The organism is Erysipelothrix piscisicarius (assembly GCF_003931795.1).
Taxonomy (GTDB): domain Bacteria; phylum Bacillota_I; class Bacilli_A; order Erysipelotrichales; family Erysipelotrichaceae; genus Erysipelothrix; species Erysipelothrix piscisicarius.
The window spans coordinates 1,324,546-1,555,231 of the sequence record NZ_CP034234.1; the positions used below are offsets into that span (position 1 = coordinate 1,324,546).

General features: G+C 37.5%; 228 protein-coding genes, 1 tRNA gene, 2 other RNA genes and 11 pseudogenes (2 of these 242 running past the window's edge). 53 read left to right on the forward strand and 189 right to left on the reverse strand.

The window, feature by feature from the left end; all coding sequences use genetic code 11:
- From recD2 to ssrS, 8 genes and pseudogenes are all read right to left on the reverse strand, one after another.
- A protein-coding gene (gene recD2 / locus EEI45_RS06605; RefSeq protein ID WP_125164619.1) for an SF1B family DNA helicase RecD2 crosses the window boundary here: on the reverse strand, positions 1–1,469 show its 5' portion. Its footprint begins 667 nt before the window's first position; 1,469 of the gene's 2,136 nt are visible here — the first part of the coding sequence; the start codon lies at positions 1,467–1,469; its stop codon lies off the left edge, out of view.
- A gap of 16 nt (positions 1,470–1,485) precedes the next feature.
- Positions 1,486–2,214 (reverse strand): CPBP family intramembrane glutamic endopeptidase, encoded by a 729-nt coding sequence (locus EEI45_RS06610; RefSeq protein WP_125164620.1) that lies wholly within the window; start codon positions 2,212–2,214, stop codon positions 1,486–1,488.
- Positions 2,198–3,314, reverse strand: a pseudogene (gene mnmA, locus EEI45_RS06615) (tRNA 2-thiouridine(34) synthase MnmA). The gene EEI45_RS06610 and the pseudogene mnmA overlap by 17 nt, the downstream one beginning before the upstream one ends.
- Positions 3,311–3,748: a transcriptional regulator Spx gene (gene spx / locus EEI45_RS06620; protein ID WP_003773302.1), complete on the reverse strand. Its 438-nt coding sequence runs from the start codon at positions 3,746–3,748 to the stop codon at positions 3,311–3,313. Before spx ends, mnmA begins: the two are co-directional and overlap by 4 nt.
- Before the next feature lie 113 nt (positions 3,749–3,861).
- Positions 3,862–4,857, reverse strand: a complete 996-nt coding sequence (gene trpS / locus EEI45_RS06625; protein ID WP_125164621.1) for a tryptophan--tRNA ligase — start codon at positions 4,855–4,857, stop codon at positions 3,862–3,864.
- A 1-nt stretch (position 4,858) separates the two neighbouring features.
- Positions 4,859–5,575 (reverse strand): biosynthetic peptidoglycan transglycosylase, encoded by a 717-nt coding sequence (locus EEI45_RS06630; protein ID WP_125164622.1) that lies wholly within the window; start codon positions 5,573–5,575, stop codon positions 4,859–4,861.
- 40 nt (positions 5,576–5,615) lie between these two features.
- Positions 5,616–5,840: a YneF family protein gene (locus EEI45_RS06635; protein ID WP_125164623.1), complete on the reverse strand. Its 225-nt coding sequence runs from the start codon at positions 5,838–5,840 to the stop codon at positions 5,616–5,618.
- 71 nt (positions 5,841–5,911) lie between these two features.
- A non-coding RNA gene (gene ssrS, locus EEI45_RS06640) (6S RNA) lies at positions 5,912–6,064 on the reverse strand.
- 63 nt (positions 6,065–6,127) lie between these two features.
- Here ssrS and EEI45_RS06645 point away from each other — a divergent pair.
- On the forward strand, positions 6,128–7,813 hold the full coding sequence (locus tag EEI45_RS06645; protein WP_125164624.1) for a proline--tRNA ligase: 1,686 nt from the start codon (positions 6,128–6,130) through the stop codon (positions 7,811–7,813).
- A gap of 70 nt (positions 7,814–7,883) precedes the next feature.
- Here the strand turns inward: EEI45_RS06645 and rspB are convergent.
- A pseudogene (rspB, locus tag EEI45_RS10155) lies at positions 7,884–10,228 on the reverse strand (sortase-dependent adhesin RspB).
- 274 nt (positions 10,229–10,502) lie between these two features.
- On the opposite strand from rspB, the gene EEI45_RS06655 reads away from it, so the two are divergent.
- From EEI45_RS06655 to EEI45_RS06660, 3 genes are all read left to right on the forward strand, one after another.
- Positions 10,503–10,877, forward strand: a complete 375-nt coding sequence (locus EEI45_RS06655) for a helix-turn-helix domain-containing protein (protein ID WP_181950053.1) — start codon at positions 10,503–10,505, stop codon at positions 10,875–10,877.
- A gap of 47 nt (positions 10,878–10,924) precedes the next feature.
- On the forward strand, positions 10,925–11,143 hold the full coding sequence (locus tag EEI45_RS09500) for a hypothetical protein (protein WP_228410282.1): 219 nt from the start codon (positions 10,925–10,927) through the stop codon (positions 11,141–11,143).
- A gap of 80 nt (positions 11,144–11,223) precedes the next feature.
- The gene (locus tag EEI45_RS06660; protein WP_228410283.1) at positions 11,224–11,733 is read left to right on the forward strand and encodes a DDE-type integrase/transposase/recombinase; all 510 of its coding nucleotides are present in this window, start codon (positions 11,224–11,226) and stop codon (positions 11,731–11,733) included.
- Between the two features lie 56 nt (positions 11,734–11,789).
- Here EEI45_RS06660 and EEI45_RS09505 read toward each other — a convergent pair whose 3' ends face one another.
- From EEI45_RS09505 to EEI45_RS06710, 12 genes and pseudogenes are all read right to left on the reverse strand, one after another.
- Positions 11,790–13,343, reverse strand: coding sequence for a Cna B-type domain-containing protein (locus EEI45_RS09505; protein ID WP_228410284.1), 1,554 nt, complete (start codon positions 13,341–13,343; stop codon positions 11,790–11,792).
- Positions 13,344–13,378: 35 nt separating this feature from the next.
- Positions 13,379–17,767: a Cna B-type domain-containing protein gene (locus EEI45_RS06665; RefSeq protein ID WP_228410285.1), complete on the reverse strand. Its 4,389-nt coding sequence runs from the start codon at positions 17,765–17,767 to the stop codon at positions 13,379–13,381.
- A 181-nt stretch (positions 17,768–17,948) separates the two neighbouring features.
- A pseudogene (locus EEI45_RS10160) lies at positions 17,949–20,303 on the reverse strand (DNA translocase FtsK).
- Between the two features lie 14 nt (positions 20,304–20,317).
- Positions 20,318–21,457: a ribonuclease J gene (locus EEI45_RS06675; RefSeq protein ID WP_228410288.1), complete on the reverse strand. Its 1,140-nt coding sequence runs from the start codon at positions 21,455–21,457 to the stop codon at positions 20,318–20,320.
- The gene (locus EEI45_RS09520; protein WP_228410289.1) at positions 21,405–21,974 is read right to left on the reverse strand and encodes a ribonuclease J; all 570 of its coding nucleotides are present in this window, start codon (positions 21,972–21,974) and stop codon (positions 21,405–21,407) included. Before EEI45_RS09520 ends, EEI45_RS06675 begins: the two co-directional genes overlap by 53 nt.
- A 143-nt stretch (positions 21,975–22,117) precedes the next feature.
- Positions 22,118–22,882, reverse strand: coding sequence for a TIGR00282 family metallophosphoesterase (locus tag EEI45_RS06680; protein WP_125164625.1), 765 nt, complete (start codon positions 22,880–22,882; stop codon positions 22,118–22,120).
- The gene (gene rny / locus EEI45_RS06685) at positions 22,882–24,438 is read right to left on the reverse strand and encodes a ribonuclease Y (RefSeq protein ID WP_125164626.1); all 1,557 of its coding nucleotides are present in this window, start codon (positions 24,436–24,438) and stop codon (positions 22,882–22,884) included. Before rny ends, EEI45_RS06680 begins: the two co-directional genes overlap by 1 nt.
- A gap of 115 nt (positions 24,439–24,553) precedes the next feature.
- Positions 24,554–25,579, reverse strand: a complete 1,026-nt coding sequence (gene recA, locus EEI45_RS06690) for a recombinase RecA (protein ID WP_181950054.1) — start codon at positions 25,577–25,579, stop codon at positions 24,554–24,556.
- 31 nt (positions 25,580–25,610) lie between these two features.
- On the reverse strand, positions 25,611–26,204 hold the full coding sequence (pgsA, locus tag EEI45_RS06695) for a CDP-diacylglycerol--glycerol-3-phosphate 3-phosphatidyltransferase (RefSeq protein WP_125164628.1): 594 nt from the start codon (positions 26,202–26,204) through the stop codon (positions 25,611–25,613).
- On the reverse strand, positions 26,204–27,145 hold the full coding sequence (locus EEI45_RS06700; RefSeq protein WP_228410290.1) for a helix-turn-helix domain-containing protein: 942 nt from the start codon (positions 27,143–27,145) through the stop codon (positions 26,204–26,206). The genes pgsA and EEI45_RS06700 overlap by 1 nt, the downstream gene beginning before the upstream one ends.
- Positions 27,146–27,274: 129 nt before the next feature.
- An RNA gene (rnpB, locus tag EEI45_RS06705) (RNase P RNA component class B) lies at positions 27,275–27,597 on the reverse strand.
- 15 nt (positions 27,598–27,612) lie between these two features.
- Complete coding sequence (locus EEI45_RS06710) at positions 27,613–27,927, reverse strand: DivIVA domain-containing protein (RefSeq protein WP_013852834.1); 315 nt, start codon at positions 27,925–27,927, stop codon at positions 27,613–27,615.
- Between the two features lie 252 nt (positions 27,928–28,179).
- Between EEI45_RS06710 and EEI45_RS06715 the strand changes: the two are divergent.
- Both EEI45_RS06715 and EEI45_RS06720 read left to right on the forward strand, forming a co-directional pair.
- Positions 28,180–28,634, forward strand: a pseudogene (locus EEI45_RS06715) (Holliday junction resolvase RecU).
- A complete protein-coding gene (locus EEI45_RS06720; RefSeq protein WP_125164630.1) occupies positions 28,631–31,687 on the forward strand; it encodes a transglycosylase domain-containing protein in 3,057 nt (1,018 codons plus the stop codon). The pseudogene EEI45_RS06715 and the gene EEI45_RS06720 overlap by 4 nt, the downstream one beginning before the upstream one ends.
- Before the next feature lie 53 nt (positions 31,688–31,740).
- On the opposite strand, the gene alr is transcribed toward EEI45_RS06720, so the two are convergent.
- From alr to EEI45_RS06760, 9 genes are all read right to left on the reverse strand, one after another.
- On the reverse strand, positions 31,741–32,859 hold the full coding sequence (alr, locus tag EEI45_RS06725; RefSeq protein WP_125164631.1) for an alanine racemase: 1,119 nt from the start codon (positions 32,857–32,859) through the stop codon (positions 31,741–31,743).
- On the reverse strand, positions 32,856–33,872 hold the full coding sequence (locus EEI45_RS06730) for a D-alanine--D-alanine ligase family protein (protein WP_125164632.1): 1,017 nt from the start codon (positions 33,870–33,872) through the stop codon (positions 32,856–32,858). Before EEI45_RS06730 ends, alr begins: the two co-directional genes overlap by 4 nt.
- Positions 33,873–35,195, reverse strand: a complete 1,323-nt coding sequence (locus EEI45_RS06735; protein WP_125164633.1) for a UDP-N-acetylmuramoyl-tripeptide--D-alanyl-D-alanine ligase — start codon at positions 35,193–35,195, stop codon at positions 33,873–33,875.
- Positions 35,192–35,812: an endonuclease III gene (nth, locus tag EEI45_RS06740; RefSeq protein WP_125164634.1), complete on the reverse strand. Its 621-nt coding sequence runs from the start codon at positions 35,810–35,812 to the stop codon at positions 35,192–35,194. The genes EEI45_RS06735 and nth overlap by 4 nt, the downstream gene beginning before the upstream one ends.
- Positions 35,809–36,309 carry a DnaD domain-containing protein gene (locus EEI45_RS06745; RefSeq protein WP_125164635.1) on the reverse strand — a complete coding sequence of 167 codons (501 nt, stop codon included), beginning with the start codon at positions 36,307–36,309 and terminating at the stop codon, positions 35,809–35,811. Before EEI45_RS06745 ends, nth begins: the two co-directional genes overlap by 4 nt.
- Positions 36,310–36,311: 2 nt before the next feature.
- Positions 36,312–36,773 carry a transporter gene (locus tag EEI45_RS06750; RefSeq protein WP_125164636.1) on the reverse strand — a complete coding sequence of 154 codons (462 nt, stop codon included), beginning with the start codon at positions 36,771–36,773 and terminating at the stop codon, positions 36,312–36,314.
- A gap of 138 nt (positions 36,774–36,911) precedes the next feature.
- Entirely contained in the window at positions 36,912–38,315 is a 1,404-nt protein-coding gene (locus EEI45_RS06755; RefSeq protein WP_228410291.1) for a hypothetical protein, read from the reverse strand.
- 47 nt (positions 38,316–38,362) lie between these two features.
- A complete protein-coding gene (locus tag EEI45_RS09525; protein WP_228410292.1) occupies positions 38,363–38,905 on the reverse strand; it encodes a dockerin type I repeat-containing protein in 543 nt (180 codons plus the stop codon).
- A complete protein-coding gene (locus tag EEI45_RS06760; protein ID WP_228410293.1) occupies positions 38,884–40,158 on the reverse strand; it encodes an N-acetylglucosaminidase in 1,275 nt (424 codons plus the stop codon). Before EEI45_RS06760 ends, EEI45_RS09525 begins: the two co-directional genes overlap by 22 nt.
- A gap of 151 nt (positions 40,159–40,309) precedes the next feature.
- Here EEI45_RS06760 and trhA point away from each other — a divergent pair, with 151 nt between their 5' ends.
- Positions 40,310–40,969, forward strand: a complete 660-nt coding sequence (gene trhA / locus EEI45_RS06765; protein WP_125164638.1) for a PAQR family membrane homeostasis protein TrhA — start codon at positions 40,310–40,312, stop codon at positions 40,967–40,969.
- 12 nt (positions 40,970–40,981) lie between these two features.
- Here the strand turns inward: trhA and EEI45_RS06770 are convergent, their stop codons facing one another.
- From EEI45_RS06770 to EEI45_RS06815, 10 genes are all read right to left on the reverse strand, one after another.
- Positions 40,982–41,425, reverse strand: a complete 444-nt coding sequence (locus tag EEI45_RS06770; protein WP_125164639.1) for a hypothetical protein — start codon at positions 41,423–41,425, stop codon at positions 40,982–40,984.
- Between the two features lie 70 nt (positions 41,426–41,495).
- Positions 41,496–42,560, reverse strand: coding sequence for a M50 family metallopeptidase (locus EEI45_RS06775; protein ID WP_125164640.1), 1,065 nt, complete (start codon positions 42,558–42,560; stop codon positions 41,496–41,498).
- A gap of 9 nt (positions 42,561–42,569) precedes the next feature.
- Complete coding sequence (locus tag EEI45_RS06780; protein WP_125164641.1) at positions 42,570–43,337, reverse strand: phosphatidate cytidylyltransferase; 768 nt, start codon at positions 43,335–43,337, stop codon at positions 42,570–42,572.
- Position 43,338: 1 nt separating this feature from the next.
- The gene (locus EEI45_RS06785) at positions 43,339–44,019 is read right to left on the reverse strand and encodes an isoprenyl transferase (RefSeq protein WP_125164642.1); all 681 of its coding nucleotides are present in this window, start codon (positions 44,017–44,019) and stop codon (positions 43,339–43,341) included.
- Between the two features lie 2 nt (positions 44,020–44,021).
- Positions 44,022–44,567: a ribosome recycling factor gene (frr, locus tag EEI45_RS06790; RefSeq protein WP_125164643.1), complete on the reverse strand. Its 546-nt coding sequence runs from the start codon at positions 44,565–44,567 to the stop codon at positions 44,022–44,024.
- A gap of 2 nt (positions 44,568–44,569) precedes the next feature.
- Complete coding sequence (gene pyrH, locus EEI45_RS06795) at positions 44,570–45,283, reverse strand: UMP kinase (protein ID WP_125164644.1); 714 nt, start codon at positions 45,281–45,283, stop codon at positions 44,570–44,572.
- A 51-nt stretch (positions 45,284–45,334) separates the two neighbouring features.
- Positions 45,335–46,219, reverse strand: coding sequence for a translation elongation factor Ts (gene tsf, locus EEI45_RS06800; protein ID WP_125164645.1), 885 nt, complete (start codon positions 46,217–46,219; stop codon positions 45,335–45,337).
- Entirely contained in the window at positions 46,212–47,216 is a 1,005-nt protein-coding gene (gene rpsB, locus EEI45_RS06805) for a 30S ribosomal protein S2 (protein ID WP_228410294.1), read from the reverse strand. Before rpsB ends, tsf begins: the two co-directional genes overlap by 8 nt.
- A 155-nt stretch (positions 47,217–47,371) precedes the next feature.
- Positions 47,372–48,514 carry a pyridoxal phosphate-dependent aminotransferase gene (locus tag EEI45_RS06810; protein WP_125164646.1) on the reverse strand — a complete coding sequence of 381 codons (1,143 nt, stop codon included), beginning with the start codon at positions 48,512–48,514 and terminating at the stop codon, positions 47,372–47,374.
- Positions 48,504–48,887 carry a hypothetical protein gene (locus EEI45_RS06815; protein WP_125164647.1) on the reverse strand — a complete coding sequence of 128 codons (384 nt, stop codon included), beginning with the start codon at positions 48,885–48,887 and terminating at the stop codon, positions 48,504–48,506. Before EEI45_RS06815 ends, EEI45_RS06810 begins: the two co-directional genes overlap by 11 nt.
- 150 nt (positions 48,888–49,037) lie before the next feature.
- Between EEI45_RS06815 and EEI45_RS06820 the strand changes: the two genes are divergently transcribed.
- Positions 49,038–50,312, forward strand: coding sequence for a D-alanyl-D-alanine carboxypeptidase family protein (locus EEI45_RS06820; RefSeq protein WP_125164648.1), 1,275 nt, complete (start codon positions 49,038–49,040; stop codon positions 50,310–50,312).
- A 106-nt stretch (positions 50,313–50,418) separates the two neighbouring features.
- On the opposite strand, the gene trmD is transcribed toward EEI45_RS06820, so the two are convergent.
- The 7 genes from trmD to pyrR form a co-directional block, all read right to left on the reverse strand.
- Positions 50,419–51,141 carry a tRNA (guanosine(37)-N1)-methyltransferase TrmD gene (gene trmD / locus EEI45_RS06825; protein WP_125164649.1) on the reverse strand — a complete coding sequence of 241 codons (723 nt, stop codon included), beginning with the start codon at positions 51,139–51,141 and terminating at the stop codon, positions 50,419–50,421.
- The gene (gene rimM / locus EEI45_RS06830) at positions 51,141–51,638 is read right to left on the reverse strand and encodes a ribosome maturation factor RimM (protein WP_125164650.1); all 498 of its coding nucleotides are present in this window, start codon (positions 51,636–51,638) and stop codon (positions 51,141–51,143) included. Before rimM ends, trmD begins: the two co-directional genes overlap by 1 nt.
- Positions 51,639–51,672: 34 nt before the next feature.
- Positions 51,673–51,921, reverse strand: a complete 249-nt coding sequence (locus EEI45_RS06835) for a KH domain-containing protein (RefSeq protein WP_003773251.1) — start codon at positions 51,919–51,921, stop codon at positions 51,673–51,675.
- Between the two features lie 2 nt (positions 51,922–51,923).
- A complete protein-coding gene (rpsP, locus tag EEI45_RS06840; RefSeq protein WP_125164651.1) occupies positions 51,924–52,196 on the reverse strand; it encodes a 30S ribosomal protein S16 in 273 nt (90 codons plus the stop codon).
- 82 nt (positions 52,197–52,278) lie between these two features.
- Positions 52,279–53,217: a 3'-5' exoribonuclease YhaM family protein gene (locus EEI45_RS06845; protein ID WP_125164652.1), complete on the reverse strand. Its 939-nt coding sequence runs from the start codon at positions 53,215–53,217 to the stop codon at positions 52,279–52,281.
- Positions 53,207–55,183: a glycosyltransferase gene (locus EEI45_RS06850; RefSeq protein WP_125164653.1), complete on the reverse strand. Its 1,977-nt coding sequence runs from the start codon at positions 55,181–55,183 to the stop codon at positions 53,207–53,209. Before EEI45_RS06850 ends, EEI45_RS06845 begins: the two co-directional genes overlap by 11 nt.
- Before the next feature lie 96 nt (positions 55,184–55,279).
- Positions 55,280–55,786 (reverse strand): bifunctional pyr operon transcriptional regulator/uracil phosphoribosyltransferase PyrR, encoded by a 507-nt coding sequence (gene pyrR / locus EEI45_RS06855; RefSeq protein WP_125164654.1) that lies wholly within the window; start codon positions 55,784–55,786, stop codon positions 55,280–55,282.
- 107 nt (positions 55,787–55,893) lie between these two features.
- On the opposite strand from pyrR, the gene EEI45_RS06860 reads away from it, so the two are divergent.
- Positions 55,894–55,967, forward strand: a tRNA-Trp gene (locus EEI45_RS06860).
- 271 nt (positions 55,968–56,238) lie between these two features.
- On the opposite strand, the gene EEI45_RS09530 is transcribed toward EEI45_RS06860, so the two are convergent.
- Positions 56,239–56,463 carry an NYN domain-containing protein gene (locus EEI45_RS09530; RefSeq protein ID WP_228410295.1) on the reverse strand — a complete coding sequence of 75 codons (225 nt, stop codon included), beginning with the start codon at positions 56,461–56,463 and terminating at the stop codon, positions 56,239–56,241.
- Between the two features lie 12 nt (positions 56,464–56,475).
- On the reverse strand, positions 56,476–56,961 hold the full coding sequence (locus tag EEI45_RS06865; protein WP_228410296.1) for a PIN domain-containing protein: 486 nt from the start codon (positions 56,959–56,961) through the stop codon (positions 56,476–56,478).
- Positions 56,962–57,556: 595 nt separating this feature from the next.
- Between EEI45_RS06865 and EEI45_RS06870 the strand changes: the two genes are divergently transcribed.
- The 4 genes from EEI45_RS06870 (at position 57,557) to EEI45_RS06885 (ending at position 60,477) form a co-directional block, all read left to right on the forward strand.
- A complete protein-coding gene (locus EEI45_RS06870; protein WP_125164655.1) occupies positions 57,557–58,483 on the forward strand; it encodes an exonuclease domain-containing protein in 927 nt (308 codons plus the stop codon).
- 347 nt (positions 58,484–58,830) lie between these two features.
- Entirely contained in the window at positions 58,831–59,196 is a 366-nt protein-coding gene (locus EEI45_RS06875) for a DUF4352 domain-containing protein (protein ID WP_228410591.1), read from the forward strand.
- 261 nt (positions 59,197–59,457) lie between these two features.
- Complete coding sequence (locus tag EEI45_RS06880) at positions 59,458–59,655, forward strand: hypothetical protein (protein WP_125164657.1); 198 nt, start codon at positions 59,458–59,460, stop codon at positions 59,653–59,655.
- Positions 59,656–59,748: 93 nt separating this feature from the next.
- The gene (locus EEI45_RS06885) at positions 59,749–60,477 is read left to right on the forward strand and encodes a hypothetical protein (RefSeq protein WP_125164658.1); all 729 of its coding nucleotides are present in this window, start codon (positions 59,749–59,751) and stop codon (positions 60,475–60,477) included.
- Here the strand turns inward: EEI45_RS06885 and EEI45_RS06890 are convergent.
- The 3 genes from EEI45_RS06890 to EEI45_RS06900 form a co-directional block, all read right to left on the reverse strand.
- Positions 60,470–61,036 carry a hypothetical protein gene (locus EEI45_RS06890; protein WP_125164659.1) on the reverse strand — a complete coding sequence of 189 codons (567 nt, stop codon included), beginning with the start codon at positions 61,034–61,036 and terminating at the stop codon, positions 60,470–60,472. The genes EEI45_RS06885 and EEI45_RS06890 overlap by 8 nt on opposite strands.
- Positions 61,037–61,043: 7 nt before the next feature.
- Positions 61,044–61,811, reverse strand: coding sequence for a CPBP family intramembrane glutamic endopeptidase (locus tag EEI45_RS06895; RefSeq protein WP_125164660.1), 768 nt, complete (start codon positions 61,809–61,811; stop codon positions 61,044–61,046).
- Between the two features lie 116 nt (positions 61,812–61,927).
- Entirely contained in the window at positions 61,928–62,272 is a 345-nt protein-coding gene (locus EEI45_RS06900) for a GNAT family N-acetyltransferase (protein ID WP_125164661.1), read from the reverse strand.
- 203 nt (positions 62,273–62,475) lie between these two features.
- Here EEI45_RS06900 and EEI45_RS06905 point away from each other — a divergent pair, with 203 nt between their 5' ends.
- Positions 62,476–63,126, forward strand: coding sequence for a YoaK family protein (locus EEI45_RS06905; protein ID WP_125164662.1), 651 nt, complete (start codon positions 62,476–62,478; stop codon positions 63,124–63,126).
- A gap of 51 nt (positions 63,127–63,177) precedes the next feature.
- Here the strand turns inward: EEI45_RS06905 and EEI45_RS06910 are convergent, their stop codons facing one another.
- The 9 genes and pseudogenes from EEI45_RS06910 to EEI45_RS06945 all read right to left on the reverse strand — a co-directional run bounded on the left by EEI45_RS06910 (position 63,178) and on the right by EEI45_RS06945 (position 72,826).
- Positions 63,178–63,507 (reverse strand): integrase core domain-containing protein, encoded by a 330-nt coding sequence (locus EEI45_RS06910; RefSeq protein WP_164503738.1) that lies wholly within the window; start codon positions 63,505–63,507, stop codon positions 63,178–63,180.
- A complete protein-coding gene (locus tag EEI45_RS09535) occupies positions 63,497–63,646 on the reverse strand; it encodes a hypothetical protein (RefSeq protein WP_228410297.1) in 150 nt (49 codons plus the stop codon). Before EEI45_RS09535 ends, EEI45_RS06910 begins: the two co-directional genes overlap by 11 nt.
- Before the next feature lie 104 nt (positions 63,647–63,750).
- On the reverse strand, positions 63,751–66,306 hold the full coding sequence (locus EEI45_RS06915) for an ATP-dependent Clp protease ATP-binding subunit (protein ID WP_125164663.1): 2,556 nt from the start codon (positions 66,304–66,306) through the stop codon (positions 63,751–63,753).
- A gap of 71 nt (positions 66,307–66,377) precedes the next feature.
- Positions 66,378–67,490, reverse strand: a complete 1,113-nt coding sequence (dnaJ, locus tag EEI45_RS06920; RefSeq protein WP_125164664.1) for a molecular chaperone DnaJ — start codon at positions 67,488–67,490, stop codon at positions 66,378–66,380.
- A gap of 23 nt (positions 67,491–67,513) precedes the next feature.
- A pseudogene (dnaK, locus tag EEI45_RS06925) lies at positions 67,514–69,318 on the reverse strand (molecular chaperone DnaK).
- Between the two features lie 15 nt (positions 69,319–69,333).
- Positions 69,334–69,906, reverse strand: a complete 573-nt coding sequence (grpE, locus tag EEI45_RS06930; RefSeq protein WP_125164665.1) for a nucleotide exchange factor GrpE — start codon at positions 69,904–69,906, stop codon at positions 69,334–69,336.
- Positions 69,890–70,921 (reverse strand): heat-inducible transcriptional repressor HrcA, encoded by a 1,032-nt coding sequence (gene hrcA, locus EEI45_RS06935; RefSeq protein ID WP_125164666.1) that lies wholly within the window; start codon positions 70,919–70,921, stop codon positions 69,890–69,892. Before hrcA ends, grpE begins: the two co-directional genes overlap by 17 nt.
- A gap of 103 nt (positions 70,922–71,024) precedes the next feature.
- Positions 71,025–71,570: a 16S rRNA (guanine(966)-N(2))-methyltransferase RsmD gene (gene rsmD / locus EEI45_RS06940; RefSeq protein ID WP_125164667.1), complete on the reverse strand. Its 546-nt coding sequence runs from the start codon at positions 71,568–71,570 to the stop codon at positions 71,025–71,027.
- Positions 71,570–72,826, reverse strand: coding sequence for an FtsW/RodA/SpoVE family cell cycle protein (locus EEI45_RS06945; RefSeq protein WP_125164668.1), 1,257 nt, complete (start codon positions 72,824–72,826; stop codon positions 71,570–71,572). Before EEI45_RS06945 ends, rsmD begins: the two co-directional genes overlap by 1 nt.
- 173 nt (positions 72,827–72,999) lie before the next feature.
- On the opposite strand from EEI45_RS06945, the gene def reads away from it, so the two are divergent.
- The 4 genes and pseudogenes from def (at position 73,000) to EEI45_RS06965 (ending at position 76,806) form a co-directional block, all read left to right on the forward strand.
- Positions 73,000–73,572, forward strand: a complete 573-nt coding sequence (gene def, locus EEI45_RS06950; RefSeq protein ID WP_125164669.1) for a peptide deformylase — start codon at positions 73,000–73,002, stop codon at positions 73,570–73,572.
- Positions 73,573–73,580: 8 nt separating this feature from the next.
- A pseudogene (rnjA, locus tag EEI45_RS06955) lies at positions 73,581–75,445 on the forward strand (ribonuclease J1).
- A complete protein-coding gene (locus EEI45_RS06960; protein ID WP_125164670.1) occupies positions 75,442–76,260 on the forward strand; it encodes a metallophosphoesterase in 819 nt (272 codons plus the stop codon). Before rnjA ends, EEI45_RS06960 begins: the two are co-directional and overlap by 4 nt.
- A gap of 21 nt (positions 76,261–76,281) precedes the next feature.
- Entirely contained in the window at positions 76,282–76,806 is a 525-nt protein-coding gene (locus EEI45_RS06965; protein WP_125164671.1) for a class I SAM-dependent methyltransferase, read from the forward strand.
- Here EEI45_RS06965 and EEI45_RS06970 read toward each other — a convergent pair.
- The 10 genes from EEI45_RS06970 to trmB form a co-directional block, all read right to left on the reverse strand.
- Positions 76,769–77,275, reverse strand: coding sequence for an NUDIX domain-containing protein (locus EEI45_RS06970; RefSeq protein WP_125164672.1), 507 nt, complete (start codon positions 77,273–77,275; stop codon positions 76,769–76,771). The genes EEI45_RS06965 and EEI45_RS06970 overlap by 38 nt on opposite strands.
- A gap of 243 nt (positions 77,276–77,518) precedes the next feature.
- Entirely contained in the window at positions 77,519–82,093 is a 4,575-nt protein-coding gene (locus EEI45_RS06975; RefSeq protein WP_228410298.1) for an endo-beta-N-acetylglucosaminidase, read from the reverse strand.
- 177 nt (positions 82,094–82,270) lie between these two features.
- The gene (locus EEI45_RS06980) at positions 82,271–83,266 is read right to left on the reverse strand and encodes a LacI family DNA-binding transcriptional regulator (protein ID WP_125164673.1); all 996 of its coding nucleotides are present in this window, start codon (positions 83,264–83,266) and stop codon (positions 82,271–82,273) included.
- Complete coding sequence (locus EEI45_RS06985; RefSeq protein WP_125164674.1) at positions 83,263–84,144, reverse strand: hypothetical protein; 882 nt, start codon at positions 84,142–84,144, stop codon at positions 83,263–83,265. Before EEI45_RS06985 ends, EEI45_RS06980 begins: the two co-directional genes overlap by 4 nt.
- A complete protein-coding gene (locus tag EEI45_RS06990; protein ID WP_125164675.1) occupies positions 84,137–84,553 on the reverse strand; it encodes a hypothetical protein in 417 nt (138 codons plus the stop codon). The genes EEI45_RS06985 and EEI45_RS06990 overlap by 8 nt, the downstream gene beginning before the upstream one ends.
- Positions 84,554–84,598: 45 nt before the next feature.
- Entirely contained in the window at positions 84,599–85,918 is a 1,320-nt protein-coding gene (gene murC, locus EEI45_RS06995; protein ID WP_228410299.1) for a UDP-N-acetylmuramate--L-alanine ligase, read from the reverse strand.
- Complete coding sequence (locus EEI45_RS07000; protein ID WP_125164677.1) at positions 85,908–86,543, reverse strand: hypothetical protein; 636 nt, start codon at positions 86,541–86,543, stop codon at positions 85,908–85,910. Before EEI45_RS07000 ends, murC begins: the two co-directional genes overlap by 11 nt.
- A 23-nt stretch (positions 86,544–86,566) precedes the next feature.
- Positions 86,567–87,271: a phospholipase D-like domain-containing protein gene (locus tag EEI45_RS07005; RefSeq protein WP_125164678.1), complete on the reverse strand. Its 705-nt coding sequence runs from the start codon at positions 87,269–87,271 to the stop codon at positions 86,567–86,569.
- The gene (locus tag EEI45_RS07010; protein WP_125164679.1) at positions 87,258–88,322 is read right to left on the reverse strand and encodes a M42 family metallopeptidase; all 1,065 of its coding nucleotides are present in this window, start codon (positions 88,320–88,322) and stop codon (positions 87,258–87,260) included. Before EEI45_RS07010 ends, EEI45_RS07005 begins: the two co-directional genes overlap by 14 nt.
- On the reverse strand, positions 88,322–88,954 hold the full coding sequence (gene trmB, locus EEI45_RS07015) for a tRNA (guanosine(46)-N7)-methyltransferase TrmB (protein ID WP_125164680.1): 633 nt from the start codon (positions 88,952–88,954) through the stop codon (positions 88,322–88,324). Before trmB ends, EEI45_RS07010 begins: the two co-directional genes overlap by 1 nt.
- Before the next feature lie 98 nt (positions 88,955–89,052).
- Here trmB and EEI45_RS07020 point away from each other — a divergent pair, with 98 nt between their 5' ends.
- Positions 89,053–90,120 (forward strand): tRNA(Met) cytidine acetate ligase, encoded by a 1,068-nt coding sequence (locus tag EEI45_RS07020; RefSeq protein ID WP_125164681.1) that lies wholly within the window; start codon positions 89,053–89,055, stop codon positions 90,118–90,120.
- On the opposite strand, the gene metK is transcribed toward EEI45_RS07020, so the two are convergent.
- The 7 genes from metK to rdgB form a co-directional block, all read right to left on the reverse strand.
- Positions 90,110–91,204 (reverse strand): methionine adenosyltransferase, encoded by a 1,095-nt coding sequence (gene metK / locus EEI45_RS07025; RefSeq protein ID WP_125164682.1) that lies wholly within the window; start codon positions 91,202–91,204, stop codon positions 90,110–90,112. The two genes, EEI45_RS07020 and metK, sit on opposite strands and share 11 nt — an antisense overlap.
- Before the next feature lie 268 nt (positions 91,205–91,472).
- Entirely contained in the window at positions 91,473–92,351 is an 879-nt protein-coding gene (locus tag EEI45_RS07030; protein ID WP_228410300.1) for a YitT family protein, read from the reverse strand.
- A 165-nt stretch (positions 92,352–92,516) separates the two neighbouring features.
- Positions 92,517–92,954, reverse strand: coding sequence for a RidA family protein (locus tag EEI45_RS07035; protein ID WP_125164683.1), 438 nt, complete (start codon positions 92,952–92,954; stop codon positions 92,517–92,519).
- 12 nt (positions 92,955–92,966) lie between these two features.
- On the reverse strand, positions 92,967–93,107 hold the full coding sequence (locus EEI45_RS07040) for a hypothetical protein (protein ID WP_003773197.1): 141 nt from the start codon (positions 93,105–93,107) through the stop codon (positions 92,967–92,969).
- 78 nt (positions 93,108–93,185) lie between these two features.
- Complete coding sequence (locus tag EEI45_RS07045; RefSeq protein WP_125164684.1) at positions 93,186–93,704, reverse strand: tRNA (cytidine(34)-2'-O)-methyltransferase; 519 nt, start codon at positions 93,702–93,704, stop codon at positions 93,186–93,188.
- Positions 93,655–94,374 carry a TIGR01906 family membrane protein gene (locus tag EEI45_RS07050; RefSeq protein WP_125164685.1) on the reverse strand — a complete coding sequence of 240 codons (720 nt, stop codon included), beginning with the start codon at positions 94,372–94,374 and terminating at the stop codon, positions 93,655–93,657. The genes EEI45_RS07045 and EEI45_RS07050 overlap by 50 nt, the downstream gene beginning before the upstream one ends.
- Positions 94,375–94,376: 2 nt before the next feature.
- Complete coding sequence (rdgB, locus tag EEI45_RS07055; RefSeq protein WP_125164686.1) at positions 94,377–94,955, reverse strand: RdgB/HAM1 family non-canonical purine NTP pyrophosphatase; 579 nt, start codon at positions 94,953–94,955, stop codon at positions 94,377–94,379.
- Positions 94,956–95,006: 51 nt separating this feature from the next.
- Between rdgB and EEI45_RS07060 the strand changes: the two genes are divergently transcribed.
- On the forward strand, positions 95,007–95,846 hold the full coding sequence (locus EEI45_RS07060) for a phosphotransferase (RefSeq protein ID WP_125164687.1): 840 nt from the start codon (positions 95,007–95,009) through the stop codon (positions 95,844–95,846).
- Between the two features lie 46 nt (positions 95,847–95,892).
- On the opposite strand, the gene EEI45_RS07065 is transcribed toward EEI45_RS07060, so the two are convergent.
- From EEI45_RS07065 to EEI45_RS07180, 24 genes and pseudogenes are all read right to left on the reverse strand, one after another.
- Complete coding sequence (locus EEI45_RS07065) at positions 95,893–96,336, reverse strand: MarR family winged helix-turn-helix transcriptional regulator (RefSeq protein ID WP_125164688.1); 444 nt, start codon at positions 96,334–96,336, stop codon at positions 95,893–95,895.
- A 6-nt stretch (positions 96,337–96,342) separates the two neighbouring features.
- The gene (gene rplT / locus EEI45_RS07070; RefSeq protein WP_125164689.1) at positions 96,343–96,702 is read right to left on the reverse strand and encodes a 50S ribosomal protein L20; all 360 of its coding nucleotides are present in this window, start codon (positions 96,700–96,702) and stop codon (positions 96,343–96,345) included.
- 16 nt (positions 96,703–96,718) lie between these two features.
- Positions 96,719–96,913: a 50S ribosomal protein L35 gene (gene rpmI / locus EEI45_RS07075; protein ID WP_125164690.1), complete on the reverse strand. Its 195-nt coding sequence runs from the start codon at positions 96,911–96,913 to the stop codon at positions 96,719–96,721.
- Between the two features lie 21 nt (positions 96,914–96,934).
- Entirely contained in the window at positions 96,935–97,525 is a 591-nt protein-coding gene (gene infC / locus EEI45_RS07080; protein ID WP_202605987.1) for a translation initiation factor IF-3, read from the reverse strand.
- 291 nt (positions 97,526–97,816) lie between these two features.
- Positions 97,817–99,568 (reverse strand): aspartate--tRNA ligase, encoded by a 1,752-nt coding sequence (gene aspS, locus EEI45_RS07085; RefSeq protein WP_125164692.1) that lies wholly within the window; start codon positions 99,566–99,568, stop codon positions 97,817–97,819.
- A complete protein-coding gene (gene hisS / locus EEI45_RS07090) occupies positions 99,568–100,848 on the reverse strand; it encodes a histidine--tRNA ligase (RefSeq protein ID WP_125164693.1) in 1,281 nt (426 codons plus the stop codon). The genes aspS and hisS overlap by 1 nt, the downstream gene beginning before the upstream one ends.
- A 251-nt stretch (positions 100,849–101,099) precedes the next feature.
- Positions 101,100–103,298, reverse strand: coding sequence for a RelA/SpoT family protein (locus EEI45_RS07095; protein ID WP_125164694.1), 2,199 nt, complete (start codon positions 103,296–103,298; stop codon positions 101,100–101,102).
- A 44-nt stretch (positions 103,299–103,342) separates the two neighbouring features.
- Positions 103,343–103,855, reverse strand: a complete 513-nt coding sequence (locus tag EEI45_RS07100) for an adenine phosphoribosyltransferase (protein ID WP_003773173.1) — start codon at positions 103,853–103,855, stop codon at positions 103,343–103,345.
- A gap of 30 nt (positions 103,856–103,885) precedes the next feature.
- Positions 103,886–105,517: an Ig-like domain-containing protein gene (locus EEI45_RS07105; RefSeq protein ID WP_125164695.1), complete on the reverse strand. Its 1,632-nt coding sequence runs from the start codon at positions 105,515–105,517 to the stop codon at positions 103,886–103,888.
- Positions 105,518–105,555: 38 nt separating this feature from the next.
- Positions 105,556–107,088, reverse strand: coding sequence for a single-stranded-DNA-specific exonuclease RecJ (locus EEI45_RS07110; protein ID WP_125164919.1), 1,533 nt, complete (start codon positions 107,086–107,088; stop codon positions 105,556–105,558).
- Entirely contained in the window at positions 107,081–108,793 is a 1,713-nt protein-coding gene (locus EEI45_RS07115) for a hypothetical protein (RefSeq protein ID WP_125164696.1), read from the reverse strand. Before EEI45_RS07115 ends, EEI45_RS07110 begins: the two co-directional genes overlap by 8 nt.
- The gene (locus EEI45_RS07120; RefSeq protein WP_125164697.1) at positions 108,790–109,077 is read right to left on the reverse strand and encodes a post-transcriptional regulator; all 288 of its coding nucleotides are present in this window, start codon (positions 109,075–109,077) and stop codon (positions 108,790–108,792) included. Before EEI45_RS07120 ends, EEI45_RS07115 begins: the two co-directional genes overlap by 4 nt.
- 60 nt (positions 109,078–109,137) lie before the next feature.
- Positions 109,138–110,412 (reverse strand): UDP-N-acetylmuramoyl-L-alanine--D-glutamate ligase, encoded by a 1,275-nt coding sequence (murD, locus tag EEI45_RS07125; protein WP_125164698.1) that lies wholly within the window; start codon positions 110,410–110,412, stop codon positions 109,138–109,140.
- A 1-nt stretch (position 110,413) separates the two neighbouring features.
- Positions 110,414–111,376 (reverse strand): phospho-N-acetylmuramoyl-pentapeptide-transferase, encoded by a 963-nt coding sequence (gene mraY, locus EEI45_RS07130; RefSeq protein ID WP_125164699.1) that lies wholly within the window; start codon positions 111,374–111,376, stop codon positions 110,414–110,416.
- Between the two features lie 39 nt (positions 111,377–111,415).
- Positions 111,416–113,596, reverse strand: coding sequence for a penicillin-binding protein (locus EEI45_RS07135; RefSeq protein ID WP_125164700.1), 2,181 nt, complete (start codon positions 113,594–113,596; stop codon positions 111,416–111,418).
- Positions 113,597–113,598: 2 nt separating this feature from the next.
- Positions 113,599–113,901, reverse strand: a complete 303-nt coding sequence (locus tag EEI45_RS07140; RefSeq protein WP_125164701.1) for an FtsB/FtsL family cell division protein — start codon at positions 113,899–113,901, stop codon at positions 113,599–113,601.
- Between the two features lie 2 nt (positions 113,902–113,903).
- Positions 113,904–114,815, reverse strand: a complete 912-nt coding sequence (gene rsmH / locus EEI45_RS07145) for a 16S rRNA (cytosine(1402)-N(4))-methyltransferase RsmH (protein ID WP_125164702.1) — start codon at positions 114,813–114,815, stop codon at positions 113,904–113,906.
- Positions 114,815–115,243: a division/cell wall cluster transcriptional repressor MraZ gene (mraZ, locus tag EEI45_RS07150; protein WP_181950055.1), complete on the reverse strand. Its 429-nt coding sequence runs from the start codon at positions 115,241–115,243 to the stop codon at positions 114,815–114,817. The genes rsmH and mraZ overlap by 1 nt, the downstream gene beginning before the upstream one ends.
- Before the next feature lie 140 nt (positions 115,244–115,383).
- Positions 115,384–116,903, reverse strand: a pseudogene (gene murJ, locus EEI45_RS07155) (murein biosynthesis integral membrane protein MurJ).
- A gap of 1 nt (position 116,904) precedes the next feature.
- Positions 116,905–117,786 (reverse strand): UDP-N-acetylmuramate dehydrogenase, encoded by an 882-nt coding sequence (murB, locus tag EEI45_RS07160; protein ID WP_125164704.1) that lies wholly within the window; start codon positions 117,784–117,786, stop codon positions 116,905–116,907.
- Between the two features lie 189 nt (positions 117,787–117,975).
- The gene (locus EEI45_RS07165; RefSeq protein WP_228410301.1) at positions 117,976–118,557 is read right to left on the reverse strand and encodes a CBS domain-containing protein; all 582 of its coding nucleotides are present in this window, start codon (positions 118,555–118,557) and stop codon (positions 117,976–117,978) included.
- The gene (locus tag EEI45_RS07170; RefSeq protein WP_125164705.1) at positions 118,557–119,942 is read right to left on the reverse strand and encodes an LCP family protein; all 1,386 of its coding nucleotides are present in this window, start codon (positions 119,940–119,942) and stop codon (positions 118,557–118,559) included. The genes EEI45_RS07165 and EEI45_RS07170 overlap by 1 nt, the downstream gene beginning before the upstream one ends.
- A gap of 76 nt (positions 119,943–120,018) precedes the next feature.
- A complete protein-coding gene (gene rpmF, locus EEI45_RS07175) occupies positions 120,019–120,165 on the reverse strand; it encodes a 50S ribosomal protein L32 (RefSeq protein ID WP_125164706.1) in 147 nt (48 codons plus the stop codon).
- 14 nt (positions 120,166–120,179) lie between these two features.
- Entirely contained in the window at positions 120,180–120,689 is a 510-nt protein-coding gene (locus EEI45_RS07180) for a YceD family protein (RefSeq protein WP_125164707.1), read from the reverse strand.
- 332 nt (positions 120,690–121,021) lie between these two features.
- Here EEI45_RS07180 and EEI45_RS08600 point away from each other — a divergent pair, with 332 nt between their 5' ends.
- The 4 genes from EEI45_RS08600 to EEI45_RS09545 all read left to right on the forward strand — a co-directional run bounded on the left by EEI45_RS08600 (position 121,022) and on the right by EEI45_RS09545 (position 122,244).
- Positions 121,022–121,195, forward strand: a complete 174-nt coding sequence (locus EEI45_RS08600; protein ID WP_164503765.1) for a hypothetical protein — start codon at positions 121,022–121,024, stop codon at positions 121,193–121,195.
- Positions 121,171–121,386 carry an ArsR family transcriptional regulator gene (locus tag EEI45_RS07185; RefSeq protein ID WP_125164248.1) on the forward strand — a complete coding sequence of 72 codons (216 nt, stop codon included), beginning with the start codon at positions 121,171–121,173 and terminating at the stop codon, positions 121,384–121,386. The genes EEI45_RS08600 and EEI45_RS07185 overlap by 25 nt, the downstream gene beginning before the upstream one ends.
- A 47-nt stretch (positions 121,387–121,433) precedes the next feature.
- The gene (locus EEI45_RS09540) at positions 121,434–121,757 is read left to right on the forward strand and encodes a hypothetical protein (RefSeq protein WP_228410258.1); all 324 of its coding nucleotides are present in this window, start codon (positions 121,434–121,436) and stop codon (positions 121,755–121,757) included.
- A gap of 61 nt (positions 121,758–121,818) precedes the next feature.
- Positions 121,819–122,244 carry an integrase core domain-containing protein gene (locus EEI45_RS09545; protein ID WP_228410302.1) on the forward strand — a complete coding sequence of 142 codons (426 nt, stop codon included), beginning with the start codon at positions 121,819–121,821 and terminating at the stop codon, positions 122,242–122,244.
- A 212-nt stretch (positions 122,245–122,456) separates the two neighbouring features.
- Here EEI45_RS09545 and xerA read toward each other — a convergent pair whose 3' ends face one another.
- The 15 genes from xerA to EEI45_RS07250 form a co-directional block, all read right to left on the reverse strand.
- Positions 122,457–123,347, reverse strand: coding sequence for a site-specific tyrosine recombinase/integron integrase (xerA, locus tag EEI45_RS07195; protein WP_125164708.1), 891 nt, complete (start codon positions 123,345–123,347; stop codon positions 122,457–122,459).
- Between the two features lie 58 nt (positions 123,348–123,405).
- Positions 123,406–124,671, reverse strand: coding sequence for a methylenetetrahydrofolate--tRNA-(uracil(54)-C(5))-methyltransferase (FADH(2)-oxidizing) TrmFO (gene trmFO, locus EEI45_RS07200; protein WP_125164709.1), 1,266 nt, complete (start codon positions 124,669–124,671; stop codon positions 123,406–123,408).
- A gap of 146 nt (positions 124,672–124,817) precedes the next feature.
- Positions 124,818–126,872, reverse strand: a complete 2,055-nt coding sequence (gene topA, locus EEI45_RS07205; RefSeq protein ID WP_125164710.1) for a type I DNA topoisomerase — start codon at positions 126,870–126,872, stop codon at positions 124,818–124,820.
- A gap of 17 nt (positions 126,873–126,889) precedes the next feature.
- Positions 126,890–127,765 carry a DNA-processing protein DprA gene (gene dprA, locus EEI45_RS07210; RefSeq protein ID WP_202605993.1) on the reverse strand — a complete coding sequence of 292 codons (876 nt, stop codon included), beginning with the start codon at positions 127,763–127,765 and terminating at the stop codon, positions 126,890–126,892.
- A complete protein-coding gene (locus EEI45_RS07215; RefSeq protein WP_125164712.1) occupies positions 127,659–128,273 on the reverse strand; it encodes a ribonuclease HII in 615 nt (204 codons plus the stop codon). The genes dprA and EEI45_RS07215 overlap by 107 nt, the downstream gene beginning before the upstream one ends.
- A complete protein-coding gene (gene ylqF / locus EEI45_RS07220) occupies positions 128,258–129,091 on the reverse strand; it encodes a ribosome biogenesis GTPase YlqF (protein ID WP_125164713.1) in 834 nt (277 codons plus the stop codon). The genes EEI45_RS07215 and ylqF overlap by 16 nt, the downstream gene beginning before the upstream one ends.
- Before the next feature lie 12 nt (positions 129,092–129,103).
- Positions 129,104–129,664 (reverse strand): signal peptidase I, encoded by a 561-nt coding sequence (lepB, locus tag EEI45_RS07225; RefSeq protein WP_125164714.1) that lies wholly within the window; start codon positions 129,662–129,664, stop codon positions 129,104–129,106.
- Between the two features lie 49 nt (positions 129,665–129,713).
- On the reverse strand, positions 129,714–130,061 hold the full coding sequence (gene rplS, locus EEI45_RS07230) for a 50S ribosomal protein L19 (RefSeq protein ID WP_003773145.1): 348 nt from the start codon (positions 130,059–130,061) through the stop codon (positions 129,714–129,716).
- A 231-nt stretch (positions 130,062–130,292) separates the two neighbouring features.
- Positions 130,293–131,588 (reverse strand): signal recognition particle protein, encoded by a 1,296-nt coding sequence (ffh, locus tag EEI45_RS07235; protein WP_125164715.1) that lies wholly within the window; start codon positions 131,586–131,588, stop codon positions 130,293–130,295.
- 9 nt (positions 131,589–131,597) lie between these two features.
- On the reverse strand, positions 131,598–132,800 hold the full coding sequence (thiI, locus tag EEI45_RS07240; protein ID WP_125164716.1) for a tRNA uracil 4-sulfurtransferase ThiI: 1,203 nt from the start codon (positions 132,798–132,800) through the stop codon (positions 131,598–131,600).
- Positions 132,787–133,035, reverse strand: coding sequence for a hypothetical protein (locus EEI45_RS09550; protein WP_228410303.1), 249 nt, complete (start codon positions 133,033–133,035; stop codon positions 132,787–132,789). Before EEI45_RS09550 ends, thiI begins: the two co-directional genes overlap by 14 nt.
- Entirely contained in the window at positions 133,023–133,478 is a 456-nt protein-coding gene (locus EEI45_RS09555; RefSeq protein WP_228410304.1) for an aminotransferase class V-fold PLP-dependent enzyme, read from the reverse strand. Before EEI45_RS09555 ends, EEI45_RS09550 begins: the two co-directional genes overlap by 13 nt.
- Positions 133,421–133,600: a hypothetical protein gene (locus tag EEI45_RS09560; RefSeq protein WP_228410305.1), complete on the reverse strand. Its 180-nt coding sequence runs from the start codon at positions 133,598–133,600 to the stop codon at positions 133,421–133,423. Before EEI45_RS09560 ends, EEI45_RS09555 begins: the two co-directional genes overlap by 58 nt.
- Positions 133,588–133,932 (reverse strand): aminotransferase class V-fold PLP-dependent enzyme, encoded by a 345-nt coding sequence (locus tag EEI45_RS09565; protein WP_228410306.1) that lies wholly within the window; start codon positions 133,930–133,932, stop codon positions 133,588–133,590. The genes EEI45_RS09560 and EEI45_RS09565 overlap by 13 nt, the downstream gene beginning before the upstream one ends.
- The gene (locus tag EEI45_RS07250) at positions 133,913–135,652 is read right to left on the reverse strand and encodes a septation ring formation regulator EzrA (protein WP_125164717.1); all 1,740 of its coding nucleotides are present in this window, start codon (positions 135,650–135,652) and stop codon (positions 133,913–133,915) included. Before EEI45_RS07250 ends, EEI45_RS09565 begins: the two co-directional genes overlap by 20 nt.
- 250 nt (positions 135,653–135,902) lie before the next feature.
- Here EEI45_RS07250 and rpsD point away from each other — a divergent pair, with 250 nt between their 5' ends.
- Complete coding sequence (gene rpsD / locus EEI45_RS07255) at positions 135,903–136,505, forward strand: 30S ribosomal protein S4 (RefSeq protein ID WP_123171693.1); 603 nt, start codon at positions 135,903–135,905, stop codon at positions 136,503–136,505.
- Positions 136,506–136,623: 118 nt separating this feature from the next.
- On the opposite strand, the gene EEI45_RS07260 is transcribed toward rpsD, so the two are convergent.
- From EEI45_RS07260 to sufC, 14 genes are all read right to left on the reverse strand, one after another.
- A protein-coding gene (locus tag EEI45_RS07260) for an IS3-like element ISErh1 family transposase (RefSeq protein ID WP_407644010.1) occupies positions 136,624–137,771 on the reverse strand; the annotation gives its coding sequence in 2 pieces (ribosomal slippage) (positions 136,624–137,483 and positions 137,483–137,771; 1,149 coding nt in all).
- 119 nt (positions 137,772–137,890) lie between these two features.
- On the reverse strand, positions 137,891–138,484 hold the full coding sequence (locus EEI45_RS07265; protein ID WP_125164718.1) for a membrane lipoprotein lipid attachment site-containing protein: 594 nt from the start codon (positions 138,482–138,484) through the stop codon (positions 137,891–137,893).
- Positions 138,485–138,501: 17 nt separating this feature from the next.
- The gene (tyrS, locus tag EEI45_RS07270; RefSeq protein WP_125164719.1) at positions 138,502–139,752 is read right to left on the reverse strand and encodes a tyrosine--tRNA ligase; all 1,251 of its coding nucleotides are present in this window, start codon (positions 139,750–139,752) and stop codon (positions 138,502–138,504) included.
- A gap of 14 nt (positions 139,753–139,766) precedes the next feature.
- On the reverse strand, positions 139,767–141,014 hold the full coding sequence (locus EEI45_RS07275; protein WP_125164720.1) for a citrate lyase holo-[acyl-carrier protein] synthase: 1,248 nt from the start codon (positions 141,012–141,014) through the stop codon (positions 139,767–139,769).
- 234 nt (positions 141,015–141,248) lie between these two features.
- Positions 141,249–141,716: an MFS transporter gene (locus EEI45_RS09980; protein ID WP_267128114.1), complete on the reverse strand. Its 468-nt coding sequence runs from the start codon at positions 141,714–141,716 to the stop codon at positions 141,249–141,251.
- Positions 141,697–142,410, reverse strand: coding sequence for an MFS transporter (locus tag EEI45_RS09985; protein ID WP_267128115.1), 714 nt, complete (start codon positions 142,408–142,410; stop codon positions 141,697–141,699). Before EEI45_RS09985 ends, EEI45_RS09980 begins: the two co-directional genes overlap by 20 nt.
- Before the next feature lie 77 nt (positions 142,411–142,487).
- A complete protein-coding gene (locus tag EEI45_RS07285; RefSeq protein ID WP_125164721.1) occupies positions 142,488–143,042 on the reverse strand; it encodes a 5-formyltetrahydrofolate cyclo-ligase in 555 nt (184 codons plus the stop codon).
- The gene (gene sufB, locus EEI45_RS07290) at positions 143,035–144,156 is read right to left on the reverse strand and encodes a Fe-S cluster assembly protein SufB (RefSeq protein WP_228410307.1); all 1,122 of its coding nucleotides are present in this window, start codon (positions 144,154–144,156) and stop codon (positions 143,035–143,037) included. The genes EEI45_RS07285 and sufB overlap by 8 nt, the downstream gene beginning before the upstream one ends.
- Positions 144,120–144,242: a hypothetical protein gene (locus tag EEI45_RS09990; protein WP_267128178.1), complete on the reverse strand. Its 123-nt coding sequence runs from the start codon at positions 144,240–144,242 to the stop codon at positions 144,120–144,122. Before EEI45_RS09990 ends, sufB begins: the two co-directional genes overlap by 37 nt.
- A gap of 29 nt (positions 144,243–144,271) precedes the next feature.
- A complete protein-coding gene (locus tag EEI45_RS09570; RefSeq protein ID WP_228410308.1) occupies positions 144,272–144,445 on the reverse strand; it encodes a hypothetical protein in 174 nt (57 codons plus the stop codon).
- Positions 144,438–144,878: a Fe-S cluster assembly sulfur transfer protein SufU gene (gene sufU, locus EEI45_RS07295; RefSeq protein ID WP_125164722.1), complete on the reverse strand. Its 441-nt coding sequence runs from the start codon at positions 144,876–144,878 to the stop codon at positions 144,438–144,440. The genes EEI45_RS09570 and sufU overlap by 8 nt, the downstream gene beginning before the upstream one ends.
- A 15-nt stretch (positions 144,879–144,893) precedes the next feature.
- The gene (locus EEI45_RS07300) at positions 144,894–146,105 is read right to left on the reverse strand and encodes an aminotransferase class V-fold PLP-dependent enzyme (protein ID WP_125164723.1); all 1,212 of its coding nucleotides are present in this window, start codon (positions 146,103–146,105) and stop codon (positions 144,894–144,896) included.
- Positions 146,093–146,860, reverse strand: coding sequence for a SufB/SufD family protein (locus EEI45_RS07305; protein ID WP_228410309.1), 768 nt, complete (start codon positions 146,858–146,860; stop codon positions 146,093–146,095). Before EEI45_RS07305 ends, EEI45_RS07300 begins: the two co-directional genes overlap by 13 nt.
- 26 nt (positions 146,861–146,886) lie before the next feature.
- Positions 146,887–147,702 carry a Fe-S cluster assembly ATPase SufC gene (sufC, locus tag EEI45_RS07310; RefSeq protein WP_125164725.1) on the reverse strand — a complete coding sequence of 272 codons (816 nt, stop codon included), beginning with the start codon at positions 147,700–147,702 and terminating at the stop codon, positions 146,887–146,889.
- 151 nt (positions 147,703–147,853) lie between these two features.
- Between sufC and EEI45_RS07315 the strand changes: the two genes are divergently transcribed.
- The 5 genes from EEI45_RS07315 to EEI45_RS09580 all read left to right on the forward strand — a co-directional run bounded on the left by EEI45_RS07315 (position 147,854) and on the right by EEI45_RS09580 (position 151,408).
- Positions 147,854–148,822: a peptidylprolyl isomerase gene (locus EEI45_RS07315; RefSeq protein WP_125164726.1), complete on the forward strand. Its 969-nt coding sequence runs from the start codon at positions 147,854–147,856 to the stop codon at positions 148,820–148,822.
- Positions 148,822–149,697: a foldase protein PrsA gene (locus tag EEI45_RS07320; protein ID WP_125164727.1), complete on the forward strand. Its 876-nt coding sequence runs from the start codon at positions 148,822–148,824 to the stop codon at positions 149,695–149,697. Before EEI45_RS07315 ends, EEI45_RS07320 begins: the two co-directional genes overlap by 1 nt.
- A 43-nt stretch (positions 149,698–149,740) precedes the next feature.
- Complete coding sequence (locus EEI45_RS07325; RefSeq protein ID WP_125164728.1) at positions 149,741–150,145, forward strand: HIT family protein; 405 nt, start codon at positions 149,741–149,743, stop codon at positions 150,143–150,145.
- A gap of 212 nt (positions 150,146–150,357) precedes the next feature.
- The gene (locus tag EEI45_RS09575) at positions 150,358–150,990 is read left to right on the forward strand and encodes an LLM class flavin-dependent oxidoreductase (RefSeq protein WP_228410310.1); all 633 of its coding nucleotides are present in this window, start codon (positions 150,358–150,360) and stop codon (positions 150,988–150,990) included.
- Positions 150,991–151,027: 37 nt separating this feature from the next.
- Positions 151,028–151,408, forward strand: coding sequence for an LLM class flavin-dependent oxidoreductase (locus tag EEI45_RS09580; protein WP_228410311.1), 381 nt, complete (start codon positions 151,028–151,030; stop codon positions 151,406–151,408).
- Between the two features lie 46 nt (positions 151,409–151,454).
- Here the strand turns inward: EEI45_RS09580 and pnp are convergent, their stop codons facing one another.
- From pnp to EEI45_RS07345, 3 genes are all read right to left on the reverse strand, one after another.
- Positions 151,455–153,593: a polyribonucleotide nucleotidyltransferase gene (gene pnp, locus EEI45_RS07335; protein ID WP_125164729.1), complete on the reverse strand. Its 2,139-nt coding sequence runs from the start codon at positions 153,591–153,593 to the stop codon at positions 151,455–151,457.
- A gap of 93 nt (positions 153,594–153,686) precedes the next feature.
- Positions 153,687–153,953 (reverse strand): 30S ribosomal protein S15, encoded by a 267-nt coding sequence (rpsO, locus tag EEI45_RS07340; RefSeq protein WP_003773100.1) that lies wholly within the window; start codon positions 153,951–153,953, stop codon positions 153,687–153,689.
- Between the two features lie 266 nt (positions 153,954–154,219).
- Positions 154,220–154,750 (reverse strand): hypothetical protein, encoded by a 531-nt coding sequence (locus EEI45_RS07345; protein WP_125164730.1) that lies wholly within the window; start codon positions 154,748–154,750, stop codon positions 154,220–154,222.
- A 71-nt stretch (positions 154,751–154,821) separates the two neighbouring features.
- Between EEI45_RS07345 and EEI45_RS07350 the strand changes: the two genes are divergently transcribed.
- Positions 154,822–155,676 carry an NAD(P)-dependent oxidoreductase gene (locus tag EEI45_RS07350; protein WP_125164731.1) on the forward strand — a complete coding sequence of 285 codons (855 nt, stop codon included), beginning with the start codon at positions 154,822–154,824 and terminating at the stop codon, positions 155,674–155,676.
- Positions 155,673–155,966 (forward strand): hypothetical protein, encoded by a 294-nt coding sequence (locus EEI45_RS07355; RefSeq protein ID WP_125164732.1) that lies wholly within the window; start codon positions 155,673–155,675, stop codon positions 155,964–155,966. The genes EEI45_RS07350 and EEI45_RS07355 overlap by 4 nt, the downstream gene beginning before the upstream one ends.
- A gap of 44 nt (positions 155,967–156,010) precedes the next feature.
- Here EEI45_RS07355 and hemW read toward each other — a convergent pair whose 3' ends face one another.
- Genes hemW through fmt form a run of 6 tightly spaced genes read right to left on the reverse strand, consistent with a single transcriptional unit; the run spans position 156,011 to position 160,594 of the window.
- Positions 156,011–157,114, reverse strand: a complete 1,104-nt coding sequence (hemW, locus tag EEI45_RS07360) for a radical SAM family heme chaperone HemW (RefSeq protein ID WP_125164733.1) — start codon at positions 157,112–157,114, stop codon at positions 156,011–156,013.
- Complete coding sequence (locus tag EEI45_RS07365; RefSeq protein WP_228410312.1) at positions 157,104–157,364, reverse strand: MagZ family protein; 261 nt, start codon at positions 157,362–157,364, stop codon at positions 157,104–157,106. Before EEI45_RS07365 ends, hemW begins: the two co-directional genes overlap by 11 nt.
- Positions 157,357–159,159 carry a translation elongation factor 4 gene (gene lepA, locus EEI45_RS07370; RefSeq protein ID WP_125164735.1) on the reverse strand — a complete coding sequence of 601 codons (1,803 nt, stop codon included), beginning with the start codon at positions 159,157–159,159 and terminating at the stop codon, positions 157,357–157,359. Before lepA ends, EEI45_RS07365 begins: the two co-directional genes overlap by 8 nt.
- Complete coding sequence (locus EEI45_RS07375; protein ID WP_125164736.1) at positions 159,160–159,672, reverse strand: ECF transporter S component; 513 nt, start codon at positions 159,670–159,672, stop codon at positions 159,160–159,162.
- On the reverse strand, positions 159,669–159,893 hold the full coding sequence (locus EEI45_RS09585; protein WP_267128116.1) for a hypothetical protein: 225 nt from the start codon (positions 159,891–159,893) through the stop codon (positions 159,669–159,671). The genes EEI45_RS07375 and EEI45_RS09585 overlap by 4 nt, the downstream gene beginning before the upstream one ends.
- 26 nt (positions 159,894–159,919) lie before the next feature.
- Positions 159,920–160,594, reverse strand: a complete 675-nt coding sequence (fmt, locus tag EEI45_RS07380; RefSeq protein ID WP_228410313.1) for a methionyl-tRNA formyltransferase — start codon at positions 160,592–160,594, stop codon at positions 159,920–159,922.
- A gap of 170 nt (positions 160,595–160,764) precedes the next feature.
- Between fmt and rpsT the strand changes: the two genes are divergently transcribed.
- Positions 160,765–161,028: a 30S ribosomal protein S20 gene (rpsT, locus tag EEI45_RS07385; RefSeq protein ID WP_125164737.1), complete on the forward strand. Its 264-nt coding sequence runs from the start codon at positions 160,765–160,767 to the stop codon at positions 161,026–161,028.
- Positions 161,029–161,049: 21 nt separating this feature from the next.
- On the opposite strand, the gene holA is transcribed toward rpsT, so the two are convergent.
- The 14 genes from holA to cysK all read right to left on the reverse strand — a co-directional run bounded on the left by holA (position 161,050) and on the right by cysK (position 172,138).
- Complete coding sequence (gene holA, locus EEI45_RS07390; RefSeq protein ID WP_125164738.1) at positions 161,050–161,985, reverse strand: DNA polymerase III subunit delta; 936 nt, start codon at positions 161,983–161,985, stop codon at positions 161,050–161,052.
- Positions 161,982–163,709: a ComEC/Rec2 family competence protein gene (locus EEI45_RS07395; RefSeq protein WP_125164739.1), complete on the reverse strand. Its 1,728-nt coding sequence runs from the start codon at positions 163,707–163,709 to the stop codon at positions 161,982–161,984. Before EEI45_RS07395 ends, holA begins: the two co-directional genes overlap by 4 nt.
- Positions 163,700–163,903 (reverse strand): ComEA family DNA-binding protein, encoded by a 204-nt coding sequence (locus EEI45_RS09590; RefSeq protein WP_228410314.1) that lies wholly within the window; start codon positions 163,901–163,903, stop codon positions 163,700–163,702. The genes EEI45_RS07395 and EEI45_RS09590 overlap by 10 nt, the downstream gene beginning before the upstream one ends.
- A 35-nt stretch (positions 163,904–163,938) precedes the next feature.
- On the reverse strand, positions 163,939–164,154 hold the full coding sequence (locus EEI45_RS09595) for a hypothetical protein (RefSeq protein ID WP_228410315.1): 216 nt from the start codon (positions 164,152–164,154) through the stop codon (positions 163,939–163,941).
- Between the two features lie 66 nt (positions 164,155–164,220).
- Complete coding sequence (gene greA / locus EEI45_RS07405) at positions 164,221–164,691, reverse strand: transcription elongation factor GreA (RefSeq protein WP_003773073.1); 471 nt, start codon at positions 164,689–164,691, stop codon at positions 164,221–164,223.
- Between the two features lie 5 nt (positions 164,692–164,696).
- Positions 164,697–165,344: a uridine kinase gene (gene udk, locus EEI45_RS07410; RefSeq protein WP_125164740.1), complete on the reverse strand. Its 648-nt coding sequence runs from the start codon at positions 165,342–165,344 to the stop codon at positions 164,697–164,699.
- 16 nt (positions 165,345–165,360) lie between these two features.
- On the reverse strand, positions 165,361–166,161 hold the full coding sequence (gene mltG, locus EEI45_RS07415) for an endolytic transglycosylase MltG (RefSeq protein ID WP_228410316.1): 801 nt from the start codon (positions 166,159–166,161) through the stop codon (positions 165,361–165,363).
- Positions 166,098–166,466, reverse strand: a complete 369-nt coding sequence (locus EEI45_RS09600) for an MltG/YceG/YrrL family protein (RefSeq protein WP_228410317.1) — start codon at positions 166,464–166,466, stop codon at positions 166,098–166,100. Before EEI45_RS09600 ends, mltG begins: the two co-directional genes overlap by 64 nt.
- The gene (locus EEI45_RS07420) at positions 166,426–166,767 is read right to left on the reverse strand and encodes a DUF1292 domain-containing protein (RefSeq protein ID WP_125164741.1); all 342 of its coding nucleotides are present in this window, start codon (positions 166,765–166,767) and stop codon (positions 166,426–166,428) included. Before EEI45_RS07420 ends, EEI45_RS09600 begins: the two co-directional genes overlap by 41 nt.
- 1 nt (position 166,768) lies before the next feature.
- Positions 166,769–167,203 carry a Holliday junction resolvase RuvX gene (gene ruvX, locus EEI45_RS07425; RefSeq protein ID WP_125164742.1) on the reverse strand — a complete coding sequence of 145 codons (435 nt, stop codon included), beginning with the start codon at positions 167,201–167,203 and terminating at the stop codon, positions 166,769–166,771.
- Positions 167,204–167,464 (reverse strand): IreB family regulatory phosphoprotein, encoded by a 261-nt coding sequence (locus EEI45_RS07430; protein WP_125164743.1) that lies wholly within the window; start codon positions 167,462–167,464, stop codon positions 167,204–167,206.
- A 55-nt stretch (positions 167,465–167,519) separates the two neighbouring features.
- Positions 167,520–170,132: an alanine--tRNA ligase gene (gene alaS / locus EEI45_RS07435; protein WP_125164744.1), complete on the reverse strand. Its 2,613-nt coding sequence runs from the start codon at positions 170,130–170,132 to the stop codon at positions 167,520–167,522.
- Between the two features lie 255 nt (positions 170,133–170,387).
- Positions 170,388–171,008 carry a TrkA C-terminal domain-containing protein gene (locus EEI45_RS07440; RefSeq protein WP_125164745.1) on the reverse strand — a complete coding sequence of 207 codons (621 nt, stop codon included), beginning with the start codon at positions 171,006–171,008 and terminating at the stop codon, positions 170,388–170,390.
- A gap of 200 nt (positions 171,009–171,208) precedes the next feature.
- Positions 171,209–172,138, reverse strand: a complete 930-nt coding sequence (gene cysK / locus EEI45_RS07445; protein WP_125164746.1) for a cysteine synthase A — start codon at positions 172,136–172,138, stop codon at positions 171,209–171,211.
- A 133-nt stretch (positions 172,139–172,271) separates the two neighbouring features.
- Here cysK and EEI45_RS07450 point away from each other — a divergent pair, with 133 nt between their 5' ends.
- Positions 172,272–172,697, forward strand: coding sequence for an RrF2 family transcriptional regulator (locus tag EEI45_RS07450; RefSeq protein WP_123171725.1), 426 nt, complete (start codon positions 172,272–172,274; stop codon positions 172,695–172,697).
- Here EEI45_RS07450 and EEI45_RS07455 read toward each other — a convergent pair.
- From EEI45_RS07455 to EEI45_RS07475, 5 genes are all read right to left on the reverse strand, one after another.
- Positions 172,694–174,022: a hemolysin family protein gene (locus EEI45_RS07455; RefSeq protein WP_125164747.1), complete on the reverse strand. Its 1,329-nt coding sequence runs from the start codon at positions 174,020–174,022 to the stop codon at positions 172,694–172,696. The two genes, EEI45_RS07450 and EEI45_RS07455, sit on opposite strands and share 4 nt — an antisense overlap.
- 233 nt (positions 174,023–174,255) lie before the next feature.
- Positions 174,256–177,273, reverse strand: coding sequence for an ABC transporter permease (locus EEI45_RS07460; protein ID WP_125164748.1), 3,018 nt, complete (start codon positions 177,271–177,273; stop codon positions 174,256–174,258).
- Positions 177,267–177,968 (reverse strand): ABC transporter ATP-binding protein, encoded by a 702-nt coding sequence (locus EEI45_RS07465; RefSeq protein ID WP_125164749.1) that lies wholly within the window; start codon positions 177,966–177,968, stop codon positions 177,267–177,269. Before EEI45_RS07465 ends, EEI45_RS07460 begins: the two co-directional genes overlap by 7 nt.
- Positions 177,965–179,290, reverse strand: a complete 1,326-nt coding sequence (locus EEI45_RS07470) for a CCA tRNA nucleotidyltransferase (RefSeq protein ID WP_125164750.1) — start codon at positions 179,288–179,290, stop codon at positions 177,965–177,967. Before EEI45_RS07470 ends, EEI45_RS07465 begins: the two co-directional genes overlap by 4 nt.
- Before the next feature lie 99 nt (positions 179,291–179,389).
- Entirely contained in the window at positions 179,390–179,782 is a 393-nt protein-coding gene (locus EEI45_RS07475; RefSeq protein ID WP_125164751.1) for an Hsp20/alpha crystallin family protein, read from the reverse strand.
- 194 nt (positions 179,783–179,976) lie between these two features.
- Between EEI45_RS07475 and EEI45_RS07480 the strand changes: the two genes are divergently transcribed.
- From EEI45_RS07480 to EEI45_RS07490, 4 genes are all read left to right on the forward strand, one after another.
- Positions 179,977–181,296 carry a C1 family peptidase gene (locus tag EEI45_RS07480; protein ID WP_125164752.1) on the forward strand — a complete coding sequence of 440 codons (1,320 nt, stop codon included), beginning with the start codon at positions 179,977–179,979 and terminating at the stop codon, positions 181,294–181,296.
- A 150-nt stretch (positions 181,297–181,446) separates the two neighbouring features.
- Positions 181,447–181,620 carry a hypothetical protein gene (locus EEI45_RS08605; RefSeq protein ID WP_164503765.1) on the forward strand — a complete coding sequence of 58 codons (174 nt, stop codon included), beginning with the start codon at positions 181,447–181,449 and terminating at the stop codon, positions 181,618–181,620.
- Positions 181,596–181,811 (forward strand): ArsR family transcriptional regulator, encoded by a 216-nt coding sequence (locus tag EEI45_RS07485; RefSeq protein WP_125164248.1) that lies wholly within the window; start codon positions 181,596–181,598, stop codon positions 181,809–181,811. The genes EEI45_RS08605 and EEI45_RS07485 overlap by 25 nt, the downstream gene beginning before the upstream one ends.
- Positions 181,808–182,650 (forward strand): IS3 family transposase, encoded by an 843-nt coding sequence (locus EEI45_RS07490; protein ID WP_267128174.1) that lies wholly within the window; start codon positions 181,808–181,810, stop codon positions 182,648–182,650. Before EEI45_RS07485 ends, EEI45_RS07490 begins: the two co-directional genes overlap by 4 nt.
- Before the next feature lie 96 nt (positions 182,651–182,746).
- On the opposite strand, the gene EEI45_RS07495 is transcribed toward EEI45_RS07490, so the two are convergent.
- Together EEI45_RS07495 and EEI45_RS07500 are read right to left on the reverse strand one after the other, a co-directional pair.
- A complete protein-coding gene (locus EEI45_RS07495; protein ID WP_125164754.1) occupies positions 182,747–184,084 on the reverse strand; it encodes a sensor histidine kinase in 1,338 nt (445 codons plus the stop codon).
- A gap of 3 nt (positions 184,085–184,087) precedes the next feature.
- Positions 184,088–184,816 (reverse strand): LytR/AlgR family response regulator transcription factor, encoded by a 729-nt coding sequence (locus EEI45_RS07500; RefSeq protein ID WP_125164755.1) that lies wholly within the window; start codon positions 184,814–184,816, stop codon positions 184,088–184,090.
- A gap of 216 nt (positions 184,817–185,032) precedes the next feature.
- Here EEI45_RS07500 and EEI45_RS07505 point away from each other — a divergent pair, with 216 nt between their 5' ends.
- Positions 185,033–185,371, forward strand: coding sequence for a hypothetical protein (locus tag EEI45_RS07505; protein WP_164503766.1), 339 nt, complete (start codon positions 185,033–185,035; stop codon positions 185,369–185,371).
- Between the two features lie 34 nt (positions 185,372–185,405).
- Here EEI45_RS07505 and EEI45_RS09605 read toward each other — a convergent pair whose 3' ends face one another.
- The 3 genes from EEI45_RS09605 to EEI45_RS07520 are packed head-to-tail and all read right to left on the reverse strand — an operon-like array spanning position 185,406 to position 189,314.
- Positions 185,406–186,587 carry a DUF3427 domain-containing protein gene (locus EEI45_RS09605; RefSeq protein ID WP_228410318.1) on the reverse strand — a complete coding sequence of 394 codons (1,182 nt, stop codon included), beginning with the start codon at positions 186,585–186,587 and terminating at the stop codon, positions 185,406–185,408.
- Positions 186,584–188,260: a DEAD/DEAH box helicase family protein gene (locus tag EEI45_RS09610; RefSeq protein ID WP_228410319.1), complete on the reverse strand. Its 1,677-nt coding sequence runs from the start codon at positions 188,258–188,260 to the stop codon at positions 186,584–186,586. The genes EEI45_RS09605 and EEI45_RS09610 overlap by 4 nt, the downstream gene beginning before the upstream one ends.
- A gap of 22 nt (positions 188,261–188,282) precedes the next feature.
- Positions 188,283–189,314 (reverse strand): FAD-dependent oxidoreductase, encoded by a 1,032-nt coding sequence (locus EEI45_RS07520; protein WP_125164757.1) that lies wholly within the window; start codon positions 189,312–189,314, stop codon positions 188,283–188,285.
- A gap of 179 nt (positions 189,315–189,493) precedes the next feature.
- Here EEI45_RS07520 and EEI45_RS07525 point away from each other — a divergent pair, with 179 nt between their 5' ends.
- From EEI45_RS07525 to EEI45_RS09615, 4 genes are all read left to right on the forward strand, one after another.
- On the forward strand, positions 189,494–191,812 hold the full coding sequence (locus tag EEI45_RS07525; RefSeq protein ID WP_125164758.1) for an HAD-IC family P-type ATPase: 2,319 nt from the start codon (positions 189,494–189,496) through the stop codon (positions 191,810–191,812).
- Positions 191,813–191,872: 60 nt separating this feature from the next.
- The gene (locus EEI45_RS07530) at positions 191,873–192,490 is read left to right on the forward strand and encodes an ankyrin repeat domain-containing protein (RefSeq protein ID WP_125164759.1); all 618 of its coding nucleotides are present in this window, start codon (positions 191,873–191,875) and stop codon (positions 192,488–192,490) included.
- Between the two features lie 96 nt (positions 192,491–192,586).
- Complete coding sequence (locus EEI45_RS07535; protein WP_228410320.1) at positions 192,587–193,942, forward strand: M3 family metallopeptidase; 1,356 nt, start codon at positions 192,587–192,589, stop codon at positions 193,940–193,942.
- A gap of 72 nt (positions 193,943–194,014) precedes the next feature.
- Positions 194,015–194,359: a hypothetical protein gene (locus EEI45_RS09615; protein WP_228410321.1), complete on the forward strand. Its 345-nt coding sequence runs from the start codon at positions 194,015–194,017 to the stop codon at positions 194,357–194,359.
- Positions 194,360–194,402: 43 nt separating this feature from the next.
- Here the strand turns inward: EEI45_RS09615 and EEI45_RS07540 are convergent, their stop codons facing one another.
- The 3 genes from EEI45_RS07540 to nagA form a co-directional block, all read right to left on the reverse strand.
- Positions 194,403–194,798 carry a hypothetical protein gene (locus EEI45_RS07540; protein ID WP_125164760.1) on the reverse strand — a complete coding sequence of 132 codons (396 nt, stop codon included), beginning with the start codon at positions 194,796–194,798 and terminating at the stop codon, positions 194,403–194,405.
- Positions 194,799–194,890: 92 nt separating this feature from the next.
- On the reverse strand, positions 194,891–195,727 hold the full coding sequence (locus tag EEI45_RS07545) for a M15 family metallopeptidase (RefSeq protein ID WP_125164761.1): 837 nt from the start codon (positions 195,725–195,727) through the stop codon (positions 194,891–194,893).
- Between the two features lie 60 nt (positions 195,728–195,787).
- A complete protein-coding gene (gene nagA, locus EEI45_RS07550) occupies positions 195,788–196,942 on the reverse strand; it encodes an N-acetylglucosamine-6-phosphate deacetylase (RefSeq protein WP_125164762.1) in 1,155 nt (384 codons plus the stop codon).
- Positions 196,943–197,097: 155 nt separating this feature from the next.
- Between nagA and EEI45_RS07555 the strand changes: the two genes are divergently transcribed.
- Positions 197,098–197,820 carry a glucosamine-6-phosphate deaminase gene (locus EEI45_RS07555; protein ID WP_125164763.1) on the forward strand — a complete coding sequence of 241 codons (723 nt, stop codon included), beginning with the start codon at positions 197,098–197,100 and terminating at the stop codon, positions 197,818–197,820.
- Positions 197,821–197,860: 40 nt separating this feature from the next.
- On the opposite strand, the gene EEI45_RS07560 is transcribed toward EEI45_RS07555, so the two are convergent.
- Positions 197,861–198,190 carry a zinc ribbon domain-containing protein YjdM gene (locus EEI45_RS07560; RefSeq protein ID WP_125164764.1) on the reverse strand — a complete coding sequence of 110 codons (330 nt, stop codon included), beginning with the start codon at positions 198,188–198,190 and terminating at the stop codon, positions 197,861–197,863.
- Between the two features lie 201 nt (positions 198,191–198,391).
- Here EEI45_RS07560 and agaF point away from each other — a divergent pair, with 201 nt between their 5' ends.
- Positions 198,392–198,826 (forward strand): PTS galactosamine/N-acetylgalactosamine transporter subunit IIA, encoded by a 435-nt coding sequence (agaF, locus tag EEI45_RS07565; protein ID WP_125164765.1) that lies wholly within the window; start codon positions 198,392–198,394, stop codon positions 198,824–198,826.
- Between the two features lie 25 nt (positions 198,827–198,851).
- Here the strand turns inward: agaF and EEI45_RS07570 are convergent, their stop codons facing one another.
- Together EEI45_RS07570 and EEI45_RS07575 are read right to left on the reverse strand one after the other, a co-directional pair.
- Positions 198,852–199,892 (reverse strand): helix-turn-helix domain-containing protein, encoded by a 1,041-nt coding sequence (locus tag EEI45_RS07570; protein ID WP_228410322.1) that lies wholly within the window; start codon positions 199,890–199,892, stop codon positions 198,852–198,854.
- 196 nt (positions 199,893–200,088) lie between these two features.
- Complete coding sequence (locus EEI45_RS07575) at positions 200,089–203,154, reverse strand: polysaccharide lyase 8 family protein (RefSeq protein ID WP_125164766.1); 3,066 nt, start codon at positions 203,152–203,154, stop codon at positions 200,089–200,091.
- Between the two features lie 266 nt (positions 203,155–203,420).
- On the opposite strand from EEI45_RS07575, the gene EEI45_RS07580 reads away from it, so the two are divergent.
- Complete coding sequence (locus EEI45_RS07580) at positions 203,421–203,984, forward strand: TetR/AcrR family transcriptional regulator (protein ID WP_125164767.1); 564 nt, start codon at positions 203,421–203,423, stop codon at positions 203,982–203,984.
- A gap of 12 nt (positions 203,985–203,996) precedes the next feature.
- A complete protein-coding gene (locus EEI45_RS07585) occupies positions 203,997–204,407 on the forward strand; it encodes a DUF2871 domain-containing protein (protein ID WP_125164768.1) in 411 nt (136 codons plus the stop codon).
- A gap of 53 nt (positions 204,408–204,460) precedes the next feature.
- On the opposite strand, the gene EEI45_RS09620 is transcribed toward EEI45_RS07585, so the two are convergent.
- The 3 genes from EEI45_RS09620 to EEI45_RS07595 are packed head-to-tail and all read right to left on the reverse strand — an operon-like array spanning position 204,461 to position 206,986.
- Positions 204,461–205,315, reverse strand: a complete 855-nt coding sequence (locus EEI45_RS09620) for a DUF885 family protein (RefSeq protein WP_228410323.1) — start codon at positions 205,313–205,315, stop codon at positions 204,461–204,463.
- Positions 205,316–205,321: 6 nt separating this feature from the next.
- Complete coding sequence (locus EEI45_RS09625; RefSeq protein WP_228410324.1) at positions 205,322–206,176, reverse strand: DUF885 family protein; 855 nt, start codon at positions 206,174–206,176, stop codon at positions 205,322–205,324.
- Between the two features lie 3 nt (positions 206,177–206,179).
- Positions 206,180–206,986 (reverse strand): alpha/beta hydrolase, encoded by an 807-nt coding sequence (locus EEI45_RS07595; protein ID WP_125164769.1) that lies wholly within the window; start codon positions 206,984–206,986, stop codon positions 206,180–206,182.
- A 179-nt stretch (positions 206,987–207,165) separates the two neighbouring features.
- On the opposite strand from EEI45_RS07595, the gene EEI45_RS07600 reads away from it, so the two are divergent.
- Positions 207,166–207,927 carry a putative ABC transporter permease gene (locus EEI45_RS07600; protein ID WP_125164770.1) on the forward strand — a complete coding sequence of 254 codons (762 nt, stop codon included), beginning with the start codon at positions 207,166–207,168 and terminating at the stop codon, positions 207,925–207,927.
- 59 nt (positions 207,928–207,986) lie between these two features.
- Here EEI45_RS07600 and EEI45_RS07605 read toward each other — a convergent pair.
- Together EEI45_RS07605 and EEI45_RS07610 are read right to left on the reverse strand one after the other, a co-directional pair.
- Positions 207,987–209,136, reverse strand: a pseudogene (locus EEI45_RS07605) (IS3-like element ISErh1 family transposase).
- 112 nt (positions 209,137–209,248) lie between these two features.
- Complete coding sequence (locus EEI45_RS07610) at positions 209,249–209,845, reverse strand: nitroreductase family protein (protein ID WP_125164771.1); 597 nt, start codon at positions 209,843–209,845, stop codon at positions 209,249–209,251.
- A 183-nt stretch (positions 209,846–210,028) separates the two neighbouring features.
- Here EEI45_RS07610 and gpmA point away from each other — a divergent pair, with 183 nt between their 5' ends.
- Positions 210,029–210,778 (forward strand): 2,3-diphosphoglycerate-dependent phosphoglycerate mutase, encoded by a 750-nt coding sequence (gene gpmA, locus EEI45_RS07615; RefSeq protein WP_013852680.1) that lies wholly within the window; start codon positions 210,029–210,031, stop codon positions 210,776–210,778.
- A 38-nt stretch (positions 210,779–210,816) separates the two neighbouring features.
- Here gpmA and EEI45_RS07620 read toward each other — a convergent pair.
- A pseudogene (locus EEI45_RS07620) lies at positions 210,817–211,749 on the reverse strand (IS30 family transposase).
- Positions 211,750–211,810: 61 nt separating this feature from the next.
- Here EEI45_RS07620 and EEI45_RS07625 point away from each other — a divergent pair.
- The 4 genes and pseudogenes from EEI45_RS07625 to zwf all read left to right on the forward strand — a co-directional run bounded on the left by EEI45_RS07625 (position 211,811) and on the right by zwf (position 216,195).
- Positions 211,811–213,147: pseudogene (locus tag EEI45_RS07625) on the forward strand (IS3 family transposase).
- A gap of 267 nt (positions 213,148–213,414) precedes the next feature.
- A pseudogene (locus tag EEI45_RS10165) lies at positions 213,415–213,687 on the forward strand (NAD(P)-binding domain-containing protein); the annotation flags it as partial.
- Between the two features lie 83 nt (positions 213,688–213,770).
- Positions 213,771–214,775, forward strand: coding sequence for an NADP-dependent phosphogluconate dehydrogenase (gene gndA, locus EEI45_RS07630; RefSeq protein WP_267128117.1), 1,005 nt, complete (start codon positions 213,771–213,773; stop codon positions 214,773–214,775).
- The gene (gene zwf, locus EEI45_RS07635) at positions 214,762–216,195 is read left to right on the forward strand and encodes a glucose-6-phosphate dehydrogenase (protein ID WP_125164772.1); all 1,434 of its coding nucleotides are present in this window, start codon (positions 214,762–214,764) and stop codon (positions 216,193–216,195) included. Before gndA ends, zwf begins: the two co-directional genes overlap by 14 nt.
- Positions 216,196–216,236: 41 nt before the next feature.
- Here zwf and EEI45_RS07640 read toward each other — a convergent pair whose 3' ends face one another.
- The 13 genes from EEI45_RS07640 to EEI45_RS07700 form a co-directional block, all read right to left on the reverse strand.
- Complete coding sequence (locus EEI45_RS07640; RefSeq protein ID WP_125164773.1) at positions 216,237–217,889, reverse strand: putative manganese-dependent inorganic diphosphatase; 1,653 nt, start codon at positions 217,887–217,889, stop codon at positions 216,237–216,239.
- Between the two features lie 220 nt (positions 217,890–218,109).
- Positions 218,110–218,412 (reverse strand): antibiotic biosynthesis monooxygenase family protein, encoded by a 303-nt coding sequence (locus EEI45_RS07645; RefSeq protein ID WP_125164774.1) that lies wholly within the window; start codon positions 218,410–218,412, stop codon positions 218,110–218,112.
- Between the two features lie 209 nt (positions 218,413–218,621).
- Positions 218,622–219,266: an HAD family hydrolase gene (locus tag EEI45_RS07650; protein WP_125164775.1), complete on the reverse strand. Its 645-nt coding sequence runs from the start codon at positions 219,264–219,266 to the stop codon at positions 218,622–218,624.
- A gap of 14 nt (positions 219,267–219,280) precedes the next feature.
- Positions 219,281–219,955, reverse strand: coding sequence for a metal-dependent hydrolase (locus EEI45_RS07655; protein WP_202605988.1), 675 nt, complete (start codon positions 219,953–219,955; stop codon positions 219,281–219,283).
- A 56-nt stretch (positions 219,956–220,011) separates the two neighbouring features.
- Positions 220,012–221,802, reverse strand: coding sequence for an ABC transporter ATP-binding protein (locus EEI45_RS07660; RefSeq protein ID WP_125164777.1), 1,791 nt, complete (start codon positions 221,800–221,802; stop codon positions 220,012–220,014).
- A 1-nt stretch (position 221,803) separates the two neighbouring features.
- The gene (locus EEI45_RS07665) at positions 221,804–223,534 is read right to left on the reverse strand and encodes an ABC transporter ATP-binding protein (protein ID WP_125164778.1); all 1,731 of its coding nucleotides are present in this window, start codon (positions 223,532–223,534) and stop codon (positions 221,804–221,806) included.
- On the reverse strand, positions 223,518–223,958 hold the full coding sequence (locus EEI45_RS07670; protein WP_125164779.1) for a MarR family winged helix-turn-helix transcriptional regulator: 441 nt from the start codon (positions 223,956–223,958) through the stop codon (positions 223,518–223,520). The genes EEI45_RS07665 and EEI45_RS07670 overlap by 17 nt, the downstream gene beginning before the upstream one ends.
- Before the next feature lie 102 nt (positions 223,959–224,060).
- Positions 224,061–224,249 (reverse strand): hypothetical protein, encoded by a 189-nt coding sequence (locus EEI45_RS07675; protein ID WP_125164780.1) that lies wholly within the window; start codon positions 224,247–224,249, stop codon positions 224,061–224,063.
- Positions 224,250–224,251: 2 nt separating this feature from the next.
- Complete coding sequence (locus tag EEI45_RS07680) at positions 224,252–225,193, reverse strand: ABC transporter ATP-binding protein (RefSeq protein WP_125164781.1); 942 nt, start codon at positions 225,191–225,193, stop codon at positions 224,252–224,254.
- A 2-nt stretch (positions 225,194–225,195) separates the two neighbouring features.
- Positions 225,196–226,683, reverse strand: a complete 1,488-nt coding sequence (locus tag EEI45_RS10035) for an oligopeptide/dipeptide ABC transporter ATP-binding protein (protein WP_125164782.1) — start codon at positions 226,681–226,683, stop codon at positions 225,196–225,198.
- Between the two features lie 59 nt (positions 226,684–226,742).
- Positions 226,743–228,602 (reverse strand): ABC transporter permease subunit, encoded by a 1,860-nt coding sequence (locus EEI45_RS07690; protein ID WP_125164783.1) that lies wholly within the window; start codon positions 228,600–228,602, stop codon positions 226,743–226,745.
- Between the two features lie 11 nt (positions 228,603–228,613).
- Entirely contained in the window at positions 228,614–229,585 is a 972-nt protein-coding gene (locus tag EEI45_RS07695; RefSeq protein WP_125164784.1) for an ABC transporter permease, read from the reverse strand.
- A gap of 141 nt (positions 229,586–229,726) precedes the next feature.
- On the reverse strand, positions 229,727–230,686 hold the 3' portion of the coding sequence (locus EEI45_RS07700) for an ABC transporter substrate-binding protein (RefSeq protein WP_228410325.1). 756 nt of this gene lie beyond the right edge of the window; 960 of the gene's 1,716 nt are visible here — the last part of the coding sequence; the start codon falls outside the window, past its right edge — the gene reads right to left on this strand; the stop codon is at positions 229,727–229,729.

Here is a 230,686-nt window from a genome sequence, read left to right on the forward strand (position 1 = left end):
TTAACCGCTAAGTCAATAACTTCAGATCCGGCCTCTTGACGGTAGTTTCGTTCTAAGGAAATTGTTTTAAATACCTTCGATGCAATTAAATCCCCTAACACAAAACCACTGCTCACTGATGGAAGCTGATCTTTATCACCCACAAACAGCAGTTTTTTTACCTTCTCCGATGCTTTTAAGATATGAGCAAGAAGCCATGTATCGACCATTGAAAACTCATCGATAATTAAAATATCGGTTTCTAATGGGTTTTCTTCATGCATACCAAACTTATTGGATTCCAAATCCCATTTAAGAACAGAGTGAATCGTAGCGGCTTGGACGTTGGTTAATTCTTCCAAGCGTTTTGCGGCACGCCCAGTCGGCGCACATAAGGTAATGTGTAGCCATGGACAATTTGCTTGGAGTAATGTGACCACACCCGATAACAAGGTACTTTTCCCCGTTCCCGGACCACCGGTGAGAATCATGACATCTTCACATAAAAAGGACTCAATGGCTTCACGTTGGGTATCATCAAATTCAATGCGAAGCTGAGATTCTATTGAAGCGATTTTAGATTCCAAATCATCCAGATCAAAATCATAACCTGTGTATTTAAAATTCTTAAGGGTTTCGGTAACATAAACTTCACTATCATATTGCGTACGATGGTAAAGACGGTCACCATCTTCAACCAATTCACCGCTTTGAACTAGCTCTTGATACGCCGCTTCCACTCGCTCTGCATCCCCCATTCGCACCCCATCAAACAATTTATCTTTGGTAATAAAACTGTCACCCGCCCCAAAACAAATTGTTTTATAACGGTCAAGAACCAGTGCCTCAACACGCAAGGGATCATCCAGCGCATAACCAAGCGACATTGCGACTTTATCAGCGGTTTTAAATCCAATACCATCGACGTCATAAACAAGACGATAAGGATTTTCACGAATCACTGAAATCGCATTATCACCGTATTCTTTGTTTATTTTAATAATTTGCTTATTTCCAAGTCCATGGGCAAGCAAAAACGATACCGCATCTTCTTGCGCGTCTTGTTTGCGAATCACCGAAACAATCATTTCCGCTTTCGCTTCCGTAATCCCTTTAACGTCAAGTTTAAAAGACTCATCCTCACGAATTTGATCTAAAACATCTTCGCCATAAGTATCCACAACTGCAGTTGCCGTTTTTTGACCGATACCGGGAAAATTGGGTCCACTTAAAAAACGAATAATAAAATCACGGTGTTGGGGAAGCATTTGTTTAAACGCAATGACATCAAACTGCATGCCATAACGTAGATCTTCGACGTAATCCCCTTTAAACTCATAAAATGAATCCAGCTCTAAAGTCGCCAATGGCCCCTTAATGGTCATTGGCTTTTGATTGCTATTGAAAAGAACAATCCGGAAAATACCATATCCAGATTGTTCATTTTTAAATATACATGTTTCGACTGATCCTTTAATCGTTTGTTCCATAATATTGACCTCAAATCTAACCTAAAAACATTGGTAGAATTACAGTTAATGTTGCGAAGGTATTGTTCAACATATGGACAAAAATTGCTCCCCATATTGAACCTGTTACTTCAAATGCCATAATCATAAAAATTGCCATTCCTGAATAAGGAATTAAGTAAATCAATTGCGTTAAATCTCCGGTAAGCATCATATTGGGTAAGACATGGATTAACCCAAAGAGCAAACACGAAATCACGATGCTTGATCGGTATGATTTTTCAGAACGCAAGGATTGGTAAAACGCTCCACGAAAGACAATCTCTTCCACAATGGGCGCAAACACAATTGTTGCAAACATATTTAGATACGGAAAATTACGCAACCCTTCATTGACCGCTTCTTGATTGGCACTTACGACACCACTTCCCAGAATTAATTGAACCAACAAACCCAGTGCAATATTAAATAAAAGCATAAGACCTGTTATCCTAAATACTGGAAGAATGTTTGTCCGAATATTTCGTTTAAAAAAATAGAAACTAGCTCTCAATGGCTTATAAACGATTGCAACCATTGATATCAATGTAAAAAGGTAGATAAACATCGCCACACGCGGTGTTACGACCCCTTGTGTACCACTTACCCAAGCACCGATGCGTGGGTAAAGGTATTGGAATCCACAGAAATAATTTAGAACCACTAAAATCACTTGAAAGGGGGTAAACTCAAATCGCCCCTGATCAACATCATAATTTCGAATCATAGGTTACTTCATTTCCATTTGTATCAAACACACGGTCAATGCGACCGCCACCAAGACATGCTTCACCAAGATAGAAGACGGCTTCTTGCCCCAATGTGACTGACTTCACATCATCAATCATTTCAACACGGAGTCGCGTCGCATCGATCCAAGCAATACGCACTCGCACATCTTTTGACGATATCTAAATTTTGCGGTACATTCAAGATCCACTTTTCATCCGCAAACCAGTTCATTTCCGCAATTTCGGCAGCACCGGCAAAGAGCATTGGATGGTCTGCGCCTTTTCCAACATAGATACGGTTTGTTGATAGGTCTTTTCCCACCACAAACCATGGGCCTACAGCCGTACTGATGTCCAAGCCATGGCGTTGACCTATTGTATAGAACATAACACCTTGATGTTTTCCGAGTACTTTTTGTGTATCCTCATCGATGATATCCCCTTCCACATCTTTAAGGTAGTTTTTAAGGAAATCACGATATTGACGTTCACCAATAAAGCAGATGCCCGTAGAATCTTTTTTGGTTGCTACCGGTAAATCTAATTCTAAGGCGATACGACGAACCTCGTCTTTGGTTAAAGAACCTAATGGGAATAATACCCGTGGTAACACTTCAGGACGAACACGGCTTAAGAAATACGTTTGATCTTTATTTTGATCGACGGCACGATACATTGTCCCATCACGTGTAATGGCATAATGACCGGTCGCAAGTGCTTCAAAACCATTCGCATCCATAAAATCGTAGAATGCATCAAACTTCACAAAACGATTGCATAAAATGTCCGGATTCGGAGTATTTCCGCGTTCGGTTTCTGCTAAGAAAAATGAGAACACATGATCCCAATATTCTTTAACGTAATCCACACGAAGCAATTCTAAACCCAAATGGTCAGCAACACGTTTCGCATCATCATAGTCCACTTCTTGTGAACACATATCATTTTTAATGGTTGGGTTTCCCAGAATATCATTATTCGCAAAAGAATCCCAATTACGCATAAAAGCGCAAGTAACATCATGTCCTTGCGATTTTAATATATGAGCCGCGACTGCGCTATCGACGCCTCCAGATAAACCTACTAATACTTTCATTTTTCATCATCTTTCATTGCCATGCTGCATGACCCATACTTTGGACAGGTTGGATCACACGAATGTCTATTTGCCGAACGTAATTCCGGCGGTAGAAATGCATCGATTTCTTCTTCATCATACCCCACTAAGAATGATTTATCATTCATAATGATTGGACGTTTTAAAACGGATGGATGTCGTTGAATAAATGTAATTAATTCACTCATCGATAATTCCTCTAAGTCAAGTTGTGATTCTTGCATCACTTTTGAACGTTTCGAGATAATATCTTCCGTACCGTTTTCACTTCGCATAAGTAAATGTTTAATTTCTTTTTCGCTAAGAACCGATGTAAATATGTTTTTTTCAATAAATTTTAAATTCCGATCTTTAAGCCATTGTCGAACTTTTCGACACGACGCACAACCAGGAGATGAATAAAGAACAATCATGTGCAAACCTCCCTTTTAATCAATTATACATTTTATATGTATATTTTGAAAGACCTAGAAAATAATTCTAGGTCATAATTCATGAATCTTTTTGATATTTATGTTAGGCGAACTTAGTTGCGTTTCCAATCAAGACCAAATTTCGATTGCACATCATGCAATGTTGCTTGGGCTTGAGGACGGACACGGGATGCGCCTTCCGCTAAAACATAATTGAGTGTATTGGATTCAATACACTCGTGATAACGTGCTTGAATCGCCTCTAATTCAGCGCAAACAACGTCTGCGACTGCCTTTTTAAAACTTCCATATTGTTGGCCTTCAAATACTTTTACGGCGTCATCAATACTGATTTCTTTCAGTGAAGCATAGATGGTTAGTAAGTTCGCAACCCCTGGTTGGTGTTCTGGATCATATTGCACAACACCAATACTATCCGTCACTGCTGACATAATTTTCTTACGTGCTTTTTTAGTGTCTTCTTTTAAATAAATGACCCCTTTGTCCCCTTCGCGATCTGATTTACTCATTTTCTTGCTTGGATCTTGTAAGGACATAATGCGTTTTCCAACCTTCGCAATGACCGGTTCTGGAATTTTAAACGTATCCCCAAATCGATTATTAAAACGTTCGGCTGTATCACGCGCTAACTCAACGTGTTGTTTTTGATCTTCACCAACAGGTACAAGCTCTGCACCGTGAATTAAAATATCGGCTGACATTAAGGTTGGATACGTATAAAATCCAGCACTTAAGGAAACACCGCTGTCTTTTTTATCTTTATATTGAGTTTGACGGTTTAATTCACCCATTGGGGTAACACACGATAATAAGAAACCAAGTTGCGCAATTTCAGGAACATCACTTTGGAGAAAGATGTCTGTTTTTTGCGGATCAAGACCACATGCCAAATAAAATGCCAAGGCATCCCTTAAATTGGTCTCAAGTTCTTCCGGATCAATCGGCATGGTAACACAGTGTAGATTCGCGATAAAAACACTTAAATCGTATTCATCTTGCGATGCTACAAAAGGCTTTAACGCGCCAATATAGTTTCCTAATGTTAATTGTCCTGTTGGTTTAATACCACTAATCATTCTCTTTTTCATTTCATTGTCCTCCATAAACATCCATTAAATAGATTTCTTCGGCACGTTCTGCTGTAATTTCTTGGGCATCAACCAGACGATTTAATACATGACGTTGCCGCGCTTTCGCAGCCTCAAAATTAGAACTCAAGGCATAATAAGACGGTGATTGTGGCAACCCCATTAAAAGCGTCGCCTGTCCTTCATTCAATTCGAAAGGTAGGACCTCAAAATACCCCATGCTTGCATGGTATATCCCGGAATAACCATCACCGTAATAGATTATATTTAGATACATCTCCAGGATTTCTTCTTTAGTATACGTTAAAAGTAAGTCACGTGTTACAAAATATTCGGATACTTTCCGCACAAAAGAGGCATCATGATCAAAATATATATTTTTAGAAACTTGTTGTGGAATGGTTGATCCCCCTTCCACAAGTTTACGACTTTGAATATTATGAACAATCGCACGTAAAACTGCACGCAAATCCATTACCGATTTCCGAGTAAACAAACGGGAGTCTTCCGTAGCAACCATGGCCTTTAAAGCAAGGTCAGGGATTTCATCGATTGTAGTATACGCTTCATCTTTTTTTAATTCGATTAAAACCGTATCAATTGGTTTTTTCAGGATAACCGATTGATACTCTTTGTATCCGAAAAAGAGGATGACCCCCACAACCACCAAGGCAACGGTCACCATCATTAAAACAAGTTTTCGTATCAGTTTTCTCATATTCACACATCGTAATAAAAAACACAGTCGCCTGTGTTTTTTATTGTCCCATCGACTTCATGATCTGACGAATTTGCGCTTCAGACGGTTTACGTCCCATTTGCATGTACATCGCACGAATCATTTTTTCGTTAATTGGTGGGTTTTCTTTTAATTGTTTTTCAAAATACTTCTTACTTAAGAAGAAAGCAACGACACCTCCAACCAATAACCCTAAAACAAAATAAGTAATTGATAAACCTGTTGTACTTAGTAGTGTTAGCATACTCTCACCATCCTATCTATATTTTATAACGATTCCTTGATAAACACAAGGACCGATTTAATCATTCAAAATAAAAACCCAAAGGGTTGATATTATTCCCTGTGTTAACAGGTGGGTATCCTGTCATGGGTTTAGGATTCTAATAAATTAGCTTTCACACCACGCATAAACATCCGGATTCCCTTATATCAAAGTGTCGGAAATATATTTCCCTTTGGGCACCACTATTATAACACACAATTCATGGTTTCGTGATATACTATATGAGAAAATTACGAGGTGAATGTATGAAATTAAGTAAAAGTTTCTTTTATACCATTAGGGAAGATGTTCGTGATGAAGATTCTACCAGTGGTAACCTACTCGTTCGAGCTGGGTATATTAAAAAAAGTTCTTCCGGGGTATATATGTATATGCCACTTGGTTTAAAAGTTAAAAATAAAATCGAAAACATTATCCGTGAAGAGATGAACGCCATCGATGCACAGGAAATGACCATGCCTACCTTGATTCCTGAAGATGTTTATGTAGCCTCAGGACGTCGTGATATTATTGGTACCAGCATGTTCCAATTGGATGACCGTTTTAAAAAACCATTTGTTTTAGGTCCTACGCATGAAGAGTTGTTTGCGCAAGCAGCACAAATGAAAATTCGTTCGTATAAAGATATGCCATTTAGCCTTTATCAATTTCAAACGAAATTTAGAGATGAAGCACGTCCTCGTTTTGGTTTAATTCGTGTACGTGAGTTTGTGATGAAGGATTCCTATACCTTTGATACTGATCTTGAATCCGCTGACAAGTCCTATGACGCGATGTTTGAAGCGTATAAACGTATCTTTGATCGTGTTGGACTGGATTATCGTATCGTTCGTGCAGACACAGGTATTATGGGTGGTTTACTCTCTGAAGAGTTTCAGGCTGTTACTGATATCGGTGAAGACATCTTAGTACTTGGCGAAGAAACAGGATATTCAAGTAACCTTGAGGTTGCGGAAAACGTAAATCGTATTCAATCTGATGAACCATTCTTAAGTATGGAAAAAGTCTATACGCCCAATGCACGTACAATTGAAGAGGTTGCTTCATTTTTACAACAACCCGTTCAAAAATTTGTAAAAACATTAATCTATCGCTTGGATGATCAATATGTTGCCGTTTGTGTTCTTGGAGACCGTGATGTAAATGAAACTAAGCTTGCGAAATTATACAAAGCAACGGAAGTTGAACTTGCCGACTTTGAAAACGTTCAAAAACATACGGGTGCTTCTGTTGGATTTGCAGGACCTGTAGGTCTTGAAATTGATGTTGTTGTTGATAAGATGATTGAAGGATTACGAAATTTCACAGTGGGTGCAAATGAAAATGACCACCACTTCATTAATGTGAATCATTCTGATTTTAAAGCAACACACATTATCGACGTATCAAATGTTAAAGAAGGCGATCCAAACCCAGATGGTAAAGGCGTTCTTACATTCTCAAAAGGGATTGAAGTTGGAAATACCTTTAAACTGGGGACAAAATATTCAAAAGCAATGGGTCTTGAATACCTAGACCAAAACAACAAACTTCAAGATGTATATATGGGATCTTATGGAATTGGACTGGGTCGTACTCTTGCAGCTGTTGTTGAACAAAACAATGATGAAAACGGTATTGTATGGCCCATGAATCTTGCGCCATTCCAAGTAGCAATCGTTGTTATCAATAATAAAAACGAAGAACATATGGCCTTCGCAGACGATTTATATCAAGAATTAACCCAAGCAGGACTTGAAGTGATTCTCGATGATCGTAAACAACGTCCAGGTATTAAGTTTAACGATATGGATCTCATTGGGGTTCCATTACGAATTACCGTCGGACGTGATGTGGAACACGGTGAAGTCGAACTGAAGGAACGTAAAACTGGTGCGGAACAAAAAATTAAACGTGAAGACATCTTGAGTGTTCTTAAATCTTATATGTAAAACACAAAAACTGGACTTAATCATCCAGTTTTTTTATGCTTTTATAAAAAAAAAGAAGAAGCCGAAGCTTCTACTCTTTTTCCTCACGATGATGTTTCAATACAAACATACCGATTCCTGAGATTAATAATAAACTACCATAGAGTAAGACATTGTTTGCACTTACACCTGTTTGAGGCAATTGTTCTTTACGAACACCCAAGACTTCAGGTTTTGAAGGTTCACCAGGTTTCGCAGGTTCAACAGGTTTTGTAGGTTCTTTTGGTTCGTGTGGATCTACAATGACCGGTTCATCATAATAGTTTGTAACGGTTAAACCGTCCTCACTGTAAACCGCAACATAACCTTTTGGTACATCAAGTTCGATAACGGTATAAACATAATCTTTTCCATTAGGATCTGTTTTTGGTAAATCCTCAAAGCCTGCTGTTTCCTCACCATTGACTAAATCTACCGTAATTCCCATTTCAATGCTATCACGGACTAACCCAAATGTGATGGTAGGTTTAACACTTGGACCACCGTCCCAGATTTTGTGTGCGGTAATATCGATTTTCTCAACGATAAAGTGATTGGTAATTGTGAGTGCATCCGTTTGTTCCATTTCATAGCCTACCGGCACATTGACTTCTTTTGCGGAATAAACGATTTCATTTCCTGCTTTGTCAAGAATTGGTAAATTCTTAAATGTTACCACATCAGTACCTGATGTTAAGGTTTCAAGATGATTTTCAAGTGCAATGTCATTTGCATAAAGTTGAATTTGAATGGTTGGGTGAACCGCAGGTCCACCAACCCATACTTTGTTTACAGCTACATCACGTAGGTTATAGGTATTGGTTACTTCAAGTCCATTTTCATGTTTGATATAGTTTTCTAAATCTGTTGTTTCTTTAACAAAATATGTGTATTCATGACCTTCTTTGTCGAATTTTAACTGTTTTCCAAAATCAGCGGTTGTTTGACCATCAACCAATTCCATGGTTGCACCTTCAACACGTTCTGAAACACCGTTTGCGCTACGGTAGAGATCAAATGTTACCGCAGGCCGTGGTGACGTACCACCCACCCATTTCTTTGTCGCAACAACATAAAATCGTTGGTAATCGTTGTAAATTGACTTCGATTGGGATTTTTCAGTCATTTCAATTCATATTCTGTTGAATCCAACTCAAACCCATCACTCGTTTTGATTTCTTTTAAGGTATAACTACCGGGTTCAAGATTGAAATCAAAGATACCATCTTCATTGGTAATTCCTTCTATCTTCTTGCCATCTTTATCTGTAATCTCAAAGGTAACGCCTTCGAGCACTTCATCTGTATCTTTAATAAATTTTTGCACGCGGAATACACCTTTTTCCTTCATTTCTCCACCGATTGTCGCATCATCAAACATATTCACAACGGATGTATCAGTATAATGTTTGGGTGTATCCGTCACAAGATTTCCGGATTCATCTTTATATTCAATTGTTGACGCATTTTTATAATTTTCAAGTTTCTTATCAAAAGCACGCGTATCATAAGTAACGATAAATGTTGTTTTTGCTGCTTTTTCTCTTGGAATCATTACCGTTAGAACTTGACCCTCAACAGTAATTGTTCCATATTCTTTATTAAATTCTTCAGCACTGATGTGTTTGAGTTCTCCATTGGCTTCCACGTCACCCATGATTGATCCATCAACCAGTTTATGACCTTCACCAATTGTATCGATTACCTTCACATCGGATTGCACTGCTTCTTTAGGACTGTTGATGTTTAACCACCAGTTCATATCGCCGTGAACTTCTGTTGAAAATGTTCCGGTTTTCCAGTAAAAGATTGGACTTGGTTCAACACCTGTAGGGGTTCCAGGTTGTGAGATTGTAATCATTTGTTTATCCAATGAACCCAATCCAAGATTGGTTGGAAGTTCCGCAATTTTATCTTCTTCACCACGGTATGCATTATCGTATACCGATTTTAGATTAATCGTACCTGTAACGTTTTCAAGTTGAAGTACATCCTCCATAAATTCAAAATGAATGTGACTTCCATTAAAGGTTAACTCACCAAGGGTGATTTGTTTTCCATTTTTATCAAATGCATGTACAGGCATTTTTGAACCCATAGCACGAAGGGAACGTAAACTTACCTCATCATTACTTGGTAATGTTAACTCGAAATAATCACCTGGTTTAAATTTAACTTTTTGACCATTGTTCATATCGCTGAACGCTAAGTTAAACTCAATAGGTTGACTTGGATTGTTGATTAATCCCTTAGGATTAACGTCGAATTGGGTAAAGATCGCTTCATTTGTATAATCTTTAGGACTGCTTGATGCATTCACATTTGTGGTAATACCTGAAACGATTAGAACTAAAGCAATAAGTGACCTTAGAATCAACTTTGTCTTCGTATTTTTCATATTCTCTCCTTTACTTGTGAACTTTTATGACCTTTGTCACAAAACTTACACATTTTTGCACCTTTTCATCACAAAGTTATCACGATTCCTTACAAAATGTATCTAATGAACAAACTTAAGCAATTGTTCACTTATTTATGGCATTAAATACACAAGATTTTGCACAATAAAAAAACCTACGTTTATTGGAGTAGTAAACTAAAAGTAGACAAGTAAAAAAGACTTGTCTACTTTTTTGTGTAATAATAAAATCAGAGATAAAACGGAGGTATTAATGATGGGAAGACCCAAAGGTGGATTAAATAATAAATGGACTTATGAGGATCGTATTAAAGTCGTTACACGTCATATTGATGAACATATAAGTGCTGCGAAACTATCACAAGAAACAGGAATACCGAAAGGAACGATTAATGGTTGGATTGATCGATTCATGCGTGATGGTAAAGAGGGTTTAAAAAACAAGAAAAAGACAGGAAATCATTTTTCTGCGCTTCATACGAGTAAATCATTAACTGAGATCGAACGACTTCAACTCGAAATTCTAAAACGAGATATTGAGATTGCACGATTAAAAAAAGGGTACCAGGTGAAAGGAGTTGGTGTAAACAAGGAGTTCGTTACTTTAAAAGACAAGAATTCCAAATAGCACATGACTTATCTTTTAAACATCCGATTACGTTCATTCTTAGATTTATGAATTTGAACCGATCTGGTTATTACAAGTGGTTAAAGCATAAGAATGATCTCAATATTTATGAACAAAAAAGAGCGATTCTTAGCTTTGTGATTAAAGACTGGCATCGCCGTTTTCCAAGTTATGGTTATCATGATATCGCTGCAGTCATGAGAAAGCAAAGTGATTTAGGGATTGAATTTTCCGATAATTTAATCCACAAGTGTTGCAAGTTTTAAATATTAAATCAAAAGTTAAACACTATTCCTATAAAACCTGGAACACAAAGTCGAATTTATCCTAATATTATAAAGAATCAATGGAGGCAACCAAACCTTTAGAAATTATTGTTTCAGATATGACACATATTCGAAACAAAGGGATTAATTATGAATGGACTTTAATGGTTGATACCTTTAACAATGAAATTATCAGTTCTGCATTATCGCGTACAACTGGTGATCCTAAGCCTTACTACAAGTGTCTCGAGGATCTCCTTGCGCTACTTAAGGATAATAAAAAAACAGCTCCCACGATTCTTCACACAGATCAAGGAGCTGTCTACCACTCTAAAGCTTTCGCTAAAGCGCATGAAAATTATAACATAATTAGATCTATGTCGCGAGCTGGAACACCTACAGATAATCCAATTATCGAATCATTAAATGGATGGATTAAAGCAGAAATGGCGTGTGATTATCAATACTGGTCCGTAGATAACTTTGAAAATTTTATCGAAGAATATGTACATTATTTCAATTTTGAAAGACCTGCTTACTGTTTAAATTACAAAACCCCTATCCAATATAAAATGGATAAGGGTTTCTAGTCTTTTATTAATGTCTACTTTTGTTTGACAACTCCAGTTTATGTAGGTTTTTTAGGCTATTTTCGTTTTTTGCGTCTTAGAATTAATCCCATCGCAATAAGACCCAATGCAGCAGTATACTGCATTTGCGATCCACCAACCCCTGTATTTGGAAGAGCACTCAAACGATTTTTACTCATTCCCAATACATTAATACCATGGAGTGGTGGCACAGATGGTTTTGTTGGTCGATTGTTGAGCGAACCTACACCATTATCGATTTTTGTATAAGTGTTAATAGCGGTTAAGCCATCCGCACTGTATGTAATTTTATAATCAGGAACATCATGTTCCACAATATGATATTTAATGCGTTTTCCAAAGTCATCAAAAACAGGCTGACCTCTGAAACTAACCGACTTCACACCCGATCCCAAGATTTTTTTCACACCAAGGGGTTTATTGTTGGCATAAAGTTCAAATACAACATCAGGCTTTTCATCAGGTCCACCTACCCACACTTTATGAGCGGTAATGGTTTGTGAACCTGGGTTGAAGGTATTGGTTACGGTTAAACCATCTTCACTGTAATGAACATCATAAGCTTCATGCTTTGTACGCTCTTTCACTGTATATTGAATGATTGAGCCATCTTGATTACGGATCGGACGATTTGTGAAATGAGCTTGTGTCATGCCATCTGAGAGGCTTACAGATTGATCTGTCTTAGAACCATCTGCATACAAGTCAAAAATCACCGTTGGTCGATTACTTGATGCTCCACCGACCCATTTTTTAGTAGCAATGACATCACGTAAGCCTGGATCATACGTATTGGTTACCGTTAGACCATCAGAACTATAACGTGCAATATAATGTTCCGGACCACTGATCTCTTCAACACGATATGCAATTTTTGTACCCTTCGATGTATAGACTGGAACATTCGTAAAGGTCACCGTCTTAGCACCTGGTGATAGAACTTGCGTTATACCGGTTGCTTTTTGATCCGCAAAAAGTTCAAAGGTAACCTCAGAATGTGTCATTGGACCACCATCCCATAGTTTAGTAGCAATCACATCACGAACACCTTGATTAAAGGTATTGGTAATGGTCGTTCCTTGATACGATACATCATAATTTTCAGGAACATCCCGTTCTTGTACGGTATACGTAATATCAATACCTGCTTCATCACGTTTTGGAAGGTTTTTAAATATACCGGCCTTTTCACCCGCTTGAAGTGTTATTGCGTGTTCTGTTTTAACGTTATTTGCGTATAAATCAACCACAATTGTCGGATGCGTATCGGGTCCATCAACCCATACTTTAGTAAAGGACACTTCCGTGACCCCAGGATTATACGTATTGGTTACCGTTAATCCATCATCGCTGTAAGAGGCTTCAAAATGCTCAGGTCCCTCGATTTCTTTGACACGATACTCATAAAGACGGCCTTGTTGATCATTCACAGGAAGATCTGTAAATGTTACGGAAGCCATTGATGGTAAAAGCGTTTCTTTTTGATTCGATACCGCTTCAAAATCGTTATCTTCAACTCGTCGATAGAGTTCGAATACAACACGATCCCGCGCTTTTTCTCCGCCAGACCACTTTTTAAAGGCGGTCACGGATTTAAGTGGAGACTGATAGGTGTTGGTAACCTCTATAATATTTGCATCACGAATTGGTGATACGGTTTCTGTATAATTTTCTGGAACATAAACTTCACGAACCGAGTATTCATACGGATTCCTTGATGATCATTTAAGGGCACATCCACAAAATCAAGGTGTGTTTGACCTGAATGTAATTGAGCTTCAAATCCTAAAACATCTTCAAAGACATTTTCGGTCCCTTTTAGACGTCGTGTTAATTGGAAAGAGGTATCAGGTCTCACCGTTGGTCCATCAACCCATGTTTTTAGAATACGAATGGATGTTTTCGGTGACACATAGTGATTATAGACGGTTAACCCATCAGGGCTGTATTGTGTAATCGTATTCGGAACTGACGTCAATTCCTTTACAAAATAGATGTAGGTATTCCCCTCATCATCGCGAACCTCTAAATCTTTAAAGACAGTGGTTGTTTCACCATCACGTAAGGTTTGAACCCTACCTGTTGATGTACCGACTTTATCAGTTGGTGAAGACGCACGGCGAAGTTCAAACTGTATCTCAGGACGTGGACTCATGCCGTTGGTCCATACCTTTTTCGCAACCACATCCCGTACTCCATAATCGTAGACATTAGTCAAGGTAACGTTGGTATCTCCATCATGCGAAATGTTTTCAAGGCTATAGTGTTCGATTTCATTTACCTCACGAACACTGTAGAAATACGGAACATTCTCTTCACTATATTTCGGTAAGTTCGCAAAGACAACGTCATTATCTCCAGGAACCATAGTTTGCATAATCCCTGTAGCCGCTCCATTACGCGTTAATTCAAGTTCGAGGGGAATTGAAGGTCCTGGACCACCTTGCCATATTTTCTTCACATTTAAATGCGTTACCCCTTCTTGGAAGGTATTGATAACTGTCAAACGATCAGAGCTGTATGAAACAGAATAATTTTCCGGAACGCCTAACTCACGAACAAAGTACGTAATGGTTTTCCCATCCAAGGTTCTTTCAGGTAAATCCGTAAACGTTACGACCTGTGCTTCGGATTCCTTTAAAACGCGTTCCCCATTAGGTACAGGCGTTTCAACACCATCAATTTCTTGATAAAGACGAAGGGTAACGGTTTCTTTGCGTCCACCAATCCATTTCTTTTCAGCCGTAACGGACATGCTTCCTTGATTATATACATTTATCAATTCCAGCGGATTGGAACTTTCTATTTGAGTGTATCCAGTTGGTACCTTTACTTCATGAAGTCGATATTCAATACGACGTCCATCAAACGCAAACGTTGGCATGGAGTCAAAACGCACAGTATCATAACCGCTTTTTAAAAGCTTAGAAGCAACATCGCTATCACGATACTCTGTCTCACCTTCATACCGTTCTTGAAGTTTAATTTCAATATCAGGTTTAAGATCTGGTCCGCCACGCCATAGTTTCTTACCGTAAACCGGTGCTGTCTTCACATCAAAACGGTTGATTACCGTTAGTGGGTCGGAGTATGAATTTAACCCTAGATAACCTTCTGGGACATCCACCTCATTCGCGAAATACGTAATGGTTTTTCCATCCAAGGTTTTAATTGGAAGCACACCAAAATGAGCCTCCGTTTCACCATCTTTAAGTTCAATCGGTGCAAGGGGAACTGGTAATATGTCATTGGATCCCTCAATACGTTTTGAGAGTGTTAAAGCAATGGTTGGTTTTGGACTTGGTCCACCCTCCCACACTTTTCGCGCAATAATGGGTTTTGTCGGAATTTGATAATCGTTAATGATTTTTAAATCTGTCCCTGCTCCTTCATAGCGGGTTGAATAATTGTCTAACTGGGTAATTTCTTTAACCGTATAAACAATCTCTCCCGCATGGTCTTGTTTTGGTAGATTTCGATAAACCACGTGTGTTTGACCATTTCTTAAAGTACGTTTCCCATTTGTGACAGGAGCACCATTTGCGTACAATTGAATTTCAATATCTGGACGCGTAACAGGTCCATGATTCCAAACCTTCTCTACATTTACAGAAATCATACCCGGTTTAAAGGTATTGGTGACAGTTAAGCCATCCGTACTGTAGTGAACTTCATAATGTTTTGGAATATTTGCCTCACGAACAGTATAACGAATTTCTTTACCGTCTTGCGTCGTTTTAGGAAGCTGTTTAAACGTTACAGAACCTTCACTTAAGTCTTTATATACACCATTAACCGCTGATGTTACACCATCAATGGTTTGGTACAATTGAAACCTAACTGTTGGATGTTCCCCTGAGTTTAAGGAATCCACCCAAACTTTGTTTGCAGTAACATCCATGTACTCCATACGATAGGTATTGGTTATGGTTAAACCATCTTCACTATACGTTGCGTCATACCCTTCTGGAACCACGACTTCACGAACACGGTAAACAATTTCTTGACCCTTGTCATTGTATTTCGGCATGTCTTTAAAGGTATAACTCGTTTCTTGTGAGAGCGTTACGGTGTGTTCAGTATCAACACCATCCGCAACTAAAACATATTCAGTGTCTGGATGTATCGGACTGCCTCCCACCCATTTTTTAGTCATGGTTACATCTTTTAATAGGTACTCATTTTCAATATGATTGGGTTTAATCACTGTTTCTTTATAATTTTTAGGAACTTCAACTTCTCGAATACTATACTCAATCGCAACGCCTCCTTTATAAGCAGGTAAATTTTGAAACGTTACGGAGTTTTCTCCGCTAGGAATTTCCATAATACTTCCCTCAACAAGATCTCCATTGGCATAAAGTTGAACGGAAACTGAAGGCTTCGTAGAAGGCCCTCCATTCCATGTTTTAAAAACTTTAAAATCTGTCAACTCTGTATCTTTAATAAAGGTATTTGTAACAAAAATTTCATTATTTTCATTAATTGGTGTGATTGAAACCTTATATTCATCGGTTGCGAACCCCGCTTCTTCGACAGAATAAACAATGGGGGTTCCAGTTTCATCAGCAACTGGAAGATTTTCAAAAACAACCGAAGATTTTCCACCCTCTAAGGTTAAAATACGACCTGCCTCAGAAGTAACCCCGTTTAGCGTTTGCATAAGGTTAAATGCAACAATCGGATGGGGTGAAGGACCACCAATCCATGTTTTAGAGACTTTAACTTCTGTTTTTTTAATTTCATTTTTAAAAACTGCAAGCGTCCCGACTTCCGCATGTTGATCAACATCCACGGTTACGGGTTTGGGATCCAAGACAAGCCAAGAAGGTGCCTCGACTTCTTCAATCGTATAACGGCCATCTTTCAGCGAAAGATTAACCACTCCCGTTTCATCGGTTGTTACACGTTCAACGAGGACACCACGATCATTTTTCACAGTAAAAGTAACACCCGATACAGGTGTTTCCGTTCCATCAATAACTTTTACAATCCTTAAAACACCCGGTTTTGGTTTATTTCCAACAATCGAACCGGATGCATAATGATTTTCAACAGATACATCTTTTTCAATGGTTTGGGGATAGCCTTCATGATCATAAAAACTCGCCACAGCTTTATTTTCCATCTCAGCCTGTTTCAAATCTGTGATTTTGGTGTTATACATGACTTCAATTGAAGTATAGTGTAATTTGCCTGGATGGGTTGCCACAATTAAAGACTGACCATTAATCCATACGCCACCATACTGATCTCGAAACGTCTGTTCACTAACCGTAAAGCGATTTCCGGTATGATCGGTAACCATAAATACTAAGGATCCTGGCATGTATTCATGACCCGTTCCAATTGTATCGCGTACCGTCATCTCAGACATAAAGGGTTCGCGTTCATCGTTTAATAGAAGAACCCATCGCACGACCTCTTCCTCTTCACGGGACATTCCGCCCAGTTTCGCAAACATCTCATAAGAACCACTTCCTTGAAATTGACCTTCAATTTGTACCGACTTTTGAGAAACATTCGTTCCAAGATTGGTATACAGTGTTTCTTTGATGTTTTGCGTATTATCATTAAATCCTTCAACTCTAAATGTGAAAGAACCTGCAATATTGTTGAATTGATCCACTTCATCTGTAAACACAACATGAACATTACTTTCTGTCACATAGACATGACCGAGTGGTTTTTCAACCCCTGGCATGGTAAGCTTAATCGTTTGTGAGATTCCTTTGAGTCCCACGGAATAAGGAGATCCATTCGAATCTACTTTCTGCTCCATTGGTAATCGGAGTTCCATAACATCACCAGAATTCAACTTGCGATTTCCGGATTCCGCAAATTGAACTGTAACGCTGGTTTCATACCCATGGTTTAAATTAGTATTTGAGAAATTAAAATCATTTATAAGACTGTTTTGATTTGCGACACGTGCTATATCTGCATCCAACTGAACTCCAGTTGATACAAACATGACCACAGCCATCAAAAGTGCAAATAGCTTTCTTTTCATATACCCTCCCATGAATCCAAATATAAAAATTTAGACTAACGGTATAAATGTACACTATTTTTAAGAAAATTTCAATACATTCGCACAATTTGTTCTCGTAATATACATAAAATTAACACAACTCCCATATATTTAACGATAAATGACAAATATAAGGTAATGGAGACAAATAAAAAAAGCGCTATAAAGCGCTCTCTTGTTCCAGATCATCTAATTTTAAATAAACATCGCGGGGTTTACTACCCTGAGTTGGACCAATGACACCATTTTGTTCTAAGGCATCGATCATATTGGCTGCGCGATTATATCCAATTCTAAAACGACGTTGTAATAGAGATGTTGATGCTTTTTTCTGACGAACAACATATTCTTGAGCTTCTTGGTAAAGTGGATCTTCTTCCACACCCAAGACCCCTTGGTTTCCATCAACACCATCTAATTTAATAAAGGAATCATCAAATCGTGGTTTTGCTTGGGCACTTGCTTTATCCGCAATTTTCTTAACTTCGTCATCACTGACATAACATCCCTGAACACGAATTGCATGCGGTTCACCCATTGGTACATACAACATATCGCCATATCCAAGCAATTTTTCGGCACCGGTCTCATCCAAGATGGTACGCGAATCAATTGCACTTGACACCGCAAAAGCAATTCTCGAAGGAATATTTGCCTTAATGATTCCTGTTACAACATCCACGGATGGTCGCTGCGTCGCGACAATAAGATGTATCCCCGCAGCACGCGCAAGTTGAGTAATTCTTTGAATACTTGTCTCAACCTCTTTACCGGCAACAGACATTAAATCTGCCAACTCGTCAATAATAACGACAATCCACGGTAATTTTGACAGATTTTCCGCAGGGAAGGCTTTCACTTTCTCATTATAAGATCCAATATTTCGCACCCCAGCTTTTGAAAATAAATCATAACGTTGTTCCATCTCCTCAACAACAACTTTCAAAGCTGCTGATGCCTTATGCGGATCATCAATAACCGGACCAATTAAATGAGGTATTTCAGTATAAGGTGTAAATTCTACTTTTTTAGGATCAATTAAGAGAAGTTTTAAATCTTCAGGAGACTTGGTGAGCAGAATGGATGTAATGATGGTATTCATACATACCGACTTACCGCTCCCTGTTGCACCCGCAACAAGTAGGTGAGGCATCTTATTCAAAGCTACCGTAATGGGTTTTCCTGTTAAATCCTTACCCAGTGCAACATTTACATTATCTTCTGACATAAATTGTGATGACCCCATCACAACATCTTTCATTTTAACTGGGACCATCTCAACATTTGGAATTTCAATCCCAACCGCACTTTTACCTGGAATCGGCGCTTCAATACGCAAAGTCTTTACTGCCAATTCCATCATCAAGTTATCTTGAATCGATGCAATCCGACTGATCTTCACATTGCTGTCAGGTTTTAACTCAAATTTCGTTACGGCAGGACCAATATGGATATCCATAAGCGCTGCATCAATTCCAAACTGTTTTAAAACCGCAATTAACCGTTCCCTTTTCTTTAGCACTGGCTACATTCGCTTTGATGTATTTGATCCACGTCCCGCCTCCAACAAGTGAATGGAAGGAACTTTGTAATTTTCAAAAGAACTCGTTCTAAAATCTTCTCCTTGTTCCAGTGCTTGTTGGGTACTGGTTTTATCCGATAAGGAAACCGGATCTAATCCTGCATTTTTAAATCCAAATGGATTTTCTTCTAAATCCGTTGTCGGCGTCGCATCGGAAGAATCAGGCACATTGACATCATCCATTGTCATAAACGGTGATTTTGTGACTGATTCTTTCACCACATTGGGAGCATCAAACGAAATAAAACCGGCTTTTGTTGGTTCTGCTTCGCTTGCGTACTCATTTAATTTTTCATCCAGTTCCGCTTGTTTTTCCTGCATTGCCTTCACACGGCGCTTCGCTTCTTTTTGTTCACGACGTTTTTCTAAAGCAGACTTGGTTGCATCAGTACTCTTTTGTGCACTTCGCAACATTTCTCTTGGTGTAAATAAGAGCGCAAGACCACTTAGAATTAGCACAATTACAAAAAGCAAGACACCTGCACGATCCACAAGATATGACAACAGTCCAAATAAAACTGCGCCCACAACACCACCATAAGCATTCTCATTTGAATTCATAAAAATCTTCGGAATACGATTAAAATACTCCGAGATTACGGACAAACCGGACGCTTGGGGTTGTAGAAAGAAATTAACGGAAAGAATCATTGCAGTAAAAAGCAGACCCACGGCGGTCCAAAAACGCCATGTTTTATGTTTCGTATCCGTTCCAATCATTTTGTATCCTGTAATCCCAATGATTAAGATGTGGTAAGGCATCGGATACTGTCCCACTAAAATACGCATACATTGATTTAAAAAGCGGCCAAAAACACCCAATTCAAACATCGCAATAATTGCAAGTGCAATTACAGAGAGTTCAACGACAAATTTAATGAGCTCTTGTTGTTTAAGCTGTTCTTTTTTTGTTTTCTTTCCCTTAGAACTCACGCAATCACCCCTTATCAGATATGAATTTCAATAATAACAGGTAAAATCATCGGACGTTTCCCTGTTTGTTTATAAATGTATTTAGAAATAATATCACGTGCTTCATTACGCGCTGTAACGTTATCATATTTGTGCTTCTCAACAAGTTTAAGAATGGTTTGTTCAAGAATGACACCCACTTCTTTCATAATGTTATCTGCGTCTTTTAGGTAGATAACACCACGAGATTGCACATCCGGTCCGCCCAGAATTTCCTTCGTTTTGTTATTGATAACCATACCAACAATAATGGATCCATCTGTAGCGAGTGTTTGACGATCACGAAGCACCAATCCCGATGTATCTAAATGGTCTTTGCCATCGATTAACATATCTTCAAGTTTTAAGATTTCAGATGTCGTTTTTAAACGACCTTCATCAAACTCTGCGACTTGACCGTTATCCAAGATTACAATATTACCAGCGCTAATACCCATATCAACCGCAACACCTGCGTTTGCGACAAGATTTTGATATTCACCTTTAACTGGAACATAATACTTCGGTTTAAGAAGCGCAATCATCATTTTCAAATCTTCAACAGATGCATGCATCGGCATAACATCTTTATAGTTTAAGTACATTACTTTAACGCCATCTTTATACAATTCATTAATCATAGCTCCCGCGACGGCTTCCGTACCTGGAACAACTGGAGAAGCGACAATCACGTTATCGTTTTCATTCACTTCAACAAGTTGATCTTCACCCATCGCAATGCGTCCCATTTTATTAAAAACGCTAGGGCCAATATCAGACACAATTACCACGACATCTTTGATTTCATTATTAAACTTCTCAGGTTTAATTTCGAGACCTTTAGGCATATGATAGTAATTTAGACGTTCAAGATGCTTCATCAAACGACGTTGCTTCTCACCATAGAAAAACACTTTACGATTGAATTTTTGAGCCGTTTCAATCACTTCAATGAGTCGGTAAATATTTTGTTCATACAACGTCACAAGAATGCGGTCGTTTGTTTCTTCAAAAACACGTTCAATACGTTTTGAAATACGGTGATTAGGCGAAGTAAATCCTTGGCGTTTTGAAGCTACCGATTCAGCAGTTAATAAGAATACGCCTTTTACCCAATTCAGAGATATTTGCGACATCACACATAAATCCTTGATTACGCACATCAAAATCAATAATAAATTCACTCGAATGGACGACATATCCTTGATCCGTATCAATTGCAATTCCAAATGTATCTGGAATTGAATGTGTCAACCCAAAAGCTACAAAACGACGCTCACCAATTTTAAAACGGCTGTTGCGTTTAATTTTGTGAATGTGTGCATTCTTTACTTTATTTTCTTTAAACAAATCTTCAATCATAAGCGCAATAAGCGGCGTTGCATATACCGGTGCATTCACTTCCTTAACAAGATATGGGAGTGCACCCATTACGTCATCATGACCGTGTGTGATAAAAATTGCTTTAACACGCTTTTTATTTTTCTTTAAATATGATAAATCGGGAATGACAATTTCGACACCCCATTGATCAGTTTGTGGATATTTTAAACCTGCATCCACGACATAAATCTCGTCATTAATCTCAATGACCGACATATTCTTGCCATCTTCATCAAGACCTCCTAATGCGAGAAAACGAATTTTATCCATAAAATCTCCTTTTAATTAATTTCTATTATGATGTAAACCATTTCCTATATTATACACTAGATTTCCTTCACTTAAAAACGAAGCACTAATGTTTGCACAGAAACTTCAATAAAAAAACCAAGCAAGGCTTGGTTTTACTTACTTTAAATTGCAATTCTTTGAATTGACTTCGACTTCATCGTCTTATCATCAACATCAATCACTACAGCATTTAAGAATGCATCACCTTTGGCCACTTTGAAGTGTGTTTTTTCATTTAATATTACGCGATCATACAACTCATCAATGTCACGTCCAATAACACTATCACAAGCGCCACACATTCCGACATCCGTAATATAGGCTACCTGGCCAATAATACGTTCATCTGCAGTTTGAACATGTGTATGGGTTCCAACCATCGCATCAATTTCTTCAGAATAAATATGTGCAAATAACATCTTTTCGCTGGTCGATTCTCCATGGAAATCTACAAAGTAGTAATCATACTCCGTATTTTCTAAAAGCCAGTCCATATAAGGATAAGGCCGATCACCCACACGATTCATAAATGCTTCACCATAGAGGTTTACCACACAAATTTGTTTTCCCTGAACATCAAAAACTTTATAATAGTTTCCAAAATCAATGGGTTCAATATTCGCAGGTATCAATAGATTCGGACATGCGTCATAATCATCGATAATTTCGCGTTTGGCAAATGTATGGTTTCCCATTGTAATGCACTCCACACCTGCTTCGGTTAATTGATTGTATATTTTCTTTGTAATGCCTTTACCATGTGCACTGTTTTCACCGTTTGCAATCGTAAAGTCTATTTCGTATTGCTCTTTTAACATAGGTAAGTGGTCAACAACAATTTGTCGACCACTTGCTCCTACGATATCACCTATAAATAATATCTTCATTACTTAGCTAACTCCATTGCGCGTAATTCACGAATCACAGTCACTTTAATTTGACCAGGATATGTGAGTTCTTCTTCTATTTGTTGACGAATATCGCGTGCTAGTTTTACCGTTTGAAGATCATCGATTTCATCTGGTACAACCACAACACGTAATTCACGACCTGCTTGAATTGCGAATGCACGTTGAACTCCTTCACGAGTTGATGCAATCGCTTCAAGTTCTTCAAGACGTTGAATATAATTTTCAAATGACTCAAAGCGTGCGCCTGGTCGTGCTGCACTTAATGTATCCGCCGCTGCGACAAGTACGGCAATCGCACTGGTTGCTTCAGTATCACCATGATGTGATGCAATTGCATTAATCACAATTGGATGTTCATTATGTTTCTTCGCTAAACGTACCCCTAAATCCACATGGCTACCCTCGATTTCAAAATCAAGACCCTTACCAATATCATGGAGCAGACCTGCACGCTTCGCAAGTTTTTGATTTAAGCCAAGTTCAGCGGCCATCATCCCCGCTAAATTCGCAACCTCAATACTATGAGCCAAGGCATTTTGACCATAGCTATAACGATATTTCAGACGTCCCAGAATGGTTACAATTTCTTTATCCATCTTACTAATACCTAAATCAAACAAGGTATCCTGACCCGTTTTATTAATAACTTGATAAAGTTCTTTACGTGCTTTATCAACAACTTCTTCAATACGACCTGGTTGAATTCGACCATCAGTCATAAGCGTATCCAATGCCATTCGTGCAACTTCACGACGAATTGGATCAAAACATGATAATGTAATAATTTCAGGTGTGTCATCGATTAATAGATCGACACCCGTTGCATTTTCAAATGCACGGATATTACGTCCTTCACGACCAATAATACGGCCCTTCATTTCCTCACTTGGCAAGGTAATGACCGAAGAGGTCCGTTGCGTTGTTTCTTCTTGTGCATATCGCGAAATAGCAAGAGAAATTATGTTTCTTGCGATGTCTTCAGCCCGTTGATGAGCCATTTCTTCTTGTTCACGAATGTAAGTAAGAACTTCTTGCTCCATTTGTTTTTCAACAACTTCGAATAGTTCTGTTTTTGCTTCTGATGCAGGCATATGAGCAACTCGTTCTAATTCTCTTAATTGAACCTCTGTGCGTTCGATTAACGCCTGCTCCATCTTATCTAGTTTGGCAGTTCTAGCCTCTAAGTCACGTTGCTTATTCAACATTTCTTTATCTTTAGTCACTAAGTTTGCATCGCGAAAATTTAGATTTTCTTCACGGCGATCCAATTTATTTTCATATTCTTGGAGTTCCTTACGCTGCCCCTTAAGTTCCTTTTCAGCATTTAGTTTGATCTCATAAGCATGAGTTTTCGCTTCTAAATGTGCTTCTCTTTTTATTGATTCTGCTTTTTCTTCAGCATCTTTAATTAATGAATTTGCACGTTCCTTTGAACGGTTTAAACCTAATTTATTCACGACAATCATCGCAAAAATTGTCAAAATAAAAACAATAATACCAGTTAAGACGGAATATAATAGTTGATTGTCCATTCTATTCCTCTTTCTTTATTAAAAAAATATTTAAAAATTAGTTTCCTTATACCTATATAATACTTTATTAATGTGAATTCCACAAGGACAAAAAAAAAAAGAATGATATATATTATCATTCTTTTTCCTCTTTTTTCTCTAAAACTTCACGTTTCGGTAAAATAATCTCGCGAATCTGTGCAGCAATCTCTTCTGTTATCTTAGGATTATCTTCTAAGAAACTTCGAACCGCTTCACGACCCTGTCCGATTTTTTCATCTTTGTAAGAATACCAAGATCCACTCTTATTGATAAAGTCATATTGAACACAGAGATCAATGACTTCACCAATATAACTAATACCTTTACCATAAATGATTTCAACTTGTGTGGTTCTAAAAGGTGGGGCTACTTTATTTTTTACGACTTTAATATTGGCTTTATTCCCAACAATATCCGTCCCTTGTTTAATTTGTTCACTGCGACGAATATCGAGTCGAACTGAAGAGTAGAACTTCAACGCACGGCCACCTGGTGTTGTTTCAGGATTACCAAACATAATTCCCACTTTTTCACGAAGCTGATTAATGAAAATTGCGGTACATTCCCCTCGGTTCATGCCACCGGATAGCTTACGCATTGCTTTAGACATCATTCGTGCTTGTAAACCGACTTGAGCATCACCCATTTCACCATCGAGTTCCGCTTGTGGTACCAGTGCCGCAACACTATCAACGACAATTAAATCAACAGCACCGCTACGAACTAAGACATCCACAATTTCCAATCCTTGTTCACCACTATCCGGTTGTGAAAGAATTAAATCGTCAATGTTAACACCTAAATTTTGAGCATAAATAGGATCAATCGCATTTTCAGCATCGATAAATGCAGCTTTACCACCCGCTTTTTGCACTTCCGCAATCGCATGTAATGCAAGCGTTGTTTTACCGCTTGATTCAGGGCCATAAATTTCAATAATACGACCTTTAGGGTATCCGCCAATTCCAAGTGCAGCATCCAAACTGAGCGATCCTGAACTAATAGCGTCAATATCAACCGCAGCTCGATCACCCAAGCGCATAATTGAACCCTTACCAAATTGTTTTTCGATTTGTTTTATTGCATCATCAAGAACTTTATCTTTTTTTGCGTCTTCCATACGATCCTCCATATATTAAACTAAACAAAGACTACATACTTTCTGTAAAGAATGAACGGCTTTGAATTACATACGAAGCCCCACTTAATACTGACATCAAGGTTGCAAACCATACTGCAATCGATGAAACTGGAATATGATATAACTCAAATGGCAGATTATTGAGTAAGACTAAAATAATTGCAATCATTTGCGCAACAGTCTTTACCTTACCTAAATACCCAGCAGCCATAACCATTCCTTTTTGAGCAAGTAACATTCGCACTGCATCCACAATGGTATCGCGCCAAATCATAATTAAGACTGCTACAACAGGAACAATGCCTTGGTAGGCGAAAATAATAAATAATGTATTTACAAGAAGTTTGTCTGCAATTGGATCTAAAAACTTCCCAAATACAGTAATCATATTACGACTGCGTGCAAGATAACCATCAAGGAAATCCGTAAAGGATGCGACCGCAAACAGTACAAGCACTGCAATATTTTTATACGACAACATCACGGTATCAATATTTATGTAGGGAACCGTAATCCCAAAATGACTGTAAGGAAATAATTCCACCAATACAATAATTGGTATTAGAATAATTCGAAAGACGGTTAGTTTATTTGCGATATTCATTAGTTAGCTCCTCCAACAAACTTGAAGGTAATTGTTGCATAGTCGGGTAATGTTGCAATTGATGCATCCATTTCAACTTTTTCACCATTCAGTTTAATCTCATTACCATTCATGTAACCAAATGTTACTTCCAGTGACTTCCCATCCGCAACATTGAGAATAACACTTGCTTTCTCATTAGCATTAAAAATCTTAGCAGCTGGATTTGCAAGCTGTTGACCATCTTCGGTAAATGAGGTCCAAGAAGCATTATGGAATTCAAAATCAAACGTTGCTTTTTCATCCTTAACCCAGTTTTTCACTTCATAAACAACACTTGATCCTTCAATCGATTTTTGAACGACTTCAAGTTTTGTTTTTTCAGGTTCTTTTGGCTTTTCGGTTTCTGGTTTTTTCTCATCTTCTTTTGGATCTTCTTTTGGATCTTCTTTTGGATCTTCTTTCGGAACTACGATGGTACTTCCTGGATCTTCAATAGGATCTTTGACATTGAGACTTCCACTTAATAATTTATAACCACCAAAGAATAATAGTGCGAGAATCGCAATCGCAAACAAGAGCATCGCAATTGTTTGTAAATCCATTTTCTTACGGCCTTTCGATGCGGGTTTGCTCTTAACTTTAGCTTGCTTCGATTTTTTTTGGACATTGCTTGTAATTTCATCTTGCTTTTTGATTTGTGAAACCGTAATGGAATCTGTATACGCATTAATCGTATCATCCAACTCACTTCGCAATTCATTATAATCAATATCTAAAGCATTCGCATAATAACGTACAAAGTAGCTCAAATACGATAAATCGTCTTTGAAAAATTGAATATTTCCTTCTTCAATTGCACTCAACTGTACGGTTGATAATTTCGTTTTAACACTCATTTCTTCTAATGAGTAACCTTGTTCTTTACGGCGTTCTTGTAGTATTAAGCCAATTTTTTCCAAGTTATGCTCACCTTCCTTACACATATAAAATAATTATAACAATCATTACACTTTATTACAATGTAATACGTATGCATTTGTGAAATTAAAAAAAGGCGTATTTCTACTCCTAAATGCATTAACACTCATTAAGCCATGTTCTGTTGCGATAATCATTTATCTACGTTTTAAAAACGTCTCACGTTACCTTCATTTCAGTAGTGTGAGTTCCCCTACCAATTTTGGGTTTCTCGCTTATGGGGTTTACCTCGTTCCACTTCCTAGGTTTCCCTAGAAACTTCGTCACTGTGGCACTTTTATAGCCGCCATCCATAGTTTCCCTTAGGATTTTGGTCTGCCGTTATAGATGCCTCTATACCTCAGCTTATTGATTCACTGAGCACAAACACTACCACCATCTCAGGTGGTGCGAGCATGGACTTTCCTCTACATTTTACTGCAGCGATTATCTTTCGTGTTAGTAAGATTTATTTTTTATTATTAAAGACCGCTTCCTCAAGCCGTGAAACACGTTTTAGAATGTCTACATGACTGAATTGAGTTGGCATATCCTTAGACACACGATCTCTTCCTTCATATTCTAAAAGCATGCGTTTTTGTTGACCTAATGTGGTTTCATATCGATCTAACAACTCTTTTTGTTCTTTGATAATGCCTTCAAAGAATTCATAGTCGTGCATTACTTGATCAAGGAATTGATCAACTTCAACTGCATTATATCCTTTAAAGTCCACATGGAACTCTTTATCCAGGATTGCTTGCGTCGTTAATTTTTGTGCCATAAATTCACCTCTCATCTATTATTACAAATAACCGTTTGAAGTTCAATAGGAAACCTCCGCTTTCCCCCAAGATTTTTAGTATATGATATTTGATGGGAATTATAGTATAATATTGTTGGTGATTAGATGATTCAATATCCAACTGGAAAAAAAACTTACAACAAACCCAGTGGTACTGGCGTTACAAGTAGACGTGGTATGAGTCTTGAAGAAGATATCAACAAGACCAATGACCACTATCTTATGAAGGACATGGCGGTAGTTCATAAAAACCTACGCCGATTCAAATCGTCAATGTTGACTACCCTTCACGTAACAAAGCAAAAATCACTGAAGCTTATTTTAGACAGGCATCCACGACCGATTATCAAGGTGTATATAAGGGATACGCTCTTGATTTTGAAGCAAAAGAAACCAAGAACAAAACCTTGTTCCCACTTGCTGCGCTTCATAAACATCAGCTCGATCATCTTGCTGCGGTTTCACGGCATGGTGCCATAGCATTTCTTATCATTCGTTTTTGGACGATTGATGAGACGTATTTGATCTTTGCAAAAGACTTTGTACCTTATATCAGTGAGAAACATGTTCGGTCGTTACCCCTTTCGTGGATTCGATCTGTCGGTTATCAACTTGAAAGTACATATCAAATACCTTGTCATTATCTTGACATTATTAATAGAGTCTATATAAAGGAGTGTCTATGACAAATAGAAAAAGTAAAAACGAACCTGAGATTCCACATATTAAGCGTGGATCATCAAATAATACGGATGGTTCTCAAAAGAAAACAAAAACAAAAAAAGATAAAAAACCCTTAACTCCTGAACAGAAAAAACTGAAACGACAACGCATTGTCGCATGGATTTTAATTGTTTGTGTATCAATCGGAATTATTGGCGTTACAGGCGTCGGTGCACTTACCGTAAAAAACATGAAAAATGCACCTGTATTAAAAAAAGATGACTTTTTAACACAATCCGCATCAAACATTTTTGATAAGAATGGTGAGCCTATTTATAATACCGCTGCAAAGAAATCCGATCCTACAACATTTGATCAAGTGCCTCAATCGTTAATTGATGCATTTGTTGCGGTTGAAGATTCTCGTTTCTTTGTCCATGGCGGTTGGGATGTTCCACGCTTTACCAAAGCAGCACTTTCCAATCTTCTTGATTCGTTAAGACATGGTTCGATTAGTTTTGGTCAAGGTGGGTCGACACTCACAATGCAATTAATTAAAAACCAGTATTTTATGGAAAATGAAGATGCAGCAACGGGTGTAAACCGTAAACTGCAAGAAATTTATCTTTCTACTAAACTTGAACGCGAACAAGTTCTTAGCAAAAAAATGATTTTTGAACTCTATATTAATATGATTAATTATGGTGTTCCACGTACAATGGGTGCCGATGCTTCGGCCCAAGCATATTTTGGTAAGCGTCTTTCCGAAATTAACTTAACTGAAGCTGCATTCTTGGCTGGTGTTATTAATGCACCGAGTGTGAATAACCCTTACTACAGCATTGAAGCAGCCGACGAACGTACAAAAGAAGTACTCTACTTAATGAATTATCACGGATATATTACTGATGAAGAGTACCAACTTGCGAAAGCAGTACGCGTCGAGGATTTACTTGTTGAATCATCTGCTTCCGAAGGCGAAATGTTTGAGTATCAAGCATTTATCGATGTCGCCTATCAAGAAGCCCAAGAACTTACGGGTCTTGATCCAGGAAAAGTTTCCATGAATATTTATACAAGTATGGATCCTACCGTGCAAAAAGGGATTGATGATTTCCAAAATCGTAAAATTACAGATTTAAACCCTTCATTGGTTGATGAAGAAAAAAATGAATACCGACCTATTCAAGTTGGTTCGGTTATTCTTAATAACCATACCGGTGAAATTGCTGGGATTGTAGGTGGTTTCGATTATAATGGTGCATTCCTTCATAACCGCGCCATTGCGAGAAACTCTTCACCTGCATCTGTTATGAAGCCTCATATTGCTTATGCACCTGCATTTGAATATCAAGGTCTTGCGACATCACATGTGTTCTTAGACGCACCGATGAATTATCGTGGTACGGATATTCTAATTGGAAACTATGATGGACGCTATTTAGGACAAGTTCCATTGATGATGGCCGTTGCCGATTCACGAAACATTCCTGCCCTTGAAGCAACACAAGGTACAATTGATACCATTGGTAATGAAAAGATGGTTGAATATTTAAATAAACTTGGATTCAGTTCTGTATCCGAGGATAATTTCCGTCCTGGTTTCGCGATTGGTGATGGAACCTTCACTGTAAGTCCAGTTGAATTGGCGGGTGCCAATGCTGTTATGTTTAATGATGGAAATTATATTAAGCCTCATACAGTCACTCGAATCGAGTTCTTGGATAGTGATCGGGAACCTTATGTTCCTTCGCACACTGCAACACCTGTTATTTCGGATGCATCGGCATGGCTTACAACTCGAATTATGAAATATGCAGTTGAAAGTTCATATAACCCGGTTATCTCGCCAGTACGTCGTAACTACCCTGTATTTGGTAAAACTGGAACGAATAAATATGATGATGAAACAGCTGATGCTACAGGTGTTCCACGAAATTCAATTAAAGACCGTCTCATGATTACCGCAACATCGGAATACAGTATTGCGACATGGACCGGTTTTGACTCAAAAGATAAGAAGAATCCTTACTTCATCGATGAGTACGGTGTTGATGAAGCATCACAAAATCTTACAGGTAAACTCAACAGTTACCTCCTAACACTCATTGAAGAATCCTATGGTGCTGGTGATGATGTTGCCCGCCCGGGTTCAGTTGCCGATATTCAACATATCTTGGGAACATTCCCATATCAAGCGCCAGTAGAAGGTATGGACCAAAGCCTCCTTGCTACAGGTTATATCAAACGTGATTTCTTAAAACTTGCCGAAGCGAGTCCAAAAGACTTAGCAGCACTCAGTGATCATAAAGTTATGATGAATCAAAAAGGAAATAAATTTAATTTTGATATTAAGATGGCAACCTATCCCGATGCGTCGCAATTAACCGTTGCACCATCTACCATAACCATGAATTATCCAAGTGGTGGTACGGTTGATGGAAAACGTCTGTATGATCCATCATGGCTCTTTGGTGCCGTGCGCTATAAATCTGAAATTCGTGTTGATGGTAAACCCATCGCTGAATCGATGACCGAAGGACCAAATCAAGAAATCTCAGTAACGATTGAGAATTTAAAAGGTAAAATTGAGGCATGTTCTTACTACACCTTCGATAAGAGTACCGGTAAGAAGAGTAATGTAGTCTGCACAGCCGTTGATGCCAAGGAAATTAGTGTTTTAGTTCGCTCTGCAGGAACTGCATTTAATGACTTTGTAGAACAAATGGTGGCAGCAGGCTTTAATCGAGACCTCATTCAAGCAAATTATGTTCTCGAAGGAAACAAGTATAAATCAGTTGTTGCCTCGGATCCAAATATCCTTGGTAAAAATGTAAAACCGGGTGATTATTCTGGAACTGTTATCAGTGTTAATGTCACCGATTTAGAAATCACTGCTTCGGGCGACTATCTTCGTTCTAATCTCAAGCGTGCAGCTGATGCAGGATATCTCACAGTTGACACACAAGGTAAATCATCTGGAATAATTGATTCCTTTACCGTAGATGGTACGGCGATGAGTTCATTCAGATTAAGTGATCATGAGGGATCTCAAGTTGTTGTAAACTTTAAATAGAAGGCTTCGGCCTTCTTTTTTTGCGTGCATAAAAAAAAGAGACGGATTATCTCTTAGATTTTATGTATATAGATTCGAGGAATATCGTAAAGAATATGACTGATTAATTCATTAATCGATTGTCCTGTGATTGCGATGTAATCATAAATTGTTTGCTTCTCATGACCAAAGAGAATAACGCGATCTTCCAGCGCACAAGGAACTCCGGTCACATCAACCATAAATTGAGACATCGCAATATCACCCACAATCGGACACAGTGTATCATTAATAACAACATGACCACCATTGAGGGACAAGGACTTCATAACCCCATCACAATAGCCTGCTGAGACCGTAGCAAGCATCATATCGTGCGTTGCTTGGAATGTGCGACCATAACCTACATACTCCCCTTTCTTAAGCTCACGCACCATGCAAACGCGTGATTCAAAAGATAGGACGGGTTCATACCCCGCATTTAAAGACATCTCCAGTTGTGAAGGGTGATAGAGACCAAACATAATCATACCGCAACGAACTGCATCAAAGCCTAAATCACCAAAATTAAGGATGGAAGGACTGTTTTGAATATGGGTCATCTTTGGATCAATGCCATCTTGATGGAGCTTTTCAATAACTGTCTTATAACGTTCAAGTTGAAGCATTGAAAATGCAACTGCATCTCCATCATAAGACTGCGCTTCCACAAAATGACTGTAAATACCACAAACTTCAAGACCCTCAAGTGCATAACAAGTCTTAATCTCTTCATAATCTTCCATACCCAAGCGATGAAGGCCTGTATCAACTTTTACATGTGTTTTAACTTTAACACCGTGGTCAAGACCAAATTGATTCAGTTTTAATGCATAGTCATGATTAACAATAACTTGCATTAAATCATACTCAATCAAATACTTAAAATTTGACTCGAGGGTAGCACCAAGAAGAAGAATCGGTGTCGTAATTCCATGGGATCGAAGGTCACGGGCTTGTTCAATGTTTAAAACTGCAAGTACATCAATTTTCATCTTTTCACAAGTATGTGCTACTTCCACAAGACCGCAACCATAACCATTGGCTTTAATGACCGCAATGATTTTCGTTTCAGGTTTAATAATTTCACGCAGTTTTTCAGTATTGTTCAGGATTTTTTGTTCGTCTACAAATACAGTACAGTTGTTAATCATAGTAAATCCTCAATCATTTTGGTAATCAATTCTGGATAACTTACACCGGCACGGTCTAACATTCCCGGATAACGTGATGAACTTGTAAATCCTGGGATTGTATTAATTTCGTTTAAGAAAATACGATGATCTTCAGTTACAAAGAAATCAATACGCGAGAATTGAGCGCAATCTAAAACATTGAATGCAAGCTCACCCAAACGCTGTACCTCTTTTCGGACCGATTCAGGGAATGTAGAGATAGGGAGTGTCTCGGTTGCATGTGGGTGATATTTCTCTTGGAAGTCAAACACCTCACCGGAAACATTAACCTGGTCCACTTCACTGATAATCATCTTTTGATCGGTTTTAAGAATACCGAGACCGACCTCAGTTCCTTTGATATACGCTTCAATGAGAACACGGGTATCAAATTCAAACGCAAACAAACATGCTTTCAGTAATTCATCATAATTACGCACATAGGTCACACCAAAAGAAGACCCTTCACGACTTGGTTTCACAATACAAGGATAAGTTACTTTTTCAATATCAATATCGTTAATATGGGTGATTAATTGATAATCAGCCATATTAATGCCTGCTGCTTCACAGATTATATGTGTAAAGCCTTTATCCATACATAGTGCGGAAGAAAGTACATCACAGCCTGTAAAAGGAATGTTTGCACATTTTAGGAGTCCTTGAACTTGTCCCCCTTCACCCATACGACCGTGTAACATTAGAAATGCCACATCAACCGGTAAGAGACTTTGATCATCTGCATAAATAAAACCGGGACGATCATAATTAAATTGTAAATAAAGTTCACGATGTCCCTCAAGTTTATTTGATTGCATCATCGCTAATGTATAATCACCCGTATACCATTTTCCATCTTTGTCAATGTATAAAGGTACACAGTCAAACTTATCTTTAGGAAAATGTTCAAATACAGACGCTGCACTTGCAACTGAAATATCATGTTCACTATTAATTGATCCAAAAACTAATGCCACTTGTAACTTATCCATTTACTTTACCTCTTCCATTAAACGCTCGAGTTGATACGAACGTGATCCTTTAATTAATATCATCGCATGCTCATTAAAACAGGGTGTGACCCGTGCCACAAATGCCTCAAACGTTTCATCATTTGTGAATCGCGACGAATCAAGTTTACGTTGAGAAATCGCTTTATTAAATTCTGGTCCTAATGTATGAACCCTTTTAATATCTAAATCTTGGATGCAATCAAGAACCTCAAGATGTGCACGTTGACTTTCAGGACCTAACTCAACCATATCACTCAAGATAGCAATACGTTCCCCTTCAAATTCATAGTGTGCAAGCAAATCAAGAGCATATTTCGCACTGATTGGATTGGACTTGTATGCATCCAACAAGACTAATGCATTCCCTTTGTTTACAAGCTCAGTTCTTAGGGAGGTTAATGCAACGTGATTCAAACCCTCACGAATAAGTCCATCATCAACGCCAAGTTTACGCATTAAGGCAATTACCCCTGCACAATTGCTCGCTTGGTGATTCCCTAAAAGATTGCTTGAATATTCAATACCATCTACTTTAAATGTGATGCCATCATTATTTGAAGCGACATCTGACACAATCCATTCATTATCTTGATTAAAACCAAAAGTGTGCTCACCATGGCTTATATTACGATAGTGTTCAAAATCTCCTTGGTAAAACGATAAATCTTTATGCGTCACAAAATCGAAGATTCTCATTTTTTCCGAAGCAATGTGTTCAATGCTTTCAAAATTCATCATATGTGCTGGTGCTAAACTCATTACAAGTCCTGCATCCGGACGAATACATTCAGCCATGACAGCGACATCCCCGACATAATCAAGACCCATTTCAAAAATACCGAATTCTGTATCCTCATTCATGCGAAAGAGATTGAGGTAAGTTCCAATTTCAGTATTTTGATTTTTGTATGTTGCGATAGCACTTCCAACACGACTTAGAATACTAAAGAGAATATCTTTCGTCGAAGTCTTTCCATTACTGCCTGTAATACCAATAAATGTCGCATTTAACGTTTCACGGTATGCATGCGCAAACATCTGTAAGCCCACCATTGTATCCTCAACGATAATCTGACATACATCAAGATTATCAATTTTATGATCAACAAGAACCGCTACAGCTCCCTTACCAATCACATCTTCAATATAATCATGACCATCTACACGAGCCCCTTTTAAGCACACAAATAAATCTCCTGCTTCCACAGTACGTGAATCGACCTTAACCCCTTGAATTTGCGCTGAACCCAATACAGAACCTTTTACCCAATCCGCAATGATATCGGTTTTTAAATTTTTCATAATTGATGTTTCTCCTTTAATTCTTCTAATAACTCAAAAGCATCCCGCTCATTTCGTGCGGTGCTATGATAACGTCCAAATAATAATAAGAGATGATGAGCACGAGCCCAATCCTCTCGCGGAATTTTACGCATTAACTTACGTTCAACATCCTCTACCGAATCATTTCGTTTGGCAAGCTTTAGCCGTTTGGCAACACGTTCAACGTGAGTATCCACTGCGATTGCGGGAAGCTTAAAACCTTCCGCTAAAACAACATTCGCTGTTTTTCGACCAACACCCGGTAATTTCATCAATTGAGTGCGTGTTCTGGGAACTTCCCCATTAAAATCCTCAACAAGCATCCGAGCACATGCGACAATATACTTCGCTTTGTTTCGGTACAAACCAATCGTCTTTAAATACGACTCAACCACTTTAACATCTGCCTGTGCAAGTGCTTCGGGCGTTGGATAAGCTTGAAAGAGGGCAGGTGTCACTTTATTCACTGCAACATCGGTTGTCTGAGCCGACAAAGTAACTGCAATCAACAATTCAAAAGGATTGCGATAATCCAAGTCACTTTTCGCCTTTTGAAACTCAGCATCCAAAATTTTAATCATTTCAGCTACGGTCATCCTAAACGCTCTTTTTGCTTATTCGCAAGGATTGCATTGATATATTGCATTGATACTTTTTTATAGATCACAGCATTTCTTAAACCGTCCAAAATATCGGCTTCCGAATATTTTGATAACCATGTATTAAGAGTCATCAATTCATTTTGAGACAACAATCGTCCAAATTCCGATTCAAACACCTCAAAAATCCCTTCATTAACGTATTCATATCGAACCCCGTCTTGAAATAGTCCGTCAAGGTTAAACTCAAGGGCATCTTTCGATACCTTAATCGCAAGAATATTCTGGCGTACTAAATCATGGATTGTTTCATCCACAACTTGACTGTCTAAAGCCGTACGTTCTGCCAACAATTCAAGCGTAATCGGAGCATCTTGTTGATTCAAGAAATCAATCATTAATAAAACTAGGGTCTGGGTAGGCGTCAGTTTCAGCGAACCCAAATTCTCTAAAATCCAATCACGGCGATTAATATAAGCCTTATTCCACCACATAACTAAAAGTCCTCCAATTCAAAAACTACGGATAAGTCATCAACATCTACAAATACTTCTTTATTTTTAGTTTTTAATACATATACAAGTTTGTCATTATAGACACCCAAACGAATTTTACGACTTGAAATGCCCATTGACTCTGCCAAATCATAAACCGGCTCATAGGTAATCATTTCATGTTCACCGAAAGCATCTAAACCTTTATTGAACCACACAATTTTAGAGCCTTCATCTTCTTTTATTTCTGTTATGTAATAAACTTGATCAAGTGAAAAACGACTCAATAAGCGAGCCTCTTCATAGCCTTTTAATTTCATCATTGCTTCAACATGTAATTGATCTTCACGTTCATAAGCACGGCGAGGTCCACCAATAAATCCTACATAGCCGATATAGATTGTCAAAACGATTAAGAAAATCAAAAATACATTTGTTGAAAATGCTTTAACTCTATTTTTCATGTTCACACCTCAATCATTATTTTACCATAATTACAATGAAAACGGCGGACATTCCACTGGAATTTCTTGAAATCAAACTTCTTTTTATCACGGTGCCACTTCGATAATTTATGCGTAAAAAAAACTGAATTGCTTCAGTTATTTTTTCTTAAATTTAAGGATGCCTTTTCGTTCTAATACACTTGCAACCAACCCACTGGATACAACAGCAAGTGCACCAGAAAGTCCCCAAGTAGCTGTAACATAAGCATTATCGACGTGATCAAAACCGACAACGGACCATTCGATATTTTTGTCGACATCTAGATTATAAAAACCTTGTTTCCCTTTAGAATTGATACCATAAAGCAACTGTGATTCATCTTCTAAATCCCAAGCTTTATAAGTTTGTTTAAATTTCAACTCTGGATCAATTTCAAGAATTTTTTTATCCAATTCCAAGGTATGGTCAACATACGTCGCTTTATTAACCTTTTCATGGTCACTACCATTTGTTGTTGATTGGAGAAAGAATGGTTCTTTCTCAGAACGCATCATCATAACCGCATCCCCGAGATAGGCATCATCGTTGCTGAATACACGCCATGATGCTTCGCCATTCTCAAGACTTAACATCGCTTTTAGATTACCGTTACCAAACCCATTGATTTTTTGGTCCCCAATTTTAATTTCGGCTTGTTTAAATCCAATTGATTCCATGTAGCGATCTAACATCTCATCTTCATAAACCGTCACATCGTGGTCATCAACCTTTACGACTGTGGGTTCATCTAAATTACGTTTTAATGTGACTTTATATTCCTTCACGACATCCTCTTGAGCACCACGAACGGTGATAACATGCTCTTTTACGTCATCTTTGAATTCATACTCTTTGTCAAACGTTAAGGTAACATCATTGCCGGTTGAGGCAACATCTAAAAGAACTTTATTGACACGTTTAGGTAATGTATACTCGTATTCTGTTTTACCTTCTTCGATTTTTATTGTCTTTAACGTTTCACCATAAAGTTTGGTATCACTGGAAATAATATCGATAGACTCAACTAAAAATGATTTCGCAAGTTCTTCCTTGCGCTCTTTTTCTGCTTGTTCAGCTTCTTCTTGGAGTTCTTCAGGTGTCTTTGATGGCGCTTCTGCACCACCTTGACTTGATCCACCTGATGACCCACCAGTCGAACCTCCTGATGATCCACCGTTTCCCGATGAGTTTCCCCCACCGCTAGATACAACTGAAAAATTGAAAGTAGAATTTATTGGGTATTTATTCATATCCAAGTCAGCTCCAAACCCTGAAACTGTAACACTCCCGCTTCCATTTACAGTAACAATAACAGAAGCACTCGAACTCATCGACGCTATCGAACTTGTGTTAACAGATACATTTCCAGATGTGCTGATATTTGCCTCAATCATTCCATTTGGATCTGAAACACTCATCTCAATTGAAACTGTTTCTCCAGCCGACGAGACTACACTTCCAGATGCATAAACGCTGACGCTATGTGCATAAACATCTACTCTGTTTTCTTGTAATAACACTATGCTAAAAAATAATACTATAATTACACTCAGAATTTTTTTCATAATTAATCCAAACTTTCTATATTTAGAATATGACGACGAATTACCATCATGTCTAAAATATCATTTTTTCCATCACTATTTAAATCCGCTCTTTTTTTCTGGTTATCATCAAATTTATCAATACCTAGAATATGTCTACGAATTACCATCATATCCATAATATCAATTTTCCCGTCATTATTTAAATCGCCGCGTTTTGAACTTTCTTCGTTATGCAACTTACCCGCTACGATTTTAACTTCGCTCCCTTTTACATAACCATAGTTATGATTTTCATTATAGGGTGTTTTAAAAGGTCTTGTCTCAGTATCCCAAGGCATTAAGTCACGATTTGATGTTAATAATGGATCTGCAGCAATTTTATACCACACCTCTGATCCTTTCTTAATCTCATCAAGAATTAATACATGTTGTCCTGTAACGTTTAATTTGTAGATTGAAGCAGAACTTCCATTTGCCTCTTTATAAACTGATGGTGTTCCACTTGATGTCACCAAACCGATGGTATATTGCTTGTAATCTTTCATACCAATATACCAATCCATGATGTAGAAATACTCTGCAGCTTTCTCGCCCCAAAATGGATCTGATGAATACTTAACGTTAATACCACTTTGTTTATCCCTAGATAACCGCCATAGTAATTCGCTTCCGTAACATCCATATAATGCCAGTTCAAGAAATGGGTCATATGGTTAGAAATGGACATCCCAATACTCTCATAGACAGTCGCCGATTCAGGTGCAGAATCATAGGCTGAATGCCCAAATATATTTTTATCTTTTAAGGCAATATTACTTCGTCCCCATGCCGACTCATTTACTGCAGTTCCAAATGTAATTAGAGGGTTAATCCCATACTTTTTCCCTTCATTTATAAAGTGACTTTCCGAGCCAACCAATAGTGACTCATGTGGCTGTAAATTCTCAACCTCAGTTACTTTAGGTGAAGGGGCTGCGGTATAACCCTTGCGTGCTAAATATTTATTGATATCTTGCGCAGTAACGGATGATTTTGCACGATTTGATAAATATTGATAGTAGTTATACCAAGGATTTGAAGCATTGATTGCCGCTGCATTTTTATTAAGTTTTAAATCCGCAACCATGGTCTTGAGATTTGTGTAAAAATAATGACCATCTGCCGAATAATAATTGACTCCTGGACGTAAAAAACTTGGTGCTGGTCCAAGAAGAATTGATGCTGCATTCGTTTGATTTGCACCACGACTGATATAGTGAACCAATTCGTTATCTCCATTCACTTTATACATATTCATGGATTTTGCTTCATCGAAACTATATTCTCTAAAGTTCGAAGCATTAACCCAACCTATAGCTCCAGCAATTTGAACTTTATAACGATTGTTTTCTTTGCCATAAAACGGAAAGGCACCACTGTAAAGGACTCCATCTGAAAGATACGTACGTGCTGCTTCCCCTGTTGAATTATTGTATAGAAGAATGGTAGATTTTCCCGATCCATTGGGTTCAATAATCCCCTCTGTACGTTGTGCACGGGCTCCAGAAGAAAAATTCCGCATTTGATTTAATACGGTTACTGTTTCATTGTCTTCACCACCTAAGGATGGGACATCTGGATTTTCATTCAAATCAATTTCCCCCAAATCCTCTTCATCACGAAGCTGTTCAATTTCAGGATCAAGTTCTTGTGTAAATCCCTCCAACCCTTTATGGTCCGCATACGTCGATGCACTTGAATTTACCCCCACAAATCCTAAAATCACAGCACAAATTATCAGTTTTAAGAGTTTCTTTTTAAGTTTAAAACGTTTCATTATTACCCACCGCCTTGGAATAAAATATACCATAATTCCCTCACAATCACAATTGAATGGGTGCATCATGAACAATATTTCACATACGCACATACTTGAATTTACTATAAGTTTATATGTGGATAGTGTAGAATAAACTTAGGAGGTAATTATGACAAACGAAAATTCAATGAAGCACATGATTAAACTTTCTTTTAAAGAAGAAGTTCTTAACTGTGTCTCGCACGGAATCATGGCGCTTGCACTTCTTATAAGCCTTCCCTATGTTTCCATTCATGCATATCAAGATGGTGGCGCACTCCTTGCTACTGGAGAAGCGGTATTCGTAATTTCATTATTCTTTATGTTTTTAGGATCTACCCTTTATCATTCAATGGAGTATGGTTCGAATCATAAGTATATCTTTAGATTTCTGGATCACAGTTTTATTTTTGTGGCAATCGCTGGAAGTTATACTCCAATAGCACTTTATGCCATTGGCGGTACATTTGGAATTGTGATTGTTCTAATTCAATGGCTTATGGTAGTATTAGGAATTCTTTATAAGGCTCTGGCTAAGAATGCTAAGCCATCCATTACAGTTGGGATTTATCTAGTGATGGGATGGACTGCTGTCGTCTTAATTCCACGCTTACTAGAAAATACAACGCCCTTATTTCTCGGACTGATTGTCCTTGGTGGTGTCTTGTATAGCATTGGGGCATGGTTTTATATGCAAAAAGATAAAAAGTATTATCATTTTATTTGGCATTTATTTATTAATTTAGCGTCGCTTGCGCATTTTATCGCAATTGTATTCTGTATGGCATAAAAAAAGAGCAGATTAATCATCTGCTCTTTTATATGGGCAATCAAAGACATATTCTTGATCTGCATCCACAACACGTCTCATATCGCCATCCGCGACATAATCATGTTCATGCATCCATTCTGCAATTCCCGTATGAACATCCACAAATGAATCCGCAACAATACGTATCAACTCATCGGGTTTCTCTTGAACAAACTTAATCGGTCCAAGGTCTTCAATCGGCTCTTTCACAGCAATGAAAAGCTTAACATCAACAAGTTCGATACGGTCTTCTGAATCATATGCCACTGTATAGTTATATTCTGGCTCTGTTAGTTCTACATTAAGACGAATCAACTCATTGCGTAATGAATCAATTGCTTTTAAGTATAGATCACGAGAATAATCGGGTACCGTAATCTCCATTGTAGCCAGCCACATTTTATCTAATGAAAGTTTTTCAATCTTATACGCCATAAAATACTCCTTTTTACCATTATAACATAAAAAAAGGCTCTTGCCTTTTTTTAACTTAAATCAACTTCAGTTACCCAATAAGTTTACGAATATCGTTGAACATTATGAATACAAAGAGCGCCATAATCATTGCAACGCCAAGAGACATAATGGCATTTTCAATTTTTTCTGGAATCGGTCTTCGAATAATCATCTCGATAAGGGTTAAGAGCGCACGTCCACCGTCCATTACAGGAATCGGAACAAGGTTGATAACCGCTAAACTTACGGATAATTGTGCAATAAGGCTCAAGAAGAAAATAAATCCTTGACTTGAAATTTGAGATGTTACTTGGTAAATCCCAATTGGACCACCCACAGCATTGAGACCCACACCATGAACAAGTCTGCTTAGTACAAAACCAAGTTGCTGGATAATTGTTCCCAGCATTGTAAAGCCCATCATGATCGATTCAAAAAACCCTAAATCGCGATGTTCACCACTCACTGCTTGAACACCAATGAGATACCGTTCTTCTTCTTTATTGAATTCAGGTTTTAGTTTTGTATCAACTTCTTGACCATCTCGCATTACCGTAATGGTAACTTCATGATCTTCATAAACCATAATACTCGTAACGAGCTGATTAAAATCATGAGGAATCACGACTTTCCCATCATCAAATGTTAGTTTTGTAATTTCATCTTGAACGCGTAGTCCAGCCTTTTCTGCCGGTGACCCTTCCGCAACACCTGCCACAATGGGTTTGGGTGCATCAACCGTACCGAGATGCATTGAAAGCCCTGTGAAAATCACAAACGCTAACACTAAATTCATAAAGATACCGGCAAGCATCACAATAAGACGCTTCCAAGGTTTAATCCCAACAATGGTTCGTTCACGTTCGACACCAAAGTCCGCTTCACCTGGTTCACCAGCCATCGATACAAATCCCCCTAAGGGCAATGCACGAATTGAGAAACTGGTTTCCCAATTTTCTTTCTTATATTCGAAAACTTTAGGTCCCATTCCAATTGCGAATTCATTACAATAGACGCCAAAAGCCTTTGCCGCCATAAGATGACCTAATTCATGAATGAATACAATCAATCCCATAACGAGAACAAAATAAAATATATTAAGTAATACTTGCATGCAAACCTCCTATACAAAGATTGTAAGTATAATATTGAATGTCAAGAGTGCGAAAATCACACTATCAACACGATCCAAGACACCCCCATGACCTGGGAATATATAGCCAAAATCCTTAACATCAAAATGGCGTTTAATTGAGCTAAATGCTAAATCGCCAATTTGACCAATAAAAGGGATTATAAGTGACCCTGCAATGACAGCATTTAAGGGTACGTAGTTAAGAATAAATACTGAACCAAAGATAAAGGATAATATTGCGGACATCGCATAACCGATCACCGCACCTTCAATCGTTTTCTTTGGAGAAATCCGCTCAATGAGTTTATGCTTTCCAAATAGCATACCTCCAAAATACGCAAACGTATCAGTTAGGTATGTAGCAAGAAGTACATAAATAAATACAAACTTATCATAGTTCAATACTACGCTCACAGCTTGCACCGCAAGAACTAACATCATTATGAGGATAAACATATAGGAAACATTATCAAAGGTAAACCATTCGAAAAATACCGTCAGTGCAAAAAGCGTCATGATTAAGACAGCAGTATAGGATGGCAAATAATCGGCTTGAATTAAGCCACCTGTTATGGTAAATGCGATGATTATAGGGACAATAACGGGCTTTAATCGCGATTTATTGAGAAGATATATTTCATATGCTCCCAAAAGAATTAAACCCATGATTAAAGTAAAAAGAGCCCGATTCCCTGCAAATAAGGCTGCACCAAAAACAGCGACTAATACAATGGCAGTGGTTATGCGCTCTTTCATACTAAAGTCCTCCAAATCTACGATTTCGTTGATTGAAATCCTCTACACACGACTTAAACATTGGACGATCAAACTCTGGCCATTGAACATCTACAAAGAGAAGTTCCGCATACGCTAATTGCCACAATAAGTAATTCGAAAGTCGACGATCGCCTCCTGTACGAATTAAGAGATCAACAGGGGGTAATCCAAACGTATCTAAATACGATTCAAATACTGTTTCCGTAACAGTTTCAATACCTTCATCCACAATTGATTGGGCCGCCCGAACGATTTCATCACGTGAACCATAATTCAATGCGAAATTAAGAATTAATTTGTTATTATCTTTTGTGCGTTCAACCGCATTATCCATTACCTTACGCGTACGTGCAGGAATTTTCGTAAGATCACCAATTGTTCGGATCTTAATGCCCTTTTCCATCAATTCATTTAAAAACTTTTCAAAAAACACAGCCGGTAATTTCATCAGATAATCGATTTCTTTTTGAGGACGTTTCCAGTTTTCAGTCGAAAATGCATACAAAGTAATGACCTCAACACCCAAATCTAAGGCTTCCAAAGCAATATCACGTACATTCTCACTCCCGTAGTAGTGACCGAATGTACGCTCTTTTTTTTGCTTTGTTGCCCAACGTCCGTTGCCATCCATAATGATGGCCACATGTTTTAGGCTATTCATAATTAAATTGTCATGATTTCCTTAACTTTATCTTTTGAAATCGCATCAATTTTCTTTGTAATATCATCTGTAAGTTTTTGGACATCATCAAGAAGACGTTTTTCTTGATCTTCTGGAAGATCTTCAAGTTTCTTAATTTCATCATTTAAATCTCGACGAACATTACGTGCAGCTACTTTTGCATCTTCTGCTAAAGTACCAACTTGTTTTGAAACTTCTTTACGTGTTTCTTCAGTTAATTGAGGTACATTAATACGAACCACCGTACCATCATTTTGAGCAAGTAACCCTAGGTTACCGTTATTAATTGTATGTTCAATTTCTTTAAGTGCAGATGGATCAAATGGCTTGATTACCAATTGACGCCCTTCGACTACTGAAATTTGAGCAATTTGTTCAATGGGTGTTGCTGAACCATAATAGTCAATTGACACCCCATATAACATTGACACATTCGCACGGCCTGAACGTAAACCGCCTAAGCGTGTCTCAAAGTTTTCAATTACTTCGTCCATTAAAAGACGACCATCGTTAATGATTGATTGCATCTTTATTTTCCTCCCTTAGATACACGTGTTGCTACTGCTTCACCTTTTACTGCTTTTATTATATTATTTTTTTCATTCATATTAAATACAATTAAATCAATATCATTATCCATACACATCGATGTTGCAGTTGTATCCATGACTGCAAGTTCTTCTTGAATTACATCCATATAGGATAAACTATCATATTTTAAGGCATCTGGATTAACTCTTGGATCTGAATTATAAACACCATCCACACCATTTTTTGCCATTAAAATAACATCAGCTTTAATTTCTGATGCACGTAGTGCAGCAGTAGTATCCGTTGAAAAGTATGCAGAGCCTGTACCCGCACCAAATACGACAACACGTCCTTTTTCTAAATGACGGATTGCACGACGTGGAATAAAGGGTTCTGCGACCTTAGTCATATCAATTGCTGTTTGAACGCGTGTTTCAACACCGTTGCGTTCTAAAGCGCCTTGGATTGCTAAAGCGTTGATTACTGTGCCCAACATTCCCATGTAGTCAACTTGCATGCGATCAATACCTAAATCATCAGCCATACGACCTCTTACAAAGTTTCCTCCTCCGACAACAATAGCGACTTCGACACCATCGTTGACGATTGTTTTAATTTGTTCTGATAAATCATCGAGAACGATCGGATCAAATATTTCTCCATCTTTTGATAGAGCTTCACCGCTTAATTTTAACAATACGCGTTTGTACATGTTGCACGTCCTTTCAAAAAGGACACAGTAACTGTGTCCTTATATCATTAATTAAACTTGAGCTGCTTTTGCAACTTCAGCTGCGAAATCTTCTTCGCGTTTTTCAATACCTTCACCAACTGCATAACGAATAAATGATTCTACGTTAGCATTTGCTGATTTAAGTACTTGTGAAACCTTAGCTTTACCATCTTTAAAGAAGATTTGGTCAACTAAAGAGATGTCTTGCATTGATTTGCTTACACGTCCCTTGATGATTCCAGCAACTACTTGTTCTGGTTTATTTGAAAGTGATTCGTCATTTTTAACGATTTCAACTTGAATGTTTGTTTCATGATCAATGATTTCTGAAGGAATTTCAGCTTGTGATACATATTGTGGAGACATTGATGCAATTTGCATTGCCATGTCTTTTGCTAATTCATCATCTGCGTTCTTTAGAACTGCTAATGCTGAAATTTTTCCACCCATATGCATGTATTCACCGAATACTTCATCATCTGATTTTTCAACGATTGCAAATCGACGTAATGTAATTTTTTCTCCGATTGTAGCTGTTGCAGCAACAACTAAATCTGATACTGTTTGTCCATTAACATCAACTGCTAAAGCTGCATCTAAATCTGCAGGATTAGCTTCAAGAAGTACGTTGCTTAATGTATCAACGAGTTCTACGAATTGATCATTCTTGGCAACAAAGTCTGTTTCTGAGTTTACTTCGATAACAATACCGCGGTTTCCCTTAACAGTAACCTTTGTTGTTCCTTCAGTAGCAATACGACCTGATTTCTTTTGAGCATTTGAAATACCTTTTTCTCGTAACCAGTCAACTGAAGCTTGAATATCGCCTTCAGTAGCTTCAAGAGCTTTCTTACAGTCCATCATTCCAGCTCCAGTAAGATCACGAAGTTCTTTAACTAACTTTGCACTAATCATCTTTACGCCTCACTTTTTTCTGTTTTTGTTTCTGTTTTTGTTTCTGTTTTTGTTTCTGTTTTTGTTTCTGTTTTTGTTTCTGTTTTTGTTTCTGTTTTTGTTTCTGTTTTGCTTCTACTTTTTCATCACGGTTATTTGTTGGACGGTCATTACGTGTATAACGCTGTTGACGACGACGATCATCGCGTTTACGACGTTCTTCGAAACGTTGACGACGACGACGGTCATTTTCAGCAGCTTGTTGTTCTACATTAACGATAACGTCTTCCATTGTGATATCTTCAACATCTTGATCTTGATAAGCAACTTGTAATACGCCACCTTTTGGTTCGATCATTGCATCAGCCATTAATCCTACGATTGTACGGATTGCGCGGATTGCGTCATCGTTACCAGGAATTGCGTAATCAACTGCATCTGGATCACAGTTTGTATCAACGATTCCAAATACTGGGATTCCTAATTTACGTGCTTCAGCAACAGCGTTAGCATCTTCAATTGGGTCTACCACAAATAATGCATCTGGAAGTTTCTTCATTTCTTTAATTCCACCTAAGAAGTTTTCTAGACGGTCTTTTTCTTTAAGTAATAATGACACTTCTTTTTTAGTATAAACATTGATTGATCCGCTGTTTTCCATTTCTTCAATTTCAACTAAACGACGAATTGATTTTTGGATTGTACGGAAGTTTGTTAATGTACCACCTAACCAACGTTGGTTGATAAAGAATGATCCACTACGTAATGCTTCTTCTAATACGATTGTTTGAGCTTGTTTCTTTGTACCTACAATTAAAAGTTTACCGCCTTTTTCTGCGATATCTTTCATTGCCGCATATGCTTCATCAAGTTTTTCTTGAGTTTTATTTAAATCGATAATGTAAATACGATTCTTTGCAGCATAAATATATGGTTTCATTTTTGGATTCCAACGACGTGTTTGGTGTCCATAATGAACTCCGCTTTCTAATAATTTCTTCATTGTCACAACTGACATAACTAAATTCCTACCTTTCCGTTAGTCCTCCATCATTTCTAAAGTAGACAACTCATCGTGAGCACGGGGTCTACGAATCCATGATGTGTGAATTAGGCATTCTTTTGATGCCATTGTTTATTTTATCATAATGTCCTTGCTTAAACAAGGCTAAATCACGATTTATCCTTGTCAAAATCCGTGATAAATTGTTCCAATCGATCAAGGCCTTTTTCAAGTACATCCATAGGACTTCCATATGAAATTCGAATAAATCCTTCAGTCCCAAAATAGATTCCAGGGATGGTTACCAACCCATATGCTTCCGCAAGTTTCGTGGCAAAAATTTCCGAAGGCATCCCAAACCGTTGAATCGAAGGAAAGACATAAAATGCACCTTCTGGTTTTACATACTGAAGCCCCATTGCATCCAAGCGCGCTAAAACATACGTTCTACGTTTTGCGTAGGCATCGACCATATACTGTGTATCCACATCCAATGCAGCAATACATGCCGGTTGGGAGAAACTTGAAATTCCAGTTACAAGATTTTGATGAAGACGATGCATCAACTCGATTAAGTGCGCTTCAGCCAAAACGTACCCTACACGCCATCCAGTCATTGCATGCGACTTTGAAAAACTCTGCGTAATAATGATTTGGTCTTGAATTGATTCATCCATGCGTAATGATGGAATATTTCCTTCATACAACATTGAACGATACACCTCATCGACAATTACGTAAATATCTGATCGTTTTGATAGCACCTCACGGATTGCTTGAATGCTTGCTTCATTATAAACGACCCCAGTTGGATTATTGGGTGTTGCGAAAAGGATTGCACGAGTGCGTGGTGAGATGACCTTCTCAAGCATCGCTGATGTAACTTGAAATTGTGATTCACTGGTATCAAGAAGTACCGGTTTTGCTCCCGCTAGTGTAACTTGCGTTTGATATAACGGAAAACTGGGTGTGAAAATCACCACCTCATCCCCTTCCGTCACAACCGACCAAATCGCCAACGTTAATCCTTCCGTTGCACCATTAGTGATAATCACATTATCAGTTTTGTAAGGATGGATGTTAAATTGTGATTCATAACGAGCGATCGCATCGCGCAAATCAAGATTACCAATCGCTGGTGGATAATGCGTTTCATTACGCGTCAATGCATCCACTGCCGCTTGTTTAATTATTTCAGGTGTATCCAAATCCGGTTCACCAATCGTTAGAAATATCATATCTTCACGACCTTGAAAACGCGCTGAAAACTGACGTATACCACTTAGGGTCAAAGCCTCAATCCTATGCTTCATCCACATACCTCCAATCGCTTGTTTTATAAATTGCATATAAAGGAACTTCTTTACCGTTAATGAACAGTGTTGTTTTTCCAAAAGCATTTTCACGTTGGCCGTTGCAAGAATTGAACTGACCAAATAGACGCGTCACAATTGTCCCTAACCATACATAATCAGTTAATTCCCCCACAATAACAATCTTATCCGGATGAATCGATTCAATTTCTTGACGGACAACACGACACAACTCCGGTTTTTCAATCTCATAGACATCCATTAATTGTTCATTGGGAAATCCTTTTCGCAAATCCAAATATTCAAAATCACGGTTTAAATCGGTAAGCTCTTGCTTCACGGAGTCCCGATCACTGATAACTAATAATTTCATGATTGACCTCTTTTCTCTTTAGTATTATTTTATCATAGAACTTCTAAAATCAAGTCATCAATCCTCTACCTTATACATTTTTCAGTTGTTTTTTACCCATTTCAGTCTATTTTGTCGTATGATTAATTAAACTTATATTGAGGTATTCTTATGAAACAAAAAATTGTCCTAACACTTCTGATCCTAGCCATGACACTTCTTCCCATAAACGCTGCGGGAAATCATGATTTAATTCCGATCTACGATTTAGATCTGCAGAGTCAAAATTACATCCTTGTTGATTCCAATACAGGTCAAACACTCTCCGAAAAAAATCACGACACACCGATTCACCCTGCTTCCATCACAAAAGTCCTCACGGTCATTACCGCAATTGAAGCATTGGGCGATACATCACTTGACACGATTTATACCTTGCCCCCCGAGGTTTTTGAGGGCTTGGATCCCATCGCCTCTGTTGCCGGATTTCAAGAGGGAGATGCATTAACACTCAATGACCTGCTTCACGGAATCATGTTACCGTCCGGAGCTGATGCGACACGAGCTATGTCAACCTATCTAACACAAGATCCCGAAAAACTCGTGGAAAAAATGAACCGACTCGCACAACGCATTGGAATGAAAAACTCCCACTTTGTAAATACGAGCGGCCTTGATGATCCAAAGCACCTAACAACGTTAGATGACCTTGCATTACTGTTAAGGTATTCATTAAAAAAACCCACATTCGAAACTATCTATAAAACCGAAACCTACCTTACATCATCAACCCCTACTCATCCCAACGGCATCGCACTCACTAACGAAGCCTTAAGTGTTGCACACCAAAAAGGCTATACGATGATTAAAGGGGCAAAATCCGGGACAACCGATCTCGCAGAACGTGCACTTTCAAGTGTTGCAGAAGATGCATCACAATCCTACATTTTCATTTCAACCAATGCCCCTTTTGAAAACAGGCTGTATACTCAGATTATCGACCACGGAACCGTCTATCAACACGTCCTTGAACATTATCGTTATGTTCCTTTATTGTATAAAAACACAACCATTCAAACCATCCCAATTAAACACGGGCGATCCGATTTTGATATCTGGTTCGAAGACGATATCATGAGCTACTTACCCAAAGATTATGATCAAGACGACATCAAAATCGAATTTATCCCAAGTCAGAAAGAATTTGAGGCTCCCATCTCAGAAGGTATGAAGATGGGTGAAATTCGTTTCTCTTACAAAGGAAAAACACTTCTTGAAAAAGAAATCATTAATGATGAAGTAATAAAAATTTCCTATCTTCAGATTGCTTTTGAAGCGATAAAAATCATCGGTTTTATCTTAGCCGTTGGATTCGGGATTCTCGGGATTGTCTATCTAATTTATCGACAATGGAAAGATTACCGTGACCATAAGTACTATCTTTAAAAATTAGATCGACGCTCTCGAAAAGAATAGAAAAAAGGAACCTTTGTGAACCGCCACACCAAATCTTGAAAAGATTCGGTATGGCGGTTCACAAAGGTTCCTTTTTTTATTTTTCTTCCGCAACAACTTCTTGAAGCAATTTCGCCTCTGTCGGGGTAAGATTTCTACTTTCCAAAAGATCTGGACGAACACGGTATGTCTTACGCAATGATTCTTTTAAACGATACGTTTCGATATTCGCATGATGTCCGCTCATTAGCACTTCAGGAACATCATGCCCTTTGTAAGAACGAGGTCGCGTATAATGTGGATATTCCAAGAGTCCATGACTAAAAGAATCATCTTCATGAGATTCCTTGGTAATTACACCATCAACAAGACGAATCACAGAGTCAGCAATAACCATCGCTGCAGTTTCTCCGCCCGTAAGCACATAATCTCCAATAGACATTTCCATATCAACATATGAGCGAATGCGTTCATCAAACCCTTCATAATGGCCACAAACCAAGATTATGTGTTGCTCCTTACTTAAGTCATACGCCAAGGATTGCTTTAAAGTCTTTCCTTGAGGCGTTAACATAATCACTAAAGAATCCTTGGTACGGGTTGCTTCAATTGCATCAATTACCGGCTGACACATTAACACCAATCCTGCGCCACCACCATATGGATAATCATCAACACAATTGTGTTTATCTTCGGTAAAATTTCGCATATCCACAACATCGATTTGAATTAAATCACGTTCGATGGCTTTACTGATAATGGAAGACTCAACAAACCCGGTAAACATTGACGGAAAAAGGGTCAAAATACTTACACGCATTAAAGTCCCTCCATCCAGTTAATATCAATACGCTTCGCTTGCGTATCAACTTTTTTAATAAATCGTTCCACAAAAGGAACTAAAATATCACGATCTTCAGCCTGAATACGCAATACGGGATGTGCAGGTGTTTCCATTACTTCAGTTACAATCCCTAACTTAACATCATCAGAAAACACGGTGCAGTCCTCTAAATCGATGAAATAATATTGATCCTCTGGGAGTTCATGTTGAGATTCTCGGTCGATCGATATCTCCCCTTTATGGAAAAACTCAACATCATTAAGCGAATTCAGTCCCTCAAACTTTATCAGAATGGATCCGTGATGACGGCGGAACGACTCAATAACGTAATCCGTTGATTTCCCACCCAATTTGAAATGAACGCGTTGACCAGGAGCAAAACGCTCCTCCACAAAGTCAGTCTTCGGTGCAACTTTTAATTCGCCCTTAATACCAAAGGGCTTTTGAATAATACCAATAATAATATGTTCCATATAACCTCCAAAAAAAGGATGTATTGCTACATCCTTAATATGATTCAAATTTAATTGAAATACGTTGATCAAGGACACGAGAACCAATTGCCATTGTTTGACGAATTGCATGTGCCATCGTCCCTTGTCGTCCAATTAAACGAGCAATATCTGCGCTATCCGCATAGATTGCAAGAATAATTTCATTTTCATCTAAGCTCGGTAACCTTTTGACACTCAAACTCTTCTCTTCCTCCACAAGTGGAAGAACTAAATCATAAAGAATATCTTCAACCGGTTTCATGATTATTTCACTAATTTTGATTCGTGGTAACGAGTCATGATTCCTTCTTTTGAAAGAATGCTACGAACTGTGTCTGATGGTTGAGCTCCAACTGATAACCATTTTAATGCTTTTTCTGCATCAACTTTAACTTCAGCTGGTGAAGTTGTTGGATCATAGTATCCAACGATTTCGATGAAACGTCCATCACGAGGTGCGCGTGAATCTGCTGCAACAATTCGGTATGAAGGTTTTTGTTTTGAACCCATTCTTCTTAAACGTAATTTAACTGCCATGTGTATAGCCTCCTATTAATTTTAACGTATTTGTTAATTTCCTTGTTAAGTATATCATAACAGGAAGTGGTGTCAAGTGTTTTTACTTGACACCCTTTGCTTTATAGAAATTTCGATTATCAAGTGCAAACATACGCGTACTAAATTCGCCTTCCTCAAGGTCATCGTAGAACTTTTCAAACATATTGGTACGTGCATCAATGTTATCAATAAAGGTTAACATCTCCGCTTCTTTAATCATCGGTAATACGGGTGAACCGTATTCTAATTTCCCGTGATGCGATAAAATCATATGACGCAATAACAACACTTGCTCTGTATCGTGATAACCAAGACGGGTTGCTACTTCTACAAAGTTTGAGTGTTCAATAGAAATATGACCCAATAATTTTCCTTTAGCACTGTATTCACTCAACATCGCTGCTGTATATTCCTCAATCTTACCCATATCATGCAGAATTACACCTGCAAGTAATAAATCGCGATTATAAATTGGATACAGGTCACAAATGCTGTTGGCAAGTTGACACATCCCAAACACATGCGTTGCAAGGCCTCCAACAAAATCGTGATGGTTACGCGTTGCAGCGGGATATTGGTAAAATTGCTCCCCACAATCCTCAAGCGATGCTTCAACCAATTCTTTTATGATTGGATCCTCAATTTGATCTTTAAATCCATTTATTTTTTCTTTTAAAAATTCAATATCATATTTGGATGCGTTCACAAAATCACTCAATACATATTCAGACTGTTCTTTAATTTCAATGCTGTGAATTCGCAATTGTAAGCTTTGACGATACTGAAGGACATCGCAATGCACTACTCCAATTAAACCTACTTGAATCAATAATTCTTGTTCTGGTTTGACATCCCAGATCTTTCCTTCAATTTCTCCGGTATCATCTTGCAACGTAATCGACATATAGGGAGCACCATTTTGTGTCACGCCTTTTGTATAACGTGAAATCAACAACGGCACTGTATTTTTTTGACCGGCTTCAAATTCTTTAATCTTCATTTTCATACTCCTCCAGAACACGTGCAATCATATCGTAATCATAACCACGTGATAATGCATGTCGTACAACACGATTTCGTGTTTCACGGGCGTCATATTTACGAGCATAACGTGCAGTGCTTTTTTCCATAACTTTTTTAAGACTTTCAAATTCATCGGTCTCATCAAATTCATCTTTAATCAAACGACCCACAATATCGTTAATCACTTCAAATCCATAACCTTGACGTTGGAGATGTTGACGCAATTTTGACTCACGTTGACGGCTCGAGCCATCCCTTAAAGTCTTCATAAAGGTCTCAGCCCGGCGTACACCACGCTCTGTATAGTCATCGTAGTCTTCATCTTCTAAAGCAGCCAAGATGCGATCTGCTTCAAACCCACGTTTACGCAAGTCTTCAACGATACGCTGATTTCCTCGCATTTGTTCACGATGATAGTCTACTTTATCTCTAAAGTAACGATCATCATCAATAAAACGGCGACGCTTTAGCAATTCAATAACAATATCAACTTGCTCTTGAGTCAGTTCAAGTTTTTTATGCAAATATTCCGACATTTCAAACGAGGTATAATCTTTGACTCCAATTCGCGATAACGCTAACTGGTACGCTTCATAAACGGCTTGATCATCCTCAATCTCATTTAGCTCATTTCGTGACAACTCGCGACCCACCTCGATTCCTCTCCGTTCAAACACATAGTGATCAATCACCATGCGCTCATCACTATCTTTTGATTCAAAATCAATAAATACTTCATCCCCCACTTGTTCGATTGCTGTAACAACATAACGTCCAAAGTATGTATCAATGGCACGTTGGTATACGGTCAGTACACTGTCTGCAAACTTCGAACTATCAAAGGTTGATGCTTTTTCAAGTGCATTCGTTTTAAATTGATCTAGAAGGTCTTTATCTGATTGTAGAAGATGCTGCGCTTTGTCTGCGAACTCTTCAGATGACTCAAATAAATATCCCGTCTCATCATCAACAATAATCCCCTCAAGTGGTTTATCAGGGCGTGCAAAGACACATAAACCACATGCTAACGCTTCAATATAGGTTAATCCTTGTGTTTCTGTTAATGACGCCGAAATAAACGCATCCGATACATGATAAAAATTCACAACATCTGTGGAATCCACGGGTCCAACAAAAATGACTGCATCTTGGATGCCAAGTTTCTGTGTTTGATGTAAAAGATCTTTATCCGAAGGCCCACCACCAACAATTAAGAGTTTCGCTTCGACATCCCTTTTTAAAAGTTCAGCAAACGCATCAATAACAACATCTATGCTTTTTTCTTTGGCCAGACGACCGATATATACAAATGTTGGTTGTGTTCCTAAATTATAGGATTCACGAATTTCTCGCATCCGTGTTTCATTCCGAGTCGCAAACCGCGTCAGATCCAAACCCGTAGGAATTACGGCAATCTCTTTACGAATATCATAACCAAGCAACATTTTCTTAGTTTTCTCAGATGGCGAAATAATCACTTGAGCTTGCTTGGTAAACATACGGCTCATCTTCGCGATCGCCTTTCTTGAAAGCTGATCAACGGACTTAAGCCCTAATAGATTTACATAATGGGTATAATCTTCATAAGTCGTATGATAGGTTGAGACAAGCGGTAGGTGAAGGTTCTTCGCCACAAGACGTGCAAACATCCCCACACCAAACTCTGAATGAACATGAAGCACATCCAAATCGATTTCTTCTATAACACTCATTGCTTGAATATGTAACGGACTGCTCATGACATAACCATATAAAAATTTCAATTCTAAACCCGGCAGTCGTAATACGCCATCTTCATAAGTCGTGCTTAAAATTGACGGTTGGTTTGTTATCACAAAAACATTATGTCCTTGCGCTTCTAACGCATTTTTTAAAGTAACAATTGATGTTACTACACCATTTATATCCGGTGTATAAGTATCTGTAAATAAACCAATTCTCATCGAGAATGCCTCCTTTGGCATTTAATTTCACTGTATTAATAATAATCTAATTTAGGAAAAATATCAAAAAAAGACACCCCGAAAATGGGGTGTTCATTAATAAAGGACCACACATTCTTCTGAATCATCTTCACGAAGTTTTACTTTTACGGTTTCATTGAGCGATGTTGGAATGTTCTTACCAACAATATCGGCACGAATTGGCAACTCACGATGACCCCGGTCAACCAAAACAGCTAGTTGTACGCGTTCGGGTCTACCGTTATAGATAATACCATCCAACGCTGCACGAACCGTACGACCTTTAAAGAGCACATCATCAACAATAACCACAACACGATCTTGGACACTAATCGGTAAGCGGAATGCTTGGTCTGATGCTTTCACATCATCACGCCAGTAACTGATATCAAGTGATGCCACAGGTACTTTAATATTTTCAAACTGATACATAAGTTTTGCCATGCGTAACGCAAGCGTGGCACCACGTGTTTCGATTCCCAACAGTACAACTTTATCGAGCCCCTTATTTTTCTCAATAATTTCGTGCGTCATTCGAATGAGCGACCGATTAATTGCACTTTCATCCATTATAGTTTTCATAATTTAACACCTCAAGAAATATTATATCAAATACCTATTGATATTGATATACGACTATGGTATTATTTGTTGGCAGTCAGTTAAATAACGTCTTGCAAAGCCTTTTTAGGGGTATAGTTCAATGGTAGAGCAACGGTCTCCAAAACCGTTAATGTGGGTTCGAGTCCTGCTACCCCTGCCAATTATATAAATACAACCACTTTCGAGTGGTTTTTTTATTTTTCACACACATATTCCTGCCATACAAATCTTTTTTTCCATCGTAAAATTAGTTGCTTCAGAATAAACTCTCTTTTAAAGGGACATGATTTGAAGCAAAAAAAACAAAGGGTACTGTTTGATTATCTAATTAAACGAACTGGGACTTCTTTTCTATCCTATGTCGCTTAATCCTTATCCTTATGACTACCGAATAAAAAATCCCATATTTGATGTAAGGGATTTTTTATTACCTATTTAACTTTATACTTATATTTGTCATCTACTGTTCTTAAACCATCAATATGTTCAAATAAATTAGGTTTTATAGTTGTACCCATAGGATCTAAGATAAAATCAATCCCTTCTCTTCTTGCTAATTTTGCAGCTGATACAAAATCGCTATCACCAGATATTAAGACAATTTGATCGACTTGTTTTTTATATGACAATGAGGCGATATCTAATCCTATCTTCATATCAACACCTTTTTATTCGATATTTAAATAGATATCGTTAGCAGTTAACTCAGAAACTTGAATAGAGTTATGCAAGAGTTTCTTAAGTGGTTCACCTTTCAAATGATATCCCATTGATACGCTTGAAATTTCACCCATTCTCAAAGAGAACTTTCTTTTTCTTTTTAGACACTCAAAAAATTCGGTTATCCACGAATAAGTCTCCGATTTTCCTAAATCATCATTCGATTTAGTGAGAAGATTATAGACACTTTTCCTTACAGGTGGACAATCATAGTAGAATATTCGATAAAGTGAGTGGTTATAAATTTCACCCATTATTCTTTCGTTAAGATGTCTCTTACAATATACCTCTAACTCATCTGCCGCATCTTGCGGCGCAATATCTTTAGAAACGGAATTTAATCTTTTTCTAAAAAAGCCCCCCTCCACTAATATAGCAGTAATACAATTAGCTTGAATGACTGGTCTTCTATTTTTACATTTCTTACGAGTCATACTTACCTCCATAGTAAATAAATAAAGCCATCGGTTCGGACAATCCCTTATCGATGGGAACCTACTTCCAATGGCTTTGATATTGTTATCTTATCATTCTTTTTTTGATAATCAATAACTTCAAACAAAATAACATAATTTTCTTTCATATTATCATGATTACTTTACAGTGATTGATTGTTTACTAGATGAAAAAATTCAATAATTTTAGGTACATACCTTTTTGATTAGCTACATCATTGAAATGATACTTTAATCCTTTAGTCGCAAGTCTTGTAGGTAGTTTTGAACATAATCTGTACCGTGTTTAAAATTAATTACCTGCATTAGACGACCATCCATCTTTGCATCTAATTTTTTCTCAACTTCTCAACCATTATTATCTGCCTTTGATATAACATGAACCTATTTTTTATCTCTTGATTTGATAGGTCAACCACGAATTACGAAAACTGACAAGATTAAAGTCACGCTTGGGGAATATAATTATGTTGACTTTGTAATTTTTGCTTATTTATTTAGCTGTGATATTATTGTAGATAGAGTATACGTGTAAAATTTTATTTGTTTTTGCTTTTATTAAAAGGAGGGGAACATGGCGGTTATTCGTAAGAATAAAGGAAATAGCATTTTAGAATTTCGAAAAGATTACACAATTTTAAATGTTTCTACAACGGACTTTGATTATTTCTATGGAAAAATAATTAGAATTCAAGCTAAAAAATATAGAGACTTTAACCTAGTCTCCGAATTTGATCAATTTATCAATCCCGGTGAGTCTATTAACCCATATATTACCCAAAATACAGGAATCACAAATGAGATGGTTCAAGATATGCCTCTCATACATACCATTGCACCAGAATTTCTTAACTATATAAAAGATGACATTATCGTAGGACACAACATAAATTTCGATATTAACTTTTTATATGATTCGTTTATCGATTCAAACATAAATATTTCCAATGATTTCATTGATACACTCAGACTTTCGCGAATCATTGTCCGAGATTTATCAAATCATAAACTGAATACACTCGTCGACTACTTTAACATAAACGATAGTTTTAATCGTACATTCTCAACCGAATATCGAAACAAGATATATCTAGAATTATATAAAACAAATATTCGTGAAAATTCCATAAATAATTATCTTCAAGCGAAAAAGAAAAAGCAATGTAGTAAAAGTACAGATTTCTCATTAATTCGTTCAAAACTCAACAACGAGGATATCGATGACTCTAATCTCTTTTTCGGTAAGCATGTTTGTATCACAGGAAAATTGATCTACTCAACAAAAGCCGAACTCTATCAAGCACTCGCAAATCTTGGTGCGAAAATTCAAAATAACGTCACAAAAGATACTGATTATTTAATTCTTGGCGATCTAAATTACCAACATCAAATATATGGCACAAAATCAATAAAACATTTAAAAGGCGAGAAAATGATAAGAGAAGTTTCTAATTTAGAAATACTCACTGAAGTAAGCACTCGAGAACTCATTAATTCATGACTATAAGGATTATTTTCTAAAAATTTTTAAATAATATTAATCAAAACTTCAAAATGATATGAAATAATTATATCAACGAAGACATCTTTACGAATTGAAACGTTTTACGCATATTTGCGCTTCTTGATAATAAGGTTTTTTTATTTCTAATTTGGTATCAAACGCATAAAAGCAAGATACAAGCCAAAAAAAGGAGGAAAAATGGAATGAATAAAATAAAAAAAGCATTTTATAAAAAATGATGGTTTTGGCTGATTGTTATTGTATTTATAGGCGGTATTGGATCACAGTTAGGAAATAGTGACAGGGATAAAAACAATGTTCCTCAAAAGAAAGAATTCTATGAAATTGGAGAGGTTGTGGAGACAGACGAATATACATTCGTCGTTAATTCAGTTAGGGAAATGGAACCCTTTGAATATGCAGCACCTAAAGAAGGTAAAATAATAGTGGCCGTAGATGCAACATTCACCAGTAAAACCGACAAAGAAGTACACATCACTGCACTCAATAATGTGATAAAAGATGCAGATGGAAGATCTGCGGATATCTATTTATTCGGAGATAACGATGGTGGACTTGGCGGAAGTGTGATGGCCCACGAAAAACTAAGTGGTGAATCTGCATTTGAAGTAAATCCCGAAGGAGACCTATATTTCTATTTTGAGACTTCAGTTATCGGTGGCGATAAGATTAAAGTTAAGATTAGATAAGCCATTTGATAAATATAATATCTTGAAAGCACCCTCGCATTGTAGTGGGTGCTTTCATTTCTTAATATTCATTAACATTTTATTAAGAATACCTAATTCTTAGTTTCATTTGGGTGGAGCTTGTTATAATTTTGATGTAGCGATGCATGTCTTTCTCCATGAAAATAAGTTATCATCTGTACAATCGTTACAAACAAGACTCAAGTTCTCATACAGGCTCGAGTCTTTTTTATGTTACAATCCTCTTAGGGGGATGGAAATATGAAACAATCGATCATTAAGCATCAAAAGATGCTTTTAAGTTTTATCGCTTTTATTTTGGGATTATCTTTATCAAGGCTTCCACAAATAATTCGAACAGGCGTTTTTTGGTTTATGCTTGCTTATGGTATTTACGTTATCTATGATGCAATTCAAATTCAGAAAACGATTAAAGATAAATCAAACAAAAAAGCGTGAATCCTCACGTTTTTTCTATTAAAGCATTATGTTATCTTGCGTGAATTTCATAAACCCTTTCCCAAGAATGATATAATAATCGTAGGTGATAATATGGAAAACATACGACACGATCTTGAACATCGAGGATATCTCGACTTAAATATCGTGACACAGTGTGCAGACTTAAGTGATGACGCATTGGTAAAACAATTAAATGCGAAAACTGCACAAGAACGCACGGCAGCTGTCCATGTCGGTGCAAGAAGATGGAATTATGAACCCTGGTTTGTTGATTTGCTCTTGAAGCAATTAATGAATGAAAAAGCGCTCTATACACGACTTGAAATATGTCGTGTTTTAGAAGGTGGCAATAATGATGTCGCCGCTGCGATGATGCCCTATCTTGGAGAGATTGGGCACAATCAACATCAAAACATCCCAAAGGCAGTCTCGCGTAAACGAAGCTATCCTTTACCGCGTGATATCATTGCACGTACATTGGGTAATATGAATGCCGCAATTCTATACACAATGATTGATTCCTTAGGTTCGCTCTCACAACATCAAGTCAGTGAGTTTGTTGATGCTTACGGTTATTTTATTTCAAAGCATCCTCATTTGGCGACACAAGCACACTTAAATGTCATCGAATATCTCATCAATACTTACGCAGATGATGATTTAATTCTTTGGAAATGCATGCAATGTCTTTCAGTATTTCCACTTGATCGTGCGCTCGAAATTTTAAACAGCCAGTACTTAACCTGCGACCATCCGACGATTCAGTCCGAAATTAAACGCAGTATCCATCAAATTTCACGAAAAAGAGAAGCTATTTAGCTTCTCTTTTTGTATAGGGTTCCAGTTGGAAAAAGTAGCGATGTTTATGAGCGTATGCCTCAAGTTGGCAAATCCCTTGATACACCCCTTCATCCGATGCATCTTCCGTTACCGTCTGAAATAGCCCAATCTTTGGATTTTGCTTACGTTCATGAGCCATCGCTTTCTGAAACCAACCTTTGATGCGTTCAGGGGTAGAAGTACAGTAAATAATATCCATAATTTGTTCCCGTACCGTTTCGAAATCATCATTTTCTTGCGAGGCGAGCATCCGACCCAGAGTTCGAGCTTTGGTATCATCAATTTCTTGACATAAAAATTTAGTCGAATACCAAAGATGATAAACATCAGACCAAGTACACAATGATGTCTCCTTAACATAATCAATGGTTTTTACACGACGAACCACATCCCATGATTTCAAATCTGATTGTACCGTTTCAGATGTCACAGTAATGCCTTTATGAGGAAAATTCGCAACCCAGATAAAACGATCTGCTTCTTGAACTAAAATCGAATTGGGGATAATCCCTTCTAGTAAATAAATCGGCTCTTTCATGTTTGAATTAGACTGCGAAAATCGCGACTACGCCCAATGTATTCCAAATCATATGTAAATACATTGCAGCTTTGATGCTGTTTGTCTTTTCATAGATATATGCGAAAAATGCTCCCATTCCTGCATAAATTATAAGATTAAACATCATCACCCATTGCCCAGTCACAAGTTCCGTCGTAAGATGCATCAAGCCAAACAAAATCGAGCTTACTGCATAGGCTGCAAAGCGGTTTTTATGAATCAACTTGCGGAAAATTAATCCTCGGAAGAGCAGTTCTTCTTTAATTGGACCAGCAACAACCGCAAAAACAAAATACATAGGGAATCCAATCCCTTTCATTGCAATCAGCACTTCTTGATTAATCGGTTGACTGGATCCACCCAGTGTTTCAATAAGCATTGCCACCAATGGACTTACAATAAAATTCGCAAAAACCATTACTACAAAATAGAAACCGACCTTCCGTAATATGTGTATACGTGTTAATGGGTTTGGAAACGTACGTGCCTCCTTGATTAATGGTAAATTAATCCATAATAAAATTACCGTAGTTAACAACATCATTACAATGGGCGTAAACGCAGTCATGTTTATTTCTTGAACCATTTTCATCTCAATAAACACCCCGACAAATGCATCTGAAAATGTCGATAAAATAAAAATGGAAAGCACACTCCAAAATAATCGTTTTCCTTTTAAAGGGGATTCAATGTCCCCAATCCCAACCTCGTGGTTAACCGTCTCACCGTAGAAAATATCTTCTCTGTAATCCATTGACATACATCCTCCTCAAAATTACTTGCTTTAATTATACCTTAATTTAGCTCATTAATTCATCCTTCATGAACCGACGCTCTTGGGAGCAATAAAAAAATGCACCTAAGGTGCATTTAAGAAACCTGAAAGGCACACTCCGAGGATAAACGCACCTCGTCATTGCATCCGATTAACGTCTTACACATCGCAACCATTTCAGTTGCGTATCCATTCCCTCGAAACGCTTCCTCGACATAAATCATTTGAAGTCGTGCGTGATTCTTATTAAAGGAATCTTTTTGAATGTGCGCAAACCCTGCTGGAAAGCCACAATCATATTTAATAACAAAAACATCTTGATCTGAATTTAGTTGTTCTTGTATTACGGCATGCCGATGTTCGTAAGAACAATCAGTCTCACACATAATGCTTAGATATACCAATTCTTCAAGTTGTTCTGGGGTACCAAGACAAATCATTACGACATCCTCCATAAACCTATCTTATCGTATTCATGGTCATGTGTCATGAAAATTAAATGAGCGTTTATGTAACGGCGCTCACAACCGTAACACCATAACGCGGTCGCGTATCAATGTCAATTATTTCAAGCATTTCTAATAAAAAATATCGTTTTTACGACGGTGCGTGCTATACTAAAAACAGTAAAAAGAGGTGTACTATGAAATCAATCGATCTTCAACACGAGAACAGTCGTTTCGCATATGTTTTTTCATTTATTTCCGGTTATTTAGATGTTTTAGGAATCCTTGCCATTGGTGGTGTATTCCTGTCTTTTATGAGTGGTAACTCAACCCGCTTAGGGATTCATTTGATTAACCAAGAATGGATTGAAGTTCTTCGCTATGTTTTGGTACTCATTTCCTTTGTTCTAGGATCTTTTATCGGTAACCTTTTCTGCACTGGTAGTCATGCGCAATCCATCAAAAAAATTTTAGAACTTGATATCCTCTGTTTGGTCGTCGCTCTGGCGTTTCAATTTACCACCTATCAAACGTGGAGTTTTCCCCTCAGAAGTTTTGCGATGGGAATTCAAAACAAGGCCCAAGTTGAAGTTAATAACGCAACAATTGGGAAAGGATTTATGACCGGAGTGCTTTATGGTATTGGTGAAGCGTTTGCGCGCTTTGTACGCAAAGAGACGAGCTGGCATGAAGTATCAACATTAATTCTAACATGGTTCTTATTTTTTTTAGGCGCCATGACGTCAACCTGTCTACTCTGTTTCATCAATGCTACGCTTGCATTAGGATTGATTGTTGGTTTTATATGTTTCATTTATCTTAGTTTTTGTTTCTATCATCAACACTAAAAAGAGCCACCGAGGTGGAGGTGTCAAACAAAAGTAGACATTAATAAAACACTAGAAACCCTTATCCATTTTATATTGGGTAGGGGTTTTGTAATTTAAACAGTAAGCAGGTCTTTCAAAATTAAAATAATGTACATATTCTTCGATAAAATTTTCAAAGTTATCTACGGACCAGTATTGATAATCACACGCCATTTCTGCTTTAATCCACCCATTTAATGATTCGATAATTGGATTATCTGTAGGTGTTCCAGCTCGCGACATAGATCTAATTATGTTATAATTTTCATGCGCTTTAGCGAAAGCTTTAGAGTGGTAGACAGCTCCTTGATCTGTGTGAAGAATCGTGGGAGCTGTTTTTTTATTATCCTTAAGTAGCAAGGAGATCCTCGAGACACTTGTAGTAAGGCTTAGGATCACCAGTTGTACGCGATAATGCAGAACTTATAATTTCATTGTTGAAGGTATCAACCATGAAAGTCCATTTATTATTTAATCCACCTTTGGGTCTTCCCATCATTAATACCTCCGTTTTATCTTTGATTTTATTATTACACAAAAAAAGTAGACAAGTCTTTTTTACTTGTCTACTTTTAGTTTACTACTCCACCGAGGTGGCTCTTTTTAATTTAAGCTTTTATGAGGCCCAAGAATATGAATTTCAAATTCATGATCATGTGCATCAATTTCAAGGATGCTGTTATCTTCCACATCCTTTTCAATAAGAAGGTATGCAATTTTGGTTTCAATTTCACGTTGTATAAAACGCTTCATTGGTCGTGCACCATAGGTTACATCGCTACCTTCCGCAACAATTAAATCAATTGCCTTGTCTGTAACACTTAATTTAAGGTTACGTCTTCCAATACGGACCGCAAGCTCATCAATGAACTTACGAGCAACATCATGAAGCACCGCATCGTTTAGGGCATTAAAGACAATGATTTCATCAATACGATTGATAAACTCAGGTTTAAAATGTGCTTGGACCGCTTGCATGTATTGTTTGTCTCTACTTGCTTGATCCGATTCAAAAGCAAACTGACTTCCAAGATTCGAGGTCATAATGATGATTGTATTTTTAAAATCAACCATTACCCCTTTACTATCCGTAATGTGTCCATCGTCAAGAATTTGAAGGAGTACATTAAACACATCCGGATGTGCTTTTTCAATCTCATCCAAAAGCACGATTGAATACGGATGACGACGTACTTGTTCCGTCAATTGGCCACCTTGTTCGTAACCAACATATCCAGGAGGGGCACCGATAAGTCTTGATACGCTGTGTTTTTCCATATACTCGCTCATATCGATACGAATAATTCGGTTTTTATCGTCGAAAAGCTGTTGGGCTAAAACACGAGCAACTTCTGTCTTCCCAACACCTGTTGGACCCAAGAACATAAATGAACCTAAAGGTCTATTCTCATCTTGTATTTGTGCCTTCGAGCGAAGAATTGCATCTGTAACTGTTTGAAGGGCTTCATCTTGTCCTTTAACATACATTTCCAACTCATGTTTAAGGTTCAAGAGTTTTTCACGCTCGGAAGCTACAAGTTTTGTGATATCAATTTGCGTCCAACGCGATACGATTTCAGCAATCAACGCTTCATCAACTACTTCTTGAATCATGCTTCCAGAATTTTCGTTATCATTGCTTTCTTGAATTTGACTTTCAAGGGCAGGAATGGTTTCGTATTGTAGACGTGCAGCTTCTTCATAACGCGCTTCATTTTGTGCTTTCTCAAAGTCTAAACGTGCACGTTCTAAAGCCTCTTTCGCATCTTTAACCCCATCAACTTGTGCTTTTTCTTTTTCCCATCGTGCATAAAGATCTTGATAGGTCTCTTTGAGGTTGCTGAGTTCTTCTACAATCTCATCACGACGTTCAAGCGTCCTCGCATCAGTTTCTTTTTTTAGGGCAGCTTCTTCAATTTCAAGTTGGCGTATTTTCCGTGTTAATTCATCCAATTCTTCTGGCATCGATTCCATTTCGACGCGAATGGAAGCACATGCTTCATCAATCAAGTCGATGGCTTTATCCGGCAAGAAGCGATCTGTAATATATCGATCCGATAATTTCGCAGCCGCTACAATGGATTCATCCAAAATTTTAACACCATGATGCGATTCAAAGCGATCTTTAAGACCTCTTAATATGGAAATGGTGTCATCTACTGAAGGTTCATTTACAGATACACGTTGGAAACGACGTTCAAGTGCGGCATCCTTTTCAATGTGTTGGCGGTACTCATTATACGTTGTCGCACCAATTAGGTGGAGTTCACCACGGGCTAACATCGGTTTTAATAAGTTTGCGGCATCCATAGATCCTTCTGTTTTACCTGCACCTACAAGATTATGAATTTCATCAATAAATAGAATGATGTTTCCATCTGCTTGTTCTACTTCTTCGAGAACCGCCTTCAATCGCTCCTCAAATTCACCGCGGTATTTTGCGCCGGCAATCAAAGAGCCCATATCCAACTCGATGAGTTGTTTGTTTTTCAAGCTAAAAGGCACATCACCACGCATAATACGCCATGCAAGTCCTTCAGCAATCGCAGTCTTACCAACACCCGGTTCTCCAATTAGAATTGGGTTGTTTTTGGTTTTACGTGATAGAATTTGGATTACTCTTCGAATCTCATCATCACGCCCGATAATAGGGTCAATCTTACCATCACGAACATCCTTCACCAAATCACGTCCGTATTTTAACAAGGCATCAATTTGATTTTCAGCTTGGGGTGAATCCATGACTCTTCCGGACCGATGACTGAGAATTGAAGCCTCGATTGTGCGGGTATCTACAAGATTACGATATGCACTTACAGCTTCCAAAATTCCCAGAAAAAGGGCAAATAGGGAAATATAGGTATCCCCTTGTTTCGTTGACCATGCTTGAGCTTTCGCAAAAACATCTGTGATTTCTTGGTCCATAGTCAATTGCGCACCTTGCACCTTTGGAAGTTTATCCAACCGTTCATCGGCAGATTGAAGAAGTTCCGACTTATTCGTTCCTGTCTCTTCCAAAATTAAATCGAGATCACCTGAATTCAAAAGTGCTTTCATCAAGTGGGCTGACGACACGGCACTGTGTTGCATTTGTGTCGCATAGTTCACAGCTTCCATTAAAGCTGCTTGAGCTTTTTCAGTTAAATTTTCGTAGTTCATGCAATTCACCTCCATTTTAGCAATTAACTACTTAGAGTGCTAATATTTAATTTAAAGAAAAGTGACGTGTGTCACTTGAACGCTTTTTTAAAGCGGTCAAAGACACTATCACCTTTTACTTCTGTTTCTTTTAACGCTTCTAAATGTTCACGTTGTTGACGTGATAATTTAGTTGGAACTTCTAATTTAACTTCAACATATTGGTCTCCCATACGTCCTGATCGAAGGTCTTTAACCCCTTTTTCACGAAGTCTAAATTTAGTATTAGGTTGTGTACCTGCAGGTATTGTTAATTTAACATCACCATGCACAGTTGGTACTTCAATCTCCGTACCCAATGTGGCATCGATTACTGATAAAGGAATGTTAATATAGATGTCATTCCCCTCACGTCTGAAGTGCTTATGTGTTCCAACTACAATCTCGATAAAGAGATCGCCGTTTGGTCCACCATTGGCGCCGCGCTCACCCTTACCAGAAACACGTAATTGTTGTCCGGTAACGATGCCCGCAGGAATTTTAATATCCACTTCGACACGCTTTGTATTATATCCTTTACCATGACACTCGCCACATCGTTTTGTAATTGTTTTACCAGTACCACCACAGTCTGGACATGTTGCTTGAGATTGGAACACACCAAAAGGTGTACGTTGTTGCGTTACCGTTTGCCCCGTTCCACCACAACGTGAACATGTCTTGATATCATCTTTGCTGTGTGCACCCGAACCATGACACGATGTACATTCTTCATCGACATTTAAAGTCACGGATTTGTTGGCACCAAACACAGCCTCCATAAAGTCAATTCGCATACTCATAAAGCGATCTTGACCCTTCATAGGTCCATTAGGATTACGACGTTGGCCTCCGCCTCCGCCGCCGAAGAATGAACTAAAGATATCACCGAAATCATCAAATCCACCGCTAAAGCCGCCTCCAAACCCGCCGGCTCCTTGATCAAAGGCAGCATGGCCAAACTGATCATAGTTCGCACGTTTTTGAGAATCACTAAGGACTTCATAGGCTTCTTGGACTTCTTTAAATTTAGCTTCAGCACCATCCTCTTTGTTAATATCAGGATGGTACTTCTTCGCTAACTGGCGATAGGCTTTCTTAATTTCTGCATCTGTGGCAGATTTACTTACTCCAAGTATTTCATAAAAATCTCTTTTATCTGCCATATCTACCTCCGAAAGTTTTTAAACTAGTTTTTTTCTTCAAATTCAGCGTCAACAACTGTTTCATCACTTGACGAAGCATCTGCTTCAGCTTGACCTGCTTGTTGTTCATACATTGCTTGTGACATTGCTTGAGCTGCTTGTTCTAATTGATCAAGTTTTCTTTTAATGTTTCAAAATCATTGTTATCCATTGCTGTTTGCAATTCATCACGTAATTTTGTAACTTCTTCTTTTTGAGCATCATCCACAGGTGAATCTTCACTTGCTAAGGACTCATCAATTTGATGAATGAATTGTTCTGCACGGTTTTTAAGCTCTGCTTCTTCTTTTAATCGTAAATCTTCGGAAGCATTTTCTTCAGCTTCTCGAACCATGCGTTCGATTTCTTCATCACTTAATCCTGAGCTGTTTGAAATTGTAATGGATTGTTTTTTGTTTGTTCCCTTATCCATTGCTGAAACGTTTACGATACCATTTACGTCAATATCGAATGTAACTTCAATTTGAGGAATACCTCGTTTTGCAGGAGCAATACCATCTAATTTAAATAAACCAAGTGATTTATTGTCTTTAGCCATTGGACGTTCCCCTTGTAAGACGTTAATGTCTACAGCGGGTTGATTATCTGCTGCTGTTGAGAATACTTGTGATTTTGATGTTGGGATTGTTGTATTACGTTCAATAAGAACGGTCATCACACCACCCATTGTTTCAATACCTAATGATAATGGTGTAACGTCAAGAAGTAACACATCTTTAACATCTCCTGAAATAACACCACCTTGAATTGCGGCACCCATTGCAACAACTTCATCAGGGTTAACAGATTTATTTGGTTCTTTTCCTAATTCATTTTTAACAGCTTCAACCACAGCTGGAATACGTGTTGATCCACCAACAAGCAATACTTGATGAATATCATTTTTAGTAAGTCCAGCATCTTTTAGTGCTTGACGAACTGGAACCATTGTACGTTCAACAAGGCTCTTTGTCATTTCTTCAAACTTAGCACGTGATAATGTTGTTTCCAAGTGTAATGGACCATTTTCGCCTGCTGAGATAAATGGTAATGAAATTGAAGCATTTACAGTTGAAGATAAATCTTTCTTCGCTTTTTCTGCTGCTTCTTTTAGACGTTGCATAGCCATTTTGTCGGATGATAAATCAATACCATTTTCTTTTTTGAAAATATCGACTAAATAATCAACAACGATGTGGTCAAAGTCATCTCCACCTAATTTGTTATCTCCAGCAGTTGATAATACTTCAAATGTACCATCTGCTAATTCAAGAATGGAAACGTCGAAGGTACCACCACCAAGGTCAAATACTAATACTTTTTCTTCATCTTTATCTGTTTTATCGATTCCAAATGCAAGCGCAGCCGCAGTTGGTTCGTTAATAATACGTTCTACTTCTAAACCTGCAATCTTCCCAGCATCTTTTGTTGCTTGACGTTGTGCGTCATTAAAGTATGCAGGTACGGTAATTACAGCCTTTGTAACTTTTTCACCAAGATAATCTTCTGCATAGCTCTTCATATAGCCTAAGATCATTGCTGAGATTTCTTCTGGTGTATACTCTTTTCCTTCAAGTGTAACTTTTTCGCCTGTACCAATTAAACGTTTAACTGATACTGCGGAGTTAGGGTTTGTTACAACTTGACGTTTCGCTGCATCCCCAACAATACGCTCACCATTTTTAAAGCTGACTACAGAAGGTGTTGTACGATTTCCTTCTGGGTTTGTAATTACTTTTGCTTCTCCACCGTCCATTACGGAAACAGCTGAGTTTGTTGTTCCTAAATCAATACCAATAACTTTACTCATAATATATATATCCTCCTATTGACTCACTTTTACAAGACTCGCACGTAGAATGCGATCTTTTAACATATATCCTTTTTGGAATTCTTCAATAACTATATTGGATTCAACACCTTCTTTTTCCCCTGTCATCATTGCTTGATGAATATTTGGATCAAAGGGTTGGTTCAATGCATTAATCGGTTCAACACCTTCTGCTTTAAGCGATGCCATTAACTGATCGTAAATCATTTGTACACCATCTCGTAAAGCCTCATCAGTTGTTTCTTGTTTTAATGCACGTTCCAAATTATCTAACACAGGCAACACATCTGCTGCAAATCCTTGAATACGGTATTTACGCAGTTGATCATGCTCGCGTTGCAGACGTTTTTTTAAATTTTCTGTATCTGCTAACATTTTAAAATAGTCGTTTTTTAACGTTTCAATTTCTTTTCGTAAGGCTTCATTCTCATCAATTGCTTCATCATTTTCAGAAGTATCATTTACTGAGTCTGAAGTTTCAATTTCTTCGCTGTTTGTTGATTCAAGTACTGTTTCATCTTGAACTTCTTCATGCAATTCTTCAGCGGTTTTATTCGTCTTGCTCATCATTGCCACCTTTCCCATACACCGTTTCGATCATCTCCGAAACATAATCCATCAACGAGACAACGCGACTGTATTCCATTCGACTTGGTCCCACAATCATCAACTTATGCTCATGATTATCGAGTAAATTAAACGAACTGGATACAACGGCCATATCATCAACCCAAACAATTTCACTTTGATCGCCTTTTTTAAGACTCAAGTGATTTTGTCCTGTGGATAAGTTACGCCACATTTCACTGTTTTCGAGCATATCCATCATTTCACGAAGTTTCTCTATGTTTGAGAATTCTGGCTGGTATAACATATTTCGTTCACCGCTTAAATAGACTTCGTCTTGAGCAAATTTAATAAATGCTCCTACAAACGCTTCAAAGAGTACCTCATATTTTTCAATTCGTCTTGATAAAATTGGTCTTAAACTTTCCATCTTATCAACAACTTCTGAAAGTGCTGTACCTTTTAATCGTTCATTTAATATTGAAGTACACGCCTCAAGGTCATTCACATCGACTTTACTATCAAAATTAAAAATTCGATGCTCTGCATGCCCTGACTCTGTAACGAACACGGCCATTGCATTAAATTCGCTCAATGGAATTAATTGAACACTTTTCAGTGTTTCATTCATCGCACTGGGACCTAATACAACCGTGGTTAGATTCGTCATCTGTGATAAAATATCACAGCTTTGTCGAATCGCTTCATCAATACCGAGTCGTCGATCGGAGAAAATTTGAGCAATCGCGGTTTCAATCCCGTAATTCTCTTCTTCATCCATGAGGTGTTCTACATAGAATCGATACCCTTTTGTTGAAGGAATGCGTCCACTGGACGTATGTGTCTTTTCCAGTAGTCCTATTTTTTCTAAATCTGACATCTCATTTCGTATTGTCGCAGACGAGTATGATAAGTTATATTTATCGATTAACGTCTTCGAACCCACTGGTTCAGCAGTGTTAATAAACTCTTTAACAATCGCCTTAAATATCTCTATTTTGCGTGGCGTCAACATATTATTCTCGCCTCCTAAACACTCTATTCTTTGTGTCTAGTATTATTCTACACCACGAGTTTAGCACTGTCAACCTTTAAGTGCTAAAAAAATAAAAAAGGACCTAATTGTCCTTTTTGTAGTATCGTACTTTACTTATACCATACTCCTTAACGCAGTCTAGATAAAACCCGTCAATCACATCCGGCAAATCATAGTTCTTATCCGTCTCACAAATTATTAAGCCATCCTCTGCAACCAAACTACGCTTAATAATGATTTTGATAATTTCAAGGGTATGTTCGTATCGATATGGAGGGTCAAGGAAAACAAACTCGAAAAATCCAGATACCGTCTCCAATAATTTCATTGAGTCGCCTTTTTTAAGTTGGACACATCCTTCAAGATCAAAAGTCTTGATGTTATCTCGAATAACGTTATAAGCACGCACATCTTTCTCAAAAACAACTGCATGTTCGATGCCTCGACTGATTGATTCAAGAGCCATAGCTCCCGATCCCCCAAAGACATCTAACATTTTTCCTTCATTAAAAAATGGCCCAATCCGATTAAAAATTGCTGCGCGAACTTTATCGGTCGTCGGGCGCGTTGTATCTCCCTTTAACGTCTTAATTGGTCGCGAACCAAATGTTCCTGCTACAACTCTCATTACACTACCTCTGTTAAGCGTTTCAAATTCTCTTTGCGTTTCATTTCTTCTTGTTTTATGCGTAATTGATCTTTACGTTTGATATTAATAATTCCCATTTCATAACGTGAAATGACATTTTGTGTTAACCCGATCGCCAACATAATCGCCATACGACTGGATCCCCCTTTAGAGATAAACAGAAGTGGTACTCCAGTTAACGGAATCAACGCGGTAATACCTCCGATATTAAAGATAAAGTGAATCATAATATAAGCAACAGTACCCATTAAGATAACTTTATCCGATTCTTGTTTCACTTTGAACGAATACTTAACGAGTTGATACAACATCGTACCATATCCAATTACAATAATTGAGAATCCAATCATGCCTAATTCTTCGATTGTGACAGCGAGAATAAAGTCAGTATGCGCTTCAGGAAGATACCCATATTTGATAAGACTATTTCCATAACCCATCCCAAACATTCCACCTTTAAACATTGCAACCATTCCATTAAAGATTTGGTAGCCACTACCATAGCGGTCCAAGAATGGATTTGAGGACGTTTTAAAACGACCAATCATATAAGGTGGGATATTTAATTTTTCAATAAGACTAATACCAAATGAGGAATCTAAAAAGATCAGTCCAACAATTCCCACACCTGCTAGGATGAACATCCACTTTTGTAATCGCGTTAGTTTATCATGAGATGGAATTAATACACAGATATAAGCAATTCCAAGAATAACAACCGCCGACCCAAGGTCATGCTGTGCTTTCACAACAAAAAGGAAAATCGCAAGAATAATAAAGAACGGCTTCTTTACTAAATCAAATGTGCTTGCCTTCGTCCGTTTATTTCGATCTGCGAGAAACGTCGCAATGGTTAAAATTCCGAAAATCTTTGCAAACTCACTGGGCTGAATGGTCATAATTTTAAGATTAATCCAAGCTTTTGCACCATTAATGGCCGGGAAAACGAGCGTAATCCCCAAAAGACCCACCATTAAGAGTAATATTTTGGCGTAATTCTTTCGAAAATAATTAAGCGAAAATCGCCGCGCAACCATAACCATCATAATATAGGATACAATTACAAAAACAAGCTCCTTAACTGCGACTAAGACTAATGACTTGGCTGTACTTCCTGATGTCATACTTCCGGAGATAACCATAAGGACCCCAAAGATATTTAATATTAACGCTGCTGCATGAATTGGGCGGTTATAGCCCATTGGCATTTTAAGTGATATTTTTCTTTTGTTCATGGCTTTATTCTATCATAGATATAATGAAAAATAAGCGAAAGCCTTTCAAAAGAGTAAAATACGATAAACTATGCTTAAAGAGTTTGAATAGACCCACATATAATTCATACTTAAATATTATAATATATGTAGTGTATATTATTTATTTTTATCATGGAATAGAGGAATTTTAAATGCACGATATAAATATGGACACAATTGTCCTAGATCCAAACCCAGTTCTGCGTCAAAAATGCGAACCGGTGTCTTTTCCTTTTTCGGAAGAAGACCGTAATACACTTGAAAACATGTTGCAATATGTTCGTGATTCAAGGGATCCTGAACTTGCTGAAAAGTATAATTTGCAACCAGCAAATGGCATTGCCGCACCTCAAATTGGTGTTGCGAAACAAATGACAGCCCTTGTTGTTGATCTTGAAGATAAGCATGGCAATGTCAAAACCGTTGAATATGCCTTAGTGAATCCTAAGATTGTTTCTCACTCAGTAAAACAATGTGCGCTCAGTTATGGTGAAGGGTGCTTATCCATTCGGAAAGATTATCCTGGCCTCGTACGTCGTAGTCAACGCATCAAAGTTTTAGCGTACGATATGATTACAGACCAACGTATTGAGATTGTCGCAAAAGACATCTTAGCAATTGTTTTACAACATGAAATTGATCATTTAAATGGTGTGCTTTTTTACGATCACATTGATTCAAAGGACCCATGGATGGCTGAAAAAGGACTTAAAATCATAGAATAGGAGATTATATGGACGAAAAAAATATGAAATTAAGAAAAACCGATACCCTAGTCTATGCTTTAGGTGGCTTGGGCGAAGTCGGTAAAAATATGTACTGTATTGAACATGATGATGAAATTATCATTATTGATTGTGGGGTAATGTTCCCCGAAGAAAACTTATTGGGTGTTGATTATGTCATTCAAGACTATGCTCACTTAATTCGCAATCAAAAGAAAGTCAAAGCGCTTGTGATTACACACGGCCATGAAGACCACATCGGTGGAATTCCTTTCTTACTCCAAAAAGTTAATGTTCCTCAAATCTATGCACCTCAATTTGCGAAAGCACAAATTGAGCGCAAGCTTGAAGAACGTAAAATACGAACAAAACATAAGATTCAAGAAATTGATTCAAAATCTACCATTAAAACAAAACATTTTGTTATTGGATTCTTTAATGTCGTTCACTCAATCCCAGATGCTCTTGGTGTTCTTGTAAATACGCCAAATGGTCGTATTGTTTCAACTGGCGATTTCAAATTTGATTTAACACCGGTTGGAAATAATCCTGATTACCAAATCATGTCATATATGGGCGAGATTGGTGTGACCTTATTGATGAGTGACTCAACTAATGCGGAAGTTAGCGGATTTTCCATCAGTGAAAAAGAAGTTGGTCGCGAAATTAAACGCATTTTCAATAAAACGGAAGGACGCATCATTATCGCAACGTTTGCCTCAAATGTTTATCGCGTTCAACAAATTATTGAAGCAGCTATTGCGGATGGCCGCAAAATTGCAATCTTTGGTCGTTCCATGGATAACGTTGTAAATATTGCTCGTAAACTTGGACATATCGATGCTGCTGATAAACATTTCGTTAATGCGCATCAATTAAACAAATTACCTGCAGATCAAGCCTGTATTATTTGTACAGGAAGCCAAGGTGAACCACTCGCTGCTCTAAGCCGTATTGCGAATGGAACACACCGTCAAATCAGCATTATGCCTGGCGATACTGTTGTATTTTCTTCAAGCCCAATTCCTGGAAATGCTACCAGTGTTTCCCATGTTGTAAACCAATTGACACGTGCAGGGGCAAATGTTCTCACGAACTCACCTCTAAATTCAATTCATACAACAGGTCATGCTTCAAAGAAGAACAAACACTGATGCTTCAATTAATCAAACCAAAATTCTTTATGCCAATGCACGGTGAATACAAGATGCTAAAAGCACACCGTCAAACAGCAATCGAAACGGGTGTTGATCCAGATAACATCTTTATTTGTTCAAATGGTGATGTCGTTGCCCTTCGTGACGGTGTTGCGTTTATGAGCGATACACGTATTCAAGCAGACGATATTTATGTTGATGGCAATGATTCCAGCGGTTTATCCACAGCTGTTCTTAAAGATCGTAAGATTTTATCCGACAGCGGTCTTGTTTCAGTCGTTGTTACCATCGATTCACGTCAAAATAAAATTTTATGTAAACCAACGATTGTGACACGTGGATTTGTATTTATTAAAGAAAATCAAACATTACTCAAAGAAGCTGAGCTTGTTGTCTATGAAGCGTTAAAAAAACGCATGACAAAAAAAGTTACCTTCGGGGAAATCAAAAACACAATCCGTGGTTCGCTTGAGCCATTCTTATACAAACATACACAACGTAACCCACTTGTTATTCCTGTAATCTTAAATCAAAAAACAGCAATGGCACCGGTTAAAGGTGAATCAAAAAAAGAAAACACGACTCAAGAAGCGAAACCTGTAAAAAAACAGAAAAAAAATAACAACAAACCCAATCACGAACCGAAACAACAAAAGGATGCTAAAAAACCAAAATCACCAAAAGTACCAAAACCTCAACAACCGCGTAAAGCATGAGTAAAAAAAAGTTAGCGGTTTTACTGGGGTTAATCGCAATTACGTCATCTCTAATCTATTTAGAAATGACACATTTTGCACCCCAGCGTGTTAAGTTGCGTATTGAAATGGTGGAATCAACACGCATTCCTGCATCCTTTAACAATCTTTCGATTGGATTTTTATCCGATGTGTACAGTCATGATGATAATCTCGATAAGGCCTTAAAAGAACTTGATTCGTTTAAGCCAGATATGATTATTTTTGGTGGTAATCTATTTAAAGCAGCACCGTCAGAAAAAGAACAAACTGAAATGATTGAAAAACTAAGTAAGTTGAATGCGAAACTTGGTAAGTATGCGGTATTGGGTGAAAATGATATCCGTAAAGCAAACGAAGTAACACAGGCTGTGTTAACGAAAAGTGGATTCAAACTTATTTCAAATACTAAAATTGATGTTCATAACTTTACCAATGAATCGATTCAACTCGTTGGAATCGATGCAAACAATGACATCAACAAAGAAACTGAGTTCCCTTACCCTTCAACATCCGAAGACATCTTCAACATTACCATTGCCAATAATCCGGATAATATTAAAGAGTTCGATGATACTGAAGTCGATCTGATGCTCTCTGGAAAAACCATGGGTGGTTACATTCGTTTACCACTCATTGGATCGATTACCGAGTCCTCAGATTATATTAATAAACGTCAAACGGTTGATGAAACAACCCTCATCATCTCTTCAGGAATTGGTTTAAAAGAACCTGAAATGCGCCTTTTATCAAATCCTGATGTAATGATTGTTATTTTAAAAAGCCCAGAAGCATAGGGCTTTTTTTTTGGAGGTATTATGAATCATAAAGAACAATCTCATAAATGGATGCAACAATTCCTCAACAATGACGCTGTTGTTGTTGATATGACCTGTGGTAATGGCTATGATACACAATTTCTTGCGTCACAAGCAGGTCATGTATATGCAATTGATATTCAAGAAGAAGCGATCGAAAGTGCAAAAAAACTGAATCAAGGATCCACGAATATAACCTATATTCATTCCGATCACAGTCGTGTCAATTTCAAAGAAAAAGCACCCTTTACAGGTGCTATCTACAATCTTGGATACTTGCCTCGAAGCGATAAGTCGATCATCACAACATCACATACGACGGTCGCTTCCCTCAAAATTATTATACCTTTGCTGACTGATTTTTTAGTTATCGCTTGTTATTTAAAACATGAAGGCGGTTATGAAGAGTATGTGGCTGTTCGTGATTATATCGTCTCAACCCACTTGCCTTATGAGACCTTAGAATATGAAACACCGCTTAGTCCCATTACATTTCTTGTTGATCTAAGAAATAACGCATCATAACCCGCTCTCGTGCATGAACCAGCTCATTAACCCCTTCTTGAGGCTGATTGAGTGTTTCAAGCCACATTTCAGGGAAACACCAAATAACATCGTCAAATAACTGTTCTTCAAGACGCGTTCGAGCTGAATGCGTCATTTTTGTAATGTAACAGACAAAATAATTATGCACCGTTGTGCGATTTAATAAATTATAGACGTCCACAATACTTGCGAGATATGAAATTGAATCAACTTCATATCCCAGTTCCTCATGAATTTCGCGATGAACCGCTTGAACCATCGACTCACCAACTTCAATGCCACCACCGGGTGATTCGTAGTGATTTCGTTTACCAAATAAATCCTGGCCTTTAATCAAAATCATCGCACACTGTCCCAATTCATTCATGACAAAACAACGAACGGTATTACGAACATGACAGATATTAGCCTCTTTAAATTGATCATCCTCGAGATATTTAACGATCATTTGAAACCTCCTTGTAATAGAAAAAGACGCTGCGCCTTTCAATGAAGTTGTTGAATCACACAAATATCTTGGGGGTAAAGAATATTTGGTGTCCAACCGGTCATCACTGACCATGTAGAATAATACGCTCTTGGTCATTTATTGTCAAGGATATAACCAAAATTAAATTTTATTAAGATTTACTTTGATAACAAAGTAACAAGTATCGAGTAACGTAACGAAAGAGGTTTCCCCTCTCTTCAATTAATCATTATGACGTCGTTTTAATGCAATTACCAACCCTAATAGAATAATGCCATTGTAAAGGTTAGCATTTGAAACTCCTGTTTTAGGAAGTGTCGAAGTCGCGGTGACTTCATTATTTTCCAGTTTGGAAGTGCCATCTACGGAGTCCACTTGGTTTGTATCTTGCTCCGGTTTCACTTCTGGTTTTTCCTCCGGTTTCACTTCTGGCTTCTCTTCTGGCTTTTCCTCTGGTTCTTGAGGTTCTACCACTACATCTTTCAGTTCAAGTGAATTCCTTGCATTTTCGAGATTTTCCACCGCCTGATTCAACTCTTCTGGTGAAACAGGTTTGGGTATTGCAATGCTTCTAAATTGACGCCCTTGAATTCGATTCAAGATTGCATTTGCCTCTTGAAGTGCATTTTCAAATTTTGAGAAACTTGCTTCAGTATACTTTGATTCATCAAGATTGCGCGCCTCTTCGATTTGTTGTTCCAATCGCTGAATCAATGCTTCATCAAGCTTAATTGGTTTTAAGTTTAAGATTGCATCTTGAAGTTTATCCACAAGTGCATCAATCTCATCTTGGGGGAGATCATGGTTCCCACGCATTGCTTTCACAGTTTCAATGGATTCATGCAGGGCTTTAAAGGATGACGCGTCATAACGGTTTGACTCAAGTTCATCAAGGACTTCCATGAGTTCATCAACGGCTTCCCAATCTTGAGGGTTATCAATTCGCTCAAGCAGTGACAAGGCGTGTTTTAAGTTTTCAGCTGCATCGTCAATATCTTGTTGCGTTGATAATTCTAATGCCGCAATCGTACGCGCGTGTTTATGTGCATCATGAAGACGAATGAGGCTGGATTCTGTATAGAGATTTAGATCAACTGCATCCGCTTCTTGAATCAATTCCTCGAGGTATTCTGTATTGCGGATACGTTTTAAGCCATCCATGGCCTCCTGTAGCGTTTGTACCAATGCATCTATCGCCTCTTGACTGTCTACATCATTTCGTGATGCTTTAACATGTTCCAGCACATCTTTAAGTGTAGCGATGCTCGCGTCTGTGTAAAGCTTGATATCAATGGATGCTGCTTCTTCAATGAGAGCATCAAGTGCTTTTGTGTCTAATTTTAACACGAGCTGTTCCAGTGCTTCATGGAGTCGTTCATGCATTGACTCATAGTCTTTTTCGGTTCCTTCATTACCTGAAACCAACGCTTTAGCTTCTTCGTAGACCGCATCAAGTTTAGCTAAAGAGTCTTCCGTATAGACACTTCGATTCATCGCTTCGATTTCATGCAGACGTTCTTGAAGTTTCACATACTCAATATTTTGAATTTTTTCGAGTTGTTTAATTGCATCAGTCAACGTGGTAACCATCATTTGATAATCGCTTTCTTGGCTACTTTCTTGATCAATCAGTGATTGTGCTTCATTGATCACGGCATCCACAAGCTGAAGGGATGCTTCAGTATAGATTTTACGATCAAGCGCTTGATATGCTTTGAGCTGTGTAACCAGTTCTTGATATGATTTCGATTGAACCAGTGTGATAAGGACTTCATCAAGAGCCACATCACCTTTCACATCAAAAGCATACTCACGGACATTATCCGGATATCCTTTCGGTAATGATTTGAGTGTCAGTGTGTATTGTCCCAGTAGCAATTCCGTTTGTAGATGATCTGCACCACTTATCCCCTCAAATACCGTTTCACCAACACTATTTTTAATCATAAACGGTACTGTCACAGCTGCCCCTACATCACTTGTAATGTGAATTGAGGTCAAGGCCTTGGTTTCAGTTGGAATCTCAAAGGCAATACTGTTTTTAAAACTCTCCTCTGAAAAATCGGGTTGAATGATGTAATAAATTAAACCATCGTATTCCTTAAAATTAAATTCTTTAAGTGCAACCGTTCCTTTTTTCTCATTTCGAATAGATTGAACCGGTTTTGTATCCTCAAGTTTGCGGTAGAGATGAATCGTTGTTTTTTCAGGAACATGTTTAAATGTTAAGGATCCAATCCCATTTGATTGTGGTTTTGCTTCTACTTGACTAAGCAGTAGATTATTCGGTTTTGGGAAGGAATCTGTTTCAAACATCTGCCATTCATAAATTCGAACGGCTTGCCATGGCGATGATCCCGCTAAGTCGATTTTTAATTTCCATTCCTGAGCCGTAATCGGTTGATCCAACAAGACATCCGTCACCGCTTCACGATTGTTTCGTATTTCTTTTGCTAGGACCCAATTTCCCTGTTCATTTTTATAATGTAGCGAGAAGTTAATCGTATTGATGTCTTTCGCTTCACCTCCATACTCAGCATGTTCAACACGCCAACGTTTAATCGTGCGTGCAGCATCAAGTTTAATATCCATATAACCGCTGCTCTTAGGTGATGACGCCCATTTACTGTTTCCTTGTGCGGTTCCATCCAGTGCTTTTGACGCTGGTTCCGCATCGTTTTGGTGACTGACACCAGTAACTTCCGCATTTAATGCTACATTGACCGGAACTTCCATCTCAACCACTTCACTTCGGTTTAAATCGACACCCCAATCAAAACGACCTACACTTGGTTCACCACGATACCCCTCTTTATTAATTGTTTTAATTTGAATGGTTGTATGATTGTCTTCAAATGCATTCCCATCACTTCGGGTGATCTTATCCGCATAGAAATGGTTATTTGTACTGGTTCCTAATAATACGGGTACACCGTCATTATTAACTTGATAGACTTCATAGTACTTGGCCCCCTCTACCGTGTCCCATGTCGCTCTAAATTGGCCCATACGTGCATCCGAAAGTAATTGTTCTGTAACAACAATATTGGATGGACCTGCTAGAAGCGGTGCGGTGTTTGTATAGACCTGAATTTGACCGAGATTCACTTTAATCGGTCCCGTTTGATTAGCTCCAACGTTTAAACTTAATGCATACATAACAGAACCACTATAATCCGCTAAGTCAATCGTATGGCGTACCCATCCGTTTTCATCGGATGCAAGCGTAAAATGTGTTGCATTATGGTCTTTATAGTTTTCATCAAAAGATACCCCTAATTTTAATGATGTATTCGGAGTTGTTTTGGTAACGATATCAATTTTTGTCGTATCGGTTACATTTAATTTGGTACTATATAACATCACTTCATTGGCGTCCCCTGCTTTAAAATCACCTTCTATTTTTAAAGAATTGCCGCTATTATACGCATCATCAAAATCGTAAGCAATGGCGGCACGTGGCGCACCTTCTTTGAGATCTTTAACCCAGAATCGCCATGTTGGCATAATATCTTGAATTGCGCGATTATGCCATGCGCCTTCACGGGCTAAAACACCATCTGCAAACCATTTACGTCCGTGACCAGAATTAAAACTTGTTTGGAATTCAGTTCCGGTAATTACAGATTTATCCACTACATAACGTGACATCCCCTTCCAATTTTGGGAATCATCCGCTAAAGTTGGATCGCCTTGTGGACCTGTATATAAGATGTTTTCTTGGTTATGGAAATCTTCAGGATCTTTCGCAAGCCCCATGGTTGAGTTGGATGCATACAATGCAATGGATGATAAAATACGTTTATCCGTACCAATTAAAGTCCGTGCATCAATATTTGTTTTATGTGAACGTTGTTGGATTTCAAAACCGGTATAAGCCGCAAAAGGATCACGACCGATTGATTTTAAGTAGTCTGAAGTTCCTTGCACACGACCTTGCCAGTTATAGTTAATAAAGAATTCATCCACACCAAAGTCATTATCGTGATCAACCGGTTTCATCCATAAATCATTATATTGATTGATGGCATTTTGATGACTCACGTTCCCATTATTTGCCATAGCATCATCCCACGAGATATTTATTGGGTAACCCATATCTCTTGACTTTTGACGCATATAACGCAACATTGCATTCAATTGATTTGCTACACGCTGGTTGGAACCATACGTCTCTTGGTTAAAGAAATAGCCATCAAAGCCAAAATATTGAGCAATCTCAATCATCTTATCAGCTGCTGGGAATGAACCGTCAGGATTTTGTTGGACCATGGCTTCAAGTTCTTTTAGGGAGTCGGGTTGACCACTTCCCCAATGAAATCCTAACGTAGCATAAACCGGTACCCCATTTTTATGCGCCGCATCAACGATATCTGGTGAAGGCAACGCAAAAATCCCTTCATCCGTACCCGCCCAGTATATAAGGGAATCAATGTACTGCCAGTTATCAAATGCGTAAATATTAAAATCACTACCACCCGTTGATGGTGAGCTGTCATGATTTGCATTAATGATTGCCGCATTCGTGATCTTTGCATCGGGATGCGCAAGATCATTAATTTGATGCCCTTTAAAACGATTGGTATTTAACGGTATGGTTGATCGATTTAATGCAGCATCAGGATCAGTTTCTGGACTCCATTTCATCAATGTTTCAAGTCGAAATGCAGGTGATAACGGTTGAAGCGATAGACCCTCGTGATATGCTTCATTCACCTCATCCGTTCCATCCCCCGTTACAAGTGCGTGAGATGGGATTACAAAAAAAAGGTAATAGTAACGAAAAACTGGTGACAACCACAAGTGTTGTCTTGAGATAAGACTTAAATCTAGAATTTCTTTTCATAAATATCCCCTTTCAAGTGTGCATACGTTTCCGGAAAACGCTTACACTACTATGGTATTTTGAATCGAAGTTCTGAACAAGTCACAAATCATATGTTTTTGGGTATAAAAAAAAGACCTTAGGGTCTTTTAGTTTTTGGTTGATTGACGTGGTGTGTAAAGATAACTGAGTTCGATCTCTTTATCTTCAACCTCATCTTCATTGAGCATCTTGGTAAGAACACGCATTGCTACGGCACCAAGATCATACGATGGAATTGCGAAACTTGATAAACGAGGACGCACCATTGAGTTGTATTTCGTATCAATTAAGCATACAATTTCTAAATCTTCAGGAATATTCATATTACGTTCATGCGCTGCATTCATTGCGGAGATCGCTTGAGAATCACGGTTTGCAATTAAGAAATTGTAATCCATGGATTCAATATGGTCTAAGAAATAGTCATAGGAACGTCGATATTCTACAGGAATTTCAATATATCCGTCATCATCGATGCCTAATTCTTTATATGCACGTTGTACCCCAGAAACCATTTGGTTTGTAGTAAAATCATTTTTACGGTCTTGAATTACCGCAACACGATTTTTAGGATCCATTTGCATCTTTTGCATTGTCAGTTCATAAACTGCCTTTTCAATATCAACATAAACAGATGAAATTTGTTTATCAGACATTTTATTTCCGATAATTACGATTGGGAATTGATATTTATTCAATTCAGCCAATTCATTTTCCATAAGTTTATCATTATAGATAATTACACCATCCACACGAGATTTAATGATATCATCAATAACATCTTTAATATCCACAATACCTTCGGTCATTGTGTGGAGCATAATATTATATTTATAAATTTTTGCGACATCAATCAAACCATTGATGATTTGACCGGTATAGCCAAAACTTGCTTCAGGTACGAGTAACGCAATCGTCGTAGTTTTTTGTAAAGCAAGGCCTTGGGCAATAGCATTTGGTTTGTATCCTAATTTATCAATTGCAGTTTCTACTTTAACACGTGTCTCTTCACGAACAATTTCGAGACCATTGATTACACGTGATACAGTAGCGAGTGATACCCCTGCTTCTTTCGCTACATCATAAATCGTTACACGTTTCATACTTCTTCATCCTCTTTTACTTCATCTAATTTTTTATCGAGTTCACGAACTTGTTTTTCTGCCGCTTCCACAATATTTGAAGATTCAATCATGGATTCAGCATCTTTAGATACTTGATCCAGTTCTTCTTCTAACGTATCCAGGAAACTAAATGCGTCTTCTTCAAATTCTTGAGCTTTTGTTTCAACGGTTTCTTCAACAAAATCAGCAACTTTTTCTGCACCATCTTGAACTTTAACTTTAACGGTTTCAGCGCCTGCATGAACTTCTTTTGAGACTTTTTCAGCCTTAGCCTTTAATTCTTGTTCAGATACCCAATCCGTAACGTTTTTTGTGGTATCTTTGACAATTTGAGCGCCAGCATCAACAGCCTCTTTTGTTTTTTCTTTTACAATATCAGTGCTTTTAACAACACTTGGATGTTTTGAAAGATCATCCAATCCTTTTTGCATTTTCTTTAAACCCGATAGTGCCCCTACTTTTAAGCGGTCAAACGTTTCAGATTCTTCAACTTTTTGAAATGTAGTCTTTGCGGATTCAAAAATACCCGACGCAAGATTACCAAGATCATCAAAGAATTCATTGCGTTCTGGAGCTGCACGAAGCACTTCTAATGCGGAATCCACAATATCTTTATTCTTAACAAGTAAATGTTCTGCGCGTTCTTGAATAAGTTGACTATCCTTAAAGCTTGCAATAATTTCCAATGAACGGACATTCATATCATTAATGGTATTTAATGTTTTATCTCTAAACGTTAAAAGACGTTCTTGACCATTTTTAGTGGCAATAATTTCATTACTTTCACTATAAAAGTTATAAACAACATCATCAATTTGATAAACAAGTTCATTTAAAATTTCATCATATTTACTCATAAATTCCAAAATCCTCCTCTTTTTCATCTCCAGCTTTTTGAACATCCGAATTCTCTGGGTTTCGGCCATTTCGACGTTTATCGAAGAAATCTTTTGTCCAATTTACAATGGTATCCGAATGCTTGGCCCCATAACTTGCGACCGAGCTGACAGCACTAACGGCTGATTGATTGACTAAATCCACTGTATTTGTGACATTATTTAATGTATTTAAAGGTGCTTGAAGTTGATCCACTGAACTTTGTGTCGAGTCAATAACACCGTTTACACGGTCAATTGTTTTCGGCAAATCCCTCACAACAACATAAACACGATACAAAATCATTGCCAATATAATTAAACAAACTACACCCACAATTGGTGCAATTAAGATTGATACTTCACGTAAATTCTGAATTAATGCATCCATTCTATCACCTCTCTAATGTCATTATAACTGTATATGAAAAAGTTTTCAATCGTTGAAACGTATTTTCAATGCATCTTTTAAATCATAAATATCTTTGGAACTCATAAACACATAAACTGCTGGTCCAAAGGATTCAAGCAGGTCCAAATCTTGATCATTTAAATCAACAACATGACTGCCTTCTATGCGATCTTGAAGGTATGTAATATCAATATCAATTCCTTCTTCCGCATCATCGATACTTGTGAATGGACATAAACACACCTCATCCGCAAGGCTTAGCGCTTCCGCAAACTCATCTGCAAAATAATACACACGTCCTACACGATGTGGTTTAAAAATACCAACAATTTTACGATCCGGATAACGTGTTCGTGCTGCTTCAAGTGTTACACGAACTTCAGTTGGGTGATGCGCATAGTCGTCAATATAGACATTCTCTTTCCCCGTTTCGATGACAAATCGGCGTTTCGCACCGGTAAAGGTTTGAAGACCTGCTTCAATATCGCTGGGTTCAATGCCTTCATATAGCCCCACTGCAATCACTGCAAGTGCATCCAAAATCATATGATCGCCTACAATTGGAAGGGTAAATCGGTGAACATGCTTACCATCCACCTCAACATTAAAAATGCTGTGAGTGGTTGTTTTCTCAAGTTCGGTTGCACGAATTTTATTGCCTTCACCAAAACCATAAGACCACGTTTCCACATCGAATGTTAGGTCTTGGTAATGTGGATCATCACCCCAAACAATGATTAACGATTCCACATTCTGAGCAAACTCCTTAAACGCTGATAAATAATCATCAACCGATTTAAAATAGTCCACATGATCAATCTCGAAATTTGTCATAATCGCAATCTTAGGTTTATAGGCTAAGAAATGACGACGAAACTCACATGCCTCTACCGCAAAGTATTCATCATCACGCTGCAAATCTCCGCGTCCATCACCGATAAGATATCCAGTTTCTTTGGAATAACTCAACATATCACGTAAAAGTGTCGTTGTCGTTGTTTTACCATGGGATCCACTTACCGCAATGGTACGATAAGAATCCATAATCTTACCCAGATATTCATGATAACGATACGTCTCCACAGTTGGATTGGCTTTCGCAGCTTGAACCTCTTCATGATCATCTAAAAAGGCATTACCAATAATAACGACTGTATTATCTTTAATATTGTCTTTACTGAATGGAACGATTGGGATGTTTAACGCTCTGAGTGCATCCTCTGTAAAGAAATGACGATCAATATCAGACCCCATCACTTCATATCCCATTTTGTAACAGATACGTGCTAATGCTGCCATACCTGTCCCTTTAATACCAATAAAATAAATTGGTTTATTCTTCATGCTCATCAATTCCTTCTAAATAATCATACAGAGAAACTTGAACGGTTTCTCCTTTTCCTTCATTTGAAATAATATCATCAACACGTAAATCCATAAGGGACTCATCAATTTTACGTGTTTCTGCTTTTGACTCTTCTTGAACTTTTCCATACATTGGACTAATAACTTCCGCAACAGGCACATGCTTTGATGGATACTTCTTTTTGGGAATATCCAATGGCTCTGAAGGTTGTGAAGGGCCTCCGTACATAGGACTGATAATATCTTTTCGTTGGTATTCAAATTTTTTGACTTCCAATTCGGATGTGCGTGCTGCTTTAGCGCGCTCCATCTTACGTTTTGCAAGGTCATCATCAGCCGTAATCATGCGTGATTTACGGTTTAACTCACTGGCTGTATTCGCTACCTCGTCAGGAGTCATATCAGTAATAGGCTTTTCACGTATAACAGTTTCTGTTATATCAACATGTTCTGTTACGATTTTGGGCTTTTCTACAATTTTCTTTTCTTTGGGAAGAATTGGTTTCAACTCAGGAATTTCCACTTCACCAACATGATCAGAAATTTCTTCTTCAATAACAATTTCTTCTTCTTTAAATAAAACTGATGCTAAACGACGAAACATGATATTACCTCTACCTTTCTATCCTACTCCGTTTTTGGAGCTGTCTTATCAATTATATCCGAGATTGCTCCAGATTCTGGTATCGCATGCTCAAAGAATTCTTCATATCGCTCATGATATGTAATAATATCTTTCTTTGAGAAATCTTGGACTACTAAATCTTCATTTACGGTAATGCTTCGCATTGTCGTAAACATTGATTGCACAATCATATCCATATTGGCATCATTCACAATTGCCATCATATCAACTTGACCATTCTCTAAGACCACAGCTTTGTTTTTTTCGAGATCAACGATGCTAAAGATAAAATGTTGTTCCTTATCTGAACCGTCTACATAAGTCCCCGTTGTCCGGTAGGACACCGCTTCTTCTTTGATTAAGGATGAAAATTGAATTTTAGAATCTTCTTTTTGATCGCCTTTTTCTTTTCCCTCAGTATTTTCTGAAATTTCGGTATATCGTTTCGCTACAATATTCGCAACATCCAAATCAAGCATGATGGGTTTACGATCAATTTCATAAAGCGTTGAAATCTGTGTTGATTGTTTAATACCCACATCAGGCAATAAATAATAACGATAGTATTTTTTATTATGATTTGTCGCCTCAGGCATTGGTCGACTTAATGCACTCTTAACAAGGTCATCATAATTTACCGCTGCTGGTGTACAACCACTTACAAGAAGTAACAGTACCAATGCAGTCATTAACTTACGCAATGACATCACCCCATGTCTTCTTATCAATAAAGTGTAATAACGCTTCACGCGCCGCTAAATAATCATCCGTATCCAAAATTGAACTGGATGTATGAATATTACGTGCACATAAGCAACATGTTAACGTTTTAACCCCTGAATTTGATTTGTGTACAGCCCCTGCATCCGTCCCACCTGGTGAAAAGTAATATTGGTGCTTAATATCATGTTCTTTACAAATATCCACAAATTTATAGATCAAATCTTTTGTCGCAATCATATTACCATCCATTACACGACCCAAGACACCACCACCCAGTTTCCCGATAGCTTTTGAATCTAAAGCATCATTTGCAGGCGAGCAATCAAGAATAATGGCAAGGTCGGGTTTCACAAGGTTTGCGACCGTCTGTGCACCACGCAACCCAACTTCTTCTTGAACACTACATCCAACATAGAGGTCATAATCCAATTCTTGGTCTTTTAATGCTTCAAGTAAATCCAAGCCCATTACACATCCATAACGATTATCAAATGCCTTGGACAAAAGACGTTTCCCTTTGTTTAATACATTGAATTCACCATCAACCACAACCATATCACCAACTTGAATACCCATCGCATGTATTTCTTCAGGTGTTGTAGCCCCAACATCCACAGGCATTTGAGGAATTTGAATTGGTTTTAAACGATCCTCAGCTGAAAGCATATGAGGCGGTGTAGCACCAATCGCACCATTATAAACCTCACCATGACGTGTTGTCACGCGTACACGATGACCTAAAAGCACTTGACTAAACCAACCGCCAACAGGATGAATCTTTAATACACCGGTCTCAGTAACTTCTCGAACTAAAAATCCAACCTCATCCATATGGCCTAAAACCAAGACTTTAGGTGCATTTTTTTTCTTACTTCGACGTACCGCAAGAATACTTCCTAAGTTGTCACGGAGAATTTCATCCGTATAGTTTGAATATTCGTTAAATAAATATTGAGCTACTTGATGTTCATGACCACTCACTCCATCAAGTTGTGTTAAGGTCTCAAACCAATTTAATTGTTTTTCATTCAACATTATTTTTTCCTCCAAATCGCTCTAAAAATCGGTTGTCCCATTTCGTGGAACTTACGTTCATATTCAGTAAATGGATCTTCATGTTCATGACTTCTAAAATCAACATCCACCTCCACAAGTTCAAACTTATGTTGGCCAACACTCACAAGTGAATAGTTAAAAAGACCCACATTGTCTGTTTTCATCCAAATCTCGCCGTTTTCCGATAAGACTGAATAATATTCATCCAATTTATCCTTATACGTCAAACGACGTTTTGTATGACGCTTCTTCGGCCATGGATCACTAAAGTTTAAATGAACCACGTCCACTTCACCGGGCGCAAACATATCATTCAGATTCTCGGCGTCACCATAAATCAACTTCTTATGATCTCCAGGATTGTTTTCTAATTTTTTCAATGCAATCGAAGAAGCCGTAAAATCACGCTCCATCGCAACAATACCACGATCTGGATAAAGGGCTGATAACTGATGCCAGTAATCGCCTTTCCCCGAACCAATCTCTAAATGTAGCAATTCACTACCGAGTGCTTCCTTCCAATTTCCTTTAATTGTTTCAAATTCTGTTACTGTGTAGTCTGCAAAAGTTTCAAAGACTTCTGAGCTCCACTCTTTTTTACGTAATCTCATGCAATCATCCTCATTTTAATATGTACATTGTACCATGCTTCAAGACTTCTTACCTCGTTTTTTACATTATTTTCATGAATATGTGATAAAATACAAATATGAAAAAGAAACTCAATGCAACGGGGATTATAGTTGAGTATAATCCCTTACATAATGGTCATGTTTACCATATTAAAAAGACACGCGAAATCACGAATAGTGATGTTTTAATTGCGGTTATGTCTCCCAATTTTGTGCAACGTGGTGAACCAGCATATTTGGATAAGTGGGTTCGTACCGAAGCCGCACTGGATGCAGGCGTTGATCTCGTTTTAGAGTTACCCACACTTTATACACTTCAAAGTGCTGATGTTTTTGCGTCAAAAGCGGTTGAAATCTTAAATCATGTACAAATTCAATCACTCGTATTCGGTTCAGAAACAAATATTTTACCAGCAGAACCACAGTTTGATAAACGTTTGCTTGAACAAGGTCACTCCTTTGCACATGCCGCAAACACATCAAACCACCAAGCCAATGATATTTTAGGGGTTTACTATGTACAAGCATGTCAAAAGTATGGCATTACACCCCTTACCATTCAGCGTACCAACACCTACCATGATCTTTCAATCACCGCTAATATCGCAAGTGCCTCAGCAATCCGAAAGGCCCATCACGAAGGCACATCGGTAAGCCATACAACACCCTTAAATCTTAATGCCTTAACCACCTATCGACTCGAAGAATATGAACCATACATACGTTATTTGCTTTCGGTACAATCATCAGAGACACTCAGTCAAAATTCACTCGTATCGGAAGGGATTCAAAATCTATTTATCAAACATCGACACTTACCCCTATCCGATTTAATTGATACATGCACCTCAAAACGTTATACACGATCACGGATCCAACGAACCTTGATGAATATCCTTTTAAATTATTCCAAGGATCTTGAACGTCCCTTAAAACAAGTACGGGTCTTAGGGATGAATTCACGTGGTAAAGCTTACTTACGTCAATTATCCGATGAAGAGATTCCCTACACAACCCAGTTTAAAAATTATCAGTTCAAAGATCTTGAACTGCGTGCCACCGAAGTCTACACCTTACCCAAAGATATAGCGACACAAAAAAGACTTCTTAAACAAGAAGTCTCCGAAATAATTATTAAAACTTGAGGGGTTTAATAACTTCCCATGGGAACCCATCGCGACCAAAATGACCGAAATTAGCGGTATTACGATAGATTGGACGTAATAAATCAAGTTCCGAAATAATATTGCCGACTTTAAAATCAAAGTTGGCTTTTATTATGTCCAAAATCTCTGATTCAGGACGTTTATGCGTTCCAAATGTATCAATATGAATCGATAAAGGATCAGATAAACCAATGGCATAACTTAATTGCAATTCAATTTTATCACAAAGCCCTGCCGCAACCACACTCTTAGCGACATAACGTGAGAAGTAAGCGGCTGAGCGATCCACTTTGGATGGATCTTTTGAACTAAAGCAGCCACCACCGATACGGCCAAACCCACCATAGCTATCCACGACAATCTTACGACCTGTTGTACCACTATCACTAAAAGGACCCGCAATACTAAATTCACCACTTGGATTCACAATAAAACGTGTTTCTTCAGTAATCCATTTTGAATCAATAACAGGTTTGATTACAGACTCCATAATGGTGTTCTCGATGGTTTCGTGATCAATGCCTGCACGATGAGATGCACTCACTAAAACAGTATGCACAAACTTCGGTTCATTCCCTTCATATGCCACTGTAACTTGTGTTTTTCCATCCGGATAAAGCCAATCAATTTCTGATTTCGCATCACTTAAACGTTTTGATAAAGCATGTGCCAAATGAATCGGAAGGGGCATATAGTTTTCGGTTTCATTACATGCAAATCCAAACATAATTCCTTGGTCTCCGGCTCCCACATTTTCTTGGGAAACAACCGCGTTATTAATTTGAGATGACTGTTTATTAACCTTTACCATGACTTCATAATCTTCAGGATAACCAATATCTGCAATGACATCTTTCGCAACCTGTGCATAATCAATCACTGCTTTTGTATTCGCCTCCCCATAAATTAAAACAAAATTATCTTTAATGGTCGCTTCTACTGCCATTTTAGAATTGGAATCTTGTTTTAATGCTTGATCTAAAATTGCATCGGCAATTTGATCACACATCTTGTCCGGATGACCATCCGTAACACTCTCTGATGTAAAATATACTAAATTCATACTAGCCTCTTTTCTAACGACATAAAAAAAAGTCCTAGCAACAACACTAAGGCTCAGAAATACATCTATAGCTTCTTATCGTTGTTAGCTGTACCACCTTGCTCTAGCAGGTTGGTATGAGGTTAATGAGCTAACTCTCTACCTCAACTCTTGATAATCGTGCCTATATCTTAAACTAATTGTTCCCAAAATGCAATGAAAATCATGCAATTTATCGGTACTTATGCAAGACCCATCAACAAATATAAAAAGGAATAAGCATAAATGCCTATTCCAGAGGTTTCTGACGATAATTTCCTTCAATACGTTCTACAGATGAAATCTCAATAAACGCCTTTGGATCTGTATGCGTAATCGCATCAATGATGCATGCAAGTTCAAACTGATTCACAACAATATAAAGAACTGCTTTGTATTTTTGTTTAAACATCCCAATACCATCAATTTTGGTAATCCCATGACGTGTAACAGCCATTACCGCCTCCGATACTTCCGTAGGGATATCGGTAATAATGTGTAAACTCGACAACTTATAGCGATCATGATAATGATCAATAACCTGTGTCGATACAAATTGATAAATAATTGAATACAACGCAAGCATCCAACCATAAACAAAGCCTGAATAAATCAGTAACGTAATATTGAAATACATAATCTTATCCCACATTGGCTTATTTTTAACCATGGAATAATAGATTGCGACAAAATCCGTACCCCCTGCAGAACCACCTACTTTTAAGGCAAATGACGATCCAACCCCATTCATGACCCCTCCAAAAATTGCCAGGAGGATCAATTGATCGTTCGGATCGACATTAGGCAAAACGGAAACTGTAGGTAATAACTCAACAAATAACGACACCAATCCTACGTGTAAAAAAGATAATGCAAGGAAACGACGACCGAGTTTTTTCCATACAAACATCAACACAATAGCATTAATGAGGAAGAACATAATTCCATAAGACAATTCTATTCCAAATAATCGACTGCTCTCTTTCAGTAATAAGATTGTTAATCCACCAGCTCCAGCGGGAATTAAATTCCCGGGACGAACAAAGGTCTTAATTGCCAGCGCTGAAAACAACGCACCAACAACAATTCCAACGATATGTTTGGGTTTAATTAACCTTAAATTTTCCATATTTATCATAACTGTACTTTGAGTACATCCCTTCTTAACTCTAAATTGATAATACCACATTTTTATAAAAACCCAATCAATCAATCCCTATTTTTGAAAATCCATGATAAAAACTATGTGAATACACGCACAATCGCAAGCAGATATAAAAAAAGAGGTTGTCGTCTAATCACAACAACATCCCTCACATCCTTCATCTTCATCTTCTTCAAATTCCAAATCATCACGCGCTATTGCTACACAATCAATCGAAATCTTGGCATTTTTAGGCAAACGTGAGACTTCAACACAGCTACGCGCTGGATAAGGATATGAAAAGTAAATTGCATACATTTGGTTCATCTTATCAAAATCTTCAAAATCGGTAAGATAAACGGTCGTTTTCACGACATCACTTAAACTTAAACCGCTGGCTTCCAAAATATGTTCCATGTTTTCAATTGTTTGAATTGTTTGTTTCACAATATCTTCAGCAACAACATTCGCTTCCGCATCAATGGGTAACTGACCTGAAACATAAAGCGTTTGATCAATCAGTAATCCCATTGAATACGGACCTACAGATTTCGGCCCGGATTCGGGACGGATTTGTTTTCGAACCATGATGTATGCCTCCTACAATAAATCGCGATAGTACTCGTCGATTTCTTCATCTTTCTTAAAGCGTTTATTTAATTTGAAGTAACCCACAATCGCACCAACGACGATAATTAGAAGGCTTCCTAAACTCAAAAACCCATTTAAATCTTCAATCATCTTTGTCACCTCATTTCTTATATTATAGTTTAATGGTTTTTTGAATTCAACGAATCCGCACCATGCATGTTTTGTTCTTTATTCATTAAAATCTTTTAAAAAGTCTTTTCCTTTTAATACCTCATGCGTCGCTAATTCTGGGTATCCGACTTGACGTAATACCTCAAATACACAAATCGCTACTGTATTTGAAAGATTCATACTGCGCGCATTGGGAGCCATGGGAATTCGAAAACAATGGTCATAGTTTTCTTTTAGAATTGATTTAGGAATCCCCGTACTTTCCTTACCAAAAACAAGATAAATATCTGTTTCTTCAAGAGCCGCATAGTCAAAGTCGCTGTGAGTATATTCGCCATAACGAGTAAGATAAAACACGGGACCGTTCACTGTCTCTAAAAAACTTTCCCAATCCATATGACGTGTTAAGACTAAGTCATCCGAGTAATCCATTACACTTCGTTTAACGCGTTTCTCATCTAAGATAAACCCGAGTGGTTCAATTAGATGAAGTGCAGCACCGCTTGCTACACATGTTCTCATAATATTACCGGTGTTCTGAGGAATCTCCGGTTCGTAAAGCACGACGTGAATCATATTTAACCTTCCAATCTAAGCCAAAATAGGCACCGCCCATAAGGGCAAACAGCGCTGCCGTGGCAGCAAGAATCTGATAAACAAGCCCCATAAAAAAAGGTTCGGGAACCAAAAGTATTAATCGGTCCACTCGAGGATTTAAAAGCCATAAATCATTACTAAAGACAATATTGTGGAAAGTAAGCCAGAACGTATCAAAATCCAAAATCGCAATCATTCCTATCGTTCCCAAAATCATCAATAAAATCATTAATGATGAGCCGAGGACATCACGATTAAGAACGAGATCAAGATAATCACCTGAACCCAAACTTACCACTATCATCATTGCCACAAAAATCATCCCTAAATTACGAAACAACATCGCTTTTTGATATAAAACCTTTACATCTTTCATATGCTCTTGTTCACGTTCATTAAACATAGGAACCGTTTCTCCGTTAATGACAACCGTCTGGGACAAGCTCGGTTCGCGATCTTTTAGATAATTTAACAGTTGCACCGTAACATCTTCCAATTCAGTTTCAGTAATTCCAATTTTTTGTGCTGTTTGATCACGTTTATAAAATGTTTCATACATCCTTCTGTTAAAAGACAACAAATCAATTGCTATAATCATCATACAAATAACAAAAATCATCACAGCGAATCCGTAACATTTTCGCTTCATGATTACCCCCTTAAATAATTCAAGAGTAATTGAACTGCACGACCACGATGCGATATGTTGTTCTTATCAGCGCGTGACATTGTACCAAACGATTGATCTGAGCCTTCCGGATAGAAAATCGGATCATAACCAAATCCTGTACCATCATTTTGAATCTCACCGATGACCCCCTCAACAACACCTTCAAAAATCTCATCACATTCAGGGCCATACAAGGATATCGCACAATGAAAATGAGCACTGCGATTTTCTACACCTTCAAGACGTTTTAGTATTTCATTATTTTTTAATTCATAAGATGTATCCTCACCCATAAAACGTGCTGATTTCACACCAAGAATATCTGGCAGCGCATCAATCACTAAGCCTGAATCATCTGAAATTACTGTTAGGCCCGTTTGTTCAGATAAATATTTTGATTTAAGACGGGCATTGCCTCGAAATGTTTCCTGATTTTCAATTACAGCATCCATTGAAATGCCATAATCCTTTGCACTGAGTACAGAATAGCCTAAAGGTTCTAAAAGTTCGCGAAACTCTCGAATCTTTCCTTCATTATGGCTTGCAATTAATAGTTCCATAGAATACCTCCAAGTCTTATGAAATTATAACACTTATGCTATAATTACACTATGAAAATTCAAAAAACCATTGTACAGATTTTAAATGAAGCACCCCTTCAGATACAACACATCAAGACGGGGCTTACGAATGATAACTACCACGTAAAAACCAAACACTATGATGTGGTTTTAAGAATGCCAAAACCTGAAAACCGAGGCTTGTTTGACTATCACCATGAAGCGTCTGTTCTTAATCTTTTAAAAAAGACTGAACTGGAACCGCATTTGTGGTATTTCGATCCCAAAACAGGAATTAAATGTGCCGATTATGTTCATGGCGCACAAACTTTCTCGATTGAATATCTTGAACGTGCCGCAAAGCTTATGGCTTCACTCCATAAACGTCATCTTAAGTCTGCAAAAATCTTCAGTATCAAAGCGCATTTTGAATTATATTGTAGCCGTATTCAAAATCCCTATTATCATCTAGATTTTGTTGAGAATCTAATGGATCAAGCAGACCACTATACTCATGATGATCCGATTTTATGTCACAATGATCTCGTTCCTGGTAATTTTTTATTTACAGATACGCACGATTATCTTATTGATTATGAGTATGCTATGGATAACGATCCCTGTTCAGATGTGATGTCCTTTATCACAGAAAATGACATTATCGATCACGAGACCCGAAATCGCTTTTATATAGCCTACTTTGGTTCTTTACCCGATGCAGCACTACAACATAAGCTTGATGTCTTTGAAGTCGCTCATAACGCGTTATGGTGCGCTTGGGGGCAAATGATGTTTGAGTCTCATCAGCAACCCATCTATCAAGAAATTGCTGATTTAAAGTATCAGCGGCTCTGTGAAGCATATCAAAAAACAGCACATGCCAACGTTTAAAAGGTGTGTGTTGTTTTTATTGATAATAAAAAAGATCCCGAAGGATCTAAGTAATTTCATATAACTCTTTAAAGAATTCATTAATTTCCGCAATGGAATCGATGAGTTCTTCTCTATCTTGTAGATGAAGTAGCAGTCGGTCAGACATCGCTTCATGAAATTGATTATGAATTTCCATAACCGCTTCACCTTTATCCGTCAAACGGAGTCGATAAACACGTCGGTCGTTCTCATCTTGTTCACGAAGAACATAGCCTTTCTGACTTAATCGATTGATTGTTGTTGTTAAAGTGCCTTGTGTTATTCGAAGCGCCTCCGCAACATCCCGCATCATTTTCGATTTGCTTTTTTGAATGCTTTCAAGTGCATGAATTTCCGTCATAGATAATCGAACACCATGAACACGATGATATCGTTCTTCTAATATTAAAATTTGATTAAAAATATCCACCAATAATTCATTAATTACTTTACCAGCATCATCTCTCATGATTTATTATTTTTCTAAAGCTTTTTGAGCTTTTCCTACTAAAGTTGTAAATCCTTTAGGATCATGGATAGCAATTTCTGATAACATTTTACGGTTAATTTCAATGTTTGCTAAACGTAGACCATGCATTAATTGGCTGTAGCTCATGTCATTGAGACGAGCAGCAGCATTAATACGTGTGATCCAAAGTTTACGCATTTCGCGTTTTAATTGTTTACGGTCACGGTAAGCATAACGTTGTGAACGCATAACTTGTTCATTAGCTGTACAGTAAAGTACATGTTTTGAACCATAGTAACCTTTCGCTAATTTTAATGTTCTTTTACGGCGTGCACGTGACGCTACTGAATTTGTTGATCTTGGCATACTAATTCATCCTTCCTTAATCTTGTAACAAATGCTTGATGCGTTTGTAATCGCTCTTAGAAACTAATGTAGCTTTACGTAGTTGGCGATTTTGTTTGTTTGTCTTATGTCTAGCAAAGTGAGAAACATAAGCTTGTTGTCTTTTTAATTGTCCTGTTCCTGTACGTTTAACACGTTTTGCTAAAGTACGTTTTGTTTTCATTTTAGGCATAACTGGCCCTCCTCTTATAAACTATTTCTTTTTATTTGGAGATATGACTACAGACATTGTATTTCCTTCGAGTTTCGGACGTTTTTCAACGGATCCTAAATCTGAACATTCCTCGATGAAACTATCCATTGTCTTTCGTCCAACCTCTAAACGAGTGATAAGACGTCCTCTAAATCTCATGTCAACTTTAACTTTGATTCCTTCTTCTAACCATTTACGAGCATGACGTAACTTTGTATCAAAGTCATGTTGATCAATAACTGGTGATAAGCGAAGTGGTTTAACCTGCGTGACATGTTGATGTTTTTTCGCTTCTTTCGCTTTCTTTTGTAATTCAAAACGATAGCGACCGTAATCCACGATTTTACATACTGGTGGGTTTCCATTAGGCGCAACACAAAGCAAATCAAGATTGTGCTCATAAGCTTTCTCTAACGCTTCGCGACGCATAAGGATACCAAGTTGTTCACCTTGAGGTCCAATAACAAGAACTTCTTTAAAACGAATTGCTTCGTTCACTAAATCCTCGGGTCCTTTTGGCTTTTCATTTCCATATCTTCTACTAATAAAATTCACCTCCTTGTGGTGTAAACAATAAAAAATGTGTCTCATTATAGGAAACACACTCAAAGGTATAAATTAATAGTGACCTAAGCTTATTACCTATGAATGAATCATCAGGTGAGAAGTGTGCTTCTACTTTCTTATTGCTTGGTAAGTATATCACGGTCATATCAACATGTCAATGAAATACTCAATAACAGCTCCGGAAACAAAGTCCACAAAGCGTGAATTATTAGCCAACATATTATACATTTATTTTACGATTCTGCCTATACTTATTTTAAATATAATTTTTGAAAAGCCGGCAACGAAGAAACGCACCCAATGGGTGCGTTTCGTTTATTCAGATTCTTTCTTTTTATGAACAATTTCTAAGTGTAACTCTTCTAGTTGTTTATCAACGGCAGGGGATGGCGCATTGGTTAATGGACAACGTGCTGATGCATTTTTAGGGAACGCAATAACATCACGAATTGTATCCGAATGTGTTAACGCCATCGCAAAGCGATCCAATCCAAACGCAATACCACCATGTGGTGGTGTACCGTATTTAAAGGCATCTACAAAGAAACCAAAACGTTTTTGAATTTGTTCTGGCGTAAAGCCAATAATTTCAAACATTTGTTCTTGTAATTCTTGACGGTAGATTCGCATCGATCCACCTGCAATTTCAAATCCGTTTAATACAAGGTCATAAGCCTGCGCAATAACTTTAAGGGGTTCAGTTTCTAAGAGTGCTTCATCCGCTTCTCGTGGTGCTGTAAATGGATGGTGACGGGCAATAATAACGTCCTCATCCATTTCAAACATTGGGAAATCCACAACCCAGCAATATGCAAATGCATCTTCAGGAATTAACTGATAATCTTTAGCAAGTTGAAGTCTAAGTGCCCCAATTGCCGTACATGTGTTTTCCCACATACCACTTCCAATAAAGACAACATCACCGACTTCTAAATCATATTCTTGAATCATTTGAAGGCGTTCTTGTTCATCGATAAATTTAGCCGCACCACCGGTGAAACCTTCTTCTTCAACTTTCAAGACGACAAGACCTTTTAATCCGTTTTTCTTTACAAGATCTGTGTACTTATCCATGACTTTACGGGTCATCGATTCAGCCTGTCCCTTAAGGACAAGACCTTTCAAGACACCACCCTCTTTAAGGGTATCACTGAATACTTTAAACTCACTCAGAATAAAAATTCGATTAAAATCTTGAAGATACATTTCAAAACGCATGTCAGGCTTATCGGAACCATAAACATTCAATGCATCTTCAAAGCGAATTTGAGGAATACGTGGTTTTTCAAGGTTTAATACATTGACCATCACGTTATTCACAATTTCTTCAATAAGACTCATAAATTGTTGTTGATCCAAAAAGGATGCTTCAATATCGACTTGGGTGAAGTCTAACTGACGGTCAGCACGCAAGTCTTCATCACGGAAACAACGTGCGACTTGGTAATAACGCTCAAGGCCACCAATCATGAGTAATTGTTTAAATATTTGCGGTGATTGCGCAAGGGCATAAAATTCCCCTTCATGAACACGGGAAGGAACAAGATATTCACGAGCGCCTTCTGGTGTTGATTTGGTAAGCATTGGCGTTTCAACATCAATAAATCCCATCTCATCAAGGGTACGACGCATCTCCGTGACAATACGTGCACGGGTAATTAATTTATTTTGCATCACAGGACGACGCAAATCAAGATAACGATACTTTAAACGTGTTTCCTCTAATGCATCGGTTTCATCCGCAATAATCATTGGTGTTTGTGCTGCTTTATTAATAATTTTAACGTCAGTTACATCGATTTCAATATCCCCTGTAGCCATCTTAGGATTTTTGTCCTGACGCTCACGAACCGTTCCACGAACCGCGATGACAAATTCATTCTTTAATTCTTGAACAATTGGATATTCATCATGATTCACAACTAATTGAACCAAGCCACTTCGGTCTCTTAAATCAATAAAATTAATGGACCCAAAGTTACGACGTTTCGCAACCCAACCAACAAGTTCCACATGTTCCCCAACATGTTCAATTCTTAACATTCCATTATGATGTGTTCTTTCCATTATTTAGCTCCAATCCATTTTCTAACTTGTTCCACAACATCGGTCTGTGCAACACGACATTGTTCTTGTGTTTCAATATTTTTTAAGGTTACTGCATTTTCTGCAACTTCATCACTCCCACAAATCATTGCAATCTTCGCATTAAAGCGATCTACTTGTTTAAATTGTGCTTTCATGGATTTGTTGTAGTAATCCATATCCGCATCATAACCTGCTTCACGTAATGTTTCGACCATCTTAAACATTGATGCATTTGCTTCACTTCCCAAAGGCATCCCAAAGACGTCAATGCGATCTTCTGTATCAAATTCAACGCCTGCTAAATCTGCATACAGGAGTAAACGTTCTAATCCCATCGCAAATCCAATCGCATCCACAGAAGGTCCACCGAAGTATTCGACGAGTTTACTATAACGGCCACCTGCAAAAATTGTTGATTGCGATGCAGCTTTAGGATCTGTAGAAATGAGTTCATAAACCGTGTGATGGTAATAATCCAAACCACGAACCAAACGAGAATCAATTTCATATTCGATTTGTTGTTCATTAAGTGTACGTTTTAAAGCTTCAAAGTAATCGCGTGAAGCATCGTTTAGATAGTCATGATTACATGGAGCCGTCTTCATGGCTTCATGGTCTTGATCTACTTTACAATCCAACATTCTTAATGGATTTTGCTCGTAGCGACGTTGACAATCCGCGCACATTGTATCTAAATGGCCACTGAAATGATCACGCAATGCTTTTTTATATGCATCTTGTGACGCTTGATCACCCAATGTGTTTACAACAAGTTTAAACTGAGTAATTCCAACTTCTTTTAATATATTGATTCCAACGAGCATGGATTCAATATCGATATATGGATTTGCTTCCCCTAAAAATTCAACACCAAATTGGTGAAAAATTCGCAAGCGTCCTGCTTGGGGTCTTTCATAGCGGAAATTTGGTGCAATATAAAAGTAACGTTGCAGCGCCCCACCAGTTGCATACAGTTTGTGTTCAACAAAACTTCGAACTAAGCCCGCAGTTCCTTCCGGTTTTAGTGTAAGCGATCGGTGACCACGATCTTCAAACGTATACATTTCTTTATTCACAACATCACTACCATCATTGCCTCGCGCAAATACATGCGTATGTTCAAAGATTGGCGTGCGCATTTCAGTGATATGGTAACGATCACACATATCTCGAGCAATGCGTTCAATATATTGCCACTTTTTAGCCTCTGCTCCAAAAACATCTTGTGTACCGCGAGGTGCGCGATAATTTTCTGACATAATTCTACCTCCTATAGTATATAAAAAGGTGCTACCAAGGACGCTATTCGCGTGGTACCACCTTTGTTGTTTACTTAATCTCTTAACGCGAGTCACGACAATTTCTACTGATTCAAAATTGTATCTCCCATGTGTCCCATTCCTTTATTGATATGCTTTTCACCAACCAGCATTTCTCTACCATCAAACCAGAATTTAATCATGATCATTGAATATGATATTACTTTAACACAATCGAACTCGAGATGCAATTACAATGTGATGCGATCAACACGAATCACACTATCAACTTTTCGCAGATTCGCAATCAATGTTTTCAAGTGATCTGCATCCCGTACAACAGCGCGCATCGTTGTGGTCGCATGAATACGATCCTCGTTGATTTCTGAATTAATAGCATTCAAACGCACTTTAAGCTGTGAAGCAATGGTGATGATATCTGTAAGCAAGAAGTTACGATCCGTTGAGAGAATTTGAAGCACTGCTTCATACTCCCCTTGTTCATGATTTTCTTCCCACTGCACTTCAATGAGACGGGCTGTTTCATGGGCAATGTTTGGACAATCCTTGCGGTGTACCTTAACACCACTCCCCTTTGTAACATAACCTACAATTTCATCGCCATAGACTGGATTACAACAATTGCTTAAACCAATCATCATTGAATCAATTCCGGAAACACTAACGCCAGATTTACTGGTTGACTTGCTTTGTTGCGTTGCACTGCGAGCAACCACTTTTTCAACTTTACTGTTTTCATCATTGATGTTTTTGTTAAGGTCTAATTTTTCAAAAAGAGCAGGAAAGGAAAGTGATTTAGAAGCAATCGCATACATTAAATCGTCAAAAGAATTTACTGAAAACTGACTGTATACATGTTCAAATCGTTTTGAAGCCTTGAGTTCCTTCTCATCGATACCACGACGTTTACATTCTTCTCTAAACATAGACTCGCCTTTATCCACAACTTCTTTGCGGTTATCCATTTGTTGTTTTAGAAGAAAGTTACGAATTTTATTTCGGGCATGCGTTGTTTTGACTACTTTCAGCCAATCTTCACTGGGTGTCGATTGCTTCGATGTCTTAACCTGAACAACATCCCCCGTTTTAAGGGGTGTATTTAAAGGTACTAAGGTCCCGTTGACAATAGCACCAACGGTTTGATGTCCGACTTCGGTATGCACTCGGTACGCAAAATCAATTGGCGTTGCACCATTTGGCAAGCCAATAACGCGACCTTTGGGAGTCATCACATAAACATTAGCCTCAAAAATATCTTTTTGAAGCACATTCATATAGTCTTGTGCATTTTCATCCACACCTTCGGTAAGGATATTAATATCTCTAAACCATGAAAGGCGATCTTCAATTTCTTTTTGATTTGCTTCTTGATTGGTGTTGCCTTCTTTATATCGCCAATGCGCTGCAACCCCACGCTCCGCAATTTCATCCATTTGTTTCGTTCGAATTTGAACTTCAAAAATAGCGCCCTCATCACCAACGATTGTGGTATGAAGGGATTGATACATATTCATTTTCGGCATTGCTATATAATCTTTCAAACGCCCTGGTATCGGGCGATAATTCGCGTGAATATGACCCAGAATTTCATAACAATTTAATTCGGTTTCGGTAATAATTCGGATTGCAAGTAAATCTAAAATTTCATCAAAACGTTTATGTTTGGTCGTCATTTTTTTATAAATCGAATAGAGATGTTTAGAACGCCCAAAAATATTAAAACGAATATTATTCTCGAGCAATAGCTCGGCAATATCTTCAATCATGCGTGTGACCTGTGCATCGCGTTCTGCTTTACGATCATCCACGAGTCTTGCAATCTCATAATATTTATCACGGTGAAGATAACTGAAACTTAAATCCTCGAGTTCATTTTTAATTTCACCAAGACCTAATCGATGGGCAATCGGAGCATAGACATCTAAGGTTTCTGCCGCAATCTTTTTTTGTTTTTCTGGAGTATGATATTGGAGCGTTCGCATATTATGGAGACGGTCTACAAGTTTAATAAAAATAACCCGGACATCTTTTGCCATCGCAATAAAGATTTTACGATGATTTGCCGCAAGATACTCCTTCTCATCTTTAAATTCAATATTTCCTATTTTGGTAACACTTTCCACCAGTGTTGCGATTTCTTCATTAAATTCTTCTGCAAGTTCTTCTTTACTTACATCACAATCTTCAATTACGTCATGCAACAATCCTGCAGAAATGGTGGTTGGAGACATGCCTAAATTTGAAAGGATATAACACACGTGCAAAATATGAACAATATACGGTTCACCACTTTTACGATATTGACCTGAATGCTTCGCTTCCGCAAACTTATATGCATGCGTAATTAATTCAATGTTTTCAGGTGATGTAATATATTTTGACGTCTCTTCGAGTATCATATCAAAACTAATAGCTTGAAATTGTCTCATCGGCTACCTCCAAATTTGTGAAAAGAACGAAGGGATCTTCGTTCTTAGTATTGCATAATTGTAAAGACTTCATAGCCTTCAAGTTTGTCGCGACCATTTAAATCTTCAAGTTCAATAAGAAATCCACATCCTACAACTTCAGCACCCAATTCTTCAATAAGTGCTACCGACGCTTCAACCGTTCCACCAGTAGCAAGTAAGTCATCGATGATGAGCACTTTTTGTCCTGGTTTTACACCGTCTTTATGGATATGAAGTTCATTGGAACCATATTCAAGATCGTATTTGTAACTTACCGTTTCACGAGGTAATTTACCCGGTTTACGAACAGGAACAAACCCAATATTCATTGCATAAGCAACTGGACACCCAAAGATAAACCCTCGGGACTCCGGTCCTACAATAACATCTGCACCGACTTTACGGGCAAAACCTTCAAAGAGGCGCGTTGCTTCCGCAAAAGCTTCACCATCGGCCATTAAAGGGGTAATATCTCGAAACTTGATGCCTTCTTTAGGGAAATCATCAATTGTTGCAATATAGTTTTTTAAATCCATAACATCCTCCAAAGTACATTATTTATTATATCATAGTTTCTTCTTTTTCTTGTACTTATTAAAATAGAAAAAACCACTTCCTCCAATTATTGTTAGGACAATAATGAGTAACGAGATAATGATAAAATGATCATCGGTTTTCGCAAGCTTATTGAATGTAATCACATAGTCATTATTGGTTACCGAAAATTTAAGTCGATCTTCATTGGATACAGAGACTTCTTGATTGGTAAACTCAAGATCGTTTTTGTTAGTACGTTCATAGATAAAATGCATCTGGGAGAACGTTGACTCAATCAATTTCGCGGACAACTCTACGGTCGTCCCTTCACCAAATTGTGATTGATTCGCAAAAACCAACTCAAAAGCCCGCCCTGATAACTGTTCATACAAGGGTGAACGCTCTGTGATTTGGATGATTTTAAATCGTAAATCCACATCATGTGGATAGGCCCCTTGAAAATTATAGATGATTAGAGGTACGTTACGCTTATCAACCAAATGAATGGATAATGTTTTATCCGTTAAGGCGCTCATGACTGCTTCAGAAACAACAAAGGACTCTAGGTTTGCCATATCTTTTTCTAATAACACATCATCCAGAACCAATATCACTTCTGAATGATCACGAGCTTCAATAAACTTCGTTAAGATTTCATCCGGTAATGTAAGCGCGTATTTTTGATTATCTGCCTTACTAAGATTATCTGTAACGAGAACCAATCGATCGCCATCTTCTTTATCAACCTTCAGTTTGATAATATCGGCACCGGATTCTGTTTGCTTTGATTTAACTGTAACCTCAAGTTCAGCATGATGTTCACCAATTGTTGCGGTAACTTTGGTTTTACCAATTTTCTTTGCAACCAAATGATCTCCGATAACTTCCACAATACCATTATCTTCCGAAACATAACTTGCATTGCGTGAAGTCGTTGTATCATAAGGTACAAAAATAAGATCAGGGATTGCGACTTCATCTTCCAAAACAATGGAGAGATTTGAAGGATTAAACTCAATATCACGTAAAGGAATGGTTACGGTAACTTTCACACTGGATGTAATGGTTCCAATCTGCGCAGTTATCGTTGTCGTCCCCGCAGATTTCGCGGTTACCTTGCCATTTACAACATCCGCAACGGCCGTATTCTCAGATGACCAAATAATGCTTTTATCTTTCATGGCGTCATTGCTTAAGGTATATTCAAGTTCATATTCAAATCCACGGTTAATATAAATGTCTTCATTTTTAAAATTGATGGTTCCATCCAAAACATTTACTTTAACACTGATTTCTTTCGTATAAATTTGTTCCCCATCCACTGCAACAATAGTGATGATGGACGATCCCTTTGAAAGCGTTGTAAGCAAGCCTTTTTCCGACACACTTACAATATCTGGATTTTCACTTTTAAAGGATACCGTCGCTTGCTTGCTCAGCCCTTCTAAGGTGTAATCAATTTGCATGCTTGAATTTTCATACAAATCATATTTGGTTTGTTTAATTTTTATTGGATCTTTAACAACTTCCGTATCATCTTGCGATACCGCAACACGATGCGTAGCAGGAGGAATCTTATCCGCAATGGGTTGCTTATTAATTTGTGGATTTGGCCCAATACCACTCAGAAGTAATACTGTGGCTAAAAATGTTTTAAACATAACATGCCTCCTCATCAATATTTCTATCATATCATAAGTTATTCAAAATCTTCTACGAACAATACATTTTTTGAACGACTGTCTAAATCTAATGTTACAATTAAACTGCGTGCAGCTTGCAATTGATATTTTTGATATTGTTGGGTAAAAAATACCGCTTCATCAAATGGAAACCCATTAAATGCATATTTAAATCCATATCCATTAAGATTGTATAATTGAAAATCACGTGGGATATCAACACGCATTAACGGCAATTTAAAACCTTCACCAAAGGGTTCTAGATGGCGTAACTCATCCAGAGCTGTTTGAGTGATCCAAGCCGGATCAATGGAAAGCACGGTCTCATGACGTCCTTCAAACGCTCCAAAATCGGATACAATCTGATTAACATCTGCTCTAAAAGCGTCAAAGGTTGCTTTGTTTAAAGTCATTCCGTATGCGAAATCATGGCCACCCATGGCCACAAAGTAATCTGAATGAACTTCAGTAAAAATATCTTGAAGTGAGAACGTCATGCTTCGAGCACTTCCTTTTAAGACATTATCATATTCCGTAAGAACAACAGTTGGTTTCATGGTTTCTTGTGCAACTTGGTTCGCAACAATACCGAGCAACCCTTCATGGAATCGCTTATCAACAATAATTTGAATGGGATCATCATTAACCTGAGCCATGGCTACTTCTTTCAATGCTTTTCCTTGTTCTTTACGGTAATCATTAAGTTTGAATAATTGTTTGGCATATGACGTAATTACCGATTCATCCGGTGTTGTAAAGTATTGGACTAAGGTATTCACATTCGCAAGATCACCCAAGCGTCCAACCGTATTGATTTTTGGAATTGCTTGAAATGACAACAGTTTTGCGGAGTAATGCGTAAAGCGATTTCGTTTAACTAACGCATCAAATTGCAAGAATTGATTTTGATTCAATGCCTGAATTCCGTTACGAACAAGCTCACGATTTTTACCCCAAAGCGGCATTACATCCGCAACCGTAGCAGTGCATGCCAAGGCAAGCATGTATGAATCACTTAAACCCATGCGTTCCGCAACACAATATATGAGTCCACTGGCACACATTGATGCTTCATACGGACTGCATACGTCGGGATGTAAAAACGCATCAGCGGTGACGGGTTCATCAATGATATGATGATCAACCACCGCAACACGCATTCCTAACGCTTGCGCATACGCAATCTCTTCATGAGCCTTAACCCCGTTATCGATAATTAAGACATCCTTGTAGCCCCGTTTGTGAGCCATGGTTATGGTCTCCTTTGAGACCCCGTATCCTTCTTTAAGTCGATTTGGAATATAATAACCGACTTCAAGATTACATTTTTTTGCTAAGAGCACCGCAATACTTGTTGAAGAAACACCATCACAGTCATAATCGCCACAAACAATGAGTTTAGTAGCACGTTGATAGAAATCAATGATGGAATCGATGGCCTTATTGGAAACAATACGGTCTGTTGGATTGAATAATTCCTGTAATTGAGAGTCCGTTAAGTTCATCGTTTTAAGCGTTTCTTGTACAAGGGGTGATAAAGCGTTAGTCATATCGTTCACGTTTGTGTACCCACCTTTTAATTAACCAAGCAATACAATAGAGGATGATTAAAGCTAAATAAATCGCAAAAACCATCATCATTAAAATCGCAATCATTTCAACCGTTATTGGAACCGGAATAATTATTAGAATCGGTGTTGAAATAATCGCAAATAAAATGAGATTAAGCATCAATGAGTCCATAAACTCCGATTCAAACAAATCTAAATTAAAAAATCGATTTAAGGAATATTGAGAACTGTAATAACATCCAATGATTAATGGAATCGTCCAGACAATGTAAACCGTCTCTCGACTCCATTTAATATGATAAACCATCGTTAAGAAGACAAAGAGCATTGAGGACAACACACTTAAAATTGGAATCAAGATATTCCGTTTAAATCCAAAAATACAACTTACCATAATCCATGATGCAAGAATAAACACACCTAAGGTTAGATAGAAATCGACATCTTCAAGAGGAAATAGATTCTCAGGGGTATCGTAATAAGTTCCCTTAACATTAAATTTCGTCTTAACCCCACGCGCAGCAGCACCCAATTGTTTGGACGTGACATTTTCATCAAAATGAATCCATGTGTCGCCCTGTTCGGTTACCTCATAGCTTAATTGATTATCAAAAATTCCCACTTCATAAAGCGTCGCTTGAAGTTCAAGGTATGCCGTTGATCGCGCATCATTCATAATTAATACATTTTGATTTGCAAAATCCCAACCCTTGTGTAAATCAATCCCCTTGGCGATCGCAAACAGGGTACTTAATAGCAAGACTGCAAGCATAACTGACACAGTGTTTTTAAATAACGCATGGGTAGGTTGGGTTATTTTTAAAACATTAATATTTTGAAAATGGATAAAACTCGATGATTTTGGAATTTTTAATAGGAATCGTTCAAATACAAAATTAAATAATAGGAATTGTATTAAAACAATATAGCCTAAGAAAATCATGTACCATCCGGTACGAACAAGCCCATATCGATTCAAAACGACCGCAACAAAACCAAAAATCAAATAAAATGCGGAATGAAGCAACGATACACGAATGTGTCGCTTACGGATATCTTGACGCGACTCCACAACCTCATGCAAGGTTAAGCCTTCAGAGTCCACTAAATACATCTGTTTTTGGTAAACAAGCATCATAAAAGAAATCAAGACTGAATACCAGAGCGATTTTGTAAACGGATAACCAAATAACGAAACTAAAAGCAGGGATAACATCACACCAATTACGATTTCCATCCCTGCAATCCATCCAAAAAACCGAAACCTAAAACAAAAATAACCGACCGTTAAGGCCATAAATAAAACCAGATACAAACTAATAAAGCTCTGAGTACTCATCAATTTTGTAACCGATCCAAATGTTCCTGTATTCCAAACCACTAAATCTGATACATGAGCATCAATACTATTAACAAGGTCGGTTATATTTTCGACACCTGAAAAGGATAACGCATAGTGATTTGAATCAATCACACGTTTACGCCATTCACGATTATTGCGTGTTTGGTTTGAAAGAAAGTTGTTTAAGCCCGTACGATCTTTTGTTTCAACGATTAGACGAACATCGTGACCAAAGCCCAAACCCGTATTTAATCGCCCAACCGTCGTAAGCGTCAAAAAACCTACCAAAACAGTAACAATGATTACAATAAACGAAACTCTTAACTCAGCTTTTGTTTTCATTGAATCTCCTCGTCCTCAAATAAATTCTGATAGTCTTCAAGAGATGATTTTAACCCATTGATTTTAGATTCCGTCGCAAGCCACCTTACAACATCTTCATCCGTCGTTTTAAAAATATCATCGGCTAATTCACTTAACCGAGATGGCTCTTTATGACGCCATACATAGGTTGTAAACATGCGGTACAAATCATCATATGAAACGCCTTTTAATCCATTATTATGTATTTGACGAAGTCTTAATGTTAGTAACAATTTAAATTGTTGTGTATTATCATCTTTCATACATTCACCTAGCCTCATCACGTATATGATACACGAAAAACACAAAAGAAAAAACTTTAACTAGAGAGTTTTAACGTATTCTTTAAATATGTTACCACGAATTTCAAAATTTTCAAATTGGTCATAACTTGCACATGCAGGAGACAATACAATGATATCGCCAGGTATTGCATGCGATTTCGCCTCTATAAACGCTATTTTCATCGAATCGACTTTGATGGCAAACGGAAATACTTCACAAATTTGATCAGAACTCTGACCAAATACATACAAGGTCTTAATGCGTGATTCATAAGGTTTAAGGAGATCAAATGAAATATGCTTATCAAAACCACCCGCTAATAAGATAATGGGTTTTTCAAAGGCTTGAAGACATACCTCTGTAGACTCTGGATTGGTTGCTTTTGAATCATTATAATAACGAACCCCATCCACTTCATCCACAAATTCAATACGGTGTTCCACACCACTAAATGTTTGAATCACATTTTGAATGGCTTGAAGATCAACACCCGCTAGAAAAGCAAGGCTCGCCGCAAAAGCCGCATTCATTAAATTATGCGCCCCCACTAATTTTAAAGACGCAACCTCGAACAATGCTTGGTCCAGGAAATATACCCAACCTTGACGGACACATATATCGGCATCGTGAGTAATTGATAAATTATAAACCGTTCCTTGATAATCGCGTGTTAAGCGCATAATGTTTTCATCATCACAGTTACGAATAAATGTTTTAACGTTGGGTAGGATATTTAGCTTTGCCTTGTAATAGTCATCAACCTGGTCGTAACGATCCATATGATCGGGACTTAAATTCATAAGCGCATAAACTTCCGGTGAAAAGGTCGGTGTTCCTTCCATTTGGAAAGCCGATATTTCTAAGGCGACATCACGAACAACATCTCCATCGCGATAAACCGCTTCACTCAATGCATATCCCACATTCCCTGCAAGCAATGCGTTCGAATCTTTCTTTAATAACATTTCATGAAGACATGTAGTTGTGGTTGTTTTACCATTGGTCCCCGATATCGCATAAAACATTGCGTTTTTCGCATACCGTGATGCAATTTCGATTTCATTATAGGTGCGTGAAAATTGGGATACAAGTGGATGATCATTTGGAATCCCAGGATTTTTAATTACATAATCGTAAGGTGCGACAAGACGCAGATCTTTATCATCTAAAGAAACTTTGATCCCCAAAGCTTCAAGTTCATGACGCTCCGGAAAGTCTTGATTTGTCGTCAAAATCACTTCACAAGCTTCTTTATTGAGAAGACGAGCACATCCAATCCCTGAACGTGCTCCTCCAATAATTAACGCATTCATACTATGCAATCGCGTTTAAGGCTAAACCAATGATGGCAAACGCTACACCAAGTGCATAGAAGAAATTGACGACATTTTCCTCTTTCCATCCATTGAGTGTAAAACTGTAATGAATCGGCGTATATTTAAATACTTTTTTATGTCTTAATTTCCAAGACGTCCGTTGAATAATAACACAGAGTGTTTCAAAGACAAAAACGCCTCCAACAATCGCTAAAAGAATTTCTTTATTGAGCAATACCGATACCCCAGCAAATAAAGCCCCTAAAGCAAGCGATCCGACATCACCCATGATAATCTTGGCAGGCTTGCGATTATAAACCAAAAATCCAAGAAGACCACCGATAACCGCTAAAAGAACCATAAATACATCCATCCGGTTCAAGGTGTATGCAACAAAAGCAAATGCTGCAAACGCAATAACACTTGTACCGCCAGCTAATCCATCCATCCCATCAGTTAGGTTTACGGCATTTGAAGCACCCGCAAAAATAAACATTAACAGTGGTAAATAGAACCAACCCAGATCAATGGGTTCTTTCATAAATGGAAGTGCGAGTTTGTTATCACCACCCATTTTTATATAGATAACATAAAATAAAACAGCCAATAACAACTGTGAAAACATCTTAACTTTTGGTGAAAGACCGTCGTTTTTGCCTTCTTTCACAATTTTATAATCATCAATGAGACCAATCAGTGCATACATTGCGTACACACCGATAAGTAAAAGAACCGAGCCATTGAAATTAAATCCGTTAAAAACAAGAGCAACTAAAACCGAAACAACAACAAAAATAAAGCCTCCAAAAGTTGGTGTTTTTTGTTTGTTTTTAAATTCTTCTAATGCATATTCACTGACTTTTTGTTCCATATTGCTTGTTTGAAGATATTTAATAAATCTTGGATAAGCAACAACACTGAGCGCAAATGCTGTTAACATCGCGATAATTCCTACAATCATAATCTTTCTCCCTTACATCTTACTTATTATAACAAATTCTTAATTCAGTTTAAGTGAAACCGTATCTTCTTTTGTGAAAATTGTTCCTGGCGGAATAGACTGTTCAGTAACATATCCCGAACCCGACAGTTCCGCATTTAATCCCGAAATACTCATAAAACTGAGTACTTCTTTACGTGTCCACCTTTTAAAATCTGGTAAGGTCATATTATGATCGCCAGCATAGAGATAAACCCGCTCATTATTGATAACCTGACGATTTACTTCGGGTTTCTGGTTAATAACTGTTTCACCATCACCAATTACAACAGGTTTGTAACCTAAAGACTCAAGTGACTCTTTCGCTTTAGGAACCGGTGAATTAATATAATTTTGAAGTTCCTGAACTGTTATTTCAGAAATAGATTCCTTACCACCTTCGTTGGTCATCCCGTAAGTCGCAGCGATTTTATGAAGGACATCACGAATGTAAACCGCTGAATAATCAACATCATGACCATAATTCGCTTTATAGGCTGTATAAACAAGCACTTCCGGATCTTCATACGGTAATGCTACCGCACTTGAAAAGTTATAGATTGTTGGGGAATAACCCGGTACCCCTTCAACAACCGTTTGCGCAGTACCTGTCTTCGCAATCACATTAGTCTCGGGAATATTAAAACGATACCCTGAACCCGTAATATCTACAACATATCGCATTAAATCTTGAACTTTTTTTGCGGTTTCTTCAGAAAAGACTTTACCAAGATTTTGGGTTTGTCCTTTATAAATAACTTCACCAGTCTGTGAATTTTTAATTTCATCGATGTAATAAGGTTTAACCATAACCCCTTTATTTAAAACAGACGTGTAAGCTTGAGCAAGCTGTAAGATCGAAGCACTTGACCCTTGACCAAAACCGTTACTGATTTTCTCTAGCGGTTCTTGCCATAAATCATAGCCTTGTTCTTCTGGTATTTTATCCGTATTTACGTTTTTATAAAAACCAAGTTTATATAAATAATCGTGGAACACTTCTGGATCTAGTTTATTCGTAAGTAATTCCGCGATCATAACGTTCGAACTTAATGCATACCCATAGTCATATCGCATTTGACCATAAGTATGACCCCCTGCATTGGTAATGGTATGAACACTGCCATCCTCAGAGGGTAATCGGTATGCTTTATTATTTTGAACCCCAACATGGAATGGATTGGAATCAAATGTTTCCTCATTATTCCAGACACCTTCTTCAATGGCTGCAGCGACGGTGAATGTTTTCATCGTTGAACCCGGTTCAAAAGTACTTTGAGATACACGGTTCGTAAAACCATTACTGAAATCAGGCGCATTCGGGTCAAAACTTGGTGCATCTCCCCACGCTAAAATCTTTCCAGTTTTAACTTCCATAACAAGTCCCCAAGCTTCTGATGCCTTAACACCCGGATCTTGGGTGATGCCAAGCAGTGCACGTTCTAATGAATCTTGAATCCCACGATCAAGGGTTAACTTTACATCATTACCATTAATTGGATCTTTCCGCTGTCCATCATCGAAACGAAGTCTAAAATTATCACGATCATGGGTGTATTGTTCAAATCCATTGGTTCCTTCCAATACATCGTTATAGGCACTTTCGAGTCCCATCTGACCAACTTGCCCCTCTTCCAATTCATCATATTGTGAGTAACCAATCAACTTCGATGCAAAAACTTTTAAAGGATAATTCCGGGTAATAATTTTTTCAAACATCAATCCCGGAATTCCCGAGTTTTCAAGTTCTGTTTTTTGATCTAAGCTTAAATACTTACCGGCATATCCAAACTCTACTTGAAGCGCATCCTGACTAATAATTTCCATAACTTTATCATATGGCGTTCCAATAACCTCGCTAATAACCTGTGCTGCCTTTTCTTTGTAATCAATATGTGCAGGCGTTTTATCCGAATGCATCCGTGATTCGTCAAGACTTGCTTGTAACGTATAGGCAACAAGATCTTGTGCGATTACCGTATCATTTCGATCAACAATTTTACCACGATTCGCAGGAATTTTACGTTCTACTGTATGGATTCCATTGATGTCATCACGAAAATCCGTACCCGAGTTTAAATGATAACCCAGTACGGATACAACAAAAACATTGGCACCCACTACAACAAAGAGGAGCGCCATTGTGATGGATACAATTAAAACTTTATAGTTTGCACTTTTTCGTAACTTCTTCTTTTCCAAATCTAATCACCATGCTTTACGGTTACAACATTATGTGTGTTATCTAATCCAGCTTCCGTTGCGATTGACACCACGCGGTTTGAATCACTTAAATCTTGAATCTCAGCTGTTAGCTTTTCATTATTGACATTAATATCTGCTTGTTGTTGTTTAACAACTTGAATTTCTCGTGCAAGACGTGCATTTTCAGAACGAACAAAAATTTGCGTAACAAATGAAAATAATAATGCTATCGTGAATACAAAACCAACAAGTCCACTCCAACGAATTGTTTTCTTTTTTCTTTTAATTACGTGTTTTGCCATAATTATTTCACCCTTTCGATCCCTCTTAAGATTGCACTATGTGCGCGATTATTAAACTCTAATTCTTCTGCAGAGGCCTTGAGTGCCTTTGAAACCAATTTATAATTAAGTACTTGTTCTTCAATGATTGGTAGTTTTGGATCAACCTTTTTGGGTTTACCGTAGTTACTGAAGATTCGTTTAACAATTCTATCTTCGATAGAATGGAATGTGATAACAACAACACGGCCACCTGGCTTAATAACATGAACCGCTTGTTCAACTGCATCCTTAACTTCTTCAAACTCATTATTAACTTCGATACGCAAAGCTTGAAATGTTTTCTTAGCCGGATGTCCCTTTTTAAGTTCTTTTCCTGGATATGCACGTTTGATCAACTCAACGAGTTCAAATGTTGTTTCCACGGGTCTATTTTCAATTATCTGTTTAACAATACGACGTGCATACCGCTCATCCGAATTGTCTTTCAGTATCTGTACCAATTTTTCTTCATCATATTCATTCACAACTTCATAAGCACTGAGCGCTTGGGTTTGATCCATACGCATATCCAACCTGCTATCAAAACGATAACTGAATCCACGATCTGCATCATCAAACTGAGGTGATGAGACGCCTAAGTCAAATAGAAACCCATCCACTTCGTGAATACCCAACTCATTGAGTTTATCCGTAAGTTGCGTATAACTCCCGTGAACCATCGTGACTTTATCACCGAAACCTTCGAGGCGTTTGGAAGTACGTTCAATCGCATCAAAATCTTTATCGAACCCAATAAGTCTTCCTGTTGTCAATTGCTTACAAATTTCATAGCTATGACCTCCGGCACCTAATGTTGCGTCAACATATATTCCTTCTGGATTTATATTTAATAATTCAATTGTTTCATCAAGCATGACTGATATATGTTTCATTAGAAAAACTCCGTTAGCGATTCTGCTATTTCTTCAAAATTCTCGCTCGCTGCATCACAGTATTCAGTCCATCGTGTTTGATCCCAAATCTCAACATGATCGCTTACCCCAACTACAACACAATTTTTTGTTAACTTTGCTTCTTGTGTTAAATGTGCAGGGATACGAATCCGACCTTGCGAATCCAGATCACATTCGGCGGCCTTGGACATAATCATATGTGTATACATACGAACTTCTCGTTTCGTTGATGGCAACTTTTTTAAGTTCTCATAGACTTGTTGCCATTGTTCAAGTGTGTAAAGTGCGAGGCATCCATCGAGCCAACGCGTAACAATCATTGCTTCGCCGAGCTCCTCACGGAATTTAGCGGGAACAATGATTCTTCCTTTGGTATCGATATTGTGCTGATATTCTCCAATAAACATTGAATTGTCCCCACTTTCCTCCACTTCTTACCACTTTGTACCACTATTGTATCATATCACCTGATATATGGGAAGAAATCAACCCACAGAAAAAGGAGTGGCATAAGCCACTCCCAAAGCGTTTTTTTATCATTTCACGATTATTTCAGAAAACTTAAGATTAAATTTCGTACAAATTGAACTTTTAAGGCTAAGATTGCGATTATATACGCCAATACTGCTACAAGGATGATGACAATCGTCGACAATTTACCCGGAATCAAGTATTGAACAGGATTTTTGAGGAGTACAACCACAACACCCATAATGAATGCTGCCAATGTAATCTTGATGAAATCCAATGCAATAAAACGCAAGCGCGAACGCGGTATATGTTTCTTCATACTCTTATATAACGGAACACATGAAATCAATGCCGCCAAGGAGTACGCAAAGGACAATCCAGCCAAAGGCATTCCAAATTTACCGAAAATAAAACTAAACAACACCATTCCGACAACAAACAGTACCGATACAAGAACGGTATTGCGAACCGGCCCCTTCATATCGTGATACGCATAATGGATTCGGAACATTAACTCCGCATCGCATATGCAAAAAGAACAATCGTATCACAAATAAAGATTGGAACAATCACAGAGATATCCGCAGGTGTTACTGCACCACGCAAGAATACAAACTCCACAATACCACGTGCTAAGGTTATAAATCCAACCATCGCTGGCAATACAAACAATGCAATCATCAGCACCGCATCGTTGATCGAATCATTCACCTTACGCATATCCTTCTCAAACACACTCTTTGCAATAGTTGGGTAGGTTACTTGGAGAATTGCGATAATAAAGATCCCTTGCACAAAACCAATAAGCTTCGTGGCATAAGTCATATAACTATAACCACCCTCACCTTGTAAAACGGTCGCATAATTTTTCATTACAATATCATTAAATTGACCTAGAAATGAAGATAGTACCAATGGCAACGCTAAAGCAACCATTGAACGTAAATCGTCATCTTTTAAATCAATAACAGCATGATATACAAAACCACTACGCCACATAAAGAATAAAATGATTACTGCTTGCACAATCAGCGCAATAAGTTGCGCATAACCAAGAATGTAAGGATTCCCTGCTTTACTACTAATGGCAATCCCTGCAATGACAATAAGATTCATTGGAATTGTTACCATTGCGGGAACGATAAAATTTCCTTTTACATTAAGATATCCTGTTCCCAGTTGCATCACCGCTACTGAGAAAACACCGAGGGATAACGTTCGGACGAAAACAACCGCATACGCCAATGTTTCACCTTTAAATCCACCCGCTACTATTTTTAGAACAACTTCCGGAACTAAAAACATAAAAAGCGATAACACTAAAGAAAACACAATCATAATGTTAAGAACATTACTTGCAAATCGATCACCACGTTTTTTGTCTTCATGAGAAATCTTTGTCAGCATTGGAATTACCCCGGTAATCAAAGCCGAACCAATCACTGACAACACAACCGTAGGGATTGCTACCGAAGCATTAAATGCATCGGTGATGGCCCCCATACCAAACATTGAAGATAAGGTAATATCACGGATAAAGCCTAAGACTTTAGACAGGACACCGATAAACATTACAATAATCGTCGTTTTTTTCATGTTAGATTACACGCCATTCTAGTTCTAACTCAACATCGTATTCATCTTTAACACGTTTCTTACATTCTTGAATCACAGCTTGAACATCTTCAACGGATGCATGACCCACATTCACAATAAATCCAGGATGTTTCTCAGATACCATCGCATCACCCACACGGAATCCACGAAGATCAACACCATCAAAAAGTTTCCAAACAAAGAGTGATTCACCGTTTTTATCTTTTGGTCGCTTAAACACACTTCCTGCATTCGCATAATTACGTGGTTGTTTCACATAACGCTCATGGCGATAGTAAAGCATTTTTTCCAACGCTTGATTATAATCGCCTTCAATTGTTTTTAATCCACTTCGTAAAACATAAACCGGCAGGTCATTCAAACGTGAATAACGGTAACCGAAAAATGCTTCATCGGGAATAAGACGTTCAACTTCTTGTGTTTCATAATTAAACACTTCAATCCAATTTACAAATTGCCCAATCGCATATTGCCATTGACCTGCATTCATAATTAATGCACCACCAACAGTTCCAGGAATATCTTCACAGAATTCCATATCACCTAAAGATTGCTCACACGCAAACCAAGCAAGACGATTTAAACGAACCCCTGATTCTGCAACAATCTCATTATCAACAATTTCCAAATCATTTAATAAAATTGTGATAATAAATACGGTATTATCATCATAATGCTCTTGAGAAAAAATCATGTTTGATCCATTTCCAACAAGAACAATGCGTTTCCCTGTATGATCGCGTAATGCTTCCACTAATCCATCAACAGTATGAGGAATTATCACCGTATCCGCTGTTACATCTAACCTCATTGTATTATAGCGTTTTAACGACGCATTTTTCATCACAAAATAATCTGCCATAAGAACTCCTTTTATATAGTGTTACCAATGATAAATATACACGTTACTGTTCAATTATTCAAGTTCACGTATAAGATTTGGTAAATCCGCAACGGTAAAAATTCCGAGCGGTTTTTCATTTTGTTTTCCTGTTTCTGTCACAATAATTGCAATGACACTTTTTCCACGATTGTGATTTGTCTCATAGACCTACAACAATTCAGGAATCGACATGGTCAAGGGTACAAAAACAACCCGATCATCTGGTTGATAATATTTGAGTAAGTCCTCAACACGCATCATCGCCAAATCATAAGACGTACGTGACGCATCCTCCATCAGTCTTTGGTATAATCGCGGATGCACCACCCCAACATAAACATGTTTATTATACACCGGAATTGCCGAGTAATGTTGATGGTTTTGTTGCTTCACCATATCGAGCAATAACGTATCCGAAGGGACACTGAATGGTTTGTCATGCACTAAGTCCATCACTGTTTTACGATTATAAATTTTCGAGACAATTGTTTGAATATGCGTAACAACTGAGTCATGCGGTTCTGCAATCGCTTCTTCATTACCACCACGATTATGAACAATCGCATTACGCAATTGAGCATACTCCACTAAATCTGTTTGAAAATGACGAATAACTTCATCTTTTCGCGCACCCATATGAACCATTTGCACAAAACCAACACTGGGATTATTTAATAAATTTCGCAAATACATTTCAATTTGTACAAAAGCATTTAAAAATAAAACTGAATTCGCTGTGGTATCGCCCACTACGACCCCTCCTTATTTGCGACGATTAAATCGCTAATTTGTTTTTGTATCGATGCAACACTTTCTTCTGAAGGCCAATATACATAATATTTATAACGACCATCTTGGCTGTAGGTTGGTTGCATATCACCGGTACCGCGAAGATAATCTTCTTCAAAATGCCAACGATCACTGGTTTCAATTTGTTTAGAAATCAATTTAGAGATACTACCATCATCCAGATTAGTATCAACAACTTGGCTTACAAGCCCTGTTAATTGTGGTGCCTTAATCAGGTTTTCAGTTTGTGTAGCTTTTTCAAAGATTGCCTTGACCAATTCTTGATGGTGTAAACCACGGGCAACATCACCATATTCTACATGGTCTCGCTCACGCGCAAAAGCCAGAGCCTTTTCACCATCAACATGATTCATGCCTTTCATAAACACATCCCCATTCTCAGTGATAAAATCATAATGAGAGAGAACATCCACACCTTCTAAGGTATCAACTATCTGAACCAAGCCTGTGAAGTTAACACGAATATAATAGTTAATATCAATATTAAATAGCTTTTCAAGCGTCTTAACGGAACAAGTAACGCCATAAAGACCTGCATGTGTCAACTTATCCATTTCACCATTTTCACACCCCAACGGAGCATATGTATCACGCGGGACAGAGACCGTTAAGACTTCGTTGGTATTAGGATTCACAGATAACAGAAGGTTCATATCACTTCGTGATCGTGTAACAACCTCTCCATATACATCAATACCACTTAGATAAATGGTAAACGGTTCTTTTAAAACATCCACATGCTTCACAATAGAATCACGGCTTAGACGGTATTCATAGCTATTGACTAAAATCGTATCTTTTAAAAAGTCGGGATACAGAAAGGATAAGTTCGCAAGCATTGCTTTGTTTACAAAAAGCCCATCAATCTCTTGAGCATAAAACGAAGAAACAACTTCATCTATATCCGAGAATTTCTTAAATCGATCGGTTCCAATCTCATTTTTAAGGTCATCAGAAATGGCCTCAAGATGATTTTCTTTTACACCATAGAGTCCAATAATCGGATTATTCGCGAATTCATGATCTTTCATTCGCAATAAATCATACTTAATGAGTTCGTATTCTTTAGTATCCGCCATTTGATCGACAAATCGTTGAGAACTAAATACAAATAAACTGGTTATCAGGATACAAATCGCAATTAAATAACGCCAAAATGGTCGTTTGGTCACAATCATGACCACCATTGCAACGATAACCGCCACAACTAATATTATAAGACGGTTCCGTATCGGCATATACTTCGTAAATACTAAAACGCATGCTAAGCATGCGAATGAAAAAATTACTGCCAATGGACCGAAAACGACTGATTTACGATTCATACTAAACACTCACTTTCCCAAATTTTCCCATATTTTCACATAAAAAAAAATCTTGGATATCCAAGACTTAATTATATTATTTAACCTCGTCGCGATTTGCACGGTGTGGTAATTTCCACTCCGCAGTTTGAGGATCTTTAGCTAATGTCACATTAGGTAATTTGTAATGTGTACGACGTTTGTTTTTTCTTGCTTTAGATGTGCGTCTTTTTGGAACTGCCATCGTCTCACCTCCATTTAATCAAACTTAAAGTCTTTTAGTTTTGCAAGTCTAGGATCAATCTCTTGACTCTTCTCTTTTGTATAATCTTCTTCAGTCATAACCTGCCAGCCATCTCCCTCTGGATATTCCTTAAGATCCGGATGGATTGCCTTTAGGGGAACTGCAGCTAAGATAGAATCCACGATATATGGATCAAGATCAAGCTCTTCACCTTCAATTTCAATACCTACTTCGTCATCTTCGAGTTTCTCGAAACTAAACACATCACCAATTGGAATCGAAAATTCGATATCAAATGGTTCAAGTGTAATGGCGCAGGGTACTGTCATAATACCTTCTATTGTCAGATCGGTAATTAATTTAGAAGTGTGTTCGTCATAATAACCATGACCTACTGCGAAGATCTCACGTAAAGCAGTACATAGAGAAAAACCTTTCAAGAGATCTTGATCGATGATAATTTCCTCGTCTATTTCTAAACGTGGTGATTTTAACCGATCTAAATCAGCTCTATAAAATTTCATACTCTCACCCTACTCTTTAACGCTACTTAATTATATAGATTACAAACTGGAATGTCAAACGAAACCGTTCATGTTTGCGATGATTCGTTTTTTTATAAAATCAACCTTAATTTTGTATAGCCTGTATAATTGTAAAACTAAAATAACATACTCTTTATATCCTTAATAGCATAACAAGTCAAGATTTATTTATTTTAGACCAATAAGATTCTTATACACAAAAAAAGAAAAGCTCTATTATCAGTGGAGTAGTAAACTAAAAGTAGACAAGTAAAAAAGACTTGTCTACTTTTTTGTGTAATAATAAAATCAGAGATAAAACGGAGGTATTAATGATGGGAAGACCCAAAGGTGGATTAAATAATAAATGGACTTATGAGGATCGTATTAAAGTCGTTACACGTCATATTGATGAACATATAAGTGCTGCGAAACTATCACAAGTCCTAAAGGAACGATTAATGGTTGGATTGATCGATTCATGCGCGATGGTAAGGAGGGTTTAAAAAACAAGAAAAAGACAGGAAATCATTTTTCTGCGCTTCATACGAGTAAATCATTAACTGAGATCGAACGACTTCAACTCGAAATTCTAAAACGAGATATTGAGATTGCACGATTAAAAAAAGGGTACCAGGTGAAAGGAGTTGGTGTAAACAAGGAGTTCGTTACTTTAAAAGACAAGAATTCCAAATAGCACATGACTTATCTTTTAAACATCCGATTACGTTCATTCTTAGATTTATGAATTTGAACCGATCTGGTTATTACAAGTGGTTAAAGCATAAGAATGATCTCAATATTTATGAACAAAAAAGAGCGATTCTTAGCTTTGTGATTAAAGACTGGCATCGCCGTTTTCCAAGTTATGGTTATCATGATATCGCTGCAGTCATGAGAAAGCAAAGTGATTTAGGGATTGAATTTTCCGATAATTTAATCCACAAGTGTTGCAAGTTTTTAAATATTAAATCAAAAGTTAAACACTATTCCTATAAAAAACCTGGAACACAAAGTCGAATTTATCCTAATATTATAAAGAATCAATGGAGGCAACCAAACCTTTAGAAATTATTGTTTCAGATATGACACATATTCGAAACAAAGGGATTAATATGAATGGACTTTAATGGTTGATACCTTTAACAATGAAATTATCAGTTCTGCATTATCGCGTACAACTGGTGATCCTAAGCCTTACTACAAGTGTCTCGAGGATCTCCTTGCGCTACTTAAGGATAATAAAAAAACAGCTCCCACGATTCTTCACACAGATCAAGGAGCTGTCTACCACTCTAAAGCTTTCGCTAAAGCGCATGAAAATTATAACATAATTAGATCTATGTCGCGAGCTGGAACACCTACAGATAATCCAATTATCGAATCATTAAATGGATGGATTAAAGCAGAAATGGCGTGTGATTATCAATACTGGTCCGTAGATAACTTTGAAAATTTTATCGAAGAATATGTACATTATTTCAATTTTGAAAGACCTGCTTACTGTTTAAATTACAAAACCCCTATCCAATATAAAATGGATAAGGGTTTCTAGTCTTTTATTAATGTCTACTTTTGTTTGACAACTCCAATTATCAGCTTCTCTTTTTTTCTATTTATTTATAAGGGGAAAGATTATGTATGATTTTTGGTTATTCATAAGGGGATATGAATAAAGGAGAAGAGGAATCATACGTGTAAGAGTTTCTTCTTACACTTGAATCATACACAAATAATATGTAAGAAATATACCAGAAGTATGTAAGATTATGTGACTGGTATTTTTTCAATCGCATCGTCATAGACTTCTTTAATTTTTTGCATACTAACGTGCGTATAGATTTGCGTTGTACTCAGAGATTCATGACCCAAAAGCGTTTGAACAACACGTAAACTCGCACCATTGTCCAATAAATGCGTCGCAAAGCTATGTCGCAACATATGTGGATGCAACTTCATCCGAAGTCCTGCGGTCTTACCTTGGTGCTCTAGAATGTGTTGTATTCCGCGTGACGTAAGTGGATTTCCTCTTTGATTTAAAAAAACAGCATGTGATCTTGAACTATTGGCAATTTGAGGCCGATATACATTGAGATACGACCAAAGCTTAGGAACTAATGATTCATAGAAAAAAAGTTGACGTTCTTTATTTCCTTTACCAATTACCCGTAACGATCGTTCTGTGAGATCTAAATCATGAATCTGTAAATCAACAGCTTCACTTACCCGCAAACCACATGCGTACATCAATTCAATCATCACCTGATTTCGCACACCTAATACAGAATCATCACAACTTAGGAGTAGTGTTTCAATTTCATCGTACATGAGAAAATGGGGAAGATGTCTTCCTTGTCGTTTAATCTTAATTTGTTGAAACGGATTGTCTGCAAGTCCGTAATTGACCTGCAGAAATTTATAGAAAGATCGTAATGTCGATATTTTACGTGCAACACTTGCACTTGACAGTTTTGAATCATAAAGCATATTTAAGTAATCGTATGCTGTCGAGCGCCCTACATCTTTTAATGGTATGTCTTCAATAAAATCAAGAAATTGCCGAATATCACGTTCATATGCAAGATTTGTATGCTCGGATGACGTATTGGTTATCGCAATATGACGCATAAAATCGATTACAATATCTTCAGTCTTCATTCAATCACCTCTTTTTTTATTATACGCTAATCTCAAGAAAAAAAGACACCGAAGTGTCTTAACCAAACTGTGAAACGAGCTTATCGATATGTGCAAGACTGCGAACCGACATTGCTTCACGATCTTTTAAACGATTGCCTACAATTCCAAAGTTTGCATTCATCGGTTGGAATTGTGAGGGATTCGCATGTGAAACATAATAAGCCATCGAACCCATGACTGTTTCTTGAGGTAAGTCAATCAACGGTTCTTGTTTAAGGAATTGAGCCATATTAAGTGCCGCTACAAGTCCACTGGCCGCCGATTCAACATACCCTTCCACGCCACTCACTTGTCCCGCAAAGAAAAGCGTTGGTTGCGTTTTTGATTGATAGTGATGGTTGAGAAGTAATGGTGATTTAATGAAGGTATTACGGTGCATCACACCATAGCGAACAATTTCAGCATTTTCCAATCCTGGTATCATTTGAATAATCCGTTTTTGATCTCCCCATTTTAATCGCGTTTGGAATCCTACGAGATTATACAGTGATCCAGCAGCATTATCTTGACGTAATTGTACGACAGCATAAGGGCGCGTACCATCTGGTTTTTCCAAACCAACAGGTTTTAACGGACCAAATAGCATGGTTTTGATACCACGGCGAGCCATAACTTCAACGGGCATACACCCTTCAAAAACTTTGACATCTTCAAAATCACGCATTGGAGCTTCTTCCGCTTCTAAAATAGCACGATGGAATGCTTCAAATTGATCACGATCCATTGGACAGTTTATATAATCCTGACCATCACCCTTGTCATAACGTGATTTACGATAGGCAATATCAAAATTAATGCCATCCACAGAAACAATCGGTGCAATCGCATCATAAAAATACATCTCTGATTGTCCAAGATAATTCATTAAGTACTTTGAAAAATTATCAGATGTAAGGGGACCTGTCGCAACAATCGTTGGCAAATCATCCAGTTCCGTCATTTCACGATTTGAAATGATAATATTGTCCATTTTCGAAATTTTTTCTGATACCTTTTCACTAAAACCAACACGGTCAACGGCTAGCGCACTACCGGCTGGTAAACGATGTTCATCCGCTGATTTCATAATAATACTATCAAAACGACGCATTTCTTCTTTTAGTAGTCCAACAGCGTTATTTAAATCATCCGAACGAAATGAATTTGAACATACGAGTTCCGCAAAATGTTCTGTAACATGAGCTGGCGTCATTTTAACCGGACGCATCTCAACAAGTTCTACAATAAATCCACGTTTCGCAAGTTGATAAGCAGCTTCACTTCCTGCTAATCCTGCCCCTATAACTCTAACTTGAGGTTATTTCATAATTACCATCCTTATCTTAATTTATGCCAAAGAAAACTGACATACACTTCAAATTATACGCGATGCATCACCTTCAAACGTGTTTAATGCACCATAATTTTAAAAGCGATGTCAGCGTTTATTTAATCTTTAATTTCTTCACCTAATGGTTCATGCTCCGTTGACGCTTCTTTCGGCTTTTTCGTCTTTGGTTTCTTAGCATTTTCATTGGGTTGAATGTATCGACATTTAGGGAATCCTGAACATCCTACAAAGAACGTTCCGTAACGGCTCTTACGTTTTACTAAAGGTTCACCACAATCCGGACACATTTCGCCCGTTTTTTCAGGCTCTGGACGTTTATCTTGATCCAGCGCACGATTGTATCGACACTCTGGGAAGTTACCACATGCAATAAATTTACCAAAACGTCCAAATCGGTAAACAAGTTCACCGCCACAGTCGGGACAAACCTCTCCAACTTTCTCAACTTCGATTTTTTCCATTTTTTCATCAGCTTCTTCAAGCAATGGATAAAATTTATCGACAAATCGTTGCAGTGCTTCAACATTGTTTTCTTCACCTTCCGCAATACGATCAAGCTCATCTTCCATATTTGCGGTGTAATGAACGTTGATAATATCCGAAAAATGTTCTTGAAGTTTTTCGTTTGTTAGAATTCCTTGGTCAGTAGGTTTAAAGACTTTAGTTTTAGATGTTTCCGAAACTGCACCAAATGTTGCATATGCACGGTAAACGATCGTTTCCAAAATCATTGAATAGGTACTTGGACGACCAATTCCCAATTCTTCCAATTCTTTGATCAAGCGCGCTTCTGTATAGCGTGCAGGTGGTTGTGTAAAGTGCTGGTTCTTTTCAATTTTTTGTGCATTATAAGCTTTTGCTTCATCCAACTCACCCATGACCTTATCGGTTGTCTTTTCGTATTCATATACTCTTAAGTAACCGTCAAATGTCATAATCGATCCACTACCATTAAAATCATAATCATTTTGACTGAAAACAACACTTACTGAATCGGAAATGGATGGTGCCATAAGCGATGCAAGTGTTCGGTAATAAATAAAACGATATAATTTATATTCATCAGGGGTCAGGTAAGATTTCACAGCTTCGGGGCGACGCGAAATACTTGTTGGTCGGATTGCCTCGTGAGCATCCTGAGTATTTTCAGTTTTCTTACCTTGACGGTATTTACCTAAATATTCTTTACCATATTCTTCTACAATAAATGCCTTTGCGTCATCCACAAACACATTGCTAAGACGTGTAGAATCCGTACGCATATAGGTAATCAAACCTTCTGTATCTGCACCCATCTGAATTCCTTCATAAAGCTTTTGAGCGACACGCATGGTTTTCTTTGCAGGAAAACCGAGACGTGTCGATGCTTCTTGTTGAAGTGTCGATGTAATGAAAGGAAGTTTTGATTCTTTCTTACGTTTCTTCTTCTCAAGCTTTGTAATTTTAAAAGGTCCTTGTGATGCATCCAATACTGCTTGTGCTTCTGCTTCATTCGTAAGTTTTAGTTTCTTCCCTTTATAACGTTCTGCACTTGTCTCAATGATATTTCCCTCATTTTCAAAAAATGCGAGAACAGACCAGTATTCTTCTGGTGTAAATGCATCAATATCTTTTTCGCGATCTACAATTAGTTTTAACGCAACTGATTGCACTCGACCTGCGCTTTTACTTTTAATTTTAGCTTGCAATAATTTTGAAAGTTTAAAACCAATAATTCGGTCAAGTATGCGTCGTGTTTCCTGTGATTTTACCAAATTCATATCAATATGACGTGGTGATTCAAATGCACTTAAAACAGCATCTTTTGTAATCTCGTTAAAAACAACACGATTATCTTGATCGAGATCAACGCCTAGTTCATTCGCAAGATGCCAAGAAATTGCCTCTCCCTCACGGTCGGGGTCAGTTGCAAGATAAACAGCATCCGCTTTCTTCGCTTTTGCTTTTAATTCTTTTACAACATCTTTCTTATCTTTACTTATTTTATAAGTTGCTTCAAAGTCATTATCAAAATCAACACCCAGACCGCCTTTACCGGTCGTCGCTAAATCTCGTATATGACCTTTTGAAGAAACAACCTCAAAATCCTCACCAAGATACTTCTCAATTGTTTTAGATTTTGAAGGTGACTCAACAATTACTAAATTTTTCATAGCCAACACTCCTTAGTTTATATATTGGATAAATCTTCGAGGTTTGTCAACACCTCGGCTCCCTCCTGGATCAAAAGATTGCATCCGACTCCTGAAATATCATCCAGATTATGAGGAAGACATACAACCCTTCGATTTAATTTCAATGCTTCATTAACCGTATGCATCGTCCCACTTCGCGCTAAAGCACTCATCACATAGATGCTTTGTGATAAAGCTGCAATCAAACGATTTCGAAATGGAAAATAATGCTTTTGTGGATGCACACCTATCGGATACTCCGAAATCACAAGATGCTTTTGTTTCATAACATCAAAAACTTCGCGATGCTTAAATGGATAACATATATCTAAACCACACCCTACCACAGCTATCGATTGAAAATCAAGTGCACACCGATGCGCCATGATATCAATGCCGTAAGCCAGACCCGAAACAATGGTATAGTGTTCCCTTACATTACGAACAAATAATTCAGTCATTCTTAGAGCGTATTTACTTGGAGTTCTCGAACCCACTACTGCAATACAACGGGTATGGAGTAACGAGAGATTCCCTTCATAAAAAATAACGAAGGGTGGATCGTCCAACTCATAAAAACACTTTGGATAATCTCGATCTCCATAACAAATATAGTTTCCTTGATATTCATATGAGGGAACCCTTTTTCCCTCATGAATGAAACGACATATACTAGAATAATCCCCTCTTAAATGGATTGCAAGATTTTTTAAGTAATTTCTCACATTATCACCATTATTAGTTAAGCAATAAAAAAAACAAGACCTAAATATCAAACGATATTTGTGTCTCGTCTTTAAATCGAAAAGATTTTCGATGAATGGGACAACGACCAAACTTGAGAATTGCTTCTTTATGTTGTTTCGTCCCATATCCTTTGTGTTTCGCAAAACCATACTCTGGAAACTCAAGGTCATAAACTTTCATGAGCCCATCTCGAACCGTTTTAGCCAAAATACTTGCGGCAGCTATCGAAAGCGAACGTGCATCCCCTTTAACGATTGCTTCACACGGAACCGTGAGGTCATCTAAAGGCATGGCGTCGGTTAACACAATATCTGCTTTGCTCTCAAGAGCAATTTTTTTCATAGCATTTTGAGTTGCTCGATAAATATTATCACGGTCGATGACATCCACTGGAATAATCTCTGTAAATGTCCATAATGCATTGGATTCAATAATGGAAACCAACGCATCGCGTTGTTTTTCACTTAATTGTTTAGAATCATTAATACGAGCGTCATAAAATCCTTTTGGGAAAATAACACCCGAAACAACACAGGGACCAGCCATTGGACCTCTACCTGCTTCATCAATCCCAACAACAAGTTTTCCTTGCTCCCAGTAATTGATTTCAAATTCTTCTATAAGCGATCCCATGTAATGCGTCCAATCCGACCGTTTTGAATATCACTCAAAAACGCGACTCGTGTTTTATCGTCGTTCACCGTTCCACCTTCACCAAGAAGACCGCGATAACGTCCCACTTGGTCATAAAAATTATCAAAGGATTCAAGTTCATAACGACGCTTTAACTCTTCAGGTTTATACTGAATATAGTAATCACGAGCATAATCTGTAACCAATGCCATTGGATATCCTGTATCTTTTACAGATCCAATCACAGCACAAATAATCCCCATTTCCTCCGATTCAAATTTAGGCCACAACACACCGGGTGTATCAACCAATTCAAGATCTTGGGTTACTTTAATAAGCTTTAACGATTGGGTAACACCCGGTCTATTTTCAACACCTGCAGCCTTTAGAGCTGAGATTTTATTAATAACACTGGATTTCCCAACATTTGGAACACCTACAATTAATGCACGTGCGGTTCGAGGACGAATTCCACGACGTTTATCGCGTTCACGTTTCTCTTTTAAGACGATATCCGTCTTTTCAATAATCATTTTACGTACGGGATCGTTAATCACATCCACCAAAAGTACGACATTCCCTTCCGATTCAAGCTTTTCAACCCACATTTCACTCTGTTTTGGGTCCGCTAAATCTTTTTTTGTCAAAACAATAAGACGTTTCTTTTGTCCAATTGACCGTGACAAAACAGGATTTCGAGTCGACATCGGTGCACGAGCGTCACGACATTCGATGACAAAATCAACGACTTTGATTTGTTCTTCAATCAAGCGAATCGCTTTTGCCATATGACCCGGAAACCAATGTACCTGTGACATCAAATCACGCTCCTATTTTCCTACTGTTCTTATTTTGTTAAATGGTATAAAGACAAAGACATCTTTACTTTTAATTGCTTCACGTTTAAAGGTTCCATAATCTCGAGAATCACTTGAACGAATACGGTTATCCCCTAGCATAAAATACTCACCTTCGGGCACCGTTATCGGACCAAAATCACGAGAAAACTCTTTCCCTGTCGACGTCATTTCACGTACGTAATCTGTATCCAAGAAAGGTTGCTCAACTTCTTTCCCATCGATATATAATTTTTCATCACGTATTTCCACAACTTCACCTGGCAAACCAATTACACGCTTCACAATATGTTTTTTCTGTGAATCAAGATAGAGCACAAGAACATCAAAACGCTCTGGATCTTTCATTTTCATGCTTAAAATATTTGAAAAGCCTAATTCTTTATCGTTAAGACTCGGGTACATGGATAACCCTTCTACCCGAACAGGACGCGCAATAAATTGCGTTACTAAAATAACCAAAACAAGACTGATTACCATACTTTTAATAAAGTCTTTAACCGCGATTAAAAACTTATCATCGCCTTTATTCATTTCATACCCTCCCTACAATAAAGAAAAAGCCGTATAAATACGGCTAATACTAACGAATTTCTTTAATACGTGCTGATTTACCTGAACGGTCACGTAAGTAGTATAGTTTTGAACGACGTACTTTACCTTTACGTAATACAGTTACGCTGTCAATAATAGGTGAGTTGATTGGGAATGTACGTTCCACACCAATTCCTGATGACATTTTACGAACTGTAAATGATTCTGAAATACCTGTTCCTTGAGTTTTAATAACAACACCTTCAAATGCTTGAATACGTGTTTTTCCACCTTCTTGGATTTTAACGTCTACGCGTACTGTACATCCAGGACGGAATTCAGGAATGTCGTTACGTAATTGTGACTTTGTAATTTCTTGTACTAATGCTAATGACATAGTAATTCTCCTTTTTCTGTCTATATATGTTAAAACTGGTTCATAATGATTCCAACAGCGGAACCAGAGTGCTTTAAGCCTATATAATTTATCATAAACAGCTTAAATAATCAAGTAAAATTTTTCTAGGCTTTAAACATTGCTCTTATCGATATTTTGAAATCTCTGACATTGTCAATTTGAAATGAGATTATCTTTGAGATTCTTTTAAATATAGTTTATAAGACGTTTCTATTTACCCATAAAACGAGAGAGCATCTTCATTTGCTTCTGCATTTTTTCGTATTGGCTTAAAAGACGGTTCACGTCTGTTGTAGAGGTACCCGATCCTTCAGCAATACGACGCTTGCGTGTAGAACGAATAATTTTAGGATTGTTACGTTCTTCCGGAGTCATACTTAAAATCATTGCCTCAGTTTTTTTCATTGTACTTGATGCATCTGCGTCATCAATTTGACCTGCTAATTGATTCGCTCCTGGCATCATTTTCATTAGACCTGATAATGGACCCATTTTTGAAACTTGTTGTAATTGAATAAGCATATCATCAAGTGTAAATTGACCCTTCATCATGCGTTCCGCTGAACGTTCAGAAGCTTCGATATCCATTTTTTCTTGCGCTTTTTCTACAAGACTTACGATATCACCCATCCCTAAAATACGAGAAGCGGTACGATCTGGATAAAACTCATCCAACTCATCAATACCTTCCCCAACCCCAACACACTTTACGGGAACTTGAGTCATGTATCGTACTGAGAGAATCGAACCACCACGCGAATCACCATCAAATTTAGTAGCAACAAGACCTGTAATGTTGAGTTTTTCTTTAAATCCATTCGCAACATGAATAACATCTTGACCACTCATTGCATCAACACTTAATAGAATTTCATCTGGTTTTGTTAGCGATTGAATATCGACAAGTTGTTGCATTAATGCTTCATCAATTTGTAATCGACCTGCAGTATCAATGAGAATAAGATCGAAATCCTTACCGTGTGCAAGCGCATTTTTTACCACTTCAACTGGGGTGCTGTTTTCTTGCGCATATACTTCCACACCGATTTGTGTTCCCAGGATTTTCAGCTGTTCAATTGCAGCAGGACGCGCTAAGTCTGCGGCAACCAACAAGACTTTTTTTCCTTCTTTGTTGAGCTTGTTTGCAATTTTCGCAATTGTCGTTGTTTTCCCTGAACCTTGCAAACCAACCATAATTAAAATTCCGGGTTTTTGATTAAAGCTAAGTTCGGATTTTTCTTCACCTAAAATCTCAATTAATTTGTCATTCACAATCTTGACAAACATTTGTGAAGGTTCAACATCGCGCGTCACTTTAATTCCAAGCGCTTCGTTGCGCGTATGTTCTAACAGTTCATTAATTACTTCTAAACTTACATCTGCTTCTAAAAGTGAAATTCGAATCTCACTTAATGCATCGGTAATATTTTTTTCGGAAAGTTTCCCCTTTCCGGTCATATTTCTAAATGTATCTTGTAATCGGTTTGTTAAATTATCGAATGCCATAACTTCCTCCTATAAGAACGATGGTGTATCTTCTTGTTTTTTCTTTGTAACTTCTACTACTTCGATGTTTTTAATTGCTTCATCAACCAGCGGATCAATATCAAGTCCCTCTTCAAAACGTAAAATCTTGTCCCCATGCGGTTTTGTTGTAGGGTTTTTCGGTGTAAAGATTGTACAGCAATCTTCAAATGGCAATATTGATGTTTCATAGGTATCAATCTTACGTGCGAGGTCAATTATCTCTACCTTATCATAAGTAATGAGAGGGCCTAAGATCGGTAATGTCACAATATTTGTGATTTCTTTCATACTATGTAGTGTTTGTGATGCAACTTGACCAAGACTTTCACCATTGGCAATTGCAAGACAATTACGACGGAATGCAAGACGTTCCGCAATACGAAGCATGAAACGACGCATCATCGTAATGGCATAACTCTCTGGAACTTTTTTATAAATTTCCAGTTGAACATCAGTAAAAGGGACTACATTAATACGAATGTGATCTTGGTAATTTGTAAGTTGTTGGGCAAGGTCCATAACTTTCTTTTGCGCCTCGTCAGAAGTGTATGGCGGTGATGCAAAGTGGATTGCTTCAATACGAACCCCACGCTTCATCATCAAGTAAGCAGCGACCGGCGAATCAATTACCCCCGAAAGCATCACCATAACTTTACCTTGAATCCCTACTGGATATCCACCAGCACCTTCAACGCGCCCCATCATGATATATGCTGAGTCACTTCGAACTTCAATGATAATCCCCACATCAGGCTTACGAACATCCACTTTGAATTCTGTTGTTTGTAAGATTTTGGTTGCAACATGGCGATTAATAACGTCAGAAATATGTTCATAGGATTTGTCATGACGACGAGCAATCACTTTAAACGTCGATTTGCCTTCTTCTTTTTGAATCATTTCTGCAGCGACATTCGCAATAACATCCAAATCTCGCTCAAGTTTAACTGCAAGTGAAAAGGAACTTAAACCAAACACATGGCGCAGTTCATCACTAACAGCCAATCCATCTTCTCCATTTAAAGTAATATACAGACGATCGTATGTCTCACGATACGTTAGATTCGGAAATGCTACCAATTGCGAACGAACATTACGCACCAATTGTGCCGTAAAATTACGTCGGTTTTTCCCTTTTGTTGAAAGTTCACCATAACGGCAAACAATAAATTCATAGTTAGTGTTGTACATAATTTTTTATCTCCAATATTGTTTCACAAACTTTTTCGAGTTCTTCCATTGTCGTTAGGTGTGATAAACTGATGCGAACACTTGTAAGTGCGCATGTTTCATCACAGCCCATGGCTTTTAATACATGAGAAGGTTCCAACGACTTCGAATTACACGTACTCTGTGCTGATACGTATATGCCTTTTGCATTTAAGCCATTCATCATTATTTCCGATCCAACATTTAAAACTGACATATTAAAGATATACGGTGAACCGTGAATATCTGAGTTAATGTGGATGTTTTCCATTCCATCGAAAGTATCGTATAAAATTTATTCATGCGTATTATATCATTAAATGGGCGTTTGTGGTCCTCAACTGCCAATCGGAGTGTTTTCGCCCACAAAATTGCGGAAACATTATCTAAAGTTCCTCCACGCAATCCACCTTCTTGCTGTCCCCCATTAATCAGTGACAAACACTTAACATTTGCTTTTTTAACGAGCAATCCACTCCCCTTCAAACCATAAATTTTATGTGCAGAATAAGAAACACTATCAATTTGTTTCATGGGAAAATCATGGCGAGCGAGCGCTTGAACACCGTCAATATGAACATACGCACTCGAATATTTTTTCGTTATACGCGCCACTTCTTGAACATCGGTAATACTTCCAACTTCATTGTTAACAGCCATAACTGTGACAAGAACTGTATCTTTTCGAAGTTTTGCTTCAATTCATCAAGTGAGATACATCCTGTTGTATCAACACTGAGATAATCAACTTCAAATCCAAATTCATCTTTTAATTGTTGCACAGCACCATGACGGGGCTGTGTTCAACACATGTTGTGATGATATGTTTACCACGATGACGGTTTGCAAGGGCAATTCCCTTAATTGCAGTACTGTTTGATTCACTGGCTCCAGACGTGAAAAAAATCTCATGAGGGAGTACACCAAGCATTTTTGCTAATGCATCACGAGATTGCACTACAAGATCAGACACACGCTGGCAACCATAATGAAGTGAATCAGCATTTTCGTAATATTTTTCCATAATCACGAACGCATCCTTCAAAATTTCTGGACGCGTCGGTGTTGTACTTGAATAATCTAAATAAATTGGTTTATCGTGCGCTTTTTGCATTGTCACGAATCATCTCCTCATAAGCCGTATTCGGTCTATATCGATCAATAGAATTAATGATTGTAGTCAAACTCTGTGTATAATCACCACTATTGAAGGATAACTCTGCACGGGTTAATTCGGCATCGATATCGGGAACAAAAGCTCTAAATTTGTTTGCATAAACAATTGCATTTTCACACATGTCGACTACACCCACCAAGTTATTGACGTTGTTGTGTAGTTTGTAGATATAATCGATTGCCTCATCAACTGTAGCGTTTAAGAGTTTAACATCGATTACATCTTGACCTAGCATTTCTTTCACTTGATCAGTATATTTATAAGCACGTTCTAAATCCGAAGCATATTTATCGGAAATCGAAGGTAATGAACGTTTTTGAATTCTTACTTGAACATCATTAATGATAAGATGGAGCTTAAGTAATTGCTTCGTTGCGCGCACTTCATCTGCATTCGCACGTTCTACTTTTTCATTCATGGCAAGATACTCATCTTTAAGCATTGAAACATCTTGACCAAGTTCTTGCAGCGAAATAAGAATCGTTGAGGCCGGGATTTTTTCTTCCTCGATCATTCTTGAAACCTTCACACCGGATTCACTAAATTCTTGAATGCGTTGTGAGAATACGCCAACATTTTCAGTATACCCGTCGAAATTAAAACGCGTCTCAACTTTATGTGCATCCTTGCACATCTTACTGATGCTATCCACAAGAAACTCTAAGTTCTCAAACACTTCTTCACTTAACGCATCAACCTCACGTTGTGCTTTGTCTTCTTTTTGAATTGAGAGGGCAAGTTGTTCAAGTCGCTTTTGACTTTCCTTAAGACTCGTCCGTGACTTTTCAATTTCGCCTTGACCAATATTAATCAAGTCATCTTTAAGGATCTCACTTAAAACACCAATGTTTTTAGGAACTTCAAGATGCTCTACAAAAACTCCGTTCTGACGAACACCTTGATAAAGTTTTGAGACTTCATCCAGCAATTGTGGAATTAATCCTTTAGCGTGCTCATAAAGTTTGGGAATCTCTGTAATTTTAATTTCTAGATCATCAATTGAAGCACGTGTCTCTTCACTGATTTCCTGCGCTTTCATGAAATCAGATGCATACATCCATTCTTCAAAAACCGAAAAGTTTTGTTCAATTTCTTTAATTTGATCTTCAATTGTCGGGAATGCATCCCCCAATCCCGATGTATTTTCAATCGCATTTTTTTTCAATTCTCTAAATCGATCTTTTAATGTTGTAATCTCCATGCGTTGACGTGTTTCTTGCTCGAGTAACGTTTCGAGATTATCATTTAGGGAAACCGTCTGTTCCATGGATTCAGTAATCAATACATCCAAACGTGTTAAGTGTTTTGAAGCTTCTTTTAGTTTCCCAAATGCAAGTGCATCTTCAGAATCTGCAAGTGCATCTGAAATTTCTTCTTGACGTGTATTGATCTCACTAAACTCCGCCTTGCACTCTGAAACTTTTTTCTCAACATCCGGGTTTAATTTAGCCAACCCATTTGCTTTGTTTATTTTGAACAACACAGGAATACTCATAAGCTCGTTGTATCGCACCTCTAAGGTTTCAAAGGCTTTATTCAATCGACGTTTTTTAGCCATACGTATGTAGACAAAAACCACAATGATTAACAGCACTAGGACAACAGCAATTATATATTTGTAGTCATTCATAAACTTTAATATCATCTGAAAATTCATACGTTCACCTCGTTGAATTTATTGTACCATAGATAGCTTAGTTCTTAAATGTGTTTCGTTGACTTTTCACCTCAATTTAGGTATATTATATAAGCGTCATATTTTTAGTGCAGCACGCAAAGTTATTAGCCACGTGTTTATCCCGCGGCAGGAATCAAAGTACCTACGCTGTACAGGGAAACGATTATAGATAAACTCAACTATTAATAATTTGTGGAACTCGCTAATGACATATTAGGAGGTCAGTATTATGGCAAGAATTAAAGGTCCAGTTTGGAAAAAAGCACGTCGTTTAAGTTTCTCAATCCTCGAAACAGGTGAAGAGCTACAACGTCGCGATTATGCACCAGGACAACATGGTAAAGCACGTCGTCCAAAATTATCAAACTACGGTTTACAATTACGTGAGAAACAACGTATTCGTTATACATATGGAGTTACTGAAAAACAATTCTATAACACATTCAAAAAAGCTTCAAAACTTGAAGGTGTTGCAGGTCACAACTTCTTATTCATGTTAGAATCACGTTTAGATAACGTTGTATACCGCATGAACTTATCACGCACACGTCGTGGAGCGCGTCAATTAGTTAACCATGGTCATATCTTAGTAGATGGAAAAAAAGTTGATATTCCTTCATACATTGTAAAACCTGGTCAAACAATTGAAGTTAAAGAATCTTCACGTTCAATGGCAGCAATCAAAGATGCTTTAGAAGCTAATGTATCAATGGTTGATTATGTTACATTTGACAAAGATAAATTCAAAGGTGAATACAAACGTTTACCAGAACGTAGCGAATTAAACCAAGAAATTAATGAAGCATTAGTTGTTGAATTCTACAACCGTTAATCTTCATAATCCTAAAACTTCCCCAATGAGGAAGTTTTTTTTATGAGTATTTGAACACAAAGAAAAAACCATTCAATTGGAACTGACCTAGTTCCTTGGGACTAAAGAAAAAACCAAGTTAGGATGAAGTTAACCGATAATTTACGGGAGATTGATATCCTAGCTTTTCTTGTATTCGATTTTCATTGTAATATTTTAAATAGTTTATCACAGTTTGTGATACAATTTCAGTAGAACCCTTTAGTTCTGGGTTTAATTCGAATGTTTTACACTTTAGCGAGGCATGAAACGATTCGATAGGAGCATTATCAGCGGGTGTACCCTTACGGGACATACTCATGGTAATGCTTTTATTTTTTACTTTGAGTTGATACTTTTTTGATGTATAGACACTCCCTTGATCAGAATGAAGAATACATGGCTGAACGATATCCGGAAGTTGATTTAATGTATCAACCACACATTCTAGGTTTTGTCTGTCACTCAATGTAGACGCAATAATCTCACCATTATATAAATCCATGATCGTAGATAAATAGAGCATCTTATGGCCATAAGGGATGTAAGTGATATCTGTCACCAATTTCTCTAGAGGACGTAGTGATTTAAAGTCGCGATTAATGATATTGGGCATAATGATCTTCGGATTTTGTTTTCGATACCGTTTGACCTTAACACGGCATTGACATTGGTGTTTCTGCATTATCTTTTGAACAGTGTTCTTATTGATAATTCTTTCTTTTCGAATTAATGCAGTTATTTTTCGATATCCATAACGAAATTTATTTTCTTTACAAAGTTCAATTACTAATGCTTCATTGACAGAATAATTATTAGACTCTAGTTGCTCTTTTTTAGTCCAACGGTAATACGTTGACTTAGGTACCCCAAAAAGATTCAAGATATCTTTAAGAGATACAGTGTTGCGATACTCTTCAACGAGCTTGATGATTATTTCAGGAACCACATCCTTTCTCTTTCAAATACTTTTAATAGTTCAATTTGTTGCTCCAAAGATTTAATTCTAAGTCTTTGTGTTTCTTCGACCGTGTCTCCTTCAGGCCCTTTTCCAAAAGTATATTGCTTGCCTACAGGTTGAGAAAATCGATAGTGTTCACCATTTCGATACCATCTCCACCATGTTTTGACTTGTGTTACATTTTTTATTCCAAGTTCAGTCTGAATAAACCTGCTTGAGTAGCCTGCCAATTTCATTTCTATAACTTTCATCTTTGTCTCATAGCTATGCATAGTTCGTGTTCCCATATAAAAAACCTCCTATATTGAACTATTTTACAATAATTCTCATACAAGAGGTTTTTTTCTTTAGTCCCACGGAACTAGGTCAGTTCCATTATTTAGAATGGTTTTCTTTAAATCGTATGCTACTCATCGTCTTCTTCGGTTTTATCTACTACTTCTTCTTTTTTAGGTTCCTCTTTTTTTGAATCATCTTTATTGGATTTGGATTCCTCTTTTTTAGGTTCCTCATATTTTAATTTAAACTGAATAAACTCTCGTTGTGTTTCAAGTTTTGTATTATTACGCCATGAAACCAGAATATTCAATGTTACTTCTGGAACATCCACTTCCCCAGCAAGACTGATCCCACCCATATAGTTACGATCTTTTCGAACTTGCCCTGGAACTAAATTATATTCCGAATCAAAAATACCCGCAGTTGGCATCATTTTATCCGCATGGTAATCTTCGTTGTTTTCTAGAACAACAATTTCTACACCATACATGGCAATCTTTGGCTTATCAATCACAACGCCATAGACATATAAATCTTCATGTTTTTCAATGGTCGCCGAAATATCAAAGAAACGTGATGACTCAACAAAACGGTCATTATCGTTAATTGCATTCCAATAAGACTCATACCGTTTCAATTTTTCAGTATAGAGTTTTTTTTCATTCACTGAACACCCTGTTAACAACATCATGCTCAAGAGTACCAAAAATAGTTTTTTCATATTATACCTCTTACGATTTAGTTTGTGTGGTTAAAGATATGATACGTCTTCTTACCGCGGCGTACAACGGTCACTTCTTTACCAATTGCATTTTCCTTAGAAACGACAAAATTTGTATCCCTCACAACTTCGCCATTTACGCGAATTGCTCCACCTTCAATGAGCTGACGTGCTTCACGCTTGCTTGGACATACTTTAGTATTAACCAGTAACTCAACAATATTTTCATCAGCCGTTACTTCAATGGATGCACTGTCTGCAAACACTTGACGAATTTGGTCAACGGTTAGCTCTTGTACATTACCTGAAAAGAGTGCGTTGGTGACACGTTCTGCCATTGCAAGACCTTCCTTACCGAAGACAACTTCTGTTAATTCCTTTGCAAGTTCCTTTTGCGCAAGTCTTAAATGTGGTTCTTTAATAAATGACGCTTCGATTGCTTGAATTTCTTCAACACTCTTAAACGAAAGACGTTTTAAGAAATCAATCACATCGTCATCACTTGTATTAATGAAGAATTGATAGAAACTATAAGCATCCGTACGGTTTTCATCCAACCAGATATTTTGACCTTCACTCTTACCGAATTTTGTGCCATCTGATTTCATGATTAAGTGTGAGGTAATACCAAATACTTCAGCTTCGGGCCCTTCAACCTTACGAATTAGATCTGCACCACTAACAAGGTTTCCCCATTGATCAGACCCACCAATTTGTAGTTCAATACCATAGTTTTTGTATAAATGAAGGAAATCAATCGATTGTAAGATTGTATATGAGAATTCTGTAAAAGAAATTCCAGTGCTTAAACGCTTTGCAATCGTATCTTTTGCCAACATATTACTTACGCTGAAAAATTTACCATAATCCCGTAAGAAATCAAGAACGGTTAAATCTCCCAGCCAATCACGATTGTTTACAATCGTAACTGGATTATTATCACTTGAGAGAATACGTTCAATCTGAGCCCCAATACCATCTACATTTTTTTGTAAGTCTGCATCATCGAGCATTGAGCGTTCTGTTGTAGGACGTGGGTCACCAATCATCCCGGTTGCGCCTCCAACCAATGCAATTGGCTTATGGCCTTGCATTTGGTAACGCTTTAATAAAATTAGTTGTTGAAGATGACCGACATGGAGGGAATCCGCAGTTGGATCAAACCCACAATATAGCGTAATTGGCTGCTCTAATCGTTTTTCCAACGCTTCATAATTGGTAACATCCTTAACAAGACCACGCCAGTTTAATTCTTCTAAAAAATTCATTTTCTTTTCCACCTTTATTTTTCTTGTGTATCAAATAACATTTTAATTTTTAAATAATATCGTTGCATAATATCAAGCATGCATGTGACCGCTAAAAGCGTTGTCGCATCATGAGGATATATATACCCAGATGCACAAAACTTATCAAGCTCTGGCCACTTATCTTCTTTAAAAATCAAGTTCTTAGCTAAAAATTGTGTTTTTAATAATGCTTGTTCTCCATTATGCATTAAAACCGCTTGATCATCATGACGACTCATAATATAGAGTAACGTTGATGTAATCGATTTATTTTTTTGTAAGAACGGAACGTATTGATTAAATACTTCGCGCATTCCGTTATTTAAGATTTCATAGCGCTTCGGTTCCTCAGTGAACATATTATTCTGAGTAAACCCTTCACTTATTTTTTTAATTTGTTTCGTTATATCTGCATAGCCTCGTGAATTAATAAATGCAAACATTACTGTGCTGGTAATGAATACGGTATAGTGGTAGGATTGCTGATTTAAAACGGCACGTTGAATCTTCGTTTCAACTTCGTTTTGGAAACGAGCAATATCAACCGTACTTGTGCTATTCACTGAGAATATCCGTTGCATTTCATCTTTGTATGTACGAACAAGATGAATAAACTTTTCGAAATTCATTTGTTCATTACTGCCACGATAATTGGGACCATACATACCAAACCCCATTGTTTTGGTAAATGAACTCACATACCCATAAACTAAGATGTTCGACAGAATTGTCTGTTTATCACCTTTTACAATATAACCTTCAACTCGTTTAGTATAATTATCAATGTATTTTGGATCTTCTACAATATCATTCATCAATTCTTCAAGCGAGGACTTATAGTAGTCATCAAGTCTATTTTTATATCCCAGCGCTTCACGGGTCGACTTTTGATCACAATCGAACACATCACTATCAATTGCAAATCCTAATGGATGGTGATCTTCATAGTGAACCAAAATATCTTTGACCGTTTTTGCGCTTTCGTCCAGTTTAATGTAGAACATTAGTCCTTCTTCATCAAACGTATACGACCAAGATTCCATATTGAATCGTTCCCAAAGCTCAAAAAAGATGGTGAATACTGCATAGGACACAATGTTACGTTGGCGATCTTCCCCCGCAAAAGACCCACCTAAAACAAGGAGGGATCCATCCTGCCCTTCAATCATACTTTTCATGATACCATTACGTTTTTCACGTAACTCACGAATTGATTCAGATGTTAATTGAACAATATTCATAATAATACCTCTTTCAACATATAATATTCTACCATGAAATCATCGTTTAAGGTAATGTAAAACTCAAAGAGCCATAAAAAAAGGCAATACGCCTTTTTTTCGGAAAAATATTATTTAACAAGGGAAATCTGTAACCATATTTATTTTTAAGGAGAAGAAATATAGTCATTGTAAACAAAATGTTTACGTGTATAGAATACAAAAACATTATGGTATGAATTCGCCGAAACTGTGTTAATTTGTGTGAGCCGGTTTAAAGATAGAAATCATGACTGTAGGAACCACCATAATGGCTCCGAAAATAAAGATAACCGTTTGAATTGGCATCTGTTCAACGAGAATCCCTGAGACAAGTGGTGTAATGATTGCCGAGAATCCAATACTCATTGAAATCGAGAACATCTGTGCTGTTGAACGTAAATGACTTGGTGATTCTCTAAAAATTAGATCTTTTTGTGCCACCAGAATAAGTGGGAATGTGATTGCTTGAAGTGTTGATAGGACAATAATTTGGAACACAGATGTCGCCATGCCATAGGTTATCATTCGAATGATCATAATCATACTGGAAAAAACCATTAAGTTTTTGCCACCGTATTTTTTCAGTAGGGCGCCCCCCACTAACATCAGTGGAATCTCACTGAGTGCCTCCACAAACCATTTTACCCCAACATCTTGAGCATTACCCCCAAGATGAAACATATAATCCGTAATGGTAATTGAATCCACATTGATTACAAAATAGGTCAGTGTAAAACAAGAACCAAATACATGTAACGTTTATTCGTGAAAGTACTTTTAAATCTTTAAAACTGAGTGTCGTCGCCACACCATCCCGACTTTGTTTGGACGCATCTTCAAGTTTAAAAGAATAAAAAATAACCACAAAACTTAAAATGCCAGACAAATATCCTAATGATGCATAACCATAGCGATGGATAAAAAATCCAGACACGAGAGATGCTAAGGCCCACCCAAGCGAACCAAAACTCCGAATAAAGCTAAATTGATGATAAATGCCATCAACTTCCAACCCCCATGTCTCAAAAAGATTCGAAAGAATTCGAACAACACCTGCCATCGTTCCTAATAAGAAGAAGTGATAATAAAAATTATGTATATTTATACAGTAGGAAAGCATCCCTGTTGCCGCTAAAATAAATGTTCCGTAGATAAAAAAGCGCTTAATCGTTCCAAATCGATCACATAAATAACCGGATAGAATTTGGCCTACCATCGCAATGATGGCTAGAAAAGAAAGAATAAGTCCCCGTTGTGATGCCGAATAACCAAGATGCGTTAAAAAGGGCACTACTTGTGGAAATAACAATCCATGTGAAGCATACATCAAAAACATAACAGCACTAAAATTGATAATCTTTGATTTATTAGACATTTTTATACCTCATACACTCTAAGCCTCATTATACCATTTATTTCTCTAATGTTTTCACCAATTGGGCCAAAAAAACCCTAATCGCGATTAGGGTTCATAATTGCATTTTCAGTAATAATAACATCACAACGAATATCATGATCTTGTTGGAATGGAATATCTGTTTCTTGAAACGAATACGCAACACCAATTTTTATTGCATTAATACCTTTAAGAAAACGATCATAATAACCGCCACCATAACCAATACGATAACCTTGTCTATTAAAAGCAACCATGGGTACGATTACCACATCAATTTCATCTGCTGAAATTTTATGATTGGTTGTGGGTTCAAGAATCCCCATCACCCCAGGTTGTAACTGTTCAAAACCTGTTATCGCGTAGAAGTCCATCGATTCCCCTTTAATTTTAGGCAAACAAATTGTATAGCGATCATCCCAAAATAACGTTTCCATCATTCCATAAGTATCCACTTCATGATTAAATGCAGCATAAAGTGCAATTGTTTGATGCACTTCTAAACGATCCATTACAGCATTATGAATTACGCTATCCCAGGGAGCACGCATCAGCACATCGTATTGCTTGCGCTTCTCTAAGACTCCCTGAGCAATCGTTTTTTTATCCAACAGAGCCTTCCATCTCCATTTTCATAAGTTGATTTAATTCAACCGCATATTCCATCGGTAATTCCCGAGTAAAGGGTTCCAAAAATCCCATAATAATCGTTTCAGACGCTTGTTCTTCACTTAATCCCCGACTCATAAGATAGAAAAGTTCTTCTTCAGAAATCTTCGACACACGCGCTTCGTGTTCAATGATGGACGCATTGGTATCGACAACATTGACTGGCATGGTATCACTCATAGAAAGCGGATCTAGTATCAACGTATCACACTCAATTTTAGTTTTCGCATTTATTGAATTTTTATCATGGTGCACAATACCTCGATAATTCACAGTACCACCATTGCGTGATACTGATTTTGAGATAATCGTACTTTGAGTATTGGGTGCTTTATGAATCATTTTCGCTCCAGCGTCTTGCCATTGATTAGCCCCCGCAACAGCAATAGAGATGGTCATACCTTTAGCATATTCTCCAATTAAAACACACGAAGGATATTTCATAGTTATATAAGCACCAATATTACCATCAATCCACTCCATCATTCCGTGTGCCTCAACTTGGGCACGCTTTGTGACAAGATTATAAACATTTGATGACCAATTTTGGATGGTCGTATAACGACATTTGGCATTTTTATGAACAAATATCTCCACGACTGCAGCATGCATTGCATCTTTTTTGTAAATCGGTGCTGTACACCCTTCAACATAATGCACATCGGCGCCTTCATCCACTATAATCATGGTTCGTTCAAACTGCCCCATTTGCTCAGCATTAATTCTAAAATAGGACTGCAATGGTTTATCCAATGTTACTCCTTTTGGAATATAGATAAACGATCCTCCAGACCATACCGCTGTATTCAATGCCGCAAACTTATTATCATTGTAAGGTACAAGCTTTCCAAAATATTCCTTTACAATTTCAGGATGTTCGCGCAATCCCGTATCCATATCAAAAATAAAACCCTTTAGATTCCACTTCCTGAAGCATGCTTGCATAAACGACTTCGGAATCATATTGAGTCGCCACACCTGATAAATATTTAGCTTCTGCTTCTGGAATTCCAAGACGATCAAAGTATTGCGAATTTCTTCAGGAACATCCTCCACGTGCGCTCCACTTGGTCACTCGCACGCAAGAAATAGATGTATTCATCAAAATCTACCTTAGAAAGATCTGCACCCCATGAAGGCATTTTTTGCTCCTTAAAGGATTCATAAGCCTTTAAGCGTATTTCAACATCCACTCAGGTTCATTTTTAAGCCGTGAAATTTCACGCACCACTTCTTCATTTAAACCTTTATCAAATGCTACAACACTTTCGATTTCATCATGAAAACCGTATTGATATTCTTCGTTTGGTAAGCGATCGCGATCATCAATTTTCTCTTCACTCATCTTTATCCCTACTTTCTTCAATAATATCCGTCAAACCACGCCACCCTAACGTTGCGCACGTAATCCGATTCGCTTGTCGCCCAACATTTTTAAACGCAACCGCTTCTTGAAGAAGCTCCTCATCAAAAGATTCCAGATGAATCATTCGATTATATTCAGCAATAATCTTTTCGGCTTCTTCTAAAGTCTTCCCTTTCACAAGCTCGGTCATAATTGAGGCAGCGGAAGTCGCAATTGTACACGCTTGACCATCAAAACAAACATCTTCAATAACGCCATTTTTAATGGATGCTTGAATGGTTAAATCATCAATACAGGAATCCGTACTGACACGTTTTTTTGTATATGCTTCGTCGGTCCGCTTATTTCGTGGATTTTCATAATGATCCATAATTAGTTGTCGAAGAAAACGGGGATCTTCAAAATAATTCATTTTATCACTCCAAATCTATAGATAGAGGTCGATACATTTTTCCAACGTAATCGTCTCTAACGCTTTTATCAATTTCGTAACATCCGCATCATTATTATAAAAATAGAATGAAATACGAACACTTTTTTCCATATTTAATGCCCCATTAATAAGTTTTGCACAATGCTCACCCGATCGAACGCTAATACCCTCACGATTGAGATATGCTGCAACATCCTGAGCAAAAATTCCCTTCACACTAAATGTAATAAGCCCCATATCCGCATGTTGATTATAAACCGTTATATGATCCATCGCATTCAATGCATCCAATGCACGTTGATGAAGTGGCAAGATAATTGCGTGAATGCGCTTCATACCAAATTGAGTTAAATAATCAAGTGCTGCGCCAAAACCAAGCACGCCCTCAATATTCGGTGTACCTGCTTCAAATTTCGCAGGTCCAGATTTTAATTCCACGATGCCACAGGCATCAAAACGAATATTACTGCCGCCTCCATGGGAGATGGGATACATTTTCGTTTGTATTTCGGGTTTGACATAAAGAACCCCTACACCTGTAGGCCCCAGCATTTTATGCGCAGAAAACGCCATAAAATCAACATCTAAGTCTTTGACATCAATTGGCATATGTCCGATTGATTGAGCTGCATCAAGACAAAATAACGCGCCATGGTCATGTGCATACTTTGCGAATGATTTAATATCATTAACATATCCCAAAACATTGGATACATGAGCCATCGATACCAGTTTTACCTTATCGTGAAATGCACTCGAAAGCATTTCAAGTGTAATATGACCCGCATCATCCAGGGGAACAAATTCAACTTTAAAACCAATTTCTTCCGCCATTGCATACCAAGGAAGAATATTGGATGCGTGTTCTGCTTGATTTAACAGCACCACGTCATCTTTTTTGAGATAATATTTAGCATACCCACTTGCAACAAGGTTTAAAGATTCACTCGCTCCCGAAGTAAAAATAAGAGACTCCGGTGTTGTTTGAATAAAATCCGCTGTTTTCTTTCGAACGGCTTCATATAAATCACTGGTTTCAAGGGATGTATCATAATCTCCGCGATGAATATTGGAACTTAGACGTTCATAATAATCAACAACAGCATCAATAACACATTGAGGTTTTAAAGCTGTAGCGGCATTATCAAGATAACTAACATCTGGATGGTGCTTAAAAAAAGGAAAATCTTTTTTTATTGAATCCATTGTGTATTCACCTTCTCTGTAATTTCTTCTTTTAACTGTGTTTGAATCGTTTCATCATCAATTGCATCTACAATTGGCATGAGATAACCCATTATAATAAGACGCAAGGCATCCTCACGTGTTAAACCACGGGATTGAAGATAGTAGATGTGCTCTTCATTCGGTTGGCCCACAGAAGCCGCATGTGATGCTGCTACATCATTTTCATCGATAAGAAGCATCGGATACACTACACCATGAACATCTTCACCTAAATTCATAATGCGACTCATTTGATGGGTTTCAGCTCCTGAATTTCCTTTAGCAATACTTCCTATTACTTCTAGATTTAGACTTCCTTTATTAAGGACAATCGCATTACACTCAACCATTGCATAACTTTTACGGGCTTGATGATCTGCCTTTACCGTCCATTTTAGTTTATTAAAAGCAATCACTGCGCCTTTAAATTCACAATGACTTCCCAAACCAAGGTACTCAATATGGGTATATTTTTGATGGTTTCCTTGACTCATCTCACCATAGTTTGCGATTAAGTGCGCGTGTTCATACAATTTAATGTGCTCATTCACTTCCAAAGCTTCATCACTTTGATTGATCCACAAATATTTAAAATTCGCCTGTTCTGATACATGAAGTGTTAGATCAAGAGACCCTTGACCTTTCGCAATAATATAGAGGGTACCCGTTGCACGTTTAGGAATCGTAATGGATACTTTTTCTTCACCTTGAATATCAAGTACGATTGAATTCATCGGTTCCGTCAAGCTAAATTCCGTCATTATTTATCACCCATTGCTTCACGCACCGCACATGTTCCAAGGACACTTGGACGTTTTGTCACTTTCTCTTTTTCAAGCGTTTCTTCAATCCAATCGTAACCTTCGCGATCAATTTTACTTACAAGTGTTTCATCCGAACTTAATACAATACGACCATCAATCATGATGTGTGTATGAGTTGGTTGAATAAGCTCAAAGAACCGTTCATAATGACTTACAATAATTAATCCCATTTTTTGTTTATCTTGTTCCTGTTTTAATACCTTAGCAACCAGTTCGAGTGCATCAATATCAAGTCCCGAATCAATTTCATCCAACATCGCAAACCGTGGTTCTAACATAATCATCTGCAAGATTTCATTTCGCTTTTTCTCACCACCACTAAATCCTTCGTTTAGGAAGCGATGTGCAAGATCTTCTTTCATTTTAAGACGTTCAATGCTGCCTTCCATGGACTTCACAAATTCAAATAAACCGATTGGTGTTTCACGACGCGCATTTAAAGCGGACTTTAAAAAATCAGAATTTGTTACTCCAGAGACTTCTTGTGGATATTGCATTCCTAAAAACAATCCGAGTTTACTGCGCTCATCCACTTCAAGTTCAAGAACATTGATATCATCTACATAAACAGATCCTTCCGTAATCTCGTAACGCGGATGACCCATTATAGCAGAAAGAAGTGTTGATTTCCCATTCCCATTGGGACCCATGATTGCATGGATTTCATTCTCATTAATCACAAGATTGACACCCTTGAGTATTTCTTTTCCTTCAATTGCTACATGTAAATTTTCAATTCTTAATTGTGCCATATTATCACTTTCCTCTACTTATATCTTAATTCTTATATTATAGCACAAGATTAATCCGAATAAGGCGACCATCGCTCACGAAACGTATTCGTAACGTGTTGCATTGACCCCTCAAATAACCTATAATTAATGAGACAAAAGGAGGATTGTAATGATTGACAATTTAAAAAAATATTGGTTTGTCGTCGTTATAGGTTTGGTACTGATTGTCGGTATCGGGTATTTTACTAAGGAACAGATGAACGCTGTTTTGAGCGGTAAAAAAGTAGACGGTAAAGATGTAATATATGAGGTTGCTGGGAGTGATTATACTGCAGATGCATATTATAATGAACTCTTAGAATCGAAAGGAACCGCAGAGATTTATAAATTATTCGAACGCGCTGTTCTTGATTCAATGGAAACAACTGAAGATATCGTTAAGAAATCTAAAGAAGAAGCTGAAACAGTTAAAACTAATGTTTCTGCACAAAATGGTGCAGCAGGGTTAGAACAATTGGATAAAGCCCTTGTTTCATTAGGTTATAAAGGTGTTGATGAAATGAACAAGTTTTATGAAAACTCAAATAAACTTGATGTTATTTTAGGTGATTACCTTGAAGCAAATTACGATCAATATGTGAAAGCATTTATCGAAGAAAATCAACCTCGTGTTGTAAGTCACATCCTTGTCAAGATGGACGATTCAAAAAATCCTACTGCTGAAGAAACAGCAAAAATGGAGAAAATTGATGCAGCTTTAAAAGAGGGTAAATCTTTTAGTGATGTTGCTATGGAATTTTCCGATGATGGAACAGCCCAAAATGGCGGTTTACTCGGATATATGGATAAAACATCAAGTTTAGTTCCTGAATTTATTGAAGGAGCTACAAGTATCAAGAAGGGTGAAACAACTGGGTGGGTTACTTCACAATACGGTCGTCATCGCATTACAGTTCAACAAGACTCTTTCGAAGAAATCAAATACGATAAAGATTTCTTAAAAGCAATATCAACAAATAATCCTAAAATCCAATATCAAGCAATCTGGGAAAAAGCAGAAGGCTTAGATATTAAGTTTGCGGATGATTCTGTCAAAGCAGATTTAATGGCATTTATGGGTCTAGGAGGAAATCAATAATGAAAAAACTTCTAGTTTCACTCCTCGCACTGCTGATGCTTGCGGGATGCAGTGATGCACGTGCAATGATTTCCACAGATGAAGAGATATTCTCTGTCGGAAGTGAAAAAATTACATCAAAACGTCTTTTTGATGTTATGAAACTCAGTGATGGTGGAATGACTGTTGTTAAGTCAGCACAAAATAAAATTACTGAAAATGTTGCGGATGCAGATGTAAAAGCAGAAGCAGATAAACGTCTTGAAGAGATCAAAGAAGTTTTTGGTGATCAACTTGAAGAACGTTTAAAACAAAGCGGTTATGAAAGTGTTGATGCTTTCATGGCACAAACTGTTTATCCTGAGCTTAAAATGACACATCTTCTTAAAGAAAAAATGGTTGCAGATTTTGAAGCATTAACGACAGAAAACGCACCCCGCAAAGCGCGCATTCTTCAATTAGAGAATCAAGAAAAAGCGGACGAAGCTCTTGAGAAAATTAAGGGCGGAGAAAACTTCGATGATGTCGCAAAAGATTACAAAGTTACGGGTTCTTCATATGATGGAAGTGCTAAAGTACACCTCTTGAAATCTGTGCAATATCCTCAAGAAGTTGCGGATGCACTTAAAAATGCAACTGAGCCTACATTATCTGGTGTTCTCAGTGATTCAAGTGATGACAGTAAATATATTGTTCAAATTATTGAAATCGATGCCAATCGATATCAAGATGAAACCATTGAAGCATTTGTAGGATCCAAAGATATCGTTAATCAATATCTTTCGCAACTCTTTGTGGATAATGGATTTAAAATCTATGACAAAGATGTTTATGATGCGGTAGCTGAAAAGTTCCCACAATACTTAAACATTCAAAAAGACAAAGACGCTAAATAAGCGTCTTTTCTTTATGCTATAATAGCGCTAGAGGAGGTCTACTATGACACTTTTTGAAAAAATTATTAACCGAGAAATCCCCGCAAAAATAATATGGGAGGACGATGATGTCATCGCATTTCTAGACATATCACAGGCGACTAAAGGCCATACCTTAGTTGTACCAAAGGTTGCGACAGAATCTGTACTCACCGCGACACCAGAGGTCGTCTCAAAGGTCAATTGCACGGCACAAATGCTTGCAATAAACCTCATGAAAACCTTTGGCGCATCCGGTGTTAATATTTTGACGAACGCCAATGAAGTAAGTGGACAAACCGTCCCTCATTACCATGTTCATGTTATTCCACGCTATGACGTAGAGGAATTAAAATTTGTACCTGTACCCAATCATCATGACCTTGATGAAGTTTTCAAAATCTATCAAGATTACCAAAATAGTCAATAGAAACATAAAAGTATTGAGTTGTACATTCAATACTTTTTTTTATATCTTGGCACCGCAGGCATCGTCATTGAAAAAAATAATTTACTTATTATATAATCAAATTAGATCATACATATTCATGATTCGTATTGAATTCGCATAGATTTTCTATGTCTCTGCACTTCTTGATTTATTCTAAGAAGTATATCCTTATTTAGAAAAGGAGTAACTACATGAAAATAGAATTAGGTATCAGTACTTTTGGAGAAACAACACCTCTCGAACATACGGGCGTTGCCCCTGCTCACGATGAACGCATTCGTCAGCTTGTTAAGGAAATTGAATTAGCCGACCGTGTCGGACTCGATATTTATGGCATTGGCGAACATCATCGCTCTGATTTCGCAGTTTCAGCCCCTGAGATTGTTCTGGCTGCAGGAGCCGTCAATACGAATCACATTCGTTTAAGTTCAGCCGTTACCGTCCTCTCTTCAATTGATCCTGTACGTGCGTATCAACAGTACGCAACCATCGATGCGCTATCTAACGGACGTGCCGAGATGATGGTAGGACGAGGTTCATTTACAGAATCATTCCCACTGTTGGGCTATGATTTAAAGAACTATGAGGCCCTCTTTACTGAAAAATTGCAGATGCTTCGTACCATCGTCGAAAACGAAACCGTTACCTGGGAAGGTCACCATACCCAATCCCTTGATCATACAGGTATTTACCCCCGTTATGTCCAAAAAAACCTTCCTATTTTGGTCGCAACAGGGGGGAAATGTAGAGTCAACTGTGAATATAGCGCGACAAGGCTTACCCATCACCTACGCGATAATCGGTGGAAACCCTTTACGCTTTAAATCACTGATCGAAGCTTACCACGCAATTGGGAAACAAATGGGATACCCGAAAGACCAGCTTCAAGTTGCCGCACATTCTTGGGGATTTATAGCGGATACATCGGAAGAAGCCAAAGATAACTATTTCTACCCCACGAAATTATTGATTGAAGCAATTGCGAAAGATCGCTCGAATTGGGTTCAAACCTATCGTCGTGAAGATTTTGACGTTGCGACAGGACCGGGTGGTGCGATGTTTGTAGGTAGTCCGGAAGACGTGACACCCAAACTCATCAAGATGATTGAAGAGCTTGGACTCAATCGATTCATGCTCCATCTACCTATTGGGTCAATGGAACATGAAGATGTTCTGCATGCTATTGAATTGTTTGGAACACGTGTCGCCCCTGCTGTACGCGATTATTTTAAAGATAAATAACAATAAAAAAAACATCAACGATTTCGGTTGATGTTTTTTTCGCCTATTATTCCGCAGGCTTAACGTCTTCTTTTTTGACTTCCGGTTTTGGTAATAATGCTTTACGGGATACGTTTACACGGCCCTTTTCATCAATTTCCATAACCTTAACTTTAACGATATCCCCTAATTTAACGATATCTTCTGGTTTTTCAACACGACTATGATCCATTTTTGAAACGTGTAAGAGTGCATCCGTTCCCGGGAATAGATTTACAAATGCTCCAAATTTTTCAATACGCACAACCTTAGCATCATAGATTTCTCCAACTTCTGCTACACGTACGATATTTTTAATCATCGATTTTGCTTTGTCAATTGAAGCTTGATCTGTATGGTAAATCACAACACGACCATCATCTTCAATATCAATTTTAACATCATTACATTCTTCAATGATTTGATTAATGATTTTACCACCTGCTCCAATAACATCACGAATTTTATCCGGTTTAATGTTCATTTGAGCAATTTTAGGTGCATATTCACCCACAAAGGTACGAGGTTCTGAAATCACGTCATCCATTGCAGCCATCATTTCTGCACGACCTTTTTTCGCTTGAGCTAATGCTTCACGAAGAATATCTTCTGATAACCCTTTAATTTTGATATCCATTTGAAGTGCTGTAATCCCTTGTTTTGTTCCAGCAACTTTAAAGTCCATATCTCCAAAGTGATCTTCCATTCCTTGAATATCTGTTAGGATGGTGTAATCTTCTCCATATTGAACAAGACCCATCGCAATTCCACTCACTGCCGCTTTAACAGGAACACCTGCTGCCATTAACGCTAATGAACCCGCACAGATACTTGCTTGAGAAGAAGAACCGTTTGACTCAAGAACTTCCGCTACTAAACGAATTGTATATGGGAATTCCTCTTCAGAAGGAATAACATAGGATAGAGCACGCTCACCTAAAGCACCATGGCCAATTTCACGACGCCCTGGCGCACCCATACGGCCTGTTTCACCAACACTGTAAGGAGGGAAATTATAGTGATGTAAGAATCGTTTAGAATCCACATCCGATAAGTCATCAATTATTTGAGTATCTGCCATTGCACCTAGGGTACAAACAGAGAGTACTTGAGTTTCACCACGTGTAAAGAGTCCACTACCGTGAACACGACTTAATAAATCAATTTGAACATTTAATGGACGTACTTCATCAACACCACGGCCATCAGGACGAATTTTTTCAATCGAAATAAGGCGAAGAACTTCATCCGCAACCATTCCGTGCGTAACTTCTTTAACGTATTTTATCGTTTTATTTTTTTCAGATTCCGTTTCATAGGTTTTCGCTTCAAAATGTAAAACCGCTTTTTCTTCAAGTTCATCAATCGTTCCATAACGTTTTAATTTTTCATGAATCGCAACGGCTGCACGTAAATCTTTACCTACAAGCGCTTCAACCTCATCAACAATTTCTGTTGGAACTTCATAGAGTGTAACTTCCATCTTTTCTTTCGCAACTTCTTGTGCGATTTCAATTTGGAAAGCACAAAGACGTTTGATCCATTCATGACCAAATAACATCGCTTCAAGCATTAGTTCTTCAGAAACTTCCTCAGCGCCAGCTTCAACCATATTGATTGCATCTTTTGTACCCGCAACAATCAAATGCATTTTTGATTTTGCTTGCTCTTCAAGGGTTGGATTTATAACAAACGTTTCGTCAATATAACCAACAGTAACCCCTGCAATCGGTCCTTCAAAAGGAATATCCGAAACCATCAAGGATAAAGATGCCCCAAACATTGCTGCCATATCAGGTGCACTGTCTTGATCAACAGATAAAACTGTATTAACAACTTGTACTTCATTACGGAACCCTTCCGCAAACAATGGACGAATTGTACGATCAATTAAGCGTGATGTTAGTGTTGCATATTCACTTGGACGTCCTTCACGACGTAAAAACCCACCTGGAATCTTCCCAACTGAATATAATTTTTCTTCATATGTAACTGTAAGTGGGAAGAAATCGATGTCTTTCGCTTTCTTGCTTGCAGTTGCAGCGGATAATACTGCAGTATCTTCATAACGCACTAAAACAGACCCACCAGCCTGTTTTGCTAATTCTCCCGTTTCAACTTTTAGACTTTTTCCACAAAAATCTAGTTCAAATACTCTCTTGTTCATAGATTCACCTCAATATCTTATTCAATTTTAACACATTCTATACGTATTTGATATAACAAAAAAAGGAGCAACTGCTCCTTTTCATGTTTTTTATTATTTTCTTAATCCTAGGCTTGTGATTAATTCACGGTAACGGTTAATGTCTTCGTTACGTAGGTAAGTTAATAAATTACGACGACGTCCAACTTTTTTTAGAAGTCCACGGTTTGAGTGGAAATCTTTTTTATGTTCTTTCATATGTTCTGTAAGCAAGTTAATTTCTGCTGTAAGAACAGCTACTTGAACTTCTGCTGAACCTGTATCGCCTTCATGACGTGCATATTGAGTCATGATTGCTTGTTTTTCTGATTTTGATAACATGTATGTATCCTCCTGTTTTTCAGACCTTCATCACCGAGAGTATAGTCGAGGAAACGGATATCCCAGTCATAAAGCCTACAAATAATAACATACCCATGCTTAATAGGCAAGTGAATTTCTTTATGATCCCGTGAAATTAAAGGGAAAGCGAACTTTAGAATTCACCTCTCAAACAGCTTCGATTGAATTCATCTTGATTTTATTGTATCTACAACATCCTTGTTTTCAACTGTTGAAGCGAGAGGACTTAAACTGGTTTGAGGGCACTATTGAAATTGAATCGTAAAGACTATAAATTCATCTGTATTTTTATCGTTTGTGATTTGAGCATAAAGATCACTTAATGTCACAGTGTTGGTGTAAATTGAAGAAGAAGCATACGCCAGTAGATATGTTTCACCAAATTCAACGGTTTCAAGACCGTCAGTGAATTGAAACGAATGCTCTGGCAAAACCATCTCAATCTGTTTTTCAGCGGATACAAGCTGTTTATTTGCCATCTCAAACGATAAAACCATCATATTCTTCAATAACTCAAACTGAATCGTTTTAAGTCGTATTTCATCTTCATTTTCAACCTGTAGATGGTTTTGATTCATCAAAACTTTGTTTTCGATAACTCTACCGTTTCGAATCAAAACACAATTCAAATGAAAGTTTTGCGTCTCAAGTCGTTTTGAAAGCGAAAAGGTGTTCGGTTTTGTAATCAGAAGATCTGTTCCAGGAATCATAACCTGAATCATAATCCCAAAGCAACCACAGCCACAAGACCTAGAAACATTGTTTTTATATTTCATAATTGCCCCTTTTTAATTTATTATAGCACAGTCATGGTATAATTGATTTTACTTAAGGAGGGTATATTTATATGAAAAAAGTTGCATGGATTGGTACAGGTGTTATGGGGAAACCCATGGCGTTACATTTAGCACAAGCAGGTTATGCTGTCTCAGTATATAATCGCACATTCTCAAAAGCAAAAGCGATGGAACCATCAGTCACGGCTTGTCAAACCATTGAAGCAGTCGTACAGGATGCGGATGTTGTCTTTGCGATTGTAGGGTATCCAAATGATGTTAAGAATGTTTTCGAAGAGGTCATGAAGCATGCGAAACCAGGTTGTCTTTTGGTAGATATGACAACATCTTCTCCATCACTTGCGAAATCCTTGGCGGATGATGCAGAAAAACATGGATATAGAATGCTTGATGCCCCTGTGACCGGTGGAGACTTAGGCGCAATCAATGCGACCCTCTCAATTATGGTGGGCGGCGATCACGCCGATTTTGAGTCCGTACTGCCTCTGTTGAAGGTTATGGGTAAAACAATTAATTATATGGGTACGCATGGTAATGGACAACATGCTAAATTAGCGAATCAAACAGCCATTGCTGGAGCCCTAGCAGGCACTGCCGAAGCGTTGCATTATGCACACCATCATCAAATCGATATGACAACCATGCTTAATGTCATTACGGGTGGTTCAGCAGCTTCATGGCAAGCTGCAAATAACGGTCCAAAAATGATATCAAAGGATTTTGAACCTGGATTTTACCTTAAACACTTCCTCAAGGACTTAAAGTTAGTGATGGATGAAAAAGATGATTTGTATCTTCCTATTGTAGAAAGTGTATGTAAAATCTACCAAACACTTAGCGAACATGGATATGATGAAATGGGAACACAAGCCATTATCGATTACTATATAAATCAATTATCATGAAATCACGCATAAACCGAGATTTACTCATACCGCTAATCGCCTCTGTTTTATCATTGGTTGCATTTATTTATATCTATCTAAAGCAAACACAGTTTGGTCCATTCAATCTAAGCTTGATGATAATTCTTCTCGTTTGCGCTTTAAATGCATTATTGTTTGGTATCTATAAGCACTTTTCAAAACGTGTTGATACACTTGAGTTGAAATTTCTAACTGTTATTTGGATTGGACTCAGTCTCTGTCTTGTACTGATTTCAGTTGCTACTGTATTGATCTTAGTTTCATTATAGAAAAAACCTGTATGATTCCATCAATTTGGAACCATACAGGTTTTTTATTCATCATTTAAGATAGACATGAAAGGAAGCAACGTATCATCCAACATTACAAATCCTTCAAATGTCGTTTTTAACACATCTTCTGTTTGGTATAGAAGTTTACGAGAAATACCTTCTTCAATCGCATCGTTGAAAACCTGTGTCATAGGAATACCAAAGCGTTCTTCAAATCGCGAAAAGGCGACACCATCTTTAAGACGCAAGCCCATCATCATAAACTCAAACATCTCGTCATCGACCGTGAGGTCGATGACTTCATGGTACGAATCTTCTTTGAGATACATCCCAAGTTTAGTTGTCCAAGTCTTACGTTGATGATTATGTTTTAAACTCGAACCCGGACCAAGGGCATAAAAATCTTCATAACGCCAATAAACTTGGTTATGTTGACTTCTCGAACCCGGAAGTGCAAAATTTGAAATTTCATACTGTTCATATCCTGCATCCTCCATTAATTGAATGCACGAAAGAAACATTTCAGTTTCAAGTTCAATCGGAACAGGTTGAATGCCACGTCTTCCAAATAATGAATTGGGTTCAACAGTTAAGGCATAAATGGATACATGATCAGGTTTCAGTGCAATAACATCGCGCATCGATGCTTCAAAACTTTCAAGCGTTTGTCCAGGAAGTCCATACATCAAATCTAATGAGATGTTTTCAATTCCAATTTTACGCAATAACTTAACCCCTACCTCAACATCATAAAATTTATGGTGTCGGCCTATTTTTTCGAGGAGATCATCATGTGTTGTTTGAACACCCAAACTCATTCGGTTCACACCGTAATCGTGAAGCATCTGAACATTTTCTTCCGTAAGATTTTCTGGATTGCCTTCAAACGTCCATTCATAATCATCTGCAAGTTTCGGTTTCAATGCTTTAAGTAATGCTTCCAATTGATCATCTTCAAGAGAAGTTGGGGTACCACCCCCAACATAAATTGTTTTTAGGTTACCGGGTAAACCATTAATTTGTTGAATCAAACGAATCATAAACTGATCTGAAATTTGCCGTGCGTAATGAAAGCGCGTAAAATCGCAATATCCACAGATATGATCACAAAATGGAATATGGACATAAAGTGCTTTAGTACTCACGTTTCATCACCTCATCAATTTTATCGTTAATCAACAATTCGATATCGTAGTCACGATCGAGACATATGGAAATTGTATACATGAGTACATCCGCAATCTCTTTCTTAAAGTTCGCTTCATCATTCAAACTTTCTTGCAATTCAAGCGCTTCTTTCACAACACATGCGGGCATAAATTCGATGGTATCTGTTTTATCCCAACCAAAGTGTTCTCGCATCGCTTGAATGCGTTTATTAACGTGACTATTCATCATCCATTGACAGAACAGACATAAATGCTTCTTGAGGTATTTCCACTGAACCAACTTGCTTCATACGTTTCTTACCTTCTTTTTGCTTCTCTAAGAGTTTCTTCTTACGTGAAATATCACCACCATAACATTTCGCAATAACGTTTTTACGGAGTGCTTTGATGGTAGAGCGGGCAATAACTTTCTGATTAATAGCCGCTTGAATTGGAACTTCAAACTGTTGTCTTGGAATAAGTGTTCTTAGTTTTTCAGTAATTGCTTTTCCACGATTAAACGCAAAGTCGCGATGGACAATGGTTGATAGTGCATCGACAATTTCTCCATTGAGAAGAATATCCATCTTCACAAGATTGGATTGTTGATAGCCAATAAACTCGTAATCAAAAGATGCATAGCCTCGAGTCGTTGATTTAAGACGATCGAAGAAATCAAAAACAATTTCCACAAGTGGCAAATGATAAACAATGTTCATACGGGTACCATCAATTGTTTGCATATCCATATAAATTCCACGTTTATTTTGACAAAGTTCCATTACAGCACCAACATAGTCAGATGGCACCATAATTTGAGCCTCGACAAAGGGTTCTTCAACATGATCAATCACATTTGAAATTGGCATTCTTGATGGATTGTCTAATTTTAACATTTCTCCATTTGTTAGGTAAACATGGAATTCAACTGAAGGTGCTGTCGCGATTAAATCAAATTGAAATTCGCGTTCCAAACGTTCTTGGATTACATCCATATGAAGCAGGCCTAGGAAGCCACAACGGAATCCAAACCCAAGTGCTTGTGATGTTTCTGGCTCAAAAACAAGGGAGGAATCATTCAATTGCATTTTCTCTAAAGCTTCTCTTAAATCTGTATAACGTTTACTATCAATTGGATAAAGCCCACAATATACCATTGGGTTTAATTTACGATATCCTGGTAGTGCTTCTTTGGCAGGATTATCCGCGAGGGTTATTGTATCCCCCACGCCAATTTCTTTAATGGATTTGATGCTAGCACTAATCCATCCTACTTCCCCCGTTACGAGTTTATCTTTTTTGATTTCAGTGGGTGTCCGCACACCCAATTCAGTCACCTCAAACACTGCACCAGAAGCCATAAATTTAATCTCGTCGCCAACTTTAACTTGGCCTTGTTTAATATTTACAAATGCAATAACACCACGATAGGTGTCATAAATCGAGTCAAAAACCAAGGCTTGTAAAGGTGCATCAAGATCCCCTTGAGGGGCTGGAATTTGCGAAACAATCCCTTCCAAAACTTGGTCAATATTTAAACCTGTTTTCGCACTGATTAACGGTGCATTACTTGCATCAATACCTAATACGTCCTCAATCTCACGTTTTACACGTTCTGGATCTGCAGAAGGTAAATCGACTTTATTGATAACAACCATAATTTCCAAGTCGTTTTCAATTGCAAGATATGCATTTGCGAGTGTTTGTGCTTGAATCCCTTGTGTCGCATCCACAATAAGAATTGCGCCTTCACATGCAGCAAGAGAGCGAGACACCTCATAAGTAAAGTCAACGTGACCAGGAGTATCGATTAAATGGAAGATATACTCTTGTCCATCATTTGCTTTATATGCAAGTTGAACAGCATTCAGTTTAATTGTAATCCCACGTTCGCGCTCAAGATCCAACTGATCCAATAATTGCGCTTGCATATCACGGTGTGCAACCGTATGTGTTTGTTCTAAAATACGATCCGCTAATGTTGATTTTCCGTGGTCAATATGAGCGATAATAGAAAAATTTCGAATATTTTTTTGATTCATTTAGTTACCTCTTAAATATTTCATTAGTTTTTGTAATCTTGGATAAAACAATGTCGCCAATATGACTGCGAAAATACCTTGAACCAAATCACCTTTTAAGGCCACAAAAAAGGATGGCCAGCTTTTGGTTAAGAAAACCGCAACAAACCCATACATCGTCATCATCCAAAGTGCTGCCAGTGAAAAGGGAATCCATCGTTGACGTGTATCAAGGTAGCGTTCTAAAAGCTTAATAATAATAACTTCCCCCGCTTTGATAAAGAGAGAAAAAATAGCGTAGACAGCATAACCACCTGCAATGTCGGCTAAAGCACACCCAACACCTGCCGCAAAGATCGCACCTCCAAGCGGAAGCATAATTGGGGATACCATAATAACAAAGTCACTGAGATTAAGATATCCTCCGGTTGCGGATGGTATTTTAATGATGAGTGTTACCGTCGTAATCAACGCTGTAACAATACCAATCATGACTAAAGTCTGTGTACGTTTTACTTCATAATTTTCTCTCATTCAAATCGTTTCCCCTTCCAATTTCGACCCAGTCCATTTGCGAAATCATGAGCAGACGTTATCGGTTTTCCTGCTGGCTGTATCAAAGTAATTGTAACGGATCCATTAACACAAGCAACGGTAAGCCCACTCTCATCTACTGATATGACTTCCCCAGGTGCATACGAATGACTTGCTTCGGACATTGTAACCCCATGAAACTTAACATTCATCCCTTCCACAACACCATATCCAACCGGCCATGGAATTAGACCTCGAATATGATTATAAACATCAAAACAGATCTATTAAATGAAACAAACTCATCTTCGCGTTGAATTGTGTAAGCGAGTGTGACGTGTTCTTTATTTTGTGGTACAAATGATAAATCGCCTTCAAGATAAGCTCTTAAATCCTCTTGAATTAGAATTTTGGAAGCCGCCATTAATTTTGACTCGACATCGCCCATCATGTCATGATCATCAATTGATACGCGTCGAGATGCGAGCATATCCCCACTATCCATACCGACATCCATTCGCATTAACGTAACGCCTGTTTCCTTTTCGCCACGAATGATTGACCAATGAATGGGTGCCCCTCCACGATATTTTGGGAGCAATGAAGCATGAACATTCAAACAAAGAAATTTTGGATAGTCTAAAATGGCTTTAGGGACAATCTGTCCATAGGCACATGTAACCACTAAATCGGGTTCAAATTTTAAAACATCTTCAATTGATTCTTTAATTTTGATGGGTTGAATCACCGGAATTTCGTGCTTTAAAGCTAATTCCTTAACAGGGGGTGCCTTTAAAACCTTTTTACGTCCAAAAGGACGATCTGGTTGGGTCACCACTGCAACCACATCATAACCATCATCTAATAATTGTTGTAACACAACACAAGAAAAATGTGTTGTTCCCATAAACATAACGCGCATATTATCACATCCTAGCACATATTATAACACGTGCTCGAAACAAGTGCATCGTTCATTCTTAATTTCCAAAAAACATTATTTGAACCAATGTGAAATTTATATCACTGAACTTACACATTGAGCAAACTTCAAACGTGTTACAATGTTTCTATACTGGGAGGTGGCAATTTATGGCAATTATCGCAAGTAATGCAAAACGAACAAAAACAAATCGTAAATCGGAAGCTGCAAACAAGAGCCAACGTTCAAGTTTGAAAACAGCACTTCGTAGTTTTAATTCCGCAATCGAAGCTGGTGACAAAGAAATGGCAGAACGCCTATTCAATCAAACCAATTCATTGTTGGATAAATCGATTACAAGCAACATTCATCACAAAAACTACGTAGCCCGTAAAAAATCCGATTTATCATTAAAACTTAACACATTAAAATAACATTCATACGAAGGTTATTTTTTATATTATTGCTTCAATCATAAACAATTCAAATGCTACAAATCGATCAATTTTTCCTTGTTTCACATCCTGATCGATTTGGGCAAGCTGATTTAAGAGTTCCAACAAACCAAATGACGGACGCATCTGGTTTTTCACCAGAAAATAGACTTGCTTTTCTGAGAGCGACAACCGATCAGCAATCCCCTTGTTTGAAATCCCTTGTTCGTATAAGGCGCTGATTTGATAAATCTTACGAAAACTGCTTCCTATAAGTCCTAAAAGAGCAAGAGGGTCTACTTTCTGCGCGAGTAGATTTTGATAAACAGAAAAAGCCTTCCCAATGTTTTTATCTAAGAGCGCATTTGAAATCGCAAAAATATCCTCATCGATATTTTTAGAGATTAGCTTAACAACGTGCTCTTTTTCAATATCCTGTCCGACCAAACTTAATTTGTTTAATTCTTGATAAAGACGTGTCGTATCGTCACCAACTCGCTCAAGCAATTCAACCATGGCAGCATTCGACATTTTAAATTCAAGCCGTTCAATTTCTTGTTTCATCAATATACTTAGCTGACCCACATCTGGATCCTTAATTTGATGGACACGAGCATGCTTCGCAATTGCTTTACCCATCACAGATTTTGCCAGCGGTTTCTTCTCAAAAATAACAATTAGACTTACATCAAACATTGATTGTGCCATTAATTCACTTAAGGATGTTTCCATTTCTTTTATCAAATCATCATGAGTTGATAATACAACCGCCTTTTTATCGCCAAAAAGTGAAACCGTTAAAGCACTTTCCAAAACATGATCAAATAAAAACCCCTTATCACGTGTGTCAAAATGTGACACATCGAAAACACCATACTGGTTTTCATATTCTTTTATGATACTCTCTACCTTACGTTTAATCAGCGAAGGTTCTTTTCCTACGATTACGTCTATCATCTTATCACCATCCCTATTATACCAAAGTGACCACGATTTGAAACAAAGTAATCAAAGAATGGCGTAAACACAAAGTCAATCGTGCCCATCTTCGACGTTTCTAACACTTCAACATCATTCGTTTTTAATATGTCAATGACTTCTTTGTGTGGATGTCCGTATTGAGAAGGATCAGAACTAATTAAACCAAATTGAGGTTTTAAATCCTGTATAAAGCGTGAGTCAGTTGCGGTCCTGGATCCATGATGGCCCAATTTAATTAGAAAAATTGGGTCATCAAAATGATAGAATCGGAGCAATTCGCGCTCTTGTTCTTTTGATGCATCCCCCATAAATAAAAATGCATACTGTTTTACTTTTAAACCTAAAATTAAACTGTTGTCATTTTTTGTTCGATAAACCTTATCGTACAACAATTCATGGAGCAATTTGAGTTGTGCACCTTTTTCTTCAATGATGTTCACGACTTTATAGTCTTTTATTACGCGATTTTGTGACCCATTATGGTCTTGGTCGCCGTGCGTAATAATCAATTGATCGATTGTTTGAATTCCATACGCTGAAAGAACGCGGCGAACCTCAGGATACGCTCGCGGACGACCCGTATCGATGAGTGTTGTATACAAAGAAAATGGAGTTCGGATTAAAATACAGTCCCCTTGATCGACATCAATAAAAGTAATGGTATAACATGGATTATAGAGGGTCATCAAAGCAATGCACAGAATGCGCATCAAAGCACTCGTATTCGACTTTACTTTAAAGAGGAAAAGCAAACAAATAAGTGGTGGTGCTCCGTAGACTGTAAAACGTTTCTCAATCCAAGTATTTACCGTATTCATCACCGCAAAGAACCAGTCACAATAATGCAAAGGGAGTCCAAGCAAAATGCATCCATACAGTATCAAAAAGATAAATCCCATAATGGGTTTCAAAACGCGAACCATGACAATACTCAACAAATCCAAGCGTTTGCACGAATAAAAAACTAAGACAAAACGTATAAACCATCGCGGTGCATGTTGGCATAAAGAAGTTAAGTTTGATATAAGTAGTGGACCATAAATAATAAGAAATGATGGATTTTGGAGCGGTTTTGGCAAGAGAAAAATAACAATTATTATTGTTACGTGTGGTGAAAATACTTGCCGCAACAAAAAATTTAAATTTGATGCATTCATTCCAAAAAGATACTGATACCAAAATGTCACACCTGCATTAATTACGTGAGTACTTATTGAAATTTGAAAACGTTTTTTTAAAATGATGAGCAGTTCTGAAAGGGATCGAATTTGAAATGAAATCAAAGCAAGGTAGGATTCGCGACGCTCGAAAAAGTACGATTCAAGGTAGGGATATTGATGGATTGTTTGATAAATAGAGTCAATCAAGGGTAATTTCACAACCTTAATGTAATTTCCTGAGTGCACATCATTCCCAAGAAGCCACAGTAAATCACCCACCTCGCCTGTATAGTTCATCAACAATCGCTGCTTGGTATTAAAACGGTTGAGCCATAAACCCGTATCATCCACCGCAACAACAACTCCTAGCGGAAATGAATATTGATGAATTTGCGTCATTAACAGAAAAAGCAGTGGAAAAAGAAAGCGATGTGGATGTTTGCGAAAACAGAGTAAACCAGTCCAAGCACAACCTAAACAGATTTTTAAAAGAATTCCATCAACCAAGGTCCCAAGTAACATTCCATAGATTAAATGCATACAAAATCTTTAATCCGTTCCAAGAGTTTAGGTCCAATTCCCTTGATATTGAGGAGTTCATCGATACTCATAAACTTTTGATGGTGAAGCCGATATTGAAGAATTGCTTCAGCTTTGCGAGGTCCAATTCCCTTTATTTGCACTAAATCTTGTTCACTTGACGTATTAAGTGAGACACATGTTGTTTTCTTCATTTCTAGTTTAAGGTGTTGGCCTTCATAGAAAGAAGTTATGTTGGGTAAGTTTTAATGTTTGAGGCCTGAATACCAAGCCGTTCAAGAATTTTTAGTATGGTATCATTACTTTCTAAAGCAACATCATAGGACTTATCATCGATATCAATGCGTATCGATGTCTTCTTTTGAAACGTCAATTCATTCATATTCATGATGAATTGAAACGAAGCAAGACACATGATTAACGCAATAATTACAATAAATTTCATGAACCACCCCTTAGTTAATTATGATATTTACAAAGTAATTCATAAAAAAAAAGAAGCTTACGCTTCTTAGTTAATTTTTAGAACTTTAACCTCATATGGTTCATCAACTTGAACTTCAACAACGTCGCCTTCTTTGGCTTCGTTCATTGCTTGTGCAAGTGGTGAAACGTTTGAAAGTTTACCATTTTCAGGATCTGCTTCAACAGAACCTACGATTGAAAATGTTTCTTCAATTTCCATTTCCATATCATAAATCGTAACAGTAGCACCCAGACCAACTGTCTTGTGTTTTTTTGCTTTGTCACCATCAATAATTTCAACTTTTGTTAAAGTTGCTTCAATTTCACGGATTCGAGCTTCAACACGTGCTTGACGATCACGAGCTGCATCGTAATCAGCATTTTCAGACAAGTCACCTTGTGCGCGTGCTGCTTTTAAATCTTCAATAACTTCTGGACGTTCAACTTCGATTAATTGGCGAAGCTCACGATTTAATTCATCTAAACCAGCCTGTGTTACAGGAATTCTTTCTGTCATGTTCATCACTCCTTGAATAAAAATTGTAACACACTCGTACCAATGATACTACTTATTTTAGTTGTAAGTAAATCAATCGCAACGGTGTTATGAGCCCCTTCGGGAATAATAATATCAGCATAGCGTTTTGAGGGTTCAACGAACTGTTCGTGCATAATACGAACCGTTGACATATATTGCTCAATAACGTGTTCCAGCGTACGTCCACGCTTATTTACATCACGTACAAGACGACGTATAAAACGAATATCTGCAGGTGCATCCACAAAAACTTTGATGTCGAGTAAATTACGTAAACGAGAATCATCTAACGTCATGAGACCTTCTAATACAATAACATCATTACATTGAATTTCTTCTGAATACTGGCTGCGTGTATGATTCATAAAATCATACACAGGTTTTTGAATTGATTCCCCTGACTTTAAAGACTCCATATCGGAAACTAATAAATCCATATCAAATGCAAATGGATGATCATAATTGGTAGCCAAACGTTCTTCCATAGGTAAGTGACTTTGGTCCTTGTAATAGTCATCCATTTTAATGATGACTACTTTTTGTGTCTCATCGAAGTGTTTTTTTAATTTCTTTGCAATACTAGATTTACCGGATGCACTTCCACCAGCAATCCCAATAACAATTGGACTCATTATAGCCTCCTAATACTTAATTGAGTATCTCTTTGACACGTTGGTCATGTTCTTCAAATGTTTTTGAATAATATATTTTTCCATAATCTGGATCGTTTTTGTCTGCTTTCACGTTTGCGACAAAGAATAAATAATCATGATGGGAATAATTAAGTACCGCTTCAATGGCAGACTCCGAAGGATTCAAAATAGGTCCCGGAGTAATCCCTTCATAACGGTATGTGTTATAAGGCGAATCAATTTGATTGTTCGTCATCGATTCACAATCATCCCAATCTTCAAACTCATAAAGTGCATAACAAATGGTCACACTTGATTCAAGCTTCATTCCTTGTTTTAAACGATTGATAAACACACCCGCAACATCCTGCATATTTTCATAACCTGGTGCTTCATACTCTACAATCGAGGCAAGACTCAAGAGTTGATAAGGTGTCATACCTGAAGCATCAATACGATTTTTATAGTTTTGATACTTATCATTACCATTTGAAATAAGACGTTCCGTAATTTCTTCTTCGGTATTGTTTACATTAAATTCATAGGTATCAGGATAAAGATACCCTTCTAACAACACCTTCGCGTCTTTATTTTTGAGTAAGTCTTGTGACAATACTTCATATTGAGACATTAATGATTCAATGTATTTTGGATCATTCCAAAGTTCTAAAAACCGTTCCGCTTTGGTATTAGTCTTCAGTGAAATTTTCTTTGCGATATCTTTTGCCCAGCTTCCTTCAATCAATGTGATGGTTACTGAACCTGTCTTATCATGCTCATAAGAAGGTTGCTCAAGATACTCAAGAATGCGTTCCACATCCCAACTTTTATCGAGGTTAAACTGCCCTTCATAAAGTTGATCATGATTTCTAATTTCGCTTTAATTTTGGTGAAAAAAGAGGATCGAACAATGCCTTCATCGGCTAATCGATCAATCACAGCAGACATTGTGTCACCTTCGTTCACATTAAAAAGAACAGTTTGACTGTCCTTTGAAATGCTTTGTGTGTTGATATTGAAAAGAAGCATAAATCCTATAACCGCCATCACACACACAAGCAAAAGGCCACCAAGAATTTTCTTAGTGTGAGTGGTCATGGCCACATCCACAACTGCACTCATGATCTTCAGACGCTTCGTGATCTTGACCGCAAGCACATCCGCCTTCTTCACTTGATTCATCGTGTTGGATAATAAATGCATTAAATACTTCTTCAATCATAGCCCATTCTTTTGGATCTGTAACAGCATTTAATGTTCCATCTTCAACATAACTTGAAACGAAAACTTCGCCTGTTGTATCTTCTGGACTTACATATAAAACATATTTTTTGTTGAATGTATCATCATCAAACGTAAATAAAATATCCATTTCTTGTTCAGTTCCGTCATCATTGATGACAATAAGTGTTTTTTCTTCCATTTTAATTTCCCTCCATAAAACGGCGTTTATCCAAATACGTTTGAAGTATATGAACGGCCGCAAGTTGATCGACAACTTTCTTTCTTTTTTTTCGTGATACATCTTGATCAATGAGTTGACGATTTGCCACCACACTTGTAAGTCGTTCATCGATGAGTACAACTTCACAATTAAACCAAGACTCCAATGTCATTTTAAAATCTTCAGAAATTTGGGCACGCTCCCCAACATCATTATTCATCATCTTAGGAAAACCCAATGCAATTACTTTAACGCGCTCTTTTTTGATTAAAGCTTCCAATGGTTCCTTTAACTCATCTACTGAGACTTTGTAATACAATGTCTCAACTGGATGAGCATACATTCCAAGCCCATCAGACAGCGCGACACCGCACGTTTTCGATCCAAGATCGAGACCAATTATTTTACCTATCATTTATTTTTCACTAAGATAAAAACGTACTAACTCTTCAATAATTTCGTAACGTTCAACTTCCTGAATCTTCACACGCGCGTTATTGTGCGAAGAGATATAAGCTGGATCATTTGAAATCAAATACCCAGAAATCTGACTCACGGATTGATAGCCGCGTTCCTCGAGTGCTGATTCTACTTCAGCAAGGATTTCTTTAATTCGATCACGACGAACTTCATCTGAATTAAAAGCCATTGTTTCTGTCACATTGTGTTTCGACATTTATATCACATCCTTTATTTCTATTTTATCGTATAAACCTTAAAAGATAAAGTTATTAAGCAATTTTGTTAGAAATCACTAATTTGGCATCATTTATTTTAGTGATATCTTTACCACCGGCTTGTGCAAAATTAGGTTTACCACCACCATTACCACCAGTTGTTACTGCTGCTTCTTTCGCTAAATCTCCCGCTTTAATACCAGCTTGAATTGCTTTTTCACTGCATCCCACAACAAAGTTTACTGAGGATGCTTTATGATTTGCAACAAAAACAATATCGACATGATCACGAATGCGTTGAACAAGTTCTTTGACAACATTCATCTCTTGATCTTCCATATCAATCCAAACAAAACTCAAGTCATTTCCTACCTGTTCAGCCATTTGAATATACTCTTGCGTTTTAGCCTTGAGAACATCCGCCATCATGAGTTTGTATTTGCCTTCTAACTGCTTGATTTCTGCTTCCATCTCTTCAATCTTAGTTTGAATTGATTTTTGTGGTGACAATTTAAGTCGTGTGCGAATTTGATCGACTTCCAATTCTGTTTCTTTATATGATTCATAAGCACCGAAACTTGTTTTTCCTAGAATACGGCGAACACCTGAACCAACACTTTCTTCTGATACTAGTTTAAAGACACCGATTTCACCTGTTCCAAGCGCATGGGTTCCACCACATAATTCCATAGAAGCATCTCCCATTGTCACGACGCGAACAACCGATCCATAATTTTCTGAAAATAATGCCATCGCCCCCATTGCTTTTGCTTCTTCAAGTGGTTTCTCAACAACCGTAATTGGTAACGACTCCGCAATCCATTGATTAATCATCAGTTCAACTTTTTCAAGTTGCTCATCCGTTAGCTTTTCAAAGTGTGAGAAATCGAAACGGAAATAGTTTTCATCAACATAAGAGCCTGCTTGCGACACATGATCGCCAACGACAGTCTTTAATGCAGAATGCAATAAGTGAACACATGAGTGATTTTTTCGAATTAAAATTCGACGTTTTGCGTCAATTTTCAAATCAAACACTTGACCCATTGTAATGGTTCCATATACTTCGACAAAATGAAGTGGCTGTCCACCATTCGCTTTCTTAACATCAAGAACATTTCCTTTAGCACTATCGGATTCAATGGTCCCTGTATCCGCAACTTGTCCACCACTTTCAGCATAGAAACATGTTTTATCAAAAACAACATGCCCCTTACCTGTAAAGGCGTCAACTTGCTTGCCATCCACAAATAAACCCACAACGCGACCCTGTGTTTCAAACGAATCATAAATAAACTCACTGTTTTCTTTGAAATTTAGAAGATCTTCTTGTTGCGAACCCATAGATTCAACTTTTTGACGACTGCTGCGTGCGCGTTCTTTTTGTTCTTCTAACGACGCTTTAAAACCTTCCAAATCAACAGAAACGTGATGTTCTTCTGCAATTTCTTGTGTTAATTCAATTGGGAAACCGTAGGTATCATAGAGTTTAAACGCAACTTCCCCTGTGATGATTGCCTCTTTGTTTGCTTCAATTGTATCAAGTAAGAGTTTCTCTCCGCCTGCCAATGTCTTCGCAAAACGCTCTTCCTCACTCAAAATCAATTTCACAATCATATCGCGATGTTCTGCTAGGTTTGGATATGCATCTCCCATAACTGCAATAACATCATCTACTAATGTATGAAGGAAGGTTCCTTCAATTTCTAACACTTTACCAAAACGTACAGCACGACGTAAAATGCGACGTAAAACATAACCACGTCCTTCATTAGAGAACACGGCACCATCTGCTAGTGTAAAGACTAATGAACGAATATGATCAGAAATAACACGGTATGCCATCACATTGTCGTGATATTTAAGCGGTGTCAACGCTTCAATTGCTTGGATGATTGGAATAAATAAATCTGTATCAAAGTTTGTATCACCATCTTGAACAATACTTACAAGACGTTCAAAACCCATTCCTGTATCAATGTTTTTCTGTGGAAGTTCTTTAAAGGTATGGATATCCCCACCTTCAACACCATCAAATTGTGAAAATACAATGTTCCAAACTTCAACATAACGGTCATTTTCAAGATCTTCAAAGAAAAGACGCTCTCCGATATGTTCGGGATCATATTTTTCACCGCGATCATAAAAAATTTCTGAGTTCGGACCACAAGGACCGTCACCAATTTGCCAGAAGTTATCATCCGTGCGTAAAATACGTGATGGATTCACGTTATATTTATTAACCCAAATATCAAAAGCTTCTTGGTCATCTGTATGCACACTAAAATACGCTTTACTTACATCCAAATCAAGCCATTCTGGAGAAAATAAAAACTCATATGCAAACCCAATGGCTTCTTCTTTAAAATAATCTCCGATTGAAAAATTTCCGAGCATTTCGAAAAATGTATGGTGACGCGCTGTCTTTCCTACATTATCGATATCATTGGTGCGCAATGACTTTTGAACGTTTGCGATACGTGGTTTCTTAGGTTTAACACGACCATCAAAATATTTTTTAAGTGCAGCAACCCCAGAATTAATCCATAAAAGGGTATCATCATCATCGATTGGAACAAGGGGTGCACCCGGTTCAATCATATGATCTTGTGCTTTAAAATAATCCAAAAACATAGTTCTTATTTCACTACTTGTAAGTTGCTTCATAACTTCCTCCTAAACATAAAAAAAACATTCCATCCAGGAACGTTTTCACGCGGTACCATCCTGATTTATACAAGTGTATACATCTCTCCTGTTTTTAACGCAAACAATACGGAGTTTCCTCATCTTCTAAAGGAGCATTGATTTCGTGTTCCTCAAGTTTTTCACCAACCAACTTGTCTCTAAAAGTTCCAACAAAACCAATATATCTTTAGTACGATTTTTCAAGATTATCTTATCACATCACACTTTATTTGACTAGTCTTGAACCAACATTTCTACCTTAACAACATCCGCCACATGTCCCACTACCACCAAAACATCGTTTTCTTCAAAAACAGCATCCGGTCCAGGGGATAATATCATCGTACCTTGGCGATTTAAAGCAATGATCGTCATTTTTGTAGTCTGATAAAATGCGGAACTCCCAATCGTTTGACCAATTAGTTTTGAACCCGCGTGTAAGGTAAATTCAAAACGTTTTAAGGGATCTGAGAATGAAAATCGACCAGACAAATCCACAATTTGACTGATTATCGTTCGAATTTCCTCATCAATCTCATGACGCTTATCCATCAATGCATTCAGACGATGCTTGAGTTGAGTGACATCAGAAACCGAAGAAAAAGAATCTAAATAAGCAATCGCAGCTTCTTTCGCACCGATAATCACACCATAATTATTGGCCACATGAACCACCTCAACCTCTTCAAGAAGACTCATCGCTCTTCGAATCGTTTCAGGTGATACACCGTATTCACTTGATAAAATAGATCGCCCCGAGATCCGTTCACCTTCAAGCAGATCATTGCGTGCAATTCGAGCTGCAATATCCAGGGCAATTTGTTGATATCGTGCTTGTTTTTTCTTCGTCATCATCTCTATCCTCGCATTCACTCTATATTCTAAATATTACCATAAATTATCGATGTTACGAAAGAAAACAATATTTCGCATACGATGACCCACAAAAAAGGCATCCCTGTATTCTTTAGGGATACCTGATAGAACTTCAAACAATCTAATCGTGTGGTATATGCACACGATTGTTTTGATTCAATTACCGTGTTCTTTTATACTTATTCGTTAAACATGGGTGTTGATAGATAACGTTCCCCGGGATCTGGAAGGACGACAACAATCGTTTTGCCTTCATTTTCAGGTCGTTGTGCTACTTTAAGTGCAGCAGCAACCGCAGCACCGGAAGAGACACCTACAAGTAAACCTTCTTTTTGGGCCAATTGACGACCCATAACAAATGCCTCTGAATCCGTAATTCGCAAAATCTCTTCATAGATATCTGTTTGAAGAATCGATGGTACAAACCCTGCACCCAAACCTTGAAGTTTATGTGGGCCGGGTTTCTCACCCGAGAGCACTGCTGAATTTTCGGGTTCAACCGTAATCACTTGAATATTTGGATTTTGTTCTTTTAGATACATACCCGTACCCGTAATGGTTCCGCCGGTACCAATACCTGCAATAAAGATATCTACTTTACCATCAGTATCCGCATAAATTTCAGGACCTGTAGTTGTGTAGTGAGCTTGTACGTTAGCTTGATTATCAAATTGTGATGGAATAAATGAATTTTCGTATTCCTTTGCAAGTTCCTCAGCCTTAGCAATAGCCCCTTTCATTCCAGCAGCACCATCCGTAAGAACAAGTTCTGCGCCATAAGCTTTTAATAAATTACGACGTTCGACACTCATCGTTTCAGGCATCGTTAATATCACCTTAAGACCCATGGATGCACCAATTGAAGCAAGTCCAATACCAGTATTCCCACTGGTTGGCTCAATAATAACGGTTTCATCATTAACGAAACCTTGTTTACGTGCCTCAGTTAACATTGCGAATGCAATACGATCTTTAACACTACCACCTGGATTAAAAAATTCTACCTTAGCAAGAATTGGGTTTTTAAGTCCAGCTTCTTTTGAAATGTTCGTCAACTCAACAAGAGGCGTGCGTCCAATTAATTCTGTTATATTTTTATATGTTTTCATATTATCACCTTTACCTATATGTTATATATGTATTATACAACTATTTGTATTCATGTCAATTCTAACACTCTTTCAGTTTCATTGACATTACCTAGTAAAAGACATAACATTATAGGTAATAAGGAGTGATGACATGAAATTATCTGCACGAACACGTTACGGTATTGCCGCGATGACATATATGCACATCAACGATCAAGAACTTACCACCCTGGTTAATATCGCTGAGCATTTAAATATTTCCAAAATTTATCTTGAACAAGTTTTTTCCAGTTTAAAGCAAGCGAATCTCGTTGACGCTGTAAAGGGTCCTGCGGGCGGTTATTATCTAAAGTCCAAGGAATGTAATATGTTTAACATTCTCAACGCCTTAGAACCATCGCTTTTTGAGAAAACCCCTGCTTCAACAGATGATAATATTATTAATGCTGCACTGTGTACGCATTTATATACCCCTATTGATGCAGCATTACGCGAAACATTAAAAGGTATTAAACTAAAAGAAATCGCCGAACTCATAAAAAATGAATCCGGCGACGGTAATATGTATTATATCTAATCTTCTAGGGAGTCGAGATCGACTTCCTTTTCTTTTGTAACACGAACCCGTGCAATGACCTTTTCATCAAGCTCCATGATTGAAAAGCGGTATCCATGATAAATTACATCTGATAAATCTTCACGCACATCTTCTTCTGTTGGAAGACGCCCGATTTGCCCCACTACAAAACCACTTACAGTATCATAATCTTCAACTGGAAGATTAATTTCTAAAACATCTTCCAAATCCTCAATATCACAGGCACCATCTACTAAATACTCATCAACATTAACGGGAACAATTTCTTGTTCTTCTTCCTCATCATATTCATCCATGATGTTACCCATAATTTCTTCAATGAGATCTTCCATCGTAACAATCCCAGCCGTACCACCATACTCATCGATAACGACCGCAAAGTGCATCTTACTGTTTTGTAATTCTCTGAAAAGCTCATCGGTACGTTTAGAATCGGGTACGTAATAAGGTTCACGAATAATTTTCTTAATTTCAAATACTTCATCCTCGCGATGATCTTTAACATAACGTAATAAGTCACGCAAATGAATTAAACCAATAATATTATCGATACTATCCTCATAAACTGGATAACGTGTATAGCGTTCTTCGTCCACAAGTTCCATAATCTCCGCAAAAGAGCTGGATACATCAATACCCACAACTTCTGTACGGTGCGTCATAATATCAGCAACATCCAGATTATCAAACTCAAAGATATTATTAATCATTTCTTTTTCTGTGACATCAATTTCACCCGCATCAACCATGATTCGAATTTCTTCCTCTGTCACTTCATCTTCAACTTTGTTTGGATCAATTCCAATAATTCTTAATACAAGATTGGTGGATACTGACAAAAATTTCACCAAGGGCTTCGTGAACACAGCCAGCCACGAAATAGGATAAACAACAAAAAAAGCAAATTTTTCTGGACTGGTCATCGCAATGCGCTTTGGCACAAGTTCTCCAAAAACAAGCATTAAATATGATGTCAACAGTGTAATCAAAATCATAGAAATTGGCTTCATAACCGAAGCAGCAATCCAACCATTTTGTACAACCCAATCAGTGAGTACTTGTGCAAATGCTTCTGAAGCAAAAGCCCCTGACAAAATACTTGCTAATGAAACACCAATTTGAATGGTTGATAAAAAACGGTTTGGAATTTCTTTAAGATCCAATACACGTCGTGCCTTTTTATTTCCTTCCTCAGCCATACTTTTTAGTTTGTTATTATTAATTGAAACAAACGCTAACTCACTTCCGGCAAAAAAAGCATTTAAAAGCACTAAAAATAATAGGGTTATAACTTGAACAAGCATTATTGAACTCCCCCTATAACTACACTGTAATTTTGATCCCTTTTAGGATAACTATCCTGGTCACTGTTTTCCACAAACAATCCTCCAAATTTTCTATAACAGTTATTCTACAAATTACAGCCTCAATTGTCAATACTAAGGCATTTTCACTTAAACGATATACTTTATTATATCATAATTTCAAAATGATACTACAAACGAAGGCAAAGAGGCAAGCGCCTCTTTGTCATCATTTAATCATCAAAAGTCTTTAAAGCTTCACTCATATTAACATTATTTGCGCGTCGTGCCATTAAGATGTTAATGACGATTGAGAGGGCAAAGGTCAGCACGATGGCCAACACAATACTCATTGGTAACAGCTCACGATTAAACATGATTGCATCCAATTCTGCTTGAACAACTACAAATTGATGGAGGAAATATCCGAAACCAACACCAAATATCAAACTCATTAATGTAAGAATAATGTTCTCGCGCAAGATATATGTCGCCAATTCTTTTGGATAAAAACCAAGCACCTTGAGTGTCGCCAGTTCTTTATATCGCTCACTAATATTCATGGTAATGAGGTTTAAAAGCACAATCACTTCTAAAGCAAATGCGGCACCCACAATTACATAGATGACAATATCAAAATTACCCATCATATCCTGATAGGATTCACGCATATCACCCAAGAAACTAACATTAAACACAGAATCTTGGCTCAGTAGTTTTTCCGCAACCTGATCGTGATCATCCGATGTATTAAAGAGATACATATTCTCAGGAAGTTTCTTTCCTGTCAAGACTTGATGCTGTGCCTCACTCATAAAGATGTAATGCGCAACATAGTTTTCAGAAATTCCACCGATTTCAAATTCATATTCTTGTTCGTTTACCCTGAACGTCATCACATCGCCAACATCCACATTTTTTAAGATGGCAAGTTTTTCGGTAATGACAATCGGGTCCTTTTCGACCGAAATCGGTGCTTTTGTATGACGATCTTTTAATTGAATAAAGTTCGGTAAGGCTTTAAAATCTTCCGCAACATAAAGCGTTACATCTAAATCATCTACTTTTGCTGCTTCGGTTGCAAGATGAATGGAATCGGTCACCGTAATATTTTCAGTTGAGATGTCACGATCATAGAGAACCATACCGTCGTATTGGATCACTTCATCAAATTGTTTATCTACAATCGAATAGATTGAATGTTTAATACCAAATCCCGTAATTAGGAGCCCACAACAACCGCCAATTCCGACAACGGTCATCGCAAAGCGCGTTTTATTTCTAAATAAATTACGCAGGCTCACTTTATAAAGAAAGCTAAGACGATCCCAAATCATCGGAATCCGTTCGAGAAGAATTCGTTGACCACTTTTGGGAAGGGGTGGACGTAATAGGTTTGCTGCTTTCTCACGGCTGACTGACATGGATTTAATCATTGCAACGCCAACACTTGATACAAAACTAATCAAGAGCGGAACTGCTGCATAACTCCAAACAAAACCACGCTCAAGTTCGGGTGTAAGATACATAATGCGATATGCATTATAGATAAGTGTTGGAATCATGTAGAAGCCCATGATAAGCCCTAAGATTGAACCCAAAATCCATGCAAGACCTGTAAAACCAACAAACTTCATTGCAGAAGCAAACCAAGAGTATCCAAGCGCTTTATAGACACCCATTTGCATGCGTGATTCATCAACCATTCGGGTTACAGTACTGAGCGTTACAAGAATTGCAACACCAAAGAAGATTAATGGAAAGACCTGACCAATCGCTTCAATACGGTCACTATCTTGGTAAAACTCACGATATCCAATTAGCACATCTTCCCGATCAAGCAGATAGAGTTTCCCATGATCTGCTTCTTCAAGCTCTTGTAATCCTTCATCAATTTCTTTTTGACCCGACTCAATTTGGTCATATGCTTCTGTTTTTTTAAGATTAAATGCTTGTTCTGCCTCGGTTAAACTTTTTAATCCTTGATTATATTCTTGAATTCCTTTTTGAATACGTTCTTGACCCGCTTTAAATTCTACCTTACCCTGTTCAAGACGCTCATATCCTGTTTTAATTTCTGTTTCGTTTTGATCAAGTTCCAGCTTCGTCGCGTTAAGCGTTGCTTCTGCTTTATCAAACGATGCAATCGCCGTCAACGCTTCTGTTTTTTGAGGTTCAGGCAGTGAGTCGACAATTTCTTTTAATGCATCAATTTCTGGACGTTTTGACTCTAAAGATTCTAACCCCGAAGTATATTGGGCCTTCCCTTCTTCAAGTTCTGTTTCATATCCTTTTAGAATATTCTCACGCTCACCCACCGTTTGCGCAAAACGACGCACGGCACTGTCAATCTTTGTTTGTAAATCACCAGGTCCAGGCTGCGATGATAATTCAAGAATGCCATTTTCAAGTTCTTCATGGGCATCTTGCAGTTGAAGCTTGGACTGCGTGAGGGCTTGAGCCCCTTTCGCAAATTCACGATCTGCTTCAAGACGTTTTTGATCTAATTCTTCTTGCGCACCTTGGAGTTTTTCAAACGCCGGTTTAGAAGCACGATCAAATCGTTGTGAGGATAGCGATGCTTCATGGTCTTTAATCCGTTGCTTTTGATCTTCGACATCCGCGCCCTCTGCAAATACAAATCGCGCACTGGTGAACACGTCAATCTCTTTATCCAGATCAAATCCATACATAAATCCTAAAACATTACCCGAGCCTACTTTACTCTGTCCACGTTCTAAATTCATATACAGACTTGATTCCGCAAACCCAACTATTTTTAGATTTGCAGGTCTAAAGACATCATTTTTCTTTAACTTTATTGTGTCCCCCAACGAAAATCCACGGTGCTCTTGGAGCACTTTATCCACGACCACTTCGTTTTTGTGACTCGGCATCCTCCCGTCAACAAGTGTAATGTCTTTTTCTGTCTGATCGTTTAGGTCAATAACTTTCATAACCCCATCAACATCACGCAGATTCATAAAAGCATCGCCATCATAGACCCCGACGGCATCACCATCGACAATGTCACTCAGTTGATCCAACATGGCTTGATCGATACCAAGACTGTGACGGTATTCTAAATCCATCACTTCGCTTTCTTTCATATAACGATTACCGGTTGCACGCATATCGTATCCAGTTACACGAATCCCAACAAAAAAACCAACCCCCAACGCGGTGATTATAAGGATCGCAACAAACTGAAACCATTTCGCCTTAATTTCGCGTAGGATATCTTTTACCATGAGATGTCATCCACTGACTTTACATCATCATTAACCCAATTACGTTCGACTCTACCGTTTTTAATCTCGATAACGCGATCAGCAATTTGTGTAATGGTTTGATTATGCGTAATAATCACCACGGTCATATTATAAATATCGGAACAATCACGTAAAACACGCAGCACCTGTTGCCCTGTTTCTGTATCAAGTGCACCGGTTGGTTCATCACAAAGAAGTAACTTCGGATTCTTTGCAATCGCTCGTGCAATCGCCACCCGTTGTTGTTCACCACCGGACATTTGTGCTGGGAAATTTCCCATCCGTTTATCAAGACCAACTTGTTCTAAAATCATCTGGGGATTTTTTGCATCGTTACAAATTTGGGTTGCCAGTTCAACATTCTCTAACGCTGTAAGGTTTGGAATTAAATTATACGACTGAAAAACAAAACCCACATCGTCACGACGGTACGCCGTCATTTCGCGATCACTCATTCCAGTGATTTCTTTTTCATCAATTGTAACTGTACCGGAAGTGGGCGAATCCATCCCTCCAATAATATTCATCACCGTTGTCTTTCCTGCACCAGATGGTCCTACAATGACAATAAACTCACCTTTATTAATCGAAAAATCAACCCCTGCACAGGCTGATATTTCAACATTTCCAACTTTATATATTTTTGTAATATCTTTAACTTCAATATAACTCATACTGCATTAACCTCCTTGATGCAATTCAACAGTGATTTTTGTGTATTGGGAAGTGTTCCTTCGATGACACGATCCAAACACAGATTGAGATACTGATTTATCCTTTTTCCTTCAATGCCCAACTTTTTTAAATCTGATGCCGAGATATCAAGATCTCGTATGGATGTGGGGCGTTTTTGACTGATAACTTCATCAATAATATGATTGATATGCGTGCAACGCTGTAATTGATACTGCGCACCCAATCCTTTTGCCAAGTTATCTGCGCGCTTCACAATCATCAAATCTCGAACCCAATCGATACCATGAACCCGAATAAGTTGCTGGATTTGTGCCGACTCGGGTTGAATTTTTAAATCGTGTTCGAGAATCAATCGCTCTAAATATGTGACTTTCTTTTTTGAATATTGAAACCCTTCAAAGAAAGGACGTGCGATGACACCGCTTGCTTGCGCATGACCGGGATAATGAGCAATTCCAGAATCGTCTACAGTTTGCACAAAGACCTTTCCTAAATCATGAAACAATCCAACCAACTTTAAATCCATTCGATTGGGAATTCCTTGTACGGTACGAATCGTGTGCTCGTAAAGGGTGTATTCATGAAATGGATTCTGTTGATCAAACGCGAGTGTATCCTTTAACGGTGGAAATACCGTCATTAAAAACTCGGGACAAAGCAAACTCGTCTCTACAAAATAGGGCCCATTTAGATATCGCGTAAGGTCTGGATAAAGTTGCACAAGCTTCAATCGGTGAAGCGACTCCAACTGATTCTGAGCTGCATGCAACGTTTTCGCCTCGATGTCAAAACCAAGCTCAGATTTAAATCGATACAAACGTGCAAGACGCAATACATCTTCTCCGAAACGAACCTTTGGGTCGCCAATGACCCTTAACTTACGATTGTGTAAATCGTCAACACCCTGATGGTAATCAACCAAACCATGCCGTGGATGATAATAAAGCGCATTGACCGTAAAATCACGACGCAATGAATCATCATAGAGATGATTGATAAACTCGACGCGTGATGGACGTCTGCCATCTTCATAATCACCCTCAAGTCGCATAGTAGAAATTTCAAAATGCTCTTCATCCACCCTAAACTTAATACCATAATCGTGACCAATCGGTTCAATTGAATAATTTTTATAAATTTTTAGAAGTTGTTCGGGTAAAGCGTTAGTACATAAGTCAATATCAAATGATCGATGGCCCATAAGCGCATCACGAACAACCCCACCAACCACAAAAGCTTCAAAACCTCGGTCAGTAAGTTCCATCATTACAGATTCGATTTGTTGAGATAACGTAATCATTTGCATCAACTCCATATAAATTATAACACCCTTCGCACGAAGGTGAGCATTGTTCACCAAAAATTAACAAATCAAAAAAAAGAGGAATTACCCTCTTTTTTATTTAACACTAATCTTATTCGAAAGCTGTTCTTCAACTTTTGTCGGTAAAGTAATTGATAAGATACCGCGTTCGTAAGTTGCATCAATGGCATTTGCATCAACATCCGCAAAGCGAATTTGTCTTTTAACGCTCTTTTGATTTCGTGAACGATAGAAATAATTCTTTTCTTCTTTTTCTTCAGATGTGCGATGTTCTGCTTTAATAGATAAGATGTCACCACTAAATTCTACATCAATATCTTCTTTTTCAAATCCAGGCATCTCAATATCAACATGATAATTCCCAGATTCACGATAAATATCAATTCCGGTGCCAAAGCCTGCATTATTCATAAAATCATCACCAAATAAGCTTTCTAAAAGTGTTGTCGGTCTAACTGTTTGTTTCATATGTCCGCCTCCTATTTTAGCACTCGCTTATACAGAGTGCTATTACACCTTTAGTATATCACATTCATTAGCACTGTCAATACATGAGTGCTAATTCGTGAATAATTAGGGATACCTTTCTTGACACCATAATTAATCATGAGTATAATACCAATTAAATTAGGTGGCCCTAATTTAATATAGGAGGTCTTATAATGGCTATTTCAAAATCATTATTATCCGAATTCAAATCGGAATATCAAAATAATAAAACGGCGCGCACCCTTGAAAATGCAGTGACACACAGCGGCATTCACGATACTGCCGTCGATCACACACTCTCATCACGTTATCCTGATGCATTTTCTGTTCAGGCTAAAGGGGGTCACAGTACCAATCAGAAAGCAAGCGGACGTTGTTGGATGTTTGCATCACTAAACACAATGCGTGCTGATGTTCTGGGTTGTCTTAATGTTGATACCTTTGAATTCTCAGAAAGTTACCCTTTCTTTTGGGATAAATTAGAGAAGGCAAATTACTTCCTTGAAAGCATTATTGAGACAAAGGATGAACCAACTGATGGTCGCTTAATCCAACATCTACTCTCTGGTCCCATTCAAGATGGTGGTCAGTGGGATATGTTTAAAGGAATTTTAGAAAAATATGGTGTTGTACCGAAAGAAGTCATGCCCGAAACATATCACAGTTCAAACTCTGCCTTCATGAACAAAATCATCACGTCAAAACTGCGCGAATTTGCTTATGAACTGCGCGAATCTGAAAAACCACGTAGCAAAGATGAAATGTTATATGAAATCTACCATATTTTATGTTTATGTCTTGGAACACCTCCAGAAACCTTTAGCTACGAGTATCATGATAAAGATGGTAATTATAAAAAAATCGACACCATCACACCTGTAGCGTTTATGAATGAATATGTTGGATGGAATCTTAAAGATAAAGTAAGCATTATCAATGCACCAACCGCTGATAAACCTTATGGAAAAGCATTTACAGTTAAATATCTTGGAACGGTGAAGGAAGCAGATCCCATCAAGTATGTGAATGCACCGAGTCAAATTTTAAAAGAAGCAGCCATCGCACAACTTCAAGATGGAAAACCAGTATGGTTTGGATGCGATGTTGGGCAAATGCACGATCGTGAAAATGGAATTATGGCTAAAGATGCCTTTGATTTCAAAGGCGTTCTTAATACTGAATTAAACCTTGATAAATCCGGTCGTCTTGATTATGGCGACAGTTTGATGACCCACGCCATGGTTTTCGTTGGGGTTAATCTGGATGAAAACGGAAAACCAACACGTTGGAACGTTGAAAACAGTTGGGGAACAGATCGTAATGCACGTAAAGGCTATTACACCATGACTGATGAATGGTTTGATGAATACAACTACCAAGTTATGGTCGACAAGAAATATGTACCGAAAGATTATCTTGCAGCCCTTGAAAGTGATCACGTCATTGAGCTTGAACCATGGGATCCAATGGGAGCTCTCGCCCTAGTGAAATAGTGGTTAAGATGATTGGAGATTTATCCACGTACTGACCGTCAAAAGAAAAACGTATCGAAGGATGGAGTAGTAAACTAAAAGTAGACAAGTAAAAAAGACTTGTCTACTTTTTTGTGTAATAATAAAATCAGAGATAAAACGGAGGTATTAATGATGGGAAGACCCAAAGGTGGATTAAATAATAAATGGACTTATGAGGATCGTATTAAAGTCGTTACACGTCATATTGATGAACATATAAGTGCTGCGAAACTATCACAAGTCCTAAAGGAACGATTAATGGTTGGATTGATCGATTCATGCGCGATGGTAAGGAGGGTTTAAAAAACAAGAAAAAGACAGGAAATCATTTTTCTGCGCTTCATACGAGTAAATCATTAACTGAGATCGAACGACTTCAACTCGAAATTCTAAAACGAGATATTGAGATTGCACGATTAAAAAAAGGGTACCAGGTGAAAGGAGTTGGTGTAAACAAGGAGTTCGTTACTTTAAAAGACAAGAATTCCAAATAGCACATGACTTATCTTTTAAACATCCGATTACGTTCATTCTTAGATTTATGAATTTGAACCGATCTGGTTATTACAAGTGGTTAAAGCATAAGAATGATCTCAATATTTATGAACAAAAAAGAGCGATTCTTAGCTTTGTGATTAAAGACTGGCATCGCCGTTTTCCAAGTTATGGTTATCATGATATCGCTGCAGTCATGAGAAAGCAAAGTGATTTAGGGATTGAATTTTCCGATAATTTAATCCACAAGTGTTGCAAGTTTTTAAATATTAAATCAAAAGTTAAACACTATTCCTATAAAAAACCTGGAACACAAAGTCGAATTTATCCTAATATTATAAAGAATCAATGGAGGGCAACCAAACCTTTAGAAATTATTGTTTCAGATATGACACATATTCGAAACAAAGGGATTAATTATGAATGGACTTTAATGGTTGATACCTTTAACAATGAAATTATCAGTTCTGCATTATCGCGTACAACTGGTGATCCTAAGCCTTACTACAAGTGTCTCGAGGATCTCCTTGCGCTACTTAAGGATAATAAAAAAACAGCTCCCACGATTCTTCACACAGATCAAGGAGCTGTCTACCACTCTAAAGCTTTCGCTAAAGCGCATGAAAATTATAACATAATTAGATCTATGTCGCGAGCTGGAACACCTACAGATAATCCAATTATCGAATCATTAAATGGATGGATTAAAGCAGAAATGGCGTGTGATTATCAATACTGGTCCGTAGATAACTTTGAAAATTTTATCGAAGAATATGTACATTATTTCAATTTTGAAAGACCTGCTTACTGTTTAAATTACAAAACCCCTATCCAATAAAAACCCCTATCCAATATAAAATGGATAAGGGTTTCTAGTCTTTTATTAATGTCTACTTTTGTTTGAAAACTCCACTTCGAAGGAAGTGTTTTCTTTTTATGCTTCTGTTGTATGATCGCGAGGAAAATTCATCACAACTTTAAAAACATCGCCATCGACCGACCAATTCGCTATCCCACCAAGTTGTTCAATGGTTTTACGAACAATCTTAAATCCAAGACCACGAGAACCTTTATCCGTGGTTTTTGTGCTCTCCAGATTCTCGTGATAATTGCCATCAAAACGATTTGAAATCATCACATCGATCCAATGATCCCGAAGCTTCGATTTAACCTTGATAAACCGTTGTTCTTCAGGAAGCATAAGCGTCGCCTCATGCGCATTTTTAAGCAGATTTGTAAAGATACGAACGACCTCGAGTTCTGTTAACGCAACCGTTTGATCACAATAAAGCATACACTCAAAGGTTATGCCTTCATTATTACACGTATTCGCGAACTCCTGCATAATCGCATCCAACAAACTATCGTTTGAATAAGTTGGATGCGTAGTTAAGCCATCTGACATTTGTACACCCATCTCATCCAAAATATGAATCGCCGTCTCATAATCATTTTTCCTCAACAACGCATTAATGGTGGATAAGGTATTTTTATAATCGTGACGAAACTCTCGAAAAGACTGCGTATACACTTGATACGACTTATAATGCTTTACTTGCATATCCAATTGTTTTTGTAGGGCTACGGTTTGCTTTTCGTATTCCAAGGCTTCACATGACCGTACGGAGTTCGCCACAACAATTGCCGCAACCCCCATAACCACAACACATGTAAAAAGATACATCAACGTAAACCATTGATCATTGGCAGTATAGCGACTTCCAAACCCGACAATGGTCAAATAAAATCCCAAAGATAACTTTGTCACGGTCACAAATAAAACCTGATCCGTATTGCGAAACAACGCTTGAATTCGCGCTGTCGTAACAGAATAGCGTTGGAGCATAAGAAACAAAATAATGACAAAAATACATGTGGTTTGAAAACTGATCATATCACTCATCGATCCCGATGCAATAAGACGAATTGGGATTCCAGATAGAAGTGAATACATCCCAAATACAAAACCACGTACAGTATAGAAGTAAAAGACATGACGCACCGTCGCATATGCAGCCAACGTGCTTGATATTTTATATATAATCTTAAAACTAATAAACATAACTAAAAGCATAAAGAGATAGCTAATATAAGTTTCAAAAACAAATTGTCGTGAAAACAAAACCAACATAGAACTCATTACCATACAAATACCGAGTGAGATATTTCCGTAAGATCGCATTTCTGCATGATCTTTTAGAAAGTATACAGACAGATAGGTGTAGAAATAGTAGGTAATCGTAGAGGTAATTGCGAGTATCAGGTACATCATGCGCTAATCCCAGTTTTTCTCTACAAAGTCATTAAAACTCTGCTTCACATCACTTTGGTAAGCTTTTCCAATCGGCAACTCTTCACCATTTTCAAGACGTAACGATTGATTTTTAAAGAGCACGATATGGTTTAAATTAACCAGGTACGAACGATGAACCCGAACAAAATTTCGATTCGCCAAACGTGTAGTGAGTCGATCCATCGTTTCATAAAAATCAAAATATTCATCTTTGTTGAAATGGACACGCATCACACGACGATATATTTCAAAGTGAGAAATATCTTTAAAGGGAATGCGACGAGACTCCGCCCCAAAATTACAATCAAAAAAATCTCCCGACCGTTTATCAATCTGTGTCAAAGCTTGTCCTAATACGGTACGAAAACGAGTATCATCGGTATACTGCTTTATGAGATAATTGAATGAGCCCACATCAAAGGCATCAAAAACAAAATCAGATGACGAGGTTAGAAAAATAATTTGCGAATTATAACCCATCGCACGAATTTGCTTCGCAACCTCTACACCATTTAGTTCATCCATAAAAACATCCAGAAAGATTATATCTGGTTCTTCATAATGATCCGTTAATTCAAAAATTAAATCTTCACCACGAGAAAACGAGCTCAACTCCACCTCAACCCCTCGTGACATTGCATAACGCTTAATTAAGTAACGATACTTTTCGATAATAGCATTATCATCGTCACATAGGACAATACGTATCATACAAGAACCCCCTATTCATTTATAGTATTATATCATGTTGCGTGTAAAGAAACACAAATCGCCGAATATATAGTCCATATTCACCTTTATTTTATCTAATTTTCATAAAAGTTTTATGCTCACAATTTCCACCAAATTTGAACACACAGATTTCATAACCCCCATATTTAATTTTCATATTGGTATGGTATTCTTTCTCAAGAAAGGATGAGATCTATGAGGAAAGGCAATCAAATCACACTCCTGTTCTTATTGTTTGCAGTTTTAATTGGATGCCAGGCTACCCACCAAACACCCACACTCATCACGGACAAATCATCAATTAACCATCCATTTATCGTTACCTACGTTACCGGTAAATTTTCCGATTATGGATACTCCGTAAATCAAGATGAACAAATTAAAATCTACAAGGACAGCGACACACAGTGGACCTTTAGCCAAACAGCCCCTGACAACACCGAAAATATCATCACTGTCATGTGGGATGGACAATCTGAGATTGCGGAAACAATCTTTGTGCAAGTAGCGAATAAGGTGGTATTTAAACGATAAAAAAAGACGGAATTATTGTTCCGTTTTTTTTCGCTTAAAAATCTGTAATATAAGAGTAAATATCTTGTCTAACGCTCTTTTTCATCTTAAAAATAACATTTACAATCGGTAACACTTTATTTTTGGCTGTTATGGTAGTTTCTGAAATTTTTATCGGTTCCATTTCGCCTAAATAGAAAAATTGTCCCTGCTCGGAATCTTCTTTTTTTACGAATAATGAGATAAGTGTATTATTTTTTTTGAAATTTTTTATCGCTTCAATTTCCGGTCCAGTAATTCTGACATTGTTTCTGCTCATCCAACTAAATGTATTTTGATCAATGAATTTGTCATCATAACGAATCGATTCATCAATTTTATTGTCTTTATGACAAGTAACAAAAATTGGAATTGTATTGTTCTTCACCATATACCCATAAACCGCAGCAGATGAATCCTTTTTCCAATTAAATAACCAACACATGTCTTTACGTGTATATCGTTCATATAAAACCATACCGGATTCAATATTTCTTTCTATATATTTTTCACGATAATTAACTAAACCCAAATCGATAATCCCTCTTAAGTGAAAGAATAGGGTACCCAGATTTTCTGAGGATCTTAATTCAGCATTCAAAGACCAATTATTGTTTTTTTCAATAATGATTGGCTTGGCACCATACTTCATAAATAGATCAGACTTCACAAAACCTAACTGCAACATATTTATCGTAGAATCATACTCAAGTTCACTCCTGCAAACATCTCGAACCATCTTGTCATTTATGGTTCCCTTATTTAATATTTTCTCGAGAACTCTTAATTCAGTATCTCTTTTTCCAGATGATATTTCCTTTGATAACATGGTTAAGATTCCAATTTCATAATCGGAAAGTATTCCTTCGTATGTCTTATCAATTTTCTTAAGGAACGTGTAATAGTTTCCATATAGAGACGATTTGATAAATAATTGAGGATCTATCGATTTTTCAGTAATAAATTCTTGTAGTGCCGGAACTCTCCCGAGTCTATACTTTAAGTTATTATATTCTAACCGCAAATGCTTCGTCGCCGAAAAGTTTGTACTATCAATTGTTTTATAGATTTGGGTCAATGCAGTTTTATCAAATTCGACTGTTGAACTGCCTGGAATCGTGCTCTTTCCACCAATTAGATACTTCTTAATTTCATCCTTAGAATAGCTTTGATTTCCTGATAACGCTATTGGAATCATATAGTTATTAGAATAATTACCGATAAAAAATCAATTACAACAACATAGTCTTTATTTTTTGATAATCGAAGACCTCGACCAAGTTGTTGTATAAATACAATCGCTGACTCCGTCGAACGAAGCATTACGATCTGATTGATCTCCGGAATATCAATTCCCTCGTTAAAAATATCTACCGTTAAAATATAATCTAGATCGCCATCATCAGAAGTGAGACGTATGATCGCATTTTCTCGCTCTTGTTGGGAATTTTTTCCAGAAAGTGAAATAGTTCTGAGTCCCCGCATATTCAATTTTTTTGACAATTCAGATGCCTCATCATTTGTGCTACAAAACATCAGTCCTTTAAGCTTATTACCACAATGTCCATAGTACTTTGTATACTTTAAAATATGCTCGATACGGTCATCTGAAACCAATTGCCCAAACCGGCTATGATCATTAATAATTTCTCCATCGATTTTCAAATCTGTAATACCAAAATAATGGAATGGCACTAACATATTCTCTTCGAGAGCCTTTTGAAGACGTATTTCATATGCAATATTATAGTCAAACAACTCAAAAATATTTAAAGAATCACCTCGCTCTGGCGTTGCGGTCATTCCTAAAATAAACTTAGGTTTAAAGTATTCCATAACATTGATATACGTATTCGCTGCGGAACGATGCGCTTCATCAATGACAATATAGTCGAAATCATCTACCTTAAAATTCTTGAGTGTTTGTGGTTTTGAAATCGTCTGAATGGTCGTAAACAAATAATCAAACTGATCGTCCTTATAATTTCCGGTATATAAACCCATCGTTCTATCATCAATGATCGATTTAAATGTATCCATAGCATCTCTTGCTACTTGTTGTCTGTGAATGATAAACAACATTCTCTTAGGTTTCATTGCTTTAACGTCAAAAGCCGCCAAAAATGTTTTTCCCGTACCAGTAGCTGAAATCACAAGTGCTCTAGATGCACCAGATATTCTTAACTGTCGAAGATTTTCTAACGCTTCACTTTGCATCTGATTTGTCTTTATTGTCTCAGATAATTGATTTAAATCTTCTATTTGCTCTTTAATCTGTTGATGCACATAGTACTTTTTCTCATATGCGTCGATCCATGTGTTGGATAGATGAGTAGAATTATTCCATAAGTAATCAAATTCATCAATAGAATCCCTATATATTTTTCCATCTTCAAGTGAACTCAACTTGATATTCCACTCGTTATTTGTTGTTAATGCACCTTGCGTTAGGTTTGAACTCCCTACAATTAGATTAGAATATCCTTCATGATGGAAAATATAACCTTTTGAATGGAGGGGTTTATGCTCATGTACCCGAACTTCTAGATTCGGATATGAAAGTAGTTTTCTAAAAACACATGGACTATTAAAAAACAGATAGGATGAGGTTATTATTTTTCCTTTAATATTATGTTCTATGCAATGCAACATTTGATTAGCAAGGATGCTTAAACCCCCTTCAGTTACAAATGCAACGGTTATCTTAAATTCATGGCAACTTAAAAGTTCTTTTTGAATTGACGTTAAAACTTTTTCACCACGTCTATAATCATTTATTAGTAAGTTTGTTAGTAGTTTTTCATTTGATAAGAGCGTGTTATCTAAATATGATGTTTCTAAACTACCTTTGAGTAATACTGCTAGTTCCATATATTTATTCCCCCATATTTATTTATAGTTTATCACTTTTAATAATACTTTGTGCAATTTTAAAACCTATAGCAACCCCAGTAGTCAGTCCTGATGACCCCAATCCACTTGCTTGATATACACCCGGTTCACCCTCTACTTCCCCGTAGAAAGGACTAAAATCCGAACTCACTGCGCGTGTTCCTACGCGTACGTGATCAATTTCAAGTCTATCTATTTCTGGAAAGTGTTTCTTCGCCTCATTTTTGAGATATTCACTTGAATTCGGATCAATATCTAGATTAAATCCTTTTTCATTTTCATGGGTTGCACCAATGACTAATTGTCCTTGATTTCCATAAAGAAAGTCAATTTCTCCCTGTGGCATAAATACGGGATAGTTATGATTGGGTTCGAGGATATTCTTGAATTCTATAAGTTGTCCTTTTTGCGGTTTCACACTGAGTTCCTTATTTGGAAATTGTTCTTGTAACCAAGCCCCACAAGCAAGGATAACTGCATCATAAGCTTGACCATCAACGATAAGTCGATCTTCTTGACGTGACCAATAGACGCGTTTATTGATTACCGTTAAACGCTCAGCTTCTTTCTGTAATGTCTCGATCAGTTTTAAGCCATCGACCTGTGCTCCACCTGAAACACAAAGTGCTCGATCACATTGAATAGAGGGCGGTAACTTTTCTTGCAGTGCTTCGCCTTCTAAAATTTCCACTTCCCCCATCTCAGGTGCGTCGATGCGACGTTGTAATGCAATGTTGTAGAGCTTATCTAATAATAATTTATCATGTGTTATAAGTGCGCCACTTTGACGATAATAGGATGTATCATTGAGGTCTTTATTTAATCTTTGATAGAATGCTGCCCCTTCACGTGCAAGTTGATACCATTCCTGGTTGCGACGTTGGCTAACCCAAGGACAAATAATCCCTACTGCTGCTTTGGTTGCTTGGCCCGTTGGGTCATCATATAGGGTAACGTGGTTTCCATGTTTACTTAAATAATAGGCAGCTGTAGAACCTACAATGCCACCACCAATAATTGCGATTTTTTTCATCTTTTATCCCCTTCATATCTCTTATACTAGTGTATCAAAATATCCCGGTTATGTAACAAAATTGTAACTTTCGTCATAAGTTCAAAATTATGATGTATACTTTGTACTATAACACTAGTATAGTGTTGATTTTTCTTTCGAATAAATTTATAGTTATAAATAGATTACGGAGTATCGCTATGCAAAATAAAAAAGGTCTAACGACACAGCAAGTAAAACAACTAACTCTGGAAGGTAAGATTAACCGCCTTCCCAAACCCGAAATTAAAACAAATGCGCAAATCATTTTAAGTAATGTATTTACGCTTTTTAACTTATATAACATTATTATCGCATCCGCACTTGTATATGTAAAAGCATGGACGAGTTTATTTTTTATGGGTGTTATTATTTCCAATACATTTATGTTTATTTTCCAGGAAATACGATCACGAAATTTAATCAGCAAACTCAATATTATTATCTCTCCAAAAACAACAGTTATTCGTGATGGTAAACGCCTTGAACTGGATAACGAAGAAATTGTCCTTGGTGATTTAGTCTATTATGAAGCTGGAAATCAAATTAGTGCTGATGCACGAATTGTGGATGGAGCAGTGGAAGTCAATGAATCCCTTCTTACTGGCGAGGTTGATCCAGTAGATAAATCAATTGATGCGGAAATTCTATCGGGAAGTTTTATTGTTAGTGGTGCATGTTATGCAGAGATTATCCATGTTGGAAAAGATAACTATGCAATCAAAGTAACTTCTGCGGTCAAAACAAATCGTGTCATTTCGTCAGAACTTCTCAAAACATTTAAAACTGTTACAAAAATTACAAGTTTCTTTATCATTCCCATTGGTGCCATTTTACTATACCAAGGGCTTATACTTCGAGGACAAGCTTTTGATTCAGTAATTGTTAATACCGCAACCGCGCTACTTGGTATGCTTCCACAAGGTTTGGTACTACTCACTACCTTAGTCCTTATTGGAGCCGTCTTAAAACTTGGTTCTCAGAAAACTCTTGTACAAGATTTATACGCAATTGAAACGTTGTCGCAATCCAGTGTCTTATGTTTGGATAAAACAGGAACTTTAACTCATGGCGTAATGAAAGTAATTCATGTAGAAACTCTTGATGAAATCCTTTATGAATACATGAGTTCATATATTGAAAATTCAAACGATAACAATGCTACATCTGCAGCAATTAAGGATTATTTTGAAGTCATTCCGACACAGCTTCAAGCGGTAGAGCAAATCCCGTTCTCATCAGCGCGCAAGTGGGCAGGGATGAATTTCTCAAACAATCATGCAGTCTTAGTTGGTGCTCCTGATATTTTACTACCAGGAACACGGATTCCCGAAAAAGTAGAGTCCTTGCGACGGGATGGTGCGCGCATTCTCTTGATTTGTGAATCGCTTTCACCCATTCATAAAGACAGTTCTCTTAAGGGAATCTTACCGCTCGCTTACATTGCTTTAGAAGATCCAATTCGTGATGACGCTTACGATGCCATCCAGTTCTTCCGTGAAAATGATGTTACGGCGAAAGTTATCTCAGGTGATAACGTAGAAACCGTTGCCGCGATTGCTCGCAAAGCGGGCATTGAAAACTATCAAACTGTGGTGGACGCACAATCTCTAAAAACTGAGGAAGACTTAACGGAAGCCATTCTTAATTGCAATGTTATTGGTCGAGCAACGCCAAATCAAAAACTGGATTTTGTACGGATCCTTCAAGAACATGGGGAGAAAGTTGCGATGACTGGTGATGGTATTAACGATGTTCTTGCACTTAAGAACTCTGATTGTTCGATCGCTATGGGAGAAGGTAGCGATGCAGCCTTGCATATCTCACAAATCGTTGTAATGGACGGACAACTTTCCACACTTGTAGATGTTGTGAAGGAAGGACGTATGGTGATCAATAACATCACCCGTTCCGCGTCCATGTATTACCTACGGACAATTCTAGCCATATTTATTGCGATTACCGCAGTTGTTATGAATGTTCCCTTTCCGTTTATTCCGTTCCAAATTACTTTAACCAATATGTTTATTGATGGATTCCCTTCGTTTATGTTGTTGTTTCAGCCAAGTTATGAACGCCCTAAAGAACGAATCCTCAATCATGTCTTACGTCATGCATTCCCAAATGCAATGACCATTATCCTTTTATGGCTCTTCCTCAATATTTTGGGAACTCACTTTGGATTAACAACAGAAGTTGTTGAAACGATGATGTACTTTATTAACGGTTATGTCTCCATCGGTATGATCTACCGTATCTATAAGCCACTCAACCTATACCGAACCATCGTTCTTATTATCAATGTCATTGGTTTTGGGCTTGCAACCAAACTATTCTGGCCACTCTTGGAACTACAACCACTCAGTCCAGAACATGCACAGTTTACAGCAATCTTGCTAATTGTTGCCATTCCAATTGTAATCATCATTCATAAACTAGCGCTAATGTATATCGATTACACCAATAATAAAAACAACTAAATACAAACCAACACCTTCCATCGTGGAGGGTGTTTTTTGGTTTAAACCTAGAAGTGTGCTATGATTAATGCAGAAAGGATTGATATTTTGAATGAATTGATCGAAGCAATTCATCATAATGACATTGATTCAGTTCAGACAATCCTTATCAACGACCCACACGTCGTATCTCACCCTTCAGGTGATCGTTTGCAATCCCCACTACAAGAAGCAATTCAAAACAGTCGTCTTGAAATTGCTCAGTTAATTATTGAAACAAAGGATAATGTTAACTTTATGGTTCAAGGTGAACTCGAACATTGGCAACAACCCATTTTACACGTTGCCATTAGTGAAGCCTTGAATCATTCACGTTATCCCCGACCTCAACGAGATGGCCCTAAAAACGATGGAGTTCTTTTTGACAAGCATCTTGCTTGTCTTAAACTCTTGCTTGATGAAGGCGCGGATATCCATGGTCAAGATTCATTTGGAAATACGCCTCTTATGCGAGCTGTTTTGGATGTGATTAATATTGATTTGGGAATTGTTGATTATGAATTTGAAGAAGATATTCGTCGTGTGTTCGGATTACTCATTGATAAGGGTTCTGACATTCGTGGAGCCACAAACACGCGTAAGTCTATTTTTGAACTGTACCGAAATCATAAAGTGATGAATTATATACCAAAAGGATGAGGATTTCACTCATCTTTTTTCTTATTTCCGTCGAATTTGGATATAATAGTCAAAATTAGGAGGTTTTATGGCACAAAATTAGTACACCGTAGTGATGTGAATCCTGAACATACATGGGATTTACGGGGTCTTTTTAAAACTGAAGATGACTACAATCGAACATTTGATTCACTTGAGAAAGAAGTGGATACATTTGTCTCAACTTATAAAGGGCAATTAAACACACCTGAGAATATTGTTGAAGCATTGGGTGTCTATGCACCAATGTATGAGAAAATGGTGCACCTAGGCACTTACAACAGCCTCAGTGCTTCTGCGGATCAATCCAATGAAGAAACAATTCAACGTTATGGTCTTTATGCAATTCGTACTACTGAAATTTCAAATAAGTTAGCGTTCTTTACATCTGAAATTTCGGGAAACGACAGTGAGACACTCGAAAATGCAGTACAACTCAACGATTTTAGTAAAGGGTTCTTAAAACAAATTCTTCGTGAAAAACCACATGCGCTTTCACCTGAGGTAGAAGCCGCTGTAACCGCATTAAATGCTGCATTGGATGCTCCTTACAGCATCTATAATCGTGGTAAACTTCAAGATATGAGTTTTGATGATTTTGAAGTCAATGGCAAATCATACCCAAACAGTTTTGTCCTTTTTGAGGGCGAGTGGGAATATGAAATTGACCACGATGTACGTCATAAGGCATTTGAAGAGTTCTATGGAAAACTTGCGGAGTACCAACATACCTTCGCAGAGGTGTATCAAACCCAAGTTCTTAAGGAAAAAGCACTTTCAACCCATAAGGGATTCGATTCAGTCATCGATTATCTGCTCTTCGATCAAGAAGTATCACGAGATATGTATGATCGTCAAATTGATTTGATTACTGAACATCTTGCACCACATATGCGTAAATACGCGCAATTACTCCAATCTGTTCATGGTTTGGATACGATGTCATTTTATGATTTACTCATGCCATTAGATCCAGGGTTTGAACCCGATATTTCAATTGAAGCATCGCGCGAGAAATTACTTGAAGGGTTAAGCATTCTTGGTGAAGATTATCTCGCCATGGTAAATCGAGCATTTGATGAACGTTGGATTGATTTCCCACAAAATATTGGAAAATCAACCGGGGCATTCTGTTCAAGTCCATATGGGGCACATCCTTATGTTCTCATTAGTTGGACTGAACGTATGCGTGAAGTCTTTGTCTTAGCTCATGAGTTAGGACATGCAGGTCATTTCTACCTTGCCGGACAAAATCAGAATATTTATGATACACGCCCTTCTCTATACTTTATCGAGGCACCCTCAACGATGAATGAACTCATCATGGCAAATCATCTTACGACACAATCGGATGATCCCCGCTTTAAACGTTGGGTATTATCAACGATGATCAGCCGTACCTACTATCATAATTTTGTTCCCCACCTCCTTTAAGCTGCCTATCAGCGTGAAGTATACCGTGCCGTTGATGCCGGTAAACCACTTTCAACTGCAGGACTTAATGCGATGAAACGATCGGTACTTGAAGCGTTTTGGGGTGATGTTGTCATGATTAATCCTAATGTGGAACTCACATGGATGCGTCAACCACATTACTATATGGGTCTATACCCATACACTTACAGTGCTGGATTAACCATCGCAACTGAAGTCAGTCAAAAAGTCTTGAACGGTACTTTAGATATCGAACGATGGAAAGATGTTTTAAAAGCTGGTGGAACCAAAACGCCGCTGGAACTGGCACAAATGGTAGATGTTGATCTTTCAACCGATGCACCGCTCCGTCATACAATAGAGCATATTGGTGCGATGATTGATGAAATTGTCGACCTTACCGAACAAATGAAGTAATTCAAAAAAAAGCCGAAGCATCACGACGATGTCTCGGCTTTTTTTAGGTTGTTTGTTGGGAATCTTCAATAATCACCAGTAAAGCATTGCAGAGTTTGTCGTAGCCTTCATCATTTCGATATGCAAGGTCCATGTCATAATCTGCTAGCAATGCTTTTTCCGCAATTTGACCCGTTTCAACACGTTGGGCTGTTTGACCACTTTTTCGAATTGCTTTAATAATATCCAAACATTCATGAATGGTCGTGCCGGATAAGGCTTTTTGTTTTTTTATAAATTCTGTGATGTTATCACAATACGCTTCAAAATCATCATTCCAATGTTTATTTTCATGCGCTTGTGCTTCAGTACGTAAACGCTGAATTTGGTTTAAAACTTCACCAAACACATGATCACCTTCGGGTATAAGATTGGCTAATTTTTTATTACAAGGTTCCATAAATAATAAACCTCCTTTAGTAAAATATACCATGATTGTTTCCTTAAATTCACATCATTTTTAAAGATTCAAAGGAATTCATAGGTACAATTTTAAAAAGGAAACTGATTGAGGTATGCATCCAAACTCATATTGGCCTTGATGATTTTTTCTGAAATTGCGCCTACATAACGATAATGCCAAGGTTGAAATGCATAACCTGTTTCCGCTTCTTTTCCTTCTGGATATCGGAGAATAAAGCCAAATTGATACGCATTGTTTTGAAGCCATTGATACGCTTGGGTCTCAACGAACGCCATCTCATTCCACGTTTCAATGTCATCACCACCGATATCAAATCCATACCCACTTCGGTGTTCCGAACAGCCATCTTGACCACCATAACGATGAGCTCGTTCAATGCCATACCGTTCCTTATTACCTTCATACAATTGATTTTGGAATTCATGGGTGTGATAACTGCTGATTTTGGTTAAAACTACACCTTCTTTAAGAGCAGCTGCTTGCATGTATAAAAATTGATTTTCAGCTTCATAGCGCGGTCCAGGTTCATAACTTGGTGGTAAACAATGACCACGATCAACAATTAACAGCCCTTTGCGATAAACACGGGCTCCTTCGTCCATTTGATAGACATCATCCAATTCCTTAGCGAATGCATTTAGTTTGTCTTCAAACTGTTTCAATTCCTCCATGGTTTGAATGCTTCCCAAATGATCTTTAAGTTCGAGATATGCCATGCGATGAGTTGAAAGCACATCACGCTGTTCATAAAACTTCAAGACACGCATGTAATCATCGATTAAATCAACGCCTTCTAGCGTCACGTCATTTTGAATAATGGGTTCGGTCATTTCAGGTTTGGCTGAATTACAACCCGTAATCAGGAAAAAGAGAATTCCTACGATAATTTGATATTTTTTCTTCATATCCCTATTCTATCGTATTCAACTCATAAAAAAAAGGATTCCGAAGAATCCTTAATGGGATTATTTTTGGTATCCAATAACCCCACGGCATATTGTTGTTTGTACATTAATATCATCATCACAAATGACAAGGTCTGCGTCTTTATTGATCGCAATGCTTCCTTTGCGTCCAAAGATTTCTAAGTGTTTCGCAGCATTTTCTGATGACATCTTCACGAGATCATGCATAGGTGCGCCCGTAAAGTGTTTGATGTTACGTACTACAAAGTCCATTTCCGCTACCGAACCTGCAAGAGATCCTGTTGCAATACGGCATTCTTTCCCTTTTTTAATAACTTCTTGACCACCAAGGTCATAATTACCATCGGGAAGTCCTTTCGCACGCATTGAGTCTGTAATCACGATAAAGTTTTCGGCACCCTTAATTTGGTATGTCGCTTTCACAACATCCGGATTTAAATGAATACCATCACAGATCATTTCGGCTTTAAGTGTTGGATTCATAAAACCCGCTGTAACAGCACCGGGTTCACGGTGATGGTGTGGTTTCATCGCATTATGGAAGTGTGTTAAGTTTGAAAGACCATTTTCAATTTCATCTTCAATTTGTTGGCATGTTGCATCGGTATGACCTGCAGATGGCACAACATTTAACGAACGTAAGTGATCGGTAAATCCAATTTCTGCTTCTTCAGGTGCATACGTAATCACTTTAATCATCCCTTCTGAGACATCCCAGAAATGATCAAATGCTTCAAGTGTTGGTTTTAAAACATATTTAGGATTTTGAGCTCCAATATGTTTTGCGGAAATGAAAGGCCCTTCTAAGTGAATCCCTACAATTTCTGCTTCTCCAGGTTTATTATGATTTTTCGCATACTTTACAATCTCACCCAAAGCTTTTTCTACCGCTTCAACGGATTGCGTCATCGTTGTAGCACAATAAGAAGTTGTTCCTTCTTTTGGTAAGAAACGTGCAATGGTTGCGACTGCTTCTTCAGTTCCATCCATATTATCAGCACCGTTTGCACCATGAATGTGTTGATCAATGAACCCTGGTAAAACATTCATTCCCTTTGCATCCACAATTTCTCCCGAGTAAGCGGGAACATTTTCCATTAAACCAAATGCCTTAATGGTTTCATTTTCTGTAAGCACATAACCGTTTTCGATTACGCGGTCTTCTAAATATATACGTCCGTTTATAATTAACATCGTAATTCCTCCTTGTAACCTTTGTTTACCATCTAATTATAGCACTCTTAATTCGTAACACAATTATAATAAACATTAGTTTTGTTGTTGTTTTGGTTTGCTTTATTGATTCGAACCCTTATAATATATGGGAGAAAGAAGAGAGGTTATTCAATATGAAATTATATGTTGTGGAAAACAGCGATGCAGGAGCAGCGTTAGGTTTCGAACTCATTAGTAAAGAATTAAATGAAGGAAAATTAAATGTATTCGGTTTAGCTACAGGGAGCACACCGATTTCATTCTACGATAAAATTACCGCAAGTGATTTAGATTTCTCAAATGTTATCTCAATTAACTTGGATGAATATATTGGTATTGGAGCAGATCATGATCAAAGTTACCATTATTTCATGAACAAGCATTTCTTCAGTAAAAAACCATTTAAGATTAACTACTTACCAAATGGTTTAGAAGAAGATGCGGAAAAAGAATGCAAACGTTATGATGAGATTATTGCTTCAAATCCAATTGATGTTCAAATTTTAGGACTTGGAATCAATGGTCATATTGGTTTTAATGAGCCAGGGGCATCATTTGAAGGATTAACACAAAAAGTATCACTTAGAGAATCTACCATTGAAGCCAATGCACGTTTCTTCGAAACGAAAGAAGACGTTCCACGTTATGCATATTCAATGGGAATTAAATCCATTATGTCAGCTCAAAAAATCGTATTATTTGCTTATGGCGATGCGAAAAAAGATGCTGTATACAATATGATGGAAGGAACACCAACTGAAGACTGTCCTGCAAGTGCACTTCAAAATCACGATGATGTAATTGTCATTGTTGATAAAGCTGCAGCTGCTTTACTTGACCTTTCAAAATATCAATAAGACCGGAAACGGCCTTTTTTTTTCGAATAAAAAAGAAAGCTTATGCTTTCTTTACAAATTCTGATTTGAGACTCATGGCACCAAAGCTTTCGATGCGACAATCTATATTGTGATCGCCCTCCACAAGTTTAATGTTTTTCACTTTAGTACCTTGTTTCAATGCACTGGATGCCCCTTTAACTTTGAGGTCTTTAGTGATGACGATATCATCTCCGTCCGCAAGCACCGTTCCATGTGCATCTTTGACTACAAGCATTGATTCTTGAGTGCTCAAGGCATTCCATTCATGACCACATTCTGGACATACGAATAAATCTCGATCTTCATAAGTGTACTCGGAAGTACACTGAGGACAATTTGGTAATGTCATTGTATCGCTCCTTTATTTCTTCTTATCTATTTATGAGTATACCGTGGAACGCTAAGAGTTGCAAATTAGACTTGAAGTTAGACGGTTAATAATTTATAATGCTATTTGTATTGTTACCTTGAGAAGTTGCTCCATTTTATGGGATTGGCCTCACATAAAATTCTTTTCAAGAATAGTATATTTTAAAAGGAGATTCATACTATGATCGGAATTATCGTTACAGGTCACGGAAGATTTGCAGAAGGTTTATCTTCATCCGTTGAACTTATTGCAGGTGCACAACCTCAATATAAGAGTGTTTTATTTTTAGAAGAAGCTGGTCCTGAAAAATTATCAAGCGATCTTAAAGAAGCGATTGCTGAAGTAAATACAGGTGAAGGTGTTTTTGTCTTTACAGATTTAAAAGGTGGTACACCTTTTAAAGAATCCGTAATGATCGCAATGAACCAAACTGATGTTCATGTTCTTGCAGGAACAAACCTACCAATGCTCCTTGAAGCAAGTTTAATGCGTTTAAGTGAGCCTGCTGTTTACGACTTTGAGAAATCACTTGCTGAAACAGGTGCTTCCCAAGTTGAACTCTTTGAAATGCCCGAAGCAGATGACGCTTCTGACGATTTCTCAGACGGAATTTAATTATATACATCAAAAGGTCCCCGCATTAGCGAGGACCTTTTTCTTGTGTATAGATTTTTTGCGCATATTCACTTGGGGCAAAGCCAAAGTGTTGTTTAAACTTCCGCGAGAAATAATGAATCGAACTGAATCCAAGTTTTAAAGCAACATCCGTAATCGGATACTTGCCTTCAAGGATTAAATGTTTCGCACGTTCAAGTTTTTGTTCATTGATATACTGTTTTGGTGGCATATCAAAGTACTTATTAAAAAGTAATTGTAAAGCAGAACGGGATATCGCAAATTGATTGCAGATGTCTTCAACGGATAAAGGTCGATGAATGTTTGCTTGAATATATGTATAAATTTCATCCATCATTTCATTTTCAAAATTAACTTGAATGGGGTTGGATGTGTTGTGGCTTCTTGTTGGTTCATCGTATTGAAATAGAAGAATCATAATTTCTTGAAGATATGAAACCATCAGATCTTTCGCAAAAGGACTTTGTTCTTGTTCAAGAATGGTGCATTGGCGAATAAAATGATTCATTAACGTATACAGTTCATTACCACAACTCATAACACGATTTTGAATGTGTGCAATGGATTTGGGGAGCATATTCATATCGAACATAATGGTTAGGTATGAACATGCATTTTCTCCCAATACCGATTGAGTATGGAATTGACCTGGAAAGTATAAAATCATTTCTTGGTTTTCTAAAGGAAAGGATTTACCTTCAATTTCTGTTGTTAATACGCCTGCATCCACATACGTAAGTTCCCAATATTTATGGGTCTCACCTTCAAAGTGATAATTTTTTTCCTTTACATTGTAGTAATAGGAATAGATTTCACTGACACTAAATTGTGGTTTGATGGAAACATATTCAATTTCCGCTTCCAAACTGGTTTCAATCATGGTTGGTTGTCCTTCAGTTTGATAGGATATTTCAACCATTGCACTTTGGGTAATTGGCATCAAAGCATAACGAATGTGAGGGTGAATTACTGCCGTTCGATGAATAACAAACCGTTCGCGATTTCCTTCCGCATCCTCAACCAAGATAACCGCAATGCCTTCCACAACACGAATGTTTGTTTCCTCTGAGACAGCTGTAAGCGCATTGGTTTTTTTATTTTCTAGAATTTTTGAAATGACCGGATAGGTGCTGGGTTTATCGGTTGCATGACCGTATTTTAAAAACTGCGGTCATGTAGTTTTTTGATACATTGCTTACCTCCTATAAGACGAAAAAGCACACATGTGCTTTTTCGATATATTATTTTTTGTTTTTACGTTTTCCGTAAAGGATAAAGCATCCCCCAACCACAACGAGAACCCCGACAAATGGTAGGACATTTTGAGGTGTAACACCGGTTGATGGGAATACCTTAACATCTTTTTCGCCTAAGGCAAAGAGCGAGAAGGATGCTGTATCAAAGGCAATACGTGTTCCATCTGCAACCCATGCAAGCGATTCAAATCCGTCTTTAGTTTCATGATACACCTGTAGGGTGGCACGATCTAGAGATTTTTTCGGTTCAATTGAAACATTAACTGGATTTTTTGGTTGTACAGAACTGCCATCACTTCGAAGCGTAATGTCATAGCCGACTGTATTCTTTAATCCGTCAACGACGAGGTTATTGTTGACCGATACACTTAAGGTTGTGTTTTCAGGTAGATCACCTTCCGTATAGGTAATCACCACATTGGACGCATCATCCACAAGTGTTAATGTTTTCGGTGTTTCAGGTTTAACTTCTGGTTTAGGTTCTTCAGGTGTTGTTACCGTCACGGCTTCAAGCTGAAGATCTTGCGATACACCGTTTTTATTTTCAGTGTTCACGGTAATGTATGTTTTGCCATTTTCAATTACGGCATTACCATTACCTGATACCACATCATAAGTTCCATCTAAAGTAAATGAAACGTGGGTTTGTTGATGCGTTGGATCTTGAACTGCAAAGGTTAAGCCTTTACGCATCACAATCATTTTACTGCTTGTGCTTAGATCTTCCACCGTATGATTTGCTCCATCAAAGAATGCGTATCCTGTCATACCAAGATCTTTTTGACGTACCGCATGAACACCATCCTCTTGTGCAAGGATTTCAATTGGATTTGCTTTCGCATACGCTTCCGTTTGGTCTGCAGTTGCATTGGGTAAAATCGCATAAGCATATTGACTTGTTTCGTTACCATCATGATCATACGTTACGGTTGCGAATTGTTGAGTTACTTCTTTATCCGCAGCACCCACAGTTTTATTACGCACGTAAGAATATTTTTGGGTATTAGTTGATGTGTTTACAGTTACATCTTGGTTTCCAAAGAATACATAGCCGGTGTCTTTATTGACGCCCTCGGTACCCATTGCAAGCCATTTCAATCCTTTTTGAACACCGTTTTCTAACGTTTGGATTCCATCCTTTGTTTCACCTTTGAGGCGAATCACATCGTCAGCACCAAACATACGATTTTCAACGGTTGTTGTTAAGTCGCGTTGCTTTTCATCATGAATGTTTGAACCTAAAGCGACAATTTCATCATCAAACATAAACCATGATTTATTTGCTTCCGCATTTTTATAGACTTTAAAGTCTTCTGGGAGCAATCCTGCTTGCGCATCAGCATACGCTTCATCATCACCCAATTGCATTGCGGACGCACCATAGATTCCCATTTTCACATCACCTGAGTAATCATTTGTACCCAATGGGAAGTAGACATATTTATTTTGCGTAATGGATCCTGCTTCAAACCCTTCAGCACGGTCATAGAAATCTTTTCCGTAAAGTTCTGGAATGGTTTGACGCACTTCATTCCCCGTGGTAATTCCTGGTAATTTATGGTGATCAACGGTTGCATAGAAATTAATCCCGTGCATGCTTGTTTGATCGTTTCCACTTTGGTAGAGGTAGTATGCACCATCTCCTTGGAACCATGAACGTAGGTTTTCACCACTCATGTATTCATATTTTGAAATACGATTTGAGCTTCTTGAAAGGGCAAAGGCAAAACCTTCACGCGTATGAATTGCTTTATCCATTAAGTTAAATGCATAGTGATCGTTTATTTCTAATGGATTCAGCGCTTGAATGTCTTGATTCTTAACAATTGCTTCATAAGCTGCAATATTTTGAATTGATACAAATGTTGCAGGATTGATGGTTGCACGAATGTTTTCAATTAAGTATTTAATATAGCTTTGAAGTTTCAGTTGTTCCGCTTGAGGGAGGCTTTGGGATAATTGCACAAATGCTTCAATAACACTTGATGCATCACCATAACCTGAACCGCTACGTGATACAGCACGGCCCTTTACGATTTCCATCATATAGCCTTCATACATCACTGGTGCAAATCCACGATAGATCCACTCTTGCACGGTATCCAATAAGGTATCATTTTGCCATTTTGTACCATCTAGTACTGTTACAAGTTGTGCAATACGACCGAGTAATACTTTTCCATATGAACCCGTATAGGCAACGGTTGAGTGTTGTACAAATGATCCATCTTCATAGAAACCATCGGTAACACCATGTTGAAGGTTACTTGGATCGATGGTGCTGAATACGGTCATCGAATTTTCAACGGCTTTACTAATTCGTGCTTCGTCCTTAAGTACAGCACCTTGAAGAATGCGGTTGAATGTGATGTCTGTAAGGTTTGCACCCGTATGTTGACGTGCATCAAGGTTTACATCGCCAATGGTAGGGTCACCCGGTTTCGCATCACCACGGATATAGGAATCCATCGCAATAACTGATTCTTGAATAAATCCTGGAAGCGCTGCTTCAATTTCATCACTAAGTAAAAACATGATGTTTGAAAGGCTCTGTGGTACACCAATTTCCCAACTGTACCAGTTGCCATAATAACCCGTATCCATTTTATTAAAGTAGTTATCTCCCAACCACTTAATACCATCTAAAACAGCCGTTAACGCTTCAGGGGATTGGTAAAGAGCGTTTTTAGAACCTGGCATCGAGTAAGCCAAGGCAATTGCATTAAGTTGTTGATAGGATTTTTGTAAATTTGTGGACAAGTCATGGTCGATTTTGCCACCACCACGCAAGACTAAACCTGAAATGTATTCATCATCATGACCCACGATAGATTCCATTGCTTTTTTACCGTTTGTGTAGATTGATGTAATTTTCTTTTCATTGACTGCATCGTTATTAATTGTTTCATTCCCAAGTAAGTATTCACGATAATTACGGTTAATTTTATCAATATCGTTATGATCTGCTGTAACGCTGCGCACACCAACCATCGATAATGACACAACAAGCGTCATTAAAAATGTGAACACTTTTTTCATATGTTTCTTCATTTTCGTCTCCATTCAAATTTAAAGATTAGTCCTAAACCGGTTTACAAACGAATTATATGTTAACGATTACATTGTGTCAACACCTTTTTCAAATTTAGGTGAACCGGTTTTGTGAAAATCTCATATTTTTTGACGAACATGATAATCGTTAAGAACTTTATGATAAGATAGTAAGTGTAAAAGGGTGGTGTTTTCTGAATTCAATTTCGTTGACACCCTATCAAGACGGGCGTATAATGAACACTGTTCAGTAATGAGGTGATTAGATGAAAAAAGCAGTAATAAGTAAGGAATCGCTCCTTGAAGTTGCGAAAGATATTGTCTTTAAAGATGGCTTGGATCAATTAAACATGCGGAACTTGGCCCAAAAAGCAGAAGTCTCCATTGGATCTGTTTATAATTACTTCCCATCAAAAAATAAGTTGATTTTAGATGTCATCGAAGATTTTTGGAAACAAGTTTTTTATGATGATATCTGTAATGTTGATACAAATATCAGTTTTGTTAATTTTATTGAACAAATCTATGAGCGGATACGCCATCATATGGATGAGTTCAATTCCTTATTTATGAGTCATGTGGAGATTATGAATCAAGAAGCAAAAATGGAGGGACATCATGTCGGCATGCAATATGTTGATCATATTCGTGCGGGTCTTTTGGTTGTTTTGAAACAAGATCCAACAATCAAACCCACAGCATTTACAGATTCGTTTACTCAAGATGGTTTGTTAGATTTTGTATTTCTTCATATCTTTATCTCATTACGTAAAGGAAGTCCAAACATTGACTTTCTTGCGGAAGTTTTAAAACGACTCTTATATGAGTAGAAAGAGGTTTCTATGAAAAAGATGATTAATACGTCCTTTGCATATCTAATTGCAGGACTTGTTGGTGGAGTATTCTACCGTGAATTTACGAAGTTTCAAGGTTTTACTGGATTTACGCGATTAAGTCTCATTCATCCGCATTTACTGGTATTGGGTATGATTTTATCGCTCATTGTTGCTTTGTTCTTTATTAAATTTGATCTTGATAAAAATCCAAAGTGGAATCGCTTCTACATTACCTATAATTTAGGTGTTGTAAGTACAACCCTAATGCTTTCCGTTCGTGGCATCACCGAGGTTCTAAATCTTTCCTTATCTTCGGGAATGTCGGCAGCAATCTCAGGTCTAGCAGGGTTAAGTCATATTATCTTGACCGTCGGACTTATGTATTTCTTCACAATATTACGACATGAAGCCAAATAAAAACACCAATACTTGGAACGGAACTGACCTAGTTCCAAGTATTGGTGTTTTTTCTATTGCGCATGGAGATACTCATTAAAAATTGTCTCCATAGTATCAAAGCTTGCACTGCCTAAATCCAAAATAATTTTATGGAATGCTTTCTCATCAAAGGCATCTCCCAATTCTCTTTGCGCACGTTCTTTCATGCTTTGGATTGACATCGCACCGTAGTAATAACTCCATATATTACCGGGCTCTAGGATGATTTGACGATAGATTTCATCACGTTCGGATTCACTGTTATTTACATAGACGGAATCAAAGAATGCTCCCATTTCTTCACGACTCCAATCATTATAATGGATGCCAATATCAACTTCCAATAAGATTAAGTACATCGACTCATATAAGTCGCGAATGTAAGCCTCATACCCCTCTGGACCCCCAAGATAACGGATTGAGAGCTGTTCAACATACTGAGCCCATCCTTCTGTCATTGCATTATTGCGGATGTACAGCCGAATTGGATGCATCCCTTGAATGCTTCGCATATATTGAGTTTGATACATGTGGCCTGGAATGGCTTCATGGGCAAAGGTTGTAAAGTTTGCCGGATCAAACGCGCTATTAATGTAGATTCGTTGCGTATGCTCAAGTTCACTATCAATGGGTGGCACGTAGTAGAACGCGGGATTTGAGATTGCTTCTAAAGAAGGATCGATTTGATGTACTTTATAGGGAATTGCGGGTATTTCAGGAAAATCATTTTTACTTTTAAGATAAAGATCATCAATTAAAGCATATGCATCTTGATACTTAGGTGACGTTTGATTGGCTTCAAATTCTTGGTACTCCAAGAGTTTATTGCTGCTTTCCACATCTTTTAAACGTTGATAAACTTCAATACGACGATTACTAATCCACATTTGAAATTAGGGAATGGTTTGGTTTCGACCACTTAAGGAAGGAATTAATGTCTCATAGTATGTTTTTCCATTCTCAAGATGAGCGAGCCCTCGATTGGGACGCGTCTTTATTGTTTTAAGTTCATTCTCTAACGTAACAAAAGCATTATAGAAAACATCGCGAATCATTTCTCGGTTTTGCTCGATGTACACTGTTTTTTCTGATTGATTAAGGAATGGTGCGGATTCTACTTTTGTATCAAACCCTTTAATTAGGAAAAAGTCATCCGATAAGGACTGCTCTTTCATAATAGTCGCAAATTCCGTTAACGTTTCATGTTCATACTGGGTCATCATTTCTGTTTTATTATAAAAAGCGATGGACTCATCAAAATACGACGGAATGGAATCAATCAAAGAAAAATATCCAATGATATCACTTTTCGTTCTGAAGGTAAATCCTTCCAGGTATTGAGGAATTGAATCCAATTCTGGATCCACTTGGAATTGGAAGGGTTGATAACCTGAAGCCATTCGCTCAAGCTCATAGAGCAGCACGCGTTTATCGATGATTTGTTGATCCGATAACGTTCGATCTTTAAATTTACGAATATTCTTTTCAATATCTTTAATTAAGTCTTTTGACATTTCAAAATCTTCACTTCCAAGTCGAAACGCATAGTGTTCGACGTCCACATCATAATCTTCTGGATGTTCCAAAAGATAATTGCTTGATGGATCTGTTGAACCGATCATTGACACTAAAGCAGTATCTAATGCACTCTCAAAATCTTTGTTTGTGCCATCATCACTGGGTGATGATACAAATTGGCAGCCAATCAAATTGATCAGTATGATTAGTATTGTTAGTGTTTTTTTCATAGACTATCCCACCCTATTCAAATTTTCGAGCCATGCATTCGTTGCATCCATCACCATTTCCTTTTTTTGACTTTGAAATATATTATGACCTACACCTTTAAGGACTTTCAATGCTTTTGCTTTGCTTTCTATCGTTTCATAAAAAGCTTGCGACGATTCCAAGGGAACAATTGAATCACAATCACCATGAAAAATAAGACAGGGGCACGCATACATGCTCATCCTGGCCTGAATTACCATCGGCGCATGAACAATTGTCTCTAAAACAAACGCTTGTGTGACACGCTTAAATGGCGCTCTAGACAATGCTTGTTCAATCATGCTTAACTGCCATAAATCATCTTTAATTAAGGCGGTAAACAACGCTAAAACTGAAATAGAAGATTGATTGAGTGATTCCCAATGATCTTGGACACAAAGACCTGGAGCCAGTAAAATCTGTCCATCAATACGATGTCCATATTCCAAGCCATAAAGGGCAGTCACAAGACCCCCTAAACTAAATCCCATAGTATAGATTGGACAATCAGAAGCAATTGTTTGCGAATACGACACAAGAGTATCCAAATCTAAAAGCAAATCACGATAGTCCTTCAAATCTCCTAAAGGAGCCTTTGTACCCCCATGACTGCGCATATCATAACGAATTACTGTATAGCCCCGTTGATTGAGTCCGTATGCAACGGAATTATAATAAACAACTTGTTCTAAAAAGCCATGACTGATAATCACAATCCCTTTTGGATTTCTGATTTCATTGACTAAAACATTCAATTCAGTGTCATCATAGGCTTTAATAAATAATTGCATAGGTCACCTCTAATCCCACGTCTTACTTTAATCATATTGGAATTTAGGACAAAAGTATAGGAAAAAGAGAACAAATTATGCGATTTTCGAAATATTTGTGGATAAAAGACGCGATTCAACGAACCCCAATTGAAAATATGGTATACTTTCAATATCGTTTAGAAATATGAGGTAATTGTATGAATGAAATGATTCCAATATTCTATTTATATTGGGTAATTTATGGTGTTATAGGTTGGATTATGGAAACACTTTATTGTTCCATTCCAGAGGGTAAATTTGTGGAACGTGGATTTTTAAATGGTCCGATTGTACCTATTTACGGATTTGGAGCGTTGTTTGTTCTCAGTATCCTTAAACCTTTTTTAGAGAGCCCAATTTTAGTATTTGTTTTAGGATTTCTATTAACCAGTGCTTTGGAATATGTAACCAGTTATATTATGGAAAAAGCATTTGGGATGCGTTGGTGGGATTACTCCCATTATAAATACAATATTAAGGGACGTGTTTGTCTTTTAAACAGCACGTTATTTGGTATTCTTTGTGTCGTTCTTGTAGAGTGGATTCACCCGGGTGTCGTGCAAATCGTTGATCGATTGAACCCAACAACCATTCGTGTTGCGTCAACGGTCTTAGGCATCGTAATTGCGATTGATTTCGTTCTATCGGTTGCATCCGTATTGAATCTTAAGAAACGTCTTAAATCATTGGAAGTCTTGCATACCGAAATGTCAGCACTTATTCATAGTTTAAATGAAAAAAGCACCCTGCGTATCGAGGAAATCAAAGAACGTATTGCTGAACTTAAAGCTGAATACAAATTTACTGAACGTCGTCTGATTCGCTCATTTCCAACCATGAAATCTGAGCAATTCAGTGAATTCTTTGAGGATGTGAAGGCTGCAGCTCGTTCCAAACGGAATAAAATTAAAAAAGATTAGAAAAAAAACACCTTACGATGGAACTGACCTAGTTCCTTGGGACTAAAGAAAAAACCAAGTTAGGATGAAGTTAACCGATAATTTACGGGAGATTGATATCCTAGCTTTTCTTGTATTCGATTTTCATTGTAATATTTTAAATAGTTTATCACAGTTTGTGATACAATTTCAGTAGAACCCTTTAGTTCTGGGTTTAATTCGAATGTTTCACACTTTAGCGAGGCATGAAACGATTCGATAGGAGCATTATCAGCGGGTGTACCCTTACGGGACATACTCATGGTAATGCTTTTATTTTTTACTTTGAGTTGATACTCTTTTGATGTATAGACACTCCCTTGATCAGAATGAAGAATACATGGCTGAACGATATCCGGAAGTTGATTTAATGTATCAACCACACATTCTAGGTTTTGTCTGTCACTCAATGTAGACGCAATAATCTCACCATTATATAAATCCATGATCGTAGATAAATAGATCATCTTATGGCCATAAGGGATGTAAGTGATATCTGTCACCAATTTCTCTAGAGGACGTAGTGATTTAAAGTCGCGATTAATGATATTGGGCATAATGATCTTCGGATTTTGTTTTCGATACCGTTTGACCTTAACACGGCATTGACATTGGTGTTTCTGCATTATCTTTTGAACAGTGTTCTTATTGATAATTCTTTCTTTCGAATTAATGCAGTTATTTTTCGATATCCATAACGAAATTTATTTTCTTTACAAAGTTCAATTACTAATGCTTCATTGACAGAATAATTATTAGACTCTAGTTGCTCTTTTTTAGTCCAACGGTAATACGTTGACTTAGGTACCCCAAAAAGATTCAAGATATCTTTAAGAGATACAGTGTTGCGATACTCTTCAACGAGCTTGATGATTATTTCAGGAACCACATCCTTTCTCTTTCCAAATACTTTTTTAATAGTTCAATTTGTTGCTCCAAAGATTTAATTCTAAGTCTTTGTGTTTCTTCGACCGTGTCTCCTTCAGGCCCTTTTCCAAAAGTATATTGCTTGCCTACAGGTTGAGAAAATCGATAGTGTTCACCATTTCGATACCATCTCCACCATGTTTTGACTTGTGTTACATTTTTTATTCCAAGTTCAGTCTGAATAAACCTGCTTGAGTAGCCTGCCAATTTCATTTCTATAACTTTCATCTTTGTCTCATAGCTATGCATAGTTCGTGTTCCCATATAAAAACCTCCTATATTGAACTATTTTACAATAATTCTCATACAAGAGGTTTTTTTCTTTAGTCCCACGGAACTAGGTCAGTTCCGTTTCGATCTGATTGTTTTTTTATACTTATTTAAAAACTTTAACTTTACCCTTCACATCTTGTAGTGTTTTGGGTTGGACTTCATCAATTGCTTTACCAAATGGCATTTGCGCAACTAATTTCCAACTTGATGGTATTTCAAATGCCTCTGCAGCACTTGCATCCACAATTGGATTGTAATGTTGGACGGATGCACCGATTCCAGCTCCGACAAGAGCAGTCCATGTTACCAATTGCAACATACCATTCTCTTGCTCAGCCCAAATTGGGAAATTATCCGCATAAAGTGCAAATTGGTCTTGTAACCCCTTCACAACATCGGTATCAATATAATAAAGAATGGTACCTTGCCCTTGTTTAAAACTTTCCAATTTCGCAACAGTATTTTCAAAGCCTTCTTCAGGTGCTACTTTACGTAATGCTTCACGTGTTAAGTCCCAAAATGTATCACTGTGTTTTCCAAATAAAACGACTGCGCGTTGTGTTTGAGCATTAAATGCTGATGGTGTATGTTGTACTGATGACTCCACCAACTCAATTACTTCATCTTCGGTTAATACCGCTTCCTTTGATAATCCATATCGAGAACGTCGAAGTTCTAAATCTTCAAAAATCTTCGTCATGACATTTTACCTCCTGAGTCACTATGTTTTACGAATTATATTATATAGTTATTGACTATGTTAATTCAAACCATATGCTCTAAAATTGTTTGTGTAATTTTCAAGTTTGTGACCTAATCTGGTTAATGTAGATTTTAGAAAAGGAATGGTGTAAAATGATTAAAGAACTAGGAGGAATTGATTATGATGAAATTAGTTGTTGTTCGTCACGGTGAAAGTGAATGGAACGAAAAAAACCTCTTTACTGGATGGGCTGATGTAGAACTTTCAGAAAAAGGTGTAGAAGAAGCTAAACTTGGTGGACGTATGCTTAAAGAAGAAGGTTACGATTTCGATATCGTTTATACTTCATACTTAAAACGCGCAATCCACACAATGGACAATATTTTAAATGAAATGGAACGTACATGGTTACCAATCGTTAAAGATTGGAGACTTAACGAACGTCACTACGGTGCGTTACAAGGTTTAGATAAAGCAGAAACTGCTGCAAAATACGGTGAAGATCAAGTTCTTATTTGGAGACGTTCATTTGATGTGAAACCTCCAGAATTAGATCCTACCGATGAACGTGCTCCACGTAATATGGAAGCATACCGTAATGTAGAAGATAAAGATATTTTACCATTACACGAATCCTTAAAAGAAACAATTGAACGTGCTGTTCCTTATTTTGAAGAAACAATTAAACCTCAAATGTTAGATGGAAAACGTGTTCTTATTGTTGCTCACGGTAATTCATTACGTTCACTTGTTAAATACTTCGACAATATGACTGATGATGAAATTATGAAGGTAAACATTCCTACAGGTGTTCCTTTAGTTTATGAATTTGATAATGACTTTAATGTCGTAAACAAATACTACCTCGGTGACCAAGAAGCACTGAAAGCTAAAATGGAAGCAGTCGCAAACCAAGGAAAAGCGAAATAAGTAAAAAAAAACGAGTCTCACTCGTTTTTTTTCTTTTATCAAATCTCAACCGCACCACTTTCACTTTTATTAAAGTCTATCTCATAGGCCGTTTTGAAGTCAAATATTTTTCGCGGCATTGAGTTAATTTTGAAGCAAATATCATCAAGATATTGTTGCGCTATATCATACATTGATTTTCCTTTTGGTATAAACCTTCTAACGATTGCATTCGCTCGTTCATTGGTTCCACGTTGAAAAGAACAGTATGGATCACACTTATATAGTTTCACACCCAACCGCTTGGCTGTAATTCCTAATGTTTTAAATTCAAGTCCATTATCTACTGTTATCGATTTCGTGGTTATATTATTCTCTTCAATAAATTTTCGAATTAAGTTTGATGTAATAGTCATATCGATATTCTGCTTTAATAAGCCAGGTCATTCTTGAGCAGCGGTCTACAATGGATATAATCGCTGCAGATTCATGTTTCTTACCGATTATAGAGTCGATTTCGAGATGGCCAATCTCGTTACGTTCCTCAATGTATTTAGGTCTAAGGCTAATTGGAAGTACCGTTTTCTCTTCCAAGTTCCATCTCAAGTGATTCATCATTCCACTAATTCTCTTTTTACGTTTTCGACGTTTATAGCACATTCTATTTGGTTTTATATCAAGTTTACCTTGATTAATCCAGTTATAGACTTGCTGCGATGAAACACACGGTTTATATGGATGATATCGTTTATAGTTACTCAAGCATACTTCTACCCAATGAACTTTAGGATCATAGTGAGAATGCAGATATTCGATTAAGTGGAATATTTTCTCGAATATCAATCGTTCGTTTCTTATAGACATTATTTTTATATCTAGAAATCGTAGAATGAGATATATTGAGTTTACGTGCTGCCTTGCGCATAGAGTAGCCGATGCTTAATAGAATATCAATTTGGTCTTTCATTTTTATCTAATTGTTTATACTTCATATGGGAGCTCTTTTAGTGAACCGCACCCGAATCTTGGACAAAGATGAGGAGGTGCGGTTTTATGGCTAAGCTAACACGAAAACAAAAAATTGAAATATATGAAAAACGAAAGTTAGGACAATCAGTATGTTCATTAGTAAATGAGTATGGTATTAATAAATCAAGTATTAAATATTTGGTAAGACTTATCGATCAACATGGACCCAATGTTCTAAGACGAAACAAAAATCACTTTTATTCTCATGAATTTAAGTCAGAAGTAATAAATCGGATATTAATGGATGGAGAAAGTACAATAGCTATCGCCATCGAACTTGATTAAGTTCTGATGGATTGATTTACAATTGATTAAAATTATAAAGAAAACGGCTATAATGTCATAGAACGGAAACGAGGTAAACCATCTATGACAAAACCAACTAAACTGTTAACAGTTAATGATGAACTAAAGGCATTGAAGAAAAACAAGTATTTGGAAGCGGAGAATGAATATTTAAAAATTGAATGCCGTAGTGAAACAAAGGGTGGAGCGCGAAAGAAGAAAACCAGAGTAGTTTCCTTACTACGACAAAATATCCCTTAGAGATTCTTTTAAAATATCCGACTCGCTCGATCTACTTACTACTTCTACGTTTCAAAATTGATTTTGATACCAAAACGACGAACTCATGCAAGAGATTATAGAAATCTATTATGATCACAAAGGACGATATGGTTATCGTAGAATTACTTTAGAACTAAATAATCGAGGAATTCGTGTAAATCACAAGAAAGTCTTGAGACTTATGAATAAAATGGGATTACATTCAATCATAAGAAAGAAACGTAAGTATTCTTCATATAAAGGGACAGTGGGAACCATTGTTGAGAATCGAGTTCAAAGAGATTTTGAAGCTGATAAACCCAATCAAAAATGGTTTACGGATATCACTGAGTTTAATGTGCAAGGAAGAAAATCTATCTTTCACCAATACTTGATGCATATGGTAGATACATTGTATCTTACAACATATCTACAAGTCCTAATTTGATCAAACTAGAGACGTGCTTCACAAGGCATTTTCTTGTAACGATACGCAAGGAACAATTATTCATTCGGATAGAGGATGGCAATACCAACATCAATTTTATGTGAAAGAATTAGAAGCACATTCGATGATTAGAAGTATGTCAAGAAAGGGAAATAGTATTGATAACGGACTCATGGAGGGCTTTTTTGGGCTACTAAAATCAGAAATGTATTATGACCAAGAACATAAGTATAAAAAGGTAGAAGAATTAGTTGATGCAATTGATGAATATATCGACTATTATAATAACAAGAGAATTAAGAGCAAACTAAAAGGACTGACCCCTGTTCAATACAGGAATCAATCCTTAAATTTAAAAGATAATTAGCTTGTCCAAAATTTGGGGTTCAGTTCATAGTCGGGTGGGCTCCTTTTATTATACAAAAACAACCGCACCTTGGGTGGTGCGGTTGAGATTTGAATTTAGGAAAATAAAACGAGTCTCACTCGTTTTTTTAATATTGGTCTAAGTTATTAGGCTAGTTTATTAGCCTGGATTTTTGTACAATAGTAATAGACTTTGGAGGTAATTATGAAAAAAAATGATATAGGTGTTATTGGACTTGCAGTCATGGGGTCAAACCTAGCCCTAAATATGGCTGATCACGGTTATAATGTATCGATCTATAATCGTACATATGCTGTTGGTCAAAAAGTAATTCAAGAAAACCCACACGAAAATTTAAGCCTTTTTGAAAGCTTAGAAGATTTTGTGACTTCACTTGAAGCTCCGCGCAAGATTATCCTAATGGTAAAAGCAGGACCTGCTGTCGATAAAGTAATTGAAAATTTAATTCCACTCCTTAATAAGGGTGACATCATCATGGATGGTGGTAATTCAAACTTTAAAGATACGATTCGTCGTACCCAAGAAATCGAAGCACTCGGATTCCGTTATTTAGGTGTTGGTATTTCAGGTGGGAAGAAGGCGCACGTTTTGGCCCTGCTATTATGCCAGGTGGAAGTAAGGACGCATATCAATTTGTTTCAAATATATTGGAAGATGTTTCTGCTAAAGCACAAGGTGAGCCATGTTGTACGTATATTGGTGAAAATGGTGCCGGTCATTATGTCAAGATGGTTCATAATGGCATTGAATATGCAGATATGCAATTAATTGCAGAAAGTTATTCAATTTTAAAACATGTTGGCGGTTTTACGAATGAAGAACTTGAAGCAATCTTTACCGATTGGAATCACGGTGAACTTGATAGTTTCTTAATTGAAATTACAGCACAGATTTTTGGTGAAATTGATCCGGATACCGGTAAACACATGGTGGATGTTATTTTAGATACAGCCGCTCAAAAGGGAACTGGTAAATGGACAGCCGAAGAAGCATTAAATACAGGTACCGATGCTTCCTTACTTGCATCCGCAGTCTTTGCACGTTTTATTTCAGCGAAAAAAGAAGAACGTGTACAAGCACAAGATATTCTTGGGTTTGAAGCACCTCATGCACAAATCAATGATCGTGAAGCCTTTATCGAGCAAGTTCGCCAAGCGTTATATGCAAGTAAGATTATTGCCTATGCACAAGGTTTTGACTTGATGAAAAATGCATCCATTGAATATGGATGGGACTTAGACTTTGGTGCGATTGCGAAAGTATTCCGTGAAGGATGCATTATCCGTGCGAAATTCTTAAATCGTATTACAGATGCTTATACATTAAATCCTGAGTTACAAAACTTAATGTTGGATGCATCATTCAAAGAAAGTCTGCTTGATTATCAAGGGAGTTTACGTGATGTGTGTGGTCTTGCCATTCAATCTGGAATCAGTGTTCCTGCCTTTACCAATGCAATCAGTTATTTCGATGCATACCGTAATGGTCGTTCAAATGCAAACTTGATTCAAGCTCAACGTGACTTGTTCGGAGCGCATACCTTTGAACGTGTTGATAAACAAGGGAGTTTCCACCACGAATGGAATCCTAGTAATGAAGGCAAATAATCATATAGTCGCAATTTTCGGAGGTACGGGTGACCTTACCTACCGAAAGTTGTTACCTGCATTTTATAACCTTCTTGAAACCAAGAGTCTTCCTGATTCATTTCATCTTGTTGTAATTGGACGACAAGATTTAACGACAGCGGCATACCACGAGTTGGTAAAGCCATGGCTTCGTGAACAGGCTCGTTTTGATGTCAAAGAAGAAACATTGGATGTCTTTCTCGAATACGTGTCCTATTTTAAAATGACGTTTACGGAAGATGAAGGATATCCACGTCTTAAAACATATTTTGAGGCGCTTGATCCTCAAGCACACGTTCTTTATTATTTTGCCGTTGCACCTTCTTTCTTTGAAACAATTGCAACACAATTAGCGCGTCATCAATTGGTTTCCAAGAGCAAGGTTATCATTGAAAAACCTTTTGGAAATGACTTAAAATCCGCAATCGATATCAATAATACGTTAACGCATATCTTTGATGAAGATCGTATCTTCCGAATTGATCACTATGTTGCGAAAGAAATGGTTCAAAACATCTTTACGATTCGTTTTTCTAATATGATCTTTGCGGATAGTTGGAATGGTGCATCCATTAATAATATTCAAATCAGCGCCGCGGAAACGGTTGGTGTTGAAAATCGTGGGAATTACTATGATCATACAGGTGCTTTAAAAGACATGTTTCAAAATCACTTGCTTCAGTTATTATCCATTGTTCTTATGGATGAACCACAAGCATTTAATGCTGCTGACATCCACCGTGAACAAGAAGCTGTGTTGGAAAGTCTGTATGTTAAAGATTACGAAAATGATATAGTGTACGGTCAATACCTTGAAAATAAAGATTCGAAGTCTTATATACAGGAAGATAAGGTGCAGTCTGACTCCACAACCGAAACCTATGTTGCATTAAAACTTGCCTCATCACTTCCTAAATGGCAAGATACCCCTATCTACATTCGTACGGGGAAACGTATGCATAAGCGTTCCACGGAGATTATGATTGAATTTAATCAAAAAGACCACGAACAACCTAATGTACTCATTATCAAAGTTCAACCGGACGAAGGGGTCTATCTTCGTTTTAATATTAAAAAACCGGGCCAAACTCATGATAGTCAGACAGTCTTTATGGATTTCTGCCAGAGCTGTAATTACGAAAATAGGGAAAATACGCCGGAAGCGTATGAGCGTCTTCTCAAGGCAGCCATGGATTCCGATCAGTCCTTATTCGCAAGTTTTAAGCAAGTCCATCTAAGTTGGAGTTTGGTTGAAACTATCCTAAAGCATAAAGGCAATGAGAGTCCTGAAGGCTATGCTGCTTATTCATCCGGTCCGAAACGTGCTCATGATTTATTGGCACGTGATGGCAATCAATGGATTGAAGAACAGGTTATGGGCGAAATATTTAAATACTAAACATAAAAAAACTTCTTAAAGTGCTAAGAAGTTTTTTATGTTTACATTCCCGTTCCTAAGTACTGCGAGATTGCTGCAGACAAACGTGGAATAATTTGATTCTTTCTTGAAACAACATCTTGTAAGAACGTACGTGCTTCTCCATCTTTATTTGGGAATGCATCCAAGACGGCTTCTTTTAGACTTCCTGCAGCGACAATAATGGATCCATTATCTTCTACACTGGTAAAGACGACAACCAATAAATCAAGATGATGTTGAACTACAAACTGTTTCATTACTTCTTCAAATGAATCTAAGATATCATCCAATTCATCAAAATGGTAAATGACCAATTGTGATACCATAACCTCTTTTTGAGAGATGTAGAATTTCTTAATATCTTGGTTAATGATGTCTTCATACGGTTTATTTTTTAGACCGGATGTGACTTCATACATATCGCGTGCAAATTCATTACGATCCAGCCCGGAACGATCTTGAAGAATCTGTGCAATCTCAAAATCTTTAGGCGTTGTTGTTGGTGATTTTAAGTTTAACGTATCGGATATCAATGCTGAGAGCAGTAAAGATGCAATATCTTTGGGAATTTCAACACCATGCTCCAGATACATCTTTGTGATGATCGACGCAGTTGAACCGATAATCTCATTTCTGAAATATATTGGTTTAACGGTTCGTAAATCGCCAATACGGTGATGATCAATGATTTCGAGTATTTCTGCTTGTTGGATCCCATCAACGCTCTGTGAAGCCTCATTGTGGTCCACAAGAATCATTTTTTTACTGGATGAATTGAGAATATGATAACGTGAAACAAAACCATAAATCTTATTTTGATCATCCAATACTGGATAGGCACGATAACGTGTTTTAAGCATGCGCTTTCCAACATCATCCACAAATTCATTCCAATTAAATGTTACCAAGTCTGTTGACATGACTTCCCGAACACTTGGTGCAAAGAGTAAATAACGCGATGTATTCATCGTTCCATGTGTTGATCGAATAATCCCACAATCATGAAGTTTCGCAAGCGATAACACAGATTCCTCAATCTCATCCGTCCATACCGTCACGATACACGAAGCACCTTTACGTATAGCCGTTAATTGTGACTCCGTATCATTCCCAATGATCACCAAACGGTCTGTTAATTCATAATTATCCAATTTCGTCTTGGAAATCGCAATAATGCTTGTTTTTCCATTAAAATGAAAATGTTTGGGTTCATAAATTAATTCACCGTCGATCGCCTGCGCAATATTACACATAGGGGTTTTCTTTAAGAGTGCGATTGAATGTTTCGTATCCCCCATCGCGATATGCGCAAGATTTGAACTGGTCACAAGCCCAATAAGTTGATCCCGATCATCAACTACCGCTAGTGTCTGTCGCTTATCTGAGATAATTTCCATTGCTTCCTTAATAGAAGTATCCAGATGAATCTTTACCGCATCATCCATTTCAATTTCATCAAGCGTTGCTCGTGCATCTTTAAGGAGTGTTGGCGTTTCAAAACCAAAGCGATCGAGAAGATAGCTGGTCTCATCACTCAGTTCACCCAAACGACATGGCACTGCTGGAGCACCAAGAATGTTTTTTAAATGAGCATATGCAATTGACGATACAATTGAATCCGTATCTGGATGACGATGTCCACAAATATAGATTAAATCTTTTTCGTTTTTCATATAATTTCCCTTTCAGTCATTAATATTAGTTTATCATATCTACTTAATATATAAAGATGACCCTGTGAAAAAGAACCGCAATTAAAAACTATTTATGGGTATAACTCCCCGATTCTATTTCAATGTTGCGTTATTTATTCTGTTTATATTTCATACACCAAGTTTCTTTGAGCATCTTGCTTTTTTATTACTTTATAAAAAAACACTGATTTCTCAGTGTTTAGTCTTCATTCATCATATCGTAGCGATATGATGAATGCTTAATCATATTTGGATTTGGTTTACGTGTTCGATGAATTTCTTTATGTACATCACTGCGCTTAAAGTTTGTATAAGCATCTTCATTTTCCCAAACAAACGATACATCTACACAATCATAACTATGGCATGATTCGTTCAATCCTACGCGAATACTTACAAACCCTGGAAAATCTTTAACTACCGTACGATTATAAAAATTCTCGGCAAAATCACGACCAGTTCCTTTTTTCATTTCAAAATGCTTAACTTCTACATATTTCATTGTGATACCATCCTTTTTAAAATCGTAAGTTCTCTACTAATATTTTATGCAAAGTGCAACAATGAATCAAGCATTCTATAAGTTAAATTAACCAAATATTTCACAAAGAGTCTATTATGGGAATGATTTGTTCTAAAAAACCGAACTCATGTCACAAAATAAAAAGCACCGTAAATCGTTTGTGATTTGTGGTGCTTTTATACACAAAGTTATTTTGTAAGACGTGGCAAACTTAGAACGTCTTCAATTGAGTCAATAATATATTGAGCACCATGTTCTCGAAGTTCTTCAACACTACGAAAGCCCCATGACACGCCTACAGGTATCATACCCGCATTTTTCGCTGTCTTCATATCCACATCACTGTCCCCTACAAAATAAATTAGAGAAGGGTCGATCGCCATTTTTGAAGCAATCGTTAATGGGTAGTATGGATTGGGTTTATGCTTGCCATCAAAGCTATCACCAATCGTCGCAACAAAATCAATATCTCCATAGTAATGTTTCACAATACCATCTGTATACTCTTGTTTCTTATTTGTACAAATTGCGATTGGAATGTTACGCTGATTGAGCGTTTTTAACGTTTCACACACCTTATCATAAGGAACGGATGCCTCTGTGTAGTGATGACTGTACTCATCAAGGTATTCTTCAAGGATTCTTTCAAATCCTTCGTAATCACTTGGTAAAGCCCGTTCAACAAGTTTTTTCATCCCATTTCCAACAAATTTTTTGTATTGGGTGCGATCATATGTGGGAAGCCCATGACGTTGCAGTACTGTATTTAAATTATTTCCTAAATCATCAATTGAATCTAATAACGTTCCATCTAAATCAAAAATAAATGCCATTTGAGACCAACTTTCTAAATTACATGTCTAAATATTTGATTATCATGCTTTGGTTCATAACATGTAGTGATTGGACGGGAAGCCGCCCATTTGAAAAAGCGTGAATCATCATGTTTGGTTTTAATCGGAAAAAAGCAAAGTGGTTGAAGTAAATCCAGCGCTTCACGGGCACCACGATCAAAATTTTTCCCCATTGAAGGTTCAAGCGTAAACATCATGAGGTCAATGGGCGCAAAGTCCGCAATATTGTGGAGGATTTCATGAAAGCGATGTGTTTCAAAGCGTGATTCCGCAACGGTAAAGGTATCATCCCAATGCCAATTATTCAAAGAGCCTGCATGTAAGATTTTTAAGTCACCTTCTTGAATTAAGTAACACACTCCACCACCCGTACTTTCATATGTACGCACTTTCGCAAATCCCAAGTGAATTTCATCCCCCGGCTCCATCATAAATACATTACGATAAGGCGAAACTAAAATATCCGAAGATAAGATAACCGTCTTCCCATAGCTGTATATTGCATCATTATAGTGATTACGATGGCGACTTGTCACAAAAAAGAATGTTTCTTTTTCACTATACAAATATCGAGACGGTAACAGTCCCTCCACATAATCAAAAATATAGATTGCTTTTTCTGTTTCCACAACATAACCCGCATTATTAATATATTCTACATTTACCATGATAATGGCCCCCCTTCCTTTTATTATAACACGAAAAAGAGCAGCATTATGCTACTCTAAGATAACTGTGATTGACCTGAATACAATGAAGCATATCGTCCGCCTAATTGTATCAAATCATCATGACTTCCACGTTCAATGATTTCACCGTGTTCCAAGACAATAATTGCATCCGCATTCCGAACTGTTGATAGACGGTGCGCAATCACAAATGTAGTACGTCCTTCCATAATTGAGTCCATTCCTTTTTCAACCATACGTTCCGTACGGGTATCAATGGAAGAGGTGGCTTCATCAAGAATAAGAATTTCAGGATTGGCTACGGCTGCACGTGCAATATTGAGTAATTGCATCTGCCCTTGTGATAAATCATCCCCATCGCCCCCAAGAACGGTTTGATAGCCATGTTTAAGTTGGCGAATGAAGTGATCAGCATTCGCCAACTTCGCAGCTTCAATACACGCCGCATCACTTGCTTCAAGGTTTCCATAGCGAATATTTTCCATCACAGTACCACTGAACAAATGAGTGTCCTGAAGTCCCATCGCAATATGTCTTCGTAAACTGTAACGATTTATGCGATCCAAGGGTTTTTCGTCAATTAAGATTGTGCCTGCGTCAATGTCATAAAATCGCGAAATGAGGTTTGTGATCGTTGTTTTCCCTGCTCCGGTAGACCCTACAAAAGCAATTTTTTGTCCCGGTTTCGCCCAAAACGAAACATCTTTTAAAACAGGAACTCCGGGATTATAACCAAATGTTACATTTTCAAATCGAACCGATCCTTCAACCTCATCCAGAATCAAATCGGTCTCATTTTCAGATTCGAAACTCCAGTCCAATAATTCAAAGATTCGTTCTGCGGAAGCAATTGCAGACTGAAGTGTTGTGAATTGGCTGGAAATTTCATTAATGGGTTTTCCTTGAGTACGTGTCATATTTACATAAGCACCCAAGTCTCCAATACTTAATCCATGATTAATTGCAAGATATCCCCCTACAATCCCAATGATTGCATAACTTATCGTATTCACATTTTGCATTAATGGAAACATCATGATTGAGGTGATCTGAGCTTTTTGAGAATTCTTCCGGTAATCTTGATTTAGGACTTGGAAATCTTTCTCTGCCTCTGTTTCATGATTAAAAAGTTGCATAACCATCTGACCTTCCATTGACTCTTCAATATACCCGTTTAAGGTTCCCAAAGAACGTTGTTGGCGTTTTGAGTAAATACGACTTCGCTTCACAATCGCATTCGCCATAATTGAAAGAAGCGGAAGAATTATCAAAGTCACAAGAGAGAGGGTTGGACTTAAGATAAACATCACAACAATGGTTCCCAATAAGGTAAAGATATTGATCACAATCGACGCAGCTGCAGAGTTTAACCCTTCCCCTACAAGGTCAATGTCGTTTGTAAAACGACTCATTAAATCCCCATGGGCATTTTGATCGTGATACTTAACATCCATTTTCAATACATGATTAAACATATCTTTTCGGATTGTTTCTACCGTACGCTGCGAAATTTTCACCATCATCCGGTTTGAAAAAAGCATCGCAAAAACCTCAATCGCGAAAATGATTGCAAGAAAAATAAGTTTACTAAAGAGCTGTTGGAACATCAAATCTCGGGTAATCGTTCCATTTAACCCATTTTCAATAATTTTAATTAACGGAGAAATCGAATAGGATCCATAAAGCCCGCCAAGGGTAGAGATAATGGATGCGATGATAACCATGATGAGCAGTACTTTATTTTGCCCTAAATATCCCAATAATCGTTTTAGCGTTTTTTGTTGGTTTCGTGGTTTATGACCAATTACAACTTTACGTTCACTCATGCTATTCATCCCCCTTTCGTAGTTGGCTCTCATAGATTTCTTGATATACATTGCAGGACTCCAACAAGCCTGTATGGGTTCCTTGTCCGACAATTTGACCTTCATCCATGACTAAAATCATATCACTGTCGGAAACAGAACTAATTTTTTGCGCAATACTAATTACCGTAACATCTTCATAAAGACTCTGAACGGATTCTTTAACGCGTTGTTCTGTAGCTGCATCCAATGCACTGGTACTATCATCTAACACAAGAATTTTAGGTTCTACGACAAGAGCCCGTGCAATACACATGCGTTGTCGTTGACCTCCTGATAGATTGGTCCCACCTTGTTGGATTGGGGCCTTAAAGCCTTCTTCTTGTTCCATAATAAAGTCATAGATTGAAGCAGCCTTTGTTGCACGCACAAGATCTTCATGTGTTGCATTTGGATTTCCAAGTTTTAGGTTTGATTCAATCGTTCCAGTAAATAAAACATTTTTTTGCGGAACAAAGCCGAATTGACTTCGTAACGCTTTTAAATCAAGAGTTCGAATATCTTTCCCATCGAGATAAATAGTTCCTTCAGTTACATCAATCAAACGAACCATGAGGTTAATTAACGTTGATTTCCCAGAACCTGTCGATCCAATAATTCCAACGTGCTCACCGGGTTTAATTGCGAAGTTAATATTGGTAAGAATATCACTTGCATCTTCATAATAACGGAATGAAACATTATCAAAATGTATATCCCCTCTTGGATTTTCCGGAAGCGTATCTAAAATTGATGCATTGATAATATCCGGTTCCGTTTCCAATACTTCTTTCAAACGAATTACGGATGCTTTTGATCGTGAAATCATCATTAAAACGTTTGTGATCATCATCATTGAGAACATCGTAAAACGAAGGTAATTAATAAAAACTAATAGATCTCCAATATTAATTAAGTTTTGATCGACAATAAGAAAACTTGATATCCACACAATAAATAGGGTGGCAAAATGAATGGCTCCCATTAATGCAGGATTCATGACCACCATTAAATTCATTGCACTTACGGAAGCATCAAACAACTCACCGTTTTCATCTTTGAATTTATGTGATTCTTCATCCTCGCGTACAAAAGACTTAATAACACGAATGTTCATGAGGGATTCTTGTACTTTTCGATTCATCTTATCGACTTTATCTTGTAACTTTACAAAGCGTGGAAACCCTTCTTTGATTACATAAAAAAGAACGAGAGATAAAACAACTACTGCCCCCAACATAACAAGTGATAAATCTGGACTTATCATGTACGTCATCACAACAGTACTAATAAGAAATACAGGTGCCCGAACCAAAAGACGTAAGCACATCATAATCGTTCGCTGTAAAAAGTTAATATCATTGGTAAGTCGTGTCACTAAAGATGCGGTTTGAAATTGTGACATATTTTTTAACGAAAAGGTTTGGACTCGTTTAAAAATATCACGACGTAAATTTAACGCAAAATTATTGGACGCTTGGAATGGAAAAATCAATCCAAGCATCGCAATCGCGGCACCCAGCAAGGCTAACCCCACCATCTTGAGTCCGACATTTAGGATTACTGTAAAATCTTGATCCGCAATCCCTACGTCAATAATCTGCGCCATCAATTGAATTTGATACAATTCGATGAAGGCCACACTACCGACAAAGATTATCCCCAATAACGCGATTGGGATTTCAGGTTTAAAATATTTAAAGAATGTTTTCATTTGTCTCTCTTGCCTCCAATCCTTTAATCATTTCTGTAAGTAACGCTTCTAACTGAAGTTGTTGTTCTGGGTTTAAGTTTAGGAACATTGAGTTGTTTATGGAATCAAAATTTTTCTTTAACTCAACGATTGTTGCTTCTCCCTTATCGGTCAGATAAAGCTGACGACAACGTTTATCATCTTCGGGTATTTCCCGGCGAATAAAATCACCTTGTTCAAGACGCTTGATTGCAATCGACACTGATTCCTTTGTAACCACCAATGCCTCTGCTAACTCTCTTTGGGTCATTCCGGGATTTCGATAGAGTTCAAACAAAAAACGTGGTTGTCCAATATAGAGTCCTAAAGTATCAAGATACGTTTGAACGACACTACGATGTTTTCGCTCTAAAGCACGATAAAGTTTTGATAATACAGATTCCATAATCTTCTCCTTTAGTTAAACGACTAACTAATTATATCAAAAAAGAAAAAGACACTGTGATAAATAAATGAAAGCCGTCCAGAGACGGCTTCCTTAGTGTCTTTAGCCAATGAAGATCAACCATAAAAGTCCATAAATTAATCCTAAAACAAGGAGTAATGCCGGTAAGAGTGTGACAATTGCAGCAATAATCATTGCTGTCGTATCATTTTTCTCAAACTCAACACCTTTAAACTTTTCTTGAATCTCTTCTTCAGTTAGTAATTTTCGCTTTTTTCGTTTATTCAACATAACTATTTCTTTAAATTACATGCAACATAATGGTTTTCGCCAACATTATGCCAATCAACATCTGCAACTGCATTTGTTTTAAAGTTATGGAAATCATAAACATCGTTTTCAGAAGCATAGAGGTTTGCCTCAACTTCTTTACGATCTTTACGTCCACTAATATCCGTTTTTAAGAACGCATTTAATAAGCGTTTTGTATATGGATGTTTTGCATCCGTAAAGATTGCTTTAATTGGTGCAGCTTCAACAATCTTACCACCATACATAACAATAACATCATCTGCCATTTGGCTGATAACACCAAGGTCATGGGTAATAAAGAGAATTGAGGTATTGTAATCATTTTTAAGATCATTCATAAGTTTTAGAATCTCTGCTTGAATGATAACGTCAAGCGCTGTTGTAGGCTCATCCGCAATGAGAAGCTTAGGATTACATGCAAGTGCCATCGCAATCATAACACGTTGACTCATCCCACCTGATAATTGGTGAGGATAGTTTTTTAATACTTTTTCAGGGCGAGGAATTTTAACAGATGCAAGCATCTCAAGTGCACGTTGACTTGCCTCTTGTTTACTCATTCCTTGGTGAAGCATTAAAACTTCACTGATTTGACGTTCAACGGTAAAGACAGGGTTTAGACTAGTCATTGGTTCTTGGAAAATCATCGAAATATCATTTCCACGAATTTTACGTAATTGTTCTTCAGTGTAATCTGAGAGCACTTCACCATTAAAGACAATTTCACCCTCATAAATACGTTGGTTTGACTCAAAAAGTTGTAAGATTGACATCGCTGTCTGACTCTTTCCACTTCCTGATTCACCAACAATACCCAGTGTACGTCCTTCATCAACGGAGAAGGATACACCGTTAACAGCTTTTACTAACCCGCGTTTTGTATCGAAGTAGGTATGTAGGTTTTTAATTTCTAATAAAGCCATGCTTACATACCTCCTTTCTTGTTCTTCGCTTCGGCATTAAGCAGACGACATGCTACAAAGTGATCTGGTGCCACTTCATACCAATCTTTATCTGCTTCACCCGTTTCTTCAAATGTGAAATCGAAAATGCCATTAGGAACAACTTTAAGGAGTTCGGCAATTTCTGCTTCATCTTTTTCCATACGAGGAATTGCTGCAAGCAATTGTTTCGTATAAGGATGTTGTGGATTGCTAAAGATTTCTTCAGCAGGTGCAAGTTCAACCAAATTACCAAAATACATAACACCAATACGGTCACTAATATAGCGAACCACACCCAAGTCATGTGTAATAAAGAGGTATGTTAGGTTATGTTCATCCTTAAGATCTTGAAGTAAGTTAATAACTTGTGATTGGATTGAAACATCCAATGCACTTACCGCTTCATCACAAACGATAAACTTAGGACGAAGTGCTAATGCACGTGCAATCCCAATACGTTGACGTTGTCCACCTGAAAATTGGTGAGGATAACGGTGAATAAATTCTTTCTGAAGTCCACATTTTTCCATTATATCAATAATGTATTCATTGTATTCATCACTGTTTGCATCCTTGAAGAGTTTATGAGCAATCAGCCCCTCTCCAATGATGTTTCCTACGGTAAAACGAGGATCAAGTGAAGAATATGGATCTTGGAAAATAATTTGTAAATCCTTACGTAAGAAACGCATCTCTTGTTTATTTAATGATGATAAATCGATACCATCATCAAGTAAAGATTCATATTCTTCAAAATTATCATGAGATGATAATTTCGCCTTCATTTCGTTAATAACCACATTAACGTCATTCAACTCTTTTTGCGCTTGTTCTAATTTTTCTTTTAAACTTGTGACATTACCATTCGCTTTTTTATCGTGCATGGTATTGCGTAATGTTTCCATTTCAAGTTCTTTATGTAACTTCGCAACAGCACTCCCTTTTTGATATTTTGAGAGGAGTAAATTGCTTACTTCATTCAGATTATCATGAACAAGAAGCCCACCGGCAAGACGGAAAATATTTCCGTAAGTTGTCTCATATGCAATCTTCAAAAGACGCAATGATTCATTAAGTTCAATAAATTCTTCGCCTGATGTTCCTTCAATTTTTGATTCAAGGTCTTTAATCGCTTGGTATTCCGCATCATGTTTACCAAAAACTTTTGGTATTGATTTGTATACTCCGCGTACGTACTCAGGCATCATTTCTTCAATTGTTTCACCATAATAAAGTGATACACCACCTGTTTGATCGTACAATTGAATTAATGTACGACCAAACGTGGATTTACCACAACCTGATTCTCCAACAAGTCCTAATGTTTCGCCTTCAAAAATTTCAATTGAGATATCTTTGTTCGCTTTTACATATTCTTGTTTACGTTGGAAAATACTTGATTTTTTGATTGGGAAATATTTTTGTAAGTGTTCAACCTTAATGAGAACGCGATTATCTTTATTTTCCATTATATAATCCCATCCTTACTTTTTAATTTTACTGTATTTGTCATTTTATCTACCATCCCCTATTTCTGGTTCGACTTCGGATCCATAGCATCACGAAGTGCATCTCCCATTAAGTTAACAGACAAGGCTGTAAGCATAACGCAGAGTGCTGGTAGAAGCCATTGCCACCAGTAATTTTCAATAACTGTTGTATTTGCAACACCATTAAGCATATTACCCCATGATGGTGAAGGCGGCTTAACACCAAATCCTAAATATGAGAGTCCGGCTTCTGTTAGCAAGCTGGAAGCATATCCAAGCGTCATATTAACAATAATAAAGTTAAATACACTTGGTAAGATATGGCGAATAATAATTGTTTTTTCTTTTAATCCTAAAGCGCGTGCGGCAAGAACGAAATCTTTCTCACGTTCAGCTAGGATTTGTCCACGTACAAGACGTGCAACACCCGGCCACGAGATAACCCCCAAAATAACCATAATCATCGCAAGACGTTGTGGTTGTGTTGTTGATGAAGGTAATAAAGCCGATAAGGTAATTGCAAGCGGCAAGAATGGGAAAGCACTAATAACTTCAGCAATACGCATTAATAAGTTATCAACCCAACCACCGTAGAATCCAGCAATTAAACCAACAAGAACACCGATGAGTGTAGAAATAATCATTGAAATCGCTCCAACGGTTAATGAGATACGACCACCGTAAAGCAAGCGTTCTCCAATTGAGCGTCCCATGTCATCGGTTCCCAAGATAAATCCTTTATTTCCCCAACCGTTAATTTGATTATCTTCGCTCACAGCAAATGATTGGAAGTGGTCTGAGAAAATTTGTTTGTTTTTAACGTTTGTTACTGATGTTGGAACATCTGTTAAATTAAATTTGCCCTCACCCCAAGCATAGACGTGACCCGATTCAGTAAGTGCGTTAAAGGATGTTAATGTTGATGAAATTTGAACAACTTTACCATCAAGTTCAGGAACACTTTGGAATTTACCATGTGAACCCCATGTATGAACATTACCATCAGCATCTAAAGCCATTGCTGATGTTTTTGTAAGCTCAACTTGAGTGACTTTAACAGAACCATCTGTTAATTCTGTCGGGATAGCACCAACTTCAGTACCACCTTGACCGAATGCTACTAATGATCCGTCATCAAGTAAAGCGATGATATTAAATTGTCCAATGGCAATGTCTTTAACACGACCTTGGATACTTTTGGGAATATTATCGAGGTTGTTCTCAAGAACACTACCCCATGTATAGATTTTTCCTTTATCTGTAACAATTGCAGTAAAGCGTTTCCCTGCTGCTACTTTAACAATGTTGTCACTACCAAGTTCTTCCATGACATCAAATGGTAGTTCTGTTTGAGAGAAGGTATTTTCACCCACACCAATAAATTGATTGTTTTCGGTGACTGCAACAACAAATTTATCTCCAGATGCTAGTGATTTAATTTTACTATTTTTCGTCTTTTCGACAATTTGATCAACTTTAAATTTCTTATCAGGACGTTGTCCCCAGAAATGTACTTTTCCTGCGTCATCTAATGCAACAGAATAGGAAGTACCACTGCTAATTGTCTCAATGTTTTTCCCTTGTATTTCCTTGGGAATATTTAAATACTTCGTTCCTGGAGCAAGGTTATTTAATACGGTTTCATGTTCGTATGAGTTATACGGTCTGAATGTCGTTGTCCCAAAAACAATCGCAAAAATTAACACAAAACCAATAAGTCCCGTTACTCCAAGTTTGTTTTCAAAAAAGTTTCTCGCAATTTGTTTTGATGGGCTGATAACCACATCTTCTGCGATTAAATCTTCAAGTTCTTCGCGTCGTTGTCCACCACTCTTAAATAGATTAGCAAACATCGATTTGATACTTGACCAAAATGAATTTTTCTTATTATTGTCCATATCAAAATCCCCTAATCTAATTTAACACGTGGGTCAACCATCGCGTATCCAATATCCATAACAATGTTTGAAACGAGTGATAAGATTGCGTAGAACATGTTCATCGCTAATACAAGCATGAGGTCACGACTACCAACTCCTTGAATCAAGACGTTTCCAATCCCGTTCCACGAGAAGATTTGTTCAGTAATTGCGGCACCCCCAAAAATACCAGCAATCGAACCTGCAAGAACCGTTACAACTGGAATTAGAGCATTTCTAAACGCATGCGAATAGACAATGACTTTTCCTGATAACCCTTTGGCACGTGCAGTACGAATATAATCACTGTTTAACACTTCAATCATTGCATTTCTGACATATCGAATTGTCGATGCAAATGAACCAATGGTTAATGTGATAATTGGTAAGGCTGCATAACGGAACCATTGCCCCACATATGCAATCCCTGTAGTTCCAGCAAGTGGCATCCCACCTGTAGGGGAGATGCTTAATTTAATTGCAAAGAAGTAAATTAACAAGATCGAGATTAACAATGTTGGCATTGACATTCCGACAAGTGAAAAGACTTGCCAAAATTTATCAAATTTTCCGCCACGATTCACGGCTGATTTAATACCTACAATAATTGAAATAACAAACGCAATTGTTGTAGAAATTATATTAAGAAATACTGTATTTTTAAGAGGTGTTGCAATAACCTCTTTTACGGGTTTATTTTTAGAAGTTGAAATTCCTAAATCACCCGAAAGTGTGTTTTTTACCCAACGAACATATTGTTCTGGGAGTGGCTTGTTATGACCGATGCGCTCTGCAGCCTCATCGTAAGCCCTTTGGTATTGTTCTGGATCTTTGATCGCTGGGTTTATCATTCCTATTACGGGATCACCAGGCATCATTTTCACTAATGAAAACAGCATGATTGAAATGATGATCACAACAGGAATCAACGACATAATCCGTTTTATCATATACTTAAACATCGTTTTTCTCCTTTTAACACGACTATAAGAAGTGCCGATTGACACTTCTTATAGTACTTACATTCAATTATAACTCAAATTATCCTTCGATTGAGATATATTCCATAGTTTTTGACCAGTCCATCTCTGGTGTTACTTTTTCTAAACCTTTAACACGGTTTGACGCGATGTCATGGTATAGATTTGAGTAGAGAGGATTTGGAACAAGAGGTCATTCCAAAGTTGGAAGTATTCAACAACTGCTGCTGAATAAGCTTCACGATTTCCTGGTTCAATACGACGTACCTTTTCAATAGCTGCATCAAGTTCTGGATCTGAAATATCACTCCAGTTTAAACCTGTTCCAACATATTTTGAATGGTTTTGCCATGGATCATAAAGTGATGTGAATGATGTTGCAAGGTTAAATGCATTAAAGTCATTCTCTTCACGTCCTTGCATGTATGCACCTAAAGTAGCAAATTCACCTTGTTCAATGTAGTATTCCATACCAGCTTTTTCAGCTGCAGGAACTAATTGAGATACAATTAAATCTGTTACTGAGTTCTTCTCAGAACCAAAGTGTTTTACAACAAGTTTATTTCCATCTGCATCATAACGAGCATAATCTTTACTTGCTTTACTTGCATCAAATGGTGTAACACCATCTTTTTCGAATTTGTAGATTGATTGATCTAGTAATTCGTTTGCTTTAGTAATGTTGTAAGTATAGTCGATAAGTGAACTTTCAATCTTGTCCTTGTTATCTTTATAGAACCATTGTGATAATCCGAATGGTCCATTAACTACAGAACCGTATCCACCAGCAATTTTTTGAACAAATTCGTTACGGTTTAACATGTAACCAATTGATTGACGTACTTCTTTGTATTGAGTTGGTCCTTTATTTGCTTTTAATGTGATGTTACCAAATCCATTACGTGGATAGTTAACAGTTTGTAATTCAAGTTCTTTTGCTTTATTGATGTATTCACCCTCGATGTTTCCTGGTGATAAATCAACTTCACCTTTTTCGATCGCTTGTACTGTAACGTTTGAGTCAACTTGACGGATTACAACTTTTTCAACTTCTGGTTTTTGACCTTCGTAGTTTCCTACATA

What these genes read in the sequence shown, in the direction of transcription:
- EEI45_RS06610 (WP_125164620.1), bottom strand. Translation starts at nt 2,214, where the DNA reads ATGATTCGAAATTATGATGTTGATCAGGGGCGATTTGAGTTTACCCCC.
- spx (WP_003773302.1), bottom strand. Translation starts at nt 3,748, where the DNA reads ATGATTGTTCTTTATTCATCTCCTGGTTGTGCGTCGTGTCGAAAAGTT.
- trpS (WP_125164621.1), bottom strand. Translation starts at nt 4,857, where the DNA reads ATGAAAAAGAGAATGATTAGTGGTATTAAACCAACAGGACAATTAACA.
- EEI45_RS06630 (WP_125164622.1), bottom strand. Translation starts at nt 5,575, where the DNA reads ATGAGAAAACTGATACGAAAACTTGTTTTAATGATGGTGACCGTTGCC.
- EEI45_RS06635 (WP_125164623.1), bottom strand. Translation starts at nt 5,840, where the DNA reads ATGCTAACACTACTAAGTACAACAGGTTTATCAATTACTTATTTTGTT.
- EEI45_RS06645 (WP_125164624.1), top strand. Translation starts at nt 6,128, where the DNA reads ATGAAATTAAGTAAAAGTTTCTTTTATACCATTAGGGAAGATGTTCGT.
- EEI45_RS06655 (WP_181950053.1), top strand. Translation starts at nt 10,503, where the DNA reads ATGATGGGAAGACCCAAAGGTGGATTAAATAATAAATGGACTTATGAG.
- EEI45_RS09500 (WP_228410282.1), top strand. Translation starts at nt 10,925, where the DNA reads ATGAATTTGAACCGATCTGGTTATTACAAGTGGTTAAAGCATAAGAAT.
- EEI45_RS06660 (WP_228410283.1), top strand. Translation starts at nt 11,224, where the DNA reads ATGGAGGCAACCAAACCTTTAGAAATTATTGTTTCAGATATGACACAT.
- EEI45_RS06665 (WP_228410285.1), bottom strand. Translation starts at nt 17,767, where the DNA reads ATGAAAAGAAAGCTATTTGCACTTTTGATGGCTGTGGTCATGTTTGTA.
- EEI45_RS06675 (WP_228410288.1), bottom strand. Translation starts at nt 21,457, where the DNA reads ATGTCGCAAATATCTCTGAATTGGGTAAAAGGCGTATTCTTATTAACT.
- EEI45_RS09520 (WP_228410289.1), bottom strand. Translation starts at nt 21,974, where the DNA reads ATGGATAAAATTCGTTTTCTCGCATTAGGAGGTCTTGATGAAGATGGC.
- EEI45_RS06680 (WP_125164625.1), bottom strand. Translation starts at nt 22,882, where the DNA reads ATGAAGATATTATTTATAGGTGATATCGTAGGAGCAAGTGGTCGACAA.
- rny (WP_125164626.1), bottom strand. Translation starts at nt 24,438, where the DNA reads ATGGACAATCAACTATTATATTCCGTCTTAACTGGTATTATTGTTTTT.
- recA (WP_181950054.1), bottom strand. Translation starts at nt 25,579, where the DNA reads ATGGAAGACGCAAAAAAAGATAAAGTTCTTGATGATGCAATAAAACAA.
- pgsA (WP_125164628.1), bottom strand. Translation starts at nt 26,204, where the DNA reads ATGAATATCGCAAATAAACTAACCGTCTTTCGAATTATTCTAATACCA.
- EEI45_RS06710 (WP_013852834.1), bottom strand. Translation starts at nt 27,927, where the DNA reads ATGGCACAAAAATTAACGACGCAAGCAATCCTGGATAAAGAGTTCCAT.
- EEI45_RS06720 (WP_125164630.1), top strand. Translation starts at nt 28,631, where the DNA reads ATGACAAATAGAAAAAGTAAAAACGAACCTGAGATTCCACATATTAAG.
- alr (WP_125164631.1), bottom strand. Translation starts at nt 32,859, where the DNA reads ATGATTAACAACTGTACTGTATTTGTAGACGAACAAAAAATCCTGAAC.
- EEI45_RS06730 (WP_125164632.1), bottom strand. Translation starts at nt 33,872, where the DNA reads ATGGATAAGTTACAAGTGGCATTAGTTTTTGGATCAATTAATAGTGAA.
- EEI45_RS06735 (WP_125164633.1), bottom strand. Translation starts at nt 35,195, where the DNA reads ATGAAAAATTTAAAAACCGATATCATTGCGGATTGGGTAAAAGGTTCT.
- nth (WP_125164634.1), bottom strand. Translation starts at nt 35,812, where the DNA reads ATGACCGTAGCTGAAATGATTAAAATTTTGGATGCTGAGTTTCAAAAG.
- EEI45_RS06745 (WP_125164635.1), bottom strand. Translation starts at nt 36,309, where the DNA reads ATGTGGTGGAATAAGGCTTATATTAATCGCCGTGATTGGATTTTAGAG.
- EEI45_RS06750 (WP_125164636.1), bottom strand. Translation starts at nt 36,773, where the DNA reads ATGAAAAATAGAGTTAAAGCATTTTCAACAAATGTATTTTTGATTTTC.
- EEI45_RS09525 (WP_228410292.1), bottom strand. Translation starts at nt 38,905, where the DNA reads ATGGATTGGTATATTGGTATGAAAGATTACAAGCAATATACCATCGGT.
- EEI45_RS06760 (WP_228410293.1), bottom strand. Translation starts at nt 40,158, where the DNA reads ATGAAACGTTTTAAACTTAAAAAGAAACTCTTAAAACTGATAATTTGT.
- trhA (WP_125164638.1), top strand. Translation starts at nt 40,310, where the DNA reads ATGACAAACGAAAATTCAATGAAGCACATGATTAAACTTTCTTTTAAA.
- EEI45_RS06770 (WP_125164639.1), bottom strand. Translation starts at nt 41,425, where the DNA reads ATGGCGTATAAGATTGAAAAACTTTCATTAGATAAAATGTGGCTGGCT.
- EEI45_RS06775 (WP_125164640.1), bottom strand. Translation starts at nt 42,560, where the DNA reads ATGCAAGTATTACTTAATATATTTTATTTTGTTCTCGTTATGGGATTG.
- EEI45_RS06780 (WP_125164641.1), bottom strand. Translation starts at nt 43,337, where the DNA reads ATGAAAGAGCGCATAACCACTGCCATTGTATTAGTCGCTGTTTTTGGT.
- EEI45_RS06785 (WP_125164642.1), bottom strand. Translation starts at nt 44,019, where the DNA reads ATGAATAGCCTAAAACATGTGGCCATCATTATGGATGGCAACGGACGT.
- frr (WP_125164643.1), bottom strand. Translation starts at nt 44,567, where the DNA reads ATGCAATCAATCATTAACGATGGTCGTCTTTTAATGGACGAAGTAATT.
- pyrH (WP_125164644.1), bottom strand. Translation starts at nt 45,283, where the DNA reads ATGTACAAACGCGTATTGTTAAAATTAAGCGGTGAAGCTCTATCAAAA.
- tsf (WP_125164645.1), bottom strand. Translation starts at nt 46,219, where the DNA reads ATGATTAGTGCAAAGTTAGTTAAAGAACTTCGTGATCTTACTGGAGCT.
- rpsB (WP_228410294.1), bottom strand. Translation starts at nt 47,216, where the DNA reads ATGTCAGTTGTGACAATGAAGAAATTATTAGAAAGCGGAGTTCATTAT.
- EEI45_RS06810 (WP_125164646.1), bottom strand. Translation starts at nt 48,514, where the DNA reads ATGAAGCATAGGATTGAGGCTTTGACCCTAAGTGGTATACGTCAGTTT.
- EEI45_RS06815 (WP_125164647.1), bottom strand. Translation starts at nt 48,887, where the DNA reads ATGAAATTATTAGTTATCAGTGATCGGGACTCCGTGAAGCAAGAGCTT.
- EEI45_RS06820 (WP_125164648.1), top strand. Translation starts at nt 49,038, where the DNA reads ATGAAACAAAAAATTGTCCTAACACTTCTGATCCTAGCCATGACACTT.
- trmD (WP_125164649.1), bottom strand. Translation starts at nt 51,141, where the DNA reads ATGCGTGTAAGTATTTTGACCCTTTTTCCGTCAATGTTTACCGGGTTT.
- rimM (WP_125164650.1), bottom strand. Translation starts at nt 51,638, where the DNA reads ATGGAACATATTATTATTGGTATTATTCAAAAGCCCTTTGGTATTAAG.
- EEI45_RS06835 (WP_003773251.1), bottom strand. Translation starts at nt 51,921, where the DNA reads ATGAAACCGGTTGAAGATATTCTTTATGATTTAGTTCTTCCACTTGTG.
- rpsP (WP_125164651.1), bottom strand. Translation starts at nt 52,196, where the DNA reads ATGGCAGTTAAATTACGTTTAAGAAGAATGGGTTCAAAACAAAAACCT.
- EEI45_RS06845 (WP_125164652.1), bottom strand. Translation starts at nt 53,217, where the DNA reads ATGAAGATTAAAGAATTTGAAGCCGGTCAAAAAAATACAGTGCCGTTG.
- EEI45_RS06850 (WP_125164653.1), bottom strand. Translation starts at nt 55,183, where the DNA reads ATGAGAATTGGTTTATTTACAGATACTTATACACCGGATATAAATGGT.
- pyrR (WP_125164654.1), bottom strand. Translation starts at nt 55,786, where the DNA reads ATGAAAACTATAATGGATGAAAGTGCAATTAATCGGTCGCTCATTCGA.
- EEI45_RS09530 (WP_228410295.1), bottom strand. Translation starts at nt 56,463, where the DNA reads ATGAAGATAGGATTAGATATCGCCTCATTGTCATATAAAAAACAAGTC.
- EEI45_RS06865 (WP_228410296.1), bottom strand. Translation starts at nt 56,961, where the DNA reads ATGACTCGTAAGAAATGTAAAAATAGAAGACCAGTCATTCAAGCTAAT.
- EEI45_RS06870 (WP_125164655.1), top strand. Translation starts at nt 57,557, where the DNA reads ATGGCGGTTATTCGTAAGAATAAAGGAAATAGCATTTTAGAATTTCGA.
- EEI45_RS06880 (WP_125164657.1), top strand. Translation starts at nt 59,458, where the DNA reads ATGAAACAATCGATCATTAAGCATCAAAAGATGCTTTTAAGTTTTATC.
- EEI45_RS06885 (WP_125164658.1), top strand. Translation starts at nt 59,749, where the DNA reads ATGGAAAACATACGACACGATCTTGAACATCGAGGATATCTCGACTTA.
- EEI45_RS06890 (WP_125164659.1), bottom strand. Translation starts at nt 61,036, where the DNA reads ATGAAAGAGCCGATTTATTTACTAGAAGGGATTATCCCCAATTCGATT.
- EEI45_RS06895 (WP_125164660.1), bottom strand. Translation starts at nt 61,811, where the DNA reads ATGGATTACAGAGAAGATATTTTCTACGGTGAGACGGTTAACCACGAG.
- EEI45_RS06900 (WP_125164661.1), bottom strand. Translation starts at nt 62,272, where the DNA reads ATGATTTGTCTTGGTACCCCAGAACAACTTGAAGAATTGGTATATCTA.
- EEI45_RS06905 (WP_125164662.1), top strand. Translation starts at nt 62,476, where the DNA reads ATGAAATCAATCGATCTTCAACACGAGAACAGTCGTTTCGCATATGTT.
- EEI45_RS09535 (WP_228410297.1), bottom strand. Translation starts at nt 63,646, where the DNA reads ATGATGGGAAGACCCAAAGGTGGATTAAATAATAAATGGACTTTCATG.
- EEI45_RS06915 (WP_125164663.1), bottom strand. Translation starts at nt 66,306, where the DNA reads ATGAACTACGAAAATTTAACTGAAAAAGCTCAAGCAGCTTTAATGGAA.
- dnaJ (WP_125164664.1), bottom strand. Translation starts at nt 67,490, where the DNA reads ATGGCAGATAAAAGAGATTTTTATGAAATACTTGGAGTAAGTAAATCT.
- grpE (WP_125164665.1), bottom strand. Translation starts at nt 69,906, where the DNA reads ATGAGCAAGACGAATAAAACCGCTGAAGAATTGCATGAAGAAGTTCAA.
- hrcA (WP_125164666.1), bottom strand. Translation starts at nt 70,921, where the DNA reads ATGTTGACGCCACGCAAAATAGAGATATTTAAGGCGATTGTTAAAGAG.
- rsmD (WP_125164667.1), bottom strand. Translation starts at nt 71,570, where the DNA reads ATGAGAGTTGTAGCAGGAACATTTGGTTCGCGACCAATTAAGACGTTA.
- EEI45_RS06945 (WP_125164668.1), bottom strand. Translation starts at nt 72,826, where the DNA reads ATGAACAAAAGAAAAATATCACTTAAAATGCCAATGGGCTATAACCGC.
- def (WP_125164669.1), top strand. Translation starts at nt 73,000, where the DNA reads ATGCACGATATAAATATGGACACAATTGTCCTAGATCCAAACCCAGTT.
- EEI45_RS06960 (WP_125164670.1), top strand. Translation starts at nt 75,442, where the DNA reads ATGAGTAAAAAAAAGTTAGCGGTTTTACTGGGGTTAATCGCAATTACG.
- EEI45_RS06965 (WP_125164671.1), top strand. Translation starts at nt 76,282, where the DNA reads ATGAATCATAAAGAACAATCTCATAAATGGATGCAACAATTCCTCAAC.
- EEI45_RS06970 (WP_125164672.1), bottom strand. Translation starts at nt 77,275, where the DNA reads ATGATCGTTAAATATCTCGAGGATGATCAATTTAAAGAGGCTAATATC.
- EEI45_RS06980 (WP_125164673.1), bottom strand. Translation starts at nt 83,266, where the DNA reads ATGAAACGTGTAACGATTTATGATGTAGCGAAAGAAGCAGGGGTATCA.
- EEI45_RS06985 (WP_125164674.1), bottom strand. Translation starts at nt 84,144, where the DNA reads ATGAGTAAATATGATGAAATTTTAAATGAACTTGTTTATCAAATTGAT.
- EEI45_RS06990 (WP_125164675.1), bottom strand. Translation starts at nt 84,553, where the DNA reads ATGGATGCATTAATTCAGAATTTACGTGAAGTATCAATCTTAATTGCA.
- murC (WP_228410299.1), bottom strand. Translation starts at nt 85,918, where the DNA reads ATGAAGAATAAACCAATTTATTTTATTGGTATTAAAGGGACAGGTATG.
- EEI45_RS07000 (WP_125164677.1), bottom strand. Translation starts at nt 86,543, where the DNA reads ATGTTTCGTCGTTTAGCATCAGTTTTATTTAAAGAAGAAGAAATTGTT.
- EEI45_RS07005 (WP_125164678.1), bottom strand. Translation starts at nt 87,271, where the DNA reads ATGTCATTGCGTAAGTTAATGACTGCATTGGTACTGTTACTTCTTGTA.
- EEI45_RS07010 (WP_125164679.1), bottom strand. Translation starts at nt 88,322, where the DNA reads ATGTTGAATGAAAAACAATTAAATTGGTTTGAGACCTTAACACAACTT.
- trmB (WP_125164680.1), bottom strand. Translation starts at nt 88,954, where the DNA reads ATGAGATTACGTAAAAAAGAGTGGAGCTCAGAAGTCTTTGAAACTTTT.
- EEI45_RS07020 (WP_125164681.1), top strand. Translation starts at nt 89,053, where the DNA reads ATGAAAAAGAAACTCAATGCAACGGGGATTATAGTTGAGTATAATCCC.
- metK (WP_125164682.1), bottom strand. Translation starts at nt 91,204, where the DNA reads ATGAATTTAGTATATTTTACATCAGAGAGTGTTACGGATGGTCATCCG.
- EEI45_RS07030 (WP_228410300.1), bottom strand. Translation starts at nt 92,351, where the DNA reads ATGGAAAATTTAAGGTTAATTAAACCCAAACATATCGTTGGAATTGTT.
- EEI45_RS07035 (WP_125164683.1), bottom strand. Translation starts at nt 92,954, where the DNA reads ATGGTTCGAAAACAAATCCGTCCCGAATCCGGGCCGAAATCTGTAGGT.
- EEI45_RS07040 (WP_003773197.1), bottom strand. Translation starts at nt 93,107, where the DNA reads ATGATTGAAGATTTAAATGGGTTTTTGAGTTTAGGAAGCCTTCTAATT.
- EEI45_RS07045 (WP_125164684.1), bottom strand. Translation starts at nt 93,704, where the DNA reads ATGATTCACGTCGTGCTTTACGAACCGGAGATTCCTCAGAACACCGGT.
- EEI45_RS07050 (WP_125164685.1), bottom strand. Translation starts at nt 94,374, where the DNA reads ATGAAGCGAAAATGTTACGGATTCGCTGTGATGATTTTTGTTATTTGT.
- rdgB (WP_125164686.1), bottom strand. Translation starts at nt 94,955, where the DNA reads ATGGAACTATTAATTGCAAGCCATAATGAAGGAAAGATTCGAGAGTTT.
- EEI45_RS07060 (WP_125164687.1), top strand. Translation starts at nt 95,007, where the DNA reads ATGAAAATTCAAAAAACCATTGTACAGATTTTAAATGAAGCACCCCTT.
- EEI45_RS07065 (WP_125164688.1), bottom strand. Translation starts at nt 96,336, where the DNA reads ATGAGAGATGATGCTGGTAAAGTAATTAATGAATTATTGGTGGATATT.
- rplT (WP_125164689.1), bottom strand. Translation starts at nt 96,702, where the DNA reads ATGCCAAGATCAACAAATTCAGTAGCGTCACGTGCACGCCGTAAAAGA.
- rpmI (WP_125164690.1), bottom strand. Translation starts at nt 96,913, where the DNA reads ATGCCTAAAATGAAAACAAAACGTACTTTAGCAAAACGTGTTAAACGT.
- infC (WP_202605987.1), bottom strand. Translation starts at nt 97,525, where the DNA reads ATGAGACACATTTTTTATTGTTTACACCACAAGGAGGTGAATTTTATT.
- aspS (WP_125164692.1), bottom strand. Translation starts at nt 99,568, where the DNA reads ATGGAAAGAACACATCATAATGGAATGTTAAGAATTGAACATGTTGGG.
- hisS (WP_125164693.1), bottom strand. Translation starts at nt 100,848, where the DNA reads ATGTCAGAAAATTATCGCGCACCTCGCGGTACACAAGATGTTTTTGGA.
- EEI45_RS07095 (WP_125164694.1), bottom strand. Translation starts at nt 103,298, where the DNA reads ATGAGACAATTTCAAGCTATTAGTTTTGATATGATACTCGAAGAGACG.
- EEI45_RS07100 (WP_003773173.1), bottom strand. Translation starts at nt 103,855, where the DNA reads ATGGATTTAAAAAACTATATTGCAACAATTGATGATTTCCCTAAAGAA.
- EEI45_RS07105 (WP_125164695.1), bottom strand. Translation starts at nt 105,517, where the DNA reads ATGTTTAAAACATTTTTAGCCACAGTATTACTTCTGAGTGGTATTGGG.
- EEI45_RS07110 (WP_125164919.1), bottom strand. Translation starts at nt 107,088, where the DNA reads ATGACTAACGCTTTATCACCCCTTGTACAAGAAACGCTTAAAACGATG.
- EEI45_RS07115 (WP_125164696.1), bottom strand. Translation starts at nt 108,793, where the DNA reads ATGAAAACAAAAGCTGAGTTAAGAGTTTCGTTTATTGTAATCATTGTT.
- EEI45_RS07120 (WP_125164697.1), bottom strand. Translation starts at nt 109,077, where the DNA reads ATGAAAGATGATAATACACAACAATTTAAATTGTTACTAACATTAAGA.
- murD (WP_125164698.1), bottom strand. Translation starts at nt 110,412, where the DNA reads ATGAATGCGTTAATTATTGGAGGAGCACGTTCAGGGATTGGATGTGCT.
- mraY (WP_125164699.1), bottom strand. Translation starts at nt 111,376, where the DNA reads ATGATTGTAGGAATTATCGCGATGTTAACAGCATTTGCGCTCAGTGTT.
- EEI45_RS07140 (WP_125164701.1), bottom strand. Translation starts at nt 113,901, where the DNA reads ATGGCAAAACACGTAATTAAAAGAAAAAAGAAAACAATTCGTTGGAGT.
- rsmH (WP_125164702.1), bottom strand. Translation starts at nt 114,815, where the DNA reads ATGAAACATATATCAGTCATGCTTGATGAAACAATTGAATTATTAAAT.
- mraZ (WP_181950055.1), bottom strand. Translation starts at nt 115,243, where the DNA reads ATGTTTATTGGAGAATATCAGCACAATATCGATACCAAAGGAAGAATC.
- murB (WP_125164704.1), bottom strand. Translation starts at nt 117,786, where the DNA reads ATGGCAGATTATTTTGTGATGAAAAATGCGTCGTTAAAACGCTATAAT.
- EEI45_RS07170 (WP_125164705.1), bottom strand. Translation starts at nt 119,942, where the DNA reads ATGAATCGTAAATCAGTCGTTTTCGGTCCATTGGCAGTAATTTTTTCA.
- rpmF (WP_125164706.1), bottom strand. Translation starts at nt 120,165, where the DNA reads ATGGCAGTTCCAAAAAGACGCACATCTAAAGCAAGAAAAAACAAACGT.
- EEI45_RS07180 (WP_125164707.1), bottom strand. Translation starts at nt 120,689, where the DNA reads ATGAAATTTTATAGAGCTGATTTAGATCGGTTAAAATCACCACGTTTA.
- EEI45_RS08600 (WP_164503765.1), top strand. Translation starts at nt 121,022, where the DNA reads ATGATGGGAAGACCCAAAGGTGGATTAAATAATAAATGGACTTATGAG.
- EEI45_RS07185 (WP_125164248.1), top strand. Translation starts at nt 121,171, where the DNA reads ATGCGCGATGGTAAGGAGGGTTTAAAAAACAAGAAAAAGACAGGAAAT.
- EEI45_RS09540 (WP_228410258.1), top strand. Translation starts at nt 121,434, where the DNA reads ATGAATTTGAACCGATCTGGTTATTACAAGTGGTTAAAGCATAAGAAT.
- EEI45_RS09545 (WP_228410302.1), top strand. Translation starts at nt 121,819, where the DNA reads ATGGTTGATACCTTTAACAATGAAATTATCAGTTCTGCATTATCGCGT.
- xerA (WP_125164708.1), bottom strand. Translation starts at nt 123,347, where the DNA reads ATGAAGACTGAAGATATTGTAATCGATTTTATGCGTCATATTGCGATA.
- topA (WP_125164710.1), bottom strand. Translation starts at nt 126,872, where the DNA reads ATGAAAAATTTAGTAATTGTTGAGTCACCTTCAAAATCTAAAACAATT.
- dprA (WP_202605993.1), bottom strand. Translation starts at nt 127,765, where the DNA reads ATGGGACGAAACAACATAAAGAAGCAATTCTCAAGTTTGGTCGTTGTC.
- EEI45_RS07215 (WP_125164712.1), bottom strand. Translation starts at nt 128,273, where the DNA reads ATGGGATCGCTTATAGAAGAATTTGAAATCAATTACTGGGAGCAAGGA.
- ylqF (WP_125164713.1), bottom strand. Translation starts at nt 129,091, where the DNA reads ATGTCACAGGTACATTGGTTTCCGGGTCATATGGCAAAAGCGATTCGC.
- lepB (WP_125164714.1), bottom strand. Translation starts at nt 129,664, where the DNA reads ATGAATAAAGGCGATGATAAGTTTTTAATCGCGGTTAAAGACTTTATT.
- rplS (WP_003773145.1), bottom strand. Translation starts at nt 130,061, where the DNA reads ATGTCATTAGCATTAGTACAAGAAATTACAAAGTCACAATTACGTAAC.
- ffh (WP_125164715.1), bottom strand. Translation starts at nt 131,588, where the DNA reads ATGGCATTCGATAATTTAACAAACCGATTACAAGATACATTTAGAAAT.
- thiI (WP_125164716.1), bottom strand. Translation starts at nt 132,800, where the DNA reads ATGTACAACACTAACTATGAATTTATTGTTTGCCGTTATGGTGAACTT.
- EEI45_RS09550 (WP_228410303.1), bottom strand. Translation starts at nt 133,035, where the DNA reads ATGTCAGTTTTAAATGTTGGATCGGAAATAATGATGAATGGCTTAAAT.
- EEI45_RS09555 (WP_228410304.1), bottom strand. Translation starts at nt 133,478, where the DNA reads ATGGCTGTTAACAATGAAGTTGGAAGTATTACCGATGTTCAAGAAGTG.
- EEI45_RS09565 (WP_228410306.1), bottom strand. Translation starts at nt 133,932, where the DNA reads ATGCAAAAAGCGCACGATAAACCAATTTATTTAGATTATTCAAGTACA.
- EEI45_RS07250 (WP_125164717.1), bottom strand. Translation starts at nt 135,652, where the DNA reads ATGAATTTTCAGATGATATTAAAGTTTATGAATGACTACAAATATATA.
- rpsD (WP_123171693.1), top strand. Translation starts at nt 135,903, where the DNA reads ATGGCAAGAATTAAAGGTCCAGTTTGGAAAAAAGCACGTCGTTTAAGT.
- EEI45_RS07265 (WP_125164718.1), bottom strand. Translation starts at nt 138,484, where the DNA reads ATGAAAAAACTATTTTTGGTACTCTTGAGCATGATGTTGTTAACAGGG.
- tyrS (WP_125164719.1), bottom strand. Translation starts at nt 139,752, where the DNA reads ATGAATTTTTTAGAAGAATTAAACTGGCGTGGTCTTGTTAAGGATGTT.
- EEI45_RS07275 (WP_125164720.1), bottom strand. Translation starts at nt 141,014, where the DNA reads ATGAATATTGTTCAATTAACATCTGAATCAATTCGTGAGTTACGTGAA.
- EEI45_RS09980 (WP_267128114.1), bottom strand. Translation starts at nt 141,716, where the DNA reads ATGTTTCATCTTGGGGGTAATGCTCAAGATGTTGGGGTAAAATGGTTT.
- EEI45_RS09985 (WP_267128115.1), bottom strand. Translation starts at nt 142,410, where the DNA reads ATGTCTAATAAATCAAAGATTATCAATTTTAGTGCTGTTATGTTTTTG.
- EEI45_RS09990 (WP_267128178.1), bottom strand. Translation starts at nt 144,242, where the DNA reads ATGCCTTCATGGGGTGCAGATCTTTCTAAGGTAGATTTTGATGAATAC.
- EEI45_RS09570 (WP_228410308.1), bottom strand. Translation starts at nt 144,445, where the DNA reads ATGAGTGAAGAGAAAATTGATGATCGCGATCGCTTACCAAACGAAGAA.
- sufU (WP_125164722.1), bottom strand. Translation starts at nt 144,878, where the DNA reads ATGAATTATTTTGAAGATCCCCGTTTTCTTCGACAACTAATTATGGAT.
- EEI45_RS07300 (WP_125164723.1), bottom strand. Translation starts at nt 146,105, where the DNA reads ATGGATTCAATAAAAAAAGATTTTCCTTTTTTTAAGCACCATCCAGAT.
- EEI45_RS07305 (WP_228410309.1), bottom strand. Translation starts at nt 146,860, where the DNA reads ATGAATTCAATCGTACTTGATATTCAAGGTGAAGAAAAAGTATCCATT.
- sufC (WP_125164725.1), bottom strand. Translation starts at nt 147,702, where the DNA reads ATGGCACAATTAAGAATTGAAAATTTACATGTAGCAATTGAAGGAAAA.
- EEI45_RS07315 (WP_125164726.1), top strand. Translation starts at nt 147,854, where the DNA reads ATGATTGACAATTTAAAAAAATATTGGTTTGTCGTCGTTATAGGTTTG.
- EEI45_RS07320 (WP_125164727.1), top strand. Translation starts at nt 148,822, where the DNA reads ATGAAAAAACTTCTAGTTTCACTCCTCGCACTGCTGATGCTTGCGGGA.
- EEI45_RS07325 (WP_125164728.1), top strand. Translation starts at nt 149,741, where the DNA reads ATGACACTTTTTGAAAAAATTATTAACCGAGAAATCCCCGCAAAAATA.
- EEI45_RS09575 (WP_228410310.1), top strand. Translation starts at nt 150,358, where the DNA reads ATGAAAATAGAATTAGGTATCAGTACTTTTGGAGAAACAACACCTCTC.
- EEI45_RS09580 (WP_228410311.1), top strand. Translation starts at nt 151,028, where the DNA reads ATGGGATACCCGAAAGACCAGCTTCAAGTTGCCGCACATTCTTGGGGA.
- pnp (WP_125164729.1), bottom strand. Translation starts at nt 153,593, where the DNA reads ATGAACAAGAGAGTATTTGAACTAGATTTTTGTGGAAAAAGTCTAAAA.
- rpsO (WP_003773100.1), bottom strand. Translation starts at nt 153,953, where the DNA reads ATGTTATCAAAATCAGAAAAACAAGCAATCATGACTCAATATGCACGT.
- EEI45_RS07345 (WP_125164730.1), bottom strand. Translation starts at nt 154,750, where the DNA reads ATGAAATATAAAAACAATGTTTCTAGGTCTTGTGGCTGTGGTTGCTTT.
- EEI45_RS07350 (WP_125164731.1), top strand. Translation starts at nt 154,822, where the DNA reads ATGAAAAAAGTTGCATGGATTGGTACAGGTGTTATGGGGAAACCCATG.
- EEI45_RS07355 (WP_125164732.1), top strand. Translation starts at nt 155,673, where the DNA reads ATGAAATCACGCATAAACCGAGATTTACTCATACCGCTAATCGCCTCT.
- EEI45_RS07365 (WP_228410312.1), bottom strand. Translation starts at nt 157,364, where the DNA reads ATGAATAGTCACGTTAATAAACGCATTCAAGCGATGCGAGAACACTTT.
- lepA (WP_125164735.1), bottom strand. Translation starts at nt 159,159, where the DNA reads ATGAATCAAAAAAATATTCGAAATTTTTCTATTATCGCTCATATTGAC.
- EEI45_RS07375 (WP_125164736.1), bottom strand. Translation starts at nt 159,672, where the DNA reads ATGAGAGAAAATTATGAAGTAAAACGTACACAGACTTTAGTCATGATT.
- fmt (WP_228410313.1), bottom strand. Translation starts at nt 160,594, where the DNA reads ATGCGCGTTATGTTTATGGGAACAACACATTTTTCTTGTGTTGTGTTA.
- rpsT (WP_125164737.1), top strand. Translation starts at nt 160,765, where the DNA reads ATGGCAATTATCGCAAGTAATGCAAAACGAACAAAAACAAATCGTAAA.
- holA (WP_125164738.1), bottom strand. Translation starts at nt 161,985, where the DNA reads ATGATAGACGTAATCGTAGGAAAAGAACCTTCGCTGATTAAACGTAAG.
- EEI45_RS07395 (WP_125164739.1), bottom strand. Translation starts at nt 163,709, where the DNA reads ATGCATTTAATCTATGGAATGTTACTTGGGACCTTGGTTGATGGAATT.
- EEI45_RS09590 (WP_228410314.1), bottom strand. Translation starts at nt 163,903, where the DNA reads ATGAAGAAAACAACATGTGTCTCACTTAATACGTCAAGTGAACAAGAT.
- EEI45_RS09595 (WP_228410315.1), bottom strand. Translation starts at nt 164,154, where the DNA reads ATGAAATTTATTGTAATTATTGCGTTAATCATGTGTCTTGCTTCGTTT.
- greA (WP_003773073.1), bottom strand. Translation starts at nt 164,691, where the DNA reads ATGACAGAAAGAATTCCTGTAACACAGGCTGGTTTAGATGAATTAAAT.
- udk (WP_125164740.1), bottom strand. Translation starts at nt 165,344, where the DNA reads ATGAGTCCAATTGTTATTGGGATTGCTGGTGGAAGTGCATCCGGTAAA.
- EEI45_RS09600 (WP_228410317.1), bottom strand. Translation starts at nt 166,466, where the DNA reads ATGAGTGCAGTTGTGGATGTGGCCATGACCACTCACACTAAGAAAATT.
- EEI45_RS07420 (WP_125164741.1), bottom strand. Translation starts at nt 166,767, where the DNA reads ATGGAAGAAAAAACACTTATTGTCATCAATGATGACGGAACTGAACAA.
- ruvX (WP_125164742.1), bottom strand. Translation starts at nt 167,203, where the DNA reads ATGATAGGTAAAATAATTGGTCTCGATCTTGGATCGAAAACGTGCGGT.
- EEI45_RS07430 (WP_125164743.1), bottom strand. Translation starts at nt 167,464, where the DNA reads ATGTCGAAACACAATGTGACAGAAACAATGGCTTTTAATTCAGATGAA.
- alaS (WP_125164744.1), bottom strand. Translation starts at nt 170,132, where the DNA reads ATGAAGCAACTTACAAGTAGTGAAATAAGAACTATGTTTTTGGATTAT.
- EEI45_RS07440 (WP_125164745.1), bottom strand. Translation starts at nt 171,008, where the DNA reads ATGATGACGAAGAAAAAACAAGCACGATATCAACAAATTGCCCTGGAT.
- cysK (WP_125164746.1), bottom strand. Translation starts at nt 172,138, where the DNA reads ATGAAAACATATAAAAATATAACAGAATTAATTGGACGCACGCCTCTT.
- EEI45_RS07450 (WP_123171725.1), top strand. Translation starts at nt 172,272, where the DNA reads ATGAAATTATCTGCACGAACACGTTACGGTATTGCCGCGATGACATAT.
- EEI45_RS07455 (WP_125164747.1), bottom strand. Translation starts at nt 174,022, where the DNA reads ATGCTTGTTCAAGTTATAACCCTATTATTTTTAGTGCTTTTAAATGCT.
- EEI45_RS07460 (WP_125164748.1), bottom strand. Translation starts at nt 177,273, where the DNA reads ATGGTAAAAGATATCCTACGCGAAATTAAGGCGAAATGGTTTCAGTTT.
- EEI45_RS07465 (WP_125164749.1), bottom strand. Translation starts at nt 177,968, where the DNA reads ATGAGTTATATTGAAGTTAAAGATATTACAAAAATATATAAAGTTGGA.
- EEI45_RS07470 (WP_125164750.1), bottom strand. Translation starts at nt 179,290, where the DNA reads ATGATTACGTTATCTCAACAAATCGAATCTGTAATGATGGAACTTACT.
- EEI45_RS07475 (WP_125164751.1), bottom strand. Translation starts at nt 179,782, where the DNA reads ATGAAACAAACAGTTAGACCGACAACACTTTTAGAAAGCTTATTTGGT.
- EEI45_RS07480 (WP_125164752.1), top strand. Translation starts at nt 179,977, where the DNA reads ATGGCTATTTCAAAATCATTATTATCCGAATTCAAATCGGAATATCAA.
- EEI45_RS08605 (WP_164503765.1), top strand. Translation starts at nt 181,447, where the DNA reads ATGATGGGAAGACCCAAAGGTGGATTAAATAATAAATGGACTTATGAG.
- EEI45_RS07485 (WP_125164248.1), top strand. Translation starts at nt 181,596, where the DNA reads ATGCGCGATGGTAAGGAGGGTTTAAAAAACAAGAAAAAGACAGGAAAT.
- EEI45_RS07495 (WP_125164754.1), bottom strand. Translation starts at nt 184,084, where the DNA reads ATGATGTACCTGATACTCGCAATTACCTCTACGATTACCTACTATTTC.
- EEI45_RS07500 (WP_125164755.1), bottom strand. Translation starts at nt 184,816, where the DNA reads ATGATACGTATTGTCCTATGTGACGATGATAATGCTATTATCGAAAAG.
- EEI45_RS07505 (WP_164503766.1), top strand. Translation starts at nt 185,033, where the DNA reads ATGAGGAAAGGCAATCAAATCACACTCCTGTTCTTATTGTTTGCAGTT.
- EEI45_RS09605 (WP_228410318.1), bottom strand. Translation starts at nt 186,587, where the DNA reads ATGATTCCAATAGCGTTATCAGGAAATCAAAGCTATTCTAAGGATGAA.
- EEI45_RS09610 (WP_228410319.1), bottom strand. Translation starts at nt 188,260, where the DNA reads ATGGAACTAGCAGTATTACTCAAAGGTAGTTTAGAAACATCATATTTA.
- EEI45_RS07520 (WP_125164757.1), bottom strand. Translation starts at nt 189,314, where the DNA reads ATGAAAAAAATCGCAATTATTGGTGGTGGCATTGTAGGTTCTACAGCT.
- EEI45_RS07525 (WP_125164758.1), top strand. Translation starts at nt 189,494, where the DNA reads ATGCAAAATAAAAAAGGTCTAACGACACAGCAAGTAAAACAACTAACT.
- EEI45_RS07530 (WP_125164759.1), top strand. Translation starts at nt 191,873, where the DNA reads ATGATTAATGCAGAAAGGATTGATATTTTGAATGAATTGATCGAAGCA.
- EEI45_RS09615 (WP_228410321.1), top strand. Translation starts at nt 194,015, where the DNA reads ATGAAACGATCGGTACTTGAAGCGTTTTGGGGTGATGTTGTCATGATT.
- EEI45_RS07540 (WP_125164760.1), bottom strand. Translation starts at nt 194,798, where the DNA reads ATGGAACCTTGTAATAAAAAATTAGCCAATCTTATACCCGAAGGTGAT.
- EEI45_RS07545 (WP_125164761.1), bottom strand. Translation starts at nt 195,727, where the DNA reads ATGAAGAAAAAATATCAAATTATCGTAGGAATTCTCTTTTTCCTGATT.
- nagA (WP_125164762.1), bottom strand. Translation starts at nt 196,942, where the DNA reads ATGTTAATTATAAACGGACGTATATATTTAGAAGACCGCGTAATCGAA.
- EEI45_RS07555 (WP_125164763.1), top strand. Translation starts at nt 197,098, where the DNA reads ATGAAATTATATGTTGTGGAAAACAGCGATGCAGGAGCAGCGTTAGGT.
- EEI45_RS07560 (WP_125164764.1), bottom strand. Translation starts at nt 198,190, where the DNA reads ATGACATTACCAAATTGTCCTCAGTGTACTTCCGAGTACACTTATGAA.
- agaF (WP_125164765.1), top strand. Translation starts at nt 198,392, where the DNA reads ATGATCGGAATTATCGTTACAGGTCACGGAAGATTTGCAGAAGGTTTA.
- EEI45_RS07575 (WP_125164766.1), bottom strand. Translation starts at nt 203,154, where the DNA reads ATGAAGAAACATATGAAAAAAGTGTTCACATTTTTAATGACGCTTGTT.
- EEI45_RS07580 (WP_125164767.1), top strand. Translation starts at nt 203,421, where the DNA reads ATGAAAAAAGCAGTAATAAGTAAGGAATCGCTCCTTGAAGTTGCGAAA.
- EEI45_RS07585 (WP_125164768.1), top strand. Translation starts at nt 203,997, where the DNA reads ATGAAAAAGATGATTAATACGTCCTTTGCATATCTAATTGCAGGACTT.
- EEI45_RS09620 (WP_228410323.1), bottom strand. Translation starts at nt 205,315, where the DNA reads ATGTGGATTAGTAATCGTCGTATTGAAGTTTATCAACGTTTAAAAGAT.
- EEI45_RS09625 (WP_228410324.1), bottom strand. Translation starts at nt 206,176, where the DNA reads ATGAAAAAAACACTAACAATACTAATCATACTGATCAATTTGATTGGC.
- EEI45_RS07595 (WP_125164769.1), bottom strand. Translation starts at nt 206,986, where the DNA reads ATGCAATTATTTATTAAAGCCTATGATGACACTGAATTGAATGTTTTA.
- EEI45_RS07600 (WP_125164770.1), top strand. Translation starts at nt 207,166, where the DNA reads ATGAATGAAATGATTCCAATATTCTATTTATATTGGGTAATTTATGGT.
- EEI45_RS07610 (WP_125164771.1), bottom strand. Translation starts at nt 209,845, where the DNA reads ATGACGAAGATTTTTGAAGATTTAGAACTTCGACGTTCTCGATATGGA.
- gpmA (WP_013852680.1), top strand. Translation starts at nt 210,029, where the DNA reads ATGATGAAATTAGTTGTTGTTCGTCACGGTGAAAGTGAATGGAACGAA.
- gndA (WP_267128117.1), top strand. Translation starts at nt 213,771, where the DNA reads ATGCCAGGTGGAAGTAAGGACGCATATCAATTTGTTTCAAATATATTG.
- zwf (WP_125164772.1), top strand. Translation starts at nt 214,762, where the DNA reads ATGAAGGCAAATAATCATATAGTCGCAATTTTCGGAGGTACGGGTGAC.
- EEI45_RS07640 (WP_125164773.1), bottom strand. Translation starts at nt 217,889, where the DNA reads ATGAAAAACGAAAAAGATTTAATCTATATTTGTGGACATCGTCATCCA.
- EEI45_RS07645 (WP_125164774.1), bottom strand. Translation starts at nt 218,412, where the DNA reads ATGAAATATGTAGAAGTTAAGCATTTTGAAATGAAAAAAGGAACTGGT.
- EEI45_RS07650 (WP_125164775.1), bottom strand. Translation starts at nt 219,266, where the DNA reads ATGGCATTTATTTTTGATTTAGATGGAACGTTATTAGATTCAATTGAT.
- EEI45_RS07655 (WP_202605988.1), bottom strand. Translation starts at nt 219,955, where the DNA reads ATGGTAAATGTAGAATATATTAATAATGCGGGTTATGTTGTGGAAACA.
- EEI45_RS07660 (WP_125164777.1), bottom strand. Translation starts at nt 221,802, where the DNA reads ATGAGTGAACGTAAAGTTGTAATTGGTCATAAACCACGAAACCAACAA.
- EEI45_RS07665 (WP_125164778.1), bottom strand. Translation starts at nt 223,534, where the DNA reads ATGAAAACATTCTTTAAATATTTTAAACCTGAAATCCCAATCGCGTTA.
- EEI45_RS07670 (WP_125164779.1), bottom strand. Translation starts at nt 223,958, where the DNA reads ATGGAATCTGTATTATCAAAACTTTATCGTGCTTTAGAGCGAAAACAT.
- EEI45_RS07675 (WP_125164780.1), bottom strand. Translation starts at nt 224,249, where the DNA reads ATGTTGAATAAACGAAAAAAGCGAAAATTACTAACTGAAGAAGAGATT.
- EEI45_RS07680 (WP_125164781.1), bottom strand. Translation starts at nt 225,193, where the DNA reads ATGGCTTTATTAGAAATTAAAAACCTACATACCTACTTCGATACAAAA.
- EEI45_RS10035 (WP_125164782.1), bottom strand. Translation starts at nt 226,683, where the DNA reads ATGGAAAATAAAGATAATCGCGTTCTCATTAAGGTTGAACACTTACAA.
- EEI45_RS07690 (WP_125164783.1), bottom strand. Translation starts at nt 228,602, where the DNA reads ATGGACAATAATAAGAAAAATTCATTTTGGTCAAGTATCAAATCGATG.
- EEI45_RS07695 (WP_125164784.1), bottom strand. Translation starts at nt 229,585, where the DNA reads ATGTTTAAGTATATGATAAAACGGATTATGTCGTTGATTCCTGTTGTG.